This is a genomic window from Mammaliicoccus lentus, assembly GCF_947036595.1.
GTDB lineage: Bacteria > Bacillota > Bacilli > Staphylococcales > Staphylococcaceae > Mammaliicoccus > Mammaliicoccus lentus.
In genome coordinates this window covers 2,364,195-2,594,880 of sequence record NZ_OX344834.1, presented here as the reverse complement: position 1 = coordinate 2,594,880, position 230,686 = coordinate 2,364,195, and the positions used below count along the sequence as shown (strand labels likewise).

217 protein-coding genes, 5 pseudogenes and 1 riboswitch (2 of these 223 only partly in view) are annotated in these 230,686 nt (G+C 31.2%); of the genes and pseudogenes, 150 read left to right on the top strand and 72 right to left on the bottom strand.

Annotated elements, in window-relative coordinates; translation table 11 throughout:
• The 7 genes from ACNMOQ_RS12855 to ACNMOQ_RS12825 all read right to left on the bottom strand — a co-directional run.
• A protein-coding gene (locus tag ACNMOQ_RS12855) for an HAAS signaling domain-containing protein (RefSeq protein ID WP_416349974.1) crosses the window boundary here: on the bottom strand, nucleotides 1-228 show its 5' portion. Its footprint begins 339 nt before the window's first position; only the first 228 of its 567 coding nucleotides appear in the window; its start codon is at nucleotides 226-228; the stop codon falls past the left edge of the window.
• Nucleotides 215-544: a PadR family transcriptional regulator gene (locus ACNMOQ_RS12850; RefSeq protein WP_147640983.1), complete on the bottom strand. Its 330-nt coding sequence runs from the start codon at nucleotides 542-544 to the stop codon at nucleotides 215-217. The genes ACNMOQ_RS12855 and ACNMOQ_RS12850 overlap by 14 nt, the downstream gene beginning before the upstream one ends.
• Nucleotides 545-774: 230 nt before the next feature.
• Entirely contained in the window at nucleotides 775-2,130 is a 1,356-nt protein-coding gene (mgtE, locus tag ACNMOQ_RS12845) for a magnesium transporter (RefSeq protein ID WP_026023643.1), read from the bottom strand.
• A gap of 112 nt (nucleotides 2,131-2,242) precedes the next feature.
• Nucleotides 2,243-3,088: an NmrA/HSCARG family protein gene (locus tag ACNMOQ_RS12840; RefSeq protein ID WP_416349973.1), complete on the bottom strand. Its 846-nt coding sequence runs from the start codon at nucleotides 3,086-3,088 to the stop codon at nucleotides 2,243-2,245.
• Between the two features lie 107 nt (nucleotides 3,089-3,195).
• Entirely contained in the window at nucleotides 3,196-3,753 is a 558-nt protein-coding gene (locus tag ACNMOQ_RS12835) for a TetR/AcrR family transcriptional regulator (RefSeq protein WP_416350408.1), read from the bottom strand.
• Between the two features lie 229 nt (nucleotides 3,754-3,982).
• Nucleotides 3,983-4,804 (bottom strand): trypsin-like serine peptidase, encoded by an 822-nt coding sequence (locus ACNMOQ_RS12830; RefSeq protein WP_416349972.1) that lies wholly within the window; start codon nucleotides 4,802-4,804, stop codon nucleotides 3,983-3,985.
• 59 nt (nucleotides 4,805-4,863) lie between these two features.
• Nucleotides 4,864-5,850: a YeiH family protein gene (locus ACNMOQ_RS12825; RefSeq protein WP_016999499.1), complete on the bottom strand. Its 987-nt coding sequence runs from the start codon at nucleotides 5,848-5,850 to the stop codon at nucleotides 4,864-4,866.
• A gap of 97 nt (nucleotides 5,851-5,947) precedes the next feature.
• Between ACNMOQ_RS12825 and ACNMOQ_RS12820 the strand changes: the two genes are divergently transcribed.
• A complete protein-coding gene (locus tag ACNMOQ_RS12820; protein WP_016999500.1) occupies nucleotides 5,948-6,790 on the top strand; it encodes a LysR family transcriptional regulator in 843 nt (280 codons plus the stop codon).
• A 58-nt stretch (nucleotides 6,791-6,848) separates the two neighbouring features.
• On the opposite strand, the gene ACNMOQ_RS12815 is transcribed toward ACNMOQ_RS12820, so the two are convergent.
• Nucleotides 6,849-7,031 carry a VraH family peptide resistance protein gene (locus ACNMOQ_RS12815; protein WP_016999327.1) on the bottom strand — a complete coding sequence of 61 codons (183 nt, stop codon included), beginning with the start codon at nucleotides 7,029-7,031 and terminating at the stop codon, nucleotides 6,849-6,851.
• Between the two features lie 186 nt (nucleotides 7,032-7,217).
• Here ACNMOQ_RS12815 and ACNMOQ_RS12810 point away from each other — a divergent pair, with 186 nt between their 5' ends.
• From ACNMOQ_RS12810 to ACNMOQ_RS12790, 5 genes are all read left to right on the top strand, one after another.
• On the top strand, nucleotides 7,218-8,306 hold the full coding sequence (locus tag ACNMOQ_RS12810; protein ID WP_064211240.1) for a GntR family transcriptional regulator: 1,089 nt from the start codon (nucleotides 7,218-7,220) through the stop codon (nucleotides 8,304-8,306).
• Between the two features lie 127 nt (nucleotides 8,307-8,433).
• Nucleotides 8,434-10,035 (top strand): xylulokinase, encoded by a 1,602-nt coding sequence (locus ACNMOQ_RS12805; RefSeq protein ID WP_416349971.1) that lies wholly within the window; start codon nucleotides 8,434-8,436, stop codon nucleotides 10,033-10,035.
• 10 nt (nucleotides 10,036-10,045) lie between these two features.
• Nucleotides 10,046-10,738, top strand: coding sequence for an L-ribulose-5-phosphate 4-epimerase (locus ACNMOQ_RS12800; protein ID WP_016999330.1), 693 nt, complete (start codon nucleotides 10,046-10,048; stop codon nucleotides 10,736-10,738).
• Between the two features lie 20 nt (nucleotides 10,739-10,758).
• Nucleotides 10,759-12,180 carry an L-arabinose isomerase gene (gene araA, locus ACNMOQ_RS12795; protein ID WP_416349970.1) on the top strand — a complete coding sequence of 474 codons (1,422 nt, stop codon included), beginning with the start codon at nucleotides 10,759-10,761 and terminating at the stop codon, nucleotides 12,178-12,180.
• 48 nt (nucleotides 12,181-12,228) lie between these two features.
• Complete coding sequence (locus ACNMOQ_RS12790; protein WP_016999332.1) at nucleotides 12,229-13,599, top strand: sugar porter family MFS transporter; 1,371 nt, start codon at nucleotides 12,229-12,231, stop codon at nucleotides 13,597-13,599.
• A gap of 405 nt (nucleotides 13,600-14,004) precedes the next feature.
• On the opposite strand, the pseudogene ACNMOQ_RS12785 reads toward ACNMOQ_RS12790, so the two are convergent.
• Nucleotides 14,005-14,148, bottom strand: a pseudogene (locus ACNMOQ_RS12785) (DUF3923 family protein); the annotation flags it as partial.
• A gap of 86 nt (nucleotides 14,149-14,234) precedes the next feature.
• Here ACNMOQ_RS12785 and aldA point away from each other — a divergent pair.
• The gene (gene aldA / locus ACNMOQ_RS12780) at nucleotides 14,235-15,659 is read left to right on the top strand and encodes an aldehyde dehydrogenase (protein WP_416349969.1); all 1,425 of its coding nucleotides are present in this window, start codon (nucleotides 14,235-14,237) and stop codon (nucleotides 15,657-15,659) included.
• Nucleotides 15,660-15,749: 90 nt separating this feature from the next.
• Here the strand turns inward: aldA and ACNMOQ_RS12775 are convergent, their stop codons facing one another.
• Nucleotides 15,750-16,598, bottom strand: coding sequence for a CPBP family intramembrane glutamic endopeptidase (locus ACNMOQ_RS12775; RefSeq protein ID WP_416349968.1), 849 nt, complete (start codon nucleotides 16,596-16,598; stop codon nucleotides 15,750-15,752).
• A 156-nt stretch (nucleotides 16,599-16,754) separates the two neighbouring features.
• On the opposite strand from ACNMOQ_RS12775, the gene ACNMOQ_RS12770 reads away from it, so the two are divergent.
• Nucleotides 16,755-17,765 (top strand): aldose epimerase family protein, encoded by a 1,011-nt coding sequence (locus ACNMOQ_RS12770; RefSeq protein ID WP_416349967.1) that lies wholly within the window; start codon nucleotides 16,755-16,757, stop codon nucleotides 17,763-17,765.
• Between the two features lie 200 nt (nucleotides 17,766-17,965).
• Here ACNMOQ_RS12770 and ACNMOQ_RS12765 read toward each other — a convergent pair whose 3' ends face one another.
• The 6 genes from ACNMOQ_RS12765 to ACNMOQ_RS12740 all read right to left on the bottom strand — a co-directional run bounded on the left by ACNMOQ_RS12765 (nucleotide 17,966) and on the right by ACNMOQ_RS12740 (nucleotide 26,686).
• Nucleotides 17,966-18,865 (bottom strand): ABC transporter permease subunit, encoded by a 900-nt coding sequence (locus ACNMOQ_RS12765; protein ID WP_416349966.1) that lies wholly within the window; start codon nucleotides 18,863-18,865, stop codon nucleotides 17,966-17,968.
• Entirely contained in the window at nucleotides 18,865-19,716 is an 852-nt protein-coding gene (locus ACNMOQ_RS12760) for an ABC transporter permease subunit (protein ID WP_016999337.1), read from the bottom strand. Before ACNMOQ_RS12760 ends, ACNMOQ_RS12765 begins: the two co-directional genes overlap by 1 nt.
• A 232-nt stretch (nucleotides 19,717-19,948) precedes the next feature.
• Nucleotides 19,949-21,169 carry a metal-dependent hydrolase family protein gene (locus tag ACNMOQ_RS12755; protein ID WP_016999338.1) on the bottom strand — a complete coding sequence of 407 codons (1,221 nt, stop codon included), beginning with the start codon at nucleotides 21,167-21,169 and terminating at the stop codon, nucleotides 19,949-19,951.
• A gap of 19 nt (nucleotides 21,170-21,188) precedes the next feature.
• On the bottom strand, nucleotides 21,189-22,355 hold the full coding sequence (locus ACNMOQ_RS12750; protein WP_135022079.1) for a hypothetical protein: 1,167 nt from the start codon (nucleotides 22,353-22,355) through the stop codon (nucleotides 21,189-21,191).
• A 514-nt stretch (nucleotides 22,356-22,869) separates the two neighbouring features.
• The gene (locus ACNMOQ_RS12745; RefSeq protein WP_416349965.1) at nucleotides 22,870-24,231 is read right to left on the bottom strand and encodes an amino acid permease; all 1,362 of its coding nucleotides are present in this window, start codon (nucleotides 24,229-24,231) and stop codon (nucleotides 22,870-22,872) included.
• Nucleotides 24,232-24,691: 460 nt separating this feature from the next.
• Entirely contained in the window at nucleotides 24,692-26,686 is a 1,995-nt protein-coding gene (locus tag ACNMOQ_RS12740) for a catalase (protein ID WP_016999341.1), read from the bottom strand.
• Nucleotides 26,687-26,874: 188 nt separating this feature from the next.
• Here ACNMOQ_RS12740 and ACNMOQ_RS12735 point away from each other — a divergent pair, with 188 nt between their 5' ends.
• The 12 genes from ACNMOQ_RS12735 (at nucleotide 26,875) to nagE (ending at nucleotide 39,818) form a co-directional block, all read left to right on the top strand.
• The gene (locus ACNMOQ_RS12735; RefSeq protein WP_016999342.1) at nucleotides 26,875-27,189 is read left to right on the top strand and encodes a PTS sugar transporter subunit IIB; all 315 of its coding nucleotides are present in this window, start codon (nucleotides 26,875-26,877) and stop codon (nucleotides 27,187-27,189) included.
• 9 nt (nucleotides 27,190-27,198) lie between these two features.
• The gene (gene celB, locus ACNMOQ_RS12730) at nucleotides 27,199-28,479 is read left to right on the top strand and encodes a PTS cellobiose transporter subunit IIC (RefSeq protein WP_064211230.1); all 1,281 of its coding nucleotides are present in this window, start codon (nucleotides 27,199-27,201) and stop codon (nucleotides 28,477-28,479) included.
• A 17-nt stretch (nucleotides 28,480-28,496) separates the two neighbouring features.
• Entirely contained in the window at nucleotides 28,497-28,811 is a 315-nt protein-coding gene (locus ACNMOQ_RS12725) for a PTS lactose/cellobiose transporter subunit IIA (RefSeq protein WP_016999344.1), read from the top strand.
• The gene (locus tag ACNMOQ_RS12720) at nucleotides 28,808-30,190 is read left to right on the top strand and encodes a glycoside hydrolase family 1 protein (protein ID WP_416349964.1); all 1,383 of its coding nucleotides are present in this window, start codon (nucleotides 28,808-28,810) and stop codon (nucleotides 30,188-30,190) included. Before ACNMOQ_RS12725 ends, ACNMOQ_RS12720 begins: the two co-directional genes overlap by 4 nt.
• A 37-nt stretch (nucleotides 30,191-30,227) precedes the next feature.
• Nucleotides 30,228-32,105 (top strand): BglG family transcription antiterminator, encoded by a 1,878-nt coding sequence (locus tag ACNMOQ_RS12715; protein WP_416349963.1) that lies wholly within the window; start codon nucleotides 30,228-30,230, stop codon nucleotides 32,103-32,105.
• Nucleotides 32,106-32,278: 173 nt separating this feature from the next.
• A complete protein-coding gene (locus tag ACNMOQ_RS12710; RefSeq protein ID WP_016999347.1) occupies nucleotides 32,279-32,914 on the top strand; it encodes a TetR/AcrR family transcriptional regulator in 636 nt (211 codons plus the stop codon).
• Nucleotides 32,915-32,920: 6 nt separating this feature from the next.
• Nucleotides 32,921-33,817 carry an ABC transporter ATP-binding protein gene (locus ACNMOQ_RS12705; protein ID WP_016999348.1) on the top strand — a complete coding sequence of 299 codons (897 nt, stop codon included), beginning with the start codon at nucleotides 32,921-32,923 and terminating at the stop codon, nucleotides 33,815-33,817.
• A 2-nt stretch (nucleotides 33,818-33,819) separates the two neighbouring features.
• Nucleotides 33,820-35,412, top strand: a complete 1,593-nt coding sequence (locus ACNMOQ_RS12700) for an ABC transporter permease (protein WP_416349962.1) — start codon at nucleotides 33,820-33,822, stop codon at nucleotides 35,410-35,412.
• A gap of 14 nt (nucleotides 35,413-35,426) precedes the next feature.
• Nucleotides 35,427-36,014, top strand: a complete 588-nt coding sequence (locus ACNMOQ_RS12695) for a DNA-binding protein (RefSeq protein WP_416349961.1) — start codon at nucleotides 35,427-35,429, stop codon at nucleotides 36,012-36,014.
• 69 nt (nucleotides 36,015-36,083) lie between these two features.
• On the top strand, nucleotides 36,084-36,437 hold the full coding sequence (locus tag ACNMOQ_RS12690) for a zinc ribbon domain-containing protein YjdM (protein WP_016999351.1): 354 nt from the start codon (nucleotides 36,084-36,086) through the stop codon (nucleotides 36,435-36,437).
• Nucleotides 36,438-36,650: 213 nt separating this feature from the next.
• Nucleotides 36,651-38,033, top strand: a complete 1,383-nt coding sequence (locus ACNMOQ_RS12685; RefSeq protein WP_070044960.1) for an MDR family MFS transporter — start codon at nucleotides 36,651-36,653, stop codon at nucleotides 38,031-38,033.
• A 297-nt stretch (nucleotides 38,034-38,330) separates the two neighbouring features.
• Nucleotides 38,331-39,818, top strand: coding sequence for an N-acetylglucosamine-specific PTS transporter subunit IIBC (gene nagE / locus ACNMOQ_RS12680; protein ID WP_416349960.1), 1,488 nt, complete (start codon nucleotides 38,331-38,333; stop codon nucleotides 39,816-39,818).
• A 52-nt stretch (nucleotides 39,819-39,870) separates the two neighbouring features.
• On the opposite strand, the gene ACNMOQ_RS12675 is transcribed toward nagE, so the two are convergent.
• Together ACNMOQ_RS12675 and ACNMOQ_RS12670 are read right to left on the bottom strand one after the other, a co-directional pair.
• Nucleotides 39,871-40,824 carry a 2-hydroxyacid dehydrogenase family protein gene (locus ACNMOQ_RS12675; protein ID WP_016999354.1) on the bottom strand — a complete coding sequence of 318 codons (954 nt, stop codon included), beginning with the start codon at nucleotides 40,822-40,824 and terminating at the stop codon, nucleotides 39,871-39,873.
• A 46-nt stretch (nucleotides 40,825-40,870) separates the two neighbouring features.
• Nucleotides 40,871-41,632 carry a MurR/RpiR family transcriptional regulator gene (locus tag ACNMOQ_RS12670; RefSeq protein ID WP_416349959.1) on the bottom strand — a complete coding sequence of 254 codons (762 nt, stop codon included), beginning with the start codon at nucleotides 41,630-41,632 and terminating at the stop codon, nucleotides 40,871-40,873.
• Nucleotides 41,633-41,783: 151 nt separating this feature from the next.
• Between ACNMOQ_RS12670 and ACNMOQ_RS12665 the strand changes: the two genes are divergently transcribed.
• Nucleotides 41,784-43,358: an alpha-glucoside-specific PTS transporter subunit IIBC gene (locus ACNMOQ_RS12665; RefSeq protein WP_416349958.1), complete on the top strand. Its 1,575-nt coding sequence runs from the start codon at nucleotides 41,784-41,786 to the stop codon at nucleotides 43,356-43,358.
• Between the two features lie 21 nt (nucleotides 43,359-43,379).
• Nucleotides 43,380-44,705, top strand: a complete 1,326-nt coding sequence (locus ACNMOQ_RS12660; RefSeq protein WP_416349957.1) for a 6-phospho-alpha-glucosidase — start codon at nucleotides 43,380-43,382, stop codon at nucleotides 44,703-44,705.
• A 384-nt stretch (nucleotides 44,706-45,089) separates the two neighbouring features.
• Here the strand turns inward: ACNMOQ_RS12660 and ACNMOQ_RS12655 are convergent, their stop codons facing one another.
• A complete protein-coding gene (locus ACNMOQ_RS12655; RefSeq protein ID WP_064205432.1) occupies nucleotides 45,090-46,256 on the bottom strand; it encodes an IS256 family transposase in 1,167 nt (388 codons plus the stop codon).
• Between the two features lie 469 nt (nucleotides 46,257-46,725).
• On the opposite strand from ACNMOQ_RS12655, the gene ACNMOQ_RS12650 reads away from it, so the two are divergent.
• Together ACNMOQ_RS12650 and ACNMOQ_RS12645 are read left to right on the top strand one after the other, a co-directional pair.
• Entirely contained in the window at nucleotides 46,726-47,046 is a 321-nt protein-coding gene (locus tag ACNMOQ_RS12650) for a MazG nucleotide pyrophosphohydrolase domain-containing protein (RefSeq protein WP_016999358.1), read from the top strand.
• A gap of 232 nt (nucleotides 47,047-47,278) precedes the next feature.
• Nucleotides 47,279-48,247 (top strand): quercetin 2,3-dioxygenase, encoded by a 969-nt coding sequence (locus ACNMOQ_RS12645; RefSeq protein WP_416349956.1) that lies wholly within the window; start codon nucleotides 47,279-47,281, stop codon nucleotides 48,245-48,247.
• 205 nt (nucleotides 48,248-48,452) lie between these two features.
• On the opposite strand, the gene ACNMOQ_RS12640 is transcribed toward ACNMOQ_RS12645, so the two are convergent.
• The 3 genes from ACNMOQ_RS12640 to ACNMOQ_RS12630 form a co-directional block, all read right to left on the bottom strand.
• The gene (locus ACNMOQ_RS12640) at nucleotides 48,453-48,560 is read right to left on the bottom strand and encodes a putative holin-like toxin (RefSeq protein ID WP_239705558.1); all 108 of its coding nucleotides are present in this window, start codon (nucleotides 48,558-48,560) and stop codon (nucleotides 48,453-48,455) included.
• Between the two features lie 328 nt (nucleotides 48,561-48,888).
• Entirely contained in the window at nucleotides 48,889-48,996 is a 108-nt protein-coding gene (locus ACNMOQ_RS12635; protein WP_416349955.1) for a putative holin-like toxin, read from the bottom strand.
• A gap of 334 nt (nucleotides 48,997-49,330) precedes the next feature.
• On the bottom strand, nucleotides 49,331-49,438 hold the full coding sequence (locus tag ACNMOQ_RS12630) for a putative holin-like toxin (RefSeq protein WP_235854121.1): 108 nt from the start codon (nucleotides 49,436-49,438) through the stop codon (nucleotides 49,331-49,333).
• 263 nt (nucleotides 49,439-49,701) lie between these two features.
• Between ACNMOQ_RS12630 and ACNMOQ_RS12625 the strand changes: the two genes are divergently transcribed.
• Complete coding sequence (locus ACNMOQ_RS12625; protein WP_416349954.1) at nucleotides 49,702-50,040, top strand: hypothetical protein; 339 nt, start codon at nucleotides 49,702-49,704, stop codon at nucleotides 50,038-50,040.
• Nucleotides 50,041-50,538: 498 nt separating this feature from the next.
• Here ACNMOQ_RS12625 and ACNMOQ_RS12620 read toward each other — a convergent pair whose 3' ends face one another.
• Nucleotides 50,539-51,909, bottom strand: a complete 1,371-nt coding sequence (locus ACNMOQ_RS12620; protein WP_416349953.1) for an MFS transporter — start codon at nucleotides 51,907-51,909, stop codon at nucleotides 50,539-50,541.
• Between the two features lie 308 nt (nucleotides 51,910-52,217).
• On the opposite strand from ACNMOQ_RS12620, the gene ACNMOQ_RS12615 reads away from it, so the two are divergent.
• On the top strand, nucleotides 52,218-53,360 hold the full coding sequence (locus ACNMOQ_RS12615; protein WP_416349952.1) for a polysaccharide deacetylase family protein: 1,143 nt from the start codon (nucleotides 52,218-52,220) through the stop codon (nucleotides 53,358-53,360).
• A 176-nt stretch (nucleotides 53,361-53,536) separates the two neighbouring features.
• Nucleotides 53,537-53,968, top strand: coding sequence for a universal stress protein (locus ACNMOQ_RS12610; RefSeq protein WP_416349951.1), 432 nt, complete (start codon nucleotides 53,537-53,539; stop codon nucleotides 53,966-53,968).
• A gap of 110 nt (nucleotides 53,969-54,078) precedes the next feature.
• Here the strand turns inward: ACNMOQ_RS12610 and ACNMOQ_RS12605 are convergent, their stop codons facing one another.
• On the bottom strand, nucleotides 54,079-54,252 hold the full coding sequence (locus ACNMOQ_RS12605; RefSeq protein WP_416349950.1) for a hypothetical protein: 174 nt from the start codon (nucleotides 54,250-54,252) through the stop codon (nucleotides 54,079-54,081).
• 39 nt (nucleotides 54,253-54,291) lie between these two features.
• Between ACNMOQ_RS12605 and ACNMOQ_RS12600 the strand changes: the two genes are divergently transcribed.
• On the top strand, nucleotides 54,292-55,074 hold the full coding sequence (locus ACNMOQ_RS12600; RefSeq protein ID WP_416349949.1) for a class I SAM-dependent methyltransferase: 783 nt from the start codon (nucleotides 54,292-54,294) through the stop codon (nucleotides 55,072-55,074).
• 231 nt (nucleotides 55,075-55,305) lie between these two features.
• Here ACNMOQ_RS12600 and ACNMOQ_RS12595 read toward each other — a convergent pair whose 3' ends face one another.
• The 3 genes from ACNMOQ_RS12595 to ACNMOQ_RS12585 form a co-directional block, all read right to left on the bottom strand.
• Complete coding sequence (locus ACNMOQ_RS12595; RefSeq protein ID WP_308291679.1) at nucleotides 55,306-56,508, bottom strand: IS110 family RNA-guided transposase; 1,203 nt, start codon at nucleotides 56,506-56,508, stop codon at nucleotides 55,306-55,308.
• A gap of 385 nt (nucleotides 56,509-56,893) precedes the next feature.
• Nucleotides 56,894-58,156 carry a Gfo/Idh/MocA family oxidoreductase gene (locus ACNMOQ_RS12590; RefSeq protein ID WP_416349948.1) on the bottom strand — a complete coding sequence of 421 codons (1,263 nt, stop codon included), beginning with the start codon at nucleotides 58,154-58,156 and terminating at the stop codon, nucleotides 56,894-56,896.
• 92 nt (nucleotides 58,157-58,248) lie between these two features.
• The gene (locus ACNMOQ_RS12585; RefSeq protein WP_416349947.1) at nucleotides 58,249-59,868 is read right to left on the bottom strand and encodes a peptide ABC transporter substrate-binding protein; all 1,620 of its coding nucleotides are present in this window, start codon (nucleotides 59,866-59,868) and stop codon (nucleotides 58,249-58,251) included.
• A gap of 404 nt (nucleotides 59,869-60,272) precedes the next feature.
• Here ACNMOQ_RS12585 and ACNMOQ_RS12580 point away from each other — a divergent pair, with 404 nt between their 5' ends.
• From ACNMOQ_RS12580 to ACNMOQ_RS12540, 9 genes are all read left to right on the top strand, one after another.
• Complete coding sequence (locus ACNMOQ_RS12580) at nucleotides 60,273-60,989, top strand: GntR family transcriptional regulator (protein WP_416349946.1); 717 nt, start codon at nucleotides 60,273-60,275, stop codon at nucleotides 60,987-60,989.
• 62 nt (nucleotides 60,990-61,051) lie between these two features.
• Complete coding sequence (locus ACNMOQ_RS12575) at nucleotides 61,052-62,161, top strand: SIS domain-containing protein (protein WP_416349945.1); 1,110 nt, start codon at nucleotides 61,052-61,054, stop codon at nucleotides 62,159-62,161.
• A gap of 12 nt (nucleotides 62,162-62,173) precedes the next feature.
• Nucleotides 62,174-63,109 carry a 1-phosphofructokinase family hexose kinase gene (locus tag ACNMOQ_RS12570; RefSeq protein ID WP_416349944.1) on the top strand — a complete coding sequence of 312 codons (936 nt, stop codon included), beginning with the start codon at nucleotides 62,174-62,176 and terminating at the stop codon, nucleotides 63,107-63,109.
• A complete protein-coding gene (locus tag ACNMOQ_RS12565; protein ID WP_416349943.1) occupies nucleotides 63,110-64,054 on the top strand; it encodes a tagatose 1,6-diphosphate aldolase in 945 nt (314 codons plus the stop codon).
• A gap of 22 nt (nucleotides 64,055-64,076) precedes the next feature.
• Nucleotides 64,077-65,861 carry a glycoside hydrolase family 35 protein gene (locus ACNMOQ_RS12560; protein WP_416349942.1) on the top strand — a complete coding sequence of 595 codons (1,785 nt, stop codon included), beginning with the start codon at nucleotides 64,077-64,079 and terminating at the stop codon, nucleotides 65,859-65,861.
• A 28-nt stretch (nucleotides 65,862-65,889) separates the two neighbouring features.
• Complete coding sequence (locus tag ACNMOQ_RS12555; RefSeq protein WP_064204948.1) at nucleotides 65,890-66,369, top strand: PTS sugar transporter subunit IIB; 480 nt, start codon at nucleotides 65,890-65,892, stop codon at nucleotides 66,367-66,369.
• A gap of 17 nt (nucleotides 66,370-66,386) precedes the next feature.
• Nucleotides 66,387-67,274 carry a PTS mannose/fructose/sorbose/N-acetylgalactosamine transporter subunit IIC gene (locus ACNMOQ_RS12550; protein ID WP_064204949.1) on the top strand — a complete coding sequence of 296 codons (888 nt, stop codon included), beginning with the start codon at nucleotides 66,387-66,389 and terminating at the stop codon, nucleotides 67,272-67,274.
• On the top strand, nucleotides 67,261-68,118 hold the full coding sequence (locus ACNMOQ_RS12545; protein ID WP_017001103.1) for a PTS system mannose/fructose/sorbose family transporter subunit IID: 858 nt from the start codon (nucleotides 67,261-67,263) through the stop codon (nucleotides 68,116-68,118). The genes ACNMOQ_RS12550 and ACNMOQ_RS12545 overlap by 14 nt, the downstream gene beginning before the upstream one ends.
• 26 nt (nucleotides 68,119-68,144) lie before the next feature.
• Nucleotides 68,145-68,546 carry a PTS sugar transporter subunit IIA gene (locus ACNMOQ_RS12540; protein WP_182093701.1) on the top strand — a complete coding sequence of 134 codons (402 nt, stop codon included), beginning with the start codon at nucleotides 68,145-68,147 and terminating at the stop codon, nucleotides 68,544-68,546.
• Between the two features lie 140 nt (nucleotides 68,547-68,686).
• On the opposite strand, the gene yeiL is transcribed toward ACNMOQ_RS12540, so the two are convergent.
• Nucleotides 68,687-69,349: a transcriptional regulator YeiL gene (yeiL, locus tag ACNMOQ_RS12535; RefSeq protein ID WP_064211210.1), complete on the bottom strand. Its 663-nt coding sequence runs from the start codon at nucleotides 69,347-69,349 to the stop codon at nucleotides 68,687-68,689.
• A 104-nt stretch (nucleotides 69,350-69,453) separates the two neighbouring features.
• Between yeiL and rihB the strand changes: the two genes are divergently transcribed.
• The 20 genes from rihB (at nucleotide 69,454) to ACNMOQ_RS12435 (ending at nucleotide 92,158) form a co-directional block, all read left to right on the top strand.
• Nucleotides 69,454-70,383 carry a ribosylpyrimidine nucleosidase gene (gene rihB, locus ACNMOQ_RS12530; protein WP_416349941.1) on the top strand — a complete coding sequence of 310 codons (930 nt, stop codon included), beginning with the start codon at nucleotides 69,454-69,456 and terminating at the stop codon, nucleotides 70,381-70,383.
• A 751-nt stretch (nucleotides 70,384-71,134) separates the two neighbouring features.
• On the top strand, nucleotides 71,135-71,860 hold the full coding sequence (locus tag ACNMOQ_RS12525) for a GTP pyrophosphokinase (RefSeq protein WP_017001096.1): 726 nt from the start codon (nucleotides 71,135-71,137) through the stop codon (nucleotides 71,858-71,860).
• Nucleotides 71,861-72,041: 181 nt separating this feature from the next.
• Nucleotides 72,042-73,118: a M42 family metallopeptidase gene (locus ACNMOQ_RS12520; RefSeq protein WP_017001095.1), complete on the top strand. Its 1,077-nt coding sequence runs from the start codon at nucleotides 72,042-72,044 to the stop codon at nucleotides 73,116-73,118.
• Between the two features lie 309 nt (nucleotides 73,119-73,427).
• On the top strand, nucleotides 73,428-74,438 hold the full coding sequence (gene desA / locus ACNMOQ_RS12515; RefSeq protein WP_026023741.1) for a Delta(5) desaturase DesA: 1,011 nt from the start codon (nucleotides 73,428-73,430) through the stop codon (nucleotides 74,436-74,438).
• Nucleotides 74,439-74,601: 163 nt separating this feature from the next.
• Nucleotides 74,602-75,432, top strand: a complete 831-nt coding sequence (gene licT / locus ACNMOQ_RS12510) for a BglG family transcription antiterminator LicT (RefSeq protein WP_070045769.1) — start codon at nucleotides 74,602-74,604, stop codon at nucleotides 75,430-75,432.
• A 188-nt stretch (nucleotides 75,433-75,620) separates the two neighbouring features.
• Nucleotides 75,621-77,531: a beta-glucoside-specific PTS transporter subunit IIABC gene (locus ACNMOQ_RS12505; RefSeq protein ID WP_416349940.1), complete on the top strand. Its 1,911-nt coding sequence runs from the start codon at nucleotides 75,621-75,623 to the stop codon at nucleotides 77,529-77,531.
• A 14-nt stretch (nucleotides 77,532-77,545) separates the two neighbouring features.
• On the top strand, nucleotides 77,546-78,973 hold the full coding sequence (locus tag ACNMOQ_RS12500; protein WP_416349939.1) for a 6-phospho-beta-glucosidase: 1,428 nt from the start codon (nucleotides 77,546-77,548) through the stop codon (nucleotides 78,971-78,973).
• 22 nt (nucleotides 78,974-78,995) lie between these two features.
• Nucleotides 78,996-80,450 (top strand): glycoside hydrolase family 1 protein, encoded by a 1,455-nt coding sequence (locus ACNMOQ_RS12495; RefSeq protein ID WP_416349938.1) that lies wholly within the window; start codon nucleotides 78,996-78,998, stop codon nucleotides 80,448-80,450.
• A gap of 481 nt (nucleotides 80,451-80,931) precedes the next feature.
• Nucleotides 80,932-82,878, top strand: a complete 1,947-nt coding sequence (locus ACNMOQ_RS12490) for a BglG family transcription antiterminator (RefSeq protein ID WP_416349937.1) — start codon at nucleotides 80,932-80,934, stop codon at nucleotides 82,876-82,878.
• Nucleotides 82,879-82,880: 2 nt separating this feature from the next.
• On the top strand, nucleotides 82,881-83,321 hold the full coding sequence (locus tag ACNMOQ_RS12485) for a PTS sugar transporter subunit IIA (RefSeq protein ID WP_070045773.1): 441 nt from the start codon (nucleotides 82,881-82,883) through the stop codon (nucleotides 83,319-83,321).
• Between the two features lies 1 nt (nucleotide 83,322).
• Entirely contained in the window at nucleotides 83,323-83,607 is a 285-nt protein-coding gene (locus ACNMOQ_RS12480) for a PTS sugar transporter subunit IIB (protein ID WP_416349936.1), read from the top strand.
• Nucleotides 83,608-83,628: 21 nt separating this feature from the next.
• The gene (locus tag ACNMOQ_RS12475; protein ID WP_416349935.1) at nucleotides 83,629-84,990 is read left to right on the top strand and encodes a PTS ascorbate transporter subunit IIC; all 1,362 of its coding nucleotides are present in this window, start codon (nucleotides 83,629-83,631) and stop codon (nucleotides 84,988-84,990) included.
• Nucleotides 84,991-85,303: 313 nt separating this feature from the next.
• Nucleotides 85,304-86,446: an NADH-dependent flavin oxidoreductase gene (locus tag ACNMOQ_RS12470; protein ID WP_416349934.1), complete on the top strand. Its 1,143-nt coding sequence runs from the start codon at nucleotides 85,304-85,306 to the stop codon at nucleotides 86,444-86,446.
• Between the two features lie 211 nt (nucleotides 86,447-86,657).
• The gene (gene rpiA, locus ACNMOQ_RS12465; RefSeq protein ID WP_103268730.1) at nucleotides 86,658-87,338 is read left to right on the top strand and encodes a ribose-5-phosphate isomerase RpiA; all 681 of its coding nucleotides are present in this window, start codon (nucleotides 86,658-86,660) and stop codon (nucleotides 87,336-87,338) included.
• A 92-nt stretch (nucleotides 87,339-87,430) separates the two neighbouring features.
• Nucleotides 87,431-87,937, top strand: coding sequence for a DM13 domain-containing protein (locus ACNMOQ_RS12460; protein WP_017000655.1), 507 nt, complete (start codon nucleotides 87,431-87,433; stop codon nucleotides 87,935-87,937).
• Between the two features lie 76 nt (nucleotides 87,938-88,013).
• Nucleotides 88,014-88,451 carry a DoxX family membrane protein gene (locus ACNMOQ_RS12455; RefSeq protein WP_416349933.1) on the top strand — a complete coding sequence of 146 codons (438 nt, stop codon included), beginning with the start codon at nucleotides 88,014-88,016 and terminating at the stop codon, nucleotides 88,449-88,451.
• 4 nt (nucleotides 88,452-88,455) lie between these two features.
• Nucleotides 88,456-89,136, top strand: coding sequence for a response regulator transcription factor (locus ACNMOQ_RS12450; protein ID WP_416349932.1), 681 nt, complete (start codon nucleotides 88,456-88,458; stop codon nucleotides 89,134-89,136).
• Entirely contained in the window at nucleotides 89,137-90,180 is a 1,044-nt protein-coding gene (locus tag ACNMOQ_RS12445; RefSeq protein ID WP_416349931.1) for a sensor histidine kinase, read from the top strand. It abuts the gene before it with no gap.
• A gap of 57 nt (nucleotides 90,181-90,237) precedes the next feature.
• On the top strand, nucleotides 90,238-90,921 hold the full coding sequence (locus tag ACNMOQ_RS12440) for a CPBP family intramembrane glutamic endopeptidase (RefSeq protein WP_416349930.1): 684 nt from the start codon (nucleotides 90,238-90,240) through the stop codon (nucleotides 90,919-90,921).
• Between the two features lie 85 nt (nucleotides 90,922-91,006).
• Nucleotides 91,007-92,158: a polysaccharide deacetylase family protein gene (locus ACNMOQ_RS12435; RefSeq protein WP_416349929.1), complete on the top strand. Its 1,152-nt coding sequence runs from the start codon at nucleotides 91,007-91,009 to the stop codon at nucleotides 92,156-92,158.
• Between the two features lie 437 nt (nucleotides 92,159-92,595).
• On the opposite strand, the gene ACNMOQ_RS12430 is transcribed toward ACNMOQ_RS12435, so the two are convergent.
• The 3 genes from ACNMOQ_RS12430 to ACNMOQ_RS12420 all read right to left on the bottom strand — a co-directional run bounded on the left by ACNMOQ_RS12430 (nucleotide 92,596) and on the right by ACNMOQ_RS12420 (nucleotide 94,252).
• Nucleotides 92,596-93,003: an Rrf2 family transcriptional regulator gene (locus ACNMOQ_RS12430; protein ID WP_218707790.1), complete on the bottom strand. Its 408-nt coding sequence runs from the start codon at nucleotides 93,001-93,003 to the stop codon at nucleotides 92,596-92,598.
• Between the two features lie 70 nt (nucleotides 93,004-93,073).
• A complete protein-coding gene (locus ACNMOQ_RS12425) occupies nucleotides 93,074-93,703 on the bottom strand; it encodes an NAD(P)-dependent oxidoreductase (protein WP_416349928.1) in 630 nt (209 codons plus the stop codon).
• A 180-nt stretch (nucleotides 93,704-93,883) separates the two neighbouring features.
• Nucleotides 93,884-94,252, bottom strand: coding sequence for an aggregation-promoting factor C-terminal-like domain-containing protein (locus ACNMOQ_RS12420; protein ID WP_017000663.1), 369 nt, complete (start codon nucleotides 94,250-94,252; stop codon nucleotides 93,884-93,886).
• A 226-nt stretch (nucleotides 94,253-94,478) separates the two neighbouring features.
• Here ACNMOQ_RS12420 and ACNMOQ_RS12415 point away from each other — a divergent pair, with 226 nt between their 5' ends.
• Nucleotides 94,479-95,039, top strand: coding sequence for a GNAT family N-acetyltransferase (locus ACNMOQ_RS12415; RefSeq protein WP_135031497.1), 561 nt, complete (start codon nucleotides 94,479-94,481; stop codon nucleotides 95,037-95,039).
• A gap of 96 nt (nucleotides 95,040-95,135) precedes the next feature.
• Here ACNMOQ_RS12415 and ACNMOQ_RS12410 read toward each other — a convergent pair whose 3' ends face one another.
• The 3 genes from ACNMOQ_RS12410 to ACNMOQ_RS12400 all read right to left on the bottom strand — a co-directional run bounded on the left by ACNMOQ_RS12410 (nucleotide 95,136) and on the right by ACNMOQ_RS12400 (nucleotide 98,039).
• Nucleotides 95,136-95,798, bottom strand: a complete 663-nt coding sequence (locus ACNMOQ_RS12410) for a YIP1 family protein (protein WP_416349927.1) — start codon at nucleotides 95,796-95,798, stop codon at nucleotides 95,136-95,138.
• Nucleotides 95,799-95,905: 107 nt separating this feature from the next.
• Nucleotides 95,906-96,679, bottom strand: coding sequence for a sugar phosphate isomerase/epimerase family protein (locus ACNMOQ_RS12405; RefSeq protein ID WP_070045379.1), 774 nt, complete (start codon nucleotides 96,677-96,679; stop codon nucleotides 95,906-95,908).
• A 34-nt stretch (nucleotides 96,680-96,713) separates the two neighbouring features.
• On the bottom strand, nucleotides 96,714-98,039 hold the full coding sequence (locus ACNMOQ_RS12400) for an MFS transporter (RefSeq protein WP_017000667.1): 1,326 nt from the start codon (nucleotides 98,037-98,039) through the stop codon (nucleotides 96,714-96,716).
• 367 nt (nucleotides 98,040-98,406) lie between these two features.
• Between ACNMOQ_RS12400 and ACNMOQ_RS12395 the strand changes: the two genes are divergently transcribed.
• On the top strand, nucleotides 98,407-99,723 hold the full coding sequence (locus tag ACNMOQ_RS12395; RefSeq protein ID WP_064211494.1) for an MFS transporter: 1,317 nt from the start codon (nucleotides 98,407-98,409) through the stop codon (nucleotides 99,721-99,723).
• Between the two features lie 125 nt (nucleotides 99,724-99,848).
• On the opposite strand, the gene ACNMOQ_RS12390 is transcribed toward ACNMOQ_RS12395, so the two are convergent.
• Nucleotides 99,849-100,955, bottom strand: a complete 1,107-nt coding sequence (locus tag ACNMOQ_RS12390) for a M24 family metallopeptidase (RefSeq protein ID WP_182093712.1) — start codon at nucleotides 100,953-100,955, stop codon at nucleotides 99,849-99,851.
• Nucleotides 100,956-101,011: 56 nt separating this feature from the next.
• Here ACNMOQ_RS12390 and ACNMOQ_RS12385 point away from each other — a divergent pair, with 56 nt between their 5' ends.
• A complete protein-coding gene (locus tag ACNMOQ_RS12385) occupies nucleotides 101,012-101,176 on the top strand; it encodes a hypothetical protein (RefSeq protein WP_372449599.1) in 165 nt (54 codons plus the stop codon).
• A 628-nt stretch (nucleotides 101,177-101,804) separates the two neighbouring features.
• Here the strand turns inward: ACNMOQ_RS12385 and ACNMOQ_RS12380 are convergent.
• From ACNMOQ_RS12380 to ACNMOQ_RS12365, 4 genes and pseudogenes are all read right to left on the bottom strand, one after another.
• Nucleotides 101,805-102,188: pseudogene (locus ACNMOQ_RS12380) on the bottom strand (FAD-dependent oxidoreductase); the annotation flags it as partial.
• Nucleotides 102,181-102,516 carry a (2Fe-2S)-binding protein gene (locus ACNMOQ_RS12375; RefSeq protein ID WP_416349926.1) on the bottom strand — a complete coding sequence of 112 codons (336 nt, stop codon included), beginning with the start codon at nucleotides 102,514-102,516 and terminating at the stop codon, nucleotides 102,181-102,183. The gene ACNMOQ_RS12375 and the pseudogene ACNMOQ_RS12380, both read right to left, overlap by 8 nt.
• A complete protein-coding gene (locus ACNMOQ_RS12370) occupies nucleotides 102,509-102,775 on the bottom strand; it encodes a (2Fe-2S)-binding protein (RefSeq protein ID WP_064211492.1) in 267 nt (88 codons plus the stop codon). Before ACNMOQ_RS12370 ends, ACNMOQ_RS12375 begins: the two co-directional genes overlap by 8 nt.
• Nucleotides 102,776-102,831: 56 nt before the next feature.
• On the bottom strand, nucleotides 102,832-104,202 hold the full coding sequence (locus ACNMOQ_RS12365; protein WP_416349925.1) for a sigma-54 interaction domain-containing protein: 1,371 nt from the start codon (nucleotides 104,200-104,202) through the stop codon (nucleotides 102,832-102,834).
• 132 nt (nucleotides 104,203-104,334) lie between these two features.
• On the opposite strand from ACNMOQ_RS12365, the gene ACNMOQ_RS12360 reads away from it, so the two are divergent.
• The 6 genes and pseudogenes from ACNMOQ_RS12360 to ACNMOQ_RS12335 all read left to right on the top strand — a co-directional run bounded on the left by ACNMOQ_RS12360 (nucleotide 104,335) and on the right by ACNMOQ_RS12335 (nucleotide 111,216).
• Nucleotides 104,335-105,498 (top strand): NAD(P)/FAD-dependent oxidoreductase, encoded by a 1,164-nt coding sequence (locus tag ACNMOQ_RS12360; RefSeq protein ID WP_135031491.1) that lies wholly within the window; start codon nucleotides 104,335-104,337, stop codon nucleotides 105,496-105,498.
• A 2-nt stretch (nucleotides 105,499-105,500) separates the two neighbouring features.
• On the top strand, nucleotides 105,501-106,517 hold the full coding sequence (locus ACNMOQ_RS12355; RefSeq protein WP_416349924.1) for a proline racemase family protein: 1,017 nt from the start codon (nucleotides 105,501-105,503) through the stop codon (nucleotides 106,515-106,517).
• 17 nt (nucleotides 106,518-106,534) lie between these two features.
• Nucleotides 106,535-107,341, top strand: coding sequence for a hypothetical protein (locus ACNMOQ_RS12350; RefSeq protein ID WP_416349923.1), 807 nt, complete (start codon nucleotides 106,535-106,537; stop codon nucleotides 107,339-107,341).
• Between the two features lie 25 nt (nucleotides 107,342-107,366).
• Nucleotides 107,367-108,823: pseudogene (gene nhaC, locus ACNMOQ_RS12345) on the top strand (Na+/H+ antiporter NhaC).
• 25 nt (nucleotides 108,824-108,848) lie between these two features.
• Nucleotides 108,849-109,730, top strand: a complete 882-nt coding sequence (gene dapA / locus ACNMOQ_RS12340) for a 4-hydroxy-tetrahydrodipicolinate synthase (protein ID WP_107360100.1) — start codon at nucleotides 108,849-108,851, stop codon at nucleotides 109,728-109,730.
• A gap of 10 nt (nucleotides 109,731-109,740) precedes the next feature.
• Nucleotides 109,741-111,216, top strand: coding sequence for an aldehyde dehydrogenase family protein (locus ACNMOQ_RS12335; RefSeq protein ID WP_416349922.1), 1,476 nt, complete (start codon nucleotides 109,741-109,743; stop codon nucleotides 111,214-111,216).
• Between the two features lie 30 nt (nucleotides 111,217-111,246).
• On the opposite strand, the gene ACNMOQ_RS12330 is transcribed toward ACNMOQ_RS12335, so the two are convergent.
• Entirely contained in the window at nucleotides 111,247-112,473 is a 1,227-nt protein-coding gene (locus tag ACNMOQ_RS12330) for an RNA polymerase factor sigma-54 (protein ID WP_416349921.1), read from the bottom strand.
• Between the two features lie 389 nt (nucleotides 112,474-112,862).
• Nucleotides 112,863-113,510: a type A chloramphenicol O-acetyltransferase gene (catA, locus tag ACNMOQ_RS12325; protein ID WP_416349920.1), complete on the bottom strand. Its 648-nt coding sequence runs from the start codon at nucleotides 113,508-113,510 to the stop codon at nucleotides 112,863-112,865.
• A 412-nt stretch (nucleotides 113,511-113,922) separates the two neighbouring features.
• Here catA and ACNMOQ_RS12320 point away from each other — a divergent pair, with 412 nt between their 5' ends.
• From ACNMOQ_RS12320 to ACNMOQ_RS12295, 6 genes are all read left to right on the top strand, one after another.
• Nucleotides 113,923-114,621 carry a DeoR/GlpR family DNA-binding transcription regulator gene (locus ACNMOQ_RS12320; RefSeq protein ID WP_416349919.1) on the top strand — a complete coding sequence of 233 codons (699 nt, stop codon included), beginning with the start codon at nucleotides 113,923-113,925 and terminating at the stop codon, nucleotides 114,619-114,621.
• 18 nt (nucleotides 114,622-114,639) lie between these two features.
• The gene (locus tag ACNMOQ_RS12315) at nucleotides 114,640-115,926 is read left to right on the top strand and encodes a four-carbon acid sugar kinase family protein (protein ID WP_282862591.1); all 1,287 of its coding nucleotides are present in this window, start codon (nucleotides 114,640-114,642) and stop codon (nucleotides 115,924-115,926) included.
• Between the two features lie 13 nt (nucleotides 115,927-115,939).
• Nucleotides 115,940-116,947 carry a 4-hydroxythreonine-4-phosphate dehydrogenase PdxA gene (gene pdxA / locus ACNMOQ_RS12310; protein WP_282862593.1) on the top strand — a complete coding sequence of 336 codons (1,008 nt, stop codon included), beginning with the start codon at nucleotides 115,940-115,942 and terminating at the stop codon, nucleotides 116,945-116,947.
• Nucleotides 116,948-117,020: 73 nt separating this feature from the next.
• Nucleotides 117,021-118,373, top strand: a complete 1,353-nt coding sequence (locus ACNMOQ_RS12305) for a gluconate:H+ symporter (protein WP_282862594.1) — start codon at nucleotides 117,021-117,023, stop codon at nucleotides 118,371-118,373.
• A gap of 582 nt (nucleotides 118,374-118,955) precedes the next feature.
• Entirely contained in the window at nucleotides 118,956-120,407 is a 1,452-nt protein-coding gene (gene nhaC / locus ACNMOQ_RS12300; protein ID WP_282862595.1) for a Na+/H+ antiporter NhaC, read from the top strand.
• Between the two features lie 240 nt (nucleotides 120,408-120,647).
• Nucleotides 120,648-121,607 carry a zinc-binding dehydrogenase gene (locus ACNMOQ_RS12295; RefSeq protein WP_416349918.1) on the top strand — a complete coding sequence of 320 codons (960 nt, stop codon included), beginning with the start codon at nucleotides 120,648-120,650 and terminating at the stop codon, nucleotides 121,605-121,607.
• 235 nt (nucleotides 121,608-121,842) lie between these two features.
• On the opposite strand, the gene ACNMOQ_RS12290 is transcribed toward ACNMOQ_RS12295, so the two are convergent.
• Entirely contained in the window at nucleotides 121,843-123,030 is a 1,188-nt protein-coding gene (locus tag ACNMOQ_RS12290) for an MFS transporter (protein WP_416349917.1), read from the bottom strand.
• 593 nt (nucleotides 123,031-123,623) lie between these two features.
• On the opposite strand from ACNMOQ_RS12290, the gene ACNMOQ_RS12285 reads away from it, so the two are divergent.
• Nucleotides 123,624-125,138, top strand: coding sequence for a Na+/H+ antiporter NhaC family protein (locus tag ACNMOQ_RS12285; protein WP_416349916.1), 1,515 nt, complete (start codon nucleotides 123,624-123,626; stop codon nucleotides 125,136-125,138).
• A gap of 251 nt (nucleotides 125,139-125,389) precedes the next feature.
• A pseudogene (locus tag ACNMOQ_RS12280) lies at nucleotides 125,390-125,941 on the top strand (recombinase family protein).
• Between the two features lie 87 nt (nucleotides 125,942-126,028).
• Here ACNMOQ_RS12280 and ACNMOQ_RS12275 read toward each other — a convergent pair.
• The 4 genes from ACNMOQ_RS12275 to ACNMOQ_RS12260 all read right to left on the bottom strand — a co-directional run bounded on the left by ACNMOQ_RS12275 (nucleotide 126,029) and on the right by ACNMOQ_RS12260 (nucleotide 129,323).
• The gene (locus ACNMOQ_RS12275; RefSeq protein ID WP_017000683.1) at nucleotides 126,029-127,066 is read right to left on the bottom strand and encodes a 2,3-butanediol dehydrogenase; all 1,038 of its coding nucleotides are present in this window, start codon (nucleotides 127,064-127,066) and stop codon (nucleotides 126,029-126,031) included.
• A 144-nt stretch (nucleotides 127,067-127,210) separates the two neighbouring features.
• On the bottom strand, nucleotides 127,211-128,317 hold the full coding sequence (locus ACNMOQ_RS12270) for a hypothetical protein (protein ID WP_416349915.1): 1,107 nt from the start codon (nucleotides 128,315-128,317) through the stop codon (nucleotides 127,211-127,213).
• A gap of 380 nt (nucleotides 128,318-128,697) precedes the next feature.
• Nucleotides 128,698-129,036 carry a hypothetical protein gene (locus ACNMOQ_RS12265; protein WP_135031473.1) on the bottom strand — a complete coding sequence of 113 codons (339 nt, stop codon included), beginning with the start codon at nucleotides 129,034-129,036 and terminating at the stop codon, nucleotides 128,698-128,700.
• Between the two features lie 104 nt (nucleotides 129,037-129,140).
• Entirely contained in the window at nucleotides 129,141-129,323 is a 183-nt protein-coding gene (locus tag ACNMOQ_RS12260) for a 3'-5' exonuclease family protein (protein WP_064211479.1), read from the bottom strand.
• 344 nt (nucleotides 129,324-129,667) lie between these two features.
• On the opposite strand from ACNMOQ_RS12260, the gene ACNMOQ_RS12255 reads away from it, so the two are divergent.
• Both ACNMOQ_RS12255 and ACNMOQ_RS12250 read left to right on the top strand, forming a co-directional pair.
• The gene (locus tag ACNMOQ_RS12255) at nucleotides 129,668-129,856 is read left to right on the top strand and encodes a hypothetical protein (RefSeq protein ID WP_064211506.1); all 189 of its coding nucleotides are present in this window, start codon (nucleotides 129,668-129,670) and stop codon (nucleotides 129,854-129,856) included.
• 370 nt (nucleotides 129,857-130,226) lie between these two features.
• Nucleotides 130,227-131,123 carry a DUF5996 family protein gene (locus tag ACNMOQ_RS12250; RefSeq protein ID WP_416349914.1) on the top strand — a complete coding sequence of 299 codons (897 nt, stop codon included), beginning with the start codon at nucleotides 130,227-130,229 and terminating at the stop codon, nucleotides 131,121-131,123.
• Nucleotides 131,124-131,209: 86 nt separating this feature from the next.
• Here ACNMOQ_RS12250 and ACNMOQ_RS12245 read toward each other — a convergent pair whose 3' ends face one another.
• Complete coding sequence (locus ACNMOQ_RS12245) at nucleotides 131,210-131,965, bottom strand: DeoR/GlpR family DNA-binding transcription regulator (protein WP_216683688.1); 756 nt, start codon at nucleotides 131,963-131,965, stop codon at nucleotides 131,210-131,212.
• 163 nt (nucleotides 131,966-132,128) lie between these two features.
• Here ACNMOQ_RS12245 and ACNMOQ_RS12240 point away from each other — a divergent pair, with 163 nt between their 5' ends.
• From ACNMOQ_RS12240 to phnX, 5 genes are read left to right on the top strand one after another with little or no spacing between them, the layout of a single operon-like run.
• Nucleotides 132,129-132,881, top strand: a complete 753-nt coding sequence (locus ACNMOQ_RS12240) for an ABC transporter ATP-binding protein (protein WP_017000689.1) — start codon at nucleotides 132,129-132,131, stop codon at nucleotides 132,879-132,881.
• Nucleotides 132,871-134,496: an ABC transporter permease subunit gene (locus tag ACNMOQ_RS12235; protein ID WP_416349913.1), complete on the top strand. Its 1,626-nt coding sequence runs from the start codon at nucleotides 132,871-132,873 to the stop codon at nucleotides 134,494-134,496. The genes ACNMOQ_RS12240 and ACNMOQ_RS12235 overlap by 11 nt, the downstream gene beginning before the upstream one ends.
• Nucleotides 134,496-135,503 carry an extracellular solute-binding protein gene (locus ACNMOQ_RS12230; RefSeq protein ID WP_416349912.1) on the top strand — a complete coding sequence of 336 codons (1,008 nt, stop codon included), beginning with the start codon at nucleotides 134,496-134,498 and terminating at the stop codon, nucleotides 135,501-135,503. Before ACNMOQ_RS12235 ends, ACNMOQ_RS12230 begins: the two co-directional genes overlap by 1 nt.
• 2 nt (nucleotides 135,504-135,505) lie before the next feature.
• Complete coding sequence (gene phnW, locus ACNMOQ_RS12225) at nucleotides 135,506-136,594, top strand: 2-aminoethylphosphonate--pyruvate transaminase (protein WP_416349911.1); 1,089 nt, start codon at nucleotides 135,506-135,508, stop codon at nucleotides 136,592-136,594.
• Nucleotides 136,587-137,372 carry a phosphonoacetaldehyde hydrolase gene (phnX, locus tag ACNMOQ_RS12220; protein WP_416349910.1) on the top strand — a complete coding sequence of 262 codons (786 nt, stop codon included), beginning with the start codon at nucleotides 136,587-136,589 and terminating at the stop codon, nucleotides 137,370-137,372. The genes phnW and phnX overlap by 8 nt, the downstream gene beginning before the upstream one ends.
• Nucleotides 137,373-138,555: 1,183 nt before the next feature.
• Here the strand turns inward: phnX and ACNMOQ_RS12215 are convergent.
• The 5 genes from ACNMOQ_RS12215 to ACNMOQ_RS12195 form a co-directional block, all read right to left on the bottom strand.
• On the bottom strand, nucleotides 138,556-139,434 hold the full coding sequence (locus ACNMOQ_RS12215) for a glycine betaine ABC transporter substrate-binding protein (RefSeq protein WP_017000277.1): 879 nt from the start codon (nucleotides 139,432-139,434) through the stop codon (nucleotides 138,556-138,558).
• A 17-nt stretch (nucleotides 139,435-139,451) separates the two neighbouring features.
• Nucleotides 139,452-140,288, bottom strand: coding sequence for an ABC transporter permease (locus tag ACNMOQ_RS12210; protein WP_064205266.1), 837 nt, complete (start codon nucleotides 140,286-140,288; stop codon nucleotides 139,452-139,454).
• Entirely contained in the window at nucleotides 140,281-141,318 is a 1,038-nt protein-coding gene (locus ACNMOQ_RS12205; RefSeq protein ID WP_416349909.1) for a quaternary amine ABC transporter ATP-binding protein, read from the bottom strand. Before ACNMOQ_RS12205 ends, ACNMOQ_RS12210 begins: the two co-directional genes overlap by 8 nt.
• A 288-nt stretch (nucleotides 141,319-141,606) precedes the next feature.
• Nucleotides 141,607-142,479 carry an SDR family oxidoreductase gene (locus ACNMOQ_RS12200; protein ID WP_064205268.1) on the bottom strand — a complete coding sequence of 291 codons (873 nt, stop codon included), beginning with the start codon at nucleotides 142,477-142,479 and terminating at the stop codon, nucleotides 141,607-141,609.
• A 69-nt stretch (nucleotides 142,480-142,548) separates the two neighbouring features.
• On the bottom strand, nucleotides 142,549-143,409 hold the full coding sequence (locus ACNMOQ_RS12195) for an oxidoreductase (RefSeq protein ID WP_416349908.1): 861 nt from the start codon (nucleotides 143,407-143,409) through the stop codon (nucleotides 142,549-142,551).
• A 61-nt stretch (nucleotides 143,410-143,470) separates the two neighbouring features.
• Here ACNMOQ_RS12195 and panB point away from each other — a divergent pair, with 61 nt between their 5' ends.
• The 19 genes from panB to ACNMOQ_RS12100 all read left to right on the top strand — a co-directional run bounded on the left by panB (nucleotide 143,471) and on the right by ACNMOQ_RS12100 (nucleotide 164,945).
• Nucleotides 143,471-144,280: a 3-methyl-2-oxobutanoate hydroxymethyltransferase gene (panB, locus tag ACNMOQ_RS12190; RefSeq protein ID WP_416349907.1), complete on the top strand. Its 810-nt coding sequence runs from the start codon at nucleotides 143,471-143,473 to the stop codon at nucleotides 144,278-144,280.
• On the top strand, nucleotides 144,277-145,119 hold the full coding sequence (gene panC / locus ACNMOQ_RS12185) for a pantoate--beta-alanine ligase (RefSeq protein ID WP_416349906.1): 843 nt from the start codon (nucleotides 144,277-144,279) through the stop codon (nucleotides 145,117-145,119). The genes panB and panC overlap by 4 nt, the downstream gene beginning before the upstream one ends.
• A 654-nt stretch (nucleotides 145,120-145,773) precedes the next feature.
• Nucleotides 145,774-146,442: a Wzz/FepE/Etk N-terminal domain-containing protein gene (locus ACNMOQ_RS12180; RefSeq protein ID WP_416349905.1), complete on the top strand. Its 669-nt coding sequence runs from the start codon at nucleotides 145,774-145,776 to the stop codon at nucleotides 146,440-146,442.
• 17 nt (nucleotides 146,443-146,459) lie between these two features.
• Nucleotides 146,460-147,146, top strand: coding sequence for a polysaccharide biosynthesis tyrosine autokinase (locus tag ACNMOQ_RS12175; RefSeq protein ID WP_416349904.1), 687 nt, complete (start codon nucleotides 146,460-146,462; stop codon nucleotides 147,144-147,146).
• The gene (locus tag ACNMOQ_RS12170) at nucleotides 147,146-147,910 is read left to right on the top strand and encodes a tyrosine-protein phosphatase (RefSeq protein ID WP_416350407.1); all 765 of its coding nucleotides are present in this window, start codon (nucleotides 147,146-147,148) and stop codon (nucleotides 147,908-147,910) included. Before ACNMOQ_RS12175 ends, ACNMOQ_RS12170 begins: the two co-directional genes overlap by 1 nt.
• A gap of 20 nt (nucleotides 147,911-147,930) precedes the next feature.
• Entirely contained in the window at nucleotides 147,931-149,751 is a 1,821-nt protein-coding gene (locus ACNMOQ_RS12165; protein ID WP_416349903.1) for a polysaccharide biosynthesis protein, read from the top strand.
• Nucleotides 149,748-150,962, top strand: a complete 1,215-nt coding sequence (locus ACNMOQ_RS12160) for a lipopolysaccharide biosynthesis protein (RefSeq protein ID WP_416349902.1) — start codon at nucleotides 149,748-149,750, stop codon at nucleotides 150,960-150,962. The genes ACNMOQ_RS12165 and ACNMOQ_RS12160 overlap by 4 nt, the downstream gene beginning before the upstream one ends.
• Entirely contained in the window at nucleotides 150,959-152,086 is a 1,128-nt protein-coding gene (locus ACNMOQ_RS12155) for a hypothetical protein (RefSeq protein ID WP_416349901.1), read from the top strand. The genes ACNMOQ_RS12160 and ACNMOQ_RS12155 overlap by 4 nt, the downstream gene beginning before the upstream one ends.
• Nucleotides 152,070-153,182 carry a glycosyltransferase family 4 protein gene (locus tag ACNMOQ_RS12150; protein WP_416349900.1) on the top strand — a complete coding sequence of 371 codons (1,113 nt, stop codon included), beginning with the start codon at nucleotides 152,070-152,072 and terminating at the stop codon, nucleotides 153,180-153,182. The genes ACNMOQ_RS12155 and ACNMOQ_RS12150 overlap by 17 nt, the downstream gene beginning before the upstream one ends.
• A 16-nt stretch (nucleotides 153,183-153,198) precedes the next feature.
• The gene (locus tag ACNMOQ_RS12145; RefSeq protein WP_064205273.1) at nucleotides 153,199-153,795 is read left to right on the top strand and encodes a sugar transferase; all 597 of its coding nucleotides are present in this window, start codon (nucleotides 153,199-153,201) and stop codon (nucleotides 153,793-153,795) included.
• Nucleotides 153,792-154,412: an acetyltransferase gene (locus ACNMOQ_RS12140; RefSeq protein ID WP_416349899.1), complete on the top strand. Its 621-nt coding sequence runs from the start codon at nucleotides 153,792-153,794 to the stop codon at nucleotides 154,410-154,412. Before ACNMOQ_RS12145 ends, ACNMOQ_RS12140 begins: the two co-directional genes overlap by 4 nt.
• A 5-nt stretch (nucleotides 154,413-154,417) precedes the next feature.
• On the top strand, nucleotides 154,418-155,560 hold the full coding sequence (locus tag ACNMOQ_RS12135; RefSeq protein WP_416349898.1) for an aminotransferase class I/II-fold pyridoxal phosphate-dependent enzyme: 1,143 nt from the start codon (nucleotides 154,418-154,420) through the stop codon (nucleotides 155,558-155,560).
• 21 nt (nucleotides 155,561-155,581) lie between these two features.
• A complete protein-coding gene (gene galE, locus ACNMOQ_RS12130; RefSeq protein WP_416349897.1) occupies nucleotides 155,582-156,589 on the top strand; it encodes a UDP-glucose 4-epimerase GalE in 1,008 nt (335 codons plus the stop codon).
• Nucleotides 156,590-156,731: 142 nt separating this feature from the next.
• Complete coding sequence (locus ACNMOQ_RS12125) at nucleotides 156,732-157,091, top strand: hypothetical protein (protein ID WP_070045304.1); 360 nt, start codon at nucleotides 156,732-156,734, stop codon at nucleotides 157,089-157,091.
• An 812-nt stretch (nucleotides 157,092-157,903) separates the two neighbouring features.
• On the top strand, nucleotides 157,904-159,259 hold the full coding sequence (locus ACNMOQ_RS12120; RefSeq protein WP_416349896.1) for a glycosyltransferase family 2 protein: 1,356 nt from the start codon (nucleotides 157,904-157,906) through the stop codon (nucleotides 159,257-159,259).
• Complete coding sequence (locus ACNMOQ_RS12115; protein ID WP_416349895.1) at nucleotides 159,228-160,337, top strand: glycosyltransferase family 2 protein; 1,110 nt, start codon at nucleotides 159,228-159,230, stop codon at nucleotides 160,335-160,337. Before ACNMOQ_RS12120 ends, ACNMOQ_RS12115 begins: the two co-directional genes overlap by 32 nt.
• A 10-nt stretch (nucleotides 160,338-160,347) precedes the next feature.
• Entirely contained in the window at nucleotides 160,348-162,375 is a 2,028-nt protein-coding gene (locus ACNMOQ_RS12110) for a CDP-glycerol glycerophosphotransferase family protein (RefSeq protein ID WP_416349894.1), read from the top strand.
• A 47-nt stretch (nucleotides 162,376-162,422) separates the two neighbouring features.
• On the top strand, nucleotides 162,423-163,289 hold the full coding sequence (galU, locus tag ACNMOQ_RS12105; protein WP_416349893.1) for a UTP--glucose-1-phosphate uridylyltransferase GalU: 867 nt from the start codon (nucleotides 162,423-162,425) through the stop codon (nucleotides 163,287-163,289).
• A gap of 15 nt (nucleotides 163,290-163,304) precedes the next feature.
• On the top strand, nucleotides 163,305-164,945 hold the full coding sequence (locus ACNMOQ_RS12100) for a phospho-sugar mutase (protein ID WP_416349892.1): 1,641 nt from the start codon (nucleotides 163,305-163,307) through the stop codon (nucleotides 164,943-164,945).
• 46 nt (nucleotides 164,946-164,991) lie between these two features.
• Here ACNMOQ_RS12100 and tagD read toward each other — a convergent pair whose 3' ends face one another.
• Complete coding sequence (gene tagD, locus ACNMOQ_RS12095; protein WP_017000317.1) at nucleotides 164,992-165,384, bottom strand: glycerol-3-phosphate cytidylyltransferase; 393 nt, start codon at nucleotides 165,382-165,384, stop codon at nucleotides 164,992-164,994.
• A gap of 129 nt (nucleotides 165,385-165,513) precedes the next feature.
• Nucleotides 165,514-166,413: an Mph(C) family macrolide 2'-phosphotransferase gene (locus tag ACNMOQ_RS12090; protein WP_416349891.1), complete on the bottom strand. Its 900-nt coding sequence runs from the start codon at nucleotides 166,411-166,413 to the stop codon at nucleotides 165,514-165,516.
• A 193-nt stretch (nucleotides 166,414-166,606) separates the two neighbouring features.
• Here ACNMOQ_RS12090 and ACNMOQ_RS12085 point away from each other — a divergent pair, with 193 nt between their 5' ends.
• The 4 genes from ACNMOQ_RS12085 to ACNMOQ_RS12070 all read left to right on the top strand — a co-directional run bounded on the left by ACNMOQ_RS12085 (nucleotide 166,607) and on the right by ACNMOQ_RS12070 (nucleotide 169,681).
• On the top strand, nucleotides 166,607-167,317 hold the full coding sequence (locus ACNMOQ_RS12085) for an alpha/beta hydrolase (protein ID WP_416349890.1): 711 nt from the start codon (nucleotides 166,607-166,609) through the stop codon (nucleotides 167,315-167,317).
• 451 nt (nucleotides 167,318-167,768) lie between these two features.
• Complete coding sequence (locus ACNMOQ_RS12080; RefSeq protein WP_017000320.1) at nucleotides 167,769-168,140, top strand: GntR family transcriptional regulator; 372 nt, start codon at nucleotides 167,769-167,771, stop codon at nucleotides 168,138-168,140.
• Complete coding sequence (locus tag ACNMOQ_RS12075) at nucleotides 168,127-169,008, top strand: ATP-binding cassette domain-containing protein (RefSeq protein WP_103269507.1); 882 nt, start codon at nucleotides 168,127-168,129, stop codon at nucleotides 169,006-169,008. Before ACNMOQ_RS12080 ends, ACNMOQ_RS12075 begins: the two co-directional genes overlap by 14 nt.
• Nucleotides 169,001-169,681: a hypothetical protein gene (locus ACNMOQ_RS12070; protein WP_017000322.1), complete on the top strand. Its 681-nt coding sequence runs from the start codon at nucleotides 169,001-169,003 to the stop codon at nucleotides 169,679-169,681. The genes ACNMOQ_RS12075 and ACNMOQ_RS12070 overlap by 8 nt, the downstream gene beginning before the upstream one ends.
• 209 nt (nucleotides 169,682-169,890) lie before the next feature.
• Here the strand turns inward: ACNMOQ_RS12070 and ACNMOQ_RS12065 are convergent, their stop codons facing one another.
• A complete protein-coding gene (locus ACNMOQ_RS12065) occupies nucleotides 169,891-170,706 on the bottom strand; it encodes a MerR family transcriptional regulator (RefSeq protein WP_070045279.1) in 816 nt (271 codons plus the stop codon).
• Between the two features lie 152 nt (nucleotides 170,707-170,858).
• Between ACNMOQ_RS12065 and norA the strand changes: the two genes are divergently transcribed.
• From norA to mhqD, 5 genes are all read left to right on the top strand, one after another.
• Entirely contained in the window at nucleotides 170,859-171,998 is a 1,140-nt protein-coding gene (gene norA / locus ACNMOQ_RS12060; protein WP_017000324.1) for a multidrug efflux MFS transporter NorA, read from the top strand.
• Nucleotides 171,999-172,226: 228 nt separating this feature from the next.
• Nucleotides 172,227-172,658, top strand: coding sequence for a MarR family winged helix-turn-helix transcriptional regulator (locus ACNMOQ_RS12055; protein WP_239723861.1), 432 nt, complete (start codon nucleotides 172,227-172,229; stop codon nucleotides 172,656-172,658).
• Nucleotides 172,659-172,728: 70 nt separating this feature from the next.
• Entirely contained in the window at nucleotides 172,729-173,694 is a 966-nt protein-coding gene (gene mhqE / locus ACNMOQ_RS12050; protein WP_017000326.1) for a ring-cleaving dioxygenase MhqE, read from the top strand.
• Nucleotides 173,695-173,718: 24 nt separating this feature from the next.
• Nucleotides 173,719-174,324: a flavin reductase family protein gene (locus ACNMOQ_RS12045; RefSeq protein ID WP_064211200.1), complete on the top strand. Its 606-nt coding sequence runs from the start codon at nucleotides 173,719-173,721 to the stop codon at nucleotides 174,322-174,324.
• A 21-nt stretch (nucleotides 174,325-174,345) separates the two neighbouring features.
• The gene (mhqD, locus tag ACNMOQ_RS12040) at nucleotides 174,346-174,936 is read left to right on the top strand and encodes a methylhydroquinone degradation carboxylesterase MhqD (protein ID WP_416349889.1); all 591 of its coding nucleotides are present in this window, start codon (nucleotides 174,346-174,348) and stop codon (nucleotides 174,934-174,936) included.
• A 152-nt stretch (nucleotides 174,937-175,088) separates the two neighbouring features.
• Here mhqD and ACNMOQ_RS12035 read toward each other — a convergent pair whose 3' ends face one another.
• Together ACNMOQ_RS12035 and merA are read right to left on the bottom strand one after the other, a co-directional pair.
• On the bottom strand, nucleotides 175,089-175,658 hold the full coding sequence (locus ACNMOQ_RS12035; protein ID WP_064204758.1) for an ATP-dependent Clp protease proteolytic subunit: 570 nt from the start codon (nucleotides 175,656-175,658) through the stop codon (nucleotides 175,089-175,091).
• Nucleotides 175,659-175,749: 91 nt separating this feature from the next.
• The gene (merA, locus tag ACNMOQ_RS12030) at nucleotides 175,750-177,072 is read right to left on the bottom strand and encodes a hypothiocyanous acid reductase MerA (protein ID WP_416349888.1); all 1,323 of its coding nucleotides are present in this window, start codon (nucleotides 177,070-177,072) and stop codon (nucleotides 175,750-175,752) included.
• Between the two features lie 181 nt (nucleotides 177,073-177,253).
• Between merA and ACNMOQ_RS12025 the strand changes: the two genes are divergently transcribed.
• The 7 genes and pseudogenes from ACNMOQ_RS12025 (at nucleotide 177,254) to ACNMOQ_RS11995 (ending at nucleotide 184,139) form a co-directional block, all read left to right on the top strand.
• Entirely contained in the window at nucleotides 177,254-178,051 is a 798-nt protein-coding gene (locus ACNMOQ_RS12025) for an SDR family oxidoreductase (RefSeq protein ID WP_210617425.1), read from the top strand.
• Nucleotides 178,052-178,078: 27 nt separating this feature from the next.
• Nucleotides 178,079-179,962, top strand: a complete 1,884-nt coding sequence (locus tag ACNMOQ_RS12020) for a BglG family transcription antiterminator (protein ID WP_416349887.1) — start codon at nucleotides 178,079-178,081, stop codon at nucleotides 179,960-179,962.
• A 2-nt stretch (nucleotides 179,963-179,964) separates the two neighbouring features.
• Nucleotides 179,965-180,435, top strand: a complete 471-nt coding sequence (locus ACNMOQ_RS12015) for a transcriptional regulator GutM (RefSeq protein ID WP_064211194.1) — start codon at nucleotides 179,965-179,967, stop codon at nucleotides 180,433-180,435.
• On the top strand, nucleotides 180,423-180,974 hold the full coding sequence (srlA, locus tag ACNMOQ_RS12010) for a PTS glucitol/sorbitol transporter subunit IIC (RefSeq protein ID WP_064204763.1): 552 nt from the start codon (nucleotides 180,423-180,425) through the stop codon (nucleotides 180,972-180,974). Before ACNMOQ_RS12015 ends, srlA begins: the two co-directional genes overlap by 13 nt.
• A 10-nt stretch (nucleotides 180,975-180,984) precedes the next feature.
• Nucleotides 180,985-182,001, top strand: a complete 1,017-nt coding sequence (gene srlE / locus ACNMOQ_RS12005; protein ID WP_064211193.1) for a PTS glucitol/sorbitol transporter subunit IIB — start codon at nucleotides 180,985-180,987, stop codon at nucleotides 181,999-182,001.
• Between the two features lie 21 nt (nucleotides 182,002-182,022).
• Nucleotides 182,023-182,373, top strand: coding sequence for a PTS glucitol/sorbitol transporter subunit IIA (locus ACNMOQ_RS12000; protein ID WP_064204765.1), 351 nt, complete (start codon nucleotides 182,023-182,025; stop codon nucleotides 182,371-182,373).
• Between the two features lie 357 nt (nucleotides 182,374-182,730).
• Nucleotides 182,731-184,139, top strand: a pseudogene (locus tag ACNMOQ_RS11995) (MFS transporter).
• 84 nt (nucleotides 184,140-184,223) lie between these two features.
• On the opposite strand, the gene ACNMOQ_RS11990 reads toward ACNMOQ_RS11995, so the two are convergent.
• Nucleotides 184,224-185,015: an arylamine N-acetyltransferase family protein gene (locus tag ACNMOQ_RS11990; RefSeq protein ID WP_017000332.1), complete on the bottom strand. Its 792-nt coding sequence runs from the start codon at nucleotides 185,013-185,015 to the stop codon at nucleotides 184,224-184,226.
• Between the two features lie 111 nt (nucleotides 185,016-185,126).
• Between ACNMOQ_RS11990 and ACNMOQ_RS11985 the strand changes: the two genes are divergently transcribed.
• Complete coding sequence (locus tag ACNMOQ_RS11985; RefSeq protein WP_017000333.1) at nucleotides 185,127-185,942, top strand: metallophosphoesterase; 816 nt, start codon at nucleotides 185,127-185,129, stop codon at nucleotides 185,940-185,942.
• A gap of 31 nt (nucleotides 185,943-185,973) precedes the next feature.
• Nucleotides 185,974-186,447 carry a DUF3995 domain-containing protein gene (locus ACNMOQ_RS11980; RefSeq protein ID WP_416349886.1) on the top strand — a complete coding sequence of 158 codons (474 nt, stop codon included), beginning with the start codon at nucleotides 185,974-185,976 and terminating at the stop codon, nucleotides 186,445-186,447.
• 495 nt (nucleotides 186,448-186,942) lie between these two features.
• Here ACNMOQ_RS11980 and ACNMOQ_RS11975 read toward each other — a convergent pair whose 3' ends face one another.
• A complete protein-coding gene (locus tag ACNMOQ_RS11975; RefSeq protein WP_070045264.1) occupies nucleotides 186,943-187,419 on the bottom strand; it encodes a DUF1440 domain-containing protein in 477 nt (158 codons plus the stop codon).
• A gap of 139 nt (nucleotides 187,420-187,558) precedes the next feature.
• Between ACNMOQ_RS11975 and ACNMOQ_RS11970 the strand changes: the two genes are divergently transcribed.
• Complete coding sequence (locus ACNMOQ_RS11970) at nucleotides 187,559-188,161, top strand: stage II sporulation protein M (protein ID WP_416349885.1); 603 nt, start codon at nucleotides 187,559-187,561, stop codon at nucleotides 188,159-188,161.
• A 53-nt stretch (nucleotides 188,162-188,214) separates the two neighbouring features.
• Here the strand turns inward: ACNMOQ_RS11970 and ACNMOQ_RS11965 are convergent, their stop codons facing one another.
• Together ACNMOQ_RS11965 and ACNMOQ_RS11960 are read right to left on the bottom strand one after the other, a co-directional pair.
• Nucleotides 188,215-189,213 carry a siderophore ABC transporter substrate-binding protein gene (locus ACNMOQ_RS11965; protein WP_416349884.1) on the bottom strand — a complete coding sequence of 333 codons (999 nt, stop codon included), beginning with the start codon at nucleotides 189,211-189,213 and terminating at the stop codon, nucleotides 188,215-188,217.
• 176 nt (nucleotides 189,214-189,389) lie between these two features.
• Nucleotides 189,390-190,124: an SDR family NAD(P)-dependent oxidoreductase gene (locus ACNMOQ_RS11960; protein ID WP_017000000.1), complete on the bottom strand. Its 735-nt coding sequence runs from the start codon at nucleotides 190,122-190,124 to the stop codon at nucleotides 189,390-189,392.
• 84 nt (nucleotides 190,125-190,208) lie between these two features.
• On the opposite strand from ACNMOQ_RS11960, the gene ACNMOQ_RS11955 reads away from it, so the two are divergent.
• From ACNMOQ_RS11955 to ACNMOQ_RS11935, 5 genes are read left to right on the top strand one after another with little or no spacing between them, the layout of a single operon-like run.
• The gene (locus tag ACNMOQ_RS11955; RefSeq protein ID WP_017000001.1) at nucleotides 190,209-190,652 is read left to right on the top strand and encodes a MarR family winged helix-turn-helix transcriptional regulator; all 444 of its coding nucleotides are present in this window, start codon (nucleotides 190,209-190,211) and stop codon (nucleotides 190,650-190,652) included.
• A gap of 19 nt (nucleotides 190,653-190,671) precedes the next feature.
• Nucleotides 190,672-191,931 carry an MFS transporter gene (locus tag ACNMOQ_RS11950; RefSeq protein WP_064211183.1) on the top strand — a complete coding sequence of 420 codons (1,260 nt, stop codon included), beginning with the start codon at nucleotides 190,672-190,674 and terminating at the stop codon, nucleotides 191,929-191,931.
• A 13-nt stretch (nucleotides 191,932-191,944) separates the two neighbouring features.
• Nucleotides 191,945-192,700 carry an SDR family NAD(P)-dependent oxidoreductase gene (locus ACNMOQ_RS11945; RefSeq protein WP_416349883.1) on the top strand — a complete coding sequence of 252 codons (756 nt, stop codon included), beginning with the start codon at nucleotides 191,945-191,947 and terminating at the stop codon, nucleotides 192,698-192,700.
• Nucleotides 192,701-192,725: 25 nt separating this feature from the next.
• On the top strand, nucleotides 192,726-193,487 hold the full coding sequence (locus ACNMOQ_RS11940) for an SDR family NAD(P)-dependent oxidoreductase (RefSeq protein WP_416349882.1): 762 nt from the start codon (nucleotides 192,726-192,728) through the stop codon (nucleotides 193,485-193,487).
• 22 nt (nucleotides 193,488-193,509) lie between these two features.
• Nucleotides 193,510-193,998 (top strand): hypothetical protein, encoded by a 489-nt coding sequence (locus ACNMOQ_RS11935; RefSeq protein ID WP_416349881.1) that lies wholly within the window; start codon nucleotides 193,510-193,512, stop codon nucleotides 193,996-193,998.
• A 58-nt stretch (nucleotides 193,999-194,056) separates the two neighbouring features.
• On the opposite strand, the gene ACNMOQ_RS11930 is transcribed toward ACNMOQ_RS11935, so the two are convergent.
• Nucleotides 194,057-194,413, bottom strand: coding sequence for an MmcQ/YjbR family DNA-binding protein (locus ACNMOQ_RS11930; RefSeq protein ID WP_416349880.1), 357 nt, complete (start codon nucleotides 194,411-194,413; stop codon nucleotides 194,057-194,059).
• Between the two features lie 140 nt (nucleotides 194,414-194,553).
• Here ACNMOQ_RS11930 and ACNMOQ_RS11925 point away from each other — a divergent pair, with 140 nt between their 5' ends.
• Together ACNMOQ_RS11925 and ACNMOQ_RS11920 are read left to right on the top strand one after the other, a co-directional pair.
• Nucleotides 194,554-195,258, top strand: coding sequence for a dihydropteridine reductase (locus ACNMOQ_RS11925; RefSeq protein WP_182093741.1), 705 nt, complete (start codon nucleotides 194,554-194,556; stop codon nucleotides 195,256-195,258).
• Nucleotides 195,259-195,410: 152 nt separating this feature from the next.
• Entirely contained in the window at nucleotides 195,411-195,596 is a 186-nt protein-coding gene (locus ACNMOQ_RS11920) for a hypothetical protein (RefSeq protein ID WP_016999014.1), read from the top strand.
• A 67-nt stretch (nucleotides 195,597-195,663) separates the two neighbouring features.
• Here ACNMOQ_RS11920 and nfsA read toward each other — a convergent pair whose 3' ends face one another.
• Both nfsA and ACNMOQ_RS11910 read right to left on the bottom strand, forming a co-directional pair.
• Complete coding sequence (nfsA, locus tag ACNMOQ_RS11915) at nucleotides 195,664-196,404, bottom strand: oxygen-insensitive NADPH nitroreductase (RefSeq protein ID WP_416349879.1); 741 nt, start codon at nucleotides 196,402-196,404, stop codon at nucleotides 195,664-195,666.
• Between the two features lie 189 nt (nucleotides 196,405-196,593).
• Nucleotides 196,594-196,995: a TetR family transcriptional regulator C-terminal domain-containing protein gene (locus tag ACNMOQ_RS11910; RefSeq protein ID WP_016999012.1), complete on the bottom strand. Its 402-nt coding sequence runs from the start codon at nucleotides 196,993-196,995 to the stop codon at nucleotides 196,594-196,596.
• Between the two features lie 296 nt (nucleotides 196,996-197,291).
• On the opposite strand from ACNMOQ_RS11910, the gene ACNMOQ_RS11905 reads away from it, so the two are divergent.
• Nucleotides 197,292-198,398 (top strand): acyltransferase family protein, encoded by a 1,107-nt coding sequence (locus ACNMOQ_RS11905; RefSeq protein WP_416349878.1) that lies wholly within the window; start codon nucleotides 197,292-197,294, stop codon nucleotides 198,396-198,398.
• A 30-nt stretch (nucleotides 198,399-198,428) separates the two neighbouring features.
• Here the strand turns inward: ACNMOQ_RS11905 and ACNMOQ_RS11900 are convergent, their stop codons facing one another.
• The gene (locus ACNMOQ_RS11900; protein WP_017001087.1) at nucleotides 198,429-198,959 is read right to left on the bottom strand and encodes a TetR/AcrR family transcriptional regulator; all 531 of its coding nucleotides are present in this window, start codon (nucleotides 198,957-198,959) and stop codon (nucleotides 198,429-198,431) included.
• 126 nt (nucleotides 198,960-199,085) lie between these two features.
• Here ACNMOQ_RS11900 and ACNMOQ_RS11895 point away from each other — a divergent pair, with 126 nt between their 5' ends.
• Nucleotides 199,086-200,279 (top strand): FAD-dependent monooxygenase, encoded by a 1,194-nt coding sequence (locus tag ACNMOQ_RS11895; protein ID WP_416349877.1) that lies wholly within the window; start codon nucleotides 199,086-199,088, stop codon nucleotides 200,277-200,279.
• A 128-nt stretch (nucleotides 200,280-200,407) separates the two neighbouring features.
• Nucleotides 200,408-201,250, top strand: a complete 843-nt coding sequence (locus ACNMOQ_RS11890) for an aldo/keto reductase (protein WP_416349876.1) — start codon at nucleotides 200,408-200,410, stop codon at nucleotides 201,248-201,250.
• A gap of 315 nt (nucleotides 201,251-201,565) precedes the next feature.
• On the opposite strand, the gene ACNMOQ_RS11885 is transcribed toward ACNMOQ_RS11890, so the two are convergent.
• Both ACNMOQ_RS11885 and ACNMOQ_RS11880 read right to left on the bottom strand, forming a co-directional pair.
• A complete protein-coding gene (locus ACNMOQ_RS11885) occupies nucleotides 201,566-202,591 on the bottom strand; it encodes a siderophore ABC transporter substrate-binding protein (RefSeq protein WP_416349875.1) in 1,026 nt (341 codons plus the stop codon).
• A gap of 9 nt (nucleotides 202,592-202,600) precedes the next feature.
• The gene (locus ACNMOQ_RS11880; RefSeq protein WP_416349874.1) at nucleotides 202,601-203,305 is read right to left on the bottom strand and encodes a DUF5694 domain-containing protein; all 705 of its coding nucleotides are present in this window, start codon (nucleotides 203,303-203,305) and stop codon (nucleotides 202,601-202,603) included.
• A gap of 143 nt (nucleotides 203,306-203,448) precedes the next feature.
• Between ACNMOQ_RS11880 and ACNMOQ_RS11875 the strand changes: the two genes are divergently transcribed.
• The 5 genes from ACNMOQ_RS11875 (at nucleotide 203,449) to melB (ending at nucleotide 209,361) form a co-directional block, all read left to right on the top strand.
• On the top strand, nucleotides 203,449-204,498 hold the full coding sequence (locus tag ACNMOQ_RS11875) for an ABC transporter permease (protein WP_416349873.1): 1,050 nt from the start codon (nucleotides 203,449-203,451) through the stop codon (nucleotides 204,496-204,498).
• 11 nt (nucleotides 204,499-204,509) lie between these two features.
• Entirely contained in the window at nucleotides 204,510-205,175 is a 666-nt protein-coding gene (locus ACNMOQ_RS11870; protein WP_064204788.1) for an ABC transporter ATP-binding protein, read from the top strand.
• A 351-nt stretch (nucleotides 205,176-205,526) separates the two neighbouring features.
• Entirely contained in the window at nucleotides 205,527-206,411 is an 885-nt protein-coding gene (locus tag ACNMOQ_RS11865; protein WP_416349872.1) for an AraC family transcriptional regulator, read from the top strand.
• 189 nt (nucleotides 206,412-206,600) lie between these two features.
• The gene (gene melA, locus ACNMOQ_RS11860) at nucleotides 206,601-207,899 is read left to right on the top strand and encodes an alpha-glucosidase/alpha-galactosidase (protein ID WP_416349871.1); all 1,299 of its coding nucleotides are present in this window, start codon (nucleotides 206,601-206,603) and stop codon (nucleotides 207,897-207,899) included.
• An 88-nt stretch (nucleotides 207,900-207,987) separates the two neighbouring features.
• Complete coding sequence (melB, locus tag ACNMOQ_RS11855; RefSeq protein WP_103269255.1) at nucleotides 207,988-209,361, top strand: melibiose:sodium transporter MelB; 1,374 nt, start codon at nucleotides 207,988-207,990, stop codon at nucleotides 209,359-209,361.
• A gap of 81 nt (nucleotides 209,362-209,442) precedes the next feature.
• Here melB and ACNMOQ_RS11850 read toward each other — a convergent pair whose 3' ends face one another.
• Nucleotides 209,443-210,387 (bottom strand): nucleoside hydrolase, encoded by a 945-nt coding sequence (locus ACNMOQ_RS11850; RefSeq protein ID WP_416349870.1) that lies wholly within the window; start codon nucleotides 210,385-210,387, stop codon nucleotides 209,443-209,445.
• 184 nt (nucleotides 210,388-210,571) lie between these two features.
• Here ACNMOQ_RS11850 and adcA point away from each other — a divergent pair, with 184 nt between their 5' ends.
• The 11 genes from adcA (at nucleotide 210,572) to ACNMOQ_RS11795 (ending at nucleotide 223,296) form a co-directional block, all read left to right on the top strand.
• On the top strand, nucleotides 210,572-212,173 hold the full coding sequence (adcA, locus tag ACNMOQ_RS11845) for a zinc ABC transporter substrate-binding lipoprotein AdcA (protein ID WP_323710652.1): 1,602 nt from the start codon (nucleotides 210,572-210,574) through the stop codon (nucleotides 212,171-212,173).
• A 133-nt stretch (nucleotides 212,174-212,306) separates the two neighbouring features.
• Nucleotides 212,307-213,065, top strand: coding sequence for a class I SAM-dependent methyltransferase (locus ACNMOQ_RS11840; RefSeq protein ID WP_416349869.1), 759 nt, complete (start codon nucleotides 212,307-212,309; stop codon nucleotides 213,063-213,065).
• Between the two features lie 107 nt (nucleotides 213,066-213,172).
• Nucleotides 213,173-213,904, top strand: coding sequence for a class I SAM-dependent DNA methyltransferase (locus ACNMOQ_RS11835; protein WP_416349868.1), 732 nt, complete (start codon nucleotides 213,173-213,175; stop codon nucleotides 213,902-213,904).
• Nucleotides 213,905-213,968: 64 nt separating this feature from the next.
• Nucleotides 213,969-214,883, top strand: coding sequence for a DUF7916 family protein (locus tag ACNMOQ_RS11830; RefSeq protein ID WP_416349867.1), 915 nt, complete (start codon nucleotides 213,969-213,971; stop codon nucleotides 214,881-214,883).
• Nucleotides 214,884-215,178: 295 nt separating this feature from the next.
• Entirely contained in the window at nucleotides 215,179-216,609 is a 1,431-nt protein-coding gene (locus tag ACNMOQ_RS11825) for a 6-phospho-beta-glucosidase (RefSeq protein WP_064204794.1), read from the top strand.
• A gap of 18 nt (nucleotides 216,610-216,627) precedes the next feature.
• Nucleotides 216,628-216,945, top strand: coding sequence for a PTS cellobiose transporter subunit IIB (locus tag ACNMOQ_RS11820; RefSeq protein ID WP_016998452.1), 318 nt, complete (start codon nucleotides 216,628-216,630; stop codon nucleotides 216,943-216,945).
• Between the two features lie 35 nt (nucleotides 216,946-216,980).
• Nucleotides 216,981-218,972: a BglG family transcription antiterminator gene (locus ACNMOQ_RS11815; RefSeq protein ID WP_016998451.1), complete on the top strand. Its 1,992-nt coding sequence runs from the start codon at nucleotides 216,981-216,983 to the stop codon at nucleotides 218,970-218,972.
• 16 nt (nucleotides 218,973-218,988) lie between these two features.
• Entirely contained in the window at nucleotides 218,989-219,312 is a 324-nt protein-coding gene (locus ACNMOQ_RS11810) for a PTS cellobiose transporter subunit IIA (RefSeq protein WP_416349866.1), read from the top strand.
• Between the two features lie 13 nt (nucleotides 219,313-219,325).
• On the top strand, nucleotides 219,326-219,829 hold the full coding sequence (locus tag ACNMOQ_RS11805; protein WP_016998449.1) for a hypothetical protein: 504 nt from the start codon (nucleotides 219,326-219,328) through the stop codon (nucleotides 219,827-219,829).
• 20 nt (nucleotides 219,830-219,849) lie between these two features.
• A complete protein-coding gene (gene celB, locus ACNMOQ_RS11800) occupies nucleotides 219,850-221,205 on the top strand; it encodes a PTS cellobiose transporter subunit IIC (protein WP_016998448.1) in 1,356 nt (451 codons plus the stop codon).
• A gap of 366 nt (nucleotides 221,206-221,571) precedes the next feature.
• On the top strand, nucleotides 221,572-223,296 hold the full coding sequence (locus ACNMOQ_RS11795) for an ABC transporter ATP-binding protein (RefSeq protein ID WP_167751607.1): 1,725 nt from the start codon (nucleotides 221,572-221,574) through the stop codon (nucleotides 223,294-223,296).
• Between the two features lie 106 nt (nucleotides 223,297-223,402).
• On the opposite strand, the gene ACNMOQ_RS11790 is transcribed toward ACNMOQ_RS11795, so the two are convergent.
• From ACNMOQ_RS11790 to ACNMOQ_RS11780, 3 genes are read right to left on the bottom strand one after another with little or no spacing between them, the layout of a single operon-like run.
• The gene (locus tag ACNMOQ_RS11790) at nucleotides 223,403-224,401 is read right to left on the bottom strand and encodes a FecCD family ABC transporter permease (RefSeq protein WP_282821440.1); all 999 of its coding nucleotides are present in this window, start codon (nucleotides 224,399-224,401) and stop codon (nucleotides 223,403-223,405) included.
• Complete coding sequence (locus ACNMOQ_RS11785) at nucleotides 224,398-225,393, bottom strand: FecCD family ABC transporter permease (RefSeq protein WP_416349865.1); 996 nt, start codon at nucleotides 225,391-225,393, stop codon at nucleotides 224,398-224,400. Before ACNMOQ_RS11785 ends, ACNMOQ_RS11790 begins: the two co-directional genes overlap by 4 nt.
• 18 nt (nucleotides 225,394-225,411) lie before the next feature.
• Entirely contained in the window at nucleotides 225,412-226,404 is a 993-nt protein-coding gene (locus tag ACNMOQ_RS11780) for an ABC transporter substrate-binding protein (protein ID WP_416349864.1), read from the bottom strand.
• A gap of 239 nt (nucleotides 226,405-226,643) precedes the next feature.
• Here ACNMOQ_RS11780 and ACNMOQ_RS11775 point away from each other — a divergent pair, with 239 nt between their 5' ends.
• A complete protein-coding gene (locus ACNMOQ_RS11775) occupies nucleotides 226,644-227,024 on the top strand; it encodes an RrF2 family transcriptional regulator (RefSeq protein WP_064204800.1) in 381 nt (126 codons plus the stop codon).
• A 72-nt stretch (nucleotides 227,025-227,096) separates the two neighbouring features.
• Nucleotides 227,097-228,008 (top strand): NAD(P)/FAD-dependent oxidoreductase, encoded by a 912-nt coding sequence (locus tag ACNMOQ_RS11770; RefSeq protein WP_194201086.1) that lies wholly within the window; start codon nucleotides 227,097-227,099, stop codon nucleotides 228,006-228,008.
• 95 nt (nucleotides 228,009-228,103) lie between these two features.
• On the opposite strand, the gene ACNMOQ_RS11765 is transcribed toward ACNMOQ_RS11770, so the two are convergent.
• Complete coding sequence (locus ACNMOQ_RS11765; protein ID WP_064204802.1) at nucleotides 228,104-228,313, bottom strand: hypothetical protein; 210 nt, start codon at nucleotides 228,311-228,313, stop codon at nucleotides 228,104-228,106.
• A 74-nt stretch (nucleotides 228,314-228,387) separates the two neighbouring features.
• Nucleotides 228,388-228,488, bottom strand: a riboswitch (SAM riboswitch).
• Between the two features lie 130 nt (nucleotides 228,489-228,618).
• Here ACNMOQ_RS11765 and ACNMOQ_RS11760 point away from each other — a divergent pair.
• From ACNMOQ_RS11760 to efeB, 3 genes are all read left to right on the top strand, one after another.
• Entirely contained in the window at nucleotides 228,619-229,263 is a 645-nt protein-coding gene (locus tag ACNMOQ_RS11760; RefSeq protein WP_064204803.1) for a PepSY domain-containing protein, read from the top strand.
• A gap of 183 nt (nucleotides 229,264-229,446) precedes the next feature.
• Entirely contained in the window at nucleotides 229,447-230,298 is an 852-nt protein-coding gene (gene efeO, locus ACNMOQ_RS11755; protein ID WP_070045488.1) for an iron uptake system protein EfeO, read from the top strand.
• Nucleotides 230,299-230,304: 6 nt separating this feature from the next.
• Nucleotides 230,305-230,686, top strand: the 5' end (the start) of a protein-coding gene (gene efeB, locus ACNMOQ_RS11750) for an iron uptake transporter deferrochelatase/peroxidase subunit (protein ID WP_064211164.1). It continues 857 nt past the right edge of the window; 382 of the gene's 1,239 nt are visible here — the first part of the coding sequence; its start codon is at nucleotides 230,305-230,307; its stop codon lies off the right edge, out of view.

The window sequence follows — 230,686 nt, the reverse complement described above, 5'->3', positions numbered from 1 at the left end:
TTTAATGTTTTTTTCTTTTTTTAAATTTTCAACAGTTTTAATTGCATTTAGTTCTTTTGCAATAGATATTGGATTTCCAAGTTCTTTAGATATTTGCTCATCAGTTTTGTTATCATAATGGCCACTAATAAAATGAGACTTATATTCATTCAAAATATCTTCTTTTTCCTCTTTATTCATATTTTTAATATATTTATTTAATGTTGAAATATAATCATCTTTTTTCATAATAATCACTCTCTTTCAAAAATGAATTTATAGAGTCGGCAAATATATACCACTCAACTACCAGAGATTTTAATTTTTCCTTACCACTATCAGTTATTCTATAGTATTTACGCGGAGGTCCTTCTTTAGAAGCTTTATAGTAACTATCTAGATAATTTTCATTAATTAATCTACGTAACAATGGATAAATTGTACCTTCAGATATGATTATTTTATTGGATATTATTTGAATTAAAGAATAACCATATTGATCTTTTTGGCTAATAATTAATAAGACTAGTAGCTCTAATGAGCCTTTTTTTAATTGAACATTCATTTAGCCTCCTCCTAAAATTTTACACATATCTTTTTTTAAGTATATTATAATGCAAGGTACCTTATTTTACAATATATTACATAAATAGTGTTATTTTACTTTTTGTTATGAAACGTATACACAGCAACTCATATTAATTCCACAAATAAAAAGAGCCTGAGACATAATCAATGTCTCAGACTCTTTTGTAATATTTGATTTTAAAAGTGCATGCTTGCTCATCACAATATTTATGTTAAATAACTCATAAATGAAGTTGCTAGGCTAAAGTAGATTAACATGCTGACAATATCGTTTATTGTAGTAATAAATGGACCGCTTGCTACTGCTGGATCAATGCCTATTTTGTTCATAAACAATGGGATAAGTGATCCGATTGTTGTACCAACTGTCATAGCTGTCGTTAAGCTTATCCCAACGATAGTTGCTAATAATGGTTGGCCATATAGTATTACAATGATAGAAAACAGTATAAGACTACATACTAAACCAGAAATAAAACCACTCGCGGACTCGTGTAATGCGTGTCTGACTTTATTTTCTTTTTCCATATCACCAGTAGAAATACTTCGTACGGAAACGGCTAATGATTGTGTTCCTGTATTACCTGACATACCACTAATAATAGGGATAAATGCTGCAAGTAGGGCGACTTGTTCAAGTGTGTCTTCAAATGAACCTAATATTGTAGCAGTTATCATACCTAAGAATGTAAGTAAGATAAGCCACGGCAAACGTTTTTTTGCAGTTTGTAAAACAGATTCTTTTGTCTCTTTTACATCATTAATACCAGCTAATTTTGAGTAGTCTTCGCTAGCTTCTTCTTCCATTACGTCTAAGATATCATCAACTGTAATGATACCTAGTAAATGATGTTGATAATCTACAACTGGAATGGCGATGATGTCATAGTCTTGAATTGTTTGAGCAACAATTTCTTGGTCTTCTGCAACGTCTGTGCTCACAAAGTTTTTGTTCATTACGTTTTTAACATGGTCGTCCATATCGGCGTTAATTAAATCACGTAATGACATAACGGCTATTAATTTTTTTTGATCATTAACAACGTAAAGTGCATAAATTGTTTGAGCTGAAGATGATTTCTCTTTAACGTGCATAAGTGCTTCTCTTACACTCATTTCAGGCGTTAACGAAACATATTCAGTAGTCATGATACCGCCGGCAGTATCTTCCTCGTAATTAAGTAATGATTTTAATGATTCAGATTTATGTTTATCCATAATCGTTAACAAGCTAACGCGCTGCGTTTTACTTAATAGATTAAGTACGTCAACAGCATCGTCATCTGACATGTTTTGAAGAACTTCACTTGCATAGTTTGCATTCATTTCATCGAACATTGATTTTTCTTCTTTTTGACTTAATTCTAAGTAACTCCAGAAGTTTGCTACTTCATCAGGAGATAGAAGTTCGAAAACCTTTTTCTGTTCTTCTGTAGAAAGCGAATCAAAGTACTCACTTTGCTCATAGGCGTGCAAGTGTAAAAATCCTTCTCTAAAATCACTGACTTCGTTGCGCTCTAGTAATTGAGTTAGGCGCTCGTTAATATATTCGTCCAATGCCATTCCTCCTTAATCCATTAAAATAAGTACATAACCAATTCTAGATTATATTGTTAAATTAGCAATGGTAAAAATATTAATTAAAAATTTAAAAAATTATATTTAATCATTTAAATTATTTTAGGGGATTCCATCCAGAGTGTTTAACCCAAGCATCAAAATCAAGAAGCTGAGGGTTTATCTCACGTAATTTAGAGATGTTGGCTTCATAACCTCCGAATTCAAACCATTCAAACATCTTCATCATTTTTTGGAACTTTTCTCGTGAATCTACAATTTCGCAAGGAGCATCAAATGTTTTACTTATTTTTTCAGATATCTCAGTTAATGTTTTTTCTTCGCCAGCTATTTCGATAGATTCTCCTATAAGCTGTTCTGGATTTTTAAAAGCAATATTAGCAAAAGCACCGATATCTTGTACAGCTATCATTTGTAATTTGATTTCAGGATCCATAAACCCTTGGATGACGATCTTTCCATCTTGTCCTTTTGCAAATCCTTCAAAATTATCCATGAAAAATGTTGGTCTTAAAATTGTAGAAGGTAAATCTAAAGAACGGATGTGCTCTTCTATTTGCCATTTTGTTGCAAAGTTTTGAGCTCCATCATATCTTTCTGCACCTGCTGCTGAACTATATACAAAATGAGAGACGCTAGCTTTTTTAGCTAAGTCTGCAACTCTTTTTCCTTGTCGTATTTCTTTTTCAGGATCATTATTATCGAATGATTGCACACTATACACACCGTAAACACCTTTCATTACATCTGAAAGTGATTGTTCATCATCCATATCCGCTTTAACCACAGTAGCGCCTTTTTCTTTAAGTGATTGTATAGAGGGTTGTTCCGGATTACGTGTCATAGCACGTACTGCCCAACCATCAGACAGTAAATTTGTAGCTACTGCATTACCTTGGTTTCCTGATGCGCCGATTACTAAAATTGTTTTAATATTATTCATGATAAAACCTCCGATTTATTAATAGAATTTTGTATAAAAATTAAATATTATATAAATAAATATATTAAGTTTTATTGAGGCATCGCTTCAGTTTTCGAACACTTTTATTAAAAATCCTCAGTCATATTAAATAAGTTCTGTAAAAATTGTTTTAACTGTTCATTGTTTAATCCTCTCTTATCCACTTGATATTGATAAGATTTAGTGGACAAAGCATTCAATAACATATCAGTTTTAAATGTCTTCCATTCAGGACTTTCTTCATTATCGAAAGTGTTCCAAAATTTCTTGGATAATTTCTGAAATGTTGGCGTATCTCTAAAGTCGCCATGAAACTCTTTTTTCTCTACACAATTTAAAGTGTCTAAATGTTTCGATTTAAAATCAATAAAGAGTTTTAAGTAAATTCCAAATTTTTCATAATTCGTTATTTGGTTATTTTGTTCTGCATAATCCATCTCTTTGAAAAGTCTATCAAAATCATTTTCGATTAATTTATAACAAAGAGCACTTTTATCTTCAAAATGACGGTATAAGGTGCCCATTCCAATACCTAGCTCTTTAGATATACGATTCATGCTCGTATTTTCAACGCCATATATTTCAAATAATTCTTTAGCTGTATTTTCAATTCTTAATCGATTTTCTATTGCATCTTTCCTCAATTGTTTCACCTCTGAAGGGACTTTAAATTTAATAAACGGATACCTCTCCGTTTATTGTAAGGGAACATATAATAAATTACAAATAAAGAGAAACGAATACTTATATATCTAAATAAAAAACTCCGAGAATCAAGATTTCGCCTGATTCCCGAAGTTTTTATTATGAGTTAGAAATGCTATTTAGTTCTTATTTACAACGAATAAGTGTTCTGAAAATACTAATATAGTATTACTCTCGATGCTGATTGATAAAATCACGTGTTTTTCCTGTTATTAATGGGCCGCCTGTATATATGTCTCGTGTGGATTGATGCTTTATATTAATTTCAGGACTTATACCGTGAGCATGCAAACCAACCACGTGATTGTGTTCATTTAATACTGGAGATCCTGAAAAACCAGTTGTTCTGTGTAAATGTCCGATATATTCAATGTAATCTTTAGTTGATTTAAGGTAATATCCATTTGATTGATACATGAATTGTCCGTTATATGGTTTTTTATTTGGATAACCTAACATATAAAGCGGTTCTTTAGGTTTCAAATCCTTTATTTCTTGTTCTGATGCAATTTTTAATGGCTTAATCTTTGTCGACAAACGTTGTTGAGTGATGAGTACAGCCACATCTCTTTCAGATGACTTATGAAAATTTTTAACTTTGAATTTAATAGGTACACGTTGATCTGCTTTTGAAGGATAGAAATAAAATTGCTTTGTTTCTTTATTACCAACTTTATCACTTGCTACATGTGAAGCGGTAATAATTGTATAATCATCTATAACAAAGGCAGTTGCTCCGTTACCTGATTTACCAGTTTCATCTGATGATATTTTACCTACTGCTTCAATGTGGTTTTTACTATGTGTGTTGTATAGTTTAAGCGTTAATAAATCGTTCGGTATTTGTGAACCTATTTTAAAAGCATCACTATAGTCTGAATGTGTTGCTTTATTGAATGTATCTTTATAAGTTATAGGCTCGTCATGAGGAATAAAGATATAATTAAACAATGACATGAGAAGCACTAAATATAATTTAAGATATAACATAGTTTAATCACAATCTTTCTCGAAATTAAATGATATCTTTGTTATACCCATTAATCATCTTATAAAATCGTAGCGACAAAAAATACAATAACTGAAAGTACTACTGAAGTTATTGCCATTGCAACCATTGGCTTAAATGCTTTTGTTTTTAAGTCATTAAATGAAACATTTAATCCTAATCCTACCATTGCCATAATAAGTATGACGTTAGTAATTGTACTGATTACACTTAATACACCTTCTGGAATAGCTACAAATGTGTTTACCGCACTCATAATTAAAAATCCAAGTAAAAAGTATGGAAAATCAATTTTTTGAGAAACTTTATTTGTTCTTTTTCTATTAACGATTATTAAGAAAATAATACTTAAAGGAATTAATAGAAATACTCGGCCTAATTTAGCTAATAAACCAATAGCTAGAGATTCACTACCACCTGCATCTGCCGCTAATACAACATGTGCTATTTCATGTAAACTAGCACCAGACCATATACCATAAAGTTCAGGATCCATAGGGAATAAAGCATATAGAAGTGTATATGTTAATGAGAATATCGTTCCCATTATTGCTACTAATCCAACACTTATGCCAACGTCACTTTCTTTAGATTTCAAAATAGGAGAAATAGCTGCTATCGCTGCAGCACCACATACCCCTGTACCAACGCCCAATAATAGAATTAAGTTTTTATCTCCTTTAATAATTTTATTTAAGAAAATAATAAAGAATATTGAAAAAGCAACTACACCGACATCTAGTAATAATAATGTCCCGCCTTCATTAATAATTGTAGACAAGTTCAATTTTAACCCGTACAAAATTATAGCTAAACGTAGTAGTTTTTTAGAAGAAAATTCGATACCTGTTACGTATCTTGTTGGATATCCTAGGAAATGTCTGTACAAAATCGCAGTGATGATAGCTATCGCAAGTGCGCCAACTTTATTTAAAATTGGTAAATTTGATAATAATATGCTGGCAACTGCAACAACTAGCGTAAAACCTACACCTAGGAAAAATGCTTTATTTAATTTAATACTCACTGTCTTCACCTCACATACATTCTATGATGAGAACGATTATTTGTGAAATGCCATTTTTAAATATATAATATAACAAAAATGTTATGGAGGTGCTTTTGTGGAAGATAAACTCAATATATTAAAAGCAATCGTAGAAGAAGACGGATTTACTAATGCAGCAAATAAATTATACAAATCACAACCATCCATAAGTCGAGATATTAAAAATTTAGAACAAAAATACCAAATTAAAATTTTTGAAAATACACGAAAAGAAATCATATTAACAGAAGAGGGGCAAGAACTATATAACTATGCCTGTCAATTGGCGTTATTAGATGAACAATTACACACGAGAATAAACGCAAATAAAGAAGAAGTAAAAGGTAAATTTGTTATAGGTACAAGCCATACATTCGGACAATCTAAACTATTAGATCTTACGCTATACTTACAAACGAAATATCCAAATCTGAACATACATATTTATATTTACAACTCAGCAGATATTATTACGCATTTGAAAGATTATACGATTGACTTAGGAATAATAGAAAAACCTGTAATCGACGATAAAATTAACAGTGAAGTATTAACAGAAGATAGATTATTAATCATAAAAAATAAGCAAAATAAAAAACCTTTAAATGAATTAAGATGTTATGTAAGAGAAACAGGGTCAGGAATTAGATATTACCAAGACAAACTATTACAACAACTGAATTTGCCGTCACGCAAAGTCGTCATTAATGACAATCAACTTATACTAGAATTAGTAAAACAAAATATGGGCTATACAATACTCTCTAATTTCTCTATCAAATCAACCGATAGAAAATATATAGAAACAAGCGAAGTAGACTTATATAGAAACTTCTTTATAGTATCAAATAACTCAAGATATAAAACGAATAAATATAATACTATTGTCGATGAGATAAAAAAATATGGTTTTAAATAATAAAGCCCCAAATCAAAAACAGGCTATGACATAAATAAATGTCTCAGCCTGTTTCAATCTATTCTTTATAATTTTTCAAGTAATATGCGCCTGCTAGGAGACCTACTGGTATACCTAAAAGTGGTGTGAAAATTGCGCTTAATACGAGTACACATACTATTAGCACTGCAGCATTGTACCAGTTAAGCTCAAGGTCTAGTAAATCATTGAAACTTTTCTTTAAAACATCTTTAATTTTCATGAAATCACTCCTATAAAACTCAATGTTTTAATATTTATAATCTATGTATATAATAACATAAAATGTAAAAGTTAAAGAGTAATTGTATATTTAAAATGTGTATAATAGCTATTTATAATTATAATATTTGTTATGTTATAATTTATATAATTGAAATAACTTAGTTACAAGGAATGGAGATAGTTTATGGCTGAACCTAAATATAAATTAATTGCTTTCCAATTAAAAGATAAAATTATAAATAATGAATATGAGTATGGTAAAACGATCCCTTCTGAGAAAAAGCTTCAAGAACAATACAATGTTAGTCGCTATACAATAAGACAAGCTATAGATTTATTAGTACAAGATGGTTATATCATAAAGAAAAAAGGTCTAGGCTCAATTGTTAGTGATAACTATTTGAAAAAAACAAATCATGATACTTCTACCAAAAAAATCGGTGTAATCGTTACATATCTTTCTGATTATATTTTCCCAAGTATAATTAGAGGAATCGAAAAAATATTAGGTGCTAATGGTTATTCTCTTATATTAGCGAGTACGAATAATACACATGCTGGTGAGCGACGTTGTCTTGAGATGATGATAGAACAAGGTGTTCAAGGTTTGATTGTTGAACCGACGAAGAGTAATGTGTTTAACCCTAATTTATCTTTTTATTCGTTATTAAAAAGTAAAGAAATACCTGTGCTAATGATTAATGCTTGCTATGAAGAGTTAAACATTCCTTATATAAGTATTGATGACACAAAATCTGGATTTCTTGCGACTTCTTATTTATTAGATGAAGGTCATGATGACATTGTTCTAATAACTAAAATAGATGATATGCAAGGTAAGTTTCGTATGAAAGGGTATATAGAAGCTTTTGAGGATAAAGGTGCGATATTTAAAGGTGAAAATATCTTTACTTATACAACTGAGACAAAAGATAAAGTTCTAGATTTAATCATAAAAGAGTTATTAAATCATGAAATCAATCCGACTGCCTTTGTTTGTTATAACGATGATATTGCTTATTCATTTATAAAGCGTTTAAAAGAAAATGGAAAATGTGTACCTGATGATTACTCCGTAGTTGGGGAAGACAACTCTATTTTAAGTCAACTCGAAGATATATCACTTACAACTACTTCTCACCCTCAAGAAAATCTTGGAGTAGAAGCAGCACGATGGATGATAAAGGCTATAAATTCCGGTCAAATTGGAGAAACGACTATTATGGATACAGAAATTATAATAAGAAATAGTGTTAAAAAGAGAAATGCTTAAGTTTTGTACTTAAGTATTTTTTTTTGCGTTTATTACATATATGGACAAATAAAAATTATATTTGACATGTACGGTCAAGTGATGGTATATTTCTTTTTGAAAACGATTGCAAGAGGGAGGCGGTATTTTGAATCAAGGTAAAATTCATTCAGAAATATCGAACGGTGAGATATCTATCGGTATCGAATTGGGTTCAACTAGGATTAAGACAGTGGCCATCGATACTAACTTTGAAACGATAGGATCTGGATATTTTGAATGGGAAAATGAATTCAAAGATGGGTATTGGACTTATTCAATTAATGATGTCTGGATAGGTTTACAAAAAAGTTATAAATCAATGACAGATGACATTGAATCAAAATATAATGTGACGATTAAAAAAGTGAAATCTCTAGGGATAAGCGGAATGATGCATGGATATTTAGCATTTGATAAAAACGATGACTTGCTTGTGCCGTTTAGAACTTGGAGAAATTCATATACTGAAGAAGCAGCAAATAAATTAAGAGATTATTTTCAATTTAATATACCTGAACGTTGGAGTATAGCGCATTTATACCAAGCTATTTTAAATGAGGAACAACACGTCAAAGACATTCAATTTATAACAACTTTAGCTGGATACATTCACTGGTATTTAACAGAACAGAAAGTATTGGGTGTAGGCGATGCTTCAGGTATGTTTCCAATTGATCAAAATACTAAAAAGTATGACCAAGAAAAATTGAATCAGTTTGATGAACTTATCAAAGATAAACAATTTGAATGGGATATTGAATCAGTCTTACCAAAAGTTCTAACAGCAGGTACAAATGCAGGTTGTTTAACAGAACAAGGCGCTAAGTTATTAGACCCTACAAATAATTTAGAACCAGGTGTGCCGCTTTGCCCTCCTGAAGGTGACGCAGGTACTGGTATGGTCGCTACTAATAGTGTTGAAAAGAAAAAAGGCAATATATCGGCTGGTACGAGTGCATTTGCAATGCTTGTATTAGACCAACCTTTAAACAAAGTACATCCAGAAATAGATATTGTGACAACACCATCTGGGGATTTAGTCGCAATGGTTCATACAAACAATTGTACTTCAGACATTAATGCGTGGGTGAATTTGTTTGAAGAGACTTTTGAAGTAATGGGTGTGGAAGTCGATAAAAACCAACTTTATGAACGACTATTTAATCATACACAACATGCAGATGAGCGAAATGGGAACTTATTATCTTATGGATATATATCAGGTGAAAACATTACAAAAATAAACAAAGGCATACCTATTTTCTTGAGACCAACAGATAGCCAATTCAATTTAGCAAACTTTATGAAGACGCATATTATGTCAGCGTTTAGCACATTGAAAATCGGCGTAGATATTCTTAAAGAAGAAGAGAAAGTACTTATCGATTCATTTGTTGTTCATGGAGGCATTTTTAAGACAGAAGAAATTGCACAACGTATATTAGGCGCAGCTTTAAATAGTTCAGTTGAAGTGTTAAAGACGGCTAATGACGGTGGCGCATGGGGGATGGCTATACTTGCAAGATATATGGTCAACAACGATAGCCTATTACCATTAAATCAATATTTAGAAGAGAACATATTCGGACAACAAGAAGGTAGTGTTATTCAACCATCTGAAAAAGATGTAGAAGAATATGAACAATTTATAACTGAATATAAAAAAGGTTTAGAAATAGAAAGAAAAGCATCTCAATTTATTCGTTAGGAGTGTAAACATGTTAGAAAAATTAAAAAAAGAAGTGTTTGAAGCAAACCTCGAATTACCAAGAAGAGAACTCATTAAATATACATGGGGTAATGTCAGTGCAATCGACAGAGAAAGTAATTTATTCGTCATTAAACCAAGTGGCGTCGATTACGATGTAATGACTGCAGATGACATGGTCGTTTGTAATTTAGATGGCGAAGTAATCGAAGGTGAATTAAATCCCTCTTCAGACATGCCTACACACGCAGTGTTATATAAATCATTCAAAGATATTGGCAGCATAGTTCATACACATTCTACTTGGGCAACGATTTGGTCACAAGCCGGATTAGATGTACCTGTTTATGGAACGACACATGCTGATACATTCTTTGGACCAGTTCCATGTGCAAGGCATTTAACAGAAGAAGAGATTAATAAAAATTATGAACATGAAACAGGAAACGTCATTGTTGAAACTTTTGAAGAAAGAAATATAAATCCAAATGAAGTTCCAGGAGTACTCTTACATGGTCACGCACCATTTGTTTGGGCAGAAAATGCAGAGAAAGCTGTAATGAATGCGGTAGTACTAGAAGAAGTATGTAAGATGAATTTATTTACACTTCAATTAAATCAAGAAAGCGAACACTTACCAAATAGAATCTTGAATAAACATTATGAAAGAAAACATGGAGAAAATTCATATTACGGACAATAATCTAAAGGAGGAAAATAAAAATGAGTAATCAAAAAGAATTTTGGTTTTTTGTAGGATCACAAGAGTTATATGGGGACGAAGCATTAAATCAAGTGAAAGCCAATGCTCAAACAATTGTAGACACTTTAAATAAAGAAGGAAGCTTACCTTATCCAATTAAATTAAAAGAAGAGTTAGCAATATCACAAGATGTAATTACATCAGTTATGAAAGAAGCTAACTACAAAGATGAAGTACAAGGTGTTATCACATGGATGCATACATTCTCTCCAGCAAAAATGTGGATTAGAGGTACACGAATTTTACAAAAACCGCTTCTACACTTTGTTACTCAATTTAATAATCATATTCCATGGGACACAATTGATATGGATTACATGAACTTACACCAATCAGCACATGGTGATAGAGAATATGGTTACATAAATGAAAGATTAAAGAAAAATAATGAAGTAATCGTTGGTCATTGGGAAGAAGATGAAGTACACGAACAAATTAGTCGCTGGATGAATGTAGCATATGCATACAACGAAAGCTTCAATATCAAAGTTGCGAGATTCGGAGACAATATGAGAAATGTTGCTGTGACAGAAGGCGATAAGATAGAAGCTCAAATTCAATTAGGTTGGACAGTAGATTATTTCGGAATTGGTGACTTAACATCAATTGTTAATGAAGTTTCTGAACAAGAAGTAAATAACTTATTCGATGAATATAAAACGTTATACGACTTTGATTATGGTGACTATGAAGTGAGCGAATGGGAAAGTTCAGTTAAAGAACAAATCAAGTATGAAATTGCCATTAAACGATTTTTAGATACAGGTGGTTATACAGCATTTACTACTAACTTTGAAGATTTATATGGCATGGAACAATTACCAGGCTTAGCAGTTCAAAGATTGAATGAACAGGGATATGGCTTTGCTGGAGAAGGAGATTGGAAAACTGCAGCTTTAGATAGGTTATTAAAAGTGATGTCTCACAATACGCAAACAGGTTTCATGGAAGATTACACATATGAAATGAGGTCAGGGCGTGAAGCAATACTTGGTTCACATATGTTAGAAGTAGATCCTACTTTAGCAAAAACAAAACCAAAAATTGTTGTAAATCCACTCGGTATTGGAGGTAAAAATGACCCAGCAAGATTAGTATTTGATGGAGAAGCTGGAGAGGGCGTAATTGTATCTATTTCAGATATGGGAACTCATTTTAGAATGTTAATCAATGAAGTAGAAGCTTTTGTTCCAGAAGAAGCGGCTCCTCATTTACCAGTTGCACGTGTCATTTGGAAAGTAAAACCAGGTTTTCATGAAGGTATAAAAGAATGGATCACTCAAGGTGGCGGTCACCATACAGTCATATCTTTAAGCTTAACAAAAGAACAAATCGTAACTTTAGCAACATTGTTTAACCTGGAATATAAGTTAATTAACTAGGCAAATTCGATAATTTAATTCAAATCTCAATAACAAAGGGGAATGAAAATGGGAGATAAAAAGCCAAAGACAGGTTTAATATATGCATTTGGTGCTTTCGGAGGATTTTTATTTGGATATGATATCGGTATTATAAACGGAGCTTTACCAGGAATTAAAGAAACATGGGAAATCAGTCCATTACTAGAAGGAACAATTACTTCAATACTATTTTTAGGTGCAATGATTGGTGCAGTTTCAATGGCGCCATTAGCTGATAAATGGGGCAGAAAAATGATGATTCTAATTACAGCAATTATCTTCGCTGTTGGATCATTAGCTTGTGGTTTTTCAGGGAATCCAGAAATATTAATTGTTTCTAGATTTATACTAGGTATTTCAGTTGGTTCGGCTTCGGCTCTCGTACCAATGTACATGGGAGAAATATCTCCACCAGTCATCAGAGGTAAAATATCTGGTTTGAACCAATTGATGATAACAATCGGTATGCTTATATCTTATGGTGTGAACTATGCATTTATAGGTGTCTTTGAAGGTTGGAGATGGATGCTAGGAGGCGCAGTTGTACCAGCAATTGTACTCTTCATAGGCGCATTTATTTTACCAGAATCACCTAGATATCTAATTAAAAAAGGACTAACAGATTTAGCATTAAGTAATTTGAAGAAAATTAGAACAGAACGTGAAGCAGAAAGAGAATATAGAGAAATATTACAAATTAATGAAGCAATCAGTAAAGAACAGAAGAAATTCAAACTTACAAAAGCTGTTACATTTTCAGTATTTGTCGGTTGTTGTGTAACATTTTTACAACAAATACAAGGTGCAAATACAATTTTCTACTACTCATCACAAATACTTGGGGATGTGTTTGGATCAACAATCAGTGGTGTAATTTCAACAGTGGGTGTCGGTGTTGTCTTCGTGCTAGCAACAATTGTGACATTGATATTTGTAGATAAGTTTAATAGAAAAACATTATTTATGTCCGGATCGATAGGAATGGGACTATGCTTATTATTAGTAGGTATTATTTATCCATATACAAATGACGGACATATGTGGGCAATATCACTCGTATTTATTTTTATATGCGTATATGTCATATTTTATGCATATTCTTGGGCAGCAGTTACTTGGATTGTAGTAGGAGAACTGTTCCCAAGTGAAGCAAGAGGGATGGCGACAGGAATAGCGTCAATGGTTAACTGGTTAGGAAATATCGTAGTCGCATTATTCTTCCCTGTACTTATGCAAAGCATTGGATTAAGTAATATATTCTTTATGTTTGCAGGTATATGTGTGATAGGTTTCTTATTCTCTAAATATGTATTATATGAAACAAAAGGAAAAACACTAGAAGAAATCGAATTATACTTAGATGACCGTATGAATGAACCAGCGGAATCAAATGTATAAAATAGATAATGAATAAAATGAGAGCTCTCTTCAATGTAGACACTGAAAAGTGGAAACAATGAAGAGAGTTTTTTGATGGTAGAAGATTTGGGAGCGGATGTTGCAAGACGAGTTCCACGTGCAACATAGAGGGTTGAAATGTTGCAAGACAAGTACCACGTGCAACATAAAGTGTTGGAATGTTGCAAGACAAGTACCACGTGCAACATAAAGTGTTGGAATGTTGCAAGACGGCTCCATGTGCAACATAAAGTGTTAGAATGTTGCAAGACGGGCTCCATGTGCAACATAAAGGGTTAGAATGTTGCAAGACGAGTGCCACGTGCAACATAGAGGGTTGAAATGTTGCAAGACAGACCCCACGTGCAACATTGTGATATCGTAAATCACTTCAAAGCCCTTTTATTATGTGCTTTGTCTTTTAGAAACAACAATATTAAAAATTAGCCATATTAATTGTAGTAAAAATGGGAAAAGGAACGCTAGAAATAATATACCAATATTAACCCATTTTAATTCTATGGTTTGAGTGACACCTCCAGCATCTTGATCTCTAAACCATCACATTCTATCCCCTATATTTGTTTACTTAATTCTTTTCAAGGGAATTATTTAATAAAAAGGGAGGTCATTTTGTGAATAAGTTATTTATTAATGGTCAGTTTGTTGAAAGTAAATCTACTGAAGATTTAGATGTTATTAACCCTGCGACTGAAGAGGTTATCGATACAGTGACTTTAGCGAATGAGGATGATGCTGAGAAGGCTATTAAAGGTGCTAATGCTGCTCAGTTGGAATGGGAAAAGGTTAATATTATTAAACGTGCAAAAATAGTTGAGGCATTGGCTGAAAAACTTGAGAAAAACAAAGATGAACTTGCTAAAATTTATGTAGAAGAGCAAGGTAAAATATATAGTTCTGCGATTGGGGAAATTGATAAGTCTATTGAATATATTAAATATATGTGTAGCTTAGCTAGAAAGAATAACGGTGTGGTTCTTCAAAGTGAGGTTGAAAATGAAACTGTTATTCTTACTAAAAAACCTGTAGGGACAACTGTCGGTATTATTCCATGGAACGCACCAATATTTGTATTAATGAGAAAGCTTATTCCGGCTCTTGTTACAGGTTGTTCTATTGTTGTAAAACCAAGTGAAGAAACACCTTTCGGAACTTTCAAAATAGCTGAATATATCCAAGAAACAGATATACCAGATGGACTTGTTCAAATTTTAACGGGTACTGGCTCAGATGTCGGCAATTATCTATCTCAAAGTAAAAATGTAGATCTTATTTCTATTACGGGCAGTATCGGAGCTGGAAAATCTGTTATGGAGAATGCAGCTAGTAATGTTAAAGGTGTAAACTTAGAACTTGGTGGTAAAGCACCAGCGATTGTAACGAAAAATGCAGATTTAGAAAAAGCTGCTGAATACATTGTACAAGCAAGAATTAATAATAGTGGTCAAGTATGTACATGTCCTGAGCGTATATATGTTGAAAAAGAAGTATTCAATGACTTTTTAGAAATCGTTAAGCGTAAAATGAAAGATGTTCGCCCTGGAGACCCTAATGATAAAGAAACAACGATGGGTTCAATGATTAACCAAAAACAATTATCAGCAGTAGATGACAAGGTACAAACTGCTATTAAGGAAGGTGCGAAAGTAGAATTAGGTGGTAATATAATAGATCGTAAAGGATTCTTCTATGAACCAACAGTGTTAACGAATTTATCTAAAGATTCTGTAGCGATGAAAGAAGAAATCTTTGGACCAGTATTACCGATTGTTAGTTATGACGCTTTCGACGAAGCCATAGATGAAGCGAACAATACTGAATATGGTCTTTCTTCTTATATATTTACTGAAAACCTAAAAGAAGCAATGTTAGCAAGTGAAAGATTAAAATTCGGAGAAGTATATGTTAATTGTGAAGCAGAAGAAGCAATTGTAGGTTATCATGCAGGATGGCGTCAATCAGGATTAGGTGGCGCAGATGGTATTAACGGATTTGAAGAATATTTAAATACGACAGTAACTTATATACGTTATGAATAAAATGAGTTAGGTATGAGAAATTGTTCTTAAAATAATCAGGCTGAGACATTAATAAATGTCTCAGCCTAATTTATTTGTAACGCTAAATAATTAGATTTTAGATCTCTTTCTCTTAACTAAAGCGAGGATTGATAATACTAATATACTGCCAATAATAACCCAGCCAAAGGATAAATAGATAATCATTATTCCAGGAATATCTTCTTTAAAAGAGATGAGGTTAGGGTATTTTGGGTTCGTTCCATTTGAAGCTATATACCTTGTAACGCCTAAGTAAACAAGGTGAAATAGTATGTTAACCCAAAGTGAGCCACTACAGTATTTGTATAACTGTAATGCAATACCAAATGTAAATATAAGAATAACGTAAGATATATTTATATCTAGAGATTTATTTAGGACGAAGCTCGTTACTGTTGTTGAGAACGTTGCTATACAAACAAATAATATTGGTTGAAGAAATGTTGTAACGATAAAACGGAATTTTTTACTTAACTCGTTTAATACTAAACCACGTATAAAAACCTCTTCAGGAAATGCTTCATATAAAAAAGCAGTAACAATATTTAATAATATAGCTGAGATAACTCCAGAAGATAAATTGAACTGAATGTCTCTAATTAATCCAAGCTGATAAGCAGATAATAACCCTAAAACAACTAATATAAAAGGCGTTAAAATAGCTGCTAATGTATATTTAGTAACTTTAAATTGAGTTAATGATAAAGATTTTAATATATCTTTATTTTTTCTTGAAATAATGAATAATGTTATTAATGTTGCTAATGAAAAGACAACACCTTGTACTATTACAGTCATATTCCAAGATAATAAATTTTGTTCATGAAAGAAATTACCGATAATACTTGAAAGAGAAAGTAATAATGAAGCTAATAATACATACCATATAAGGTGAAGAAGACTAAAATTTTTAGACATGAAAATTTTCTCCCTTAAGAATATATTGATTTTGCATTGAGTAATTAAATTATTTTTTCTTTATTAAGAAGTATAACTTAAACCAGATTTGTTTTATATGTTATGTTAAAATTTATAGTAAGTAAACGTTATCATATAAAGAATAGGGGTAAGGTAATGGCTTTTAATATTGAAACTTTAGATAAAGATAAAAATATTGATTTAATAACAATTTATGATGATTATTCAGAAATAAAATTCACGAACTTTGGTATGAGAATAGTCGATTGGAAAGTTAATGGCAAATCTATTGTATTAGGGCCGAATGCACAAGATGACTTAATTCAATATTATGAGGAAAATCCATATTTCTTTGGTGCTACAATCGGTCGATACGGTGGCAGGATTGATGGTGGAAAGTTTGAGTTAAACGGTCAAATGTATGAATTAGAACAAAATGATTCGGAGCATAATTTACACGGTGGTTCTAACGGATTACATACTCAAATTTGTGATTATGAAATTATAAATGAAGATGAAGCGGTCACTATCATATATAATGCTGAACTGTTATCAAAAAATGATCATTTCCCAGGTGATATTCAAATTAAAGTCTTCCATCGTTACGATTTATCAAAAATGGAGTGGACGATTAATTACGAAGCTACTAGTACAGAGGATACATTATTTAATCCGATGAATCACGTATACTTTAATTTAAATAACGTTGAACAAAGAATTGATAATCACGAAATTAAAAATGAAAATCTTCAAATGTACACATTGAATGATAAACAAATTGTTGAAAATGAAAAAACAGTAAATCTTAATGAAACGATTGATAAAAAATATTTATCTTTTAAAGATATATTTGAAAGTGGCATGGACCAAATAAAGAAATATAATGGAATAGACCATCCAATCAAAATAAATGAGGATACATTCACAGTAACAAATGGAGAAATGGAAGTTAGTATGACGACAGATAATGACGTTGTTGTTCTATTTACATCAAACGAAGTAGACTGGAATGACAGTAAAAATAGTATAGTCGAACACGGAGGCTTTACATTAGAAGCCCAATCCATTCCTGATGATATCCATTTATACGGTGAAAAAGCACCATCTATATTAAGAAAAGGAAAAACGTATAAAAGCGAGACAAGTTATAAGGTGAATGTAATATGAAAAATGATATCCAAAAATTGAAATTTTGGAACATAGATTGCTAATTCAAATAAATTCTCCCAGTCCAATGGATTGGGAGAATTTTATATATGATTTTGAAAGTGCATGCTTGCCTGGGGTATGGCTCGAGCCTGTAGTCTCTCACACATACTATTCCCCTAGGCGTCAGCACTTTACAAAATTTGTATAGATTATATATTTTATTTATAAAGTTGAAATCTATAAGTTAGTTCTTTAGATAATAAATTAATGATAATAAAAATGTATAATATTGCTATTAATGGCGCGTAAAAAGTCCACCAGTTTGTTGTTAATTCGTTTGAATGAAATCCTAGAAGACTACTTAATTCATTAATACTAGGCCGCTCTGTTATTTCACAAGCAGGTCCGTAGCAAACTTTAGCTCCTCCAAAAAATATTTTAAAAAATGCTAAATGAGTCATAACTAACAAAGTTTGGAATGAAATTCGTAAAAAAACAATAAAATATTGTGTTGTGACATTTGGTAAGACATGTTTAAAAAATATATGAAAATTGCTAGGGCTAATTGTATAAGCAACACTTATAAATTCTTTATTTAAAATGTATAATGTAGCATCTTTTATCAATATTGTTGTTGTAGGCGTCATTAAAATAATTAATATTATAATATTATAAAGAGCTCTATAACTAAAACTAGTAGAAAATCCATCAATTGTTTCATAGAGTAAAGGTTGTAATAAAATATAAGCTAAAATTGTTTGAGGTATATAAAACAATGCATTAGAAAAATATTTATAAAAACCAATATTTTTATTGTTAAAAGCTAAATAAGTACCAATAAAAATAGATATTAACATAGATAATGAAGCTATAATTATTATTAAAAATAAAGTTATTCTATAGCCTGATAAAACTTCGAACAGCATATTTTTTGATCCACTGTCAACGCCAAATAAAGCATGAAGACTCGGTGGAAATGGAGAACTCTTTATAATTTCGCCATTTGAATTATAAAGAAAATTTATAGTTTTTGGTGTGATTTTTAAAATGTCAAAATAAACTATACTTACACAAGCGGGTATTAATAATAAAATTAATAGTGTATATATTCTTTTCATCATAATCCCCCTTGAATGCCTGTCATTCTAGTTATTATCTTTTCTATAAATAATAAAGAAAGCGAAATAGGTATGTAAATTAAGATAAATGTTACAAATAACACTTCAGGATCGCCGTAGTCAAAAATAAAAGAAGACAGACCATGTATGTTAAAAATTCTTTCTAACAACAACAAACTTGAAAGTGTAATCCATATTATGTGTTTAAAGTTGATAAGATAGGAAATGGTTAAATTTCTCAAAATATGGTGATAAAACAACTCTTTTTTGGTTAACCCTTTAGATTTAGAAAATTGAATATAATTAGAATTTGATTCATCGTCTAAAATAGAGTTTAAATAAGTACTACTATTTACAAAAGGAATTATCGATAATACCAAAATAGGAAAGACTATAGCTTTATTTTGATAATCATCAGCTATATTAAACAACAAAATATCTGTATATTGATAAAAAATTACAACTAGTGAGATAGCGAAAGGAATATAAAAAATATCAGGAATTATCGATAAAAATGTATTTAATTTTACATAATATCTTTTAATAAATTTGTTAGAATATAGCAGGTAAGTAAAAATAAATGAAAAGATAAATGCTATTATGAGTGAAGAAAACAATATAATCAATGAGTTGATTAATGGCTCAATAAAAAAAGGGAATAGATTTCTATCTATATTAGAAATTTTATTTGTAAAAGTAATATCTTGAGGATGGAATATATAAGAAGATGTTTTTTTAACTGTTCTAATATATTTCGAAATATTGAATTGTTGATTTTCAAAAAGAGATGGCGTACAAGCTATTAATAAGAAAGTAATGATTGTAATTATAATATTTAATAACTTCGTCATAAGAATACACCTTTTTCTAAAAAATTATCAAAACAATTAAGTTTATAAAGGGTCTAAAATTACTATAGAGTAATTATAATATTAACATAATTCAGAAAAATTAGCGGTTTTTTCATTAAGTGTATAAATTTTTGTGATCATATACATGTCGGTATTGTTTATCTTTTCATTGGATACAAAACTAAAAAACTGACCTCATATTCAAATTGAGGTCATTTTTTTTATGTTCTAATTATGCTCTAACGTCTTTTACAATTTTACCGTCTATAGCTACGACTTTAATCTTGTTTGGATCTCTCAATACTGCGATATCCTCTAATGGGTTTTGTTCTAGTAAAATAAAGTCGGCTTTTTTACCTTCTTCGATTGTACCGAGTTCATCATCGTATCCTAAACATTCTGCAGCAACTTTAGTGGATGATACGATTGCTTCCATTTCAGTCATACCGTGCTCAACCATAAGCTCTAACTCTCTAAGGTTTGTACCGTGTTTGAATACACCTGCATCTGTGCCCATCGCGATTTTAACACCTGCTTGATGTGCTTTTTTGAAACTGTCGATATGATCTTGCATAACTTGTTTTGATTTATTGATTGAGTTTTCACTCATACCTAATTCAGTTGCGAATTCAATAACTGAAAGTGGAGCGAGTAGTGTCGGAACAAGATACATATCTTTTTCTTTCATGAGTTTAACAGCTTCATCGTCTAAATAAATTCCATGTTCAATTGAATGGATACCCGCTTCAATACATTGTTTAACGCCTTCTAAACCTTGAGCGTGCGCCATTACTTTACGATTATTTCTAAATTGTGCTTCTTCTACAATAACTTTTAATTCTTCTAATGAAAATTGTGTGTAGTCTGGATGATCGGTAGCACTTGTTACACCACCTGTTGCATGTACTTTAAGAACATCTGCTCCAGCTCTTAACATTTCACGAGCTTTTTTACGTACTTCCTGTACACCGTCACAAATTCCATTTGGCATACCTGGATATCCATCTTGTAAAATTGGTAGTTGGATACCAGATTTAGTATAGCTATCACCATGACCTCCTGTAATAGTTAATGCGTTCACACTAATTTGTAAGCGAGGTCCTAACACTAACCCGTCATTGACAGCTTCTTTTACGCCTAAATCCGCACCTAATGCATCTCGAACTGTTGTTACACCAGCATCAACTGTGCGTTTTAAATGATCCATTGCTTTATAGAAATTATATGAAAATGGAGTAGATAAACGGTTTTCAAGTGGTTCCATTTCTAGCATCACATGTACGTGGCTATCTATCATACCAGGCAATAAATATTGTCCTTTACCATCTAACGTATCTTCACCACTTAAATTTTGACCAATTTTAGTGATTACACCATTTTCGACTTTGATATCAACATTTTGTTGAACTTCATTCCCTGTACCATCAATTAAATTTATATTTTTTACAATCATGTTTTTTCCTCCTATGTTGTTAAATAAAGTTCATAAGAATAGATGTCAGAATAACAGAAGCTACTGTTACCGTCGTGAATCCGCCGATAATCATTGGACTCAGTAACTCGTTAAATACATCTTCACGTTCATCCTTATCGTCTGTAACTGAGCGACTTACTTCTTCACATAAAATAAAATCTCCCGGGAAACCATAAAGTGCTGTTAAAGCAACAGGTAACGCTTTAGTCGGTCTCCAACCGATTAATTTCGCTCCTACATAACCCCCGATTAAAATACCGATTGTACCGATGATAAGAATAGAAAGGATAGCAGGTAGGTACGCCCAAAGATCTTGAGGTTTGATACCACCCATTGAACCGATAACAATTAAAATAATTGTAACCATCATAATAGTGAACGATTGGTTATGTTGCATTTCTTTTTCTTCGAACAAGCCAATTTTTAAACCTATTACCCCGAATAGTAGGCTAAGAAGTGTATAGTGGATACCTGTAACACTACCAATAATGAAAGCAAGACTTGCTAAGAAGAACATAATAAATAATCTAATGACGTTATTTTGTAACAAAGGATTTTTGTTAAAAATATTTTCTTTTTTAGTTTTATCTTTATCAGAAATTGTTGCGACATTTTTATCATGTTCACGATTCTTAAGATAATAACGTGAATAACGTTTCATTAATATAGCACTTAGAGGCATACCAATTACGCCTTGTAATGCCTGAACAATTGCAGGTAATACAATTAAATTAGCTAAACCTAAGTCTTGTAACTTTTCAACTGTAATAAGTAGAGCTACAATACCGCCTGCAATAGGCCCTACACCAGAAGCTGCAGTACGAAAATCGAACATTAACGTTACAAAAACAAGAATTAATGTTGTAGAACCGATAATACCGAATACAGAAATAACAACAGCTTTCCATTGTGATTTTAGAATGTGTAACGGCATCATTGTCCCCATATGCATAATAACTGGTCCAATAACAAGCGCACCAAGCGAAGGTAATATGGCGTTATCTAAAATTTTCTCGGGTAATACTCCGGCCCATGTTAATAACAAATAACTGACCATTGCTGTTAATAACATTGGAACACGCGCTTTAGTTAAATAAGAGATGATTTCTCCTAAAACAATTAGTGCAAATAAAATAGTTGCTGAAATTAGTGGTTCACTCACCATAACCTTCACTTCCTTTTCTTTATAATGAAATCGATTTTAGCACATTAGAATACATTAGTTAATAGTATATTCTAAATATTTAGAATATATAGATAAATATTACACTTATAATTTGATTTCATATTTATAAAGAATAGTAATAGTAATATTATGAATGAGAATAGAGCGAGTGAGGATGCTTAGTTAGAAAAATTTGTAGATGAAGATGCCCTTATTGTCAATTCTTCACAAACGTGTCAACAAGGGTGCCCTTATTGTCAATTCTTCACAAACGTGTCAACAAGGGTACTCTTATTGCCGATTCTTCGCAAACGTGTCAACAAGGGTGCCCTTATTGTCAATTCTTCACAAACGTGTCAACAAGGGTGCACTTATTGTCAATTCTTCGTAAACGTGTCAACAAGGGTACTCTTATTGTCAATTCTTCATAAACGTGTCAACAAAACCTTTTATACATACAAAAACAGGCGAACCCATATAACATGAAGGGCTCACCTGTTTATTCTATAAACTATTAATGTTTAGCAGTTTTTCTGTTTTTATTAATGTAATATACGCTTACTAATAAGATAATCCATAATGGTGAATATATCAAAGCTGTTCTTGTATCTTCTGCTAAGAATAAAACGACGAGTACAAATGCGAAGAAGATTAATGACAAGTATGATCCGATAACACCGAATGGGTTCTTGAATTTTGATTTTTTGTGTAATGCTGCATCTTCTTTTCTATATTTTATATAACAAATTAAAATTACTGACCAAATAAAGATGAAGAATATTGTTGCAAGTGTTGTGACGAGTGTAAATACATCGTCTGGAATAAAGTAATTTAATATTGCAGCGAAGAATAATACTACGCCTGAGAAAATTAGAGCAGGATATGGCACACCGCGTTTGTTTGTTTTGCTTAATCCTTCTGGTGCATGTCCTGTTTGACCAAGTCCATAGACCATACGGCTATTACTAAATAATCCGCTGTTTGCTGCACTTGCTGCTGATGTTAATACAACAAAGTTTACAATACCTGCAGCTGCTGGTATACCTGCTAATACGAATAAATTAACGAACGGACTTTCTGTTGCAGAAACTTTATTCCAAGGTGTAATACTCATAATAATGAGCAAACTTAATACGTAGAAAATTAATATACGGATACCTATTGAATTCACAGCTTTAGGTAAATTCTTTTCAGGATCTTTCGTTTCTCTAGCTGTTACACCTACAAGTTCAATACCTACAAAGCTGAACACCGCCATTTGAAAGGCGAGTAAGAATCCCATCGGACCATTCGGGAAGAAACCACCGTGTGTGTATAAGTTATGGAACCCAGATTGAATACCAGTAGTTGATTTGAAACCAGTAAATATTAACCAGAATCCAATCACTATTAATAACACAATAGCGATTACTTTAATTAATGCGAACCAAAATTCGATTTCGCCAAATAATTTAACTGTTAATAAGTTTAAACCTAATAAGATGACTACAGTTGCGATAGCAGAAACGTAAGAGGGTATACTTGGATACCAAAATTGTATGTATTTTGCTACTGCGGTAATATCTGCAATACCTGTTGCTACCCAACAGAACCAATAAGTCCAACCAGTTAAAAATCCAAATAAATGTCCTAAATAATGTTCGGCTATATCTGTGAACGAATTATATTCACTGTTAGATAATAGTAACTCTCCTAATGCTCTCATCATTACAAATAGGAAAAATCCTATAATAATATATACTAATAAAATTGATGGACCGGCTAATGAAATACTTTTACCAGCTCCAAGAAACAGGCCAGTACCAATTGCGCCACCAATTGCAATCAACTGAATATGTCGACTGGACATACTCCGTTGTAACTCATGATTATCCATTTATTTCAGCTCTCCTTAATCTAAAAAAACACATGTGAAAATTTGTATAACAAATTTCAATATAAAAAGCATTATACTACGAAATTTAGAAAAAAACATAAGAAATTATATTTATACATTGTTTACAATTTTTTTAAGGATTAGAACCATGTCAATGTAAGCGTTTAACATATTATTTTTTAATAATTTGTGATAGGTAACGTATAAATAACATTAAAGGTACATAAATATTACTAGGATAATCATGAAAACACTTATATTAATATAGGAAAATCAGTGACATAAAACCAATATTTAAAATAGCTTACTTCTACATAGATACTATCCAAAAATGAAATACAGACCGATAAAATAAAAATAACGAACCGCAAACGCAAAATACAGTCCGATAAAATAAAAATATCGAACCGCAAATAAAAAAGCTGAGACATAAAATGTATGCCTCAGCTTAACCAGTATATTATTTTCTGTCCCAATATCTTGCGCGATCAAATGCTTTTACGATTGTTTCTGGTTCGTCAGATACAAATACACCAGGAGCATCAATTTTTAATTTTGCATTTCCTAATCCTTGGGATGCTGCTTTGTTTACAATCAATGGTTTATTGTGTTTGTAAGTGAGCTCAACGAATTCTTCTACTTGAGGCTTAATGTCACTGCCGTCTGATAATACGATTGTACTATCGAATAATGTTGAGTGTGCAGTGTCAAATGTCTCAGTAATACCAAAGTCTTCGCTTAAGTTCTCAGGATATTGACCTACAAATGCATAGTTTAAGTCGTTTTCAGCAAATGTTTTCGCGTAAGATTTTAATGTGTCTACATCGATATTTCCATTTACTAATACTGCAACTGAATGTGCTGCAATTGGAATATCATATTTTTCCATTGTTAATTGGCTATCTTTCGCATCAGATTGAACTTCTTCATTTTCTTCAGGAACTTCAACGCCAACGTTTTTCGCAACTCGTTCTGCTAATGTGCGATCGACTTTATTTAATTGGTTTACAGCGTTTTGTTTAACCATTATAGAATTACACATACCAATTTCGAATGAGAAACCATCAACAGTATGGTCATATTCTGCTTGGCTTAAACTGTTTAAATAAAGTTTTGCTTGGCTATAATAATCTTTAAAGCTTTCGCTTCGTTTTCGTATTTTATGACCTTCAACTTTTTCTTGATAGTGTTCATAACCGCCTTCTTCTTTCGGTGTAGGATGTGGGTCGTTATTGTTTAATGCATTTTTATGATAAGCAACTTGTCCAGAGTTGATATTCATTTGATGCATTGCATCTCTTTGGTTGTTATGAACTTCATTTACAGGTCTATTAATTGGTATTTGATTAAAGTTTGGTCCACCTAATCTTGAAATTTGCGTATCTGTGTATGAGAATAAACGACCTTGTAATAATGGGTCATTTGAAAAGTCGATACCTGGAACAATATGACCTGGATGGAATGCTGCTTGTTCTGTTTCATCGAATACGTTTGAAACGTTACTATTAAGCGTCATTTTACCTACAACTTCAATTGGTACTTGGTCTTCTGGCCAAATTTTTGTAGGGTCTAAAATATCAAAATCAAAGTCGAATTCTTGTTCTGGTTTAATAACTTGTAGCGCTAATTCCCATTCAGGATAGTCACCTTTTTCAATAGATTCATAAAGATCTTTACGGTGGAAGTCTACGTCTTTACCGTGAAGGATTTGTGCTTCGTCCCAAACTAATGATTCTAATCCGTGTAATGGTTTCCAATGGAATTTCACGAAGTAAGATTGTCCTTCACTGTTAACAAGGCGGAACGTGTGTATACCAAAACCTTCGATTTGTCTAAAGTTTTTAGGAATACCACGGTCACTCATAGCCCAAACTGTAGTATGCGTACTTTCTGGATTTTGCGCAAAGAAGTCCCAAAATGTGTCATGTGCAGTACCACCTTGTGGCATCTCATTATGAGGTTCAGGTTTAACTGCATGAATTAAGTCAGGGAATTTTATAGCATCTTGAATAAAGAATACAGGAATATCGTTACCTACTAAATCGAAAATACCTTCATCAGTATAGAATTTTGTCGCAAATCCGCGCACGTCTCTTACAGTGTCTGGTGAACCTTTAGAACCTTGAACTGTTGAAAATCTTACAAATACGGGTGTCGTTTTCTCAGGATGAGTTAGAAAGTCGGCTGAAGTATATTGTGACAAGTCTTTATAAACTTGGAATTCACCGTGGGCACCGAAACCCCTAGCATGTACAATACGTTCTGGAATACGTTCATGGTCAAAGTGCATGATTTTTTCTCTAAAATGAAAGTCCTCTAGTAAACTAGGACCACGTTCACCAACTGTTAACGTGTTTTCATCTTCACTCACTTTAACGCCATTATTTGTCGTCATTGCCTTACCGTCATTGCTTTTAGTTACTTCATCAATTTGTTCTTTCTTTTTGTTACTCAACTCTAAGCCCCCCTAAATATATGATATTAATGTTATTCCCGTTAAAAATTTTAAGAAACATTTATATAGGAAAGAATAAGGAGTTTTCAAAATATAACGGCGCTTCCTCTATTAGTGGAAAATAGTTGTATCGATATGAAAGCGTATACAATATACAATTGAATTATAAATCAAAGGGGGAAGAAAAAATGAAAAATATTTTATTAGCATGTTCAGCAGGAATGTCTACAAGTCTTTTAGTAACTAAGATGGAAGAAGCGGCTGAAAAGCAAGATATAAATGTAAATATAAAAGCGATGTCTAGTGACAATGCTTTCCACTCACTTGAAGATTATGATGTGTTATTAATAGGTCCACAAATGAGATTTATGAGAAAGAAATTTTTAAAAGCAGCTGAAGACAAAGGTCTTAATTTACCAATTGAAGCAATTGATTCCGTTAGTTATGGAAGAATAGATGGTGAAGGCGTATTAAAACAAGCTTTATCATTACTGGAAGAGTAGGTGATAAATATGCAAAATACATTTATGGAGAAATTGGAAGATGTCTTATTGCCAATAGCAGACAAATTAAACAACAATAAATACTTAGCATCATTAAGAGATGGCTTTATGGTAGCACTGCCATTGATTATATTCGGGTCTATATTTATTGTAATAGCAAACTTTCCATTTTTAGATAAAATACTTTCAGAAAGCCAGTTTACAGCTTGGCAAAATGCTATAAGTCCAGCTTCGGACGCGACGCTCTCGATTATGGGATTATTCGTGATTATAGGAATAGGTTATAAATTAACCCAGCGGAATGAGTTAGAAGGTATTTATGGAGCAGTAACAGCTTTAAGTGCTGTTTTAATACTAACACCACAAGTTGTAGGTAAAACAGAAGGAGTTATACCTACAGAAATACTAGGAGCTAAAGGTATGTTCCTAGGTATAATTGTTTCGATTATTAGTGCCGAACTGTATAGTTACTTCACTAAAAAAGATATAACAATAAAAATGCCGAACGGTGTGCCGGATCAAGTAGCGAAATCGTTTAGTGCATTATTACCTGTTGCCTTTACTTTAACGATATTCGTAGTACTTAAAATTGTAGTAGCTTTAACACCGTTCGAAACGTTACAAAATTTAATTTATACAATAGTGCAAGAACCATTAACTGCTTTAGGAAGAGGCTTACCAGCAACAATTGTAGCAGTACTATTCATTCAAGTATTCTGGTTCTTCGGTTTACATGGACAAATTATTGTAAATACAGTTTTCGATCCAATTTGGTATTCATTAAATAATGAGAACCTTGCAGCATTTAAACAAGGTGTAGAACTACCGAACATCATTACTAAACAGTTTATTGATACATTTTTAGTAGGCATGGGAGGTACTGGTGGAACTTTAGCAGTCGTACTTGGTATTTATCTACTTTGTAGAAGTAAACAAAATAAAGAAATTGCTAAATTAGGTACGCCAGCTTCTATATTTAACGTAAATGAACCGATTTTATTTGGTTTACCTATCATTATGAACCCTTTAGTTATTTTACCTTGGATTTTATCACCAGTTATCATAACGATTGTAAGTTATACATCAATGTACTTAGGACTAGTACCGAAACCATCCGGTGTAATCGTACCATGGACTACACCAATATTTATTAGTGGTTATTTAGCTACAGGTAACTCGTGGCAAGGTGCGATGTTACAGCTAGTGAATTTAGTCATAACATTTGTTATCTGGTGGCCATTCTTAAAATTATTAGATAAAAACTATTTAAGACAAGAAAAAGAAAATTAAAATATGGAGGAAAATTTATGACAGTTTCAATTAACGAAAAGGCATTTCAAATAATATTATATGGTGGGAATGGTCGCTCAAGTGCAATGGAAGCTATCCAATGTGCTAAAGAAAGAAACTTTAAAGAAGCAGAAATGCTTATTTCAGAGGCTGAAAAAGAAATAAATAAAGCTCATAAATTTCAAACAGAATTATTACAAGATGAAGCTAATGGTGAAAGTAGTGAGTTGAATTTATTGCTTATCCATTCTCAAGATCACTTAATGAACGCTATAACAGTAAAAGATTTAGCAAATGAAATGGTAGATTTATATAAGGAGATGAAATCATGACAAAATATATATTTCCAAATGATTTTTGGTGGGGTAGTGCAGCAAGCGCAACGCAAACAGAAGGAACAGATTCAATTAAGGATAAAACAATTTGGGATAAGTGGTATGAAGAAGAACCAAATCGCTTTTTTAACAATGTAGGTCCTAATACAACTTCAGACTTTTATAACAGATATAAAGAAGATATTAAGTTAATGAAAGAAACGGGACATAATTCATTTAGACTTTCAATTTCATGGACTAGATTAATCAACCAAGATACGAACGAAGTAAATGATAATGCTGTTCAATTCTATAATGATGTGATTAATGAATTGAAAGCTAATAATATCGAACCATTTGTTAACTTATATCATTTTGATATGCCTTATAAAAAGCAAGAACAAGGTGGATTTGAATCATTAAGTGTCGTTAATGATTACGTGAATTACGCTGTGAAATGTTTTGAATTGTTTGGTGATCGCGTTAAATATTGGTTCACATTCAATGAACCAATCGTTCCAGTAGAAGGGGGATATTTATACGATTTCCATTATCCTAATATTGTAGATGCCAAACGAGGTTTCCAAGTAGCATTTAATACGGTTCTAGCTAATGCTAAAGTAATAAAAGCTTTCAAAGAAAATGATTTTCAAGGTAAAATCGGCATTATTTTAAACTTAACGCCTTCTTATCCAAGAAGTCAAAATGAAGCGGATTTAAAAGCAGCTAAAATTGCTGATTTATTCTTTAATAAGAGTTTCTTAGATCCTGTAACAAAAGGGAAATACCCAGCAGAATTAGTCGATATATTAAAGGAACATGATTTAGTTCCTCGTTATCAACAAGAAGACTTAGCATTAATAGAGCAGTATACAATCGACTTGTTAGGTGTTAACTATTATCAACCTAGAAGAGTAAAAGCTAGAGATACAATGCCTAATCCTGAAGCACCATTTCTACCAGAATATTATTTCGATAATTATGAAATGCCTGGCCGAAAAATGAACCCTTATAGAGGATGGGAGATTTACCCTAAAGGTATATACGATATTATGGTTAACCTTAAAGAAAACTATAACAATATTGAAAGCTTTATATCTGAAAATGGCATGGGTGTTGAGAATGAAAAACGCTTCATCGAAAATGGTGAAATCAATGATGTATATAGAATCGACTTTGTAAAATCACATTTGATATGGTTAAATAAAGCAATACAAGAGGGTGCAAATTGTACGGGATATCACATGTGGACATTCATGGATAATTGGTCTTGGATGAATGCCTATAAAAATAGATATGGCTTTGTATCAGTAAATATAGAAAATGGCGAAAGAACAATCAAACAAAGTGGGAAATGGTTTAAGGAATTAGCTTCAAGTAATGAAATAATTGACTAATATGAGGTAAAAATAGAGTATATTAGGAGAGAATATGATGCAAATCAGACATCTCAACATCGTGAAAATATTGTATCAGCATCAAAAGGAATATATTACGAGCAATGCAATCGCTAAATTATTAGGTTTGTCATCAAAAACAATTAGAACCCAAATAAAAGAAATAAATGAAGAAAGTGAAGCTTTTGGATTTCTTATTCAAACTAAGAAGTCCAAAGGCTATAATCTTTTTATTATAGATGAGGGTTTATTTAATTATTTCTTAAATGAAAGATATTTAAAAGATGAAAACTTAAATTTTAACAATCAAGATAGTAGAATACGATTTATTATGAGAAAACTATTGCTCTCTAATGATTATACAAAAATAGAATCTTTAAGTGAAAATATGTTTGTAAGTACGGGAACACTTAAAAATGATATGAATGAAATTAGGCAAATATTAAACAAATATGAAATTGAAATTGTCAGCCGTCCAAACTATGGTATGAAAATTATAGGCAAAGAATTTCAAATAAGGTATGCAATAGCAGAATTTCTATTAAATAATCAGCAAAGTGATATTGGTTTTTCAGAACAAGATACATCTAGTGTCAAAAACCAGCTTGTTAAACTATTAAAAATTTATAACATAGAAATTCCTGAAGTGAAATTAGATAATTTAGTGACACATATTAATATTGCAGTCGTGAGAATGAGAAATAATTCAATGATCGAACAGAAATTTCAAATAGAAGAACAACCTTTATCTACTGAATTAAAACATTTCTTTGATGATATGGTTCATTTTATTGAAGAACGTTTTAATTTAATACTACCCAAAAAAGAAATAGAGTATTTATATATTCATTTTGTTTCTACTGGAATAATGAATGAAGTTTCGAATATTCCAAGAAATGAAGAAGTAGATAAAATGATTCAACACATGCTTGATAATGTACAACGTGTTTTCTATTTAGATTTGCAATCAGATGAAGCTTTAAAAGAAAATATATACCTCCACCTATTAACATCTATAAACAGATATAAATATAAGATGAATATAAGAAATCCTATGTTAGAAGAAATTAAACAAAATTATCCTTTTGCATTTGATATTGGAGTTGTAGCAAGTAAAATGATTGAAAAAGATTTGAAAGTCCAAGTTTCTGAAAGTGAAATAGGTTACTTAGCATTACATTTTGAAATGGCTTTAAATAGAAATAACATAGACGAGAAGAAATTAAATATCATACTTGTATGTAATTCTGGGTTAACGAGTTCACAACTCATTAAATATAAATTGATACAGAATTTTGGTAATCAGATTCAAATCACTGAAATCATTGAATTATATAATATCGAAAAGGCTAACATTAATAAAGCTGATATCATTATTTCAACTGTGCCTATCAACCATGATATTAATATACCGATTTTGTATGTTAGCCCCATTCTTTCACAAAATAATATCAATATGATTCAACGTTACATTGATTTAAAACCTTTAGATAATAAAGAACAATTAATTAAAATGCTAGAATTAAATAAAGATTTCAATAACAAAGATGACGTTTTGAATTATTTGAATGAATATTTAACAGATCAAAAATTAATAGAAGAAGGGTTTTTACAAAGTATTATTGAAAGAGAAAAATATGCTTCTACTGCTTATGGAAATTTAGTAGCAATTCCTCATCCAGTAATGCCATTAGCTAAACAATCATTTGTATTTATGATGACAATGAAAAAGCCAATAGCATGGGATGATAAAGAAGTACAAATTATATTTTGCCTAGGATTAAAAAAGAATACGACTATTAATTTGGAGAAGGTCTACCAAAACTTAACAGATATTATCAATGATTATAGTAGTGTGCTTAAATTGCTTGAATCCAATAATGACAAAGAATTTTGGAAGTACTTTTCTTTTTAATGTATTAATTAAAGGATTATAAGAATTATTTTTGGAGTGGGACAGAAATCTTGTTTTGTTAAAAGGTTTCATAGTCTCGCTCTCTTTTTTTTACTTAAAATTTGACCACTCTGGTCGAAAGTTGTATGATGTAGTCGACCAAAGTGGTCTAATGAAATTGAGAAGGTGTTTATATGAGTGATACTTTTTATAATTTAGATAAAGCAAAAAGGCAGAAAATCATAAATGCTAGCCTTTTAGAGTTTGCTAGTCATGGTTTTAGTCGTAGTTCAACAAATCGTATTGTTCAAGAAGCGGGCATTGGTAAAGGTATGCTCTTTTATTATTTTGAGAATAAGGCTGGATTATTTAAGTTTTTAGTCGATTATTGTTTAGAGTTTATTGAGCGTTATTATTTTGAACAAATAGATATGGATGAGAAGGATATATTTAAACGCTTAGTACACCAAACGAGGATAAAGTCGGATTTATTTACAATGCATCCTAGCATGTCTCAATTTTTATCAAAAGTAGTTATTGATAAAGATAATTTTCAACACATCACGGAAGGACAAAAAGAGTATATCGTAAACTTACAGAACAAGGTTCAGTCTCAATTATTTGATGATATAGATACATCATTATTTAGGGATGACTTGGATGTTAATCAATCTGTTAAAATAATTCAATTTTCAATTGCAGGTTTATCTGAATCTATTATGGCTAGGGTAACGGATGAAATGATTAATTCGAATGACTACAGTATTTTTTACGAAGAATTTGATGCGTATATAAATGAAATGAGAAAAATATTCTATAAAGGATCGTGAATAGTTATGACTTTGTTAAAGATAAATAATATTACAAAATCATTTGGTAAGTTTCAAGCATTAAAAGGCGTTGATTTTACAGTTGAAGAAGGAGAAATATTTGGTTTTATCGGTCCAAATGGTTCAGGGAAATCTACGACGATTAAAGCCATTTTAGGTATGCTAAAGACAAACTCCGGTTCTATAGAGGTATTTGGTAAGGACGCTTGGAAAGATGCCGTAACGATTCATAGTGATATCGCTTATGTACCTGGTGACGTGAACTTATGGCCTAATTTAACAGGTGGTGAAGTCATAGATTTATTTTTAAAATTGAGTGGCACATATGATGTGAAGAAAAGGGATGAATTGATTAAAAAATTTGATTTAGACCCTACGAAAAAATGCGGTTCTTATTCTAAAGGTAATCGTCAAAAAGTCGCGCTTATTTCAGCTTTTACTACAGATGCTAAATTACTTATTTTAGATGAACCAACTTCAGGGCTAGATCCACTTATGGAACAAGTCTTTCAAGAATGTGTATTAGAAAAGAAAAAAGAAGGTAAAAGTGTGTTACTTTCCAGTCATATATTGAGTGAAGTAGAACAATTATGTGATCGCGTAGGTATCATTAGAAAAGGCGAAATTGTAGAAATGGGCACATTAGACGATTTAAGACATTTAACAAGAATGCACTTTGTTGTTCAATCTAAAGAGCGATTGGATGGATTGAAAGAACAAAGAGGTATTCACGATGTAGTGATTGAAGATGGTGTATACCATTTTCAAGTTGACTCAGAATGTGTTTCTGAAGTAATTAAATATTTAAGCCAATTTGAATTGTTGAAATTAGAAAGCATGCCTCCAACATTAGAAGATTTATTTATGAGACATTATGGCGAAGATATTGAAAGAGGTGAGTAATCATGCATAATCTCTTTAATGGTTTAGGGAAATTAACAGCATTTTATTTAAAGACAAATAAGTGGAAAATGTTATTTTGGGTGATTGGTATAGTTACATTAACGCTTATTATACCTCCGACTTTTGAAAGTATGTATCCTAATAAATCTGATATGCAACCAATTGTAGAAACTTCTCAAAACCCTGCGATGGAAGCTATGTTAGGTCCAGGTAAGTTTGAACATGTATCAGTAGGTGTGTTGTTTACGCATGAAATGCTTTTATTTACAGGCATACTTGTAGCGATTATGAGTATATTACTTGTCGCAAAAGATACAAGAGGAGATGAATCTACTGGTAGGATTGAAATGATTAGAGCACTTCCAATAGGTAAGATGTCACCTTTAATTAGCTCAATGATGAACATGATTATTGTGAACTTAGCGATAGGCATTTTAATAACGATAACACTACCGCTATTAAATATTGAAAGTATCGATGTGAAAAGTTCATTGTTGTACGGTTTATCGCTAAGTATGATTGGTATACTTTTTGGTTTGATAGCAACATTATTTGCTCAACTTGTTGAAACAACTAGTAATGTAACAGGACTAAGCATCTCAGTATTACTATTAAGTTATTTAATACGCGCAATAGGAGATGTATTAAACGATAGTATTTCGATGATCTCGCCTTTAGGATGGCTAACGCGTACATTTGCCTTTTCAGAAAACAATTGGTGGCCGTTAGTGCTCATGTTTATTGTCGGTATAATATTAATTATGATTACAATGTATCTATACCTTAATAGAGATTTAGAATCTGGATTGTTGCCATCTAAACCAGGTAATAAATATGCTAAAAAATATTGGTTATCGCCAATTGGCATGCAAATCAAATTATATAAAGTCGGAATTATTTCCTGGGCAATTGGTATGTTTATATTTGGTGCCTCATACGGCTCAGTCTTTGGTGAAATGGACGACTTTATTAGTGATAATGAAATGCTTAAGAAAATGCTAGCGGGTAGTGGAGATAACTATATTGAGTCATTTTTACCTACATTAATGGTTATTATGGCAATTGTTGCTACAATACCGGCTATTATGAGCCTTTATAAAATTAAAAACGAGATCAATACGCAAAGAATTGAAAATATATTTGCAAAACCTGTTTCAAGAACGTATTATTTTTCGGGTTTTATAGTTATAAGCTTAATAAATGCTGTTATGATGATTTTCTTGGCATCATTAGGTATGTATATTGCTCAAGCATCTGTCTTAGATAATCCATTTACTTTTTGGACAATGATTAAGTCAGGCATTGTTTATATACCTGCAATTATCACATTTGTAGGTATAGGTGTACTTCTAATAGGGTGGTTAAATAAAGGGCATTTCATTGTTTATTTATATTTAGGTTATACATTCTTTGTAGTATATCTTGGACAATTATTAGATGTTAAAGAATGGTTGAAAAATTTAACACCATTTCAACATATACCAGAAATTCCTGTAGATAAAATGGATTATACGGGTATAAGTATATTAATAGTTATTTCTATCATTATGATTATTGTCGGTTTGATTGGCTTTAGAAGAAAAGATATTTCTTAAAGGGGATGTTAACTATGACAACTTTACCTCAAATAGGTAAGCCTGCCTCAAGAGCATTGAATGAGATTAATATTTCAATGTTGGAACAAGTTTCAAAATTAGATGAACTAAATTTATCAAAACTTCATGGTGTTGGACCTAAGGCAATTAATATTTTAAAAGATGCATTGAAAGATAAAGGCATGTCTTTTAGCAATATAGATGAAGATTTAAGAAAATTAAAATTTACCGTAATTGGTGATTTGAAATGTGATAATGCTCCTAAAAGGAAAATTATGAGAGATTTATTGATTGCTACTACTGTAGGGGATGAAAGTACAATTAATGAGTTACTAACTGATGATTTTATCTGGCATGTTCCTGGTGAATTCGATTTATACGGAAAAGACAATTTTATACAAGAAATAAAAAAGCATTTACAAAAAGTTTCGAGTTTAGAAGTTAAGACGATGCTTTCACATGGAAAAGAAGGTTCTACGCATGGGACGATAATTAACACAACTGGAGAGAAAGTATACTTTGCGGATATGTACACTTTCGAAAATCATAAAAAAGATGCACGGATAAACACTATTACTTCATATATTGTGATGAAACCGTAAAATTAAGAGCTTTATTATTAGGAATGTGGTAAATTATAGATGAATTATCAAATTTTCGGAGGTTTATAGATGGAAGCAATTTTACCTAATTGTCCTGAGTGTGAATCAGAATATACTTATGAAGATAGAGGGCTTTACATTTGCCCGATGTGTAACTTTGAGTGGACAGCTAATGATGAGAACACAAATGAAGAAGAAAATGTAATTAAAGATGTTAATGGTGTTGTACTGAATGATGGAGACACTGTTACAGTAGTAAAAGATTTAAAAGTCAAAGGTTCTTCAACTGCAATTAAACAAGGTACAAAAGTCAAAGGTATTAAGTTAGTTGATCCTGAAGATGGCCATGATATTGATTGTAAAATACCAGGCTTTGGCCAAATTGGACTGAAGTCTTCAGTTGTTAAAAAAGTAAATAAATAATAAATAAATTATAAAACATGTACTCCCTTAAAGCAGACACTAAAATGTGAAAGCTTTAAAGGGAGTATTTTTTATAGAAAAGTATAATAGGCATCCGTCTTATTAAATTTGCTTATAAATGTTAAGATTATATTATTCGATAAATCGTTACTTATATGATCAAAATCTTTTAGATGAAATAAAGAAATGATTTTAAAAGAAGGAGAAAATTATATGGCTAAAGGCGAAAATTCAATATTTATTAAGAATCTCCCTTTATTTATTGTGCTTTTATCGGGAGCTTTTATTACGATTTTAAATCAAACTTTGTTGGGAACCGCGTTGCCTTCCATTATGAAGGATTTACAAATCAATGAAAGTACTGTGCAGTGGTTGCAATCAATTTTTATGTTAGTTAACGGGATAATGATTCCTATCACTGCTTTTTTAATTGAACGTTATACTTCTAGACAACTATTTCTAACAGCAATGAGTTTGTTCACATTAGGGACGCTTATATGTGCGGTAGGACCTAACTTTGCTGTGTTATTAATAGGACGTGTATTACAGGCATCTGGTGCGGGGATTATGATGCCATTGATGCAGACAATTTTATTCCTATTATTCCCTACTGAAAAAAGAGGTACAGCAATGGGGCTATTTGGCTTAGTAATTGCATTTGCACCTGCTATAGGACCTACTTTATCAGGTGTATTAATAGAACACTTCCCTTGGAGAAGCGTGTTTTATGTAATCTTACCAATCGCAGTATTTAATATTATTTTTGCTTACTTTTTATTAGTTAACGTAACCGAATTAACTAAACCTAAGTTAGATAAACTATCAGTCATTTTATCTACATTAGGATTCGGTGGTTTATTATATGCGTTTAGTATTGTAAGTGAAATAGGATGGGCGAACGCTACTTTCATTATTATACTTATCTTAAGTGCAATAACGATGTTTATTTTTGTAAGAAGACAATTAAAACTAGAAAGACCTTTATTAGAATTTAGAGTCTTTTCTTATCCTGTTTTTACACTTGGAACAGTTTTAAGTATGTTTGTTTTTGCGGCAATGATAGCCACAAATATCATATTACCGTTATATATGCAGAATATGTTGCACTTTTCAGCGTTACAATCAGGACTCGTTTTATTACCTGGCGCTATATTAATGGGGGCGATGAACCCAGTTACTGGATATTTATTTGATAAGTTTGGAGGGAAATGGCTTGCTCGTATTGGACTATTCTTATTAATTTTAACGACATTGCCATTTACACAATTAACTTCAGACACTAGCTTTACATTCTTGTCAGTTGTTAACATGTTCCGTATGTTAACAATCGCAATGGTTATGATGCCTATGACAACTTTATCAATCAACCAGTTACCTAAGCATCTTATACCTCATGGAACTGCAATGAACAATACATTCAGACAAATGGCAGGCTCAATAGGAACGGCTTTATTTATAACAATAATGACATTATTTGCAATACCTAGCGAAGGCATATCAGGGTTGATACACGGCGTTAATATATCCTTTATAGTTGCTGTTATTATTACAGGCTTAGCATTTGTACTATCTCTCAAATTGAAAGATGAAAAGTAAATGTTAGCTAATTAAAATTTAAAAATCTACTATCTATATGAAGAACCAGTCCGGGGACATTTATATATGTTCCAGACTGGTTTTTTATTTATAAAATTGTTAGATGTGCTAAATACAGATTATTCAAATGAACTATAAATTTAAAATAATAATAACCTTTAATGTTTCGAATTATTAATAAAAAATTATTTTTTAAAAGTATTTATACAACAATTTTTTTATGTACATATAATTAAAATTGTGGTACATATGGTATAGTAGTACGAGAAAAAATAGCTTTATTAAGGGGAGAAAAATATGAAGGCTTATATGCAAAAATTTGCACAGTCCCTCATGTTACCAATTTCAATATTACCTGTAGCAGGTCTGTTACTAGGTATAGCATCATTTATTGATCCTGGTGCAATTAGTGGGGAAGGGAACAGCGTTGCTAACTTCTTAGCAAATGGAGGTTTAGCGATTCTTGATAATTTACCGATTTTATTTGCGGTCGGTTTAGCTTTCGGGATGTCTAAAGATAAAAACGGGGCAGCTGCATTAAGTGGGCTTGTATCATTTTTAGTCGTGACAAATGTTTTAAGTACGGAATCGATGGCTAAGACGTTACATATGCCCGAAGAAAAAGTGAATTTAGCTTTCGGAGATATTAGTAATGTGTTTGTCGGTATTATTTGTGGTTTAGTTACAGCGGCTATATACAATAGATTTAAAGATACTAAATTACCAACAGCATTCGCATTCTTTAGTGGTAAACGTTTAGTACCAATTTTATCTGCAACGGCGATGTTAGTTATTTCATTAGCATTAATGTTTATGTGGCCACCAGTTTATAATGCACTTGTAATGTTTGGTGAATTTATTTCTAAATTAGGACCAACAGGAGCTGGGTTATACGGATTCTTTAACCGTTTACTATTACCGTTTGGTTTACACCATGCTTTAAACCAAGTGTTCTGGTTTGATATCGCAGGTATTAATGATATTGCTAACTTCTGGTCAAGTAAAGGTGAACAAGGTATTACTGGACGTTACCAAGCAGGTTTATTCCCAATTATGATGTTCGGTTTACCTGCAGCAGCATTAGCAATTTGGAAAAATGCTGAAAAAAGAAATAAAAAAGTAGTAGGTTCGTTAATGTTAGCAGCAGGGCTTGCTTCATTTATAACAGGTATTACAGAACCACTTGAATTTTCATTCTTAGTAGTAGCACCAATGTTATTTGTTCTTCATGCCGTATTAACAGGTATTTCACTATTTATAGCGGCAATGTTCCACTGGACAGCAGGATTTACATTTAGTGCAGGATTGATTGATTACTTGTTAAGTTTAAGTATTCCAATAGCAAATAAACCAATCATGTTGTTAGTGTTAGGTTTAGTGATGGGTGTTGTATACTTCTTCGCATTTGATTTTGCGATAAGAATATTCAACTTAAAAACGCCAGGTAGAGACGGTCTGATGGAAGAAGCGGTTAAACAAGATCCAAGCTTAGCAGAAAACGGGGAAGGTTCACTAGGCAAAGATGGCGACTTGAATGTATCTAATAAAACGAAATTAATTTATGAAGCAATTGGTGGTAAAGATAACATTGAAGCTATTGACCACTGTGCAACAAGATTAAGATTGACATTAAATGATACAGGAATCGTAGATCAAGAAAAAATTAAAAAATCTGGTGCATTAGGCAATAAAATAATCAGTGATAAGAATATACAAATCATTATAGGTACAGATGTACAATTTACAGCAGATGAACTGATGCAAATGGAACAAGACGATAGATAAATAAAAAAACAGCCATTCGTTTAATCAACGAATGGCTGTTTTTTATTGGTTTTTAGTTCACAATATAATCAGGCTCTTCGCCATTTAATTTTTTGATTGTATTGTTTGCGACGATTTCTGCCATCATATCTCTGGCTTCGAAAGTTGCATTACCAATGTGTGGTGTTAACACAACATTGTCCATAGATTTAAGTTCGTCTGTGATTTCAGGCTCGAATTCATATACGTCTAATGCAGCACCTTCAATTTCTTTATTATTTAATGCATCTACTAAAGCTTTTTCATCTACTATTGGGCCACGTGATGCGTTGATAAGATACGCTTTTTCTTTCATTTTTTTGAACGTTTCTTTATTAAATAAATGATGTAAATCATCAGAATATGCTGCGTTCAATGTGATGAAATCGGATTGTTCTAATAGTTCATCTAGACTAACATAAGACGCCCCTAGAGCTTCCTCTTGTTCTGGCTTTCTGTTTGGTCCAGTATATATAATGTTCATGTCAAATCCCTTGGCACGTCTAGCTACAGCTGAACCTATTTCTCCTAGGCCAACTATACCGATAGTCTTACCGGAGACTTCTCGACCTCTAAAGAATAAAGGCGCCCAACCATTAAAGCCTGTTGTGCGACAAAGTTTATCTCCTTCTACAATTCTTCTCGAAGCTGCAAGTAAAATACCAATCGTTAAATCAGCAGTTGCATTTGTTGAAGCTTTTGGAGTATTTGTAACATCAATACCTTTTTCTCTTGCATATTTCACATCGATATTGTTAAAGCCAGCCCCGTAATTAGCAATGAATTTTAAGTTTTCAGCTTGATCAATTACTTCTTTATCTATATTAGTAGAAAGTGGACTGATAATTGCATCAGCATCTTTTACATTTTCAAGTAATTCTTCTTTAGTAATTAATTTTTCACCTTTGAAAACAGACACTTCGAAATGTTCTTTTAATAAATTTAAACCTTCAGTAGGTATTTCCCCTGTTATAAAAACTTTTGCCATAATATTTTACCTCCTAAAAATCTATCCATATCTAATATATCATATATTAGTCTATACCCTGATGTAGCTGTTTCCATTCACTATACTTTCGAACAATTATTTCAAAAGCTATATGGTAAGGAAGAAAGCTTGAATATGATATTTGGTTAAACAATTGTATTGGAGAACTATTAACATAAATATTGTATTTAGCATTTTGCGCTAAGAAGTTATCTTTTAATGTTGTAATAGAAATATACTGTATGTTTCGTGTATGCATAATCTCAATGTTTTGTTTAAGGTGTGCCGTATCGCCTGATAAAGAAATGATAAACAGTAGGTCGTTCTCATCCATTTGATCCATCGCTATTTTTAATTCATTTTCATCATTGATGACCATTACTCGTTTATTAATAGATAGAAAATGACGTTGAGCTTCTCTTGCAGCATTTAATTGTGCAATACCAGTACCATATATATAGATGAAAGGCGCCTTATCAATTTGCTCACTTATAAAATCATAATCAATCATCTTCAAGTGTTTAAATGTTTGTTGTAAATCTTGTTCTAAACTATCTATTATATCAGTTGAAACTGTTGTGAATTCTCTGTTCAGTTTAATATATGCCTTGAAATCACTGTAACCATCAAAACCGAGTTTACGTGACAGTCTATGAATAGAGGAAATAGAAGTATGTGAAATATCAGCTAATTCCTGGATTTTCAAACGATGTATAAGATTAATGTTTTGATTCATCATTTGTATGATGTGTATGTCATTATCATTTAATTGTTGATAGTATTTATTGACGAGTTTATCCAAAATCATAATGCAACCTCCAGTTAGTGTGAAAAAATTTTCAATACATGAAAATATAATCTAAGTTTACTATGTGATTTCTATTTACGTCAAACCTATTGGAAATTGTAAGCGCTTCCTATAGTCTAAAGGTAATCAATGATACAAAAGGGGTGTTGGTATGAACGCAATCAAACGATTTGGTAGTGCGATGATAGTACCTGTATTACTATTTGCGTTTTTCGGGATAGTTGTAGGGTTAGCAACTTTATTTAAAAATCCAGATATAATGGGCTCTATAGCAGACGAAAGTACGATGTGGTTTAAAATATGGAGTTTAATTGAAGCAGGCGGTTGGACTATATTTGAGCATATGGAACTTGCATTTGTAATTGGGCTACCGATTTCACTAGCGAAAAAGGCGCAAGGTAGAGCGACGCTAGCAGCTTTAATGATTTACTTAGTATTCAATAATTACATTAATGCGATTTTAACGTTATGGCCAAAGACATTCGGTGTCGATTTATCTAAAGGCGTTGAGAATTTAACAGGTGTTAAAGAAATAGCTGGAATACCAACTTTAGATACAAGTATTATCGGAGCAATTTTTATTTCAGCAATTGTTATTTGGATACATAACCGTTTTTACGATAAAAAATTACCGGAAATGGTCGGTATATTCCAAGGGTTACCTTTTGTTGTAATGATAGGATTCTTCGTTATGATTCCACTAGCATTTATTGTTTGTACTGTATGGCCAACTGTTCAAGACGGTATTGCTTCATTACAAGGCGTCATGGTGAAATCAGGATTTGTAGGTGTATGGCTGTTCCATTTCTTAGAAAGAATTTTAATACCTACAGGCCTACATCATTTTATTTATACACCATTTGAATACGGCCCAGCTGTAGTAGATGGGGGATTAAAACCTTATTGGATAAAGCATTTATCTGACTTCTCTAGCTCAGCAAAATCGTTAAAAGAAGCTTATCCATACGGCTTCTTATTACAAGGAAACATTAAAATGTTCGGTTGTTTAGGGATCGCATTAGCGATGTATGCTTCGACACCAAAAGAAAACAAGAAAAAAGTTTTAGCATTAGTATTACCAGCAGGATTAACAGCTGTATTTGCAGGTATAACTGAACCACTAGAGTTCACATTCTTATTTATTGCACCGTACTTATTCTTAATTCATGCATTGTTAGGTGCAACAATGGTAACAATCATGTATTTATTTGGAGTAGTTGGTATTCAAGGCGGAGGTGCTATTGAAATCGCGGCCATAAACTGGATACCGTTATTCTCAAGTCACGGCAATACGTATATTGCCCAATTTATAATTGGTATTATTTTTGTAGTCATTTACTTCTTCGTATTTAAGTTTATTATTGAAAAATTCAACGTACCATTACCTGGACGTGTTCCGGAAGATGGAGATGCTAAATTATATACGAAAGAAGATTATAAAGCGAAACAAGGAAATGGTGATAATGTTCCAAGTGACGCATCAGAATATGATACAAAAGCAATTTATTATTTAGAAGGTTTAGGTGGAAAAGATAACATTAAAGATGTTACGAATTGTGCCACAAGGTTAAGGGTGACTGTTAATGATCCAAGTCTTGTGAAAGATAATGATTATTTCACACATAACCAAATGGCTCACGGCGTAGCTAAGAGCGGTACTAACGTACAAGTAATTGTGGGTTTAAGCGTTCCTCAAATCAGAGATTCATTTGAAACAATGATATAAAAATAAATGGAGGTTGTTATGATGAAAAAGTTTAATATATCAATAGCAGGTGGCGGTAGTACATTTACGCCTGGAATCATACTTATGTTGTTAGATCATTTAGAGGATTTTCCAATTGATACAATCAAATTATATGATAATGATGGGGAAAGACAACAAACGATAGCAGATGCCTGTGAAATACTACTTAAAGAACGCGCTCCAGAAGTAAAATTATTAGCGAGCACAGATCCAAAAGTAGCTTTTGAAAACGTTGATTTTGTAATGGCACATATACGTGTAGGTAAGTATGCGATGAGAGAGCAAGATGAAAAGATTCCATTAAGACATGGCGTAGTAGGACAAGAAACTTGTGGGCCAGGCGGAATAGCTTATGGTATGCGCTCAATAACAGGCGTCTTAGAAATTATCGACTATATGGAAAAATATTCACCAGATGCATGGATGCTTAACTATTCAAATCCCGCTGCAATTGTTGCTGAAGCAACACGTAAATTACGACCTAACTCTAAAATATTAAATATATGTGATATGCCTATCGGAATTGAAGAGTTAATGGCTAGTAATATAGGATTATCTTCAAGAAAAGAAATGGTCGTAAAATATTATGGTTTAAATCATTTTGGTTGGTGGACAGATATAAGAGATAAATCAGGTAAAGACTTGATGCCTGAAATTATTAAACATGTAGAACAACATGGTTATGCAACTGATACAGGTAGCGATATGGAAAAAGAAGCAAGTTGGAGTGATACATTTAAAAAAGCACGAGACGTACAAGCAATAGATAAAGATACATTGCCAAATACTTACTTAAAATATTATTTATACCCAGATTACGAAGTAGCACATTCAAATAAAGAATATACAAGAGCAAATGAAGTGATGGCAGGAAGAGAAAAATTTGTATTTTCAGAATGTGAAAATATCATCAATAAAGGTACAGCAGAAGGAACAGAATTAACGATAGATGAACATGCGTCTTACATCGTTGATTTAGCTAGAGCAATCGCATTCAATACGAAAGAAAGAATGTTAATGATTGTTGAGAATAAAGGCGCAATATCAAACTTTGAACCTACAGCAATGGTTGAAATACCATGTTTAGTGGGTAGCGAAGGACCAGAACCATTATCAGTAGGTGAGATTCCTAGATTCCAGAAAAGTTTAATGGAACAACAAGTAGGCGTAGAAAAACTTACAGTAGAAGCATACGAAGAACAATCTTATCAAAAATTATGGCAAGCACTTACTTTATCGCGAACAATACCAAGCGCTAAAGTTGCTAAAGATATATTAGATGATCTGATAGAAGCAAACAAAGGATATTGGCCAGATTTGAAATAGAAATAGAATAGAGTAGGTACAAATTTGATTTAAAATAAACCCTCCAACCGCTGGAAATAGAAGCGGGTTGGAGGGTTTTTGGTTATTACAATATAAATAAAGATGAATACAGGTCTAACGTGCATGTTATCAAACTCTTGCTCGTTAGAAAATGTAACGAGCTTGTTTAATTTTTCTTGCTCGTTAGAAGGCAAAATCGCACGTAAATAGGATAAAATTTTATTTAGAGGATAAGGTATGAAGTCAAGTCCATATTTATGTGTAATATCTTTAGAAGTAATCAACCTTTGGTTTTTTAGAATGTATTAACAAAATAAATCTGTTTGATTTTTAGCAGATTCATTTTGTTAATCTCTACTTATTTTTCAAAAATAAGTAGTAAGTTTAAGGAATAAAAGGTCTTTTAGCATTATCTAGATTTTCTTGAATATCCATGAGTAATGCACCAATTAATCTAAAAGCTGAGTCTAGGTTAGGGAAAGTCTTAATGACTTTCTCTCTTTTTCTAAGCTGCATATTTATATTTTCAATAGAGTTAGTAGTTCGTATATTCTTATGGTGTTGTGCTGGAAATCTATAAAACTGTGTGGCATCTTCGAAGCCCTGATCTAATATATTTAAAGCTTCTGAATACTTAGGATTATTTTCATACTTAGTTACAAATTCATTTTTACTTTCAAGCGCATGTTGATATGTAGGAGCTTGAAAAATAGATTTAAGTAATGTTCTTGCCTCTTGTGAATTCTTTTTTGGGAATCTTTCAATGATGTTTTTAAGAAGATGAAATGTACAACGTTGCCAAGTTGAATCTATAAATTGTGATTTAATAGACTTAATAAGACCAGAATGTGCATCAGAAATAATGAGCTCAGGAGTTGTGAGGCCACGCATTCTTAAATCTTCAAAGAACTCAGACCAAGCCTGTTCAGATTCTTGATTAGAAATTTTAAAACCAATAATTTCACGTCTTTTAAGTTCATTTACTCCCATAGCTATATAAACGCCTTTAGAAACTATTTTATTATTCTCTCTAACTTTAATATGCATGGCATCAACAAATACATATCTGTACTGATGACTAGTAATAGGTCTACTCGACCACTTTTGAATATCGGGGTCAATATTTTTCATAACTTCTGAAATCGTAGATTTCGAAACAGATTTACCTGCCAGAGCCTCTACAATTTTCGTGATGTTTCTAGTTGAAACGCCATTAATATAAGCTTCTATCATCGCTAAAATCAGTGATTGATCAGAGCGAGAATATTGATCAAAAACTTCAGTTGTAAATTCGCCATCACGCGTTCTAGGTACTTTTAAATGAAGTGTTCCGACTGGAATCATAAAATCACGTTCATAGTAGCCATTTCGTTGTGCAATCCTTTCAGGATGCTTTTGTTTGAAATCAGCGTTCACAAACTGATCTCTTTCCATTTCCATATAAGCATTTAATACAGTTACAGCTATACTTTTCATAGCAGTATTTAAATTACTTTCTAAAATAGCACTTGCCAATTCTTCAAAGTCTACGTTAATATTTAACTGAGTCATATATAGGTCACCTCTACAATATTTTCTTAGTCGATTACATTGTACTAAAGTGAGCTATATTTGGCTCTTTTTTTATTACACAATTATATGGACATATTCAGGTATGAAGGTCTAACGTGCATGTTATCAAACTCTTGCCCGTTAGAAAATGTAACGAGCTTGTTTAATTTTTCTTGCTCGTTAGAAGGCAAAATCGAACGTAATTAGGATAAAATTCTATTTAGAGGATAAGGAATGAAGGTCTAACGTGCATGTCATCAAACTCTTGCTCGTTAGAAAATGTAACGAGCTTGTTTAAAATGTCTTGCCCGATAGAGACACTACTCATTAGTCATTTATCCATCATAAATAAAACAAAGGTAAGATACTTAAAAATATAATTTAAATTTCGTTATTTATTTAGAAAAATAAACAAAACTCTTACTAGTTTGCTAAAATTTATAGTAGCAAATTTAAGGAGTGGTGAGGAATGAATATAACTGAATTTCAAAATTGGGTAAATGATTATTATGAAGATAGAGGATGGTCAGATTTAGATATTTTTATACGTATAGGTTTTTTAGCTGAAGAAACTGGAGAAGTAGCGAGATCTATAAGAGCTCTTGAAATAGGGAGAGATAGACCAGATGAAATAACAGATTCATTTATGAACAACAAAAATGATTTGATAGAAGAATTGGGAGACGTATTAGGTAACGTTATAGTTATTGCTAACAAATATGATATTTCTTTAGAAGAAGTGTTTAACGCTCATAAAGAAAAACTTTCGAAGCGGTACACTGATGAATAATAAATATAATTGAAACAAAATCACAAAAGTCATTCGTTTATAACGATTGGCTTTTTTGATTTTTAGAGCGTAATTAAATCTATATTAGTAAAAGTATATATTCAGTTAGGCAGAATCTTAAAAAATAATATTCAATAAATTGTCACTTATTTGGTGAATTTATTTTAGCTACAATTAAATATATGATTGCTACAGAATGAGAAGATAATATCATAAAATAGGAGGAACAAGAGTGAATATACTAAAAAATGAATTACCTAAAGACAAAACGCCTTATGTGATTGAAAATGGGGAAGGTGATTATTATATTTGGAATAAACAGGTTTATACAATCATTGCTACAAACCAAAGTACAGGAAACTTGTTCGAAGTTATTACAATAACTGGTGCTATGAATGAAAGCTTTCCTATGCATCTTCATAAAAATATGTATGAATCATTATTGGTAACTGAAGGCGTTGTTGATATACAATTAGAAAAAGATATAATCACTTTAACTCGAGGAGATTATATTCTTATTCCACCTGGTATAGTACATAAATATGTTATGAAAGCTCATAGAACAAAAATTTTATCATACGTCGTTAATGGAAGTGCAGTAGACATATATAAAGCTTTAGGAGTACCATATAATCATTCTAAACACCCATCATATATAGAAGAAACTTATTCACTTAATAAACAAGAATTAGAATATAATTATGATATAGAATTTACTTTTAACAATATCAGTAATGAAGAAATCACTTATTGGCGGTCGGGTGAAGGGGAAAATCTTTTAACAGGAGATCAATTGCATTCAATAATAACTACACAAAAAGACACTAACGATAGATACATAGTCGTTTCTTCAGAAGGACCAATTGGCGATCCTATTGTTCCACATTACCATGAAAAACATACTGAAACATTTTATTGTTTTGAGGGTAAAGTAACAATGTGGGTAGGCAATCAAAATGAAAAAGTCACATTATATCCTGGAGATTTTTTACATGCACCAGCCGAAACTATTCATTCATATCGACTAGACGCACACTATACAAAAATGATAGGTTTATTAGTTCCAGGTTTATTTGAACCGTTTTTCAGAACCCTAGGAGAGCCATATGAACATAATACTTTCCCAAACCTTCCTAGTTCATTAGACTTTAAAAAAGTTATAGAAAACATAGATTCTTTAGATCTTAAATTTATTGAGTAATAAGTCAGCAATTTCATAAATAAGCTACAAGAATTTATAAAATATAGCAACTTCAGAAATAGACGAAATATGTAAAATCATGGTATAATATAAATGTATATAAAGGACAACATGCATGAACATGCTGTCCGAAGAGCCCGTTAAAAAGACGGTGACTTAGTTAAAATTGATTAAAAATAACCATTAACCGGTCAAAGTTGGATGGTTATTTTTTATGGTCTAATTTAATAATTGCGATGACTACACTTATGAAAGCCAGTATAAACATACCAAAACTAAACATGAGATGTAAGACATCAACAAACGTCACCACAAAAGGCTTCTCCTTTCTAAAGATTTCGTAGATACGTACATACGCATCACCTCACTTTATACTGAGATAGCCACCATCTATCCAACAACTTGCTCAATGATATTATACCAAAAATTAGAAAGTGACTCTTGATTAATTTCCTATAACATATATTGAAATCTGCTTTCAGAAATAGACAAATTGTGTAAAATCATGATATTATTTAAGTGTAAAAATAAAGAAGGACAACATGCATGAACATGCTGTCCGAAGAGCCCGTTAAAAAGACGGTGACTTTCAGTAAATTAAGAAATAACCATTCTACCTACTCGGTCAAAAGTTGGGATGGTTATTTTTTATGGTCTAATTTAATAATTGCGATGACTACACTTATGAGAGCCAGTATAAACATACCGAAACTAAACATGAGATGTAATGCATCAACAAACGTCACCACAAAAGGCTTCTCCTTTCTAAAGATTTCGTAGATACGTACATACGCATCACCTCACTTTATACTAAGATAGCCACCATCTATCCAACTTGCTCAATGATATTATACCAAAAATTAGAAAGTGACTCTTGATTAATTTCCTATAATATATATTGAAATTATCTTTCAGAAATAGACAAATTGTGTAAAATCATGATATTATTTAAGTGTAAAAATAAAGAAGGACAACATGCGCGAACATGTTGCCCAAAGAGCCCGTTAAAAAGACGGTGACTTATAACTCTAATTTATTATAAAAATAACCTCTAGTTACTTCGTCAAAGTTTACGCTAGATGGTTATTTTTTATGGCTTAATTTAATAATTGCGATGACTACACTTATGAAAGCCAGTATAAACATACCGAAACTAAACATGAGATGTAATGCATCAACAAACGTTACCACAAAAGGCTTCTCCTCTCTAAAGATTTTGTAGATACGTACATACGCATCACCTCACTTTATACTGAGATAGCCACCATCTATCCAACCTGCTCAATGATATTATACCAAAAATTAGGAGGTGACTCTTGATTAATTATCTATAACATATACTGAAATTATCTTTCAGAAATAGACGAAATATGTAAAAAGTATTTGACATATGTTTTGAAAATTACTACACTCTTTAATGTAAAAAACTTTTTACATATATGGGGGAAGCTATAATGAAGTTTATTTCTTTTGTTATTATTCTAATATTCTCTTGTCTTTGGACTGCTATCACAAATAAATATTTACCATCAGAAACGATAGATAATGATAGTCAGCAAGATCCGTATGATGAAAGACAACGAAAAATATTTATTGAAATCCTCGCTAAAAGTTTTATTTGGGTTGTCTATTGTATGTTATTATTACTATTGTTGAAGTTTATAGGCTTGTCACCAAATGTTGAAAATTTATGGTATTCTAAATATCCAGAAGTATACTTTTTAATTGTAAGTTTACTTATTTTAGCTTTTAATTATTTTACTACAAAAAGAAAATATTCATCTAAGAGTTGAAGTATTGAAAAATAAAATTAAAGAACACAGGAAAAAACATGGCATATCGCAAGAGATTTAAGTAGCCAATGCGTTTATTAACATCTGATGATTTGTTATTATAAAAATAAATATAATTTGAAAGATGAGTATTAGAAAGAGTTCATTCAGAGGTGTTAAGTGTGGATAATAGAAGATTGTTTAGTTGGCCTATATTTATTGTAGTAATTCTTAGTTATGTATTGATGTTATCTTTATTTTTATGGGTTTCTAACATTAGTAGTTTAAATACTTTTATCATTACAATTCCATTTCTTTTAATGACAAAACTTTACGTATGTAATTTTATAAAATATTGCAGAAGGCAACAGAAGAATACTTAGAAAGAATACTGGAATAGGCTAAATGTAAATATTAATACAACAAATAACTTTATTAGCGAAGAATATAAGTAAGACACGAGAAAGTAATCATTCTCGTGTCTTTTTTATACCTTGTTATTATAAGTATAGTTATCGTTTATTCCTTATCTGGAATAATATATTTTGTTGAAATAAATGATAAGAACATAAATAAAGTACATACAAGAAATGCAATAAAGCTACCCATAGTACGAGATACTTGCTCATCAACAGCGAGATAAACAGTAGTAAATATTGTAATACCGAAAGCAGCTCCTATCGTTGCGACCATTTTATAAATACCTGATGCAATGCCTAGTTTTTCTTTAGGTGTGTGAACTACAGCAGTATTTAGTGCAGGCGTGGCGAAGAATCCGAGTCCCATACCGAAACATAAGAAACCTATTAAACTAACTATGATATATAGTGTTTGTGGTAAAAATGATAACGACAGTAATAAAATACCTACTGTTACGATTAGTGAACCCATTTTCATTGGTTTCTTAGCTTCATATTGTTCCATCATTTTCTCACCAATTCTAATTGTTGCGAGTACACCAAACATGTATGGAAGGGTGATTAATCCTGAAATAGAACCGGATATTTGAAAATGTTGTTGTGTAAAAAGATTATATAAAGATAGTGCGCCAATCGAAGTATTTAATAAAAAGTTAGATGTCACTGTTCCAATGAAATATCTGCTTGAAAATAGTGAAAAATCAATTAAAGGATCTTTTTTATGTTTTTCATAAAAATAAAAGAGTACCACTGAAATGATGAATATAAATAGTAAAACAATAATGATAGGGCTTCTCCAACCAATTTCACTACTTTGTGTAATTACTATATTAATACTTAACATACTGATAACAAATAATAATAAACCTAAGAAATCAAATTTCGACGTATTCTTTCTGTCGGCTTTAATTTCAGGTACATCCTTAATAAGTATAAGTACAATACCAGTCACAATAATGGATACTATGAAAATCCACTGCCATCCAATATATGCTGCAAGAAAGCCTGCAAATACAGATGAAAGTCCTGTACCACCATATGAACCTATAGACCACATACTTAATGCTTTATGACGTTCTTTACCATGATAATATGTATTAATTAATGAAATTGTTGCTGGCATTAAACAAGCTGCTGAAAATCCTTGAATGCCTCTACCTATTAGCAATAAAGGCGTCAAATCAGATGAAATTACAAAAATAGAACCTATAATATTTAAAATCAGTCCTACGCGCATAATTTTTACGCGACCATATTTATCTGCTGTGCCACCAGCTGCAACCATAAACACCCCAGTAAACAGTGATGTCAAACTAACCGCAATACTGATTATGGCATCATTAGTCATGTACGTTTGTTGTACAAGTGAGCCGATATTCAGAAATGATTGCGCAAAAAGCCAATACGTTAAAATCGACAATACAATGGCTAGAAGTAATTTATTTCCGCCAACATAAGTTTCATTTTTCAAAATGCCACCCCTTTATATAGTTAATTTGAGAAATAATAGTTCATACTATGCCTACGATATCAGCAAATAAAAACGCTTTCAACAGTGGATTTAAACACTTTTAGTAAAATATTCAGAAAAGTGCAAAAAGTTATTTGTTTCTTTAATAAATGAAATAATAAACAAAATTTAAGTAATAACCTTTAATAAGTGGAAATATTAAATGGTGTTCCGCTCTTTTTACCATTTAAACAAAAAGTGTTAAAGTAAACTTTTAAGGTCGTTGACTTAAAGAGTAAGTTGGTTTTACAAAAGAAGGGGGAAGAGAAATGAAGCGAAAAAGTATTGTTTTTTTAATCGCACTCGTTTTAATACTTAGCGGGTGCCAAAGCGGGAAGCAACATGTAAAGAAAAGAAAAAAAGAGCATAAACACCAGAATAAAATAGAAAATAAATATGATAAAAGACATCATAAGGATGAAAAAAACTTAGTAGAATATGATGGTAAAGTAAGTCATGTCTTTTTTCATCCTATCATCTCGGATCCACAGAAAGCTTATACAGATAATCAACAACAAGCAAAAGGGAATTATGATTGGATGGTTACAGTAAATGAATTTAATAAAGCCATTGAAAAACTTCATGAAAATAACTACATATTAATAGATCCACATGATGCTTATGATTTAGAGTCAACGCCTGTTAAACGAAAAAAACTTAAATTACCTAAAGGGAAAAAACCATTAATAATGTCCATGGATGATATGAATTATTATAAATATATGCAAGGAAATGGTTACACAGAGCGTTTAACTTTAAATAAAGACAATGAAACGGTTGCTGAAAAGAAAAATGACCAAGGGAAAATGGAACAATCTAAAACAAACGATGCAGTACCACTATTAAATGATTATGTAAAAAAACATCCTGATTTTTCATATAAAGGACAAAAAGCAGTTGTTGGTCTGACAGGTTATGAGGGAGTACTTGGTTATCGAACAAATGATTTGGAAAATCCTAATTATGAAAAACGAAAAAAACAAGCTAAAAAAGTAGCTGACTCAATGAAAAGAGATGGATGGACATTCGCAAGTCATTCTTATGGTCATATTAATTTCGAAGACAGTTCAGATGAGCAAATTATTGAAGATACAAAAAGATGGAAAAAAGAAGTGGAACCTATTGTAGGTAAAACTGATTTATTCATCTTCCCACATGGAGCTCAAGATCGAAATTCTACTTCCTATAATTATATGATAGACGAGGCTGGATTCAAATACATGGCAGGTGTTGGCCCAGATAACTTTACAAGTCTTTCAAACAAAGATATATATCAAGACCGTGTTGCTATAGATGGCCTAAACTTACATCAATTCAAATATAAACTTAAACCGTTTTTCAAACCTGAAGAAGTTTATAATAAAGAAGATAGACAATACTATAAAGGTAATAAGGATTATGAAATAGAATAATACAGTTATAATCTTTTTATAACAATTTTAACCATAAACCTGTTTGAGAGTTTAGTAATAGAAAATTACTTTATACTAAACTCCCAAACAGGCTTATTTTTCTTTTACAAAAGTATATTTAGGGTACTATATAAGTAAGAGGTACTTTAGTACTAAAAACATGGAGGTTGGTAAATATGTTTAATAATGTTTTATTACCTTATGATTTCGAGAATGATTTTAGTTCTATTCCAGCGCAATTAGAAAAAGTAGTAGATAAAGACTCCACAGTCATCATTTATCATGTAGTAACTGAAAATGCTCTTGCAACTAGCGTTAAGTATTATAATAAGCACTCAAATGATATTGCTAAAGAAAAAGAAGAACAACTCGCGCCATTTTTACAAGAGTTAGATGAAAGAGGTATCCGTTACAAAGTAGAAATAGAATTTGGACCTATTAAAGATACAATTTTAGAAAAAATTAATAAGGGAGATATAGAAAGTGGGGATTTCGATTTAGTAATAATGAGTAACCACAGAGTTAGCTTGAATATTAAACATGTCTTAGGAGACGTTACACATAAAATTGCTAAAAGAAGCCCAGTTCCAGTATTAATTGTTAAATAAGGGTTGTTTCAGGTAGTCTTTTAAAATTATTTCAAGAAATATAATGATTATTATAAGAGTTTGAGACATAAATAATTGTCTCAGACTCTTTCATTCATTGTAATACGATATTAGTGTGAATTATCTTTAGTATTTGTGTTGAAGGCGAATATTACAATTAAGATAATTAAAGGAACTATTAAACTTTTTGCCACTTCTAATTCTCTACCTAAAATAATCTCTATTGAGTTAAATGTCATGAATAAAAATAAATAATATAATAAAAATTTTAGTAAATATCTCATAAAAACTCCTAATTTAATTTTATAGAAAGGATGTATAGTTTGGAAAATCTAAATAATTATGAAGGTCATAAAGACTATTGGAACCCAGATTTATATGATAAAAAACATTCTTTCGTTTCTGAATATGGTAACAATTTAATTGAATTATTAAAACCTCAAAATGATGAAAATATACTAGATCTTGGTTGTGGGACAGGGGATTTAGCTCATCAAATCTATCAACAATGTCCTAACGTTGTCGGCATTGATAAATCAAATCAGATGGTTAATCAAGCTAATGAAAAGTACCCTTATATTTCTTTTTCAACACAAGATATAATTGATTTTAGCTATTCAGAATCGTTCGATGCGATATTCTCTAATGCTACAATGCACTGGATTAAACAACCTGAAAAAGCTTTGGAAAATATTTATAAATCTTTAAAACCAGGCGGACGATTTGTTGCAGAGTTTGGGGGTAAACATAACGTTCAAACCATCACTGATGAAGTGATCCATCAAATTCAAGAAGAAAACATAAATTATGATAGTAAACACTTTCCTTGGTATTTTCCTAGTATTGGAGAATACACGACTTTAATGGAAAGAATGGGATTCACGGTTACTTTTGCCGAATATTTTGATAGACCAACACCTTTAATAGGAGAAGAAGGGTTAAACAATTGGATTCAAATGTTCAGTAATGAAATATTTGAAAGTTTGAACGAAAATTCGAAACAAAATATTATTAAAAATACTGAAAACAATTTAAAGTCTGTCTTACATGATGGAGAAACGTGGATAGCTGACTATAAAAGAATACGTGTTGTTGGAGTAAAATAAATCTACTTGCTATATTAAAATAATATATTGGTTGTTAAAATGAGTCTTTCAATAAAGTTTGAACTAGATATAATTAATTTAAATCTTAAAAGAGTCTGGGACATAAATAATCGTCCCAGACTCTCTTCCTACGATTAGTCAAGTGCTTAAGTTTAAAATAGTCATCACTTAATAAGACCGTCCAATTTTATTTTTTTGAATAAGGTGTTAGACTATATGTGATTATACGATTTAATGTGGGGACATTTCGTAATCGTATAGTTTATGTTTCATTATTAAATAATGAAATGTTTTTAATAGTCGATTAATACATGCGACAACAGCAGTCTTATGAGATTTCTCATTAGGCTGCTTTCTTAATTTATAGTAATAATCTACAATATGATTATTATAACGATGTTGTCCACGAATAATATTCATTATTACCAAAAATAATAAGCGTCTCGCCTTTTTATTACCGCGTTTATTGATGGTATCTCTATAATGTGTCCCACCAGATTGATATCGTTTGATATCAATTCCTACAAAAGCATTTAACTGTTTATTTGATTTGAATCGAGATATATCTCCAAGCTCACCGATTATCATGGCTGCAGTTAGATCTCCAATTCCTGGTATAGAATAAATAATTTCAAAGCAGTCAAGTTCTTGAGCTAATTGAATCATTTCTTTATCTAATTGTGATAATTGTCCAATGGACTTTTTCAATTTTTGAATTAATAATTGTGCTTTTTTAACCAGGAACGAAGATGAATTGACGTTAGGGTAACTATCATTCGCTAATTTAAAAAGTGTTTCTCCATAACTTTCTGCTTTTCGTTGAGATAATCCTTTATCTGTAGATTTTAAAATTGTAGAAATGATACTTTCCATATCATTTTGTTGAACAAAATCAGGATGAGTAAATATTTCAGCGATATTTAAGGCAATCATTGAATAACGATTTTTAAATAATTTTTCTAAGCCAGGAAATGTTTGATGAAGTATCTCAATAATTTCAACTTTCAATCGATTTTGTTCATTTTCGAATTCTAGATGAAATCGAGCACGCTCACGTAATTCAAAGTAAATATCATCATTTGTATTATTTAAACTATCGGAATCATTTAAAAAAGGTGCTATTTGGGCTAACTTATGTGCGTCTGATTGATCTGTTTTCCAAGACCTTAAAGAGCTTGTTTTGAACTTTGCTTCTAAAGGATTCAACTCAATATAATTAATTTGGTTAACTCGACAGAACCGAACCATAGCTCTTGAATATATACCTGTGGATTCAAAAATTAATTTGGGCTGATTTACACGATTCAAATAATTTAATAAATAATTATAACCATTTTTGTTATTTTGAATAGTAAATTCCTTTTGGAATTTTTCATCAATATAGTGTGCAATCACACTATCTCTTTTACTAATATCAATGCCTAAGTAATCGATAAATAAAACCTCCTTAATAAATTTGAGAAGTTGTAACTTTACTGAACCTTTCTCATTTCACTTTCCTATACACGGTTTCGAGAACCCAACATACTACAATCGAATTTCAAAAGGCGAGAGTAAAGCTGACTAGTTTTTTTTACGGATTTCAAACCCAAGAGATCGCACAGTCTACTCCTCTCTATAACTATAAAAAATAGCTATGAAAAAATCTATCGTCATAGATTTCTTCATAGCTAATCTTAGTATGTTTTTTGTATTGGCAGTAGCTGACTGTTATGAAAATGCGCTTATAACAAGCTTTTTTCATACCTAGTCATCCTTGCCGGGGTGGGACTACGAAATCTTTTTAATAAAATGAGATTTCTGTCCCACTCCTTTTGTTTTAGAATGAAGATAGTTTTTCATAATATTCGTCTATATTGATTGACTGACCTTGATTTAATCTTGATTCTTCTGCAGCAAAAGCCATTAAATGGCTAATTAAAGACTTACTAGCTACTGATCTAGAAGCTTTTTCATCAGACTCATTAATTGCGTCAATAAAGTCTCTTATAATTCCTTCGTCGCCACCACCATGACCACTGCTCACTTCAGGGAATTTAACAACTTTTTCTTCTCTTGTTAAAAAGTCGAAAATGCTTATTTCATTTGTTTGCATATTCCCTCTAATTTCTCCTTTAGTACCCATTATTTGAACAATTCTTGTTTGCTCTCTTGTAAATGCGCTCATGCTAAACGTTGCTGTTGCACCATTTTCGAATTCCATATTAACGACTTGGTGGTCAACCACGTCATTATCTGATTGAAACACACATTTACCGTAGTCAGTATGATTTAATCTTTCTACAATTGCTTCATTAGAATTTTCTTCTGTAAATTTCATCGCCCAACCTCGTCCGATACCTAAATAATAACGTCCTGCATGGAATGGGCATTCATTCTCTACTGGGCAACCATCTAAACAGCGTAACGGTGCACCTTCAGGTTTGTTGTTTTCATTAAAGTACATGAGTGATCCGAAAGAATTAATCCTTTTACAGTCTTTATCCATAATATAGCTGATAATATCCATATCATGGCATGATTTTGCCAATATCATTGGACTTGATGTTTCTTTATTCTTCCAATTACCTCGTACAAAACTATGAGACATGTGCATATATTCAACATTTTCATTTAATTGAATGGAAGCAATCTCACCGATATCACCATTTTGTACAATTTTTTTAATTCTGTCCCAAAACGGAGTATATCTTAAAACGTGGCATATCGTTAATGTTCTATTCATTTCATCAGCTTTTTCCACCATTTTAATACATTCTTCTGGACTAGGAGACATCGGCTTCTCAAGTAATACATGATAGCCTAACTCCAACGCCCTCATAGTTGGTTCAAAGTGTGCTTTATCTTGTGTACAAATAATTGCAATTTCTGCGTCTGGTTTCAAATCGAGTAAGCTTCCCCATGATTGCTGTACTAAGTTATCATCAAGTTCATGATTTTCCTTTATTCTTTCTCTTCGTTCAAGTACAGGTTCTGCTACACCTACTAGTTGTATTTTGTGAGGCAGTGACTTTATTAAATTCGCATAAACGCGACCCCCTCTATCACCTGCACCTAACAAAATTGCTTTTTTAATTGTCATTGAAAAGTCCCCTTTATGCTTTAAAAGTTTTATATTAATATAATAGATTGCTTGTTAAATATGATTTTTAATTTTGTCCATAGTTGATTGTCCTATCGATCTAATTTTACATGTTTATATTCTTTGGTCCCTACGTAATGAATAATACGCCCATTTACTTCTTTCTTTGTTAATCTCGCTTTACCTTTTTGATAAAGTGGTATGACCATCGCATCTTCTAGCAACATTTCTTCTGCATTTGCTAATTCATCCCATCTTTTATCTGGGTCTTTAAGCAATGTTGTTTTACCGTCGTTTATTATTTTATCGTACTTAGGGTTATTGTATCCCGTTTCTCCTTTAGTTGTTTCGCTCAGGAATAAATCTAAAAATGTCATAGGGTCTGGATAGTCTGGGCCCCATCCTGTTAGAGCTACATCATAGTCACCTTTTTTAGTTAAAGCGATTTTTTGTTTGTTAGGTTGTTGCTTAATTGACATCGTAACACCAGGTAGATGTTTTTCAACTTGTTCTTTAAAATATTCTGCATCTCTTTTAGCATTGTCTTGATCAAATGTTAAAAATTCAATATTGATTTTATCTTTTCCTAAATCTTTTTTAGCTTTTTCTAACGATGCTTGTGCTTTTTTAACATCATAAGAATAAGGTGGGTTAACTAATTTGTTATAATCTTGTTTCTCGTCATTTGTAAAAACTTCTTTAGGTGTAAAAGTATCAATTGGTGCTGAACCATCGTTTAAATTATTGTTAACATATGCTTTTTTATCAATCGCTTGTGCAATTGCAGCTCTTAAATCTTTATTTTGAAGGTCTTTATTTGTCTGTGTGTTTATTTGTATATAGTAAGTTGCGGATTCTAGTTTTGTGTCGAAACCTTCTTTATCTTTATTTGAATTTACATTTTGTGAACTTAACTCTGTCGTATCAACTTTGTCATTATTATATAAATTGAGTGCTGTTTGCTCATCTTTAATAACGCTGTAATCAATACCTTTAAGTGCAACATTATCTTTATCCCAATACTCTTTGTTTTTCTTAAGTTTATAGTTATCTTCAACTTTCCAACTCTTCATAACAAACGGTCCACTGTACAATGTTTTATCTACTGATGTACCATATTTGCTGCCTTGTTTCTTAACGAATTTTTCATTTAGTGGCATGAATGTACCAAATGTTAACAATTCTTTGTAATACGGTAGTTCTTCGTTTAAAGTCAGTTCTAAAGTATGATCATCAATCGCTTTAACACCTAATTCTTCAACCTTTTTCTCACTTTTATTAATAGCTTCAGCATTTTTAATGTCATACATGATATATGCATACTCAGCAGCTGTTTCAGGATCCACAGCTCTTCTCCAAGCGTAAACAAAATCATGTGCTGTGACTGGTTCTCCATTTGACCATTTAGCATCTTTTCGTAAATCGAATGTCCATGTCCTACCGTTATTTGATTTTTCAGGATCACCTTTTGCAATTGCAGGTTCTGCTTTATCATCTTTATCTAAACGATATAATCCTTCTTGGGTTGCGTTCATGACTTCAAACGCTCCAGCTTCTACTGCCAAACTAGAATCCAAGGTCGTTAAATCCGAAGGTGCTATTAATCTCAGTGTGTCCTTAGGCTCTTTCTTCCCCGCATCTGTTCCACTACATCCAGCTAAAAATATTACCAAACCTAATACATAAATGCCCATTTTATAAAAATTATTCATCAAATCAATCCCCTTATTTGTTTGATAGTGTTAAATCATGTTTATACTATCATAGAAATTTGAATTTTCAATTAATTTTATGCAATAAATATTTTTATTGAAACAATGACGAGCGATTTTTAATATATAATTTTATATGATTGAGAGGCTTTATAACAGTGTTTCTATAAGTATTGATTCTTTATGTTTTGGTGTGAAAAAATATTATTATAATATGTTTTATGAAAAAGTTACTCATTTCAAAAAAATTTGTTATTATAAATAAACATAATCAATCAAAAAACAACAATATTATTTTAAGCTAAAATTCAATAACTTGGTGAAATATGAGAAAAATAATGTGACTTTACATTTAATTTTAAAAGTATTAAACTAAAAGTGGTCATAACCAGCAAGGAGAAAAAATGAAAAACTTAAATACACCTTTATATTTTCAAGTCTATAAAGACATAAAGTATAAGATTCAAAATGGTCAATACAAAGAAGGAGAAAAATTACCTTCTGAACGAAATTTATATTCGCAATATGATGTTAGCCGTATAACTATAAGAGAAGCTCTAAAACTTCTAGAAGAAGAAGACTATATTAGACGAGAACATGGACGTGGATCTATCGTACTAGGCAGTCAGTACAATCAAATGCTAGATAGTCTTTATAGTTTTAAAGATGAGATAGAAAAGAATGGAGACCAACCAAGCACGATAATGTTAAGCCTTAAAAAAATTGCTTCTACAGAACATTTACAAAAGAAAATGGGGATACTGCCACATCAAGAAGTTTATGAATTACGTCGTTTAAGGTTAGCCAACGACAAACCATTGATTTATGAAACGAGTTATTTACCAGTTAAGTTTTGCGAGGGCTTAGAAAAATTCGATTTTAATAGCCATTCTTTATATAACACATTAGATAAATACTATGATATCCAAATTATTCGCGCGTATGAAAATTTAACTGCAAGAAAATTATCCGAATCACAAGCTAAATATTTAGAAACAGATATAAACGATACTTGCATGTTTATAGAGCGCTTTAGTTATATTGAAGAAGGCATTATTGAATATACTGAAACAGTTGCCAAAGCAAAAGATTACAAATATACCGTTAAATTAATTGGCTAGATTTAACGGTATATAATTTAACAATACTGGTTATGACAACATGACCAATTAGGAGGATTTGTATGTTGAATGAAACAAGTACTTATAAAGAAATCAGGCAACAGCCAAAAATATGGAAAGAAACAGAAGGTATTGTAGCCTCATCTAAACAGGAGTTCGTTGATTTTGTAAATAAAGTTAATGAACATGCGGATGGTAAACCTGTGAAAGTTTATTTTACTGGTGCAGGTTCTTCAGCATATGTAGGCGATATATTACGCTTAGCTAAATCAAATAAATTTAGTGAAGGTTGGGATTTTGAGAATGTCTCTACAACTCATTTCGTAACTAATCCACTTTCATTTATTGAAGAGGGAACTGTTTATGTATTTGTATCATTTGCTCGTTCAGGAAATAGTCCAGAAACAAAAGGGACAATTGAAATGGCTGATCAATTAGCAGATAAAGCGTTTCATATCTTTATTACGAATAATAAAGATGGTTTTTTAGGTACATATGAAAACGACAATATTTTTAAAATTATATTACCTGAGGAAACAAATGATAAATCACTTGCTATGACTTCAAGTTTTTCTTCTATGCTTTTATCAGCATATTTGTTATTTGGCGGCGAAGTATCCAACGACTTTTATGATAAAGCTGAAAAATCATTTGATAGTATCGAAGAATTAGCTGACAAAATTTCTGGATATGATTACAAAAAAGTATTTTATGTTGGTACTGGGATTATAGGTGAGCTTACACGCGAAGTTGCTTTGAAGTTAAATGAATTAACTAGTGGTCAGATTGGTATATCGCGTGAAACAACACTTGGATTTAGGCATGGTCCAAAAGCAGGGCTGAGTAAAGAATCAATATTTATACTATTGCGTAGTAATCACTCATACCGTCGTCAATATGAAAAGGATTTAATTAAAGAAATAGAAAGTGGTAATCCAGATTATCAAATACTTATTTTAGGGCCTAATAATGATGATTCCAATCAAGCGGTTGCTTTAAAGAATGCTGAAAATTTCAATGACTTCGAATTAGCTTTAACTTATCTCATGTTTGGTCAATTGTTAGCAAGCAAGCAGTCTATTAAATTTGGTTTGAATCCTGACAATCCGAGTCCTACAGGTTTTATTAACCGCGTTGTTAAAGGCGTTACAATTTATGACTTTGAGCAATAATGGAGGTATTTCATGATTATCACACATACTTTTAATCCATCCATAGATATCACTTACAATGTTGAGCAATTACAGTTAGGGAACGTACACAGACCTGTTCAAACAATTAAAAATGCGGGCGGAAAAGGGTTGAATGTTTCCAAAGTGTTATTGCAGCTCGGAGCAGATTTAAAAGCTCATACTTATTTGGGTGGAGAAAATGGCCAATGGATAGAAAGACAACTGAATGAAATAGGTATACCGACAATTGCTACTCATATCAAAGGCAGTACCCGCCAGTGTATAGCTATTAATGATTGCTCGAAACAAACAGAAATACTTGAGCAAGGCCCTGAAATTTCACATGATGAACAACATGATTATCTAGATAATTTTCAAAAGAATCATAATCATATAGATGTTATGGCTATTAGCGGAAGTACACCTGCATTACAAGGCAATACATCAAAGAATCATGTTAAAAGCATTTTAGAAAATTCGAGCGATAGTTATAATATTTTAGATATAAGGGCGTCAGAATTAATAGATATATTAGAAACGAAAGCACCGGTACACTGTATAAAACCAAATGAAGAAGAATTTAAAACGTTAGTAAATGAATCAAATCTGAGTGACAAAAAAATTTACAACTTATTGAAAGCGCATACATTATTTAGTGATTTAGATGTGTTTGTCACTCTTGGAGATAAGGGAGCAATAGTTAAATTAAAAGATAAAATATACAAAGCAGAAATACCTGAAATTACAGCTGAGAACTCTGTAGGTTCAGGTGACGCCACAGTTGCTGGTATCGCATTTGGTATGGAAAAATTTTATAACGAAAATGAAAAAATAATACGTTTAGCACTATCATGTGGTATGTCTAACGCAACACAAAAAGAAACAGGTCATATCAATCCAGAACAAGCTCAAGAGTTTGCTAACAAAATTAAAGTGGAGTTGTTATAAATGACAAAAAAAGATTTGAGTAAATTATTAGATGAAAATGGTGTATTTTCAGCTATTGCGATTGACCAAAGAGGCGCTTTGGAAAGGTTATTGAAAGATTATGCAAATGAAGAAAATATTTCATCATTTAAAAGCTTAGTTTCAGAAATATTAACGCCTTATGGTTCTAGTATATTATTGGATCCAGAATATGGGATGGAAGCGGCGCGAAAAAAAGATAAAGATGCAGGGTTAATTCTTGCATATGAACAAACAGGATATGAAAAAAGTGTGCCAGGACGTTTACCAAGACTTATTGAAAATCAATCAGTGCAAAAATTAAAAGAAAAAGGTGCAGATGCTATAAAAATTTTGATTTATTACGATGCTGATGAGTCTGATGAGATTAACGATAAGAAAAAGGCGTTTGTGGAGCGTATCGGTAGCGAATGCGAGACAGAAGATGTGCCGTTCTTACTAGAAATATTGACTTATGATAGTCATATTACTGATGAAAAAGGACCTGAATTTGCTAAATTAAGACCGAACAAAGTTATTCGTGCAATGAATTCATTTAGCGAACCACGTTATAAAGCTGATGTATTAAAAGTAGAAACACCTGTAAACATGAACTATGTAGAAGGATTAGGAGATAAAGAAGTTGTATACACACAGAAAGAGGCGGCGCAATACTTTGAAGAACAAAACAATAGCACAAACCTTCCTTATATTTTCTTAAGTGGTGGTATTTCGGCTGACTTATTTAACAAAAGTTTAAAATTTGCTAAAGATTCTGGTTCGAAATTTAATGGTGTCTTATGTGGTCGAGCTACATGGAAAGGTGCTACTGAAACTTTAGTTACTGATGGATGGGATGCTTCAGAAAAATGGTTAAATGATATAGGTTTACAAAACTTGAAAATATTAAATCAAGTTAACCAAATTAACGCTACACCAATCAAATAACTTTAAAACGGGAGTGCAATTAATGAGTAGATTCGAAATTTCAGAAACATTTTATTTAGATGGATGTCCTTTACAAATATTATCTGGTGCAATACATTACTTTAGAATCCCAAGCGGGGATTGGTATCAAAGTTTATATAACTTAAAATCTTTAGGGTTTAATACAGTAGAAACGTATGTACCTTGGAATTTTCATGAAGTAATTGAGGATGAATATGATTTTACAGGAAACAAAGATATAAAGCGGTTTATTAAGATAGCTGAGGAATTGGGGTTATACGTTATAATTCGTCCTTCACCGTATATTTGTGCAGAGTGGGAATTTGGTGGATTACCAGCATGGTTATTAAATTATCGATATATGCGTATACGTTCTTCAGATGAAAGTTTCATCGAAAAAGTTGCTAAGTATTATGATGAATTATTTAAAATTTTAACGCCTCTACAAATTGACGAAAATGGACCGATTATTATGATGCAAGTTGAAAATGAATATGGTTCTTACGGTCAAGATAAAGAATATTTATCGCGCTTAAAAGATTTAATGTTAGAGCGAGGTACTACAGTTCCATTATTTACATCAGATGGAGCTTGGAACCAGTGCTTAAGAGCTGGAAGCTTGATTGATCAAAATATTTTAGTGACTGGGAATTTTGGTTCTCGAACGCATGAAAACTTTAATAATCTTAAAAATTTTCAAGAGGAATATTCGAAGAAATGGCCATTAATGTGTATGGAGTTTTGGGATGGCTGGTTTAACCGCTGGGGCGATGAAATCATTAAACGTGATACGGATGATTTAATCAATGATGTAAAAATAGCAATTAGAGATGGTCATATTAACTTATATATGTTCCATGGTGGAACCAATTTTGGATTTTGGAATGGCAGTTCGGCACGTGGCAACACAGATTTACCACAAATCACATCATATGATTATGATGCACCACTTGATGAATCAGGTAATCCTACTGATAAATATTTTGCATTACAAAATTTAGTAAAAAATGAAAAGAACGATATCCAACAACGCCCTCCTAAATATCGAGAATTTATGGAAATCAATAATATAGAAGTAACAGATCAAGTAAGTCTATTTGAAATTTTAGATGAAATATCAATCAAAACAACTTCTAAATACCCTCAAACTATGGAGGAAGCAGGAGATGGTTATGGATACTTTGTTTATCGTACTCATATCAAACGTGAAAGTCACAAAGAGAATTTAAGAATAATCGATGCTCGAGATAGAGTACATTTATTTATCGATAATAAATTAGAACATGTAGCGTATCAAGATGAAATAGGAGCACAAATTGAAGTTCAATTACAAAATGAGCAACCTCAAATTGATGTTTTAGTTGAAAATATGGGGCGTGTAAATTATGGTCATAAGTTACTTTCTAGCACTCAACGTAAAGGGCTTGGACAAGGATTAATGCAAGACTTACATTTTGTTCAGAATTATGAACAGTTCGATATTCAATTCAATAAATTAAGGTCAGAACATTTTCAAAAAAATTATATAAAAGGCACACCTTCATTTCATCGTTATAAATTTAATCTTGAAGAAACTTATGACACATATTTAGATATGCAACAGTTTGGTAAAGGTGTAGTTCTAGTTAATGGAGTTAATATAGGTAGATACTGGGAAATTGGTCCTACTTTATCACTTTATATTTCCAAATCATTCTTAAATGTTGGAGAAAATGAAATCGTTATTTTTGAGACAGAAAATAAAGCGAATTCAACTATTAATTTAAAGAAATCACCTATAACAATTGATAATAAAATAGATAACTAACTTATTCAAAACAAAGGGGTAATTAATTATGACAATCATTGCAAATAGAGTTGACGGAAGATTAATCCACGGACAAGTAGCTAATTTATGGGCTACAAAATTAAATATTACGCGCTTTTTAGTCATTGACGATGAAGTAGCACAAAGTGATATTGATAAACAAAGCTTAAAACTTGCGACACCATCGGGAATTAGATTAAGTGTCTTACCGATAGAAAAAGCTGCTCATAATATAAATAATGGTAAATACGATTCTCAACGTTTAATGGTTATTGCTAGGAAACCAGACAGATTCTTACAATTGCTAGAACATGGCGTAAAACTAGATGAGTTGAATGTTGGTAACATGTCTCAAACAGAAGAGACTCAATCATTAACAAAATCTATTAATGTCACTGATACAGATATTGATGTTTTCAAAAAGTTGAATGATAAAGGGTTAAAAATTGTTTCGCAGATGGTGCCTAACGATGAGGCAGTTAACTTTATGTCTCTACTCAATAAATAATAAAGGGGAGATGAATCATGGATATCTTATGGTGGCAAGTGATTTTCTTATCGATTTATGCAGGTTACCAAATATTAGATGAACTACAGTTCAACACATTTAACCAACCCGTATTTGCGGGGTTAATTGCCGGTTTGATAATGGGAGATATGAAGACGGGATTAATAATCGGTGGTGGTATGCAATTAGTTGTTTTAGGAGTTGGTACATTCGGGGGTGCTTCTAAAATTGATGCGAACTCAGGTACTATAATAGCTGTAGCATTTTCAGTTGCACTAGATATGAATACACAACAAGCTTTATCAACTCTAGCAATACCAGTTGCCAGTTTAATGATTCAAATGGATGTTTTAGCACGTATGACTAATACATTTTTTGCACATCGCATTGATACACACATTGAGAATATGAATTACAAAGCGATAGAGAGGAATTTTCTATTCGGAATAATTCCGTGGTCGTTATCTAGAATGATTCCAGTAGCTTTAGCATTAGCTTTTGGTGCACATGTAGTACGCCCAGTAGTAAATTATTTAAACACAGATCTTAAGTGGTTAGGGGATGGATTAACGACAGCTGGGGCAGTGTTGCCGGCTGTAGGTTTTGCAATATTATTAAGATATTTACCAGTCAAAAAACATTTTCCTTATTTCATTTTAGGTTTTATTATTACCGCAATATTCTCCACAGTATTTACTAGTGTTAATAGTGTTGGTAACGCAGTGTCAGGTATGTCTAAAAAATTCGATTTTACAGAATCTAGTTTACCAATGTTAGCTGTAGCACTTATTGGTTTTTCATTAGCAGCTATAGATTATAAACGCAATACCGAAAAGCCATCGCCTACTCAAAATAGTGCTTCTGCAGATGACGAGGAAGGGGAGATAGACGATGACGAGCTTTGATAATACACCAGAAAATAATGAACAAATACAGCCATCTTCTACAGGGTATCAATTAACTCAAAAAGACTTTAACCAAATTAACCGACGCAGTTTACTGTTTTACCAATTGGGTTGGAACTATGAACGTATGCAAGGTAGTGGTTATTTATTCATCATTTTACCTCAATTAAGAAAAATTTACGGAGACGATTCGCCTGAATTAAAAGAAATGATGAAAATACATTCTCAGTTTTTCAATACGAGTAATTTCTTCAATACTATTATTACAGGTATTGACCTTGCAATGGAAGAAGAAGAACAATATAAAGCTAAAGACACAGTAAAAGGGATGAAAGTAGGATTGATGGGATCATTTGCTGCTGTAGGTGACTCTCTATTTGCTTCTTTAATACCTACTATTTTTGGGGCTTTAGCTGGTAACATGGCACAGCAAGGTAATCCAGTTGGTGCACTAATATGGATATTTGCAACGGTAGCTATTGTGATCTTCAGATGGAAACAGCTAGGATATGCATATAAAGAAGGGGTATCACTTGTTACGACAATGCAACATCGATTAGAAACATTAACAAACGCAGCGACATTACTTGGGGTCTTTATGGTTGGCGCACTAGTAGCATCCATAGTAAAAGTTGAATTTGCTTGGAAACCAACCATTGGTGATGTAACTATTGATATTCAAGAAAACGTTGATATGATTTTACCTAAATTATTACCGTTAATTATTGCATTAAGTATTTATTGGTTACTTGGACGCAAACATATGAATGCTACAAGAGCTATATTTATTGTGCTAATTGTATCAATCATTCTATCAGCATTAGGTATTATTACTCCAAGTTAATAAATATTTAAAGGAGATAAATAATTATGGAGAAATTAATTTTAGTAAGTCACGGAAAATTTTGTGAAGGTATTAAAGACAGTGTTGAAATGATATTAGGTCCTCAAGAACATATTTTCACAGTATCATTATTAGAAGAAGACGGACCACAAGACTTAGAGAGCAAATTTACGCAACATATTGATAAAGATGATGATGTTGTAGTTTTTGTAGATATACTTGGAGGCACACCAGCAAATATAATAAGTAAACTTATTATGCAAGGTGAAGAACTAGAGCTATATACAGGAATGAACTTACCTATGATAATAAGTTATCTAAATGGCCAAATGATTAATGAAGAAGTAGATTATATCTATAAAGGAAGAAAAGGAATCGTAAAAGTAAACGATATAATAAACGAATCTGAAAGTGAAGAAGATGAATAAAAGTAATAATTTTAGAGCTAGGGATAGAGGTCCCAAGCTCTTTTTTGGCTAGGATTGATAAAAGCAAAAGTTGATACTTTTATTGGATTAACGATTGCGTAAACACGCATAAGCTCTTTCTTCTTTGACTATAAATAAGGTTATCTTTTAGCTAAAGCTTTTAATTTAGGCAAATTTAAAATTTTATAACCGCTTTTCTCTTTTTCTATATAACCTTTTTTTACAAAGTCCGCAATAACATATAATAAATGACGATAAGACACTCCTAAATACTGAGCAACCTGAGTATGTTTTTCATCATAAATTCCATTTTGCTCTGTCATCAATATAAAAGAGGCTAACCTTTTAGCTAATGAATAAGATTGATTTCGTGCTGCGACTTGAATATTTCGCATGTTTTTATGTGATAAATATGATAATAAGTTTCTTAATAATACAGTATCATTGAGCAATGTTGTTTTTAGATCTTTAAATGAAAGACCTAAGCACAAACAATCTTCTATTGCTTGAACATTAAGGGGAGTCATATTTTTCTCCGTTAGCTCTATTTCTCCAATGAAACAAGCAGGAGTGAAAAGGTCGATTAATGCCACTTGTCCATTTTCTAGGTTTTCATATAACTTTGTTTTTCCTTTTACAAGATAAAATAAATATTCTGGTGTTTTAGTATCTTGAATAATATGATCTTTTTTAGGAATGAAAAAAAGCTTAACATGTTTCTGTATATCGAAGCCAAAAAGCTTATCATAATTAAATTTTTTTATTAAATATTGCTTTAAATCATTATTATAAATCTCTTCCAAAATCTCACCCTTATATATGATATTTCTCATACCTACTTTAATTCTTGAGAAGATATAATACAAGAATAAATAAAAGGCTTACATAAAAAGGAGAGGAATTTATAATGGAAAAACAAAAAATAATTCTTGATTGTGATCCAGGTCATGATGACGCAATAACGATTTTGATGGCTTATACTCATCCGAGTATCGATTTGTTAGGTATAACAATAGTTTCTGGGAATCAAATTCTTGGAAAAACAGTTAAAAATGGTTTAAATGTTGCTCAATATTTAGATATGGACGTTAAAATTTACCCAGGAGCATCTGAACCTTTAGTTAGAGAAACAGTAATTGCAGATAACGTACACGGAGTAACAGGAATGGACGGTCCAGTTTTTGAAAAATTAAAAAGACAACCTGAAAAGAAAAAAGCAGTACAATTTATCATTGATTCTTTATTAGAAAGTTCAGGAGACATTATTTTAGTTCCAACAGGACCACTTACAAACATTGCTTTAGCGATGAAAATAGAGCCAGCAATTATTCCTAAAATAAAAGAAATTGTATTAATGGGAGGGGCATATGGTAACGGTAATTTCACACCTTCCGCTGAATTCAATATCTTCGCTGATCCTGAAGCTGCTCATGTAGTGTTTAAATCAGGGGCATCAATTGTGATGATGGGGCTTGATGTAACTAACCAGACTATTTGTACTACAGAAGTTATAGAGAGAATGGAATCTGCAGATAATAAAGCTGGCAAACTTTTCGGAGATTTAATGCGCTTCACTTTGAAAACACAGTATGAGGAATTTGGATTAGAAGCGGGTCCTTTACATGACTCAACAACAGTTGCTTATATCGTGAACAAAGAATTATTTGAAGTCCAAGAAATGTTTGTGGAAGTTGACATTAACCGCGGTCCTAGTTATGGACGCACTGTTTGTGACGAATCTAATGTTTTAAAAGAAAAACCTAACGTTAAAGTTGGCAAAAAGGTTGATACAGCCAAATTTTTCGATTTAGTAGAAGAGTGTATTAAGATGTATTAAATATAAGCGATATACATATCGCACTAACACGTTTGTTGAAAAAGTCTAGCCCATTATAGTACTTTTTCATATTTGTTTAGGATAAAATTACATTGAAATCATGAATTATATCGCGCTAACGTGCTTGTTTTGATTCACTAGCCCGTTAGAAAATGTAACGAGCTTGTCTATAATTTCTTGCACGTTAGAGTACTTTTTCATATTTGTTTAGGATAAAATTACATTGAAATCATGAATTATATCGCGCTAACGCGCTTGTTTAAACTTACTAGCCCGTTAGAAAATGTAACGAGCTTGTCTATAATTTCTTGCACGTTAGAGCACTTTTTCATATTTGTTTAGGATAAAATTACATTAGAATCATGAATTATATCGCGCTAACGTGCTTGTTTAAACTCACTAGCCCGTTAGAAAATGTAACGAGCTTGTCTATAATTTCTTGCACGTTAGAGCGCTTTTTCATATTTGTTTAGGATAAAACTACATTGAAATTATGAATTATATCGCGATAACGTGCTTGTTTTGATTCACTAGCCCGTTAGAAAATGTAACGTGCAAGAGTAAAATATCTAACCCGTTAGAGTCATAGACAATCCTTCTTCGCCATTTTCATAGTGGCTTTCTTAGTCTGGCTGTTGTCCTACGCATTATTACCTGAACTCAGCCTCTCATTCTTTGATGTAAAATTTTTAAATGATATAATTAATAGTAAGAAAATATATTTTTATTTAAAAATATAAGGAGAATATCTATGTATATAGAAAGAAAACCATCAATTAATTTAACTGAGTTGAAAAAAGAGTTTACAAATCATTTGAATGAAATTGAGAGGCCTCAAACGACGGAACAAGCGATGGAAGAGTTATTTAATTTTGTGGAATTGCAACATACTTACGCTTCGGCTTTAGAAGAAATTGGTACAAAGCTCAAAATTTTAGATGATGAATTTCAGGTAGCTTACAAACATAATCCTATCCATCATATGGAAAAAAGGGTTAAAGAATTCCCAAGTGTAGTCAAAAAGTTAAAGAGAAAAGGTTTTCCGTTGAACGCAAAGTCAGCTCGCGATAATTTACAAGATATAGCGGGTATTCGTGTAGTGTGCAATTATTTAGAAGATGTTTATACGATTGAACAGTTGCTACTAAGACAAGAAGATATTAAATTATTAAAAAGAAAAGATTACATTAATAATCCTAAGCCAAATGGTTATAAAAGTTTGCATTTAGTAGTTTCTATACCAGTATTTTTAGCTGAAAGGGTAGAAGTGACGCCAGTGGAAATTCAAATTAGAACTATCGGTATGGATATGTGGGCAAGTTTAGAACATAAGCTTAGATACAAAAACACACATATTTCAACAGAACAATACCAAGACAAACTAAAAGAATGTTCAGCTGAAATTACTAATGTCGAAAGAAAAATGCAAGAAATGAACAATGAAATTTATAAGAGTACATTTATTGAAACAGAATAATTATATGGATTAATACACCTCAAAGTTAGATGAGAAATTTAACATTGGGGTGTATTTTATTATTCAGAAAATAATTTTTTAAAAAAACTGAAAAATCAATCAAATCAATCCTTCTCATAACACTTTTGTTAAAGAGAATGATAAAATAGAAATGTTGAAAAAATATTAAGGGGGAAGTAAAATGGCTGATTCAGTAAAATTATTAAAAACATTAACAGACATTAATGGCATTTCTGGATATGAATACAATGTTAAATCTAAAATGCGCGAGTATTTAGAACCGGTTAGTGATGAAATTGTAGAAGATAATTTAGGTGGTATTTTCGGGAAGAAGAAAGCTAAAGATGGATCTAAAACAATTTTAATCGCAGGTCATTTAGACGAAATTGGATTTATGGTAACCCGTATCGATGACGATGGTTATATTAAGTTTACGCCAATCGGTGGTTGGTGGAACCAAGTTATGTTATCTCAAAAAGTGACTGTCACTACAGATGATGGTAAAGAATTAAGAGGTATTATTGGATCTAAACCACCACACGTATTAAGTCCTGAAGAACGCAAAAAACCAGTAGAAATTAAAGATATGTTCATCGACTTAGGCGTAGGTGATAAAGAAGCGGTTGAAAAATTAGGCGTTGAAATAGGTAATATGGTAACACCTTATTCAGAATTTGAAGAGCTAGGTGATGGAAACTATTTAACAGCAAAAGCATTTGATAACCGTTTTGGATGTGCTTTAAGTGTTGATGTATTAAATGAACTAAAAAATGATGAATTAGGTATTAACCTTGTTTCAGGTGCAACTGTACAAGAAGAAGTAGGTTTACGTGGAGCAAAAGTAGCAGCTAACAAAATTAAACCAGACTTATCAATCGCAGTAGACGTAGGTATTGCTTACGATACACCTGGAATGAAGGGTCAAGATCATGATACGAAGTTAGGTAATGGACCACTTGTATTATTAATGGATGGTACAAATATCGGTCATGTTGGCTTTAGAAAATTCATTAAAAATGTAGCGAAAGAGAAAAATATAGACGTACAATGGGATAACATTACTGGCGGAGGAACAGACGCAGGTAGTATCCATGTTGCAAACGAAGGCACACCAACTATCTCAATCGGTGTACCATTACGTTATATGCACTCTAACGTTTCTGTACTTCATAAAGAAGATTACTTAAATGCTGTGAAACTTGTTGCAGAAATTGTTAAAGCATTAAATGACGATACTGTAAAAGATATCATGTGGTAACAGAACAAAAAATAAATAATGACTTTTAACATAAAAGGATTTCATCATTAGTAGTAAAACTAGTGAGAAATCCTTTTTATTTATGAGCAGAATCCTTTAACAACAGCTTCTACATCTACTATTATGACTAAGTGCTAAATTATTATTAAAATAAAACAATTTTTTGTATTAATATTTTTAAATTTTTAAATGGATATTGTTTGTAAACCTTGATATTATGATTTATTATAAGAACTAGAGATGGAAGTGCTTAGCTCTTTAAAGTAGTTCCTATTCTTATATTTATTGAATAAAGGGACGTGGAAAAATATCGAAAAAGAAAAGAAGAAGTTGCTTCGCAAAATGGTCAAACCGTTTGAAAACAACAATCTAAAGAAAAGTACTATTCAAATTATAAATACAATAATACCACTTGTATTATTGGTAACTGGTGGATTTTTAAGTTATCAATTACATTGGTCGTTATCGATATTATGTGGTGTGTTAGCTTCAGGATTTTTAATTAGAACATTTATAATTTTCCATGATTGCTGTCATGGATCATTCTTAAGTAAGAAAAAGAACAACGATTTATTAGGGAATATAACTGGTCTTATGACATTTTTCCCTTATGAAAAATGGCGTAGAGAACATATCATTCACCATACAAGCAGTGGTAATTTAGAAAAACGTGGTATTGGTGATATTTGGGTAATGACAATTGAAGAATATCGTGATGCATCTAAATTTACTCAATTCAAATATCGTATGTATAGACATCCGTTTGTAATGTTTATATTAGGACCTATATTCTTGATGCTTATTTCAAATAGAATGAATGCTAAAGATGCTAAACCTAAGGAAAAGCGCAATACTTGGATGCATAATATTGTATTGCTTTTATTCTACGTTGGAATGTTCTTCTTAGTAGGAGCAGTTCCATTTATGCTCGTTTTATTACCAATGTTATTTATTGCAGGTATGATGGGTATTTGGTTATTTTACATTCAACATACATTTGAAGATGCATATTTTGAAGAATCATCTGAATGGGATTATGTTAAAGCAGCGATTGAAGGTAGTTCATTCTATAAATTACCTAAAGTCTTTCAATGGATGACAGGTAATATTGGTTACCATCATGTCCACCATTTAAGCCCAAGAATACCAAACTATCAATTAGAACAAGCACACGAGAAGACACCACCATTACAACATGCGACGACAATCACGATTAAAGATAGTCTAGAATCTTTGAAATATAAATTATACGACGAAAAAAATAAATGTTTTATTACATTTAGAGAGTATACACGTCGTTTTAAAACTAAACATGTATAATAATTGAAATCGAATTGATGCTAGTCATCAATTCGATTTTTTTGTTATAAAAAATAAAATGAAAAAATAAATATTATTTCAGAAATAAAAAATGTTGTTATAATGAAGGAGGGAATTAAAGTAATTTGAATCTTCAGTGCATTTATTAAGAAGGGTGAATGTCATGAAAATAACAAAAATATTAAACAATAACGTAGTTATTTCGGTAATTAATGGTGAAGAACGTATTGTGATGGGTGCTGGTATTGCTTTCGGGAAAAAGAATGGCCACGTACTTGAAAAGGATAAAATTGATAAAGTATTTCGCATGACAAGTGAGGAACAAGAGCGCATGTTGACGCTCATAAAAGAGTTGGATGACGACGTGTTACTTGTTTCCCAGGAAATAATTGTTGAAGCGAATAAATTATATAAGGAACCTTTATCTGAATCTATTTATATTGCGTTAACAGATCATATTAATTATGCGATTAGACGTTTTAAAGAGGGAACAATTATTAATAATCCATTGTTATATGAGATTAAGAGGTTATATCCTCAAGAATTCAAAATGGGTTTATTAGGTTTGGAAAAAATTAAAGAGCATTTTAATTTGGAGTTACCTAAAGATGAAGCGGGATTTATTGCGATGCATATTGTAAACGCAAATATGAATGAGTCGATAGCTAATGTTTATGAAATTACGAAAATTACACAAAGTATTGTGAATCTTGTGCGTTATCATTTTAATTTGGATGTATCAGAAGAAGAATTAAACTATGCGCGTTTTATAACACATTTAAAATTTTTTAGCCAAAGGTTAATTAATTTTGAAAGTTTAGAAGAGATAATGGATACGTCACTATTAGAAACGTTACAGAAAAAATATTGTGAATCAAACAGATGCGTCGATAAAATTGGAGCTTTCTTAAAAAGAAATTATGACCATGAATTATCAAATGACGAAAGGGTTTATCTCATATTGCACATTGCAAGATTATTAAAATCTGCATGAAAGCGTTGACAAATAAAATGTAAGCGTTATAATTAATTTAAATTAATAAAACAATTACTTTAAACGACAAAATTTGTTGTTTGGGATTGTAACTTTAAGTAGGCAAAACCCAGAGTAATGCATTACGAACATAGGGATTCGTATGTATTATTCTGGGTTTTTTCTATGCCAAAATGGAGGGAAAAAGGATGAAATACGAAGCTTTAGCAAAGGATATTGTAAAGAAAGTTGGTGGAAAAGAGAATATTATCTCTTTGACACACTGTATTACAAGATTGAGATTTCAGTTGAAAGATACGGGAAAAGCAGACACTGAATATCTCAAGAATAAAGACGGGATAGTAACAGTTATGGAATCAGGTGGACAATATCAAGTAGTAATCGGAAACCATGTTCCAGATGTTTACGAAGCAGTAAGAAAAGAAGCTAATTTAGGTGATGGATCATCGAGTAGTGAAGGAAATAAAGATACTTCTTTATTTAATAGATTTATTGATTTAATCTCTGGCATCTTCCAACCGATTTTAGGTGTGTTAGCTGCAGCAGGTATGATTAAAGGTTTTGCTACATTGTTTATGACCCTTGGATGGGTGAAAGAAGAGTCGGGAACTTATCAAATAATGTTTGCAATCGGGGATGCATTATTCTACTTCTTCCCAATATTTTTAGGTTTTACAGCAGCTAAGAAGTTTGGTGGAAACCAATTTATTGGTATGGCTTTAGGTGCTGCACTCGTTTACCCTACATTGGTAGATGCAATGGCAGCAGGTAACGAAAGTGCAACAATGTTATTTAGTGGTACATTCTTTGAATCTGAAACAGCGATGACGTTTCTAGGTATCCCAGTTATATCTATGACTTATACGACTAGCGTAATTCCAATTGTATTTGCAGCATTCTTCGCATCAAAACTAGAAAAACATTTGAAGAAAATTATTCCTGATGTTGTAAAAACATTTTTAGTTCCGTTCTTCACGTTACTTATAATTGTACCGTTAACATTTATTGTTATTGGGCCAATATCAACATGGGGGGCAAACTTAATCGGTGCAGGTGTATTAGGTGTTTATGGATTTAGTCCATTAGTAGCAGGACTGTTATTAGGTGCCTTTTGGCAAGTATTTGTAATCTTTGGCTTGCATTGGGGCTTAGTTGCAATTGCAATTAATAATATTTCAACTTCTGGTTACGATGTTATTATTCCTATTATATTTGCAGCATCATTTGCTCAAACAGGTATTGTATTAGGCATGTTCTTTAGAACAAAAAACCAACAATTGAAATCTTTAAGTATCCCAGCATTTATTTCAGGATTGTTTGGTGTTACTGAACCAGCTATTTATGGTATTACATTACCAAGAAAGAAACCATTTATTTATAGCTGTATCGTTGCAGGTATTACAGGTGGTATGTTAGGTTTTGCGGGCACTAAGATGTACTTTATGGGCGGTTTAGGTGTATTCGGATATACAACATTCATAGGTGAAAATGGATTGGATTCACCATTTTGGATGTCACTGATTGCTACAGGTGCTGCACTTGTTCTTGGCTTAATTATTGGTTATTTAACGCATAGTGATAAGAATGAAGCAGAAATTGAAAAAGGAACTGAAGCTGGTGAAACCTCTACTGAAGGAATTGCAAATGATGTATTAGTAGAAGCGCCGGTAACAGGTAATGTTCTAGATTTAACAACAATTAATGATCCAGTATTCTCTTCGTTAGCGATGGGCAAAGGTATTGCAATCCAACCAGACAGTGATGTTGTGGTGGCGCCGTTTAACGGTGTGGTGGAAAGTTTATTCCCAACAGGACATGCGATTGGTCTTAAATCGGATAATGGTGCAGAAGTGTTAATTCATATTGGTATTGACACGGTTAAATTAGAAGGCAAACATTTTAAACCATTAGTATCTCAAGGTGAAACAGTTGAAGTAGGACAACCATTAATTGAATTCGATAGAAAAGCGATTGCTGATGAAGGTTTTGATACAGTTATTCCAGTAGTCGTAACAAATACGAATTTAGCGAAAGATGTCTTATTAGAAGATAATAAAGAAATAAAACAAGGTAGTCACGTATTAACAGTGATATTTTAAGGAGGAAATGGAAAATGAGTTTAAATAAAGATTTTTTATGGGGCGGCGCTATTGCACAAAACCAATGTGAAGGTGCTTACGATGTAGATGGTAAAGGATTGAGTTTAGTAGATGTGTTACCTGCAGGTGATGATAGAAAAATACCTTTATTCGATCCAGCACGTGGACTAAAAGAAACATTTGATTATTATCCAAGTCATGAATCTATAGACTTTTATCATCGTTATGAAGAAGATATTAAACTATTTGCAGAAATGGGCTTTAAAGTATTAAGAATGTCTATTTCATGGCCAAGAATTTTTCCAAAAGGTGATGAAACAGAACCGAATGAGAAAGGTTTAGCTTTCTACGATAAAGTATTTGATAAGTTAAAAGAATACGATATTGAACCTTTAGTTACATTAAATCACTTTGACACACCCTTATACTTAGCAGAAGAATATGGTGGCTGGTATAACAGAAAAACAATAGACTTCTTTGTTAATTATAGTCGCGTTGTATTCAACCGCTATAAAGATAAAGTAAAGTATTGGTTAACGCATAATGAAATTAACATGATTTTACACATCCCTTATATAGGCGGGGGTCTAATCATTGAAGACCAAGAAAAAGCAGAACAAATAAAATATCAGGCAGCACATCATTTATTAATAGGTTCAAGTTTAGCTACAAAAGTAGGTAAAGAGATTAACCCTGATTTCCAAATTGGTTGTATGTTAGCAGCAGGGGAAGTATATCCAAATACTTGTCATCCAAATGATATGTTAGCAGCACTTAAGAAGAATAGAGAACAGTATATATTTATAGATGTACAATCTAGAGGAGAGTATCCATCATATTCTAAACGCATGTTCGAAGAATTAGGTGTAGAAATAGAACAAGAACCAGGAGATGCTGAAATACTCAAAGAAAATACAGTAGATTTCATTTCGTTTTCGTATTATTCAAGTCGTTTAGAAAGTGGAGACGCGGAAGTGAATAAAGAAAAGGGTGCGGGCAATGCGTTCGCTTCATTAAAAAATCCTTACTTAAAAGCTTCAGATTGGGGATGGCAAATTGACCCTGTTGGATTACGTGTCACAATGAATGAAATTTATGACCGTTATCAAAAACCATTGTTTATCGTTGAAAATGGGTTAGGTGCGAAAGATGAAGTGACTGAAGATGGTAAAATACATGATGAATATCGTATTGAATATTTAAGCGAACATTTAGAACAAATGATTGAAGCGGTAGATGATGGTGTTGAACTATTAGGTTATACTTCTTGGGGCTGTATTGACCTCGTTTCAGCAGGAACTGGAGAAATGAAAAAACGTTATGGTTTCATTTATGTCGATAGAGATAACAGAGGTAATGGTACATTAAATCGTACACCGAAAGACTCATTCTACTGGTATAAGAAAGTAATCGAAACAAATGGAGAAGACTTAAGTTATTAATATTATTCGGAGGGAAATCAACATGCAGACAAATACAGGATTTAAAGACGGTTTCTTATGGGGCGGTGCGACAGCAGCAAACCAAATCGAGGGTGCTTTTGACGTAGACGGTAAAGGTTTATCATCAGCTGACTTTGTGGAATATATTCCAAAAGAACAAAGAACGAAAGATAACAGTATGGAAGTTACGACTGAACATATTCAAAAAGTATTAAGTGGTGAGTATGAAGGTAGATTCCCGAAAAGAGAAGGAATTGATTTTTACTATCATTATGAAGAAGATATTAAATTATTAGCTGAGATGGGCTTTAAAGCATTTAGAATGTCTATACATTGGTCACGCATATTCCCTAAAGGTTATGAATCAGAACCAAACGAAGCGGGTTTGAAATTTTACGAAAATGTATTTAAAACTTTAAAATCATACGACATTGAACCAGTAGTAACGTTAAGTCATTATGAAACACCATATGGCTTAACAGAAAAATATAACGGCTGGATTGGTAGAGAAGTTATAGAACATTTTGAACATTATGCTAAAACAGTGTTTAAGCGTTATAAAGGGTTAGTAAAGTATTGGATGACATTTAATGAAATTAATATTATTAATATTTCACCATTTACTGGCGGTGGTATTCTTTCAGATAAATTAGAGAACCCTAAAGCAGCGTCATACCAAGCATTACATCATCAACTTGTAGCATCAAGTCTAGCAACTAAAGCATTACGTGAAATTGACGCAGATGCACAGATTGGTTGTATGTTAGCTCGTATGAAACATTATCCATATACATGTAACCCAGAAGATGTACTGAAAGCAATGCAAGATAATCAAATGAATCTATTATATACAGATGTACATGCATTAGGAGAATATCCGAATTATTATAAACAATTCTTGAAAGAAAATGACATTGAATTAGATATTCAAGAAGGTGATTTAGAAACCTTGAAAAATTATACAGTAGACTACATTTCATTTAGTTACTACATGTCATTACTTTCAGCAAATACTGAAGAAGGAATAAGAACAGAAGGTAACTTGATGAACAGTTTGAAAAATCCATATTTAGAAGCATCAGAATGGGGTTGGCAAATTGATCCAATAGGAATAAGAGTCGTATTAAACGAATTCTGGGATAGATATAACAAACCACTATTTATTGTAGAAAACGGCTTAGGAGCTAAAGATAAAGTAGAAGAAGATGGAAGTATTCATGACACTTATCGCATTGATTATTTAGAGAAACACATTTCTGAAATGAAAAAAGCAGTTATAGACGGAGTAGACTTAATGGGATATCTAGCTTGGGGACCAATTGACTTAGTATCAATGTCTACAAGCGAAATGAGTAAACGCTATGGTTTCATATATGTCGATAAAGATGATGAGGGGAACGGAAGCGGCGAAAGAACAAGAAAAGACTCATTTAATTGGTATAAAAATGTTATTGAAACAAATGGTGGAAATTTATAAAGGTCGATAAATAGAAGCTGAAGCTGGGACATTTATTAGTGTCTCAGCTTTATTTTTTAATTTTAAGAAGAATAGAAGGCGTTTTTAAGTTAATATTACATTTAATCTAATAAGAGAGTGGGGGTTCTATTGCGTAAGAAATCTTACTCAACAACGTTAAATATAAATTTCATGTAGAACGATTTTGTAAAGTGCTGACGCCTGAGGGAATAGTATGAGTGAGAGACTACAGGCTCGAACCATACCCTAGGCAAGCATGCACAAACAAAATCTTAAATTATATAAAAAAACAACTCATTTCTAGTTGATTAAATCAGTGAAATGAGTTGTTTTTTATGTTGTTTTAATACAAATATCCAAATTACGTTTAATATTTTCACTTGCTTTGATGTGAAATGTTTCGGATTATTAAACGAAGAAGTTTACACATCTAAAAGTATCGGTAAACGCTTACAATATAACTAGGGAGGTCATTTGATTGTTGAGTGAACGTCAAAGAAATATCGTATCTCATTTATCACCCGTTAAAGATTTTATAACGATTACTGAATTAGCATCTTTATTCCAAGTTTCAGAACGCACAATTCAATATGATTTGGAATATATTGAATCTTTTGCAGACCAATTAAAAATTAAAATCGAACGCAGTAAGAGTTTAGGTGTAAAAATTACATCTCAAGACGAAACTAGTTTTTTATCTGAGTCTAACGTAGAAATGGATGTACATTTTTCTAAAATTGAACGAAAAGAACAAATTATATTGAGGTTGTTTGAATCTTCTAACCCTATTAATTCTCAAACATTCGCGGATATTTTAAACGTATCTAGAAGAACAGTAGTAGAAGATTTGAAATCTGTACAGGAATGGCTAGGTAAATATTCATTACTTCTAGAATATAAGAAAAATAAAGGTTTTATAATCGAAGGTAATGAAAAAAACTTGAGAGAAGCATACGCAAATATCGTAAGCGAGTATTTTAGAAAAGCTACGCCTCACATCGGTATGAAAAACTTTTCTAAAGAAGATTTAGAAAAAATAAGACGGACTGTAATCAATATTTTAAATGAAGAAGATTTTCATCTTGTACAAGTAGGAATCGATGGATTGATATATCACATAATAATAGCTATTCATCGGGCTAAGGAACAGTATATGTTTGAAATACCAGATGAAGAATACGAACGTTTGAGACAAACTGATGTATTTGAAATTGCGATCAAAATTACTCAGCAATTAGAAGAAATATTCCCAATTAAGTTTCCTAAAAGTGAAGCAGCTTTTATTACATTACATTTATTAGGCGCTCGTGTTACTTCTTACCATGAGTATCAAGAACACAAAAATATAACTCAAATCTCAAAATTATTCATCCAAAAAGTAAGTGCACAAATAGGTATACCCCTAATTCATGATCATAAGCTAATGACTGGTTTAATCACACATTTACAACCCGCAATTCATAGAATGACATTTAACATGGCACATTCTAATCCTTTAAAAGGGGAAATCATTGATGAATATCAAGAATTATTTCACGCGATAAAACAACAAATATACGTATTAGAGAATCCTTTTCATATAGAATTTAGCGATGATGAAGTAGCTTATCTTGTATTACATTTTGCTTCTTCTATTGAACGGTTATCTAGTGAACAAACAACACAAATTAAGGTCATATTATTATGTGGTTCAGGTGTTGGCACTTCACAATTATTAAAAAGTCGTATAAAAAATATTTATCCTGAATTTGAAATTTTAGACGCTTTTTCTATCTATGAGATTACTGAAAAAATTCTACAGTCCCATGGTGTGGATTATATTCTGTCTACTGTACCTGTCGAAGATTTTTCTGTTCCGACGATAGAAGTATCTCCTTTTCTTAACAGAGAAGATAGAGAGCGATTAAATCAACTGATTAATGACTTTAGGGAAAGGTACGTTTCAAGCTATAAAACTATAGGTCCAACTTTAGAAGATGTACTTCCTTTCAATCATATTCAAACTAATGTCATAGATAAAAGCAGAGATGAAGCTATAAAAGAGAGTGTAAAAGTATTAATAGATGAAGGGCATGTAAATGCAGCTTATGCAGGTGACATTATAAAGCATTTAGATAAATTTGGTCCTTACATGGTCATTGGACCTAATATTGCGTTACTACATTCGAACTTTGAAAATGTAAATGTCCCTGTAAGTATGTCTATAATGCATTTTAAAAATGGTGTTACTTTTGGTCACGAGAGATATGATCCAGTTAAAATTATTATTATTTTAGCAACTAGTCAGGCGCAAATACATTTAAATGCATTAGGGCAACTTAGTCATTTAATAATGGATGAAGAAAAAAGAAAAGAACTACTAAATGGAAATAAAGAAAAAATTATAGAGCTCATTCATTCTGTTAGTCATAGTAAGGAGGAAATATAAACGTGACAGATTTTATTAAGGAAGAACATATCCTTTTAAGACAGAAGGTTAACAGTTGGGAAGAAAGTATACAACTAGCTTCTAAACCTTTGTTAGATGAAGGGTATTTCACTCAAAAATATGTAGAGTCTATGATAGATAGCGTGCATGAAATGGGGCCTTATATTGTTATAGCTCCTGAAGTAGCTATTGCGCATTCAAGACCGGGCAACAATGTTGAAAAAGTAGGTCTAAGTCTATTGAAATTAGACGAACACATTAATTTTTCTGAAGACGGACATTATGCATCACTAATATTTGTCTTGAGCGCTGTTGATAATGAAGCCCATCTTGATATTTTAAGACAATTAGCAACTAAACTAAGTGATAAAAAAAGAATAAATAGATTAATAGAAGCAAAAAATTCTGAAGAAATAATAAATATATTTAAGGAGAATGATTAATATGAAAATTTTAGTAGTATGTGGACACGGTTTAGGAAGTAGTTTTATGGTTGAAATGAATGCACAAGAAGCTCTGAGAAATTTAAAAGCACCATCAGATGTAGAGGTAGAGCACAGTGATATTATGACAGCTAGTCCTGATATGGCAGATTTATTTATATGCGGAAGGGATTTAGAAGAAAACGCGCAAAGATTAGGTGAAGTTGTTGTATTAGATAACATATTAGATAAAGAAGAATTACAAAATAAATTAAGCGAAAAATTAACTGAAATGAATATTATTTAACTATAAAGGGGTGAGGGCATTATGAATTCAATATTAGGATTTATTGTAGATGTTTTGAGTCAGCCCGCTATTCTAGTAGCGCTTATAGCGTTCATAGGTTTGATTGTTCAGAAAAAATCAGGAGCAGATATTACATCTGGAACAATTAAAACGATATTAGGCTTTTTAGTATTAAGTGCAGGGGCAGACGTTGTAACTCAATCATTAGAACCATTCGGTAAGATGTTCCAAGAAGCATTTGGCGTTCAAGGGGTGGTGCCAAATAATGAAGCGATTATATCTATAGCATTAAAAGATTACGGGACTACAGCCGCTTTAATCATGATGTTCGGTATGGTCGTAAATATACTTATAGCAAGGTTCACAAACTTAAAATATATTTTCTTAACAGGTCACCATACATTTTATATGGCTGCATTTTTAGCAATATTATTAACAGTAGGTAATATTACAGGTACTTTAACAGTTGTTATGGGTTCTATTATATTAGGATTAATTATGGCAATACTTCCAGCACTTGGCCAATCTACAATGAAAAAAATTACTAAATCTGATCAAGTCGCTATCGGTCACTTTGGAACGCTGAGTTACTGGGCAGCTGGAGAAATAGGTAAATTATTTTCTGGGAAATCTAAATCAACTGAAGATATTAAATTTCCAAAAGGTTTAAGTTTTCTTAGAGAAAGTACAATTAGTATTTCATTAACGATGATTGTCTTATATATTATTGCAGCGCTATTTGCAGGTCCACAATATGTACACGCTGAACTAAGTGATAGTCAAAACTTTATTGTGTTCTCGGTTATTCAAGGTGTAACTTTTGCTGCAGGTGTATTTATTATCTTAACAGGTGTACGTTTGATTTTGGCTGAAATTGTACCTGCTTTCAAAGGTATATCAGAGAAATTAGTGCCAAATACTAAACCAGCATTAGATTGTCCTATCGTATTTCCATATGCTCAAAACGCAGTGTTGATAGGATTTTTCGTTAGTTTTATAACTGGTGTAATCGGAATGCTTATTATGTTCTTAATCGGTGGAGTAGTTATACTGCCAGGAGTTGTACCACATTTCTTCTTAGGAGCTACAGCAGGTGTATTTGGTAACGCAAGAGGAGGTATAAAAGGAGCAGTTGCAGGATCAGCATTGAATGGTATTTTAATTACATTTTTACCATTGCTATTCATACCATTTATGGGAGATCTAGGAGCAGCTTCCACAACATTCTCAGATACTGATTTCTTAGCAGTAGGAATTGTAGTCGGATATATTACTAAGTTCTTAGGCATTGCTGGCGTTATTGCATTAGTAATTATCATTGGTTTATTAGGTGTACTATTGCAAAAACGAGCTAATAATAAACTGTCTGAAGAAAAATCATAAATATATCGCTTTATTTGATATATCATAGAGGCTGGGACATAAATACATGTCTCAGCCTCTTTTATTATAATGGCAGTAGCTGACTGGATTGAAAATGCGCTTATATCAAGCTTTTTCCAACCCTAGTCATCCTTGCCGGGGTGGGACTACGAAATCTATTTATTAAAATAAGATTTCTGTCCCACTCCCTTTTGGTATTGGATTAGAATGGAATTAAATTTTTTATAAAATTCCTACCATAGCTATAAGCATTAAATTAGTAACTTCTAAAATAATGATGTTATAGTGTTATTTCATAAGGAGGACTTAAAAAATGAATGCGAAATATGAACCTTTATTTAAAGAACTAAAATTACCGAATGGTGTAGTATTAAGAAATAGATTTGTGTTAGCGCCTTTAACACATGTGTCTTCTAATGATGATGGTAGTATTTCTGATATTGAATTACCATATATAGAAAAACGATCTCAAGATGTTGGGATTGCTTTGACTGCAGCAAGTTACGTTGAACCGCTTGGTCAAGCATTTCCTGGACAAGCTTCTGTTTCTAAAGAAGCGGATATAAGTGGATTATCTAAGCAAGCTGAAGTTATGAAGAAAAATGGTGCTAAAGCATTAATTCAAATTCATCACGGCGGTGCAATGTCACTACCTGGTTTAACACCTGATGGCGACGTTGCTGCACCGAGTGAAGTAGAAGTTAGAGGGTTCGGTCAAAAAGAGACACATAAAGCTAGACCTTTAACTGTAGAAGAAATTGAACATTCTATTGAATCATTTGCAAGAGCAACACGTATCGCAATTGAAGCGGGATTTGATGGCGTTGAAATTCATGGTGCCAATCACTATCTAATCCATCAATTCTTCTCACCTTACTATAATAGAAGAGATGATGAGTGGGGCGAACATTTACGTTACCCTCTAGCAGTTGTAGATGCAGTAACAAAAGTTGTAAATGAACATGCTACACCAGACTTTATAGTAGGTTATCGCTTCTCTCCAGAAGAAGCAGAATCTCCAGGTATTTCTATGGAATTAACTGAACAACTTGTCAAAACATTATCTGAAAAACCGATAGATTATTTACACGTATCTCTAATGGATATTCACTCTGAAACAAGAGAAGGTGAATATAAAGGAGAACAACGTGTTAAATTATTGTTAGACTGGATAAATGGGCGTTTACCATTAATAGGTATTGGCTCTATATTTACAGCTGATGATGCTATCGCTGCACTTGAAACTGGTGCACCTCTTATCGCTTTAGGTAGAGAATTGCTATTAGATTACGAATTCATTAGCAAAATTAAACAAGGTAAAGAAGATGAAATTGTATCTATGTTCGATCCTGAAAGAACAGACAAACATGAATTAACAGAACCATTATGGAAACAATTTAATGCCGGTTTTTACCCGTTACCAAGAACAGATGAAGAACCTTCAAATACAAAATAATAATTTGTATGTTTTCACATAGATACCCTACAAAATAAATATAAAATGATAGTCACCCATAAAATTTAGATACAATTCTAATTTTTATGGGTGATTTTTTATGAAATATCAAAGTATTCTCAATCAATACGTTAGGATGTTTGCACTATGTATATTTATAATGATGTTAAGTTGAATTTTAAACATATAAATATAGATTGAGGTGTCCATAATGAATCAAGATGAGTTAAAGGAAAGTGTAGCGATAGAGGCTATTCAATATATAGAAGATGATATGAAAGTAGGTCTAGGTACTGGGTCTACGATGTATTATGCTATTAAACATTTAGGTGAGCGGGTTAAAGAAGGATTAAATATTGTTTGTGTACCTACATCTGAAAAAACAGCAGAATGGGCTAAAAAATTTGAAATTCCTCTTAGTGATTTTTCAGAAATAAGAAGTTTAGATATCGCAATTGATGGTGCAGATGAAGTGGATGAGAATTTACAATTGATTAAAGGTGGCGGCGGTGCGCTATTAAGGGAGAAAATAGTTGCTGATGCAGCTAAAAAATTTATCGTTATTGTAGATGAATCAAAAGTAGTCAAAACACTTGGTAAGTTTAAGTTGCCGATAGAGGTCATACCATTTGGATGGAAAATTACAGCGCAATCTATAGAGTCGTTAGGATGTAAAGCAATTTTAAGAAAAAAAGAAGAAGAGATTTTTGTTACTGATAATCAAAATTATATTCTTGATTGTGATTTTTCAGAAATTCATCACCCTGAGCAGTTAAATCATGCACTTAAATCTATAGTTGGAGTTGTAGAAACAGGATTGTTTATTAACATGACTAAAAAAGTACTCGTAAGTCGAAGTGCAACAAATGAAATTAAGGAAATAAATATTTAAGAATTACTTTATAGTAGTTAATAAACAGTTAATGGTTTAATAGAGCTGTACTTTATACAATTAACATATCAAATTAAAAGGAGATGTGTTAAATGAAATTTTCAACTACAGCTATAGGAGCACTTGCACTTTCAACTACGATTTTATTAGGTGCATGTGGTAATGACGATATGAAAAAAGACGAAAAAATGGAAACAAAAAGTGAAATGAAAGATAAAGAAATGGACAAAGACATGGATATGAAGGACAAAGAGATGAAAGACAAAGACATGGACATGAAAGATAAAGATATGAAAAAAGACGATATGATGATGTCTGGTATGTTTAAGTCTATGAATGGTGAAATGGTTGAAGGTAAAGCAACTATTAAAGATCATAAATTAATGCTTACTGATTATAAATCTTCTAAAGGTCCAGACTTACATGTTTATTTAACAAAAGATGGCGATGTTGAGAACGGTATGCAAATTGATAAAGTAGATTATGACAAAATGGAACAAACTTTTGATTTAAAAGATATGGATGTTTCAAAATATAACGAAGTAACAATATATTGTAATAAAGCACACGTAACATTTGGTAGTGCTAAATTAAAATAAAAATAAAAATTACTTCTATTAGGGGAATTCGGGCAAACCGTTTTTCCCTATCATGTTATATAAAGGAGAAAACATCATGAAAAAATTATATCAAATTATATTTTTAATCATACGCATTGTAAGTGGTATATACATTTTAAGACAAGGTTATGAAAAGTTAACAGGTGGTTTCAGTTTAGGTGGTCTTACTAAAGTCATTGCACAAAATCAAGACTCTCCAAAATGGTATAAACATTTCTTTAAAATTATTATTGAACCTTACACTTCTTATTGGGAATGGATTATTCCTATTGGAGAAATAATGATTGGTTTGGCTCTCATCATAGGTTTCCTAGAGTATTCTTCAGCTCTATTTGGTATATTTATTATGATTAATAACATTCTAGCAGATATGATTTTTACATACCCTGTACAATTATCTGGATTTATATTTATTGCGCTTAATAAAGAATGTATTAATTCAACATCTGTAAAAACATTTATCAATAAGTTTAATAAGAAGGAAGCAGGATGACAACATGGCAAAAATACTAATCGTAGACGATGAACAAGATATTCTGGATATCTGTAAAACGTATTTTGAATATGAAGGGCATCAAGTAATTACAGGAACCAATGGACAAGAAGCAATTGAGCAAATAGATGATTCTATTGACTTGATGATATTGGATATTATGATGCCTGAGGTAAATGGCTATGAAGTGGTTAAGAAGATGAGAGAACAAAGTCTTGATATCCCATTTATTTATTTAACAGCAAAGACACAAGAAAATGACACAATTTATGCTTTAACTTTAGGGGCAGATGACTATATAAAGAAACCTTTCAGTCCTAGAGAATTAATTTTAAGATCACATAATTTATTAAATCGTAGTAGAAAATTTAATAAACAAGATTATTTAACATTCGATTCCATGACATTATGCAAGCAAGAGAAAGTATTGAAAATAAACGATGAAGAGATTCTACTACGTGTAAGAGAATTTGATTTATTATGGTATTTAGCTGAACGTGAAAAAACAGTTATTTCTAAATCTGAATTATTAGAGAAAGTTTGGGGATATGACTATTACGAAGATGCGAATACAGTGAATGTACACATACGTAGAATTAGAGAAAAGTTAGAACGACAAGATTTCCACGATTATGTTATTACGACAGTTTGGGGATTGGGATATAAATTCGAGAGGGCGAAATAAATGTTAACAATCAGAACTCAAATATTAATTGCATTTATAAGTAGCATTGTGTTAACGACAGCCATCTTAACAGTTGCATATAAATGGATGTGGTTCGATGCTCATACAACGTTGTTACTAACTATAAGCGCTATTATCGCAAGTTGTTTAACAACGGCTATTTGTATTTTATTTATTAATCCACTCGTCAGACGGATTCGTTTAATGAATTTGCAGACAAAACGTGTAGCCCAAGGTCATTATGATGAAACAGAACTTAATATTGATAGTCCGAAAGAGATGAGAGAACTTAGTCATTCATTTAATACGATGGCACGAAATATTGAAATACAAATTGAACAAGTGAAGCATGAACAACAGGAAAAATCAGAAATGGTACAAAATTTATCACATGATTTAAAAACACCTTTAGCAAGTATTACCTCATATGCGGAAGGTCTCAAAGATGGTGTTATTTCAACAGAAGAGGAGCAAAATAAAGCTTACGATGTATTAATTAAGCAATCGCAAAGAATAGCTACTATGTTTGATGAATTAACGAGTGTTATGAGTTTGAATACTGTTTCAAGGAACAATTATGAACTTGAAACGATTTATATAGATAAGTTGTTCGTTTCTATATTACAAACTTATGAACAACAAGCCGCGTGCGAATCGAGAACGATTGATGTTAATTTATGTGATGAGGTGCAATCCTTTAAACAATATCGGGTTCCATTAGAACGTATTTTATTGAATATCATTGATAATGCGATAAAATTTACAAGCCCTGGTTCAAGAATAGAGTTAAAAGTGAATCAAGAAGCGGGGAATATTCTTGTTATAACTGTGTCTGACGATGGGCTGGGTATAGCGAGCGAACATTTAAACCGTATTTTTGATAGAACGTATAGAGTTGAAGAATCTAGAAACAAGACTACCGGCGGGTCTGGGTTAGGTTTGTATATTGCGCGAAATTTAGCACATCAAATGGATGGTGTTTTAGAAGTTGAAAGTAAAATTAATATTGGATCTTCATTTATTTTAAAAATTCCTATGAAATAAAAGTGTTTAACTAAGATTATTGGTATAATAATATAAAAGAATTGATATAAATTAGGGATGGCTTTATTAAAAATGGGGAAGAATAAAATGAACTTAAACGGAGTTTTAAATGATACGAATCCAATATCTACAAAAAGATATAAATATGTATTTTGGCAATCTATATTACTCATTATCATGCTAACTGGAGCGTACACTTCTATTGGTCTGGCTCAAAATTTATGGATATTGCTTTTAGGCGTTGTGTTATTTGGGTTGTCACTATATCTTATAGAAAAGTTTAAATTAAATATTTTTGAAGTAAAGCCAATTAAACGTACACATTTGTTATATATGTTATGTGCTACTTTAATTGGTCTTGTTATTTACTGGTCAATTTCATTAATAATTGGTCAGCCACATAATCAATTAGAGGTTTATCAAGATTTGAAATATTTACCTATCATGATATCCATTATAATTTTCGTAATTTTAGGACCGATTTTTGAAGAGCTCATCTTTAGGATGATTATTATGAAAGGTATTTTTAGAGGTCATTTATTAGTTGGATATATAGTGTCTAGTGTTTTATTTGGCTTGATCCATGGACCTTTAAACGTCGGGGAATTTTTAATTTATTGTGGGTTAGGTTTAGTATTTGGCGCAATTTATATTTTGACTAAGCGTTTTGAACTTGCCATACTATGCCACGCATTCAATAATCTTCTACATATTTTAATCTTTATATTATTTTATAATTAAATTATTATTTATCTCACTTTACATTAATTGGAAATAACACTAGTATTATAACTATAAATATATTCAAAAAGGAGATGGGGACTTCTTGAAAAAAATACTAAACAGTATTATATATTTAATAGTTATCGTAACAGTACTTTCCGGTTGTCAACAAGATGAACAGAAAACGAATAAAGCACCAAAGAAGGCTACTGAAAATAAAGTTTCGCAAAAATATGATGCTAAACAAGATAAAGAAGATGAAAAAAGTTTGGAACCATATAATGGCGTTATCCATCACTTGTTTGTCCATCCTAATGTACCTTATCCTAAACGTGCGTTTACAGGAGAACAAGCAAAAGGATATTTTGATTGGATGTTAACAACACATGAATTTGAAGCTGCCATTAAAGAACTGCATAAGAATAATTATATTTTAATAGATCCTCATGATGCTTATGATTTTTCAGGAGATAAAGTTAAGAAGAAAGAGTTAAAATTACCAAAAGGAAAAAAACCTTTAATTTTGTCAATTGATGATATGAATTATTACGACTATATGCGTAAAAATGGTAATGTTAATCGACTCGTATTAAATGAAAATAAAGAAGTGATTTCAGAATCAACAGATGATCACGGGAAGACCGTTAAATCTTCACAAGAAGCAATTGTACCAATTTTAAATGAGTATGTTAAAGAACATAAAGATTTCTCTTATAAAGGCGCTAAAGGTGTTGTTGCATTAACAGGCTACGAGGGCGTACTGGGTTATCGTACAAATGAATTAGACAGTAAAGACTATGAAGAAAGAAAGCAAGACGCTAAAGAAATAGTGAAAGTCATGAAGCGTGACGGGTGGCAATTTGGCAGTCATTCCTATGGCCATATAAACTTTACAAATAGTAGTTATAATCAAATTGTTCAAGATACGAAGAGATGGAAGAAAGAAGTAGAACCAATTATTGGTAAGACTGATTTATTCATTTATCCTTTCGGAGCAAGAGTAGAAATTGGTTCTCCAGCATTTAAGTATTTATCAGAAAAAGAAGGTTTTAAACTGATAGCATCAGTTGGACCACAAGCATATGAACAGTTAACACCCCATGCCGTTACACAAGATAGAATTGCAATAGATGGTTTGAATTTATCAAAAGGAAAATATAAATTAAAGCCATATATGGACCCAGATCAAGTATTTAATAAAGAAGAAAGAAAATACTTTAAAGGTGGTAGTAATAGTAGTGGAGGCCAATTTTAAGTTTGAAAAATACAGAGCTAACGTGCTTGTTTGAAAAGTCTAGCCTGTTAGAAAATGTAACGAGCTAGATAAAAATAACTAGCCTGTTAGAGGTAATTATCTCATGTACTTAGGATGAAATCATATTAAAATCATGAAAAATACAGAGCTAACGTGCTTGTTTGAAAAGACTAGCCTGTTAGAAAATGTAACGAGCTAGATAAAAATAACTAGCCTGTTAGAGGTAATTATCTCATGTACTTAGGATGAAATCATATTAAAATTATGGAAAATACAGAGCTAACGTGCTTGTTTGAAAAGTCTAGCCTGTTAGAAAATCTAACGAGCTAGACAAAAATAACTAGCCCGTTAGAACTTGAGACTATTCTTCTCTTTACTCATATATAAAGCTCCTTTCAAATTAGACACTATATGTGTAAACTTTGAAAGGAGCTTCTTTATCGACTTAATATTTGTTTGGATAAGTCATCTATAGTTGTTTGATCGAGTTCTTTAATAATTTTTGAATCCACTTCACTGTATATATGATCTAAAGTAGATTGAATGTTTTTACCGACGACACATTTAGGGTTTGTATCTTGATGTATTTTTAGGAAATGTTCTTCTTCTTGTATAAGTTGGTATACATCACCTAAAGTTATTTTATTTGCTGGTTTAGATAATTGATAACCTGACTTACCTTGTTGGCTTTCAATCAGTTTACCGTTTCTCAAATATTTGCATATTTTTCTTACAAGTGTTGGATTACTATTTATGCTACTTGCTAAATATTTACTTGAAAGGGGCTCTTCATTAATAGATAGCAAAGACAGTATATGAATACCAACTGAAATTTGAGTGTTCACGCTTTATCACCTCTTAGATTCATATTCATTATAACTATGAGGCTTAATAAAAGCGAGAGGGCTGAAGCATTTATTTTGATAAAACTGAAATTCTTTCTTGAATATGGTCGCCTTTAACAGCTTCATCTACCATTGCGATAGCAAAATCTGCATAACTAATTTTACTTTCACCATTATCATTTAAAGTAAATTTTTCTCCAGCTAAAATATATGTTCCAGTTCTTTCTCCGTCCGCAATAAATTCAGCAGCGGGGCTAACAAATGTCCAGCGTACGTCATTTCTTTTACGCAAGTCATCTAACACTTTACCTTGAGCTATAGAAAGTGGTTTATATGATTCAGGGAAATCAAGGGTGTTATATAGGTGTGTTTTTAATTTATCATCCACATACAAACTACCAGCACCGCCTATAATAATTAATCTTGTATCAGTATTTGATAGTAATTTATTTAAATGGTGAACAGAATCTTGATGTAAATGTAATTTATCTTCACGTACTTCACCAAAAGCATCAATTATAACATCGAATGGCTTTAAATCTTCTGACGTTAAATCAAACAAATCTTTAATAATAGATTTTTCAGCAACAGTTTTATTTTTGTTACGTACTATAGCTGTAACGTCTAAACCTCTATTAATAGCTTCTTTAGTAATAAGTTGTCCTGCTTTTCCATTAGCTGCTACGATACCTATTTTCATATTAATAACCTCACTTGTATTTACTTTAGATACAAGTTGAGTATAGAACTATCATCTGAAAATGTCAAAAATAAAACTTTTAAAATGCAATAGGTATTAAAAAACTCCCAATCTGTTAGATTTAACATCTAGATTGGGAGTTTTTATTATTTATATTTGAAAATGCTTATGATTTAAATTTTACCACCAGTTATTTGCTTGACGGAATGCAATTGCTGCTTCTACAGAGCCATAACGTTCCTTAGCGTAATTGATCATACCTTTAGTTTGCTCAGTAACACTTCCAGTGCCCCAAGATTCTTTAGTTTGACCAAGACCTCTGTATCCAAGTTCGTTTACAGCATTTGGATTACCACTTGATTCTGGCATTACAATGTTATCCCATAATGCTTTTGTTCCACCAGCTGCGATAAATTCTTTATATACTTCGTTAGTAGATGCTGCTTCTGTTGCTTGAGTTGTTGTATATTCACTTGCATCAGCGTTAGCGCTAAATCCAGCTGTAATAATACTTGCTGCTGCAGTTGATGCGATTAATAATTTTTTCATAGTAAAATATTCCTCCATATGCAATCGATTATTTTTTATCTCTTTCGTAATTACTTAATACACTTTAACATCAATTTTCATCTCATAGGTTACAACGAAATAAAAAGCAAATGTCTTTTATTTCAATCGTATTAAAAAAATGAATGCCATATGACAGTAGATATTTTGGTTTAATTATATATATTAGATATAATTTTTAGTGAATGATAAAACTGGAGGTTACAAAATGAAAAGAATTAAGTTGAAGATGTTCAGAGATAATTTAGAAAATATCCCACAATTTGATTTACCTGAAGGCTATTCAATCAGAAAATTTAGAGAAGGCGATGAAATAGAGTGGGCAAAAATAGAAACTGCTGCTGAAGAATTTAAAACAGTCGAGGATGCACTCAAAAGATTCGATAAAGAATTCGGCTCTAATATAGAAGAAATGAAACATAGATGTCTTTTCATAGAGAATGAAGATGGAGAAGCAATTGGAACAACATCAGCTTGGTTCGGAGACTTAGATGGAACTGGTGAACAAAAAGGACGAATACATTTTGTTGCAATAAAACCAGAATATCAAGGGAAGAAATTATCTAAACCTTTGTTAACCGCAGCAATGAATACATTAATAAAAGAAAACCATAATAAAGTGTATTTAACAACGCAAACGACAAGTTATCAAGCGATAAATATGTACTTAAACTATGGATTTGAACCTTATGATCCAACTGGAGATGATCGCGAAGGTTGGTCGTTAATGGAAGAAGTATTAAATAGGAAGTTAAATATATTAAATTAAATAAAAGAGTGGTGTAGAAGTTTTATTTTCGTAAAAGGTTTCTATCCCACTCTAAAAAGTATTGTTACAAAATAAATTGTGAAAAGCTAACACATACTAAACTAAACCTTGAATCGCATTAATAAATGATGCACTGATTAATCCCAAGCCAATAGTTACGATTAAAGCAACAATTGCCCAAATAATAGAAGCTTTTTTAGATAACTTACTTGTCCCATAATACACAGCAAAGATTAAATATGCTGATAATAAACTTGATAAATTAAAAACTGACAAATATTGATTTCCTTTATCAAAAACATTTAGACTGTCAATCTGTGTATCAGGTAACGTTAGTCCAAATAATGCTTGTATACCATAAACAATTATTGAAAAAGCAGTAGTAATAATTAAATATGAAATAGAAGCTGAAAAAATATGAATTGCGCGTGCATCAGATTTCATAATTTTTGAAACAATTAAGAATATTAAAAAGATAATTAATAAGCCAAAAATAACACCACCAACAGTTTGGCCAATTAAAGTCCCTATATCCATTTCATTTTGTTGTTCAATTTGAGATGAATCCAAACCAGCTTTTTTAAGTATCTCAGTATTATCAGTTATATAATTCGTAAAAAGTAAAGATATAAATGACAAGATAGTGAATATAATTAATTTTACAATCCATTTAGGGTTTTCTCTTAACTTACTAAAGTGATTTACAAGAGGTAAGTCTGATGTTTTTGCACTTGTTTGATTTGCATTAGAATTTTCCATATATGTATAACCTTCCTTTCAAATAATATTTATCAATATAATAACATTAATAACCATTATTTAAAATAACTTAATTGTAAAATAATGGTAAGTGAAAGGGCGGTTAATTAAATATTAAATTCTTTAACAGATGGATGCTCTAAAATATCTTTTAATGAATATTTATAAGGGTTTATTTCAAAAACAACTGGTCCTTGATAATTTTGTTTACTTAAAACATTTATTATATTATTTTGTATAACTGTTCCATCGTTAGGTAGTAAATGTAAATCTGATTTTCCATCATTATCGGATAAATGAATTGATTTAAGTAATCCACCTAATCTGTTTACTGTGTCTTTAAATTCGTCACCTTGAATAGCTAAATGCCCAACATCTAAACAAGCTTTAGTGTTTGTTTTATTTAACACATCTAGCCATTCTTCAATATTAGAAGGTAATATATGCATATAGTTTAGCCCATCAGGTATTTGGTTCTCGAAAAGTAATTCAACATTATTGGCTAGAGAAAAGTCGCTCAATTCTTTTAATCGTTCAATCATTTTCGGATAGACTTTATCCAAATCTTCAGAGGCCATTGCTTGACCTCCATGAATAACAGCATGACTTCCATTATAATATGCTAGTTTCTTAATCCACTTTTTTGTTAATGCTAGCGTATACGCTGCTATCTCATCATATTGTGTAGCTAAATTTAAATCATGAAAAGGTAGATGTAAGCCAATTTGTAAATCACATTCATTTGCATACTTGAAAGCTTGCTCTGCTAAATGATGTTCTGCCCAAATTTCAACACCGTTAAAGCCATGTTCTTTAATTTGCTTTATGTCTTCTAAACTATACTCTTGTCCAATAGACCATAAACTAATCCATTTTTCCACTTGAATAATCTCCTTTGTACGTGACATTTTTCTATTAATTTTCATCATTGATTTCTTCTAATCTCTTACCTTTTGTTTCAGGAGCTAGAAAAATTGTAATTAGGAAACCAGCCAAACCTATTAAAGAAAAGAAGCCTAATGCTACTTGATTGCCCCATAATGCAACAAAGTTTGGGAAAACAAGCACACCTAAAATAGATCCTATACGGCTAACCGATGTAGCAAATCCTGATGCAGTTCCACGTATATTTGTTGGGAATAACTCTGTTGGATATACAAAATTTAAAATACCTCCACCCATATTTGAAAATAAAACTGCTACACTAAATAAAATTACTAAGAACATTAAAGTAGGATTGGGGTTTAACGTCAATATAGTTAAACCTACTGTTAATCCAAAGAATGATGTTATCAGAAGTGGTCTTCGTCCCCATCTATCAACTAAATATGAACCGATAAGCGCGCCGATTAAACCTAAAATACTTACAATAGATGAAGCTATGTATGTTTGATTTAATGTTCCTTCAGTAACTGAAGCTAAAATAGTTGGCGTATACATGGAAATGCCATAATATGCTGTAGCATAACAAAACCAAAAACCACATACGAAAATAGTTCTCTTTCTAAATTTTTCAGTAAATAATTCTTTTACTTTTACCTTTTTATTGACTACAGGTTCTACTTTCACCTTATTACCAGTAAGCTGATAAATAATATTCTGTGCTTCTTCTTCACGGCCTTTAGATGCTAACCAACGTGGTGATTCTGGCAGTCCTATTCTAAAAATAAAGATGATTACAGCAAGTAATCCACCTACTAAAAACATATAACGCCATGCATCATCGCCTAATGGTACTAAAAGCATTCCAGTAATATAAGCGAAAACTGCACCAACAAACCACATCATACCTAAAAAGGTTCCTTGTCGCCCTCGATTATTCGAGGAACTAAATTCTGACACTAACGTGGAAGAAATAGGATAGTCCGCACCTATACCTATACCAAGAAAGAATCGAAATATAATTAAATATAATGCATTAGGTGCTATTGCTGTTAAAACAGCAAATAATACAAAGGCTATTAAATCAACGGTAATCATAGCCTTTCTTCCTAATGTATCCGTTAATTTACCGAGCCATGCAGCACCAATGAAGGAACCGATAATGGCTGAAGCTGTTAATAAACTTTCCTCAATTGGACTAACACTCCATTGTTTAATAATCAATGGCATAGCGACAGCTATAATTGTTAAATCAAATCCATCAAGGAACGTTCCTCCAGCAGAAACAATTTTTACCTTACGCTGAAACTTACTAAGTTTAGCTTGATCTTCAGGATAATCTAGATAATTAAAACTCATATACGTCTCCTTGTTTTCCGTAGTTGTTAAAAACAATTTACCCATAATAAATTTGTGATAACATAATTTACTTATAATATTTTAAAATTATATATTACTATTTAATTTTACAAAGGAACTATTGATTACGTATTAAGTCGGTATTAAAATGCTGTAAACATAAAGTGTCTTATAACAGTAGAAATAATACTACTATCTAATACATAAAAAGAGATGAACGTTTAAAGCCTTATACTAAGGGAATTTATTGAATACATTCTGATACCGGGTTATTACATCTGGGAGTTTACAGTATGTTTTCTAATATTCTCTAATTATAAAATATTAATATAAGAAATTTGTAATATTTTAAAGGGAGGGGCAAATTATGGATACATCTCAGAACTTAGTGAAAACTTCAAGAGCAAGAAAGAAAGTCGTTGTAACATCTATGGGAAATGCGATTGAGTGGTTTGACTTTGCTTTATATGCACAATTAGCAACTTATATTAGCCATAACTTCTTCGGAGATGTGGCTAGCCAAAATCAATTAATGTTTACTTTTGGTACATTTGCCATAGCGTTTTTAATGCGACCAATTGGTTCATTGGTATTTGGATATGTTGGTGATAAACATGGTAGAAAAGTTGTGTTAACGATTACGATTACTATTATGTCCGTCTCTACATTAGCTCTCGGATTACTTCCTACTTCTGATCAGATAGGGATATGGGCACCCATTTTGTTATTAGTAGTGAGGATGGCGCAATCCTTTTCTACAGGTGGTGAATACAGTGGCGCCATGACTTATATTGTTGAAAGTTCTCCAGATAACAAAAGGGGTAAACTTACGAGCGGTTTAGAAATGGGAACTATGGTAGGTAATGCTTTAGCTGCAATAACTGTAGCGGCACTTTTATACTTTTTAACTGGAAATCAAATAGAAACTTGGGGCTGGAGAATACCATTTTTACTAGCAGCACCATTTGGTCTTGTAGTTGTTTATTTAAGACTTAAACTAGACGAAACGCCGTCCTTTACAAATAAAGTAGAGGACTCAGAGAATAATATCTTAAAAGCTTTTAAAGATTATAAAAAAGAAGCAGCTTTAATGGCTGTAGGTGTTATATTTTTAAATGTGAATAATTTTATGTTTTTAACTTATTTACCTTCATTTCTAAAAAGTAATGTAGGAATAGATGCTCAGTATTCTACAATTATTAATGCAATTGCATTAATATTGATGTTACCATTTATCTTTATGTTCGGTGTATTGAGTGACAAATTCAATAACAAAAGGGTCCTGTTATTTGGGTTGTCTAGCTTTGTATGCTTTTCAATACCAGCATTCCTTCTTATGGACTCCAATCATCATCTATTGACAGTTTTCATAGGCGTAATGTTACTCGCGATTATGCTATCTGTCTTTAATGGCGTAATGCCTTCAACACTCCCAGCAATTACTCATACAAACGTACGAATGAAGTTCCTTTCAATTATATACAATTTAGGGACAGCTATATTTGGTGGGGTTACACCATTTATCTTATCGGTACTAGGTAATTTAAAAAATGGTAGCTTGGCACCAGCATTTTATTTAATGTTTATTAATTTAATTGGATTAATTGTTTTTGCGATGTATTTTAAAGCTACTTCTAACAAAGCACTTAAAGGGTCAAAACCCAATGTTGATGCAGAAGGATGATTAAGTATTTTAACAAACATATTTGAGTATTTATAGTTTAATTAATGTAAATAAGTATTCAATTATACATCAATAAAAAAACCTCACTATTTGTGGTAGTGAGGGATTTTTATTTCTTTAACTTTTTATAATATTCTTAAGTCTCTAGGGAAGGAAGTTAATATTTCTGCTTCGCCATTTTCATTAATATATACTTCGTCTTCAATACGAACACCGCCATAGTCAGGGATGTAAATTCCTGGTTCGATTGTAAAGAATAATCCAGCTTTTGCAATAGCTTCATTATGTTCATGGATTGATGGGGCTTCGTGTACTTCTATACCTAAACCATGACCAACGCGATTATTAAAATATTCATCATAGCCATTCTGTTTAATGACTTCACGTGCAGCAATATCGAATTCTTTCAAAGGCACTCCTGATTTAACCAAATCGAGAGCCGCTTGATTAGAATCTTTAACAATATTATAAATGCTCTTTTGCTTTTCGTCTGCTTCACCAATAATAAAGGTACGTGTCATATCAGAACAGTAACCTTTTTGTGTGATTACACCAAAATCGATAAGTAAGAAATCACCATTTTTAAATTGTCTTTCACCAGGAGAACCATGTGGTAAAGCAGCTTTTTCACCTGATAACACAGTAGTCGAAAATGAAGGTCCAATTGCGCCGTATTTTTTCATTAATAATTCTAATTCCCCTGTAAGTTCTAACTCAGTCATGCCAACTTTAACTTTTTTAATACCTTCTGATAATACTTTCTCAATAATATCAACAGCTTCTTGTAAGTATTCGATTTCTTGACGTGATTTTATCAATCTTTGTTCATTAATTATTGAACTCATATCATGATATGAAGATTTATCGAAGATGTTTTGGAAACCTTCATAACGTGCAATATTGATATATCCTTTCTCAAGATAAATATTAGATATACCTTCCTTGCTTATATGGGATTGGACAATTTCAAATGGATCCTGTTCATCGCTTATAGTTACAATATTTTGCACTGCTGATGCTTCGGCAGCTGCACTTTCATCTAATGCAGGTACAAAAAGTGTGTATTTTTCTGTCTTTAAGTTAATTATTAATCCCATAAAGCGTTCATGAGGATCTGAATTAAAGCCGGTAAAATAGAAAATATTTGAAGGATCCATAATAATAGCTAAGTCAGCACCTTCTTGTTTTAACCTTGTTGTTAATGTATTCATACGTTGATTGTAATTAATCATGTTTGACCTCCTATAATTCTTTCCAATTCCTTAATGTTATCACCTATTTTTGTGTAATGACAACTCCCAGTAATTTTGAATACTTTCTCGTCCTTTTTCAATATTATTATGAAACTGGATTGTTGCCTGTTTTCTTTCAGTTGCTAGACTGTTTTGAGTTTCTTTTACTTTTTCAAAAGAACCTAAAATCTGATAAGCTGCTATTTCTCCTTGTTTCATAGCTACCTTAGCACCTTCAATTCCTGTTATATTTCCAGCAACGTAAAGGTTATTCACCTCTGTTTCCATAACATCATTGTGTAATGGAATATATCCACCTAAACTTTCTATATAGATGAATGATACGTTTAATAGCCCGAGTAACTCGGTTAAAGGTGTTAAACCCCCAGACAAACATACAAAATCTACAGGTACAATTTCTTCTTTATTTGAAATTATATTGCCATGCTTGTCTACGTTTTTTAAGGTGATTGATTCTACTTTTTCTTTTCCATTAATAGATGTAACTGCTTTTTTAAAATAAACAGGTGTATCAAAAATCTTTATTCCTTTTCGAGGAAGGAATTTAAACGCAAGAGGTTGAATTTTAGGTATAGCTTTTAATAATTTTGTTCCTAGTTTTATGAAGATATTTGGAGCCATATGTGAAACGTTCAACATGCTGTTGAATACTGAGAGAGGTTTAGCTTCCTCTGTATTAATTTTATTGTGGTATGGAATAGACATCGATTTTATTTCGATGTTTGCCATATGTAGCTCTGATAAAATAGCACTACTTAAGACGTTTACACCTACAATTGCTCCTTTATTTCCTGGAGCAACGCGTTGAACATTAGTTAATACTTGAGCAGCGCCTACAGTCATTACTCCTGGTAATGTTGCGCCAGGTAAAGCTGGTGTTAATTCTTGAGCGCCGGTACATACAATTAAGTATTTAGATTCAAAGTTACCTTTTGTAGTATTAATACGGTAGTATTCTTTAAAGTGTTGTATATCAGTAACGCTTGTTGATAATTTCACGGTTAAATGAGGATGATGTAAATCATCAGATAATGTTTCTGCTTTTTCATATCCATTCCATATTGATCCATTATTTTCTTCATAGAGTTGTCCGATTAATCTTCCGCCTATCCTGTAATATTCATCTAATAATAATACTTTTTTATCTTTCATAAGTATGCGTGCAGCAGAAGCTCCTGCAGGTCCAGCGCCAATAATTATTACATCAAACATGATTTTTACTCCATTCTTTTACATCGTGAGGAAGAGGTTCACCACTAATTACAGACATTCCTTCTTGTACTGGTGTAAGGCAAGTTCTCACACCACTTTTACCATCTATAGTAGCTCTACATTCAAAGCAATGACCGATATTACAGAATATACCTCTAGGAGAACCATCCTCTTCATGACGCCGAATGGTGCGTATATCATTGGCTAGTAAACAGCTTGCCACACTTTCGCCTATATTACATGTTAGAGGTTGATGGTTAAAGGATATTTCAACGCTTTCAGTTTCAATGTTTTTTAATAAAGGATGGTTATAAATACGTTTAGTCATTGTAATCATCTCCAATCTCCCCAAATGTAATAGGACGTACTGGAGGTTGAACTTTCATTGTTGTAAATTCATTACTTATCTTTTTGTTTTTATTTATAATTTTATCAATATGGTTTTTACATGTTCTACCACCGCAAAATCCCATTCCTGCTCTAGTACGCAACTTAGTTTCTCTGACGCTACTATCATATTTTTCTACGGTTTCTAATATGTGTTTTAAAGTTACATTTTCACAACGACAAATAATTGTATCTTCCATAAGTAACACCTCATTTACTATTTTATAAATATATAGCAAATTTGATGCCAAACTTATTAAGTAATATTGTAGAGGCTTAATTTCGAATATAATGTGGGTCTTGAAATACCTAGCTTTGTAGCTGTCGTTTTTTTATTATAATTACATTGTTCATAAACTTTTTTTATAATTTGACCTTCGTGGTATCGTAATTGTTCTGATAGACTACTACCTGTTTTTATAACTTCTGGATTATTAGTATTTTTAAAGTTAATATAATCATCAAAGATACTTTCTTGTATTAAACCATCTTCTGAAAAAATAACTAATCTCTCGATTATATTTCTTAATTCACGGACGTTCCCATGCCAATAGTAATTTTTAAATTTTTGCATTAAAGTTAGCGGAATAGGGTGCAGTTTGATTTCATAATTTTGTTTAGCTAGTTGATAGAAGTGATATGATAATGTTTCTATATCTTCTTTTCTATCACGTAAAGGGGGGATTTCGATATTTACTACGTTAAGTCTATAAAATAAATCTTCTCTAAAGTTTCCTTTTTGAACTTCTTCCATTAAATTTTTATTTGTAGCTGCAACTATACGTATATCAATAGAACGTTCTTTAGTGCTACCCACACGATAAAACTTTTTCTCTTGAATTACTCTGAGTAATTTAACTTGCATTTCGAGAGGCATGTCAGCTATTTCATCAAGAAAAAGTGTGCCTTTATGAGCTCTTTCAATCAACCCTTCTTTTCCTTTTTGATCAGCACCGCTAAAAGCGCCTTTTTCATATCCAAACATTTCACTTTCGAAAAGATTATTTGGTATAGTTCCACAATTAACTGTTACAAACGATTGTTTAAATCGTTTACTGAAATCATGTATACTGCGTGAAAATAATTCTTTTCCAACACCACTTTCGCCAGTAATCAATGTATTAACTTCGGATTGTGCTGCTTTTTTTATTAAATATTTTACACGGGTCATATTGCTACTATTACCGATTATAGAACTAAAGGCGTCATGATTATTGTATTCTGAAATTTGATTTTCTAGTATTGAAATTTGATTTTCAAATTGTTTTATTCTATTACGGTTATGAACTTGATCGCTTACATCTAATTCCGTAACAATTGCTCCAACAACCTCATTATTAGCAATTATAGGCTTTGAAATGATATCTACATACTTATCATTACCAGCGTAATGTTCTTTTTTTTGATAAGGTTTAGCTTTTTTCAAAGTTTCTAAAATAACTAAATCTTTCTTTTTAAAAAATTGGCTAATTGGTTTCCCTATAATATCTTCGTTTGAAATTTGAAATATGTTAGATGCTTCCTTACTCCAATAAACTACCCGGCCGTCTTTATCAACAATTGTATAGCTTTGATGGTTGATATTAATTAATACTTCAACTAATGACTCTAACTCTAAATTATTCATTTTAGCCCCCCTATGTAAAAAAAGTCATAAATATTATATAAAACTTAACACTTATGAAAGCGCTTTACAACGATTTTAAAATTTCATTATTGGCATATAAGTTGCTTATGAATTAGTAAGGGGGTGGAAATTTTGAATACTATAAATCATGAGGTCCTCATAATTGGTGGTGGCATTATAGGGGCAAGTATTAGTTATTTTTTATCAAAATCTGGTTATGATGTTGGCTTAGTTGAAAGTAAAGAAATTGCTTCTTTAACTTCTTCGCATTGTGATGGAAATATTTTAGCGATTGATAAAACACCAGGGTTTGATAGTCAAATGACGTTACTCAGTCAAAAATTGATTCATGAATTGAGTAAAGAATTAATTTTACCTTTTGAATATCGCAGACCTGGAAGTATATTGGTCTGTGAAAATGATGAAGAAATGCAAGCTGCAGAACAATGGGTGCAACAACAATGTGATTATGGTTTAGATTTTAAGATGTTAAATAAGCAAGATATTAAAAATGAATCAAAGTATTTTTCTGACCATATACTCGGAGGCTTAGAATGTACAACAGATTCGACGGTTAATCCTTATATGCTAACGTACAGTTTTGTTGAATCTGCTAAGCAATATGGATTGAAAGTATACGAATATGAACATGTAAATAATGTGAACAAGGATAATGAAATGTTTCTTGTTGAAACTACTAATTACTATTTTTATGCAAATAAAGTTGTTAACGCATGTGGTATATATGCTCCTCAAATAGGAAAAATGCTAAATATTGATATACCTATTTATCCAAGAAAAGGTCAGATATTAGTAGCATCTAGAAATGAAACAATGGGACTAAGAAAAGTAATGGAGTTTGGATATTTGATGTCCAAATTTGAAGGGGAGAGACAAGTATCTAAAGAGATGAAAGACTATGGAATTGCTTTAGTATTTGAACCTACTGAAAGCCAAAATTTCCTTATTGGATCAAGTAGAGAATTTAAAGGATATGATAAAAAAGTTAGTTCAAAAGTTAATCGGTTAATCGCACAAAGAGCAATTCATTTTTATCCTAAATTAAAAGACATGAATTTGATTAGAACTTATTGTGGATTAAGACCTTTTACAGAAGACCATTTACCAATTGTCGGTGAAACAGACGTTGAGGGCTTTTATGTTGCTGCAGGACATGAAGGAGATGGTATTGGATTATCATCAATAACAGGTTTATTTATAGAACAACTCATTTCAGGAAAAGAAACAGAAATTGATATTTCCCCTCTATCAGTGAACCGTTTCAAGGAGGCCTAATTATGAAATATGATCGTTTATTTTCAACATTCGATACACATACCGGAGGCAACCCAACGCGTACGATTTTAAGCGGTATGCCTGAAATGATAGGAAATACAGTAGCAGAAAAAATGCAATATATGAAATTACATTATGACCATTATCGTAGGTTTTTAATGAACGAACCTATAGGTCATGAAGTAATGAGTGGGGTAGTTATGGTAGACCCATGTAACGATGAAGCTGATTTTGGAGCAATTTATATAGAAACAGGTGGATACCTTCCTATGTGTGGACATGACACTATTGGTTTTTGTACTGCACTTATTGAACTAGGCTATGTTGAAAAAAATGAACCAATTACAAAAATTAATATTGATACGCCAGCTGGTTTAGTAAAAACAGAAACAAAGATTCAAGATGGAGAAGTTCAAGAAGTGAGTTTTACAAATGTTCCAAGTTTTTATTTAAAAACGGTAAATGTAGAACATGAGGTTCTAGGAGAATTTTCTGTAGACATCAGTTATGGTGGGAATTTTTATGGCATTATAGACGCTGATCGATTAAATATTGAATTAGCACCTGAAAATAGTAAGTATATTGTTGAGAAAGCTATTGAAGTTAGAAATGAAATTAATAAAACATACAATGTTCAACATCCTGAAAAACCATTTATACAAGGGTTAACACATATTGAATTTTCTTCTAAAAAAGTAGTCAATAAAGATGTTAATTATAAAAATACTGTTGTGGTGCCCCCAGGCGGCATTGATAGGTCTCCATGTGGAACAGGGACTTCAGCTAAAATAGCTACATTAGTTTATAAAGGTGAACTAGAAAAAGGAAATGTGTTTTTACATGAAAGTATTATAGGGTCTGTTTTTAAAGGGACGGTGTTAGCTAATACAAATGTGAATGGATACGAATATGTGGATATTAACATTTCAGGAAGAGCTTGGCCGATGGGGCGTCATGATTTTTATTATAATCAAAAAACGACCGAAGATAATTACTTATTCATACCACCATTAAATTAACATAGGGGGGATAAATGATGGATACTCAATTATTATGTACGAGTTATGATTGTGAAATTGGAGGTGGTCTCTTTAGGTTTGTTCCTTTTGAAGAACTTAAAACTTCTAAAGATCAAGTATTAAACACAGATTGGAAAGAACGGCATATTTCAAAGTTATCAGCGATATACACCGAACCTCGAGGGCACCCTTATTTATTATTTTGTGTTTATACAATAATTGGTGACAAATGTAAAGTGGTGACGTTTCAGCCGTTAGGACATTCAGTACAACATCATGCAATTTTTCAAGCAACTATATTTATGTTACAGAACACAGCATACAAAGGTATGAATTTTGATATTGAAATTAATGGTTTATATACAGGGACTTCAAACAAAGATAAGCATATGGAAGTTACGGTATCATCAGTAAAATTGTTGAAAGAGACTAAGGAGATGGATATTTATAAAGTTGATAATACAAGTTATGGGTTTATCAAAACAATTGATTTAAAATCCATGACAATACAAAACATCTTAGACTTATATAATTCTTACCAAAAAATATATCAATACAATAATGTTGATAATTATATATATTTTGATAGTGAAACGCATCGTGTGTTAGTTATGCATAAAGACGAAATTGTGAGACTACCCGATACAGCAGCGTATTCTATCATCTATCATCGACATAATAATATAACCAGTTTATTAACAATGACAAAGCAACGTATAAAAATTCAAAATGAAAAATTCATATTAGAAGGATCATTACTTAGTTCTAGCCAATTTTATATGTCTGATACAGATCCGTTTAAAAAAGGCTTCATTTTACAATAAGCGTTAACAAAAGGGTGGGGAAAAAATGGATAACAATTACAGATTACCGACAGGAAAAGAAATTTTATTTATTCTTATAGCATTCATGATAACCATGTTTGTAGTAGTGATTTATTTAGAATTACCTATTCAGCTAGCATTATTACTAATATGGTTCATCATAATCCCGGTAGGTCTAAAAATAGGGCATTCATATAATCAACTTCAGGCAGGGCTTTGTAAAGGAATATATGAAGGGATGGAAGCAATACTGGTAATGATTTCAATTGGTGCATTAATTGGTACATGGATTGCCAGTGGTATTGTGCCAAGTATTATTTATGCGGGATTACATATTATAAATCCAACATTCTTTCTTGTGACAGCATTTATCATATGTATGGTGACTTCGTTAGCGACTGGAACCTCTTTTGGTTCAGCAGGAACAGCGGGTATTGCGATGATCGGTGTAGGAACAAGCTTTGGTTTACCATTAGCACTTGTGGCTGGAGCAGTTATTTCTGGATGTTATGTAGGAGATAAAATGTCTCCGTTATCTGATACAACAGTTATGACAGCGTCTTTATCTAAAGTCGACTTGTTTGATCATATCAAGTCTATGTCATTTGTATCTATTCCAAGCATAATTATTACTTTAATACTTTTTGGAATCACTAACTTGACGATAAAAAGTAAAGACGGAAGTTTGGCGCAAGCAGAAAAAGCCATGGGTCAATTAAATGACCAATTTAACATTTCATGGTGGATGGTAATCCCATTAATCGTTGTTATAGTGCTACTAGCATTAAAGATACCTTCTGTGCCAGTAATATTATTCGGGAGTTTACTAGGTGCAATATGGGCTGTTTGGTTCCAAGGCATTCCTTTTGTTGAAAGTATCAAAATATTATATAGAGGTAACGATATTTCCTCAGGCGTACCATTTATCGATAATTTGTTAAACCGTGGAGGCATTACTTTCATGTTGGAAACAGTATTGCTTGTAATAATCGCTTTAGGTATAGGAGGGTAATGGAAGCGATAGGTGTTACTCAAAAAATAAGTGATATGTTTAGTAAATGGGCTTCTGACCCGGGTCGTTTAACTGTAACTACGCTGTTAGCCGGTATATTTGGAAACGTCTTTGGTGGTGCTGCATATGTATCTCTACTTACAGCAACAAAAATGACAGAAAAAAATTATGATAAGTTAAAGATTAAGCGAACAGTATTATCTAGAAATACAGAAGCTGGAGGAACAGTAACTACACCAATGGTACCGTGGTCTGATGGTGGCGTATTTATGGCTACCACTTTAGGTGTTTCTACTATACATTACGTGCCTTTCTTGTGGTATCCAATTGTAGTTATTATTATTTCGATTATTTATGGATTTAAAGGAATTTTCATGTGGAAGTCAGATGAATATTATAACGAAGAAAACATGGAGACAGAAAATGGTTTAGCCAATAAAGATAAGAATAAAAATATTGTTAGTTCATAAAATAAGAATAAAGGAGAAATGAGAAATGAAAAATTTTAAAGGGGTATATCCAGTTATTGTGACACCAATGAAAGAAAATTATGAAGTGAATTATGAAGGTTTAAAAGAAAATATTAATTATTTTATTAAACAAAAAGTTTCCGGTCTAATAATAAATGGAAGTACAGGAGAATTTGTATCACTAACAGAAGAAGAAAAAGAAGAAATCATTAAAACAGTTGTGTCCGCTGTGAATGGCGAGTTTCCTATTATTGTTGGTACAGCTAGTGAGTATACGAATGACGCTATTCGTTTAACACAAACTGCCGAAAAATTGGGCGCAGATGGCGTTTTAGTTATTAATTCATATTATGCTCATCCTACAGATGAAGAAGTTTATCATCAATTTAAAGATATTGCTGATAGTACCTCTTTGCCAGTGATGATTTATAATAATCCTTTCACTTCAGGAATAGATATCAGTCAAGATACATTAATTGATTTAGGTAACAATGTGAAAAACATTACTCATTTGAAAGAGTCTAGTGGCTCTATTCAAAAATTAAGAGATATACATTACGCGACAGGTGACAATTTAACATTATTCTGTGGTAGTGATGATTTAGCATTTGAATCTTTTGTAATGGGTGCAAAAGGATGGGTCTCAGTTGCAGGAAATTTAGCACCAAATTTAGCTAAACAATTATATGAAAAAATACAATCAAAAGAATTTGAAGAAGCGCATGAAATTTATAAAAAATTATTACCTTTATTACAATTTATAGAAGATAGTGGGAAGTATGTACAAATTGTCAAAGCAGGAATGGAAATTAAAGGTTTAAATGGGGGACCTAGTCGACCGCCAAGAAGGAGTTTAAAGGAAGAAGAAATTAATAAATTGAAAAAAATTATGACAACTTTAAATTAGGAGGAATACTATGACAAATAAAATAGAGATGCCAGAAAAGGTAAAAACTTTTATTAATAACGATATAGGATTATTTATTAATAATGAATATGTGAGTAGTAAAAGTGGTGATAGCTTTGAAGTATATAACCCAGCCGACGATACAATTATTACACGAGTTGCAGAAGCGGGAACTGAGGACATTGATTATGCAGTACAATGTGCTGAAAAAGCTTTTAAAGGTGAGTGGAGTCAATTATCTGCACAAGAGCGTAGTGATCTTATTATAAAATTCACAGATTTATTAGAAGAAAACAAAGAAGAGCTAGCTTATTTAGAAGCTTTAGACAATGGTAAATCATATGAAATTGCACTTACAGACGATATACCAGGAGCAATTAATCAATTTAGATATTATGCTGGATGGGCTACAAAAGTATTAGGACAAACAACGCCTATCAGCCCTGAATACTTTAATTATTCAGTACATGAACCTATTGGAGTCGTAGGTCAAATCATTCCTTGGAACTTTCCGTTAAACATGGCTTCCTGGAAGATGGGAGCTGCACTCGCAACAGGTTGTACAATTTTAATAAAACCTGCAGAACAAACGCCTTTATCATTATTGTATGCTGCGGAATTAATTAAAGAAGCTGGTATTCCAGAAGGTGTTGTTAATGTGGTTCCAGGAAGAGGCACAGTAACAGGAGAAGCGATTTCAACTCATCCTAAAATACGTAAAATCGCTTTTACAGGCTCTACGGTAACAGGTAAAGAAATAATGAAAAAAGCTGCAGATACAGTCAAAAACATTACATTAGAATTAGGTGGTAAATCAGCCAATATTATATTTGAGGATGCTGACTTGTCTGAAGCGGCAATTACTGCAGTTGATGGGGTCATGTATAACCATGGTCAAAATTGTAGTGCAGGTACAAGAATATTTGTTCAGTCTTCGATTTATGAAGAGTTTATAGAAAAATTCATTGAACAAACTAAAAAGATTAAAATCGGAGTAGGTACTGAAAAAGGTATCGATATGGGACCGTTAATTTCACGTAAACAACAGCAACGTGTTCAAGATTATATAGACATAGGTGTTAAAGAAGGCGGAAATATAGCTTATCAACAAACTTTAAAAGACAATAAAGGATATTTTGTACCGCCTACTGTGTTTACAGATTTAACAGATGATATGCGTATTGTTCAAGAAGAAATTATTGGACCTGTGGCATGTATATTGCCATTTGAAACAGAAGAAGAAGTAGTAGAAAGAGCTAACGCTAGTGAATATGGTCTAGCTGCAGCAGTATGGACAAAAGATATTCAAAGAGCAATAAATGTTACAAACCAATTAGAGGCAGGGACAGTTTGGATAAATGATTATAATTTAGAAGATCCAGCTGCAGCATTTGGTGGTTACAAACAATCAGGTATTGGTAGAGAAATGGGCACTTATGCATTAGACAATTATACTGAAGTTAAATTTGTATGGGTAAAATTATAAAAGAATAGGAGGAATTGTCCTCCTATTCTTTTAATTTTTTTCTTTGTATAGTTTTTTACGTTGATTACAGTTTTTTATTTGTAACTCATTACGATATTTAGCAACAGTTCTTCTAGATATTGAAATATCTTGCTCTTTCAAATAAGAGACAAGCGTTTCATCGGAAAAAGGTTGTTTAAAAGGTTCGTTTTTTATTATATGTTTAATCATATGTTTCACATAATTAGTTGAAATGTTTGAATTGTGTGGTCGAACTAATAAATCGGATAAACTATATAAATTATTATTTATATGTATATAGCACGATTGAACGCCACGACTAATAGTAGAAGGGTGAAGATTAACACCTTCTGCAATCATGTTCTGAGTTAATGGTCGATATTTTAATTGATTATTAGACAAGAGACCTTCATATTGGAAAGTAATAATCATATGAATTATTTTATATAGAGTTTCAGAACGTTTAGAGAGCATAGTTTTTAAATGATTAAATTTATTTTCATTTTGCTTATATATTTCATCGTGAATAGGAACACTTTCATCTAGTGATAAAGCATTGATATAATCATCATTCATTTTAATTTTAAATCCATTATTATTTATGGTTATATATGCTTCCGGAATAACATTTTGTGGAGTATTAGATTCAAGATAAGGGAAAATTTCTTGCTCTTTGATATAAGTTAAATAATTTGTAAATGATTCGTTTGATATATCGTGATTATCAAGAAAAGTAAAATTTTGATTAGCGATATCATTAAGATGATTTCGAAATAAATCGAATAAACAACTATCCCATAACCCTTTTTTTTGCAATTGAAATGAGATGAAATCAAAAGTATCTTTGCTAGCACAACCAATAGGTAATAAATTTTGTATAATCTCTTTAATTGATATAAACTCTTCGAAATCAATATTTTGCTGATCACAGAATAACTTTTGATCTATGTCAAAAAAACCTTTATTATCAAGATTTAAAATTATAAATTTAGCAACACTAAAATTTTTACTATTTAAATTATAATCTAAAAGTTGTTCGATTAAATCTTCTCTTATATTATTATTAGCCCATCTATAATCATCCATAGACATAGTATTATCGCTATTATTAGATTTATATTGAATATAAGGGTAATTACTTTCTAATCGGGATAAATATTGAATAATCTCTTCTTGTTTATAAGAAAGAATCTTAAGTGATTGAATTTGATAATTAGATAATTGCAGATCATTACTTAATAATTGTTCAATACTCATTAAATTACTACCTTTCTCAAATAAATATAATAAAATCATTGGTAAAATAGAGTTATTATCACCTTTAATTGTTACTTTACACCAAAATCGAAATTTAGCATACTGTTTTAAAACAATAAAAAAGTGATCTTAAAAAAGAGTTTTTTTGAGATAGTATAATACTTAAATTTTGGAGATATAAGCGTCAGTAAAATCTCATTTTATATTTTCAATCGCTATAATGTTATAATCTATTTAACAAAGATTATCAGGCATGTATGCACCAAATCCCCTTACTATTTGCGGTAGTAAGGGGATTTTTTAGTGTGGATTAATGTTGCTCGAAATTGGTAGGTCTTAAAGCTATGAGAGACTCGAGATAAAAGTGAATTTCTATTAATTTTTCTAATCTAAATCCACTCATTTACATTATCAATTATATCTTGAAATTCATTCAAAAATAGTGAAGCATGATAACCATCACATACTGAATGATGAAGTTGCAAAGAAACTGGTAAGTAAATTTCATCATGTTTACTATAAAATTTACCTAACGTAATAATCGGTAATAGAAAGTTACTATTGTTACCAATATTTAAATTAAATGAACTAAAATCAATCCAAGGAATCATTGAAATTGGAACAGTATTTTCGGGTACTGGTTTTTTAGGAAACATTTCATTTTTATCTTTATATTTTAACAAATCATTTTCATAACTATTACGAAAAGAATTAAAATCATCATTTGATTCAGTCCAAATATTAGAAAATTTTTCGCTTTCTTTATTAAAAACTGTATATAATGGATCTAACTTATCCCAATAACCCAATTTACCTTCACTATTAATCCCTGTTCTAAATACTATATTATTATTTACAATACTCATAATTACATAAATCAAAGCAGGATAAAGTTTATATCCTTTCTTTTTTATCACTTTTTTAAACAAAGTAATATCAATTTCTTTAGTAATACTATAACTAGTTTGTTGATGAAAATAATGATTGAAATATTCTTTTCTATCCCATGTATCTAAATTAATAATATTAAAAGTCATTTATAATTTCCTCCTAAATTTTAATCGGCTTTTTACATTTAGGAGGAATACTCCTCTGTTTTTATCATGTGTTACTTCACCTCTTAAACCTGAATTTTCACTACAAAAACCAATCTGCTTTAGCAAATATTTTTAGTGTTCTTTTAAAGTCAATCTCAATAACTATTATAAACAAAGATGTATTATTGCCAAAGAGAATATACAACATATATACATACATCTTTAAAACCAGAATCATATTTTGATTTGTTAATTAATTAATATTTTCATTTCAAAAATTTGATCTAACAATACTTAACAATTTTACATTTTTAAAAAATTGTTATAAATGAACATTAAATATTGACAATATTGTTCTTTTATAACATAATATGAATTAAAGATGTTTATTTAGAACAGAAAAGAGGATAAGATGAAACAAATAAACAGACACATGCACATTTTAGAGAAATTAGACCAACAAAAAAAAGTTGAAGTAGAAATGTTAGCAAATGAATTAAATGTTTCAGAGATGACAGTTAGGCGAGATCTTGAAAAGTTAGAAACTAACGGAGAATTAGTTAGAACATTTGGAGGGGCTATCCCTGTTCAAACTATTAGCAATGAAATCTCTTATAAAGATAAGAAAGTTAAAAATGTGCTTCAAAAAAGAATGATTGCTGAAAAAGCAGTTGAAAAAATTGAAAATAATCATATTATATTTTTAGATTCTGGAACCACAACTTTAGAAATATCTAAAAAGATTTTAAGTTTGGATCTTAACTTAACAGTCATAACAAATGATATCTCTATAGCGAATGTATTAATGGATTCTAATATTGATGTAATTGTGCTTGGTGGCCATTTGCAAAATAATACGGGATCTATACTAGGAACATTAACTTTTGATTTGATTAAAAAATTAAATGCAGATTTATTCTTTTTAGGAGCCCACGCAGTAGATGAAGAATATGGAATCACTGCTCCAAGTATTGAAAAAGCACAAGTAAAAATTGCTATGATGCAATCATCTAAAGAAGTTATTTTAGTAACTGACAAAAGTAAATACGGTAACAAAGCTTTATTTAAAGTGTGTGAGTTAGACGAAATCAATGAAATTATAACTGATTAATATTAAGGGGGGAGAAAAATGAAAATAGGAGTGATAGCTGACGATTTGACAGGGGGAAATGGTACTGGAGTTAAACTTAATAATTTAGGTTTCAATGTAGCAACTATAATTAATTACAATAATTTACCTTCTGATAAATTGATTAATGCGACAGTTATAAATACAGATTCAAGATATTCTGAAGAGAGTGTTGCCAAAAATAGAATTAATACAGTAATAAAAAATTTAAATGAATGGGATGTCGACATACTCTGTAAACGTATTGATAGTACTGTTAGAGGAAATATAGGAGTTGAAATAGATGAAATTTTACAATCATTAGGTGATGACGCAGTAGTTATTTTAGTACCGACTTATCCAGAATCTAACAGACAAATGGTTGGTGGGTATTTATTATTAAATAACGTACCAGTCGAATTATCAGATGTTAGTAAAGATCCAGTGAAGCCTATAACGACATCTTATGTACCAGAGCTCATCGGTCAGCAAACTGAAAATAAAGTTGCACATATATCATTATCAGATGTTTTAAAAGGAGAAAAGAATTTAAAAGAACAAATGAATTACCATATAGATAATGGCGGTAGAATAATCATAGTTGATGCAATGACCAGTGAAAATATAGAAGTAATTGCCAGAGCTATGGTATTAGTTAACCATAAGACATTGGTACCAGCTGACCCAGGACCGCTGACTGAAGCTTATATTAAATCGTTTGCTATAAAGAATCAAAAGCGTAAAAAACTTCTTTTAACAGTAGGTAGTATAACGATTAATAGCCGAAAACAGCTTGAATATTTACAAGAAAAAAGAGATGTAGCAAGAGTGTTTGTAGATTCAAAAGAATTAGCAACAACACATGAGGAACAATGGGAAAAAGAAGTTAACAGAGCTACAGAAAATGTTATGAAAGAATTATTAAATCAAAATATCATATTAGTCACTACTGATCATCCAAATAATGAAGTTGTCAATTTAAAATATTTATCACAAAAATACAATCGATCTCAAGATTATTTTGCTAAACGTATATCAGACGGTTTAGCAAAAATAACTAGGTTAATATTAGAAGGCACAGATGAAATTGTTGGTTGTTTTTCAAGTGGAGGGGACGTGACAGCATCTATTTGTTCTGTAGGACAAACTGAAGGTATTCAGTTAAAAGATGAGGTATTGCCATTAGTATCTTATGGAATTTTTACTGGAGGATATTTTGATGGCTTACCAGTAATCACAAAAGGGGGGACCGCTGGAGAAATTGACGCTATATACACAGCAGTAAAATATTTAGAAAACAAATACTAGGAGGAGATTTATTATGAATAACAGACAAATTATAGCAATTCCTATGGGAGACGCAGCAGGTATCGGACCAGAAATCGCAGTAAAATCACTTACAAACAAAGAAATTTACGATGTCTGTAAGCCAGTTATTGTAGGAGATTTAGATGTAATTCAAAAAGCAGTAAACATTACTAAATCCGATGTTGAGATTAATAATATAGATAATCCTGAAAACGGTATTTATAAGCTAGGAACAATAGATGTTATAGACCTTAATAACATTGATGCAGAAAATTTAAAATATGGTGAAGTTTCAGCAAAATGTGGTGAAGCAGCATACGAATATATTAAAAAATCAGTAGAATTAGCAATGGATAAAAAAGTTAGTGCGCTTGCAACAACGCCAATTAATAAAGAATCTCTAAAAGCAGCAAAAGTTCCTTATATTGGTCACACAGAAATGTTAGAAGCTTTATCAGAGTCTGAAGATCCATTAACAATGTTCGAAGTAAAAGGTATGAGAATTTTCTTCTTAACTCGTCATCTATCATTGAAAGATGCTATAAATCAAATGACTAAGGAAAGAGTTCATGATTATCTATTAAGATGTGATAAAGCCTTAGAAAGACTAGGACTAGATAGCAAAAAATTTGCAGTTGCAGGTCTAAACCCTCATAGTGGCGAAGGTGGTTTATTTGGTATGGAAGAAGTCAACGAAATAAAACCTGGTATTGAAATGGCGAAAAAAGATGGAATTGATGTAGTTGGTCCTGTTCCAGCTGACTCAGTATTCTATCAAGCATTAAATGGTAAATACGATGCTGTTTTATCTCTTTACCATGACCAAGGTCATATAGCAGCGAAAATGACAGATTTCCATATGACTGTTTCTATTACCAATGGATTACCATTCCTAAGAACTTCTGTTGATCATGGGACTGCATTTGATATAGCGGGTCAGAATATAGCTGAAAGTATTAGTATGGAAGAATGTATTAAAGTAGCAGCAGAATATGCAGAAAGTTTTGTAAATAGTAAATAAACAATTAAATAAAGGAGTTTAAACTCCTTTATTTTTTAACATTTTAGTAAAGCGCTTACAAAGGAGGGAGAATATGCCCCTAATAATAATATTAATAGGTATTATTTTATTATTAATCATGATTATGGTATTTAAACTAAATACTTTTGTATCTTTAATAATTACGTCTTTTATTGTAGCAATTATGCTGGGAATGCCTTTAAATAAAGTAGTAGAGTCTATAGAATCTGGTCTTGGAGGAACATTAGGACATATAGCTTTAATTTTTGGAATGGGAGCAATGTTAGGCAAATTAATTGCTAATTCAGGTGGTGCACATCAGATTGCTCACACTCTAATTAATAAATTTGGAGAAAAAAGAATACAGTGGGCTGTATTATTAGCATCATTTATCGTCGGTATAGCATTGTTTCTTGAAGTAGCTATTGTATTACTTATCCCAATTATTATTTCAATAGCAAAAGAACTTAAAATTTCAGTTGTAAAATTAGGGTTAGCAATGGTTACAGCAGCACTAGCTACTCATGCTTTTTTACCACCTCATCCTGGCCCTATAGCTGTTTCAGCAGAATACGGAGCTAATATTGGAATAGTCTTAGTATACGGTATTATTGTAGCTATACCTACAGTAATTATTTCTGGTATTTATTATCCGAAAATAGCTCAAAAAATAGTACCTTCAGCTTTTGGGAAAGAGCAGTTAGAAAGATCTACATTTGCAACTACAGAAAATGTGAAATTTAATAAATTACCAACTTTTAGATTGAGTTTATTTACTGCATTATTTCCGGTATTATTAATGGCAATAGGTGCTTTATTAGATATATTACAAAAACAAATGGGTTTTGGAGATAATGTATTTATAAATATTCTAAAATTAATAACTAACTCCTCAACTGCTATGCTAATATCTTTAATTATTGCATTATATACAATGGGGATTATGCAAAATATATCAAAAAAACAAATAGCCGACTCATGTACTGATGCAATTAACTCGATGGGGATGTTGCTTCTTGTTATCGGTGGTGGTGGCGCTCTCAAACAAGTTATTATTGACGGTGGTGTAGGAGATTATATTGCAAAGCTTTTTGATGGGGCAAATTTATCTCCAATTATATTGGCATGGGTGGTGGCTGCTATTTTAAGGCTAGCATTAGGATCTGGAACCGTAGCTACTCTGACAACAGCTGGTTTAGTAATACCTTCGTTAAATGGAGTTCCAGACGTCAATTTAGAACTCGTGGCGTTAGCGACAGGCGCGGGTAGTGCAGTTGCTTCTCATGTAAATGATGCTGGTTTTTGGATGGTTAAAGAATCTTTAGGTATGACTTTAAAAGAAGCTTTCGGAACTTATACAGTCTTATCTACGATTGTCGGTGTTTGTGGGTTAATATTTACTTTAATATTAGATATATTTGTTTAAACTATTGTCTTAATCTTATTTCACTAAGAATTTATAAAAATAATACTTTTATATTTTTTCTACATAGGATGTTATTATATATTTAATAAAAAGAGCCCTCAGCATGCTGATGAGCTACTCTAAATTATAGGAATAAAATAAAAACACTTTCGTTGAATTCATATTAAAATGAATTTATATGGAGGTGTTTTTTTATGAAAAGAGACGTATATTCATTGGTTATAATGGGCACCTAAAATATATGAACTACGACTATGTTTTCTACAAATAAATTTCTCTACCTCCAAAATTTTTAATGTTTCTCTTATTGTAATACGGCATACAGTATACTGTGTATCAAGCTATCACTTAGATGGTAACTTGTTTCCTACCTTACTAGTTATAACCAGTTAAAGTTTATAATACTTTTAGATAACTTGACCTAACAACCAATTATATATTATATTACTCCGTGAGTATTTTTACACATTACTGAAATCGCTTTCAGTAATTGTGGAAATATTTTATGCATGAATTAATTGAAGAAAAATGATTTGAAGCATTTTTGTTTGATTTTTAAAATATAGGAGGTGTGTATTTTAGATGAGTAAAAAAATCAAGAATCCGTCCTTATTTATGTCAATATCATTATTATTAGTAATAGCTTTCTTTTTAGTCTACGGTATTATGGTTGCCCAATATCAAGTCCAATTTATGTTAATTTTAAGTGGTGTTGTTGCCTCTATATTTGCAGTTTTTCATGGAGAAACATGGAACAATATTATAGAAATTATGTCACAGAAGATAAAATCTGGTTTACTTCTTTTTTTAGTGTTATTAAGCGTTGGGTTAGTTATTGGTACATGGATGATGTCTGGGACTATACCTTATCTAATGTCTTTTGGTATAAACATCATAAGTCCCCAATACCTTTATCTAATGTCTTTTATTGCAGCCGCGATTGTATCTTTATGTATGGGGAGTTCTTTTTCTTCTGTGGGGACTATAGGTATTGCTGTTATGGGAGTAGCATCAGCTATGGATATTAACCTTGCAATAACAGCAGGTGCAATAGTATCAGGCGCTTACTTTGGAGATAAATTATCCCCCTTGTCGGACACTGTTATTATGGCTTCGCTAGTTTCAGAAGTTGATGTTTATCAACACATTCGACATTTACTATATACAACAATACCTTCAATGATAATATCTATTACTATATTTTTTTTAGCAGGATTGAAAATAAATCCTAAAAATACTGAACTAGGGAATGTTAACGAAATTGATTCTAATCTCCATCAATTATTTGATATGAATTTAATTCTACTTATTCCACCTTTAATCATACTGATTGGTTCGCTTATGAAAAAGCATGTTTTAATTGTCTTGTTTTTATCTGCTGTCTCAGCTATGGTAATCTCTTTAACTATGCAGCATTATCCACTAAAAATGGTTATAGAAGCTGGTATTGAAGGGTTTAATCCAAACATGTTATCCAATGTTATACCGAACTTTGAAAAAAGTAGTATCAATAACACTGTCATTGAAATTTTAAATGCTGGAGGTATTACTAGCATGGGCAGTACTATTTTAACTTTGTTTTGTGCTTTTTTCTTTGCGGCGGCTATAGAAGCATCTAAAGTTTTAAAAGTTGTAATAGCTAGAGTTTTAAGTTTAATAAAAACAGCAACAAGTACAATACTTGTTTCTCTTGCTTCTGGATTAGCAATTATTTTATCAACAGGCAATGGTACAGTAACTTTCTTTTTAATGAAGGATCTTTTTAGTAAGCAATATACTAAACAGGGATTACATCAATTGAATTTATCACGAAGCATGGAAGATTCTGGAGCAATACCAGAAGCAGCTTTTCCATGGACCAGTGCTGCTGTTTATATGGCTACTACATTGGGTGTTAGTACTGTTGAATATGGACCATGGGCTATATTCAATTTGCTAGGTATCGTTTTTTCCGCACTTCTAGCTATATTAGGTCCGTATATTAATTGGTTTGGTATTAAGAAAATAAAAGTAGATAATAGTAGCGAAAGCTAGCACAAATATAATTTTAATATTTTTCATATTTTATCTCACCTTTTAAACCTAATTTTTCACTACTAAAACTTAATCTGTTTTTGCAATTATTTTTAGTTTCCTTATAAAATCAATTTTAATATATATGTTATTTTTCGTTTTTTTCTTTATTCAAACCAATATATTTTTGATTATATGTATTTATATTCTAAAAATAGTAGAATGTTTCAAAATGACAATATCAAGAAAGGAAGGTTTTTTATGAAAGCAGCCATTATGGAAAATACAAATAGCATACCAGAAATCGGAACATTCCCTGAACCGCAAAATAATAATGAGTTAGTAAAAGTTAACGTTTCAAAAGTAGCTTTAGAAAATGTAGATAAATTAATATTTTCTGGACAACATTATACAAGTAGTCAATTTACTGAAATTAAACCCTTTATTCCCGGTTTGAGCGGCATTGGTAAACTTGATACAGGGGAGACTGTTTCTTTTTCTAATTTACAACCTCCTTATGGATCACTTGCTGAATTTGCTTATGTTTCTGATAAAAATCTAACGTATATTTCTGAAAAAACTGATTTTAAAAAAATAGCTACAGTACCAAAATCAGCTATGACTTCTGCAATACCATTAGTGGCTTCAAAAGAAACTCTTAAAGAAAAGGTTGTTTTAATCAATGGAGCAACTGGATTTGCGGGACAAATTGCTGTACAAATTGCTAAACATTTAGGCGCAAAAACTATTATTGCTACAGGACGAAACAAAGAAACACTTAATAAATTATTATCATTAGGTGCAGATAAAGTTTTTAATTTAACAGAAGAAAAGAACTTACTAGCAAAATCAATTAAAAATAATCGTCCTCATTTGATAATTGATTATTTATGGGGTGAACCTACTGAATTAATTTTAGATAGCCTAATACCAGAGTCTTTTGATTTTTCAACAGTAACTAAGCTATTTCAAGTTGGACAATCAGCAGGAAAGAGAATATCTATCGATGCTACTTCTATACGTACTTCTGGGGTCGAGATAGTAGGTTTTGTTCATTATTATAATCAAGATACTTTAAAAAAAGCTGAGGATGTTGTATTTAAGTTATTAGATAATGATAACATCTCTGTTCCCATAAAAGAATTTGATTTCAACGATATTTCTGATGCTTGGGAATACCAACCTCAGAATGGGGAAAGAGTTGTTATAAATATTAATTAAAGAATAAACAAGAAGTTGGTAAAAGCAAACTATAGAATAATTTTGCATTTCCAACCTTTATGATTTTATAATACATCTAACGAGAATAAGGATTCATTAACATGTCAAATCCCAATCTGTGTCTGTAGTGAAGGTTTTTATGTAGATTATACTCTGATAATCAGCGAATATGTATACTATTTGTTATACATAAAATGAATATGTTATTTAATCATTATTGCCCAAGCAAATCATATTAAACAAGAGTTTTTTTGAAAAATATACCTAAAAGCCATACAAGTGAATATGATAATCCGCCAATAATAAAAGAGTATATAACACTACTATGATCAACAATATAAGAAATTATTAATGTACTTAAAGCAAAACTAAAACTATATACCATATTATTTAATATATAAGTTTGTGTTATATCTTCTGATTTTAAATCTTTTTGAAGTTTAGAATTCAAAATTATTGTTCTGATTTCGTTAAAAAAACCATATAAAAACGAGCATATTAAGGCAATGATAATAAGTTTATGTATTGCAAATGATGCATTTAATATACTTATTATTATTGGAAGGTAAATAATAATAAAAGAAGATTTTCTTTCGAAAATATCATATTTAAAATTAACTAAAATTCCTGAAATAATCATACCACTAAAGAATAGGGAATTTATAAAACCAAACCAAATTACATTTAGATTTAAGAAACTTTGTATATATACTAACAATATTGCAGCTATCCATACACTATGCGCAAATGATTCTACAAAAGTTGATAAGTTAAAAAATAAACTAAGTTTATTTGAAAGATTTGTTTTTAACATATTTTTAAATGAATTTAATATTGAATTTTTTTCTTCTTTCTGTTCATTAATCCCAGTTAATTTTAAAATAAATATAAGTGAAATAATATATAGAGAAATTGTGAAAAAGATTATATTAATATAACCTATATAAGCTAATAAAATTCCGCCAATAGCCCAGCCACCAACTTGAATAGTGTTATTCATCGTATTCATTTTAGCATTTGATGGAGCAATCATATTTTCTTTTTCAATTAAAGGAATCATTGAATTTTTCACTGGATTCGTAAAACCATCAAAAAAAGAATTTAGAAAAATTAATATGTAAATTGATAAAGTTTGATTTGAATGTAGTATCAATAAAATAATTAATAACATAATAATTGTTTTAGAAGATTGAAAAATAACAAGAACATTCTTCTTAGTAAGAAATTGATAAATATAAGGCGATATAAATCCACTGATAAATATACCGATAGTTATAATAACTGGTATTAGTGCTGAGCTTGTTGCGCTTTTAGTTACTGTATATACATATGAGATAAGACCTACTATATATAAAATATCTCCAGTATTTGCAAAAAATTGGCTATAAAATAAATTTTTAAAATTTTTACTATGTTGTTTCATGATGTCTCCCTTACATTCTTTCAAAATATTTGGAATTTTCTGGAATTATATTATATAATTATTTTCCATATAAAGCAATTCGTGAAGTTCAGAGGAAATTTAAAGAAAGATTAGATTTTTCTATAGTTATATGAGAAGTAATAAACACTTAAAAGGTCAAAAATGAATCTGAAATATTAAAATCTAATCAAATAGGAGGGAAGATATTAAAAGATGAACGAAAATTCTTTTATGTGATATGTGGTGCTATATTTATACTTATTTTAAATTTAGGTAAATTGTTACATTATCAAAATACATAATAATTTTTCGCTCCTATACCATTTGATGTTAAAATACTTGTTTTCGTTACAAGTATTCACTTATAAACCAACCCCCTCACTATTTGCGGTAGTGAGTTTTTTGTTTTGTTATAAAATTTACACTTTATTTTAATATGTTTCAATAGTATTTATAATTTAGAAAATGAATAAATAATTTGAATAAAAAAGATGCAATTACATTAATAATTATTGCTATTTGCTTATATTTTAGTAAAATTATCTGTATTAGTTTGCAGAATTTTTAGAAACTTTAAAACAAAGGGGAATTTTATGGATGAGTTCGGGTTTTTATCGTTAATACCACCGATAATAGCAATTTTTATGGTATTGCTTACAAGAAGTGTGATTATTTCTTTATTTATAGGGCTTTTTTCAGGAATATTATTATTAAATAATTTCCATATTATACAATCATTAAAAGTTTTAATTAAAGATTTTATCTATACAACAATGTCTGATGATGGAAATATAGGAGTATTAGTATTATTAATCTTTATAGGAGGCTTTGTTGCTCTTTTAGAAATTTCTGGAGGAGGTAAAGCTTTTGCTAATAAAGTTGTAGGTAATGTAAAAAGTAGAATTAAGATACAACTTTTTGCTTGGATAAGTGGTGTAGCTATTTTTTTCTCAGAGATGGGTACTCCATTAATTGTGGGACCGATATATGAAAAGCTGTTTGACAAAGCCAGAATATCGAGAGAAAAACTAGCTTGGATTATTGATTCTACCTCGTCTCCTGTCTCTGTTATGATTCCATTCATAGGTTGGGGCGTTTATATTATGGGATTGATAGAGAGTCAATTTAATAGCTTAAATATAAAAATGAGTTCTTGGGATGCATTTATTGAAGCACTTCCTTATTTCATATATCCTATTCTAGCAGTTTTAATTGTCCCTATAATTGTTATATTAAAATTAGATTTTGGACCTATGAAGAAAGCTGAAGAAAGAAGTATAAATACTGGAGAAATATATTGGCCAGAATCAAAACCTTTAAGAGAAAGTATATTAGAGGATGATGAAGTTTCTAAAAATAGTAGTCCGATTATGATCTGGTTACCAATATTAGTTTTGATTGTAAGCTTAATTTCTTTATTGGCTCCTAAAGGCTTTCCATTTCAAAGTGTTGAAGGAATAGATTTTAGAATAGCTTTAACGCTTTCTTACTTCTTTGCATCAATAACTTTAGTCGTATTATTAGTAATTTACAAAATACGTAAACTTGGAGAAGCAATAGCATCTTATACAACAGGCATGAAAAAAATGACGGATATATTAATTATTTTAATTTTATCATGGTCCCTTGGATTACTATTAGACAAATTAGGAACTGCAAATTATATTGTCGAAATTATTAATGGCAATATTCCTATTGCTATAGTTCCTGGATTAATATTTGTTGTGGGAGCTGGCATGTCATTTGCCAATGGTACGTCGTGGGGTACTTTTGCCATCATGCTACCGTTAGCTATGCCATTAGCTTTTCAACTAGATATACCGATGGCTGTTTGTATTGGAGCAGTAATATCTGGAGGGATTTTTGGAGATCATTGTTCACCAATTTCAGATACAACTATTTTATCTTCTACAGGTGCTGGATGTGACCATAAAGACCATAATAAAACTCAAATCCCAATAGCATTATTTAATGGAATTATAACTTTTGCTACTTTATTAGTAACAAGCCTTATAAACTTTAAATTTTCAATTTTATTCGCCATTGTATTTATGGTGTTTGGCGTGTTTTTATTTAATAAAATGAAATTAAAAACTTCTAATAATTAGGAGCGATTATATTATGAAACTTTGGCAGTCGTTTTAGAAAAATAAAAACGAACGTTTTTGACACAAATCCTCTTAATTTTGCATTAAGAGGATTTTCTTTGTAATCTGAGTATCATAACTTGTATTATAATCAATGTGTCTTAAAAATTGAAGTTCATGAGTTTTTAGACTTGAATAAGACGTCTCATTTGCCTCGAGAAGTATATTGTATGGATAAGATGTCATAAAACCATCCAAAAGGAGGAAATGAAATGGCGAAAATTGGTTATGCACGTGTATCAACACTAGATCAAAGTCTGGATGGACGAATTGATACACTTGAGGAATATGGTTGTGAACGTATCTTTAGCGAAAAAGCGAGTGGTCGCAAAAATAAATGAACGGAACTTGATAAATGCTTAGATTATTTACGTGAATGCGATATTTTAGTTATCTATAAACTAGATCTTCTTGGCCAAACAACCAAGCAATTAATTGAGTTATCTCAATGGTTAGATGATAATAGTATTGATTTACATATTATAGATATGAACGTATCAACCAAGGACGCGATGGGCAAAATGTTCTTTACAATGATGAGTGCATTCGCTGAACTTGAAGCTAATTTATTAAGTGAACGTACTAAAAAAGGGTTGGAAGCTGCAAGAGCAAGAGGGCGAAAAGGTGGCCGACCTTCACTACCAGATTATAAGAAAAGAGAGATTAAATTCTTATATGATGAACAGAATCTCACAGGTGAAGAGATTGCGAAACAAACAGGTGTGAGTCGTTCTACTGTATATAGAATAATAAAAATGAAGTAGTAAAAACAAATAATCACAGGAAGAAAACTAATAAAAGGAGAATCTCTAATTTGAAGATTCTCCTTTCATTAGTTTTTATAACCTTTATTATAATTTAACGAGAATTTTTGCTTGTGATTTATCGTTTACAAGTTGTTCAAATCCTGACTCTACAATATCATTTAACTCAATTTCATCAGTAACGACGTCTTTGACTTTTAAATTACCTTCGTTAATTAAGTCTATTGTTTGTTGAAATGTAGTAGGTGTATAAGCAATCGTCGAAGTAAGTTTTACACCTGTATTAGTTAATTGCATTGGATTCCATTCAATAGGATGACCGAATATAGAAACTATAACAACAATACCTCTTGCTTTAGTAACATCTATTGCAGATTTAAGTGTTGGCGCTACACCAGCTACCTCAAATGCTACATCAACGCCATTATCAGTGTATTTACTAATAACATCACTTGGATTTGATTCCCCAGAATTTATGGTATGAGTAGCACCTATTGCTTTAGCTTTATTAAGTCGATCTTCCGATAAATCGAAAACAAATATTTTGCTAGCGCCAGCTGCTTTGGCTGCTATAGTTGTTAATAAACCGATTGGTCCTGCACCAAAAATAGCAACAGTATCGCCAAATAGAACTTCGCCTTCTTTAATTGCTTGAACTGCAACAGCCGTCGGTTCTACAAGGGCTCCTTCTTTATCAGAAACATTATCTGGCAATTTATAAACATTCTCTTCTGGAGCGTTTGTAAATTCTGCAAATCCACCATCAGAACCTAAGCCTATAAATGAATAACCATCATAAAGATCAATATTTTCTTCTTTTTCACGATTTGAAACTGTAGGATTAATGACAACACGATCGCCTTTATTAAATTTTTTAACCTTAGAACCAATATCATCTACTACTCCTGCAAATTCGTGGCCTAATGTAACGGGCGCTTTTTGGCCAAGGAACGGGTCTGGTTTGTCTGTTGAAATAAATATAGGACCTTCTAAATATTCATGTAAATCTGTACCACAAATGCCAGCCCAAGACACTTTAACTTTAACCTCATTATCTTGTAACTCTTTACATTTTCGTTCTTCAACTCGTACATCCTTTTGACCATACCAAACTGCTGCTTTCATTAATAAAACCTCCTTGTTTTAGCTAATTTAATAGTATGCCTTTTAAAAGTGACTTTCAAATAAACTAACTTTTTAATACAGTGTTTCTTAATTATTTTATAATTAGAGTGTACTTAAATAAAACACATAATAACAATATGAAGTTTACTTGTATTTTTCTTTTATACTATTAACATTTACTTTTCTATTAATAATATTATAAGTATTAAATTCTTTAGAAAAATCACTAGCTTCCACATTTTTCATAGTAAATGTTATTAATTTAATTATGTCACTTACTATTTCTTGAAATTTAAATGCGTCTTCTCTTTCATAAGAAAGTCCTTCATGAACAATTTTATTTCTCATAGGATAATAATCTTTTTTATATTTGTCTATACAGTTTTTAATCACATAAGAATCATTTAAATTCAAGGTATCTATTATTTTTTTTAAGTGATCTTTAATAAGATTAGCATAACCACATTCAAGGATATTTCTTAATTTTTCATCACTTAATTTTTCATCTAATTTATAATAACCTTCTAAAAATCGTGTGATAAAAACTTCTAATGCAGTCTGAATTTGGATAATTGCTAAATTATAATCTGCTTTATATATTGCTCTTTCACCTTTTCTCATTGCTATTACATATGTATTACTAGGATGATTACTCAACATTTGATAATTTTTTTTAATGTTCAATAATTCGGTTTGTCTTAATTCCGAATACTGATCGTTTTCTATTTTATCAGGCATGTCTATTAAAAAAAGGCTCATATCTTGTATTTCACCTTTTATGCTATATATCACATAGTATGGAATGCTTAATATATCTCCAAGAGACAATTGGAATATATTGTGATATTGATACTTAACACTAATAATTTTTATAAAATTATTAAGAGTATGTAATTGCTTGTTAAAAATTTCAGTGATAATTTTATTTTTTTTAGATTCTCTAGATGTAGATTCGAATTTCACTTTTTTAAATTTAGTATGACTAATAACTGAAGTTATTTCAATATATGACTGTCTCTCTCTTTTAATATTATCATTTTCTAAGATATTGTGTTCGCTATGAATAAACTTCATAAATGTATTCTCTTCATTTATAAAATCAATATTTTCAATTTCTTTTATAGGTATTCTAAAAGGCAACAAGTATTTAAATGTTATTAATTTTCCCTTCCCCTTATCTTTAAAGACATTGTTTTTATATATTTCACTTTTTAACATTTTGAATTCTAAATTTATTCTGTTTTTATCCAATATTTATTTACGCTCCTATAATCGTTTTATTTCTTTGTAATCTAACTTTGCATTTCCTTAGACTATGATGTTATAATGTATTTAACAAGGAACTAGCATAGATACACCAATCCCCTCACTACTCGCAATAGTAAGGGGATTTTTTGGTGTGGCTAGTCGCCTATTATTTATCATCGCGCTTGCGTAGTCAATGCGTAAACAGCGCAATAATACAACCACTGATGAATGACAGAGATTATGTTTATACATAATAAAACACAATTAGCTTATGAATTTACGAATACTTGCCAAAGTATTTTATGTGTAGACTATAACTTGAACGCACATTTATGCTAGAAAAATTAATGGTTGGAATAAATATTAATTTTTAAATAAAAATATTATTCATAAGAATTTAGTATTTCTTTGCTTTTTTCTTGGAACATTTCAGAAACGATAAATGATTTCAAAATAGAAATTATATTTCTTCTTTTGAAAATAGGATTAATTTTTAAAGCTTCTTGTTCTAAAGCAAAATTATTACCGTTAAAGTTTTTTACCAGTTTAGAGAATTCTCTTAAGTCTTTTTTAGACAAATTAAACAAAACTATGGTTTCCTGGATTGTAGGTTCTTTCATATCCTCAGCATGTAGTAATCCAATAAGTGTTAATAAGTTAGTGTTGTGAAATCTTAATTTTTCAATTTCATCTAATAATAATTTGTATTCATTGCTTTCCAAAAAAATCTCTCCTTTAGTGTGAAAATGCGTCTATAGCCCAAGCTATATTTCTAGCATAAGTTGTTGGAACTCCTGCACTCGTTTTAGCATCTCCTAAGTGAGGATCAAATAAAGTTAAACCAAATTGGTAAATTATATTTAATCATACAATCAGCTATAGCATACATATCAAAACGTGTTGAATGTGCGACAAGATTATATCCATTAGTAAAAGATGTAATATCATTATAGATATTTTTAAAAGCGGGGCTATCTACTACATCTTCTTCTTCATTCTCGTGAATCATAACATTAAACGCATAAAATAAGTTTCTGGATTTACCAAAGCGTAATATATTTCTATAACTTTATTACCTTTTACTTTAACATTCCTAATGTACAGATAGAACTTCTATCACTGTTTGCAGTCTCTAAATCAATAGCTACAAAATCCATAATACCCCATGACAACTACTATACCATCTATACTATATTTAAAATGAGTATATACATATAACTAAAGATAAAAATGGAAATGATATTTCTTTAATATACTTTGAAAATGATGGAGAAATAGGAGTATGTGCTTATGCGCTCAAACTGTACAAAAAACTCGAGGAGCAACATTCTGCTAATAATTAGAGGTGATATTATGAAAAAAGTTTTTAATATTTGGATTGCTTTAATGCTGTTAATTTTAATAACATCATGGACGGTATTAAGCGTAAAATTTGGCGATAGCAATACAGCTCAAATAATTTTTGCCAATACATTTATATTTATTGCTTACATTATTTATTTAATAAGATTTTATAAATTTAACAAACAACAAAACACTTAATTTTTAGCCGGACTTTATTATTCAAAATTTTTTCGCGTTATAAGTATGTGCATCCACTTCCGATAAGTTAGATTATGTGATTTTATCTCTTTTTTATAAGAAATTTCATTTTTAACTGATAAATTTAAATTCAATGTTTTTTCATATTAAAAAGGGGAACAATATTAATACAATTCTTTTAAGAAATTTAAAAATTGTTGTATATGTTTGTAAGATAGAGCCAATCCAAAATTATTTGGGTTGGTTTTTTTATGTTTATAATTACTTAAAACTAAGATAACAATTGATTAGGGGATACGCTCGTTATGAATATTATGTTGTTTTAGTGGTATATAAATAGAAAATTAGAAAATTTTATAGGAGGGGCAACATGTTATTAAAAGAATGGGAAAATGAAAAGGAAACGTTGCATTTACTTTCTCAAATATTAGGCAAGTATAAACTTGAATGTTCATATCAAGAGCCACAATGGGAGCATGTGATATTAGATATTACTGTAGAGGGCTTTACTACTGGAATGCTTCATTATAAAGATAAAGATTTTTATATAACAGTTAATTTAATTGATCATGTTATAGAGATAAGAGTAGATCGAAATAAGGAATCTATTGAATTAAAAAATGGCTTATCTATTCAATATTATTATTCGGAAATCCAGAAAGTATTAGAAAAACATGGATTAGACATGCAAATTAATACAACACCTCAAGAATTTCCTGATACTACGCCTTTTGAAAAAGATAGTCACCACCATCATTACAATAGTGAAATCTCTGGAAAAGTACTTGATTTAATGAAATTTGCTTATCATGCTGAAGCTCAATTTATTTCTTCTTTACGTACAAGAAGAGTTAAACCTGGTTTATTCTGGGGTACATTTGATATTTCGAGCATTATAGTTTATAACTCACATCAACCTTTTGAAGATGATTCGAAAATCATTGAACGTGCTGCTTTTGATGAAGAAATGATTGAGTTTGGCTTTTGGTTTGGTGATGATAATTTTAAAGGTCCTACATTCTTTGTATTACCTTATCCTTTTGCTGATAAGAAATTTGAACACAATGATAAATTTCCAGAAGGAAGCTATTTTGATGAAAATTTAGGTGAGTTTATTATTGAAGTTTCAAACTATAATAACGATACAATTCAAGATATAGTAAAATTCTTTTATGAATCTTATAGTATTTTTAAAGACGATCTTGAATGGAAGAACTGTGAACATTTCCACTTACCACTCAAAATGAAGGAAAATAATTTAAAATAATGACAAGACTTTAAGTTTTAATTGTTTCGTGCATAAATATAACCCCCCCTTACTATTACGAATAGTGAGGGGGTTTTGTATTTGTTCTATGTAATAATTTCTACGTGATGTGATTTTAATTGTGATAGAAATTTCTTGTCAGCTTCTTTGTCTGTAATCAATACATCTATATCATCTATATCGCAGACACGTGCTGTTACGACTTTATCGAATTTAGTACTATCACATGTTAAAAATACTTTTTGTGAAATGGACATAATCTTCTTTCTTGTTGCGACTTCATCTATATTAAAGTCTGTTATACCTTTTTCTATTGATAAGCCACTTGCACAAAGGAAAGCTTTATCGATATTTATTTTATCAAAATCGAATAAAAAGTCATAAGATGTAACAGATTGTTCTGATGCTCTGAATCGACCTCCGATTGAAATGATGTCATTGTTAGTATTTTTACAAGCTAACATTACAGGTATAGAATTTGTAAAGATTGTTAAACCTTGTTTCTGTGAAAGGAAACGAGCGATTTGTAATGTTGTCGATCCGCTATCTAAATAAATACAGTCTCCATCTTGAATGATGTTTACCGCTTGTTGTGCGATGGCTTCTTTCTTATTTAAGTTTAATCCTAAACGTTGTTCAATAATGGATTCGCCACTTTGCTCTTCTTTAATACGAATGCCACCATATTCTTTTATAATCAAGCCATCTTTGGCTAATTCATTTATATCTCTTCTTAATGTTTCCATTGATATCTCAAAATCACGACATATGGCTTTCATTGTTAACACTTTTTCTTTTTTTAATTTTTCTACGATTAATGCTCTTCTTTTCGATGGTAACAATGTATCAACCTCCATAGTTTATAAATTATTTTAAGAGGGAATATGGGTAAAACACAACAATTGGTCATGATGTAGTCATAAATTAATAATTATTTACACTAAATTGATTGTGAGTTAACATTTCTCCTTTATATTTGAAGTATAACAAAAAGGAGGGTTTGTTTTGCTAGAATTACGAAATGTTAACAAACAATTTAAAGACAATAAAGTATTGAATGATATAAATTTAAGTATTGAACAAGGTGAAATTGTGACCTTATTAGGACCAAGTGGTTGTGGTAAGACGACAATTTTAAATATGATATTGGGATTAACGGATGTAACTGACGGGGAAATCATCTATCAAGGTAAACCAATTCATAACGTATCAATGAAGAAGAGAGGCTTTAATATAGTCTTTCAAGATTTTTGTCTTTTTCCTCATTTAAACGCATATCAAAACATTGTTTATGGTTTAAAAAATAAAAAATCAATCGATCATCAATTATATGAAGAATTAATAGATATTTTAGAATTAGAACCTCATTTAAATAAAAAGATTCATCAATTATCAGGTGGGCAAAAACAACGTGTTTCAATAGCTAGAACATTAATTATGCAACCTAAAATATTATTAATGGATGAACCTTTAAGTGCTTTAGACGGTGTTATTAAAGAAAGTATTAAAGATAAAATTCAAGAAATTGCTAAAAAGTTTAATTTAACAACGATTATAGTGACGCATGATCCAGAAGAAGCTTTAACGATTTCAGATAAAGTGGTTGTTATACAAAATGGGTATGTTGCTCAGTTTGATAAACCGGAAAATATTTTATATAAACCTAATAGTCCATTTATTGAAAAATTCATTATTAACCAATTAAATATTAAACGTGAAAATATATTTAAGTTATTTGGAGAAGCAAATGGTGCATAAAAATTTAGGTCAAAAGCTTTTATTTACATTGCTTATATTATTTTTTATAGCATTTTTAATTTTACCTATTGTCGTTTTGATATCACGTGCATTTATATTTGAACAAAATATCTCATTACAACATATTCAAACGATTTTATCAGATTCAGAAATTATACAAGCAATGTTTAATAGTATTAAAGTATCACTTTTAGCAGCAATTATCACGACAATTTTGGCGTTTACGATTGCTTATACCATTCATATAACAATGGTTAATAAATGGGTTAAATCTTTTTGTAATACTTTGATTTTAATACCGATGCTTATACCTACGATTACTTATGGATTTGTACTCATTTACACTTTTGGTAATGAAGGTATTTTAGCTAGAGTTTTCGGTGAAGCACCTTTCACAATATATGGCCGAAATGGATTATTGATGGGCTATGTTATTTACACATTACCGATAGTATTTGTTGTTATATCTAACGCATTTAACTATATAGATAAGCGATTTTGTTATATTTCTGAACTAATGGGAGATAGACCGTTTCGGACGTTTTATCACACAATTGCTAGACCTATGTTTGTACCTGTTATGGGAGCGTTCGTATTATCATTTATTTTAAGTTTTACAGACTTCGGAATTCCAGCATCATTAAGTGCTGATTATCCGGTTATTGCACTATCGTTATATCAAGCAATGCTTGGATCACTTCCTAAATTTGGAGAAGGTGCAGCCATTGCGATTATTATGCTCATACCTGCATTGCTAGGATTTATTTTATTAACAGTTATCGAACGATTTAACGTAGAGCATTCATCACAGAAATGTGTTGAACTGAAGAAAAGAAAATTTCATGACTACGCATTTGGAAGTGTATCTATATGCATTGTGACGTTTATCGCATTATTGTTCTTAGTCATGTTTATTATTCCGTTTACAAAAGGATATCCTTATGAATTAACATTTACTTTCAGTCATTTAGTTCAATTATTTAAAGATGACATATTGATTAGAACATATTTACAATCACTATTTGTAGCTTTCGGTACGGCGATTTTCGGTGTTCTTATCAGCTTTACAAGTGCATTAATTTCAGTGCGTACAAATGTAAAAGGTCGGCAATCACTTAACTTATTGTCCATTGTAACCAATACAGTTCCAGGTATGGTATTAGGTTTGAGCTACCTATTGCTATTTAATAACAGTAGTTTAAAAGGAACGTTACTCATTATTATTCTCAGCAACATTGTCCATTACTTTACGACGCCTTATTTAATGGCGAAAGGGGCATTAGAAAAATTAGATATGTCTTGGGATGTGACAAGTACATTGCTAGAAGATACTTGGCTGCAGACAATATTTAGAATCATTTTACCTAATATGAAAAGCACAATTATAAATATATTCCAGTATTACTTCGTGAACGCGATGGTCACAATAAGTGGTGTAATATTCCTTATCACAAGTTCGACCATGTTAGTCTCGACTCAAATTAATGTATTACAGCATTTTAATGCATTTAACGATATATTTTTATTATCAATTTTCATATTTGTAACCAATTTAGTTATTAAAATGATTTGTACATTCAGTTTAGAATATCTCAAAAGAAAAGAGGTATCCTAATGAAAAAATGGATTATTTTACTTGTGGCAATATACTTATTCGTATTTACAATATCTTTAACAGGATTTGGTTCATCAAGTGATAAAGTAATTATTTATTCAAACGCAGATGAAGAGGCTATTGATATGATGGAAGACGCTTTAGATAAAGTAGGTTATAAAGATGAATACATCATTCAACCTCAACCAACATCTGAACTAGGTGGGAAAATTCTTGTTGAAGGTAAACATATAGAAGCTGATGTCATAACACAAGCTTCTTACTATATCGACAGCGCACAAGAAAAGCATAAAATGTTTCAAAATATAAAGTCAGACAAAGAACCGACACAGGACTCTTCAGATTATACTTTACCTTTATTAGGTAACACTGGATCTATTTTTATAAATGAGAAAGCGTTAAAAGATAAAAACTTACCCGTACCAAAAAGTATAAAAGATTTAACTAAAAGCAAATATAAAAATCAAATTGCTATGGCGAATATGTTAGATTCTTCTACTGGTTGGTTAGTCGTACAAAGTATTTTTGATCAATATGGCGAAAAAGAGGGCAAAGAAATTTTAACGAAACTATTTCAAAATATTGGACCTCATTTAGAAAGTTCAGGATCTGGTCCATTGAAAAAAGTTCAATCTGGTGAAGTAGCTATCGGTATTGGATTAAGATCACAAGCTATAGAAGCTTCTAAAAAGAGCCAATATATTAAAAATATTGACCCTAAAGAAGGCAATTATTCTTTAATAGAATCGCTAGCAGTTGTTGATAAAGGAAGTAAAAAGCAGAAAAAAGCGGCTGATATGGCTAAAGCAATACAAAAGCATGCTAGAAAAGACTTAATAAAACAATATCCAAAAGCTATCTATAAAGGAGAGAAAGTAGAGAAGAGTCAATTACCGAAATATCCAAAAAGTTGGGACGATAAACTAACAGTTCAACTTTTAGATAAGCATCAAGTTATTTATAAAGAAGCTAAAAAGAATGCTGAAACCAAAGAGAGGGGTAAATAAAAATGAAATTATTAACACCAGGTCCTTTAACAACGACGCAAACAGTTAAAGAACTAATGAATATTGATAGATGTACATGGGATGAGGATTATAAATCGATAACCCAAAACATTAGACAATCGTTATTAAAACTAGCAGAAGTTGACGAACAAGAATATACTACAATTTTAATGCAAGGAAGCGGAAGTTTTATAGTTGAAGCGGTTCTTCACACAGCTATTTCATCTGATGATAAATTACTTATTATTTCGAATGGTGCATATGGTGAAAGAATCATTAAAATGACAAAAAGACTTGGACATAATCATGTTGTCTATAATGTACCTTATGATGAAGCGCCAAGTGAAGAGACAATCGAACAATATATTCAATCTAATCCTGATATTACGCACATCGTTATGGTTCATTGTGAAACGACGACTGGCATACTCAACCCAGTTCAAAATGTAGGTGAAATTGCTAGAAAGCATAATTTAGTATTCATTTTAGATGCTATGAGTAGTTTTGGTGGTGTACCGATGAATATAGAAGAATTAGGTATTGATTATTTAATTAGTAGCGCAAATAAATGTATACAAGGTGTGCCTGGGTTTGGCTTTGTTATAGCGAAACAATCACACTTTATGACAACAAAAGGCAATTCGAAGAGTCTTTCATTAGATTTATATGATCAATGGAAGACAATGAATGTAGACGGTAAATGGAGATATACATCACCAACGCATGTCGTTGCTGCATTTTCACAAGCGATTGAAGAGTTGATTAAAGAAGGTGGAGTTGTAGCAAGATATGAAAGATATAAAAATAATAACTTATATCTTAGAGAAGAAATGACACGATTAGGATTCCATCCATATATTACATTGGATAAACAATCACCAATAATTACGACATATCTATTCCCAGATGCAGATTTTGATTTTAGTGACTTTTATAATCAAATTAAAGAAAAAGGATTTACGCTATATCCAGGTATGCTTATGGATGCTGATTCATTTAGAATAGGTAATATTGGAGATTTACACGAAGAAGATTTCAAAGAGTTAGTTCAACATATTAATCAGTACATGGAGGAAAGAGCATATGCATAAAATAGAAGCAGTAATCTTTGATTGGGCAGGTACGACAGTAGACTTTGGTTGTTTCGCACCATTAGAAGTATTTATTAACATCTTCAAGAAAAAGGATATCGATGTATCAATAGAAGAAGCTAGAAAACCGATGGGTATGTTGAAAATAGACCACATTAGAACAATGTTAGAAATGGATAATATTGAAAAGCAATGGACAGAAAAATATAATAGAAAACCAAATGAAACAGATGTTGAAGAATTATATGAAGCATTTGAAACAGAACTTATGTCATCATTAAAAAAATATACAGATCCAATTGAGCATGTCGTTACAACAATCAATAAATTAAAAGAAAATGGTATTAAAATTGGTTCGACGACAGGATATACGAGAGAAATGATGGAAGTAGTAACTGAAGAAGCTAAGAAAAAAGGCTATGCACCAGATTATCTAGCTACAGCAGAAGATGTAGGCGGGTACGGAAGACCATATCCATATATGATTTTTGAAAATATTAAACAACTCGGTATACCTTCAATTTATGAAGTTATTAAAGTAGGAGATACAGTTTCGGATATTAAAGAAGCTAAAAATGCGGGATTAATCAGTGTAGGCGTTGTTGACGGTAGCTCAATAATGGGATTAAACGAAGAAGAGTTTAACGAAATGAACGACGAAGATAAAGACAAACATAGAGAAAAAGTTAAAGAAACATTTAAAGAAGCAGGCGCTGATTATACGATTCTTAACTTAGGAGAATTACCTAAATTAATAAAAGATATTGAACAAAAATAAAATGAGTTTTTAATAAATAAGGAGAGGCTGAGACAAATTGATTGTCCCAGCCTCCTATTTATACCATAGAGTAACTTTTGAGATATGCGTCATTATAGGGAAGTTCTAATTGGATTAATGGCCACATAAATTCACGTAACCATACTCTTGTTGGATTATCTATAACAATAATCCAAATAGACATACTCTTATTGGATTTTCTATGACAATAATCCAAGTAGACGCACCTTTCTTGGATTATCTATCACAATAATCCAAGTAGACATACTCTTGTTGGATTTTTTATCACAATAATCCAATTAGACATACCCTTATTGGATTTTCTATCACAATAATCCAAATAGACACGCTCTTATTGGATTTTCTATGACATTAATCCAATTAGACACACCTTTATTGGATTTTCTATAACAATAATCCAAATAGACACGCTCTTATTGGATTATCTATAACAATAATCCAAATAGACATACTCTTATTGGATTATCTATGACAATAATCCAAGTAGACGCACCTTTATTGGATTATCTATGACAATAATCCAAGTAGACGCACCTTTATTGGATTATCTATGACAATAATCCAAGTAGACACACCTTTATTGGATTATCTATGACAATAATCCAAGTAGACGCACCTTTATTGGATTTTCTACTTCATTAATCCAAATAGACACACTCTTGTTGGATTATCTATGACAATAATCCAAGTAGACGCACCTTTATTGGATTTTCTATAACAATAATCCAAATAGACATACTCTTGTTGGATTATCTACTTCATTAATCCAAGTAGACATACTCTAATTGGATTATCTATGACAATAATCCAAGTAGACGCACCTTTATTGGATTATCTATAACAATAATCCAAATAGACATACTCTTGTTGGATTATCTACTTCATTAATCCAATTAGAAGTACCCTTATTGGATTTTCTATGACAATAATCCAAGTAGACACACCCTTATTGGATTTTCTATAACAATAATCCAAGTAGACATACTCTAATTGGATTATCTATAACAATAATCCAAATAGACACACCCTTGTTGGATTATCTATTTCATTAATCCAACACATAACCCGAAGAATATATAAATAAAAGCTCCTAACCCATTAGTTCAATAAACTAGGGGTTAGGAGCTTTATTTTGAGTTAATGGTTTATACCACGCGCTCTATTATTTATCTGAGTCTGAATCTTTAGTCCATTCTTTAACTTTATCTTGGTTGTCATCTACCCATTTAGCTGCTGCTTTTTTAGGTGATGTACCTTCTTGGATGTCTAACATAACTTCTTCCATGTCTTTTGTCTTCCAGTTAAAGTTGTCTAAAATTTCATAAGCTTTTGGACTATCTTTCTTCAAGTCTTTACGAGCCATTGTATTAATATGTTCTGCTTCACCGAATGAACCTTTAGGGTCTTTCAAGTATTTTAGATCATATTTTTGGAATTTCCAGTGTGGAGACCAACCAGTAACTACAATGTCGTCTTTTTTCTTCATTGCTTGACCTAATGTAGTAGCCATTGCACCTGAAGATGAAGTTTCAACTTCCCATCCATCTAAGTTGTAATCTTTAACTGCTTTTTCAGATGCTTTAACAACACCAGCACCTGGTTCAATTCCTACAATTTTCTTACCAGCTTGATCTTTCAAGTCTTCAATTGAATCACCATCGAAGTCTTCAGGAACTACTAAACCAATTTTAGCTCCCTTAAGGTTTGCACCTAAGTTATCAAGATCTTTTTTATGTTTTTTGTATAAATCACCATGAGTTCCTGGTAACCACGCACTAACTGTTGCGTCAGTTTCACCTGATGCTACAGATTCCCACATTACTGCGTTATCTAAAGGTGTAGCTTCTACGTTATAACCTTCATCTTCTAAAACTTTTTGTATTACATGTGTTGAGGCAACTTCTGAATCCCACTCAACGTAAGATAATTTAATATCTTTTTTACCTAAGTCTCCATCTTCACTTGAGCCGCCATTCCCGCAAGCCGCTAATACAAGTGCTAATGATAGCATAAGAACGAGTACACGCCATTTGTTATTCATTCTGAATCCTCCTAAGTTTATTTGTTTTTAGATGATTGAGTGAAGCGGTCAATGATGATAGCAAGAATAACGATACTTAGTCCTGCTACAAATCCTGTTCCTACTTCTGCACGTTGTAGAGAACTTAATACGTCTCTACCTAAACCTGGTGCCCCAATCATTGATGCTATAACAACCATTGATAAAGCTAACATGACAGTTTGGTTAACACCGGCCATGATTGACGCTTTAGCAAGAGGGAGTTGTACCTTAATTAATTTTTGCATTGAAGTCGTACCAAATGAGTCACTTGCTTCAATTAGTTCTGCAGATATTTGTCTAATACCTAAGTTTGTTAAACGGATAGTAGGTGGTGTCGCAAAAATAATAGAAGCGAATACACCTGGAACCATACCAATACCGAAAAATGCTACTGCTGGAATTAAATAAACAAATGCAGGCATTGTTTGCATAAAGTCTAATATTGGTTTCATAATTGCTTGGAAACGATCACTTCTAGACATTAGAATACCAAGTGGAACACCAATAATAACTGATAATAAACTACTGATAATAACTAACGTCATTGTATTCAGTAACTGATCCCATAATTCTTGATTATAAATAAAGAGCAAGCCGATACCTACAAGAATAGGTGCGACGATTTTCTTATTCATAATGAAGTAAGCTAATATCATAACAATGATGATAAATACGAATGGATGTAACAAATCTAATAATGAAATGATGAACTGCATGAAGTTTCCTAAATACGTTTTAATAGGATCAAAAATAAAACTAAACGTATCAGTTAACCATTCAACAAACGAATCTGCCCATTCACCAAGAGGTAAGATAGGTAATAGATTAAGCATGATCCATCACCTCATTCCCTTGAGCTAACACATCGAATACTTCTTTGAAGTTTAATTTACCAACAATTTTGTCGTTCTCTTTAATCCAAAGTTCATGTGTTCCCGTTCTGAAATGTGGAAATGTTTCAAACAGTAGTGATTCTGCATCTATGAAAGTCTTATCGTCTGTCATTTCAACATTTTCTACTGAATCCATAATATGTTTAACTTTTAATACTTTAGAACGATCGATGTCTTTAACGAAATCTTTAACATAGTCGTTACCAGGGTTGATAACGATTTCTTCTGGTGTACCAACCTGAGCGATAGCACCATCTTTCATTAATGCGATACGATCCCCGATATGTAGTGCTTCGTCTAGGTCGTGTGTAATGAAAACAATTGTTTTTTTCATATCTTGTTGTAATTGTAATAGTTCATTCTGCATTTCTTTACGAATTAATGGGTCTAATGCTGAGAAAGCTTCATCCATTAATAGGATATCTGTGTCATTAGCTAAAGCTCTAGCTAAACCAACACGTTGTTGCATACCACCAGATAATTGATTTGGATATTGGTCTTTGTAACCATCAAGTCCAACCAATTTTAATGATTCTTCAGCTTTTGTTAATCGTTCTTTTTTCGGAACATCTTTAACTTCTAAACCAAAAGTAACATTCTCTACAACAGTTTTGAAGGGGAATAATGCGAAGCTTTGGAATACCATGCTTAAGTTATCTCTTCTGAAGTTTCTTAAATCTTCTTTGTTAAGAGAAGAAATATTATTTGAATTGATTAAGATATCGCCATCAGTTGGGTCTATTAATCGGTTAATCAAGCGAATTAGCGTTGATTTACCGCTCCCGGAAAGCCCCATGACTACGAATACCTCACCATCTTCAATAGTAAAGTTAGCGTTTTTAACGGCTACAGTAGAACCAGTTTCTTTAAGGATTTCGTCTTTTGACTTATTTTCCTTTAATAGTGATTTAACTTGGTCATTGTAATCGCCGAAAACTTTTGTAACGTCTTTGATTTGTATATTGCTCAAAATAACCAGTCCTTATCTATTTAATCGACTTATATTACACTAGCACAGTAAAATTTTATAGTCAAATTGATATTGCACAATTTATAACGTATTAAACTTAAATTCTTACGTGCGAAAATCATAAAAAGTTAATTAATTTTATAAGATATTAAATGCTCAAACCAGTATTAATAACAATAAAGAAAGCGCTTAATTTTTAGACATAAAGACGTGTTTCTTCATATTTAAAATAAGCGCTTTGAAAAAAGAATTTTTTTCTTTAAATTTTTTTAAAATTCAGTGTAATTATTAAGTTGTCATGAAGTCTCCACCGTTTACATGAATTACTTGTCCTGTTACGTAAGTGGAATCTTGTGATGCTAAATATACATAGGCAGGTGCGTTTTCACTTGGCTGTCCTCTTCGACCTAGTGGCGTATCAGATCCAGCGTTCTCAACTTTACTTTCATCGAATGTAGCTGGAATTAATGGTGTGTATATCGGACCAGGTGCAACAGCGTTCACTCGGATACCCTTATCAGCTAGTGTAGTTGCAAGTGATCTTGTGAATGATACGATAGCACCTTTAGTAGCTGAATAGTCAATAAGGTGAGCCGAACCTCGATATGCTGTTACGCTCGTTGTATTGACGATAGCATCGCCTTTATTAAGGTGCGGTAAGACTGCCTGGGATAAATAGAACATTCCGAAAAAGTTTGTTTCGAATGTTTCTTGTAATTGTGATTTAGAAATATCCTCAAAATTATTTTGTGGATATTGAATACCACCGTTGTTAACGAGGATATTAATTTTGCCAAAGTCTTGTATCACATTATTTACTAATTCTTCTGCATGATTGTCTTTTTTTAAATCGTGTGAATAAGCTTTAGCTTTCGCACCGATTTCTTGTAATCTTTTTATAGCGTATTGTGCATCAGTATCTTCGTCATAATAAGATATCGCAACATCAGCGCCTTCTTTAGCAAATAAAATAGCTGTAGCTTCTCCAATGCCAGAATCTCCGCCGGTCACTAAAGCAACTTTACCTTTTAATTTGCCTCCAGCTTTATAATCTTCATCTTCTATAATAGGCTTCGGTTCCATTTCATGTTCAACGCCTGGTTGTACATCTTGTGTGTAACCTTCGATTTCTTCATGTTTCTTTTCAAATTTATCTTTCATGTAAAAATCATCACCTTTTCATTTAATGGTTATTATTTAACATACCCGGTCAATGAAAAATAAAACAGCTTAGACTTCAGGCTGAAATGTATTTAATATTGCATAACAGTTTTCTATTAGAGGTGTTGAAAGTTGATGTTTTTTACTTTGTTCTAGCAAATAACCTTGAATATATTCAATTTCAAGTGATTTATGATTGATGACATCATAGTACATACTGGTACCCATATCATCTGGGTATCCTGCATAAATATTCATGATACTGTCAATTAATTGCTCGTTAAAATGAATACCTTCAGCAGAAGCAATTCGTCTTCCTTCTATTAAAAGGTTACGACAAAGATTTTCTATACCATCTGATTTGAGTACTTTTGCTGTTTGGCGAGTTATAGCTGTTACAGTGTTAATACCTAAATTGACGAGTAGCTTATACCAAACTTGTTCGTAGTAGTCTTCGATACATTCAATATTTAAAATGCTATCTTTAGTTAAACTCTTTAGTAACAAAGTATCGTTATTGATAGGTAACTTTAATGTCCAATCTCTAAAATGGGTAACTTGTTGATCTGTTTTTTGACCACTAATGTAAACAACCGCTTGATATACATGAGAATGCTTAATCTGTTTAAGCTGACCATAACCGTTCTGAGTTAGTATAATAACTGTTTTATCATGTGTGATATTTGTTAAATGAGGTGTGATTTGATCGAGTTGAGTAGTCTTAACAGCTATAAATAAAATATCAAATGTTTCTGTTGAGGATTTAAGTGACGCTACGGGCAATGTATGAATTGCTTGCTCATTGTAATCTTGAAATTGAACTTCTGAATTTTCTCTGCCTAATAATTTAACATCAAGTGCGTTTTCTCGTAAGGCAAAAGCAATAGCTGTACCAACTGCACCTGGACCAATTATTCCAAACTTTTTCATTTATTATTTTCCTTTCGGTGTTATTATATATATAATAACAAAAATTTAAGGGTGGTACGGGATGAAAACAATTAAAGAATTGTTAGCCATGAAAGAACAAACAGAAAAAATTTCAATGATTACTGCGTATGATTATCCAAGTGCTAAGCAAGCAGAATCAGCACAAATTGATACGATATTAGTCGGGGATTCATTAGGCATGGTTGTACTAGGATACGATAGTACAGTTGAAGTAACGATGGACGATATGATTCATCATGCTAAGGCAGTAAGAAGAGGTGCACCAAATACTTTTGTAGTAGTTGATGTTCCATTTGGCGCTATCGGAATAGACGATGCAACAGATATCAAAAATGCTATTGATTTATACAAAGAAACAAAAGGGAATGCCATCAAAATAGAAGGCATGCACACAAATTTAATCGAACGTTGCACGCAAATCGGCGTACCAGTCGTTTCCCATTTAGGGTTAACACCACAAAGTGTTGGCATAACAGGATATAAGTTACAAGCAAGTTCTAAAGAAGATGCAGAACAGTTAATTATACATGCACAAGAAGTAGAAGCGGCAGGAGCAGTTATGCTTGTATTAGAAGCAATACCGAGTGACTTAGCAGAAGTCATTAGTGAAAAGCTGACTATCCCTGTCATCGGTATCGGAGCAGGTAAAGGAACAGATGGCCAAGTATTGGTATATCACGATTTATTAAACTACGGTTCAGAACATGTTGCTAAGTTCGTTAAACAATATGGAAACTTTTCAACTGGAGTAGATGCGTTGAATAATTATCATAAAGAAGTTAAGAGTGGCGCTTTCCCTTCAGAAGAATTTACGTATAAAAAGAAAGTGATGGGAGAGACAGGTAAGTGACTCAAGTAATTGAATATATAAAAGAAATGATGAATATTTCTTCAAAATATAAAGTACAAAATAAGACCATTGGACTTGTACCAACGATGGGTGCTTTACATGACGGTCATTTAAAAATGATGAAACAATCTATTCAAGAAAATGACATAACAGTCGTGAGTATATTCGTAAATCCATTACAATTTGGGCCAAACGAAGACTTTGACGATTATCCAAGACCTTTTGAAGAAGACTTAAATAAACTGAAACAAATAGGTGTAGATTATGTCTTTCATCCAACAGTAGAAGAGATGTATCCAGGAGAATTAAGTTTGTCTATTACAGTAGGATATTTAGCTACTGTGTTGGAAGGTAAGAAACGACCAGGACATTTTGACGGTGTAGTAACAGTTGTTAATAAATTATTTAATATAATAGAACCAACAAAAGCATACTTCGGGAAAAAAGATGCACAACAATTAGCCATTATCGAAAAAATGGTCCAAGACTTTAATCATAATATAGAAATTGTACCTATTGATATAGTCAGAGAAGAGGACGGTTTAGCCAAAAGCTCAAGAAATGTATATTTAACAGAAGAAGAAAGAACAGAAGCGGTACATTTATCTAAAAGTTTACAAAAAGCTAAGGAACTATATGAAGCAGGCGAAAGAAATAGCAATGTGTTAATAGAAGCTATTACAACATATTTAGAAAAAAATGTGAGCGGAGAGATAGTAGAAGTCGCAGTATATAGCTACCCCGAACTCGTAGAACAACAAACCATTAAGGGACAAATCTTCATATCATTAGCCGTTAAATTCTCACAAGCACGATTGATAGATAATGTGATTATATAAAATCTTAGTGGAGATAAGTATATAGGAAAATGAAAAGCAGTAGAAATCTGGTTTTGACCATGATTTTCTACTGCTTTATTGTATTTGCGGTTCGATAATTTAAGTTTATTGGCCTGTATTTCGTGTTTGCGGTTCGATAATTATATTTTATCGGCCTGTATTTCTGATTTGCGGTTCGATAATTCATATTTATCGGTCTGTATTTTGTATATAGGAAAATATAATAGAAGTGAGGCAAAGTTTACAATCAGCAAGATTTGATTTTGCTGATTTCTTAGTTAATAAAATAGAAGATAAACGCAATATCAAAGAAATGGTTCTCTTTAATTTAATATTCTTCACTTGAATAAGAATTCCCATTAGATTTTTAAATCTAATGGGAATTTTTTTATTTAAATTCATCAAAATTTTGTGATGTATGGTTAATAGGAATTGTATATTAATATTATACAATTATAAATTTTATGTTTGTCTTTATTATAAAATTCATCCAAATATTTTATATAAAATTATTGTAAAAATATTGAAATTTATGGAATTACATTGCATAATTATGGAAAGCATAATTCTTTTTTATATAAGTTAATGTGATTTTTAAATTGTGGAATGTCTATTTTGTATTAAAGTACATTATAAAAATTTATGGAGGTTAGTATGGAAGAAACGATTGATTTGCGTAAGGTGTTAAATATTTTAAAGAAGAATTGGAAATGGATACTCTTTATACCGATATCTTTATTTATTTTAAGCATGGCTATAACTTTTTTTATTTTAACGCCTAAGTATTCTGCTTCAACTCAAGTATTGGTTAATCAAAAGGAATCAGACTCTAAATTATTTGCTCAACAAGTCCAATCTGATTTACAACTCATAAATACATATTCTGAAATTATTAAAAGCCCTAGAATATTGGATAAAGTTTCTCATAATTTAAAGGACAGATATTCTAGTGAAGAAATTTCAGCGATGTTAACGGTTAGTAATCAAGCTGATTCACAAATTCTTAATATAGCGATTAAGAATGAGGACAGTGAAGAAGCAAGCATCATTGCAAATGAAGTGGCAAATGTATTTAAGAAAGATATTAAGAAGATAATGAGCGTTGATAATGTATCTATTTTGTCTAACGCAGGGGGTACAGGTGTTAAAGTGTTTCCTAAACCATTTACAAATGGAGTAATTGCTACATTTTTAGGCGTTATTTCTGCTTTAGTTATTGCTTTCTCAAAAGAACTACTTGATAGACGTATAAAGACGGAAAGTGATGTAGAAGAAATTCTTGGGTTGCCAGTTCTTGGAACAATACAAGATTTTAACCAATAAAGAAGGGGGAACAAAATATGAAAAGAAGCAAGGCAAATAATGCTTTAATTGTGCTTGATAAACCACGGTCGGTAATTAGTGAAAAATTCAAAAGTATTCGTACGAATATTATGTTTTCAGTAGCTAATGAAAATTTACAAGTTGTGACTTTCACTTCCGAAAAAGCAAATGCAGGAAAATCTACAGTTTCTGCTAATGTTGCTATTACATGCGCTCAAGCTGGTTATAAAACGTTATTGATTGATGGAGACATGAGAAAGCCTACTCAACATTATTTATTTAATACTTCTAATTTAGATGGACTTTCAAATATAATCGTGAATAATTCAGACACACATCAATCAATAAAATCTACTGAAATTGGTTATTTAGATTTAATAACTTCAGGACCAATACCTCCAAATCCTTCTGAATTAATAGGTTCAGAAAATTTAATATCAATAATTGAAGAATTAAAAGAAGAATACGATTATATTTTCATTGATACGCCACCAGTTAATGCAGTTACCGATGCACAATTATTTGCTGAAATTGCAAGGTATGTTGTGTATGTAATTGATGTTCGAAGAAATGATAGAAATGAAATTAAGAAAGGTAAAGAATTAATTGAAAAAGCTGGCGCTAAAATATTAGGTGTTGTTCTAAATAAAGCAACAAAAGATAAGAATTCAACTACTTATAGTTATTATGGTGAAGAAGAATGATTATAGATATACATAATCATTTATTAGTAGGTGTAGATGATGGTCCTAGAAGTATTGATGAGATGATTGAATTATTAAGGCAAGCAAAACGACAAGGTATCGAAGGTATTATAGTTACACCGCATCACTTACATCCGAGATATCAAAATGAATTCCCAAAAGTAGAAAATTTATTAAATGAATTAAAAGAAAATCCTGAAGTTAAACAACTAAGTATTGATTTATATCCTGGACAAGAAATTCGCGTTACAGATGACATATTAACAGATATAGAAAATAAAGATATTCAAGGTCTTCATTACTCTGAATATTTACTCATAGAGCTTCCTTCAGATCATATACCAGCTTTCACAACAAGGTTAATATATGAAATACAAAACAAAGGGTTTGTACCTATTATTGCACATCCAGAGCGAAATAAAGCTATTGCTAAAGATATTAACTTGTTGTTCGAACTTATAAATATAGGCGCTTTGAGTCAAATAACGGCCTCATCGCTAACTGGAGATTTTGGGAAAAGTGTACAAAAAATATCTATAGAGATGATTGAGCATCGATTGGTACATTTTATAGCTTCAGATGCACACCATGCAGAGAAGAGACCTTTTGGGTTTGATAAATTATTTACAACCCCAAAGATTAAATATCTAAAAAGCGATATAGAAGATTTATTAACAAATAATGAAGCTATTATTAATAACAAAAAGATTTTAATCCAAAAACCATTAAAGTATGAGAGAAAAAAATTCCTTGGTTTATTTTAAGAAGAAAACGGTGAAGCAAATTGGAATTTATCACATCAAAGCAAAGACTAGCAATTTTACTTATTATCGACTCAATCATCGTAACTTTGTCTGTATTTTTAGGTTATTACATTTTAAAGCCATTTTTTGAGGATTATTCTATCAAATTGCTTTTACTTTCTTCAATAGTGTTGCTTATATCACATCACATTTATGCACAACTCTTTGATTTATACCATCGTGCTTGGGAATATGCGAGTGTTGGAGAACTTATTTTGATAGTTAAAGCAGTCACAGGTTCAATTTTAACAACTGTAATTTTTGTTCCGATATTGACTCAAGAGTCACCGTTTATAAGATTATATTTTATAACTTGGATGATGCATTTATTGCTAATAGGTGGTTCAAGATTGTCATGGAGAATATTTAGGAAGTCATTTATGAAGAAAGAATTTGAGAAATTACCTACATTAATTGTAGGAGCTGGAAACGGTGGCTCTTTACTTATTAGACAAATGATTAATACACCTGATATGGGTATGGAACCCGTACTCGTAGTAGATGATGATCCGAATAAACAAAAAATGTCGATAGTTGGCAGAATTAAAGTTCAAGGATACATAAAGGATATCCCGGATTTAGTGAAACGATTTAATATAAAGAAAATCATCATTGCTATACCAACACTTTCAAGGCAGAGATTGAGAGAAATCAATATTTTATGCGAAGGGTTGAAGAGGGAAGTACTTATTATGCCTAACATCGAAAATGTCATGTCTGGTGTTGTTGAAGTGAAACAACTAAAGAAAGTAGAAGTTGAAGATCTATTAGGTCGTGAACCTGTTGAATTAGATATGGCGCTAATATCTCAAGAATTAACACATAAATCTATACTTGTTACTGGCGCTGGTGGTTCTATTGGCTCTGAAATTTCTAGACAAGTATGTAAATTTAATCCTGAAAGAATCGTCTTACTCGGTCACGGTGAAAATAGTATATATCATATTCATCGTGAGTTAGTAGAAATGTATAAAGATAAGATAGAAGTTGTACCTGTTATTGGAGATGTTCAAGATAAAGAGCGTATGAAGGAAGTGATGAAAACTTATAAACCTTATGTTGTCTATCATGCAGCAGCACATAAACATGTTCCATTGATGGAATTTAATCCAGAAGAAGCTATTAAAAATAATATATTGGGAACGAAATATACAGCTGAAGCGGCGAAGTTAGCAAGTGTTAGTAAATTTGTAATGGTATCAACAGATAAAGCAGTAAATCCACCTAATGTTATGGGTGCTTCTAAACGTATAGCTGAAATGGTTATCCAAAGTATGAATCATGAATCAAGTACGACCGATTTTGTAGCAGTCAGATTTGGAAATGTATTAGGTTCTCGTGGTTCAGTTATACCATTGTTTAAAAAACAAATCGAAGCAGGAGGTCCAGTAACGGTTACACATCCTGATATGACAAGATACTTTATGACGATACCAGAAGCATCACGTTTAGTGCTACAAGCGGGTGCATTGGCAACGGGTGGAGAAGTGTTTGTACTAGATATGGGGAAACCAGTAAAAATAGTTGATTTAGCTAAAAACTTAATTAGATTAAGTGGTTATAAAGAAGATGATATTGGGATTGAATTTAGTGGCGTTAGACCAGGAGAAAAACTTTTTGAAGAGTTGTTAAATGAAGATGAAATTCATCCTGAACAAGTATATGAAAAAATATACAGAGGTAAGGTGAACTTGCCAGATAAAAGACTTTTAATTTCATTAATGGATAAAATTTATAACAAAAGTTGTAAAGCTGAAGAGATTATTACGTTTGCTAATAATAAAGAGGGTTCATCTAAATGATCAGTAATTTAAAAATGAATGTTATCTATAATATCTTAACTACTGTTCTCATTACATTATTACAATTGGTCATCTTAATTGTGATATCCAAGTTTGATAGTACAGAAAGTGTAGGATTGTTGACTTTAGGCTTGGCTATAACAGCGCCAATACTGTTGTTATCAAGATTGAATTTAAGGTCCGCTTACAATTCTGATTATTTAAATGAATTTACCTTTAACCAATATCATACATTAAGAATTATGTTTACAGTTCTATATATTTTACTATCATTTATCGTAATACAATTTTTTTCATTACCTTTTAAAGATGAATGCTTCATTTATTCAATTGTAATTTGGAAAGCAATTGAATCAATCTCAGACATGATATATGCGTATTTTCAGAAAAAGACGAATATGCGCGTCGTTTTTTACATTAATTTATGGAAAGTAACATTAACTATTATTTTATTTATGATGACTTATTTTATATTTGAAGACATTGTATTGGCTTTTATGTCGCTTATTACCATTCATTTATTGTTCTTAGTAATCGAATATAGAAAGTTAAATAAATATATTGATTTTAAATTAATGAAAAACTTTGATACCAAGAAGTTATTGGTACTTACAATTCCACTTGGTGTCGCTCATTTTTTAACAAGCATGAACGTCAATGTACCAAGATATAGCTTGCAGTATATTGGAAACGCGGAGCAATTAGGAGTTTACGGATCATTATTTTATCTTATTACAGCAGGAACTTACATCATTATAGCAATCAATAATGCAGTATTACCTGGGCAATCTGAAATGAGACATAAATTAGGATTTAGAGAAGTGAAGAAACTCAATCAAAAATTAAATATGCTTATTTTCTTATTAGTGCTACCGATATTCGTAACCAGTTTACTGTATGGCGATTTAATAATCGGAATAATATTCAATGAAAAAATAGCGAGCTATAAGAAAGAATTCATATTTGTCATATTAATCGCATTAATACAGTATTTAAACATCAATTTAGAAAATGTATATCTCACGTACCAATTATATAAAGCACAAATGAGGTTTAATTTATTTTATTTCATGATTATAGCACCATTATCTTTTATCTTAACGTTATATCAAGGTATCTTCGGAGCAATATTAGCAGTTTTAATAACAGAGCTAGTCATGTATGTTATTAAAATGATTTTTATAAATAGAAAAGTAGGTGATTATACATGAAAAGCAATCAGTTAAAATTGATAATCTACTTCTTAATATTTATGTTAATCATATTTACTTTGAATATAGGATTCTATTTATATAGCCTTCACATTGGTTTAGATGGATTTAACACAAAACTGTTTGGTGGTGGTTCAGATGGATCATTATATGCACAAGAAGCGATGAAATTTGCTGAAAATAGACCATATATCTATACATCAATACATACACCTATTTTAGGATGTATTTTGAAAATATTTGGGACAGGAAATCTATTTATATTAAAGATGTTTAACCAAATAGGTAATGTTTTATTAGCGTTAGTAACGATGTATTTATCTTATTTATTAACTGAAAAAGTTGAATATCGTAAACAATATTTAATCATTTTATTGAACTTAATTTATCCATCGTTATTGATATTATCTACAACATCTATTTATAGAGACAATTGGATACTCGTGTTTTATTTATTGGGATTATGCTGGTTAATAAAATATATAAAGACGCATTCACTTATTTACAATGTGCTGTTTCTTGTAAATTTAATACCGCTGTTTTTATATCGTGATTATGCGATATTACCACTACTAGTAGTATACGTACTTTATTTTTTGAAAAAAATAATGAACTTAAAAATAATATTGACGTTACTATTTGTAATACTGAATTTATGTTTTGTATTTATTAAAGATTATAAGTTTCCGATATTTAATATGTCTATTTCAGATGCACTGTTATTTCGACAAACCGGAATGGAAACATTAAATGGGGGCTCGCAACTCAATGTTAATTTAGCTAAAGATGATTTATTTCATTTTTACATAGATTATTTCTACTCCTTTGTATCATCTGTATTTGGACCTTTCATTTGGCAGGCTAAATCGGTTGCTATGCTCGTATTGATGTGTGCTGAGAGCATTCCGTTTTTAATCATATTTATATATTTAATGAGAAATATTAAATCGATGTCAACGAGTGAAATTATAATCATCGTTGCGTCCTTTATATTGTTTTTAGAAATTAGCTTAATTAACGATAATCTAGGTACAGCTACAAGAGTTCGAATATTAGGTTGGTTACCGTTAATTGTGTTAGCAATTAGTAAGATGGGAGAGAAACGACATGAAAATTCTGTTTAGTGCATCAGTTTATAGACATTTAGCAGCTTTTCATATTCCGTATATGCAATACTTTTTAAATAATGGTCATGAAGTATATGCGGTAGCAAAGGATGATGGCAATAAAAATGTTATCGAAAATTTAGGGGTTAAATGTATAGATATAGATATTGAAAGATCGCCATTTAAATTAAGTAATATAAAGGCATACTTTCAATTAAAAAGTATTTTAAGAATAAATAATTTTGATTTAATTACGACACATACACCATTTATTTCATTTTTGATTCGACTTGTAAATTTGAATCATACTAAATTAATTTATACAGCTCACGGCTTTCATTTTTATAAAGGTGGTAGTGTAGTGAAAAACACACTTTATAAAAACATGGAAAGGTTTGCTGCTAAATTTACAGACGAAATAGCAGTTATGAACGAAGAAGATTATAAAAGCGCACAACAATTTTTTAATAAAGAAAATGTTCATTTCATTAATGGTATCGGTGTTAATTTAAGTGAATATAATGCTGTTAATATTGATAATCATACGAGTATTAGAGAGGAATTAGGCTTAGATTCAAATGATATCATCATCAGTTACGTGGCAGAAATGAGTAAAAGAAAAAATCAACTATACTTACTTAAAAATTGGAAAAAGATTACGTATAAATGTCCACGTGCAAAGTTAGTGCTCATCGGTAGTGGGGAAATGGGAGAAGTATATAAAGAATATGTGGCGAATCACAACCTTGAAGGCGTTATATTTGCAGGATATAGACAAGATATTAAAGAAATAATCTATCAGTCAGACATCGTTGCTTTATTATCAACTCAAGAAGGATTACCGAGATGTGTATTAGAAGGCATGGCATTGCATAAGCCATTAATAGTAAGTCATATACGTGGTAATATGGATTTAGTACAAAACGGAATTAATGGTTTCACAATCGAATTAGATAATGACGAAGAATTAATAGATAAGTTTATAACGTTAATTCAGAACAAAAATTTACGTCATAATATGGGCTTGAATAATGAACAAATAAAAGAAAGATATTCCGAAACTACTGTGCTAGAACAAATGAAATGTATATACGATAAAGTATTATCAAAATAAACAAAGGCGTGATTCAATGTTAAAAAGAACATTAGATATAACGGTCTCATTCTCTGCTTTAATAGTTTCAGCTCCTGTTATTTTAGGAACTGCAATAGTAATCAACAAAAAGATTGGCAAACCTATATTTTTTAAGCAAACGAGACCAGGTAAAGATGAAAAGCCATTTGAGATTTTAAAATTTAGAACAATGACAGATGAAAGAGACCTAAATGGTGAGCTATTACCTGATAAAGATAGAATGACAAAGACAGGGGATTTCATTCGTAAAACGAGTATAGACGAACTACCACAATTAATTAATGTATTAAAAGGTGATTTAAGTCTAGTAGGGCCAAGACCACTCTTGATGGACTACTTACCGTTATATACAGAAGAACAAAGAAAGCGACATCTCGTAAAACCTGGTATAACAGGATGGGCACAGGTGAATGGCCGTAACACTATATCTTGGGAAGAAAAATTCAAATTAGATGTGTGGTATGTGGAAAATCAATCATTTAAATTAGATATGTTTATCTTATATAAGACGATTATGAATGTCATCAAAAGAAAAGATATAACAGCTGCTAACCATGTAACAATGGAGAAATTTAGAGGTAATCCACTATGAAACCTATACTGTTAATCGGAAATGGCGGCCAGGCGAAAGTAGTTAAAGAAATAATTGATTTAAGTAATGAATATGAGCTTAAAGGCTATTTAACGGATGACATAACAGAATATCACAAAGAAGAAAATTTAATATACGATAATCTGAAAAATATTCATTTATATAAAGCGGAATATGTATTCCATATTGCTATAGGTAATAATCATATAAGAAAGAGATTGTTTAATAGACTAGCAATTTCAATTGAACAATTTCCTGTTCTGACACATCCATCAGCGATTGTTAGTTCATCAGCGAAAATAGAGAACGGGACAGTCGTGATGACAAATAGTGTTATAAACGCAGAAACATCAATTGGTAAACATAACATTATCAACACAGGATCCATCATCGAGCATGATAACGTCATTAAAGACTATGTCCATATCTCACCGAATTCAACGCTAACAGGAGGCGTAGAAGTTGGAGAAGCATCACAAATAGGTGCTAGCGCTACAGTATTACCAGCATTAAAAATTGGCGACGATGCAATTGTAGGGGCTGGCGCTACAGTGGTAAATCATGTCGAAAATCATCAAATAGTAGTTGGGACACCTGCAAAGCCTATTAGGAGGTAGGTAGAATGAATCAAACAATATATTTATCATCGCCTCATATGGGAGGAAATGAACAAAAATATATAGACAGTGCTTTCAAACAAAATTGGATTGCACCGCTTGGAGAAAATGTAACTGAATTCGAGAACACTGTTAAAAATTATGTCCAAGTAGAACATGCTTTAGCAGTTGGAAGTGGGACATTCGCTTTACATTTAGCATTAATAGAATGTGGAGTAAGTGAAGGAGATATTGTGCTTTGTTCTTCTTTAACATTTTGCGCAACTTCTAATCCTATTTTATATCAAAAAGCGACACCAGTATTTATCGACTCTGAAATGGATACGTGGAATATGTCGCCACATGTTTTACGCAAAGCTTTAGAAAAATATACTGAGGTAGGCAAACGACCTAAAGCTGTTATAGTTGTGAATTTATATGGACAGTCAGCCAAAATGGATGAAATTCAAGCGTTGTGTGAAGAATACAACGTAAAGTTAATAGAAGACGCAGCAGAGTCGTTAGGGTCAGAATATAAAGGTAAGAAAAGCGGTAGCTTCGGAGACTACGCGATATTTTCATTCAACGGGAATAAAATTATTACAACGAGCGGTGGAGGTATGCTTGTCTCAAGCAATGGAGAGAGTATAGAACATGCATTATATTTAGCGACTCAAGCACGAGATAAAGCCATTCATTATCAACATAGTGAGTTAGGTTATAATTATCGACTAAGTAATATTTCAGCAGGTATAGGTAGAGGCCAAATGGAAGTGTTAGAAGAACGCGTAAATCAAAGAAGAGCTATATTTGATACTTATTACGACGTATTAAATAAAATAGAAGGATTTCAATTCCAACCAGAATTAGAGAACAGTAAATCTAATAGATGGCTAACAGCTTTAACGATAGACTCAGAAAAGACAGGATTTACTGCTAAAACGTTAATAGAATACCTACATCAACATAATATTGAGGCGAGGCCAGTGTGGAAACCGATGCACTTGCAACCATTGTATGAAGGGTATGACTACATATTTGAAAAAGAAGATAGTTCGAAAAAACTATTTGAAACAGGGGTTTGTCTTCCGTCAGGCTCAAATATGACAGAAGAACAATTGAGTATTGTTATTGAACATATAAATAAACTTGCAAAACAATATAACTAAAAAGTAAAAGAGGAAGGGAAAATGAAAGTTTTAGTTCTAGGTGGTGCAGGATATATTGGATCTCATGCAGTAGATCAATTAATTGAGGAAGGGTTTGATGTAGTAGTAGTCGATAATTTAGAAACAGGACATAAAGAAGCCATACATCATAAAGCTAAATTTTATGAAGGGGACTGTAGAAATATAGCGTTTATGGAAAATGTATTTAAAAACGAGAAAGTTCATGCAGTCATGCACTTCTGTGCATACTCACTAGTTGGCGAATCTATGAAAAAGCCACTTAAATATTTTAATAATAATATGTATGGTATGCAGGTTTTACTCGAAACAATGAAAAAATACTCAATCGACAAATTAATATTTTCATCAACTGCAGCAGTGTATGGCGAAGTAGAGCAAGTACCTATTAAAGAAGAAACGATATTACAACCAACAAATCCATACGGTGAATCAAAATTAGTAATGGAAAAGATGGTTAAATGGGCAAACAAAGCATATGGATTAAAGTATATAGCATTAAGATACTTTAACGTAGCCGGTGCAAAAGCTGGCGCAACAATAGGCGAAGACCATAACCCAGAAACACATTTAATACCGATAATATTAGAAGTAGCATTAGGAAAAAGAAAAGAAATTGCTATATACGGAAATGACTATCCAACAAAAGACGGAACATGTATAAGGGACTACTTACACGTATCAGACTTGGTGGACGCACATATAAAAGCGTTGAAATACTTAAATAAAGGTGGCGAGAGCCAATCAATAAATTTAGGTAGCTCAAAAGGGTATTCCGTTCTAGAAATTATTGAAGCAGCAAGAAAAGTAACAGGTCATAACATTCCATGCAAAGTAGAACAAAGAAGAGCAGGCGATCCAAGTATACTTATTGCTTCAACAGAAAAAGCAGTCGAAAAATTAAACTTCAAACCACAATATACAGATATAGAAGAAATTATAAAAACAGCATGGGCATTTCATAAGAAGTATCCAGAAGGGTATAACAGTATTAATAAAGATGCAATATAACTTAAGAGTCCGAGACGAATTTATGTCCCGGACTCTTAAATGTTTTTTGGTAATCATTATATAAGTAACTGACTATAGTTGTATATCAATATTTTGTAGTTTAATATTAATGATAATAGAAACTAGAGAAAGAGGTATACAAATGAAAAATCTGATACCAGTTATATTAGTCATATGTTTCACAATATTTACGGGTTATTTAATGATAACGGGGGAAATGGGTACCGATGAAAAAGATGATAAAGCTACAGAACAAAAGAAAGATGCTAAATCATCTAAAGAAAAGAAAGAGAAAACGGAAGAAAAACAAGATTCAGAAATGAAAATAAATAATCAACAAGATTTAGCTGAAATTATCTATAGCAAAAAAGATGAAAAAACAAAAATGGATGCATATAACCAAGCAGTCGAAAAGAAAATATTACCTCGCAGTAATAATTACCAAGAAGCGGTTTACGCATATGAAGAATCAGTGCAAATTAAAGAAAGTAAAAGTGAATAGAATAAAACTAATTTAAATATCTGAACAAATACCTATAAAGCAAAGATATTTATGTAAGTTTATATGAGAAAGTTAAAAGGTGAATATACATATAAGAGGCGAATGCCTCTTTTTATTTTGAATTTTTTTTAAGAAAATAAATATATTTTCTAAATTTCTTATAAACATATTAAAGTAATTTAATTATATACAAATCATATATATAAATAGTAAGTGAATATATATTTATATTGAAGATGATTGTTTATAGTTTAACGTAATCTAATTAATAACATATAAAGAGTTACAATAACTTAACAAACGAATAAATGACACGGGTTAAAAATGAAGGATTATTGATTTTATTATATTGTGAATAGTATTGTTCATTGTTATTGAATTTTATAAAATTAGTTAGTAGTTTTTTATTATTTGAAAAAAGTATTATTAAAGACTTTTTTTAATAGTTAATGTAATATAAAATTTAAAACAGTTTTTTTAATAAAATTATGATAGTTTAGAATTGAAAAAGTAAAAATTAAATTTTACAAAATGATACATTTGTAGTTTAATATTAATATTGATATTTATTGGGTGAAGAGGAAGAGAATTGAAAATCTAGTACTATTGGCTCTTGTAATATGTTTAATATTATTCACGGGATATTTAATGATTACTGAGAAACGTTAAGAAAGAATCATAAACATTAAGAACAAGAAAGTGCTAGAGTATAAAGAATAGTAATAAAAGGAAACAAGTAGAGTACAAGAAAAATTTGGATGAAATTAATATTTAAGCAATGTATTAATTCAAGTAGTAAGAGGGGATAATTAGTGTTTTCGATTATTGTTACAGCATATAATTCAGAGAAAATAATTAACAGCACTATTAATAAATTAATAAATAAAAATAGAGTAGAGTGCTTTGAATTAATAATTGTAAATGATGGTAGTACAGATAATACTAAAAACATACTTCATAAGTATGAAAATATAAAAAATATAAAAATAATTAACCAAATAAATTGTGGAGTAAGTAATGCAAGAAATCAGGGATTGAAACACTTAGATAAGAGATCTGAGTTTGTAACTTTCATTGACGATTCTGATACAATTAGTGAAAATTTTATCGAAGAGTCAATGAAATTATTTAATAAATATCCAAGACTTAATGTTTTTGTAGCTCCAATTATAATAAGTAAACAAAATAAGGAATATGGCCAAACATTAAATTATAGATTTCATACTAAAGAAGAGTACGTTGATATATTTGAAGATTATAGTTTTATTCACTTTCATATAGGCGGAGTTGTATTTAGAACTAAATTATTTTTAAAAAATAATTATAGATTTAAAGAAAACTTAAGTTATTGGGAAGATGCCTACTTAATCAATAATATTATAATAAATGAGGGCAAGTATGGGTTATTAAAAAATAGTTATTACTACTATGATAGAAACAATGAAAATTCATTAAGTAAAATCGCTTGGAATTCTAATAAACGTTATGCTTATCACATCAAAGAAAATTATTTACCTTTAATTAAATTATCAATGGAAAAATATGGATGTGTTATTAAATATGTACAATTTTTATTATCAATTCACTATTTAGAATTTTTATTAGAACATAATCAACAATATATGAAAGGCTTAAATTACCATACTACTAGTGAATTCAAGTTATATTCAAAAAAATTACTAGAAAATATAGACTTAGATATAATTAATAATTTGAATTGTTCTACAAGGTATAAAGTCTTTTTATATGAACTGAAAAATGAAAAATATTCATACAAATTAAATTATAAAAATATTAAATTGCTAATACATGAATACAGCTTGCTAAATAAAAGAATGGTTTTTTCATTTTCTGATGATATTGGTGACTTAAGTAATAATTACTCTATTACCTTTATTTATAAAAATAATAAAACAAGTAACATAAATGTAAAAAGTTATAAGAAAGTAACAATGTTAGGTAAATCAATTAATGATCTTTCACTAGGTATATTTGAAGCGAAAATTCCTATAAAGATGATAATTTTTGGATGCAAAGTAAAAATTGAGGATACAGACAACCAGATTGAAGTGTACGTGAATAATATTTCCGTAATTAAGAGAATTATAAATAGATTGATTAAGAAAGGGAATAAAAATGAAAATATCAGTAGTATTACCGGTGTATAATGTTGAAGAATTTATTGAAGACTGTTTATTATCCTTATTAAATCAAAGTATTGGTGAAAAAAACTTGGAAATTATCTTAATAGATGATTGTTCTACAGATAATACTTTTGAAAAAATAAAAAAATTTCAAAATAAATTTACAAATATCATATATCATAGATTAAATGAAAATCAAGGTTCTCCAGGGAAACCTAGAAACATAGGAGTGGAAATATCAAGTGGTGATTATTTACATTTTATGGATCCTGATGATGTATTAGAAGAAGATGCTTATGAAACACTTTTGAATTTTATGTGTGAAAATGATGACTTTGCAATGGGGAAAATGCTTTCATTTAATGAGGATGGTACTCACTTTGAACACGTTACATTCAAAGAGTATAAATTAAATAAAACATATAAATCTACAAATATAATAGAGACGCCTTTTTTCGCACAAGTAAAGGTTGGGGTAGTATTAAAATTAATAAAAAAAGAATTCTACATTAATAATAATATATCATTTATAGAAAATATGAAAAATGGAGAAGATAAAATCGTAGACACGCTTTTATATACGAGAGCTAAATCATTTTCTTATATCCCATATGTTATCTATAAATATAGAAATAGAGATAGTGGAGAAAACAAATCTTTAACGCATCAAGAAGTAAAAGCATCTATTTATAATGATATAGATGCTTTTTATACTTCAGAAAAATTTTATAATAAGGAGATATTAGAGTTTTTCAAAATAAACGTTATGCGATCAATATTTTGGAAAATATTAGATTATGATTTTGAACATTTAAATTATGAAGAGAAAATTGATATATTCCAACAAATTAACAAAATATTAGGCGAATATGATGAATCAATAATGATTCTGTATTTAAAAAATGAAGAACCTATTGTCAAATTAATTAAAAAACATGAATATGAATTAGCATTATCTTATGCATCTTTATTAACTGCGAGACGTAATTATTTTTACAAGGGTATTGACATAGAGCAAAGATTTAAAGAATTTGAAAACTTTAGACATAGTAAAAGTTATAAGATGTATAAATTTATGAAACTACTCAAATTAAATAAATAGGAGAGTAAAAATGAGGATTTTACAGGTTTTGTTCGATTTTAAAAATAAAAATATAGAATCATTCAACGAAAAGATAAGTAGTGAATTTTTTACAGATACAATTATAGTCGATTTTACCAAAAATAAAGATTTAGAGGTTAATGTCGAGGAGTATGATTATATTATATATTCTAATCCTAATTTTTATATGGACACTGATAATATAATTAGCTCAATAAGTAAAATGGAAGATGTAGGTAAGAAAATTGTACAAACGACGTTAAGAGACAGTAGATATATAAAAGATTTTAAATATAATGCTAAAAATTATAGAGATTTATTTTCTAACTTAATAATAAAAGTAACTGGTTATAAAGTAGTCTATATAATGGCTGAGTATTTTGAAAGGAAATTGAGTGTATCCTCTGGTAATTCAAGTATTATTGTCCAGTTGGATTATATAGGTAGAGATTTAAGAAATAACATGTATAAAGAAGATTTAATTAAACTATTTATAGAATTATTAAAGCACACTGATTATAATAATCTAATTAAATCATTTGAAAATAATTCAGAATTGATACGTTTTATAGATTTTATTATTGATAATAAAGTTTTTGAGAAAAATATTGATAATTATACAAAGACTGTTTTGTTAGAAAATATGAGGAATAAATTAAAAGATTTTGGTTTACTAACAAGAAGAGAAAATACACCACTTTATTTATTTTATGCTTTAACTATGAAAGGTTATTATGATGAGGCAATAAATGCATTGACTCTATTTAGAAGTAGAAGGTATTGGTACAATAATTATAATAATTACGTAAAACTTCTTGGTCATGAAGGTGAAAATATCAGATTAAGTGACGAATGGAGGAAAACACAAAAATTAAGAAACTTACGGCTACGTATCCGTGATAGTTATTATATTTTAGAAAAACATATGTTAAAAATAATATCGAATTTTTATAAAAAGATTTCTAGAAAAGAAATATGGATAATAAGTGAGAGAGTTGATAGTGCCTCTGATAATTCTTATTTTTTATATGAATATTTAAGGAAAGAGCGAAAAGATATAAAATCTTATTATCTAATTGATAAAAATGCTAAAGTTGCAATAAATAAACTTCGTGTACTAGGAAATATACTTTATTTAAAATCTATAAAACATAAATTTATGATGTTAATCGCCGATAAATTTATTACATCATTTACTTTTGAGGAAACAATGACTCCATACAATAAAGATCTCTATCTAAAAATATATGAAAAAGAATTACAAAACACAAAAATTATTTCTATACAACATGGGATGATTATCCATAATATATCTCCTTACTTAAGTAAAAAACATTATAGAGTTGATTATATAACTGCAAATAATCAATATGAAAAAGAAATTATAATGGATACTTTAGGTTTTAGAGATGAGGAAGTACTTATTACTGGGATGGCACGACATGATAATTTACTTGAAAAATCTACTATAAATAATGAAATATTATTTATGCCCACATGGCAAAGAGGATTACAAAATTTGACTCCTGCTCAGTTTATAGGCACTGAGTATTATAAGAAAATATTTGAACTTATAAATCATCCATATTTATATAATTATTTAAAAGAAAACAATTTAAGGATGAATGTTTTAATGCATCCTCAGTTCGAAAAGTATTCTGAGCAATTAAAAGGTAGTAATGAATATGTTCAGTTTCAAACTACAACAAACGTAGAAATACCTGATCTTATTGCTAAAAGTAAGTTCTTAATTACAGACTTTTCTTCTGTGTCTGTAGATTTTTTATTCCAAAAAAAGAATGTCATTTTCTATCAGTATAATAAATATGCTTCTCACCACGTACCTTCTAAACAAATTAAATATGAAAATATAGGTGAAGTAGTTTCTGACTTAGATGGTTTGTTTAAATCTCTAGACAAATTTAAGGATAATCAATTTCAATTATTGGGGAACTATGAAGTTTCTTATGAAAAATTGTTTGAATTTAAGAGAAATATAAGACAAACAATAGTAAATAAAATTAAAAACTTGAGATAAGATAAAAGAATAATTATTGAGAAATATTAGAAAGAGGAAAATAAAAAATGACAATTAAAAAAGCAATTATTCCAGCAGCTGGTCTAGGGACAAGATTTTTACCGGCAACTAAAGCTATGCCAAAGGAAATGTTGCCAATATTAGATAAACCAACGATTCAATATATCGTTGAAGAAGCGGCAAAAGCTGGTATTGAGGACATCATTATAGTTACGGGGAAACATAAACGTTCGATTGAAGATCACTTCGATACACAAAAGGAATTAGAAACAAATTTATATGAAAAAGGGAAACTAGAGTTACTTGATAAAGTACAGTATTCTACAAACTTGGCTAATATATTTTATGTGAGACAAAAAGAACAAAAAGGTTTGGGGCATGCAATTTTTACGGCTAAACAATTTATTGGTAATGAGCCATTCGCCGTATTATTAGGTGATGACATTGTTGAATCAGATACACCAGCTATTCGTCAATTAATGGATCAATATGAAGAAACTCATAAATCAGTTATAGGTGTTCAAACAGTTCAAGCAAGTGAAACACATAGATACGGTATTATTGCACCTCAATCTCAAAATAGCAGACGATATGAAGTTGAAAAATTTGTAGAAAAACCTAAACAGGGAACTGCACCATCTAATTTAGCAATTATGGGTAGATACGTATTATCTCCTGAGATCTTTGATTATTTAGAAAATCAAACCGAAGGTAGCGGCGGTGAAATACAATTAACTGATGCTATTGAACGCCTTAATCAAGATGATAGAGTTTATGCGTATGATTTTGAAGGGGAACGTTATGATGTTGGTGAAAAAATAGGGTTCGTTAAGACGACAATCGAATATGCATTGAAAGATAATGAAATGAAAGAAGAAATCAAGCAATATATTCGATCACTTAATATAGATTAGAAAGGTGGCAAGATTGTGAAACAAGCATGGGAAGATAAGCTTTCTGAGAGTTTAGTTGAATCGTTTCATAATGAACTCACTGAACAAGAAATAGAAGAAGGGTTTCAAGATACATTAGCCTTCGGTACAGCCGGTATTAGAAGTACTTTCGGTATTGGTCCAGGCAGGTTAAATAAATTTACGATACAAAAATTTGCTTTAGGTTTCGCAAATTATTTAAAGGATATTTCGGATGAACCAACAGTGGTAATCCATTTTGATACAAGATACTTATCAAAGGAATTTTCAGAAGAAATCTCTAAAGTTCTCGGAACTCATGGTGTGAAAGTGGTATTACCTGATACTTATAAATCAACACCAGAATTATCATTTGCAGTTCGTCATTTAAATACAACCGCAGGTATTATGATAACAGCGAGTCATAATCCTAAAAACTATAATGGCATTAAAGTATACGGAGCCGACGGTGGACAATTATTAACAGAACCATCATTAAAGCTCAGTGAATATATTAATCAAGTAACTGACCCACTAAATATTAAAGTGAATGACTTAAAGACACTGAAAGAAAACAATATCGTTATACCATTTGAAAATGAGACGACAGAAGCTTATAAAAAAGCAGTATGCGATTTAGTCGGCGCATTCAAAACTCAAAACTCAAAAACTGTATTATCAAGTTTACATGGTACAAGCTTGCCAATACTTTCTGATATACTACATGATTTATCTTATAATCATTTTGTAATTGAAACATCTCAGTCAGAGCCAGACAGCGATTTTCCAACGGTTAATATTGCTAACCCAGAAATGGAAGATACATTTGATTTAGGGAAGGAATTAGCTGATAAAGAGAGTGCGAATTTAATCGTAGCTACGGATCCAGATGCAGATAGGTTAGGTATTGTAGAACGATATGAAGATGGTACAACCCGTTACTTTAATGGTAATGAAATTGGATTGTTACTTCTGAAATTAAGGCATGATGAATTACAAAGTACAAAATCAAATATGATTAAATCAGTTGTAACAAGTGCTTTAAGTGAGAAATTAGCAGAACATTTACATATAGATGTAATTAATGTCTTAACTGGATTTAAATATATATCAGAACAACTTAAAGCATTAGAAAATGATGAAACTAAACTTGTATTAGCTTTCGAAGAAAGTCATGGTTATTTATTAAATGATTTTTCTAGAGATAAAGATGCCATTCAAACCGCTGCCTTATTAATTAAATATAAAGAACAGCTAACACAAGAGAATCAAACGTTTAAAGATGTATTAGAAACAATATATGAAACGCTTGGCTATTATCAAGATAAGACTTTATCACCTACCTTCAAGGGTATGGAAGGCAAAGCACAAATTAAACAAATAATGGAACACTTTAATAACCTTATAACAATTGAAGTAGGAGGATTAAAGCCTTTATTTATAGAGAACTATATTAAACAAGAAAGAACAAATATTGAAACAGGCGAACAAAGTAAAATCGATTTGCCTCAAGCAGATTTAATTAAATTCATATTTGAAGAAGGATTCATCGCAGTCAGACCATCAGGGACAGAACCAAAAATGAAATTATATTTCTCGCTTGATGTAGAAGATTTTACTGAAATAATTGAATCATTTAATAAAACGTATATTGCATAAAAAAAGAGTCTGGATTCTCCAGACTCTTTTTTTATTTTATATTAAATTATTCTTCACCATATAATTCTTTTTTGATTTGTGTAGTTGATATACCTTCTGTACGATTTAAATAGATAACTTCACATTGGTCTTTAAGGAAATCAAATTCGCCTTCCCAATCGTGACCCATTAGGAATGTATCTACATAGTAATCTTTAACGTCTTTTACTTTTTGTTCCCATTCATTTTCAGGAATGACAAGATCAACGTAACGAATGGACTCTAACATCATTTTTCTTTGTTCATAGTTATAATATGATTTTTTGTCTTTTAATTTGTTAAATTCATCAGTAGAAAGTGCCACAATTAGATAATCTCCATATTGTTTAGCTCTTCTAAGTAATTCGATATGCCCGTAATGTAATAAATCGTATGTGCCATATGTAATAACTCTTTTCATAATGAACCTCCAGTTTATAATAGTTAAATGTTAATATATCGTTAATTAATTGTAAACCTAAATTTTACAATTAGATTTTATTTTCAGAATTATATAAATATTTTTTATAAATATCTTATTTTATAACTTCTACTCTTCCATACCTAACTCTTTCAATGCCATTTTCTCATACGCCGCTTCTCCTGATTCCATAGCAAACTCAGCGATAAACATTGGGAACACTGCATTGAGTTCTAATATATGTTCTTTCATTCGTGGCCATGTTTCTCCTCCAACTTTATCGTATGATGTTATAAGTTGCTCTAATCCTTCGTCGCCGAATACACGATGATGTCCCATAAAGTCCATTGAAGGATCGGAATGGGTTGCTTCGGTCCAATCTATGAGTCCCGTGACGTTTGCTTCGTTATCTACCATTATATGTCCTGGATGTAAGTCTCCATGTATCATGGTTGCATGTTGTGGCCATAGTTCATCGTTTTTTAACCATTGTTGCCATCTGTTCCATAACTCATCTGCTACGCCATAAGTTTCTTTGACTTTATTCATCCTTCTTTGAAAGTCATTTCTTATTTCTTGTATAGTTTTGATATTTATATGATGTGCGGTAATGTTTTCTTCTGGTATGTTGTGCAAGTCTACGAGTGTTTCAGCTAATGTGTTAACAAAGTTTTCTGGTACTGGTTTGTGTTCAATTTCCCATACATAGTTTTGTATTTGTGGATCTATTGTTGCTGCAGGTTTACCGGTAAGTTTTGGATAAGCGATAAGGTCTTTTTCGTGTACTTTCCACTTTGGTACTTCAAATGAAACGTTCTTTTGTAAGAAATCTACCGTTTGTTTTTCAGATTTTGTTCGCTTATAAACGTCAGGTCTTCTTGGTAGTCTTAAAGCCCATTCTACGCCTTGTTCATCTTCTCCAAATGCAACTTGGAAATCTAGTCCTGATTCATTCAACGAGATTGTTTGAGGTTGGATATGCAATTGATATTTTTCTGCGCATTTAATAATTTCATTATGTTGAGTCATTTTATTGGCTCCTTATTTCTATTGTATTTTTCTTATGAAAGTATTTTGTTTTATCTTGATATAAATATAACTGATATGCAAACGATAACTGCAAGAGATTGTGCTATAACGTATGAAAGTATTTTATGTTATGATGTTATAAATGATAATATTTCTCAATTGATAATATTGAGAATGATAGGAGTGGATGGGTTTGCAAGAGGTACAAAAAATTTTATGGAATGGTCGTTTATTAACGATTGCTCTTCCTGAACATTATGAAGATGATAATTCTGATCCTGTGCCTTTTGACACTGTTATTGTACAGGATGGTTCATATCTTTTTGATAAGCTTGTCGAAGATTATCCAAGTAATGTTATGTTTGTTGGTGTTGAACCAGTAGAGCGTAATAGGGAATATACGCCTTGGATTGAGGATGTTAGTGGACAGCATTATGGTGGGGAAGTTGAGCAGTATTTAGATTTACTGGAATTTGAATTAATCCCTTACTTAAAGGAAAGGTATCATATTTTTGATGAGTCGGAGTATTTAACTATTGGTGGCGGTTCGTTTGGTGCGTTACTATCTATTTATGCTTTAGTTACAAGACCCCATTTGTTTGGTAAGTATTTAGTAATGTCTGCTTCAATGTGGTATCCGGGATTTATTGATTTTCTTAAAAAGGCTGATAATATTGAATATCCTCGGGATGTTTATTGGTATGTCGGTGAGTTAGAGGGTGCTGAGTATCCAAATATATTAAAGAATATGGTTCCTTGTACTAAAGAGGGTGTAGAAATTCTTGAAGAGAAGTTAGTTAACCCTGATTCTCATTTAACTTTTGTAACACATCCTGAAGGTATACATCGTCACCACTTTTTTGAAACGTATTTTGCAGAGGGTATTAATAAAATATTGTATTAATCGGCTAATGCCAATGTGATGAAACAGGCTGAGACAATTTTTATTTGTCTCAGCTTTTTTGTTTGTGTAAATAAGATAACGAATGTTGCAAGAGAAGGTCCACGTGCAATATAAAGTTCCCGAATGTTGCAAGAGAAGGTCCACGTGCAATATAAAGCCTCCGAATGTTGCAAGACGAGGTCCACGTGCAACATAATCATCCAATCCACTACTGCCAATACAAAAATAGAGTCCGGAACAATTATTTATCTCTTGCTTTTTTATTGTTTCGACAAGATGACTAACCAACCTTTTATAAAAATTTCATAACTTTAAAATACTGATATAATGGGAATATTGCAGTATTATGAGAGTAAATATACATAAAATTGATTGACAAATAACATGGTAAGTATTATAGTTGATTACACAACTAATCAACCAATCATGTTATAGGATAAGGAGAATGAATATGAAACCTACATTGAATGATGAAACACCTATATTTTTGCAAATTGCAGATATGATTAAAGATGATTTAGTTGAAGGACTTTTGTCAGAAGGTGAACAAATACCTTCTACAACAGAACTTTCGAATTTTTATAATATCAATAGGGCGACGGCTCAAAAAGGTATTACACTGTTGGTTGATGAAGGTATTGTTGTTAAGAAGAGAGGTATTGGTGTATTTATAGCTGAAGACGCGCGCGACAAGCTCGTAAATACAAGAATGCAAGCATTCTCTAATTCTTATATCCAGAATATGGTTAAAGAAGCTAAAAGACTAAATATAAGTAAAGAAGAACTCATAAGAAGGGTGGAACAAGATTATGACAATCATTGATATTCAAGATATGTCATTTAAGTATAAGGATGAAAACATTCTAGAGCATTTATCACTCCAAGAAGACGAACCTATGATTGTTGGATTATGGGGACGTAATGGTTCTGGTAAAACAACTTTAATGAAATTAATTTCTGGGCAAGAGCGTCCTGACGCAGGTCATCTATCTGTTTTGGATAAGAAGCCATTTAACAACACGAGTGCAACGGAAGAAATCACTTATTTGCGAGAGAATCATTATTTTGGAAAATCATGGACAGTAAATGAGGCGATGAAGTTTGCAGCGATGTTTAATACGAATTGGGATCAAGAAGAAGCGGATTATTTAATTGATTTATTTGAATTACCAAGAAAGAAGAAAATTAAGACTTTCTCTAAAGGTATGCAGTCTATGGTACAAGGTGTGATTGGTATTGCGAGCCATGCACCTGTGACAATGTTAGATGAACCTACGAATGGTTTAGATGCATATATGAGAAAGGTATTCGTTAAAGCATTAATAAAGTCATATGATGAAGACCCAAGATATATAATGATTGCTTCTCATCATATTAAAGAAATAGAAAAAATTTGTGAAAAGCTAATTATCATTTCTAATCGTGAGGTTAAGTTACATGAACCTATTGAGTATTTCCAATCAAGAGGTGCAGTATTACTTGGCAAATTAGAAGATATTAAACAAGTTGTATCAGACAAAGATATTATCGAACAATCTACAATACTCAGTCAGCATAAAGTAATGGTAGATGTTTCGTATAGTGATTCACTGATAGAGCAATGTAAAGCTTTAAATATTAAAGTGGATAAAGCGAATATACAAGATTATTTAGTTAATATAACGATGACGAAGGAGGCCCATCATGAATAATTTTAAAGGTTCATTTTCAATTGTATTTAGGGAACTGAAACTTCAACTTTATATATTCACGGTTGTGCTTATACTTCTAGCAGCGCTTTATGTGGCTATTGGTTATTTTGGAGAACCAGAAGACTTTAGACCACTATTATCAGGTCCTGTGTTTGGTATATTAGGATTCTTACCATTGTTCTTATTTCACGATCCGTTTAAAGCATCTATTGAACTAGGTGCAACGAGAAAACAATATATTTTTAGCGTATGGTCTAGTTACCTAATATTCATGGTTGCATTGCTTATCGTACAAGAAGTTGTTAGCTATATCGTTCGATTAATTACAGACTCTTCAAAAAGTACAGTAGTATTATTGAGAGCAGGTGACTTAGTACCAAATGCGAGTGTGTTAGATAACTTTTGGATTGATTTTCTAGCTATACTATTTATCGCAGGAGTATGTTTCTTACTAGCAGCTATTATGTATCGAATTGGTATAATTCCAACTGCATTAGGTGTATTTGCTCTTGGCGTAATTGTATTCATTTGGTCTGTTTTAGGTGATATTATGCCACTTGTAGAATGGATAATGAATCATATTTATGAAACATTTCATATATTAGGAGCAGTTGGTGTAATAGCAGCACTCTTGATATACCCTATAATGATAAAAGCTAGAATGAAAGAGTGAATATTTATAATAGTAGAAAATAAAAACTATGACGATTTTGTAAGGTGCTGATGAGTAGGGAGAGCATGTACTTACAAAAATTCTGAAGAGCTTGGGACATAAATCCTGAGCTCTTTTTTTGGATTAGTTATTACATAAATACACAAACTAACTTTTCTTCTGATCGAATCTAAAAATAAAGCTGAGACATATAAACATCTCAGGCTCCCTTAAGTAATTTCCATCATAATCTTCGTAATATATTCTTTTTCATTATTTTTAATCACTGAGTCGAATACATATTCTTCAAAAACGTATTGACCGATCTCTAAATTCAACTCTTCTATTTTGTTAAACATCTTTTGATAAGTTTCGTAAATTGTTTGATCTAAACCGACATGATACCCGACTAAGTACTGTCCGTTTAGGGTAATGGTATTTGTATAGTCACTTTTATTTGATGGTATTTCAACATAAAGATAGCTATATTGATTATATTGTTTATTTAAAATTTCATTTTTCTTTGTTACAACGCCTATTGGCTGACTAGAGAATAAATTGTGATGCTTGAGCTCATCTACAAATTGATTTATTGACATTAGAAAATCTAGCTCGGAAACATTATTGATGTTATCACTAATATAAAATGTAGTGTTTTCTATATCGTGAAGTTCAATTTTATCGAATTCTGTATGGATAGCATCTTTGATAGATTTGATTTTATCGTTTATTACGAGCTCATTAAAATTTAATTGTTGTTTCTGGGCTTGTATGACTTTCTTTTGTTGTTGCATGAGATCTAGGAAAAGTTCTGGTGATTTGTCTTGTGTATATTGTTTAATTTCTTTTAAGGACATACCTAATTCTTTCAATAATGTGATGACACTAATAAACTCGATTTGTTTAACTGAGTAATAACGATAGCCACTTTCATTTTTAAAATCCGGCTTAAATAAGCCTATTTTGTCATAGTAAATCAATGTTTGTCTGCTAACATTTGTTAGACTTGCAAACTCGCTTATAGGTATATGATTAATTTTTTGCATAAATTGAATTCCTCCACTTGACTATATAGTTACTATACACTTTAAATTTAATATATTAAAGGTGTTTTTTGATATGAAAATGAAAACAAATAGATTAGAATATAGTGAAAATCACTTAATATTTAATAAAGTAATGAATAAGGAGGTCTAATATGAAGAATAAGTTAAACATTTTATATTTTAATATATTTCTTATGTTTTTAGGTATTAGTATTGTTATCCCAGTACTACCAACAATATTGTACGATTTAGATTTGAACGGTAGTGATTTAGGATTATTAGTAGCAGTGTTTGCGTTGTTTCAAATGATTGCTTCTCCATTTGGAGGAAGATTTGCAGATAAGTTTGGTAAGAAAATCATTATCATTATTGGACTTTTATTATTCTCCATATCAGAATTTATTTTTGCGGTAGGGAATACTTTTTCAATACTTTTATTATCAAGAGTATTAGGTGGTATTAGTGCAGCGTTTGTAATGCCTGGTGTTAATGGTATGATCGGTGACTTATCAACCGCGGAAAATAGAGCAAGAAACTTTAGTTACATGTCAGCAGTTATTAACACAGGATTTATTATTGGACCAGGAGTGGGAGGATTCTTAGCAGAAATATCGCATAGAATGCCTTTTTATTTTGCCGGTGTATTAGGTATCATTGCGCTACTCTTCTCCATTATTTTGTTAAAAGAAGAAAAAGAAGTAGAAGATGTCGACAAACCGAAAGTAAAAGAACCATTCCCATATAAATTGTTCGTCGTTCCTGTCGTTGTAATGTTGATTTTATCTTACGGTTTATCTTCAACTGAGACGATGTTCTCATTATATACAGCAGAAAAAGTAGGATTCGAACCGAAAGATATTTCTATTGCGATTACAGGTGGAGCTATTGTAGGGGTTATATTCCAACTATTCCTATTTGAAAGAATCGTAGGAAGAATTGGAGAAATAAGACTTACATTGTTCTCACTTATATATTCAGTAATCGTGTTATTCGCATTTATTTTCGCTTCGAGTTATTTATCCGTTATGCTTGTAAGTTTTATTATATTTATAGGATTTGATTTAATAAGACCGTCAATGACGAATTACTTCTCGAAATTGGCCGGAAAAAATCAAGGAACAGCGGGTGGCTTAAACTCTGCCGCAACCAGCGTCGGTAACTTAGTTGGCCCGTTAGTAGCAGGGGTAGTGTTCGATATAGATATCAACTTCCCGATGTACGTTGCGATAGGTTTCTTCGTATTTGCGGCGGTTATATTAGTGTTCTATAGACCAGATAAATTAAAGTTTTAAAATAAGCGAAGTAGGACTAGGTATGAAAAAAGTTTGATATAAGTGCAACTTCATACCAGTCAGCTACTGCCATTATATTGAATCAGCCTGAGACGTGTACCATGTCTCAGGCTTTTAATTTATCATTTTTATACTTAGTATAATTAATATACTCAAAACTGTTGACTTACATCTAAAATCGCGTTACAATTATCTCGAAATCGAAATAATATGTGGATAGGTGATGACATGAATAGAACAGATGAATCTTTAAAGGCATTGGTCGGTATTAAACGCTCGAATGATACGATTGATCGTATTGTTAAGCAAGATATGAAGAACTATGGTTTGAATATTACTGAATTTGCCGTAATGGAACTGTTATTTCATAAAGGTGATCAGCCTATTCAAAAGGTTAAACAACGTATTTTAATAGCAAGTAGTAGTACAACATATGTCATTGATCAATTAGTTAAGAAAGGTTATGTGAGACGTCGTCAAGATACGAAAGATAAACGAATCACGTATGCAGTATTAACTGATGAAGGGCATAAGTTAATGGAAAATATTTTTCCAAAGCATGCTGAAACAATTGCGAATGCTTTTTCTATCTTAGAAGATGAAGAACTTGCTATATTAAGAAAAGCATTAAAAAAAATTAGCGCAATGTCTAATGAGTAAGTCGCGCAAATTTTTTTCAGCGTTATTATTTCGAATTCGAAATAAAAAATAAAGAAAGAAGGAATCTATAATGAGTAATAACGAACTTATCGGAATCCATCACGTAACTGCTATAACAGATGATGCAGTAAGAAACTATGAATTCTTTACAGAAGTATTAGGAATGCGTTTAGTTAAAAAAACAGTAAACCAAGATGATATATATACGTACCATACATTTTTCGCAGATGATCAAGGATCACCAGGGACAGACATGACATTCTTTGATTTCCCAAATAGTCCTAAAGGTCAAAGAGGTACAAATTCTATTAGTCGTGCAGGCTTCAGAGTACCAAACGATGCAGCTTTAGAATATTATTTAGAGAGATTTGAAGAATTTGGTGTTAAAAATGACGGTATTCAAGAACTGTTTGGTAAAAAAGTTTTACCATTTGAAGAGAAAGACGGTCAAAGATATCAATTATTCTCAGATGAATTAAATAAAGGTGTTGAACCAGGCATACCATGGAAAAACGGACCAGTTCCTGAAGATAAAGCGATATATGGATTAGGACCAATTGAAATTACAGTTAGTTATTATGACGATTTCAAATCAGTATTGAAACAAATATATGGTATGAAACCAATTGTTGAAGAAGAAGATGTAACATTATTTGAAGTTGGCGAAGGTGGTAACGGTGGTCAAGTTATTTTAAGAAAAGATGACAAAACACCTGAAGCTAGACAGGGGTACGGTGAAGTTCATCACGTATCATTTAGAGTGAAAGATCACGAAGCTATCAAAGCATGGGAAGAAAAATATAAAGAACTACGCATTGGTAACTCAGGAAATGTTAATCGTTTCTACTTTGAAGCATTATATGCCAGAATTGGACATATACTAATAGAAATTTCTACAGATGGTCCAGGATTTATGGGAGACGAGCCTTATGAAACATTAGGGGAAAGTCTTGCGTTACCACCATTCTTAGAGTCTCAGCGTGAGTATATTGAATCTGAAATTAAACATTTTGATACGACAAGAAAGCATGACTAATTAAATAGAAAAGGAGTGGTTCTGATGAAAGTGTTACGTCCAGAACAATTAACGCAAAAAGAAAACTATAAATTATTAATAGGGTCTGTTATACCTAGACCAATTGCATTAGTTACGACACAATCTGAAGACGGTATATTAAACATTGCACCCTTTAGTTTCTTTAACGTTGTTTCTTCAGAACCTCCTATACTATCTATAGCGGTACAAAGAGTAAATGGAGAATCGAAAGACACGGCTCGAAATATATTGGAGCAAAAAGAAGCAGTCGTACACATTGTAGATACAGAAAACGTTGAAAATACAAATGAAACCGCTGCGCTTTTAAATAGAAATGAAAGTGAACTTACGCGTACAACATTTGATACTGTAGAATCGTTAAGTGTCTCAGTACCAGGATTGAAACAAAGTAAGGTACGCTTTGAAGCTGTATTACACGATACAATGGTTATTAAAAAGGATGATAAACCTGTATCTGATTTAATATTATTAGAAATAAAACATTATCATTTTGATGATGCTATTTATAACGATGGCTATATTAATAAAGATGAATTAAGTGCAGTAAGTAGATTAGCAGGTAATGATTACGCTGAAATAGGGCGCACATTTACAATAGAAAGACCATAAAGTGAATGGAGTTGACTAGAAGTGAAACATATATTTAAACAAGGTGAACAAGGCAAACCTGTATTTCTTTTATTACACGGAACAGGTGGAGACGAGAGAGATTTACTACCTTTAGCAGAAATGCTTAATCCAAGTTATAATGTGTTAAGTGTAAAAGGTGAAATATCCGAAAATGGTATGGCGCGTTACTTCAAGAGACGTGCAGAAGGCGATTATGACTTAGAAGATTTAGAGTATAGAGGTCAAGAATTATATGACTTTATCAAAGAATCATCAAAAGAATATGAATTTAATTTAGAAGACGTTATACCAGTAGGCTTTTCAAACGGGTCGAATATGGCGATTAACTTAATACTAAGAGAAAGTACACCTTTCCAAAAAGCATTATTATTCGCACCATTATATCCTTTAGACTTACAAGATAATCAAAAAGATTTATCAAACTTTAAAGTATTCCTATCAATGGGTAAACAAGATCCAATCGTTACACAAGAACAAAGTGAACGAGTGATTGAAATATTTAAAGAACGCGGTGCTGAAGTACATGAAACTAGGGTGAACAGTCATGAAATTACACAAGAAGCAGTACTAGCAGCAAAAGAAATATTATAAGGGAGTGGAACAGAAATCTTATTTTGCTAAAAAGATTTTGTGGTTCCACCCAGTCAGATACCGCCATATAAAAAAAGAGTCCAGGACAATTATTTATGTTCTGGACTCTTTCTTTGTTAATATACAATCTGTTGATTATAGTAACAATATATTTATTTATCGATTTCATCGCGTGATTTAATAATTTTATTGATAAAGCCGTAATCATAAGCTTCTTGTGTGCTTAACCAGTAGTCGCGGCCTGTATCTTTTTCGACTCTTTCTATAGGCTGTCCTGTTTCTTTCGCAATTAATTCATTGATTTTTTGACGTGTGCGTATAATTTCTTTAGCTGTAATTTCCATTTCTACAGATTGTCCTTGTACGCCGCCTGATGGTTGGTGAATCATAAATCTTGTGTTTGGTAGGCTATATCTGTTTTCTTTTTTACTAGCTAGATAAATAATTACGCCTGCGCTTACTACCCAACCAGAACCGATAATATTTACTTCTGGTTTCACGAAATTAATCATGTCATGAATATAATAACCTGAATCGACATGACCACCTTGACTGGAAATGAATAAAGTAATTGGTTCATCGCCCATTGCTTCTAGTAATAAAAGTTGGTTACCGACTTCTTTTGCAACTTTATCATTAATTTCACCAGTTATAATGATCGTACGTGTTTCTAATAGTTTTTCAGTTAGTATGTCTTTTTCTTGTTGTTTTTCTTCAGACATGAAATCACTCCTATCATAATATTTAACTTTATTGTGAATGATATATAAGTGCATTTCAAATAATTTGACCTTTATTGACCAAATTTTTTTATTATATATCAAATAAATCGTTAAATGCTTCGACCATAGTAGGATGCGTATAAATATTATCTCTTAATCTTGTATAAGGCACATCCATATCCATAGCGAGTTTAAGAACGTTAATAATTTCTTCAGATCCTGTGCCGTACAAACTAGCGCCTAATATTTGTTGTGAATCTACATCAACTACCGCTTTAAATATACCTCTATCATCGTTATTAACTTTGTGACGAGGAATATTTTTAACTTCAATCATACCTTCTTTTACATTGAAGCCTTCTTTTCTAGCTTTACTAGCTGTCATTCCTATACGTCCTAAAGGTGGGTCTAAGAATACTGTATATGGAACATGACCTCTATTTTTAGTTGAACGTTTTTTATTGCCTGAAATATGATCTTTAACGATTCGATAATCATCTAAAGAAATGTAAGTGAATTGTGGGCCACCTTTAACATCACCAACTGCATAAATGTTATCTACAGCAGTTTCTAATGAAGAATTCACTTTAATTTCACCTTTATCGCCTAGATTAATATCAGTATTTTCTAATGCGAGGTCAGTGTTTGGTATGCGTCCAGTCGCAAGTAGGATAGCATCACCAGAAATATCATCTTGGTTAGTATGAACGACAGGACGATTATCTTCAGTTGAAAAAGCGTGAACTTCCGCTTCATCTATAAATTCTATACCCTGGTTCAACAACTGGTCGTAAATATGAGATGCTACATCTTTATCTTCAGTACCTAATATATGTTTACGATTATGAATCATCGTAACTTTACTACCGAGACTTGAGAAAATCGTCGCAAATTCTAAAGCGATATAACCTGCACCAACGATCACGAGATGTTCTGGTAAATGTCTCAATTCCATAATACCTTTAGAATCATAAATGTTCTCAGTTTGCTCAATCCCTTCTATTTCAGGTATATTTGAGCGACTACCTGTATTTATAATGATATGGTCTGCTTGAATAGATTCAACAATTTCATTTGATTTATTTAACAAATCGACAGTTTCATTATCTTTAAACTGTGCTTTATAAGTATAAACTTTAATATTTTCATCAGAATCTAGATTATCAAAATTTTTCTTATTTAATGCCGATACGACATCTTTTTTACGATTAATTGCTTCAGTGAAGGTGTGATTTTCATTACCTTCATGTAATAACGTTTTAGAAGGTATACATCCGACATTAATGCACGTGCCACCATACATATTTGAATCTTGCTCAACTACAGCAACCTGGTTTCCTTGACCAGCAAAATCTTTAGCAAGCGTCTTACCAGCTTTTCCAAAACCAATCACTAACATGTCATAATGCTTCATAGTATAAAACCTCCATCTCATAATCTCTATAACCAATTATAGTACTTTATAAAAATATTATGAAATTTTTGAATTTAAGGTATTATTTTCTTAATTTCTTATAAGTGCACAAAAGACAAAATTAATTATGTAAGCGTTTGAACCTATAATGAATATACAACATTCATTAGGAGGAAAAGTCATGGCTCAAAATTGGTTAGAAATAAATGAAAAAGTAATCATCGTAACAGGTGGTACTTCTGGTATCGGTAGACAAATTGTAAATTCATTATTAGAAAATGGTGCAGTTGTATATAATGTAGATTTAAAAGACGATCCAATTGATAACGGGAATTATCATTTTATAGAGACTGATGTGACGAATAAAGAAGCTGTTGAAAAGACAGTGAATACAATTTTTGAAGAACAATCTCGCATAGACGTATTAATTAATAATGCTGGCATTAATTTACCAAGATTATTAGTAGATGTTAAAGGCGAAAAGCCAGAGTATGAAATTAATATGAAAGATTTAGATTTAATGTTCGGTGTAAACTTGAAAGGGCCAATTCTATTCAGCCAAGAAGTAAGTAGACATTTTGTGAAACAAAATAAAGGGATTATCGTAAATATTGCTAGTGAAGCTGGTCAAGAAGGATCAGAAGGGCAAAGTATTTATTCTGCTACAAAAGCAGCTTTAATCGGATTTACGAGAAGTTGGGCTAAAGAGCTAGGGAAACATAACATTAAGGTTGTGGCTATAGCACCAGGAATTTTAGAAGAAACTGGTCTAAGAACTAAACAATATGAAGAAGCACTAGCTTATAGTAGAAATACGACAGTAGATAAATTGAATGGTGATTATTCAAAATCTATTCCTTTAGGTAGAGTTGGTAAGTTGTCAGAAGTAGCTGATTTAGTTTGTTATTTAAGCTCAGACAAATCAAGTTATATTACTGGTACAACGATTAATATCTCAGGTGGTAAATCACGAGGATAACTTTAAATAGAGGAAGGAGGGAAAGTATTGATATTAAATAAAAAACATTTATTAATTGTTGAAACGCTTAAAAAACAAAGTATCTCAATTGATAAACTTTCCCATAAACTTTCTATTTCTCAAAGAACTTTAACGAATTACATTAATCAACTTCAAACTTATTTTGAAGGTTCTATTAGTATAATTAAGCAAAATCAATCGATTTCAATGATAGTAGCAGATGAAAAGAAATTTTTTAATTTACTCAAAGATTTAGAATCTCATATTCATTATCATTTTGATGAATTAGAGGAACGTGAAGAAAACATATTTCATTATTTGCTTTATAACGGCGTTTGTACAATAGATGATATAGCTGAAGATTTATTTCTAAGTAAAAGTGTTGTCAATAATACCATTAATTGTATTAAAACTAAATTAGAACATTATAGAGTTAGCATTAAAGGTACTCAAAATGTTGGTTTACGTATAGAAGGTAATGAACTAGAAGTGAGAAAAGTTTTAATAGAACTGTTCAATAGAAAGTATAGTTCTTACACATTACCAGATTCCATATATGCAATTCTCGATAAGACGAAAACACAATATAACTTAGACCACGCAACGTTTAACCGACTTATCACTGCAACTAAAGTTGTTTTATCAAGAATAGAAAATGATTATAAAATAAGACAAAATGTACAAATCGATGAAAGAGTGTTTGAGTCTGAAGACTTTATAGCTTTAAGCGAAATTAAAGAATATTTAAGTCATCAGTACTCAATAACATTTCCAAATTTAGAAATTTTGCTAATCGTATTTCAAATTATAGGTAGAAGAGCTTCATTGTTAGATGAAATCATTTCAGAAGATGATCAATCTATTTTAAATCGCATTATTCAACAAACGATTGATGATATTGATTTTTATTACACTATCAAAATAGATGAAGAATTATTTAGCACGGATATACAACTTCACATTAAATACCTTATAAATAGGTTGATATTTGATATTAGAATACAAAATGACTTTATTAATGAAGTTGAGTACAGATATCCGTTTGCATATGAGCTTTCTAAAGTGTTAGCTACAAATATTGAAAAAGAAATCAATATTAAAGTGCCTTTAAATGAACTTGGATTTTTATCAATTTATTTCAGTGTCTATTTACAGCAGTTAGAACAAAAATTTAAAGAAATTCATTCAGTCGCATTTATAACAAACCAAGGTTTGAGTAGTGCGAAATTAATGAGAGTTCAATTAGAAAAAATATTTGGTAATCAAATAACGATTGATGTAATTAGTGAAAATGAGTTAAATCAATTTCAAATTGATGATTATGACTTAACGGTATCAACCATTAAAACAAATAGATTGTTTAACAGAATAATTTATATAGACAACATATTAGATGAACAAGCGTTAAAACTTAAAATCGAACAATTCATGATTTATAAAGACGTCAGCAATAAAAAGCTGTTTAACAAAAGTATTATAGTAGATTTTTTAAGTGAACAAGATGTTTATCAAATTAATGAAAGTATGACGTATGAAGAAGTAATCGCGTATTTATCAAATGAACTGATTAATGAGAATAAAGTTGATCATACTTTTATTTCTAAAATTTTAGAGAGAGAAGAGCATAAATCAACAGTAACAGGATTTCTGGGATTCCCACACACTAGTCACCATTTTCATGGTATTTGGTTGAAATTAGCAATTATTAACCAACCATTGAATGATTGTGAAAAGGTAAAACTAGTTGTGCTCGTTGCGACACCAGAAACTGAAGTGAATGAAGCGGTACTAATCCGATTATATGAAGAGATTTTAACTATTACGACCAATAGTTATATTATCAATCAGATAAGTAAAGATACGGATTACATAGCGCTTGCACATATATTAAATAAGGAAATGAGGGGCTAGCTATGTTTTTCATCATATTGATTGTCATATTAGCTGTTGGATTTATAATTCAATACTTGCTAGGTTTGCTTCAAATTAAAAATTTCACTAAACACTATACGGAATTGCGAGAAAATGGTCGCGTTGCTATTGGAAGAAGACCAGCTATATTTAAATCGGGAACGTTGGTACTTCTTCAAATTAATAACCGTAATGAAATAGAAGAGGCACGCTATATGCAAGGTGTCACAGTATTTTCTAAATTCAAGAAATTAAAAGGTTTAGAAGGATATAAGATTCAGAAATTAAGAGATACAGATTTAAAAAAGTATAACAAATTATTAATAAAAGCTATTTTAGACGCTCAACACACATTTAATGTTATTCAATCTGGAGGAGAAATTGAAAAGATACCTTCTCCAATGATGAAAGCAGTTAAAAAAATTAATGGAATGTTTAAAAAAGAAGGGAGTAAATCAACATGGACTTCATAGTTAAGTTAGCAGAAGGTTTTATCAATTTATTTCAAACAGGCGCAGATACATTTATAGACTGGATGACAACAATTGTACCTTTAGTACTAATGTTATTAATTGCGATGAACACATTAATCCAATTAATAGGTGAAAAAAGAATTAATATAATCGCACAAAAATCATCTAAAAACCCATTTTTAAGATATTTAGTATTACCGTTTTTAGGTTCATTTATGTTAGCAAATCCGATGGTCCACTCTCTAGGAAGATTTATGCCAGAGAAGTATAAACCAAGTTATTTTGCATCAGCAGCTCAGTTCGCACATACGAGTAACGGTCTGTTTCCGCACATTAACCCAGCAGAATTATTTATATTCTTAGGTATCGCAAACGGGGTTCAACAATTAGGATTACCGATGACAGATTTAGCAGTAAGATATTTACTTGTTGGTTTAGTTATGAACTTTATTGGTGGATGGGTTACTGACTTTACAACTAGTTACGTAGAAAAACAACAAAAAGTAAAATTAAGTACAGAAGTTAAATTAGAAGGATGAGGTGAGCAACATGAGTAAAAAAGCTAGAATTGTTAAAGGTTCAGGTGGCTTTGGTGGCCCTTTAGAAATTGGAATAGAAGGCAAGAAAGACAAAGTTATGTATGTTACAGGTGGTCACAGACCTGAAATAGTAGATAAAATTTGTGAAATTACTGGTGGCTCACCTGTTAACGGTTTCGAAACATCAGTACCTGAAGATGAAATTATGGTTGCTGTTATAGATTGCGGTGGTACTTTGAGATGTGGTATTTACCCTCAAAAAGGTATCCCGACTGTAAACATTATGGCAACAGGTAAAAGTGGTCCTTTGAGACAACATATTACAGAAGATATTTATGTTTCAAATGTGGATGTAGAGCAAGTAAGCGTAGCAGGAGAAAGTAGTTCTAATGAAACAACAGCGGAATCAACTGCGTCAACTGAAGAAACAAAAAGTAATGAAACAGCTTCATATTCTAAAGATAAAAAAATCATGGAAACAAGAGCAGAACAGGAAAATAAATCTATATTAACGAAAATTGGTCTAGCAGCAGGTAAAGTTATTAATACTTTCTATCAAGCTGCACGTGATGCAGTAGATACAATGTTGCATACAATCTTACCATTCATGGGATTTGTAGCATTATTGATTGGTATTATTCAAGGATCTGGAATTGGAGATGTATTTGCTAAGGTTATGTCACCATTAGCGGGTAACATTTGGGGTCTTCTTATAATTGGGTTTATATGCTCACTTCCATTTTTAAGTCCATTGTTAGGACCTGGTGGCGTAATTGGACAAGTATTAGGTACTTTAATTGGTGTAGAAATTGGTAAAGGGAATATACCGCCAAACTTAGCATTACCGGCATTATTTGCAATCAATACTCAAAATGCTGCTGACTTTATTCCAGTAGGGCTAGGATTAGCAGAAGCAGAAACGAAAACAATCGAAGTCGGTGTGCCATCCGTACTGTATTCACGCTTCTTAAACGGTGTACCGCGGGTATTTGTAGCATGGCTGGCAAGCTTTGGGTTATATAAATAAATAAAAAGGAGTGCATAAATAATGTACAAGACAGAAATAAAGCGTATAGGAAAAGATGCATCAGCATTCGAAGCTGAAAAGATGGTTATATTATTTGGTGATAATGCACCTGATGAGTTAGTCGATTTTTGTTATATAATCGATATAAATGAGATAGACGGAGAAATAACTGAATCACAAACGCTATTTTTAGATGATAATGAATATAAAATTACAAAAGTAGGCTCTGCTGTTAATAAAAACTTAAATGATTTAGGTCATATTACTTTAAAGTTTGATGGGAGCACAGAAGCTGAACAATCTGGAACATTATATTTAGAAGATAAGCCTCTTGCTAATATAGAAGAAGGTACAAAAATAGAAATTAAATAGTTTTATAAAATTTATCCCTTTAAAAGTTAAGTGAAATTTAACTTTTAAAGGGACTTTTTTATGTTCAAAGAAGATGATTTTACGGTTTGATTTATTCCTTTCATCATACAAATTTTAGGAAAGATAACATTTGTTTACTATATAAATAAAGTAACTTTCTATAGGAAATCAATGCAAATTTTAAGAAAATTAATATAATTTTACACCATTGGTCGACCAGTTTCAATCGGTATAAGTTATAACGTTTGTGGCGGTTTTCACAATTTACGACAAGGTATATAAGTGTAATATTACAGTTGTGTTAATTTGTCGATATGCTAAGATACATAACTATATCGAAAGGGTGTTTAATCAAACATGAAATTTAACAAAAACAAAATTAATGTTGTTGATATGAAACAAACTAAGAAAAGTGTTTACGCAACAGGTATAGGTAATGCTATGGAATGGTTTGACTTCGGTCTATATTCTTATTTAGCAATTATTATTAGCCAAAACTTTTTTACTGGCGTACAGAACGATGAATTAAAATTAGTATTTACATTCGCAACATTTGCGATTGCATTTTTAATGAGACCGTTAGGCGGGGTTATATTTGGTAGAATTGGTGATCGTCTTGGTCGTAAGACAGTATTGACGACAACCATTATATTAATGGCCGCTTCAACTTTATTAATCGGTCTTTTACCTACATATGATCAAATTGGTATATGGGCTCCTATTCTTTTGTTAATTGCTAGAATTATTCAAGGGTTTTCAACGGGGGAGAATATGCCGGTGCAATGGTATATATTGCTGAATTATCTCCTGATAACAGAAGAAGCGTACTAGGCAGTGGATTAGAAATTGGAACTTTAGCAGGTTACATACTTGCTTCTTTATTAGCGAGTGGAATGTTTATTGCTTTATCTGATGCACAAATGCTAGCGTGGGGCTGGAGAATTCCATTTATTCTTGGCGCACCACTTGGATTAATTGGTCTTTATTTAAGAAGACATTTAGATGAAACACCTATATTTGAAAATGAAATCGAAGAAAATGAAGAAGAACCTGAATCATTTGTATCGATTATTAAAAATCATAAAAAAGATATTATCTTATGCTTTATTACAGTGGCATTCTTTAATATCACGAACTACATGTTACTTTCATACATGCCATCATATTTAGACGAAGTTATTGGCATCTCAACGACTGTAAGTACAATTCTCATTACGAGTGTTATGGTTGTAATGGTTCCACTAGCATTCTTATTCGGACGTCTAAGTGATAAAATCGGTAATAAGAAAGTTGTCTTATTCGGTTCATTTGGGTTAACTGCATTTTCATTACTAGCCTTTTACTTTATGGGCATGAACCAGTTAATGTTTGTATCGTTTGGTATTTTAATACTTGGATTCTTCCTTTCAACTTATGAAGGTTCTATGCCAAGTTTATTACCGAGTATTTTCTTTACAGACGTACGTTACCGCACACTAGCAGTTACATTTAACGTATCAGTATCAATATTTGGTGGTACAACACCATTAGTATCAACATGGTTAGTGCACGTTACTCAAAACCCACTAGCACCAGCATATTACTTAACAGCTGTCAGTCTTATCGGTTTCATAACGATTCTTGTATTATTTGAAACAACTTCAGGAAAAGCTTTAAAAGGCTCATATCCTACTGTATCAAATGAAAAAGAATTTAATCACGTTGTTAAAAATGCTGAAGAAGCATTATGGTGGAAAGAACAAGAATTACAAATAAAAGAGAAATAAGGACTGAGACATATCCTTTTCTTATAAATAATCTCCTAATCCGTTGTATGTTAAGAAGCGGGTTAGGAGATTTTTTTATGATTTTTATACTTTATTTTCAATTGTTTGTATCGTCACGTCTAACCCGAAGTATTTTTGCAAGATGGATTTGTAATTTTGTGGTGTTACTGGTGATTGTTCTTTACCATCAGCTTTAGTTATCGTTAGTTGATCTTGTGACATTGTAACGCGACCATAAGTTTTAGCCATTGTGATGAGCAATGTTTGTACGAATATAGATTCTGGGTTATGCTCATTAAATTCTAAATGTTCTACAAAATATGACCATGGTCTGGATATATTTTTAGCTTTATATGAAGTTCTCCAAGAATTATCGTCTTGTAGTTTTTGAACAAGGATTTCTTCGTTTTCTCCGTAGATTGCGCGATAGCTACCTGATACAGTAGTGACAGTCATATTTTCAGATTCATAGTGAACGGGTAACGCATTAATAGGTAAGTCTCCAAATCCCACGTCAGCTATATATGGTCTATCTAATTGCACGATAGTTGTCATGTGTGAACCATCGTTACTCCATCCATCATCAGGTGTGTGTATAGTAGCGGATGCGCAAGTAATACTAAAGCCTTTTTGTTCTAAGTAAAACTGAAATATAGTGTTCATTTCATAACAAAATCCTCCACGATGATTTATAACAATCTTTTCATATAAGTCATCGATATTAACGGAAATAGGTTGTTGATTTTGTACGCTAATATTTTCGAAAGGAACAGTGTACATAAAGCGTGTTATATAATGATTTAAAGTTTCTAAATTAATTTGATTATAATTTTTAGAATCTATTTTTAAATATTCTTCAAACTTTTGAATATCCATTTATATGCCTCCAATAATTATTATTAATTCTATTATAAAGGATAGTTTACATTTATATGTTAATATAAGATTGAAGTTAAAGGGTATACAATAGAAAGTAAGGTAATAAGTATGAAAATTGGTGCGATTTCTGACTTGCATATCGATCGAAGTAATCATTATTTTCCGAAAGATTTTGAAGATGTTTTAATTGATGAAGTGAAGCGATTGAAACTAGATATGTTACTCATAGCAGGCGATATTTCTAACCATTATCAACAAACAATGCCATTTATACAAAATGTTAAACATCAAACAAATATAGAAGTGTTATTTATTCCTGGCAACCATGATTATTGGAAAAATGAAGCGGAAGAAAAGACTTCTTATGAAATATTTGAGTATTATAAATCACAACCAGAAAGTATAATTGCAGACCCATATATAATCAATGATGAATGGGCGATTGTAGGTCATAGCGGTTGGTATGATTACAGCTTTGCTGATAGTGAAAAATTTAGCCTAGAGCGTTTAGAAAGAAGGAAATATTACGGATCTACTTGGCTAGATAAAGAAAGAATAGATTGGGGTAAGTCTGATCTAGAAATGTCTAAACTAGCAGCAGATTCAGTAAGACGAGATTTAGAAAAAGTTAAAGACAAAAATATTATTTTGATGACGCACATCGTCACACACAAACAATTTGCTGTACCTATGCCACATAGAATATTTGATTATTTTAATGCGTTTATAGGAACATCAGATTTTGATTTATTTTATGAGAAGTATCCGATAAAATATAGCATAATGGGACACGTACATTTTCGTAATAATATAGAAGAAAAAGGTGTCAATTTTATTTGTCCATGCTTAGGGTATCAGAGAGAATGGCGTTCTAAAGATTTAAAACAAGAAATACAAAATACAATTCAAATTATTGAAATTTAGAAAGCAAGTCGCTTAGCAAATAAGACGATATTTGTTCAAAATAGGTGATAAAGTGAAAAAATTTATTTCAATTTTCGTTGTAAGTGGGCTGGTACATACATTATTCTCGTTGTATTGGGCATTTGGAGGAACAGCTGGATTATTATCAGTCGGTTCTTGGGTTTTTACATTTAATGCACAGTGGGGAATATGGATGAACCTCATGTTAATTGTGGTCGGTTTATTTAAAGGAATAGCAACATTAGCACCTTTGTATTTAATGAAAACATATAATAAAATTTTATTTTATATATCATGTATAGGTTCAGTATTTTTAATGATATATGGGGGTTTAAATACAGTTGTAGGATGGTTAAAGTTGTTGCAAGTTATCCAGTATCATGATTTTTATACTACATTTGGCCAAGCGATGGTGTGGGACCCTCTATTTTTATTGTGGGGTATAGGACTATTCGGATTCTTAATGAAAATAAAAAAACAAAACACAAATCAAAAATTAATCTAAGTAAATAGTGGAGTCTGGATTTGAATCCTTGCTCATAATTAAGAGACTGAGGCAGTTAAATTGTCTCAGTTTTTTGTTTTAGTAAATATGGTATAAAGTTGCAAGACGAGGAGCACGTGCAACATAGTACCCTCGAATGTTGCAAGACGAGGAGCACGTGCAACATAGTACCCTCGAATGTTGCAAGACGAGGTCCACGTGCAACATAGCGCCTTCGAATGTTGCAAGACGAGGAGCACGTGCAACATAGCGCCTTCGAATGTTGCAAGAGAAGGTGCACGTGCAACATAATACCCTCGAATGTTGCAAGACGAGGTCCACGTGCAACATAGCACCCCTGAATGTTGCAAGACGAGGTCCACGTGCAACATAAGTCAGCTCTTATAAGATAAAAGGGGTGAAAACCTGGATATAAGCTTATTTCCAATCTAGACAGCTACTGCTAACACAATGAAAGAGTCCGAGACAAGTATTTGTCCGGACTCTTCTTAATACTTATTTTACTGAATTTCTTACAATATCTATCGTGTTCATCCATATAATGTGACCGAGTAATTCTGATAAATGTTCTTCAGCAGGTAAGTCTTCTTTTGCTGGTGTTAAGTTTAATTTTGGTAATACAAATTCATGAAATATAACATGGACACCTACACCAAATAATATACCTTTGCCGAAAGTAATTTTGCTACATTTTTCAGCTATTAAACCATATAGTAATGCGTTTCCAACAGAGAAACCATAGTGAATGCCCATTACAGGGATAGGTATGTCATTCTCATTATAAGTGACGGTGAAATTTTGTACGTTTTCTGGAACATTAAATTGTTTCATCATTTTTACAGGTGGTGGTTCTTCTTCACGTTCGGGAGTACGAGGAGGGAGTAGAGATTCCCAGCCCATTTTCACAGCTCCAGCGAGTAATCCACCAACGACTCCTGTTGCTAATACACGTTTACAAGAAATATTACTCATTTCTTTCACCTCTTTTAAATCGACTATTCTTTGTATACCCGGAAACATCATAACTTAAAAGCAGTCTGCCGACAGTCTAACAATCTAGAAAAATACTATGTTAAAATAGAAATAAATATAAAAATAAAGGTGGATAGCATTGAAAATTCTAGATAAATCAATGACTAAAAGGATTATAGTCTTTTTTTGTATATCAATAAGTCTTATGCTAATATCAGGAATTATTACATATATTGTGAATCCTAATATCGAAATAATAAAAAATGTACAAGGTTTACCTGAGGATAAACAACGGGCAGAAGGATTAGAGAAAGTTTGGCAATATATTATAAATAATGGGTTTAAAGTGCCGTTACAAATGTTAATATTATCAATTATTCCTATACCATTCTTATATTCAGCAAACTTAATATCAACATCCATATTAACTGGATTTGTCTTTACATTATTAATAAGGGTCGACTTACATTTAGGATTAATAGGTGTAGGGTCGTCAATTCCTCATACAGTAATAGAGCTGTTAAGTTACGCAGTATTTGCTGCGGCATTATATTTACTTAATAAATCAATTATTAGAACGATAAGTAATTTATTTCGCAAAAACAAAAAGACAAAAGTATCTATTTTAAAAAGTATCGTCACAGTAGCTAAAGTATACATATTATTAGTACTACCACTTAGTATTATCGCTGCGTTTTTAGAAACATATTTTACGAACTTTTTAATGGATTTATTAAAGTAGTAGAAAAACTGCTCTCCAATAAAAACTTATTAATGGAGAGCAGTTTTTTAATTTTATTTATAAGCTTTCTCAATATCATCTAATTGTTTAATTGTAGAATTGATACCGCCGGCACCGAAGAACCATGTGTTAGCTTCAAACTCTAAAATGTCGTTATTTTTAATTGCGTTTACATTTTTGATAACTGGATTTTTTAATTCTTGTGGTATGCCTTTAGTTTCTTTATCTGTTCTATTTATATAGAAGATTTTATCTGGGTTTTTCTTAGCTATGTATTCATACGAAACGACTTGACCGCTTGAGTTGGCTGGCATTTTTGAATCGATATGTTTAATTCCTAAATCTCCATTTAAAAATCCACCGTATCTACCAGTTGAGCCGTAAGTTTTAATACCTTTATTATCTACATTTGTGAACATAACTTTGTCGTTATTGATGACTTCTTTTACTGATGAAACTTTTTTATCGAGCTTTTTGATAAGTGATTGAGTTTCTGATTCTTTATCAAATATTTTTCCAATGTTCGTAGCATTTTCTTTAATAGAATCTATATATTGATCATCATCAGGACTTACATACAACACTTTAGCGTTTGGTGCAGCTTTCTTAAATTCTTCTAAGTTTTTAGTATATGCTTGTCTAAATGAAATCAAAATTAAATCAGGATCTTTTTCTGCAATTTTTTCGAAATTAGGTCTTCCAGGATTGCCTAAATTTGTATACTTTTTATCTTTAAATTTTGATAAATAGTCTGGTAAAAAGCTACCGTTTTCTCCTTTAGGTATTGCTGTGATATGGTCTTCTAAGTTTAAATCTTGCATAATGTCTAGTGCTCCATAGTCCATAACAATTACATTCTTAGGATTTTTAGGAATTGTCACAGTTTCAGTCTTTTTCTTACCTCGATTGTGATCTTGGTTCTTTTCTTTATATTCAAATGTTTTCTTGATTGTTACTGTTTCTTTCTCACTTTTTGCTGCTTTATTGTCATTATTACTACATGCAGTTAATAGTAAAAGTGCACAAACGACAAGAGTTATGTATTTTCTCATATTTCGTTCTCCTTCATTTCTAATTGATAACACTTCTCAATTATACAAAATATTAAAGAAATAACAACTGCAAATAATAAATAAAAAACTTGTAGAATAATCAATTCGAACGTAAGTATTACGTCGATTTTCATCTACAAGTTTAATTATATTACTTAATGAGATTATATTTATCGTTATAAAGCTGTAATTCCACCGTCGATTACAAACTCAGATCCTGTGGAATAACTTGATTCGTCTGAAGCAAGGAAGACAATCATATTTGAAACTTCTTCAGTTTGAGCAACTCGTCTCATTGGAATCGTCTTTTTGAATTGTTCTACTTGTTCTTTAACTTCTTCTAGTTCTAACATCGGCGTCTGAATAACACCTGGATGTACTGAATTTACTCGGATGTTATGAGGTGATAAATCTCTTGATGCTGCTTTTGTCATACCTCTTACTGCGAATTTAGTATCTGTGTAACCTATTGCGCCGCCAACTAATCCATTCATAGATGAAATATTGATAATTGAACCTTCTTTTTGAGCTTTCATAATTGGAGCTACAGTTTTCATGCCTAAAAATACAGATACTTGATTAATATTAACGATTTTCATGTAAGAATCCAAAGTTAATTCTTCTAGCGATGTATTAGTCGTAATACCAGCGTTATTCACTAACACATCAATGCGTCCCCATTTATCAACCACTGTATCTATTACGTTTTTCCAGTCATCTTCGTTGGAAACATCATGTCGAATAAATATAGCATTTTCTCCTAATTCTTGTGCAACATTATTCCCAAGTTCTTCATTGATATCAGTAATAACAACTTTTCCACCTTCACTTAAAACTTTCTCAGCATGCGTTTTACCCATGCCTTGTGCCGCACCTGTAATAACTACTACTTTGTTTTCTAATCTTTTCATTTTTCTTCCACTCCTTAATTGGTTTACCGGTAAACCTTTTACTGGTATACTATCACTATAATTTGATTAAAGAAAGGAATATGTATGGAAAATAACAATTTTTTTGAACTTATTCATAATGCTGAATTATTTAACGATGCTACAATGACGCTCTTTATGAAAAAATTTGAGCTGAACGTTAACATCTCTCAAATTTTAGCGTTATCAAAATTAAAAGAAGAGGGTCCTCAACGACCATCATATCTTGCACAATCTTTAGGTTATACCTCTGGAGCAATTACAAAATTAACAAATAACCTATTAAGAGAAGGATATATTTTAAGAGAACATCAAGAAGATGATCGTCGAGTGATTTTAATTACGATTACAGAGAAAGGAATAGAAGTGCTTGATGAAGCTCAAAATCAGGGACAAAATATGAGGAATGAAGTTTATTCTGTCTTAAATAATGATGAAGTTTCACAATTATTAAATATTCAAAGAAAACTATATGAACGAGTAAAACAACTAAATAAAGACGACAAATAAAATTATTGGAGTGTACTAAATGCATAAAAGAAAGATACATTTTGCTTGGTTAATATTAATTGGACTCTGTGTTGCTGTAGGGTTAGGGAAATCAGCACTGAATAATTCATCTGGTTTATTCTTATCTCCTGTAGCTAAAGATTTAGATGTAGGTATGGGAAGTTTAACGATTTATTTAAGTATTTCTTCAATAGTTACATTATTATTCCTTCCGTTTGGAGGAAAGATATTATCTAAATATAGTGCGCGTATCGTGTTATTTATTGCAATTATTCTACAAGCAGGCTCGTTCGCTTTATTCGGAGTAATGAATTCTGTATGGGGCTGGTACGTACTGTCTATTCCTCTTGCTATCGGGGGCGTCTTTATTACAGTAATAGGTGGTCCTATTTTAATTGAAAGATGGTTTAGCAAAGGAAAAGGACTTGCTCTTGGTATTTTATCAGCCATTGGTGGATTACTCGGTGTCTTCGCACAACCTATAGTAGGTGCTTTAATTAGCCAGTTCGGTTGGAGAACGGCATACTTAATTACTGGTTTAGGGGTAATGATTATTGTTGCACCTATCATTCTGTTATTAATTCGTAATTTCCCTAAAGATAAAAATACGAAAGCTTATGGCGATTTAAGTGATGACAGTAACGAAAATGAACAACAGCAAGTAGTAGAAGGTATTGATTACAGTATTGCTAAAAAAACACCAGCTTTCTTCTTGTTGGGACTATTTTTCTTTATTATTACTGCAATCTCAAGTTTTACTATGCATGTCCCAACATATCTCGTTAACCATGGTCAAAAAGTTAGTGTTGCAGGTGCAATGATGTCTGCACTTATGGCAGGCGTATTTGTTGGATCGCTTATTTTTGGTTACTTAACAGACAAAATTGGTGCTAAAAAAGTTGGGCTACTAGCTATGACATTAGGCTTGTTAGCAAGTGTGTTATTAATTAGCCTTCCTGATTTAGTAGTTGTAGTGACAATTGCATTATTCCTATTCGGTATGTTTACCGCTTCAATTGGAACGATAGCGCCTGCTATGGCTTCATCGCTATTTGGAAGTAAAGATTATAGTCAAATTTATTCATCTTCATCAATCGGTTTGGCGTTAGCGTCAATTGTTGCTTTACCAGCTTATGGATTTATATATGATATATCAGGCAGTTACACTTTAGGCCTAATCATCATTATTATATTATTTATTGTTAATATTATTTCTATTATTTTAGCTTTCAAAAATAAAGAAGTACTAGTTGAAAAAGGATATTGGAATTCCAAATAGAAGGGTGATTTATATGACTAAATTAGATAATAAAATTGCAATTGTAACAGGTGGAGCAGGTGGCATAGGCTCTGGTATTGTACGTGCTTATGTTAAAGAAAATGCAAAGGTTGTTATTGCGGACATCGCTGAAGAAAAAGGACAAGCATTAAGCGAAGAATTAAATAACCAAGGTTATGAAACTTTATTTATTAAAACAGATTTAAGTGATAAAGCATCATTAAAAGCGTGTGTAGATATTACAATTCAAACATATGGTCAAATTGATATATTAGTAAATAACGCACATGCATCAAGAATGAGCAGCTTTTTAGATATTACAGAAGAAGATTTAGAGCTATCTTTAAATACAGGATTTTATGCGTCATTCTATTTATGTCAAATGGTGATACCTCATTTAAAAGAAACAAAAGGGAATATCATCAACTTTGGTTCAGGAGCAGCTGTTAAAGGAGATAAAAATCAAGGTGCTTATGTTGTAGCTAAAGAAGCTATTAGAGGTATGACGCGTGTTATTGCAAATGAATTTGGAGAATTTGGAATTAATGCGAATATCATTTCTCCTATTGCATACTCTGAAGGCGTTGATCAATGGAGAAAAGAAAATCCAGAATATTATAACCAAGTCGTTAAAGGTATCCCGTTACAAAAATTTGGAGATGTAGAAAATGATATTGGACCAGTAGCAGTATTTTTAGCTAGTAGTGATTCTCAATACGTTACAGGACAAACAGTTATGGTAGACGGCGGCAGTATTAAATTATATTAAAAATATAGAGATAGAGGGGTAAATAATGGAAAACTTAATGACAAATAAAGTCGGAATTGTAACTGGTGCTGGAGATGGTATTGGTAGAGCAAGCGCGTTAGCCTTTGCGAAAGCTGGTGCTACTGTAGTCGTTTCGGATATTTCTGAAGAGGGTGGAAATGAAACGGTTAGATTAATTAAAGAACAAGGTGGAACAGCTCAATTTATTAAATGTAATGTTGCTGAAGAAGAAGATGTTAAAAACTTAGTAAACGAAACTGTTGAACAATTTGGTCGATTAGATTGGGCACACAATAACGCTGGAATTGGTGCACCAACAGCTCCAGTAACAGAAATTAAAACAGAACAATGGCAACGTGCGATAGATGTTACGTTGACTGGTACATTTTTATGTTTAAAATATGAAATACCTGCTATGCTTGAGTCTGGTGGAGGAGCTATCGTCAATACAGCTTCTACTGGAGGTTTAGTCGGTACACCTGGTTTATCACCATACATCTCAGCTAAACACGGTGTGAACGGATTAACTAAAAGCGCTGCTTTAGAATTTGGTAAGCAAAATATACGTATTAATTCAATTTGCCCAGGTATGGCAAGAACTTCGGCAGTTGAAACTTGGAGTAAAAATGCTGAAGAACAAGCGAAAGCATTTGAAGCGGGTATTCCAATGGGACGCATGGGCGTACCAAATGAACAAGCAAACGCGGCTGTCTGGTTATGTTCAGAACAATCTTCATTTATTACCGGTGTTAATCTTCCAGTAGACGGCGGAGAAACTGCAGAATAAATAATAATAAAAGGTGTTGTAGATGAAAAAACTTTATTTTACTACGTTAATAGCGTTATTGTTATTAGCTTCATGTAGTACTTCAGAAAGCAATGATAAGAGTGAACAAGAGAATCAAGGTTCTAATAAAGAAGAAAAAGTAAGTAAGACAGATTCTAAATCTGAAGAGAAGTCTGAAGAAAAGTCAGAAGAAAAAGAAGAACTTAAACAACAAGAAAACGTTGTATATGGAGACCTTACTTTAAGTGATCATAAAGAACAAGGTGCTTATTATGACGAAGAAACACAAACAAAATATATTTTAGGTGAAAGCAATACTATTATAAAAGTTATCAACAAATCAAATGATGACGTATCGCCAGAAGAATTTATGCAGAAAGATGCTAAGAAAGTCGATGAATTTTCTGATGGTGTTTATAAATACTATTCAAAATCTACTGATAAATATTATAAAGTGATTGAAAAGAAAAATCCTAACAAAAACATTTTGATTGTAACGAAATATGATTAATATTTAAATAAACAAGAGCCCGGGCTAAGCCCAGGCTCTTGTTTTATATAGTTAAACCTTATGTCGTTAATTCATAACTCTCGGCAATTAAATCTTTAATGTCATTAATTGTATTTATCTCTTTCAAATTAATCGTAATCCAATTAGATTTATCCATGTGATAAGCACGATAAAATCCTTCTTTTTTTCTTAAAGGGCCTATAAACTCTTTTCTAACTTTAAGATTAATAACATCAATATGTTCATCAGTATTTAAACCGATTTTATCAGAAGTAATATCCATAACTAGCCCGAACCATTTTTTATTATCTTTATGTCTCAAAGCAGCATAATTAGAATACTTTTCCCAAGGGTAATCTGACTTTATATTATATTTATCCCTAACAAAATCAAAAATTTCTTCACGTGTTATCATCCAATCACCTTCTCCTTATATATCAGTTTACCCTAATAATTTTTATAAGTATATTTAAATATCTATTCATTTCAATTGATAATCATTATCATTTAAGGTATATTGAGTAGATAGATATAAATGAACAGGAGGATATATTAATGCAGATATATTGGACTAAAATAAATAAAATTATAGATGAAACATCTGAAATTAAGACTTATTTGCTGGATTGTCCAGAAGGGTTTACTTGGGAAGAAGGCGCGCATACGCACTTTGGTTTGAAAGGATTCAATGAAGGTGAAAAACCAAATAAGAGTTTGGTAAGACATATGTCCATATCCACTGTACCTAATGAGAACACAATCGGGATTACTACGAGAATACGAGAGCAATGCTCTGAGTTCAAACAAATTTTGAGAAATTTAGATGTTGGACAAGAAGTAGCGATTTTTAAAACGCATTCTAACGTTCCATTAAAGAGAGAAAATAAAAATGTCTACTTATTATCTTCAGGAGTAGGGTTAGCAACGTTTAGACCATTAGTACTTAAGTATTTAGAAGATAATGAAGGCGTTCATAAAATACATTCTATAAACGTTGATTCATCTTCAGAATTTTTATTCAATGATATATTTAATTCTGTTCCAGATAAAAAATTCACCTCAAAATTTGTGGATAGCAGACAAGCGTACTATGAAGAAGTGAATAGTATTAAACCAGAAGAGAATGACCTATTTTATATTGTAGGTAGTGATGAGTTCGTAGCTCAAAACATTAAAAACTTAATTGAATTAGGCGTTGATGCTTCACAAATTGTAATTGATAAGCATGAAAGACAACGTTTAGAGTTTTTAGCTGTATAAAAATATCAATAAATTAAAGATCTTCCGTTACAAATTTTAACGGAAGATTTTTTTATTAATAATAAAAAGTCTTTAACTATAAGTTTCATTAACCAATAAAATGATATAATTTATACAAGAATAAAATTGTTCGTTTTGGAGGTTATTTATAAATGAATGTAGAAAAGTTATCTAAAAAGTTCTTGTTTTATGGTGTTTCTATTATAGTTCTCTTCTTTATATGGGGCTTAATTAATATATTATTTCTTGAAGAATCTTTTTCTATTCCTGTAATAATTGGATGTGTAATTGGAATTATTTTAATAATAACCGGTAATGTCGTTAAACGTGTTAAATGACTATATAAATTTAATAATAAAAAGAGCCTTATATTTAAGGCTCTTTTTATTATTAATCTTTAAAAACTTACTTTACAGCATAACCTTGCTTGTTAAGGTAACTCAACATATTCGGTTGAATACTTCTTTCCAAGTGATCATCAATATGGTCACTCCAACCTTTAACTTTTTTAGCTGTAAAGGGCGCTCTTATTGGTCTGTTCTCATAATATTTTTTCATTTCTTGATCGTAATCTTCTATATCTTCTAAGCTAAATTCTTCATATTTATTATGATGCATTACAACTTCTTTTGGTAACCTAGGTTTCAACTGTGCTTTTTCTTCAGCAGGATAACCAATGCATAGACCAACTAATGGAATGACATACTTAGGAAGTTCGAGTAATTCTGATAGTTTTTCAATATTTAATCTTACTCCACCGATATAAACGCCACCTAATCCCATTGATTCAGCAGCAATCATAGCATTTTGAGCCATTAGACCAACATCTACAGCACCTATTTGTAAAAATTCTGTATAAGTTATATCAACATTTGGTGCAATTTGATGATTTCGATTGAAATCTGAAACAAATATCCAGAATTCAGCAGCTTCTTGAATATAACTTTGAGGGCCACTTAATTCCATTATAGCCTTTCTTGTATCCTCATCAGTGATTCTTATAATAGAAACAGCTTGAAGTAAACTAAACGATGACGCTTGATTAGCAGATTTGAAAATATGGTTTACTTGTTCATCAGTTAAAGGTTTATTTTTAAACTTTCGTACTGAACTGTGATTCTGTAATAAATTTATAGTTTCATTCATTATTAATCCCTCTCTTAATTTAATGCTTTATGATATATAGCATATTAAACCACTCAGTATTCATATGGAAGAAGGCAAAATAATAATACATAGTATTAAAAATCGTACCTTTGTGTAGTGATAGTGGTTAGAGAGTAGGGAAATTTTAAAGATTTTTAACATGTATAAATTTTTTATGATTTCACTAGTCTAATTATTTAAGTCTTTGTCCAAATAATTAGATTTTACAAACCTTTCAACAAGATCCTTTAACAATTTATCATTATAATAGTCACGTAATAATAAGCTATGCTGTGATAAGCCTTCTAAAAATGAGTAAAACTCGTTAGTCGATTTATTGATATCTAAAGTTGCTTTGAAAATACCAGAGTCTACCATTAATTTAAAAACTTGTTTTATACCTTCGTAATTTTTTAATAAATTGTCGTGAGCGACTTTCCTCATATCTTCATTGGATAACGATTTATTTACTAGCGCTGTCCATGCTACAAATTCAATTTCTCTTTCTTTGTCTAAAGGTAACAGTTGTAATGCAAAATTTATAAATTCTTCAAAATCTATTTTATTTACAAATAAATTTTGTTTTTCCATTCTTTTTTGGCCATTTTCACTGATTATTTTAAAAATAAAAATTAATAAACTTTGTTGATTTCCAAAGAAATTTTGAATAGATCCTAATGACCATCCTGATTCATTAGATATTTTTCTAAAGCTTACAGTATCTAATCCATCCCTATATATAAGCTTTATTATTACATTACTAATTTCTTTTTTCTTTTGTTCAGATTTTTTATTAATTATTTTTCACCTCGATTAATATTATAAACTTATTGAATTTTTAATACAACTGTATTAAAGTTAGTATGTACTTTTGAAGGAGGTAGTTTATGCAAAAGCATATAACGTACCTAGATAATATCAAATTATTTTTCGCATTGCTTGTTATCACTCATCATTCTTTAATGAGCTATGTAGTATCTGGGGAGGTCAATGAGTCTATAAATGGGATTAGTTCTCTACTCGTTAGTTTTAACCAAGCATTTTTTATGGGTGGATTCTTTTTAATCTCAGGGTTATTTGTTGAAAACTCATATAATCGGAAGGGCAGTCAACTATTTTTAAAGAAGCGTTTTAAAAAATTAGTATTACCTATTATTTTTTATTTTATTATTCTTAGCCAAATTCAACCTATAAGTGAATATTTTATATTTAACAAAACATACGATATAAATGTATTTTTCAAGAGTATGAATATAGGTCCTTTATGGTTTATTGCCATGTTGTTTATATTTAATCTTGGATATGTATTAATTAAAAAATACACAAATTTTAAAATGCCAATATTAAAATTAAATATAATTTCTTTTATTATTTTATATGCACTTGTTCTCTATGTTTGGAGAGTATTTATGCCTTTAATTGGAGGGGAACCGTTAATCAGTACAGTGATTTACGATTGGTTATTAAAATTCACACCAAGTATAGGGGATCTGCCACAATATTTAATTGCTTTCATGTTAGGAATTGTAGCATTTAAGTTTAATTTATTAGAAAAAATAAAAAATACTAAATGGAAATTAAGTATTTTTTATATCTTATTAAGTTTGCCAATATATTTAGCCGCAGTAATTATCGGTATATCTGACTTTTCATTTTCAGGTGGTTTATCATTAGCTTCTATATTGTATTCATTTTGGGAAGCTTTATTTGGTGTGAGCATCATGTTAGTTATTTTCAAGTTGTTCTATAAATATTTTAATAAAGAAAATGCTTTTATTAAAACACTGAGTAAATGCAGTTTTACTATGTACATTATTCATTTACCAATAATAAGTGTAATAGAAAATATTATTAAAAAGTATCATTTAATAGGTAGTTACTATGCCCTTAGTGCCATATTCGTCACTATTGTTATTACAATTTTAATTTCTTTATTAGTTTTATTAATCAAAAATTTAGCAGTAGAAAAATTACGTTTAAAATCAAATATATAGGTGTACCCCAATCCATTTGATTGGGGTTATTTAGTTTTCTAAAAATCTTTTTTGAAATTCAATTATTTGTTCTTTTATTAAATCTAATGAATCAACTGTAGGATTTTCAATGATTTTAGACCAAGCTACGAGTATATTTCCGAATAGTGCACCTTTTAATACATCCGAGGAGTCTGACTCGCTTGAAGGAAATTGTGGTAGTATTTTTAATATTTTATATAGTATTTGAGATTGGAAATCTGGTTCTGTTTTAAGTCTCTTCATTGATTCCATATAATTCACTTTATCTTCGTGTGATGCATTATCTAATACATTAATTAATTTTTGCGTAATACTTTCCAATGTATAACTTCCATCTAAAAATTCATCTAAAGTGTTTTTTAATAAATCGTTATTGCTTAGAAACAAAATTTCGCTTTTCGATTCAAAATATCTAAAAAGTGTACGTCTTGAAACACCTGATTCTTTAGCAATTTTATCCATACTTGTTTTATCATATCCATTTTCTTCGAATAATTTATCTGCAATTTCAAGTATTTGCTTTCTAGTATCTTCTTTCATTTAATTGTCCTCCAAAACTTTTAACAACATTATAGCATAATCTTTTTATTTTGACACTGAGTGCCAAATAAGTTACATTTTAATTAATGGCACTGAGTGTCAATTAATAATAAAGGATGATGAAACATGAAAGAATTAAAAATATTAGTTTCTGGCGCTAGCATTGCAGGACTTACTTCAGCATATTGGCTAAATAAAAAAGGTTTTGAGGTAACAATCGTTGAAAAAGCATCAAAAATTAGAGGTGGAGGTTACCCTATAGATGTGAGAGGTAGTGCCATTAATATCGTTAAAATGATGGGTATATATGAAGAATTAAAAGCTCAAAATTTAAACAATATGAAATTTAAAATTCTTGATAATGACAATAGTGTAATCTCACAATTTACAGATGCTACTATGAAAGCAAACGAAGATATTGAAATACCAAGAGGTGATTTAACTACAGCTTTGTATAAATGTGTTGAAGAAAATGATATAAATCTCATTTTTAATGATTCTATTAAAACAATGAATCATTTAGATGATGGAGTTGAAATTGAATTAGAAAGTGGAAAGCAAGGCAGCTATGATTTAGTAGTTGGAGCAGATGGTATACATTCTAATACAAGAAAATTAACATTTGGCGAAGAAAGCCAATTCACAAATTATTTAGGACATTGTTTTACTGGATTTACAGTAGAGAACTATTTAGATATGTATAAAAAAGGTATGATTTATTCTGAACCAGGCAGAACAGCTATCATGTATGCTACTGAAAACAAAGAATCAGTACATGCGTTTTTAATCTTTAGTGATGAAGAAGAACCTTTTGTAAACCATAGAGATATAGAAGGTCACAAAAAATTAGTCAAAGATAAATTTAAAGACGTAGGTGGTATAGCTCCAAATCTTTTAGAAACATTAGAGCAAACTGAAGATATATATTTTGATACGACAACTCAAATTATTATGGATCAATGGGCGGAAAATCGAGCAGTATTAGTTGGAGATGCAGCACATGCACCATCCTTCTTAACAGGACAAGGTTCAAGTTTAGCAATGATAGGAGCATATATTTTAGCTGATGAATTAGAGAAGAACAATAGTATTAAAGATGCTTTTATTGCTTACGAAAAATATATGAAACCATTTGCAGAGATAAATCAAAATGCTGTAGAAAATGACGGTTCATCAATTTTATATCCTAAAAATGATGAAGAAATAGAAAAAAGAAACGCTATTTTAAAACAGATGGAAAATATAACAGAAGAAAACATGGGCTCTCAAGATCTTATTGATATAACGAGAGTAATAGATTATCCAAAATTAAATGACTAATATGTAAATTCCTAACTATGCTCTATAAGCATTACTCTTTATGTAAAACAGGTATTTGTAATAATACACTAAAACATTTACCATTAAAGTATGAAACTAATACACATTATACAAAATGGGGTGTAGTTATGGTGAATATAAAAGATATGAGTATAGAACCGATTGGATTAGGAACTTGGAAAATGGGTGACGATTCAAATAATCATCAAGATGAGATTGATGCTATTCAATTCGCTATAAACCAAGGCGCAAATGTAATTGATACGGCTGAAATGTATGGCGATGGCGCATCAGAAGAGTTAATAGGTGAAGCAATACAATCTTATGATAGAGAAAAATTATATATTATCTCAAAAGTGCATCCTGAAAATGCATCGAGGGATAAAGTATTAACAAGTATAGATAACAGTTTAAAAAGACTACGTACAGATTATATTGATTTATATTTATTACATTGGAAAAGTCAGTATCCTTTAGAAGAAACAATTAGCGCATTTGAAGAAGCGAAAAATTTAGGAAAAATAAAAGAATGGGGCGTATCAAATTTTGATACGAGCGATATGAAACATTTACTTAGTTTACCTAATGGTCATGAATGTGTAGCTAATCAAGTTAGATATAATATAGGTGATCGAGGAATAGAATATGATTTAAAACCATTTATGCGAGAAAATAACATTACCTTAATATCATATGCACCTATAGCTAGAGGAGATAAACTAGGTAAAAATTTAACTAAAAGTCCTGTTCTTCTAGAATTGTCTAGAAAATATGAAGTTGACGTATTTCAAATACTGTTAGCATGGAATATTAGAGATGGTCATACACTAGCTATACCGAAATCATCTAATAAACTTCATATTGAAAATAATATGGGAGCCAGTAATATTCATTTAACCGAAGAAGATATTCAAAAAATCGATTCAGAATTCCCGCCACCAACAACTAAAGAACCATTAGCATTGTATTAATAAGGAACGAGTCCGAGACTACTATTTATGTCCCGGACTCGTTATTTTTTTATTTTTAATACGGTGAATTATATCAGGTGTGATGTCCTTATTGTCACAACTCATAAAACGTGTCAACAAGGGGAGCTATATTGTCACAACTCATAAAACGTGTCAACAAGGGTAGCTATATTGTCACAACTCATAAAACGTGTCAACAAGGGTAGCTATATTGTCACAACTCATAAAACGTGTCAACAAGGATAGCTATATTGTCACAACTCATAAAACGTGTCAACAACGACTAATCCAACTCGGATTAGTCGTTTCTTCTTATCATTCTTGTAATTTTTTCGCGATGTTTTGTATTTCTTGTATTTGTTTGATTGTTGATTTGATACCGCCTGATGAGAAGTACCATGATTTTGCGTCTAGATTGATAATGTTGTCGTCTTTAACTGCGGGGACATTTTTTAATACATCGTTTGATAACACTTTCTCGCTCGTTCTTTTACCGTCAGTAGCTTCATCTCTATCCATCGCAAATATAACTTCTGGTTTTTTAGACGAGACGTATTCAAAGCTAACGGGTTGTCCGTGTGGGTTTGGTTTTATATCTTTATCTGCTGGTTTAAATCCTAGTTGATCGTATAATAAACCGCCGAATCTTCCGCCTGGTCCGTATGTAGATAATTCTCCCTGGCTTACAAGTAATAACATAATGGAATCATCGACTTTTTTCGTTTGGTTTTTAGCCTTAGTTTCTTCATTGGTTAATTGATTTGTTAATTCTGTTGCTTTATCTTCTTTATCTAAGATTTTACCTAATTTTTTCGTGTTGTCATTGACTGATTTTACTACATTATTGTCGTCTGATCCTATATAAACTAAGGCTGCGTCAGGTGCGGCTTTTTTAAATTCTTTTAAAGTTTCGCTACTTGCTGTTCTGTTAGAAAATATAATTAAATCTGGGTCGATTTCAGCGATTTTTTCAAAATTTGGTTTTCCTAATTCTCCAACATTTTTATATTTATCATCTGTGAAGTTTTTAAGTTCTTCAGGTAACATCGAAGTGCTTGAACCTATTGAGATACCGGCGACACTGTTTTCTTTACCAAGTGATTTAATAATATCTGCAGCTCCATAATCAAATGTTACGATTTTTTGTGGATTTTTGGGCACGGTTACTTCTTCTTCTTTATTCTCTGCATCTCGGCCATCTTTATATTTACCGCGTAGTTCATACTTTTGTTTTATTTTAACAGTTTCTTTTTTATCATTACTTTGAGCTTTATTTTCATTACTTTGACTACATGCCGCTAATACTAAACAAAGTGCTAGAAATATGATTAATTTTTTCATTTTATTCTCCTATTTTAGTATGTCTTGTGAAGGGATTACTTTAAATAATCCAGTTGATTCAATAATGAATTCTAAAAATCTAACGTGGCTCATACCTGTAAATACTATAGTTCTTTCATGATTTAATGCTGCTTTGATAATGTTTGTCGCCATGATGTGATTTCTTTCAGACCATTCTAATGCAAAAGCTATTCCTGGACTATCTGCTAATGAACGAATGGCAAATACTTGCTCTAAAGATATAGGTCCTTCTTTGTGTTCTGTTAATTTTTCATATAATGTAGTGGGTTGATTTTTAGAAAGTTGGTGTTTATTTTTTGCATTATTCATATATTGATATAGTTTTTCGTCTGCATTTTCTAAATATTCGTCAGCAAAACTTGCGCGAATTTTACGTGTTTGCATTTGATTAAAATCTATTGGCAACACTTCAGATAAGCCTAATTGATGTGCTAAAGGCATAGCTATGAAATGATGTTCGTTTAATAGGTGAGGAAGTTGTTGATTAATTATTTGTTTAAATTCTTTCTTTAAGCGAAGTGACTCTCTTGTATCCCATTCAATCGTGATGAGGTCGGGTGAATATTGTGCAATTTTCTTTATAATAATCGAAGATTCTTCTATGTATTTCTCGTATGATTCTTTAAAAGTAGCAGAACCTTGGTCGAGTCTAATGTGAGGTGTACCAACAATACATATTTCTTTTAAAGTCAATATAGTACCTCCTTAATTGATAATTGTTCTCAATTATACAGTATAGTTTCTTTTTTTACAATATTACGTCTTTTAATTAATTGCCATATGAAAATGCTATAATTGTTATTGAATTATTTTTTACTTATGGAGGAGTTGGCGAAATGTTCTTAGCATGGAACGAAATGCGTCGAAATAAATTGAAATTCGGTTTAATTATTGGCGTACTAATTATGATTAGTTATTTACTGTTTTTATTGTCAGGTTTGGCAAACGGTTTAATGAATATGAACAGGGAAGGTATTGATATTTGGAAAGCAAATGCAATTGTATTGAATAAAGATGCTAACCAAAAAATTGCTCAATCTTCTATTGATACAGATAAAGTTGATGGTAAATTTGAGAATAGCGAAGGCTTGAAACAAACTGCTGTCATTACATCAAACGGTGATAGAAAAGAAAATGCTACGGTGTTTGGTATAGATTCTAAAGGTTTCCTCATGCCTAAATTAGAAAAAGGGAAGTTATTTAAAAAAGATAATGAAGTTGTAGCAGATCATACTTTAAAAACGAAAGGCTTTAAAATTGGTGATGAACTTACGTTATCTAATAGTGATGAAAAACTTGAAATAGTAGGATTCTCTGAAAGTGCAAAATTTAATGCTTCGCCTGTATTATTTACAAATAATGATACGATTGAAAAGCTTAACCCAATGCTTAAAGGTGATAATATTAATGCACTTGTTGTTAAAGATAAAAATTGGAAAGACGTTAAATTAAATAATGATTTAGAAGTAAATGAAATTGAATCATTTATTACGAAATTACCAGGTTATAAAGAACAAAATCTAACACTAACATTTATGATTGTATTCTTATTTGCAATTTCAGCAATGGTAATTGGTATTTTCTTATACATTATTACATTACAAAAGAAAAACTTATTTGGTGTGTTAAAAGCACAAGGTATTACAAATGGTTTCTTAGCACGTTCAGTGATGAGTCAAACTATCATTATCGCACTAATCGGTACAATAATTGGTTTTGGTTTAACAGTGCTAACAGGAACATTTCTACCTGAGATAGTCCCGATTAAATTTGATTATTTAACGATGCTTCTATATGCAATTGTATTAATAATCGTAGCAATTTTAGGTAGCTTATTCTCAGTATTAAGCATTAGAAAAGTAGAACCATTAAAAGTTATAGGATAGGAGGGACTTAGATGTTATCATTTGAAAATGTTACGAAATCATTTAAAGACGGTAATGATACTATTGAAGCAGTAAAGTCAACAAACTTCAGTTTAGAAAAAGGTGAACTCGTTGCAATAATCGGTCCTTCTGGATCAGGTAAAAGTACATTGTTAACGATGGCAGGTGCGCTGCAATTACCTACTGAAGGAAAAGTTTTATTAAACGGGAAAGAAATTAATCATTTTAACGAAAAAGCTTTATCAAAATTAAGGTTAAGAGAAATAGGTTTCATCTTACAGACGAGTAATTTAATACCGTTTTTAACTGTAAACCAGCAATTTGAGCTTTTGAAAAAAGTGAAAAAAGATGTCATGTCAAAAGATGAACTAGATCGCTTATTAAAACAATTAGGCTTAAATAAAATTTTAAATCAATTACCGAGCGAAATATCAGGTGGACAGAAACAAAGAGTAGCGATTGCTAAAGCATTATATACTAAACCATCCGTTATACTAGCAGATGAACCAACAGCGTCTTTAGATACTGAAAATGCGATTGAAGTAATGGAAATTTTAAGAAAAGAAACTAAAGAATTAAATAAATTAGGTATTATCGTGACACATGACCAACGACTTACAAAATATTGTGATAAAGTATTTGAAATGGTAGATGGTCAACTAACAGAACGAACTTAAAATTAAGTAATGAAATAATAAAGGAGCGGGAGAGAAATCCCTAGCTCAAAATGATTCTCCTAATCCGTTAGATTTTTATTAACGGATTAGGAGAATTTATTTATATGGGAGTAGGACAGAAATCTCATTTTGTATGAAAATTCCTAGTACCACCCCAGTGAGCTTCATTCTAACGTGCTTGTTTGTAAACACTAGCCCGTTAGAAAATGTAACGTGCAAGACTGAAATATCTAGCCCGTTAGAGACGCAACTCCCTACAATTGTTATGTCTCAGACGCTTATTTTATTATACTAATTATTAGTTTCATGATTTCGAATATATAAAGTTATAAGAAATTTGGGAGGATTACTATGGAAAAGACGTTTAAACATAATGCTTATGGTTTTAAATTTAAAGGAGACTATCAAAATAAAATAGCTGGATTGAACTCTGTTGGATATGAGCTACGTAAAGAACATGACTATCATTGGCATGGTTTACATAGAGGAGAGAAAGATGTCTATATTTTTCAATATACCTTAAAAGGAGAAGGTGCTTTAAGTATAAATGGACGCACACATAGTATAAAACCGGGTGAAGCTTTCTTTGTTCGTGTGCCGAGTGATCATAGATATTATTTACCTAAACATTCAAGCGAATGGGAATTTCTTTATTTCACTACATATGGTAAAGAGGTCGAAAAGTTATCACAGCACGTTTTTGATAATTATGGACACGTATTTAAGTTATCCATTCACTCAGCTCCTATACAATATATATTAGAAACAATTGAAAAAGTTGAAACACTAGGTATTAATCATGGCTATGAAGCTTCTGCAAGTGCTTATACGTTTATGATGAAATACATAGAGTACTTAGAATATGGTCAGCAGCAACCTAACAACTATCCTCTTTCTATAGCTAAGGCTATTCAATTTATTGAAAAGAATTATAAAGATGATATTTCTTTGGACGATATTGTAGAAGTTACTGATTTATCAAAATATCATTTTACAAGAGAGTTTAAAAAGTACATGAATGATACACCTATTAACTACCTAGCAAAAATAAGAATTAATAAAGCGCTTACGTATTTATCCATGAATGAAAAAAACATAGAATGGATAGCTCTTGAGGTTGGATTTAGCTCGAGTAATTACTTTAGTAAAGTGTTTAAAAAGGTAACTGGCGTATCTCCTAATAGTTATAGAAGAGAAACAACAGTGATGGCGGTAAATAAAATATTCTCAGACTAAAACAGCAATATATTACTCTTTTTAAAAATATTTACGATTGAATATAGTTCGATTTACAACTAATCTAGATATAAGCTATAGCGGTTACAAAATAATTTTCATAAACTTGATTATTATTTTTTAATTAAAAATATATTAGTTTTATAAAACATTTTAGTGAATGAACTATTGCTAGGAGGAGTAAATATAATGAGTAAAATAACATTTTTAGGCGCTGGCAGCACGGTTTTCGCAAAAAACATATTAGGTGACTGTATGACTGTAGATGCGTTACAAGATTTTGAATTTGCATTATATGATATAGACGAAGAAAGATTAAACGATTCAGAAATGATGTTAAACAACTTGAAAAATGGTATGAATTCTACTGTCAAAGTAAAATCATATAAAGATCGTAAAGAAGCATTAAGAGGAGCAAAATATGTTATTAATGCGATACAAGTAGGTGGTTATGACCCAGCTACAATTACTGACTTCGAAGTACCTAAAAAGTATGGGCTAAGACAAACAATCGCAGACACTTTAGGTATTGGAGGTATTTTCCGTAATTTAAGAACAATACCTGTTATGCAAGAATTCGCAAAAGACATGAAAGAAGTTTGTCCAGATGCTTGGTTCTTAAACTATACGAATCCTATGGCTGTTTTAACAAACATCATGTTAAAAGAAGGCATCAAAACTATTGGACTTTGTCATAGTGTGCAAGTTTGTGCGAGCGAACTGTTAGAGGCATTAGAACTACCAACTGATCGCATTCAAGCAAAAATTGCAGGTATTAACCACATGGCATGGTTACTTGAAATAACGCGCGATGGCGAAGATTTATATCCAGAAATTAAAAAACGTGCTAAAGAAAAGCAAAAAACAACACATGACGACATGGTTCGTTTTGAATTAATGGATAAGTTTGGATATTACGTCACAGAATCATCTGAACATAATGCTGAATACCATCCATATTTCATTAAGAGTCAGTACCCAGAATTAATTGAAAAATTCAATATACCATTGGATGAATATCCAAGACGTTGTGTAAATCAAATTGAAGATTGGCAACATATGCGTGACGATATTGTAAACAATCAAAACTTAACGCATGAACGTTCACACGAATATAGTTCTTATATCATCGAAGCGATGGAAACAAATAAACCTTTTAAAATTGGTGGAAACGTATTAAACACAGGTGGATTGATTAGTAATTTACCAGAAAATACAGTAGTTGAAGTTCCTTGTTTAGTAGATGCTAGTGGAATTGCGCCTACTTACGTTGGTGAATTACCAGAACAATTGGCTGCACTGAATAGAACGAATATTAATACACAGTTGCTAACAATTGAAGCGGCATTAACACAAAAGAAAGAAAAAATTTATCAAGCAGCTATGTTAGATCCGCATACAGCTTCTGAATTGTCTATGGATGATATTATTTCACTTTGTGACGATTTAATTGAAGCACATGGCGACTGGTTACCAACTTACGAATAATAGTGAAATCAACAATAATATCAGACAAAAATATCACACTATTTTGTAAGCGCTTTTAAATGGTGTTATAACTCAAGGGGGGCTTTTTTTGGAAAGGCAAGTAACCCGTAAAGCAAAATATTCTTTCGGTATCGGTGCGTTTGGTAAAGACTTAGTTGTTGGCCTTACAGGAACATTTTTAATGTTTTACTTCACCGATGTTTTAGGTATTGCAGCAAGTTTCGTAGGTACATTATTTTTCGTTGCGCGTATTTGGGATGCTATTAATGACCCGGTAATGGGAATGATTGTAGATAAAACAAAAACTAAATGGGGTAAATTTAGACCATGGTTAGTTATTGGTACGTTAATCAACTCTGTTGTAACAGTTATTATGTTCACAAACTTTGGGTTAACTGGAACAAGTTTATATGTATTTGTATCAATACTCTATATTTTATGGGGAATGACATACACGATGATGGATGTTCCTTATTGGTCTTGGTTGCCTAATTTAACGAATAACCCAGTTGAAAGAGAAGAAGTTTCAATCATACCACGTGTATTCGCGAGTATGGCTAATTTACTTATCGGTACGGCTGGACTAGCTATCGTAATGTATTTTGACAATATATTTGGTAACGGCGATCAATCTGCAGGATTCTTTGTTATGACAGCTATTATAGCTGTAATATTCGTCATTGCGATATTAATTACTGTAAGAAACGTATACGAAGCACCTACAAATATAGATACAGGCATCACTTTAAGATTTAAAGACATATGGAGAATTTTATTTACTAATAAAGAATTGTTAGCATATATAGGTATTTTAGTTACATTTTTCTTGAGTCTGCAAATTCTAGGTAACGTGGCTATATATTATTTTAGCTATGTAGCAGAATCTAAAGCATTATTCGCATTATTTAATGCGATGGGATTCATGGAAATTATAGCATTGTTACTATTCCCTAAAGTTGCTAAATGGTTAACGAGAGAAGCTGTATTTCCAATAGCAGCAATTTCTTTAACTATAGGATTAATTATTATATTATTTGCTGGTTATATCGCACCAACAGCAGCAATCCCTGTTATGGTTGGAACAGCGTTTATTAAAATAGGAACTGGCTTTATTATGGGAATTATTACAGTATCTATAGCAGACGTTATAGACTATAGTGATATGAAATTTGGTCAAAGAAATGAAAGTGTTATTACATCTACACAAACATTTTTAATGAAAACAGCAATGGCTGTCGCAGCACTATTTACAGGCTGGGGACTAGATTTATTTGGTTATCAGCCAGGCGAAGTTCAAACTGAACACACAAAAAATGGATTGCGTTTTATTATGATTGCATTGCCAATCATAAGTGTTATCGCTAGTTATATCATTTATAAATTTAGTTATAACTTAAAAGGCGACTACATAAGAGATGTAGTAAATGTATTAAACCTTCGTAATAAGAAAAGAAAGTTATAATATAGGAAATGTCTTGGAGAATATGAACAAGGCTCCCAATTACTTGGATTGGGAGCCTTGTTTTTATTGGATAAAGGTATTTTATTCTGAGTAACTTCTTAATGTATTATCCATTAAATCCCATGCTAAATCGAGATTAACAGCTGTTGTAAATTGAGCGTTTGCTTCTTTATTATACGTGTCATTTAAATCAACTGACATAGTACCGTATGTTAATTCGCTTTGATTTTCAATTTGGATGTATGTTTTTTGTAACTCAAATATTTCTGGATTTAATAAATATAAGATTGTACAAGCGTCGTGTATAGGACCGCCATCCATATCAAATTGTGATTTATATGTAGATTTAAAGAATTTTAATAATTCTACAACGAAATTAGAAACTTTATTATCTATTTTACTGAAGCGGTCGATAACTAAATCATCTGCTAATAATTGATGTGTTGCATCTAAACCGAAGACTACAACTGGGATACCACTTTCAAAAACTCTTCTAGCTGCTTCTGCATCTACCCAAATATTAAATTCAGCAGTAGGTGTCCAGTTACCGAATGTGCCACCGCCCATAATTACGATTTCATCAATGTTCTCTGCAATTTTAGGTTCTCTAATAAGTGCCATTGCTACGTTTGTAAGTGGGCCAGTAGCAACCAATGTAACAGCTTCATCGCTGTTTAAGACAGTTTCCACAATAACATCTACACCATGTTTATCAGTAGATTTGAGATTAGGTATTTTAGGTAACTCTGGACCATCTAATCCACTTTCACCGTGAATACTTTCAGCAAACTCTGCTTCTTTAATAAGAGGTCTTGTAGCACCTGTTGAGACTGGAATATCTCCTCTATTAATAATATCTAATACGTTTAATGCGTTATTTGTATTCTTATCGACTGATTGATTTCCTGCAACTGTTGTGACTGCTAATATGTCTAATGGACTTGTTTTAGCACCTGCTAATATTAGAGCGATAGCATCATCGTGTCCTGGATCACAGTCCATAATAATTTTTCTTTCTTTTGCCATTTTATTAACCCTTCCTTCTTTATAAAAGATTCTACACTATTATACTAAAACGTTTACATTACAACAAAGTAAACGTTTCTTTATATATAAATGTAATTATTTTGAAATGTAGTCTTGTGTTTTTGTGAATTAAAGTTTATAATTTTAAATCGTAAACGTTACTATTTGAAGAGGAGTGTTTTAGATGAAGAAATGGACGGGCTTATTTGCAATCATTTTCGTCTGTGCAATGTTACTTGCTGCATGTAACCAAGGCGACAGTAACAAAGGTAGTAAAAGCGACTCAGATAAATTACAAATTAAAACAACAGTTTATCCGCTAAAATCTTTTATTGAACAAATCGGTGGAGAACATGTTGAAGTAGAATCTATTTATCCACCAGGTACGGATTTACATAGTTATGAACCAACACAAAAAGATATTTTAAATGCGAGCAAAGCAGATTTATTCGTATACACTGGTGACGATTTAGATCCGGTTGCGAAAAAAGTCGCATCTACTATTAAGAAAGATGATAAAAAATTATCATTACAAAATAGTATTGATCAATCTGAATTATTAACTGATCAACATGAACATGGTGAAGAGCATGACCATGAAGGGCACGATCATGAGCATGGTGAAAGTCATGAAGAACACGAACATGAAGGACATGATCACGAACATGAACATCATCATCATGGCGGTTATGACCCACACGTATGGTTAGATCCACAAATAGACCAAGATTTCATCAAAGGTATTAAAGATGAATTAGTTAAAAAAGACCCAGATCACAAAGATGAATATGAAAAGAATTTCAAAAAATTAAATAAAGATTTAGAAAATATCGATAAAGATATGAAGAAAGCAACAAAAGGGCATGAGGGAGATACTGTATTCATTTCTCACGAATCATTGGGTTATTTAGCTCATCGTTATGGATTCGTACAAAAAGGCGTACAAAGTATGAATGCTGAAGATCCGTCACAAAAAGAATTAACTGAAATTGTTAAAGAAATTAGAGATACAGATGCAAAATATGTATTGTATGAAAACAATATTTCAGGAAAAGTAACTGACACAATTAGAAAAGAAACAGATGCTAAACCACTTACATTTAACAACATGGAATCATTATCGAAAGAACAATTAAATGACAAAGATATTTCTTATCAATCATTTATGAAAGAAAACATTAAAAACATCGAGAAAGCTTTAAATGATAAAATTAAAACTAAAGACGAGAAAAAAGAAGCAGCACATGATAAAGCAATTGAAAATGGCTACTTCAAAGATAAACAAGTTAAAGATCGTGAACTATCAGATTACGAAGGTGACTGGCAATCAGTTTATCCACTTTTAAAAGACGGTACACTAGATGAAGTATTTAAACATAAAGCTGAAGACGGTAAAATGTCAGCTAAAGAATACAAAGAGTACTATGACAAAGGATATAAAACAAACGTAGAAAACATTAAAATCGAAGGTAATCAAATCAGTTTCACTAAAGATGGAAAAACATCAACTGGTGAATATGAATATGATGGTTACGATATTCTTAAATACGAAAAAGGAAATAGAGGCGTAAGATATACCTTTAAATTAAAAGGTGACTCAAACGATGACTTACCTAAATATGTACAATTTAGCGATCACAATATCTATCCTAAAAAATCAGCTCACTTCCATATCTTTACTGGAAATGACAAAGATAAAGTATTAAAAGAATTAGACAACTGGCCAACATATTACCCTTCAAAACTGTCTAAAGATGAAGTTAAAGAAGAAATGTTAGCTCATTAATAACAAAAAGCAGAGAAACCTTATTGAATTGAGGTTTCTCTGTTTTTTATTTTTGGTATTTGATTATATTGTGACAAGTTTAGAATAATGATTTAAACTAATAGTAAAATAACCCAAAAAGGGGATAGATAGTATGTTTGGTTATTATAGTAAACTTTCTTCAGAAGTCTACGATATTGATAAATATATCGGACATTCATTTGGTGATGTAGAATTTTATAAAGATAGATTAAAATCTTGTACGGGACCTATTCTTGAACCGGGAGTTGGTACTGGGAGGCTACTCATTCCTCTTTTAGAAGAAGGTTTGAAAGTTACTGGCTTGGATTTCTCGGAAGAAATGTTAGAAATATGTAGAAAAAACTGCGAAATACAAGGATTGAATCCTAAGATATTTAAAGGGAAAATGGAATCATTTTTATTAAATGCAGAATATGAAGCCATAATTGTGCCTACTGGAACATTTTTATTACTACATGAAAGAGAAGATTCCTTTAATGCTTTAAATAATTTTTATAATCATCTTGCTGATGGTGGTAAGTTGATTGTAGATATATTTTTACAAACGGACTTAAAGGTTGGCAATACCTCAACTAGAGTTTGGGAAAATCAGAATTCCGAAAAAATCACATTAGAGAGTAAATTAATTGAGATCGATTATATCCATCAACATACAACATCTCATAATAGATATGAAAAATGGCGTAATGGTGAATTGATACAAACAGAATTAGAACAATTTTCGATTCGTTGGTATGGAATTGAAGAATTTAAAATGATACTTGAACATATCGGATTTGAAAACATAATAATTTCAGCTGACTATGAACATGGAAAATATCCTACAAGTTCAACACAAACTATAACATTTGAAGCTACTGCTAATAAATAGTGACACCGGAAGTTGAAGGAAATCATTGGTCACATCAATGACTACAATCATCAATATTAGGGGATTGGTGTATCCATTATAATTAATATTTGAAAGGGGCTTTAAATGTGAATAATATATATGACCATTCGGATTTCTTTGAAAGTTATAAGAAAAAAAGACAAAATGATTTGAGTTACAATGAAGTAGTCGAGATGCCTGAAGTAAAGCGTGCTATGCCTGTGATAAAAGGTAAAGCAGTGTTAGATATTGGATGTGGTATGGGGAATTTAATTCAATATATTTTGGATTATGAACCTGCAAGGGTAGTAGGTATAGATCAGTCTCAAAAGATGATAAGCGAATGTCGGAAACATTTTAACAATGAACAAGTGGATCTTCATTGTACAAATTTTATGGATTTTAAATGCGAAGAAACTTTTGATGTTGTTGTCTCGTCACTCGTATTACATTATATAGAAGACTTTAATTTATGTTGTCAAAAAATCAGTGAATTGTTGAATAAAGATGGGACGTTATTATTCACAATGGAGCATCCTATACAAACGGCTACAATGGATCCGGAAGTAAAGAAAGAGGATAGTGATGGTGTTTATTTAAGAATGGAACATTACTTTGATGAAACAAGTCGAACTTCATATTGGTTGGATCAAAATGTTAAAAAATATCATCATACAATCGAAACAATTTTTAATAATTTAATTCAGCATGGTCTTGAAATTCAATATGTTAAAGATTTAGGTCAATCAGAGGAAGTTTTTCAATATTTTGATGAGAAACGAATTAATAAATTAAAGCAATTTCCTCCATTTTTAATGGTTAAAGCTAAGAAACAATAATTATTTGACTAACCATGTGTTTCTATATATCGTTAAACTGTATAAATTGCGGAAGGGTGATTGTGTGGAAAAACGTTTGATAAGTGCTAATGCATCTGATATTTCAAAGTTTACGAAAGAAGAACTAAAACAAAGCATTAAAGCTAGTGAAGGTAGAACAGTGTTAAGTGAGAACATTGTTGTACACGATCCAGCGCTTGTACTAGATGTTACAAATGCAGAAATGGCAACCGCTTTTGGTGCGGATATGATTTTATTAAATGCTTTTGATGTCGTGAACCCAGAAATAAAGGGATTATATAACAAAGAATATCAAGGTACCGGAGAGCCAATTAAAGATTTAAAAAATCTAGTAGGCAGACCTATTGGCGTTAACTTAGAACCTGTAGATGACGAAGCCAAAATGGCCGAATCGAAATTAGAAATATCGTACGGTAGAAAAGCAACAGAAAAAACATTTAAGCACGCAAATGAACTAGGATTTGATTTTGTATGTTTAACAGGTAATCCAGCCACAGGTGTAACGAACCTAAATATATTAGAAGCAATCGAAACAGCAAAAAATCATTTTGATGGATTGATTATAGCGGGTAAAATGCACGGTTCAGGTGTAGACGAAGCAGTAGTCGATTTAGAAGTTGTAACTCGATTTGTAGAAGCGGGTGCTGATATCATACTTGTACCAGCAGTAGGAACAGTTTGGGGTGTGTCCGAAGAAGAAGTTCGTGAAGCAGTAAAAGTTGCACATCAACACGGAGCGCTTGTTATGAGTGCTATTGGAACATCGCAAGAAAGCGCAGATGAATCTACTATTAAAGAAATGGCTATAAAAAATAAAACATTAGGCGTAGACATACAGCATATTGGAGATGCAGGATACGGTGGTCTAGCACCAGTCGAAAACATATACGCACTAAGCAAAGCGATAAGAGGACAAAGACATACAGTCTCAAGAATAGCACGATCCATTAATCGTTAATAAGAAAATAAAAACGAACCACCACTCAATTAAAGAAGAATTGAGTGGTGGTTTTTTGTGAAATAAGGATAAACTACGTTGCACGTGGGTGTCCTCTTGAAAATTAGCTTATCGTTATTGACACGTTTGGTGAGAAAAGACAATAAGGCCATCGTTATTCTCGAAATATTATATTTCCGTATTCAATACATAACTTCCGGAGTAATACGGAAGTATCCAAGATGCTATACCTCGCTGTAAACGTTTACAATAAAAGTGTATCTAATATAACAAGTTCACAAGGAGGAAGAATTGAATGTCTAAATTACGCGATGACTTTCTGTGGGGTGGAGCTGTTGCTGCTCACCAACTTGAAGGTGCTTGGCAAGAGGATGGTAAAGGAATTAGTGTTGCTGATGTTATGACAGCAGCTTCTCATGGTCATCATAGAGAAATTACCAATGGTGTAATCGAAGGCAAAAATTACCCGAACCATGAAGCGATAGATTTTTATCATCGATATAAAGAAGATATTAAATTATTTAGTGAAATGGGCTTCAAATGTTTTAGAACATCTATAGCTTGGACAAGAATATTCCCAAATGGTGATGAGTTAGAACCAAATGAGAAAGGCCTTCAATTTTACGATGATCTATTTGACGAATGTTTAAAATACGGTATCGAACCAGTCGTAACACTTTCTCATTTTGAATTGCCTTATCATTTAGTAACAGAATATGGTGGTTTCCGAAACCGTAAAGTAATAGATTTCTTCGTTCGTTTTGCAGAAGTTTGTTTTAAACGTTATAAGAATAAAGTTAAATATTGGATGACATTTAATGAAATAAACAACCAAGCTAATTACAACGAAGATTTTGCGCCTTTTACAAATTCAGGCGTGAGATATAAAGAAGGTGAAGATAGAGAACAGATTATGTATCAAGCTTCACACTATGAACTAGTTGCAAGTGCTAAAGCGGTAAAAATTGGTCATGATATTAATCCTGAATTCGAAATAGGTTGTATGATTGCGATGTGCCCAATTTACCCTGCAACGTGTAATCCTAAAGATATATTAATGGCTCAAAAAGCTATGCAAAAAAGATACTATTTTACAGATGTTCATGTACACGGTTCTTATCCAAGTCACATGCAGCAATATTTCAAGAATAAGTCTTTTAATTTAGATATTACAGAAGAAGATTTGAATGATTTACAGGAAGGAACTGTAGATTATATTGGCTTTAGTTACTATATGTCATTTGCAATTTCACATGAACAATCTAACGAATATTATGATTATGTTGAAACGAGAGATTTAGTAAGAAATGAATATGTAAAAGCTTCTGACTGGGGATGGCAAATTGATCCAGAGGGGTTACGTTTTTCGTTGAACTGGTTTACTGATATGTACCAATTGCCTTTATTTATTGTAGAAAATGGTTTTGGTGCAATTGATGAAGCTGGGGAAGATGGCATAATACATGATGATTATCGAATAGAATATTTGAAAGCACACATAGAACAATTTATTAAAGCTGTTGAAGAAGATGGTGTGAACTTAATGGGTTATACACCATGGGGATGTATAGATTTAGTTTCTGCAGGAACTGGAGAAATGAAAAAGCGTTATGGATTTATTCATGTTGATAAAGATAATGAAGGTAATGGAACTTTAGAGCGGTCTAGAAAAGATTCATTCTATTGGTACAAAAAAGTCATTCAATCTAACGGTGAAAATTTATAAAAATCGGAGGTAATAAATATGAAAAAAGTATTAATAATTTGTGCAGCAGGAATGTCATCTTCACTGATGGCAAAGAAAACAACAACATTTTTAAAAGAAAAAGGTCATGAAATAGAAGTGGATGCAATTTCAGCAAATGAAGGTGGAAAAATGATTGAAAAGCAATCATTTGATTTATATTTAGTCAGTCCACAAACAAAAATGTATTATAAAAAGTTAAAAGAAACAGGTGATAAAGTAAATAAACCTGTTGTTAATATACCAGCACAGGCTTATGTTCCAATTCCAATGGGGATTGAAAAATTAGCAAACCTGATTTTAAAAGAAACAGAATAATCAGTATAATATTCTCTATGAAATGAGGGAAGCTTATGCTAAGTCAGAGAGAAATAGATATACTCAGTTATTTATCACAACGACGCAATGAGTTTGTTAAAAGTTCAGAAATAGCATCAATGTTAGAGATATCAGATAGAACAGTTAGAAAATACATCAAACAACTTAAACCCGAAGTTCAAAAGAACGGTGCCACACTTATCTCAAAACAAGGATTTGGTTACTTTTTAAAGGTAGATTTAGTGATAGAGTTTGAAAAATTTTTAAAACAATATTTATCTTTAGATGAATCTAAACAAGAAAATATCAATGATGCAAAAGATCGACAGTATTATATATTGAATTTACTTCTTTTTAATAAAAAATGTATGACTATTGAGAAATTAAGTAATCAATTGTATATATCACGATCTACTATTTCACAAGATATTTCAAGTATAAAGAAATTAATTGCGCATTATAATTTAGAACTTGTTAGTAAACAGCAAAACGGTCTAGTTATAAAAGGTGATGAAAGAGATAAAAGACATTTTATAATGGATTATTTCTTGGGAAATAGTTTTTTTAGTTCGATAAATAAGTATTTTCAAGATACACCACTCTTACAACAAATTAATATGGAAGAATTAGCAATCATTGTTGTGGATGAGACGAGAGAATCAAAAGTTTATTTGTCAGATTATATATTGCAAAACTTAGTATTACATTTAGGTTTGATGATTAGAAGGCTTTTGGATGGATATTCTTTAAATACTATTACATCTAATGAAGAAGTATTAACAGAAAAAGAGATGATTGTAGCTAAAAAAATCCTTTCTAGAGTCGAAAGGATTTATCAAATTTCTTTTCCTGAAGAAGAAGCGAAATATATAAGTTTGCATATTATGAGTAAAGGTACAAAACAGTTACAAAGTCACTCACAAAGTAATTTGTCTAAACGTGTTGAAAAGATTTTGAAAGAGATTGAAACAGATTTCGACTATCCAATGTCTTCAGACAATCAATTATTATATGGACTTGTTACTCATTTAGAACCACTTTTGAAGCGAGTTCAAAATGGAATACATTTAGAGAATCCTATTTTGAATGATATACGAAATCAAAATAATGATGTACTTGAAATGACAAGGCAATATTTTAGTCAATTACAAGAATTAAAGGACCAAAATGTGAGCGATGGCGAGTGGGCATATTTAACGCTTCACTTACTAGCAGCTATAGAAAAATATGAACAGCGAGAAAAATTAAATGTATTGATAATTTGTGCGACTGGATATGGAAGTGCACAAGTATTAAAAGTTCGTGTTGCACGAGAATTTAACATGCAAATGAACATTGTAGATGTCATTAGTTATTATGAAATAACGGATAAAAAGCTAGAATCAATAGATTTAATTATATCTTCTATTGATTTATCAACAATTGTATTTAAAGTACCTGTCATTCAAGTGAATGTATTGTTAAATGAAGTAGATATAAGAAATATTAATACATACATTCAACAGCAAGACACGAAACGATTGCAGAGTCATCAATTGGAAGATAAAGATAACGTGCAGTTACAGCAATATAGTTATTATTTTGACCAATATTGTAGCGATTATTTATTTAATTATATTGAAGGATCAATAGACAAAGAAAGTATTTATAATCGCCTAATTCAACAATTAAGTATTAAAGAAGATAGAGATTTTGAATGTAAGCTGAGAAATCAACTTGCCTATAGAGAAGAATTAAGTACGGTGTTATTTAGTGAGGCAGTAGCAGTGCCGCATACTGCCCAACCTGTAGGAGATTATTCGAGTATTGCAGTTGCAATTATTCCTGAAGGTATATATTGGAATGATGCATATCAGAACATTAAAGTGGTCATCATGCTTTCTCCTTCAAAATATAATGATAATGAATTAAAAACGATTATCGATGTCATAGTAAATTTGATCGACTCTGAAGAAAATATACAGAAGCTGATGGAATGTAAAACTTATCAAATGTTTAAAGATTTTATGATAAATCAATATCGTTAATAAAGGGGATTAGCTTATGGAACAGGAAGATATTCAAGTAGTTGCGTTTGAGATTATTTTACACAGTGGAACAGCTCGAACGACGATACATGACGCATTTAAAAATATGCGTGAAGAAAATTATGAAATTGCATTTGAACAGTTAGAAGATGCTAATGAAGAGATTACGTTAGCACATCAATCACAAACTGAGTTATTACAGAAGTATGCGTCTGGTGAATCTATCAATATGGAAATTATAATGGTTCACGCACAAGATCATCTCATGACGACGATGACTTTAAAAGAAGTTGCATCTGAAATGTTACACCTTTATAAAAAAGTAAATGAAACTGCTTAAATGAGGGATGAAAATGAATAAAAAGACAAAAGCAACATTTGAAAAGAATAGAAAAGAGACGAGTATAAAGTCTATGTATTTCAATCGATACTTATTGGTGAGATACGCTTCAGCACTATTTTTCTTTTCTAATTTATATTGGTTTTTCTATCTTATAACGAGTCGTTCATGGACATTTGTTATACCTCTTCTAATGATGATTATCATTTTAATTAGCGTAGCAGAACAAGTGAAAATGTATGGAAATCACTCTAATAATGCTAAGTATACGTTTTATTGTTTTAGGATTTTAACTGGCGTGAATTTATTGATCATACCAATTGTTTTATTTACACCGATGTTTGAACAGTTATATCCATTTATGATTAATCAATACGCATCAAGATTACTCATTATTTGTGTTTTAGCAGTTGGTATTTTAATAAGTGGATTTATTTTATTTAGATTAAACAATATTAGACAAGACAAAGATTGGCACTATAAACGATTGAAAAAATTTGAAAATGCTATGAATTAACATAGAAAAGGGGTCTTTTTATGGAATCAGAAAATAAAGTATTCGCATTTTTAGAGAAATACTTGATGGGTCCGATGGGGAAAGTAGCTTCGTTTAGAATAGTAAGAGCGATTATGGCCGCTGGGATGGCGTGTATACCTTTTACGATTGTAGGATCTATGTTTTTAGTATTAAATGTTATACCACAGACTTTTACGTTTTTAGAAGGATTCTGGAACAGTACGTTTTTTAAGATTGGCGATTTATACATGTTAGCCAATAAAGCGACAATGGGAATATTAGCATTATATTTCTGTTTAGTTATTGGATATGAATATACGAAGATTTATGCTGATGAAGAAGATTTAAATGTTAACCCATTAAACGGAGCATTGTTATCAATGTTTGCTTATTTTATGGCCATCCCACAATTAGTGATGGAAGATGGCAAAATGGTTTTGGTTAATATTGCGAATAAAGATATGAATATATTTAAAGGTTGGGAGATGTCTGCAGATGGTGTGACTAGACTAGGTACAACTGGGATATTTACAGCAATTATTATGTCTATTATTGCAGTACAATTGTATAGGTTATGTGTGAAACGTAAATGGATAATTAAAATGCCAGAAGCAGTACCAGAAGGTGTTTCAAGATCATTTACAGCGCTTATTCCAGCATTTTTAGTAGCGTTTGTCATATTAACTTTTACAGGTATACTAGTAGCATTTAATACAGATATTTTTAAAATTATTGCAGTTCCCTTTGGTTTCGTAGTTAACTTAACGAGTAGTTGGGCTGGTATACTAGTCATTTACTTCTTAATACATGCACTTTGGATAGTAGGTATACATGGAGCAAACATTATTGGTGCTTTTATTACACCAATTGTATTATCAAATATGCAATTAAATATTGATGGTGCGAATATACCATTTGCAGGTGAGTTCCAAAATACTTTTGTAATTATAGGTGGATCTGGTGCAACACTAGGTTTATGTCTCTTTATTGCATTGTTAGCAAAGTCAGAACAATTAAAAGTATTGGGTAAAGCTTCATTAGTTCCTGGCATATTTAATATTAATGAACCCCTCGTGTTTGGATTGCCAATAGTTTATAACCCGTTTTTAGCGATACCATTTTTCTTAGCACCTATGGTTTCAGCATCAATTGGATATTGGACAATTAAATTAGAACTTGTAAAACCAATCATTGCACAAGTACCATGGCCGTCTCCAATTGGTTTTGGCGCATTTATAGGCACAGCAGGTAGTTTAATGGCAGTATTTGTATCAATAATATGCGCTATAGTCGCATTCTTAATTTGGTTACCATTCATTAAAATATATGACAGTAAATTAGTAGAACAAGAAAAAGGTAATGATGCTTTAATTTAATAGATGAACGAGAGAGCGTGACAGGAATCTCATTATAATGAAACAGTCCGAGACATTTATATATGCCTTGGATTGTTTTTTATGTATAAGCGCTTGGAATGGACTCATAAAAGTTGCAAGACGAAGGGAGCATGTACTTAGCGTTTTCCTTATTGCCAAGACTCATAAGAAAAGGCAACAAGGCCATCAAAATATTCTGATTTGTCTAACCAACTCTCTATATGCTCAATATCTTCTTTTTATTAATCAATAATATATTATTTTAGTTTGCAATAATAATTAAATTTATTTATTTTTAGAAAACTAAAGTAAAATTTTAAAATTATAGTATAATGGTCTTTGATTAAATTTATTCATAGGAGGTTAATTATGAAGGAATTCTTCCAATATTATAAACCCTATAAAGGATTATTTTTCTTAGATTTTGGTTCAGCTGTGTTTGTAGGTATTTTAGAACTCATTTTTCCATTAATTACGAGTATATTTATAGACCGTTTGCTACCAACTAAGAATTGGAGTTGGATTGTAATATTTGTTTTTATTTTATTATTCATATACGTTGTTGAATCTGTATTAAAATTCATCGTAACGTATTGGGGGCATAAACTGGGGACTAATATTGAAAGAGACATTCGTAATGAACTGTATGAACATATTCAAAAAATGAATTTTGGATTTTTTGATAACCAGAAATCGGGTAAAATTATTGGTCGTTTAACGAATGACTTGATGGATATTGGGGAAGTAGCCCATCATGGACCTGAGGATATATTCGTAGCACTTATGACGTTGATTGGTTCATTTGTCATCATGTTAACGATTGATGTGAAATTAGCATTGATTACTTTCTGTGTTATACCGATTATTTTTGTACTGACTATTTATTTCAACCATAAAATGTCTGGAGCTTTTAAAAGTTTATTTAGTAACGTATCTAGATTTAACGAATTAATCTCAGATAATGTTGGTGGAATGAGACTTGTTCAAGCTTTTACAAATGAAGGTTATGAACTATCAAGATTTAAAAAAGTTAATGATAATTTTAGAGCAACTAAATTAAAAGCATATTCGTTCATGTCTTGGAATATAACAATCAGTCATATTGCACAAAAATTAACTATGATTTTCGTATTGATTATGGGAAGCTATTTCGTGTTAAATGGTTCATTGTCATACGGTGGTTTCGTAGCTTTTATTATGATTACGAATTTACTATTTAAACCTTTAGAAGCTATAAATATGATTATTGAGTTATTCCCGAAAGGTATTGCAGGGTTTAAAAACTTTAAAGAAATCGTAAATATGGATCCTGAAATTAAAGATAGTGAGGATGCTGTAGAGTTTACTGATGAACCGGACATCATAGAATATGAAAATGTATCATTTAAATACGGTGAAAAGTTAGTGCTAGATCAGTTATCAATTAAAATTGAACAAGGTGAAAAAATAGCGCTTGTAGGACCGAGTGGGGGAGGTAAAACAACGATTTGTTCGTTATTACCAAGGTTCTATGATCCTATAGAAGGTGCAGTTAAAATCAATAATAAAAATATTAAATCTTATACATTAGAATCTTTAAGAAAACAAATTGGTGTTGTTCAACAAGATGTATTCTTATTTGGTGGAACGTTAAGAGATAATATAATATATGGTAACTTAAACGCGACAGAAGTAGAAATCAATGAAGCTGTCGACCAAGCGCAATTAAGATCATTTGTAGATGAATTACCAGCTGGCTTAGATACAGTTGTCGGAGAACGAGGAACGAAACTTTCAGGTGGACAAAAACAACGTATTTCAATCGCGAGAATGTTCTTGAAAAACCCACCAATCATTATATTAGACGAAGCAACAAGTGCTCTAGATGTAGAAACAGAAAATAAAATACAGTCAGCATTCAAAAATCTGTCACAAGGAAGAACATCATTAATCATTGCACATAGATTAAGTACGATTAGACACGTAGATAGAATTGTATTTATAGAACAAGGACAAATTAAGGAAATGGGTAGCCATGATGAACTGATGACACAAGGCGGTAAATATAAAGACTTATATATGTCGCAATTTGAACAATTAGAAGATTTTTAGTGAGAGAACTTCATATCTATAATATTAAAAGAGTATAGCCTGTAATAAAAACCCTTAAAATCAAATGATTTTAAGGGTTTTTATAAATTATAATATCAAATTTAATTTATAATTTTTTTGTTGTTAATAATAAATATATAAAGAAAGGTGCCCCGAATGCAGCAATGAAAACACCTGCGGGTACTTCATTCGGTATAAAAATTGTTCGACCTATTAAATCGGCAATAACAATAGATATTGCACCGCAAATTGCTGACATTAATAATCGTTTAAAGTAATTGGTTTTTATTAATGTTTTTCCTATATGTGGAGAAATTAAACCTACAAACCCTATGTTACCTACAAAGCTAATAGCAGATGCAGCGAGAATTGTACTGATTAACATTTGTAATAATTTTGTCTGATTGACTCTAAGCCCTAGACCTGTTGCAATATCATCATGCAACAGAGAGATTTTCATTCTCGGAATAATAATGATTAGTAAAGGTAGTATACAGAGTAAAAATGTCCCTAACATTAAGCTGTTTTCAAAAGTCGCACCAGACAAGCTACCAATAATCCAAGTATAAGCTTTCGATGCTGAAAGTTGTTTAGTCATAACAAGGATTCCGTTAACGAGTGCAGCAAACAATGTTTGTAAAGCTATACCGACTATGATTAGAGTTGTAGCTTGAATGTTTCCTTTTTGTTGAAAATAGAGAAGTAATATCATAGTCAGCATGGCACCTGCTAAAGAAAATAACGGTAACCATATGATGCTTATATGAGTTAAAAAGGCGACGAACAATACTGCACCAAAAGTGGCCCCTCCTGTAATCCCAATGATATCAGGTGATGCAATTGGATTCTTTAAAATATTTTGTAAAATAAGACCACTTGCACCTAAAGCAGCACCCGCAACTATAGCAAGAATGATACGTGGTAAACGTAGTACTTCTATTGTGAATTGGTCTGGACTTTCAATAGGATTAAAGATATAAGATATAATTTTTATGGGTGAAATGAATGTTGATCCAGACATTAAACTTATGAATGACAGTATTAATAATAGTATTAATGCGCTGATTAAACGATTTGTGTCTTGTTTAGATAGTGTCTCATTCATATGTTTTGTACGTCCTTCCTCATAATATATATAAGTGTAACCGCGCCGATTATTGCTGTGATAACACCAATTGGTAGTTCTAATGGTGCAATGATAATACGGGAAACGATATCTGATAACAACATGAGTATAGCGCCACTTATAGCGTTGAATGGTATTAAATATTTATAGTTTAGTGGCAATAATTTTTTGCTGATATTAGGTATTATTAGACCAACAAACATGATAGGACCCGCAATTGCTACTGATATTCCAGCAAGAATACTGATGATTAAAATTATAGTGAGTTTTGTTAATATAACTTTTTGTCCAAGCGATTTAGCAATATCATCACTAGTCATTAAAATATTTAAGTGTGCGGACATAAAAAACGCAATTAGAAGCGTAATAAAGATAATTGGTATCACCCATGGAAATTCCCATATATTACGAACTGATACGGAACCACTTAACCAAAATAAAAAACTTTGTAAATTACTTTCATTCATTATCATAATACCTTGCGTGAAAGCACTGAATAATGCAGAAATGGCAGCCCCTGCTAAAATAACTCGCTTGGGTGAAAAGCGTGCTTGTTTAAACATACCAAGGGTAACCACAATTATAGTAACTAAAATTGCACCGAAGAAAGATAGAAAAATTAAGAATTGAAAGGATTGTATACTAAATAGAGTTAAACCAACAATAACAAAAAATACAGCCCCAGCATTAACTCCAAAAAGTCCTGGCGATGCAATAGGGTTACGGGTCAATACTTGCATAAACAATCCTGATACGGCTAACGAAGCTCCTGTTAATAAAGCAATTATAGTTCTAGAAGAACGTGATTCAAAAACTAGAGTATGAATATCGTTTTTACTATCAAATTGGAACAACGCTTGTATCAACTGAGGTAGTGATACAAGCGTATTTCCAATTGTTAAACTTAAAATTGTTATAATGATCAGACATAAACTAGAGAGCAATAATTTGTACTGCGGTTTAAGTAACATAATGAAGCTCCTTAAAAGTTAAGATTGTTTTTTAATGTCTAATTTATCGTATAAATCATCTATTAATTTAAGTGAAGATGTGTAACCACCAGCCATGTTCCAATTAATTTCATCGATATTATCTGAAACATGGTTTTCTTTGACTGCTTTTAAATTCTGCCACTGATTACTAGAAGTCCATTCTTCCTTTGTTTTTTCAGCCAACTTCGCATCCTTAGCAGATGTGTCGCTTTTAAATATGAAGATATGATCTGCATCCATTAGGGGAATACTTTCTTTAGTCGTTAACTGAATAATATCTTTTCCTTTACTAACTTGTTTTTCTTGTTCTTCGGGACGTTTAAAACCTAAATCATGTAAAATATCGCCAGCATAACCACTTGCGTAAATACGAGCATGATCTGCTCTGAAGTTAATAACGGAAGCTGAAACAGGCCATTTATCTCCGAATGTTCCTTTCGCATCTTTTTTGAATTGTGTAACTTTCTCATTATAATTTTTTAATAATTCATCTGTTTTTTTCTCTTCACCTAGAGCTTTACCCATCATTTCAAGAGTATCTTTGAACTTATATACGGTATTATGAGTTATAGTCGGTGCAATCTTAGAAAGTTGTTCATATTGCTTTTCGTTTCTTACTTTAGAAGCTACTATTAAATCAGGTTTTAATTTAGCAATTTCTTCTAAGTTAGGTGATGGCTCTTGACCAACAATTTTAGTGTCTTTTAAGTCTTCTTTTATGTAATCGTATTTTGGTTTTTGAGTCCAAGACTCAACAGCGCCCACTGGCTTAACATCTAAAGCAACGGCGACATCTGTTGCACCTTGATATAACGTAACAACACGTTTTGGTTTTCCTTTAATCTCCGTTGTTCCCATAGCGTGTTCGATTTTTACTGTCTCATTATCTTTTTTAGCTTCAGAAGATTTTTCTGAGTTGTTACTTCCACAAGCTGCCATCAATATGATGGATGCTAGTGTAACTATAAATAATTTAGTTAGGTTTTTCATATTATATAATATCCTCCTTTGTTAATGATAATCATTATCATTACTATATATAAATATGTAACAGCTTTACTCGTATGTCAATAAAATTTTTTTGCTATATTACGCTAAAAATTGGTTTTTATTAGAGGATTCATATAGTTAGAATAAAATATAAATTTTAAATCCTTAAGCTTATCTATAGACAATAATAATATATATGATATTATAGACACACAATATCTATAATACAGAGGTGTAACATGAAGATATCTAAAGGTACAGATTATGCTTTACATTCATTACTATATTTAATAAGCAATGGTGATAATCAGCCTGTAACTGTAAAGAGGTTATCTGACGTGCTAAATGTTTCTGTTACGTATTTATCTAAAATTTTAACTCAACTTGTCAAAGCTGGTGTGATTAAATCAGCTTCTGGTGCTAAGGGTGGTTATTATTTAGTGAATAATTGGGAAACCATTAGAATATATGACATCATTACTGCAATCGATGGTCATAGAAGCATGATAGAAGATAGTTTTAATCATGGTCCGGAATGTAAAGTTCAATCTATTTTAAACTCTGCGGAGGATGAAATGACGAAATCTTTAAAATCGAAGACGTTAAAAGATTTAATGTAAATTAAATCTTTTTTTAACAGCTAACTATAGATATTAAGACTCTTTAATATATGTGAAAAAGGTGGTATAAATATGTTTGATTGTATAGTAGTAGGTGGAGGTCCAGCTGGATTAGCGAGTGCTTTAACTTTAGGAAGAGCTTTAAAAACAACATTGGTAATAGATAATGATAATGCGAGAAATAAAGTGACACAGACTTCACATGCGTTTTTAACACAAGATGGTGTAACACCAGAAGAATTAAGGGAAAAAGCACAATCGGATGTTGATAAATATGAAGATGTAACGCGCGTGCAAGATACAGTTGAAAAGATTGCTAAAGAAGACAATACTTTCATAGTGAAAACGAAAAATGAAACGTACAAAGCTAAGAAAGTTATGTTATGTACTGGATTAAGAGAGACATTACCTAATATAAAAGGTGTGAAAGAAATTTACGGAAAATCTGCATTTTACTGTCCTTGGTGTGACGGTTATGAATTAAGAAATAAATCATTACTCGTAGATGTATCTCCAGAACTAGTGATGCATATGGCTAAATTAGTTAGCAATTGGACTAATGATTTAGTTATAAGTTCACAAGACTTTTCAGAATTAACCGAAGATGATAAATCATTTTTAAAAAAGAAAAATATAAAGCTTGTTCAAGGTAAAGTATCGGAATTTAAACATGAAGATGGAATGATAAATGAAGTGATATATGAAGATGGTACTAGAATTTCTAGGAATGGTGCGATTATATCAGTTGAATGGGATACAAAATTTTCATTTTTAGAAGAACTTCAAATTGAAAGAGATGAAAATGGAGGTATTAAAAAAGATGATTTTGGAGAAACTTCTATTCCAGGGTTATTTGTAGCTGGTGAAACAAATGGTGCAATGCCTTCACAACTTATCGATTCTGCTGCAAGTGGTAATCATATTGCTAAATTAGTAGCAATGCAAATTATATTAGAAGCAGAAGGTGAAACATTAAAAGGTTAGCCTGAGTATCTTCAAATATTTATTTAATCCTTTGTAAATAAAAAATCCTCGCTAACGTATAAAGATTTCTGCTTATACGCTAGCGGGGTTTTTAATTATTTTTTAGTAATCGTAATATGAATATCGAACTCATTGAATTGTGATTTATGCTTATAGCGTTCAGGATTTTGTTCATTCTCTAAATCCACCAGTTCACCAATCAAAGCATTTTTTTTATTTGTTTTATACATAGATCCTGAAAAACTTTGTGGTGGGTTTTGTTTTAACTCCACTAATTCTGATAAAATGTCGTCTCTTGTTCTCATAATATTGCCTCCTAAATGTTTTAGTAACAATAAAACAGCTCATCTTAAGATTAAGAAGAGCTGTTTAGAGAATCTTCTTATCTTTCAAGTTGATACTTGTTGGATTTAGCACAGTACTTACGCCTGTTGCTGAGGTTTCATCGGGCCAATTCCCTCCGCCTACTCTTAATAAGACTTACGAGCTATTTTATTGTTTCTATTAATATAACTGATAATTCAATAATTGTCTAATAAAATAAATAAATGTTTAAAATATTAAGAAACTGTGAATATATAAATAGTAATCAACTTGAGGAGGTATAATTATGAAATTTAAATGGATGTCATTACTTTTAGCTTCAGGTCTAGTATTATCTGCTTGCGGAAATGATAATGATGACGACGATATGAAAGACGATCAAAAAGATCAAAAATCAGAACAAACTGAAAAAGAAAATGACAGTCAAGATAATGACAATAAAGATGATTCTACAATGTCAGATAATAAATCTGATAATAAAGCAACTGAAAAAACTGTAAAATGGAATGATGTGAAAGTATCACCTGAAGAAGCAGTTAAAACAGCTCAAAAAGAAGAAAAAGGTGGTTTGAAAGACATATCATTCGAAAAAGAAACTGGTGAGTGGAGTTATAAAGTTGAATTATTAGATGGACAAGATGAAAATAAAGTCTTGATTAATGCGGAAGATAATTCTGTTACTAACGTTGAAAACGAAAAAGAAGATGACGACGACAATGACAAAACATTTAAGTTATCTGATGCAGCTAAATTCGAAGATGCTTTAAAAGTAGCTCAAGATAAAGCATCAGGAGATTTAAAAGAATGGTCATTAAGTAGAGAAAACGGTAAACTTGTTTATTCTATTGACTTAAAAGAAGGAAATAAAGACACAACAGAATTTACGATTGATGCTAAAACGAAAGAAATATTAGAACAAGAACAAGACTAATATGAAATGTTTGGACAGGTTGGGACATAAATAAATGTCCCAGCCTATTTTTTTATGCTTTTTTACCTTGATTACCCTCAATTTAATTTACATTTTATTGAAATTTCTTATTGACTAATAGTAAAGATAGGAATAAATTAAAAGAGTGATAATGAATATCAATTAGGTGGGGAGAATCCAATCATGAAGAGAATAGCAACAACACTTTTAGCAAGTACTTTAATATTAACTGCTTGTGGTAATGATGATGAGAAAAAGGAAACTAATAGTGATAAAGAAACGAAAGAAACTACGAAAGTTGATTTTTCTAAAGAAACAAAAGCATATAAAGATTTCACAACGAAACAATTAGATACATTTTTAACTGAAACTGAAAAGTTTGTAGAGGCTGTTAAAGCTGACGATGTTGAAAAAGCTAAAGAGATTTATCCAAAAGCGCGTATGTATTATGAAAGATCAGAGCCAGTAGCGGAAAGTTTTGGCGAACTGGATCCTAAAATTGATGCGCGCTTAGCTGATATGAAGGAAGAGAAAAAGGAAAACGAATGGTCAGGTTATCATAAAATAGAAAAAACTTTATGGGAAGAAAACTCTACAAAAGATATGGGACCTGTTGCAGACCAATTACTTAAAGATGTAAAAGAGTTAAGAGCAAAAGTTGATACTGTAGACGTAACACCAAAATTAATGTTGCAAGGTTCTATCGATTTATTAAATGAAGTATCAAGTTCAAAAATAACTGGTGAAGAAGAAATTTATTCACATACAGATTTATATGACTTCAAAGCAAATATTGAAGGAGCAGAAAAAATCTTTGAAATCTTTAAAGATAAAGTAACTGAAAAAGATAAAAAAGTTGCTGAAACAACGCAAGAAAGATTTGATAACGTTAACAAATTATTAGCAAAATATGAAACGAAAGATGGCGGCTATGTCGACTATACTAAATTATCAAAAGAGGATACGAAAAAATTATCTGAAGCAGTTGATAAATTAGGTGAATCATTAAGTCAGATGGCAGTCATTACGGAGTGATAACTTATGACTAACAAGGACAACCATATAGCAAGAAGGGATTTTTTGAAACTTGCTGGCGTTGGGGGTGCTGGCCTCATTTTAGGTTCTACCGGTGTCGGTGGAACCTTGTTAGCTTCTCAATATTTTGCAAAAGATAAAACAGATGTAAAAAATAAAGTGAAATTTTATGGTAAGTACCAATCAGGTATTACAACTGATTTGCAGAAACATATTTATTTTGTAGTGTTAACGATTAATAAAATGTCTGTTTCTGATGTTAAAGAAATGTTTAAAACTTGGACGAATTATAGCGTTCATTTAATGAATGGGGAACCGGTAAAAGAGTTAGGCCAAAATAAAATGTTACCAAGTCCAGATACCGGTGAAACAATCGGTATAGATGCTA

Coding starts and splice junctions, on each gene's coding strand:
- ACNMOQ_RS11815 (WP_016998451.1), top strand. CDS start 216,981: ATGCTAAGTCAGAGAGAAATAGATATACTCAGTTATTTATCACAACGA.
- norA (WP_017000324.1), top strand. CDS start 170,859: ATGAAGAATAAGTTAAACATTTTATATTTTAATATATTTCTTATGTTT.
- ACNMOQ_RS12375 (WP_416349926.1), bottom strand. CDS start 102,516: ATGACTAAACGTATTTATAACCATCCTTTATTAAAAAACATTGAAACT.
- ACNMOQ_RS12255 (WP_064211506.1), top strand. CDS start 129,668: ATGAAAAAAGTTTTTAATATTTGGATTGCTTTAATGCTGTTAATTTTA.
- ACNMOQ_RS12725 (WP_016999344.1), top strand. CDS start 28,497: ATGACAGTTTCAATTAACGAAAAGGCATTTCAAATAATATTATATGGT.
- ACNMOQ_RS12710 (WP_016999347.1), top strand. CDS start 32,279: ATGAGTGATACTTTTTATAATTTAGATAAAGCAAAAAGGCAGAAAATC.
- ACNMOQ_RS12110 (WP_416349894.1), top strand. CDS start 160,348: ATGAGGATTTTACAGGTTTTGTTCGATTTTAAAAATAAAAATATAGAA.
- dapA (WP_107360100.1), top strand. CDS start 108,849: ATGAAAAATTTTAAAGGGGTATATCCAGTTATTGTGACACCAATGAAA.
- ACNMOQ_RS11930 (WP_416349880.1), bottom strand. CDS start 194,413: ATGATAACACGTGAAGAAATTTTTGATTTTGTTAGGGATAAATATAAT.
- ACNMOQ_RS12475 (WP_416349935.1), top strand. CDS start 83,629: ATGAATTCAATATTAGGATTTATTGTAGATGTTTTGAGTCAGCCCGCT.
- ACNMOQ_RS12000 (WP_064204765.1), top strand. CDS start 182,023: ATGTACAAGACAGAAATAAAGCGTATAGGAAAAGATGCATCAGCATTC.
- ACNMOQ_RS12495 (WP_416349938.1), top strand. CDS start 78,996: ATGCAGACAAATACAGGATTTAAAGACGGTTTCTTATGGGGCGGTGCG.
- ACNMOQ_RS12525 (WP_017001096.1), top strand. CDS start 71,135: ATGTATATAGAAAGAAAACCATCAATTAATTTAACTGAGTTGAAAAAA.
- ACNMOQ_RS12790 (WP_016999332.1), top strand. CDS start 12,229: ATGGGAGATAAAAAGCCAAAGACAGGTTTAATATATGCATTTGGTGCT.
- araA (WP_416349970.1), top strand. CDS start 10,759: ATGAGTAATCAAAAAGAATTTTGGTTTTTTGTAGGATCACAAGAGTTA.
- ACNMOQ_RS12500 (WP_416349939.1), top strand. CDS start 77,546: ATGAGTTTAAATAAAGATTTTTTATGGGGCGGCGCTATTGCACAAAAC.
- ACNMOQ_RS12135 (WP_416349898.1), top strand. CDS start 154,418: ATGAATCAAACAATATATTTATCATCGCCTCATATGGGAGGAAATGAA.
- ACNMOQ_RS12685 (WP_070044960.1), top strand. CDS start 36,651: ATGGCTAAAGGCGAAAATTCAATATTTATTAAGAATCTCCCTTTATTT.
- ACNMOQ_RS12370 (WP_064211492.1), bottom strand. CDS start 102,775: ATGGAAGATACAATTATTTGTCGTTGTGAAAATGTAACTTTAAAACAC.
- ACNMOQ_RS11965 (WP_416349884.1), bottom strand. CDS start 189,213: ATGAGAAAATACATAACTCTTGTCGTTTGTGCACTTTTACTATTAACT.
- ACNMOQ_RS11765 (WP_064204802.1), bottom strand. CDS start 228,313: ATGAGAACAAGAGACGACATTTTATCAGAATTAGTGGAGTTAAAACAA.
- ACNMOQ_RS11820 (WP_016998452.1), top strand. CDS start 216,628: ATGAAAAAAGTATTAATAATTTGTGCAGCAGGAATGTCATCTTCACTG.
- ACNMOQ_RS11935 (WP_416349881.1), top strand. CDS start 193,510: ATGAAAAAACTTTATTTTACTACGTTAATAGCGTTATTGTTATTAGCT.
- ACNMOQ_RS11920 (WP_016999014.1), top strand. CDS start 195,411: ATGAATGTAGAAAAGTTATCTAAAAAGTTCTTGTTTTATGGTGTTTCT.
- merA (WP_416349888.1), bottom strand. CDS start 177,072: ATGAAGCATTATGACATGTTAGTGATTGGTTTTGGAAAAGCTGGTAAG.
- ACNMOQ_RS11770 (WP_194201086.1), top strand. CDS start 227,097: ATGTTTGATTGTATAGTAGTAGGTGGAGGTCCAGCTGGATTAGCGAGT.
- phnW (WP_416349911.1), top strand. CDS start 135,506: ATGAAATTATTAACACCAGGTCCTTTAACAACGACGCAAACAGTTAAA.
- srlE (WP_064211193.1), top strand. CDS start 180,985: ATGAGTAAAAAAGCTAGAATTGTTAAAGGTTCAGGTGGCTTTGGTGGC.
- ACNMOQ_RS12545 (WP_017001103.1), top strand. CDS start 67,261: ATGACGAGCTTTGATAATACACCAGAAAATAATGAACAAATACAGCCA.
- nhaC (WP_282862595.1), top strand. CDS start 118,956: ATGAGTAAAAAAATCAAGAATCCGTCCTTATTTATGTCAATATCATTA.
- ACNMOQ_RS11900 (WP_017001087.1), bottom strand. CDS start 198,959: ATGAAAGAAGATACTAGAAAGCAAATACTTGAAATTGCAGATAAATTA.
- ACNMOQ_RS12355 (WP_416349924.1), top strand. CDS start 105,501: ATGAAATATGATCGTTTATTTTCAACATTCGATACACATACCGGAGGC.
- rpiA (WP_103268730.1), top strand. CDS start 86,658: ATGAATCAAGATGAGTTAAAGGAAAGTGTAGCGATAGAGGCTATTCAA.
- srlA (WP_064204763.1), top strand. CDS start 180,423: ATGGACTTCATAGTTAAGTTAGCAGAAGGTTTTATCAATTTATTTCAA.
- ACNMOQ_RS12335 (WP_416349922.1), top strand. CDS start 109,741: ATGACAAATAAAATAGAGATGCCAGAAAAGGTAAAAACTTTTATTAAT.
- ACNMOQ_RS12455 (WP_416349933.1), top strand. CDS start 88,014: ATGAAAAAATTATATCAAATTATATTTTTAATCATACGCATTGTAAGT.
- ACNMOQ_RS12850 (WP_147640983.1), bottom strand. CDS start 544: ATGAATGTTCAATTAAAAAAAGGCTCATTAGAGCTACTAGTCTTATTA.
- ACNMOQ_RS12175 (WP_416349904.1), top strand. CDS start 146,460: ATGAAAAGAAGCAAGGCAAATAATGCTTTAATTGTGCTTGATAAACCA.
- galU (WP_416349893.1), top strand. CDS start 162,423: ATGACAATTAAAAAAGCAATTATTCCAGCAGCTGGTCTAGGGACAAGA.
- ACNMOQ_RS12250 (WP_416349914.1), top strand. CDS start 130,227: ATGTTATTAAAAGAATGGGAAAATGAAAAGGAAACGTTGCATTTACTT.
- ACNMOQ_RS12425 (WP_416349928.1), bottom strand. CDS start 93,703: ATGAAAATAGGTATCGTAGCAGCTAATGGAAAAGCAGGACAACTTATT.
- ACNMOQ_RS12180 (WP_416349905.1), top strand. CDS start 145,774: ATGGAAGAAACGATTGATTTGCGTAAGGTGTTAAATATTTTAAAGAAG.
- ACNMOQ_RS12690 (WP_016999351.1), top strand. CDS start 36,084: ATGGAAGCAATTTTACCTAATTGTCCTGAGTGTGAATCAGAATATACT.
- ACNMOQ_RS11975 (WP_070045264.1), bottom strand. CDS start 187,419: ATGAGTAATATTTCTTGTAAACGTGTATTAGCAACAGGAGTCGTTGGT.
- ACNMOQ_RS12450 (WP_416349932.1), top strand. CDS start 88,456: ATGGCAAAAATACTAATCGTAGACGATGAACAAGATATTCTGGATATC.
- ACNMOQ_RS12350 (WP_416349923.1), top strand. CDS start 106,535: ATGGATACTCAATTATTATGTACGAGTTATGATTGTGAAATTGGAGGT.
- ACNMOQ_RS12215 (WP_017000277.1), bottom strand. CDS start 139,434: ATGAATAACAAATGGCGTGTACTCGTTCTTATGCTATCATTAGCACTT.
- ACNMOQ_RS12315 (WP_282862591.1), top strand. CDS start 114,640: ATGAAAATAGGAGTGATAGCTGACGATTTGACAGGGGGAAATGGTACT.
- ACNMOQ_RS12800 (WP_016999330.1), top strand. CDS start 10,046: ATGTTAGAAAAATTAAAAAAAGAAGTGTTTGAAGCAAACCTCGAATTA.
- ACNMOQ_RS12155 (WP_416349901.1), top strand. CDS start 150,959: ATGAAAAGCAATCAGTTAAAATTGATAATCTACTTCTTAATATTTATG.
- ACNMOQ_RS12210 (WP_064205266.1), bottom strand. CDS start 140,288: ATGCTTAATCTATTACCTATCTTACCTCTTGGTGAATGGGCAGATTCG.
- ACNMOQ_RS11960 (WP_017000000.1), bottom strand. CDS start 190,124: ATGAAAAGATTAGAAAACAAAGTAGTAGTTATTACAGGTGCGGCACAA.
- mgtE (WP_026023643.1), bottom strand. CDS start 2,130: ATGGCATTGGACGAATATATTAACGAGCGCCTAACTCAATTACTAGAG.
- ACNMOQ_RS12320 (WP_416349919.1), top strand. CDS start 113,923: ATGAAACAAATAAACAGACACATGCACATTTTAGAGAAATTAGACCAA.
- ACNMOQ_RS12615 (WP_416349952.1), top strand. CDS start 52,218: ATGAAGCGAAAAAGTATTGTTTTTTTAATCGCACTCGTTTTAATACTT.
- ACNMOQ_RS12195 (WP_416349908.1), bottom strand. CDS start 143,409: ATGAAAAAGTTTGGAATAATTGGTCCAGGTGCAGTTGGTACAGCTATT.
- ACNMOQ_RS12045 (WP_064211200.1), top strand. CDS start 173,719: ATGAAAGTGTTACGTCCAGAACAATTAACGCAAAAAGAAAACTATAAA.
- ACNMOQ_RS12570 (WP_416349944.1), top strand. CDS start 62,174: ATGATTATCACACATACTTTTAATCCATCCATAGATATCACTTACAAT.
- ACNMOQ_RS12815 (WP_016999327.1), bottom strand. CDS start 7,031: ATGAAAATTAAAGATGTTTTAAAGAAAAGTTTCAATGATTTACTAGAC.
- ACNMOQ_RS12275 (WP_017000683.1), bottom strand. CDS start 127,066: ATGAAAGCAGCAGTTTGGTATGGTCAAAAGGATGTACGAGTTGAAGAA.
- ACNMOQ_RS12410 (WP_416349927.1), bottom strand. CDS start 95,798: ATGGAAAATTCTAATGCAAATCAAACAAGTGCAAAAACATCAGACTTA.
- ACNMOQ_RS11850 (WP_416349870.1), bottom strand. CDS start 210,387: ATGGCAAAAGAAAGAAAAATTATTATGGACTGTGATCCAGGACACGAT.
- ACNMOQ_RS12675 (WP_016999354.1), bottom strand. CDS start 40,824: ATGGCAAAAGTTTTTATAACAGGGGAAATACCTACTGAAGGTTTAAAT.
- ACNMOQ_RS12145 (WP_064205273.1), top strand. CDS start 153,199: ATGTTAAAAAGAACATTAGATATAACGGTCTCATTCTCTGCTTTAATA.
- ACNMOQ_RS11760 (WP_064204803.1), top strand. CDS start 228,619: ATGAAATTTAAATGGATGTCATTACTTTTAGCTTCAGGTCTAGTATTA.
- ACNMOQ_RS12670 (WP_416349959.1), bottom strand. CDS start 41,632: ATGATTTTGGATAAACTCGTCAATAAATACTATCAACAATTAAATGAT.
- mhqE (WP_017000326.1), top strand. CDS start 172,729: ATGAGTAATAACGAACTTATCGGAATCCATCACGTAACTGCTATAACA.
- ACNMOQ_RS11865 (WP_416349872.1), top strand. CDS start 205,527: ATGGAAAAGACGTTTAAACATAATGCTTATGGTTTTAAATTTAAAGGA.
- nagE (WP_416349960.1), top strand. CDS start 38,331: ATGAAGGCTTATATGCAAAAATTTGCACAGTCCCTCATGTTACCAATT.
- ACNMOQ_RS11805 (WP_016998449.1), top strand. CDS start 219,326: ATGAATAAAAAGACAAAAGCAACATTTGAAAAGAATAGAAAAGAGACG.
- ACNMOQ_RS12115 (WP_416349895.1), top strand. CDS start 159,228: ATGAAAATATCAGTAGTATTACCGGTGTATAATGTTGAAGAATTTATT.
- ACNMOQ_RS12770 (WP_416349967.1), top strand. CDS start 16,755: ATGGCTTTTAATATTGAAACTTTAGATAAAGATAAAAATATTGATTTA.
- ACNMOQ_RS12285 (WP_416349916.1), top strand. CDS start 123,624: ATGGATGAGTTCGGGTTTTTATCGTTAATACCACCGATAATAGCAATT.
- ACNMOQ_RS12055 (WP_239723861.1), top strand. CDS start 172,227: ATGAATAGAACAGATGAATCTTTAAAGGCATTGGTCGGTATTAAACGC.
- ACNMOQ_RS11775 (WP_064204800.1), top strand. CDS start 226,644: ATGAAGATATCTAAAGGTACAGATTATGCTTTACATTCATTACTATAT.
- ACNMOQ_RS11790 (WP_282821440.1), bottom strand. CDS start 224,401: ATGAATGAGACACTATCTAAACAAGACACAAATCGTTTAATCAGCGCA.
- ACNMOQ_RS12260 (WP_064211479.1), bottom strand. CDS start 129,323: ATGATTCACGAGAATGAAGAAGAAGATGTAGTAGATAGCCCCGCTTTT.
- ACNMOQ_RS12385 (WP_372449599.1), top strand. CDS start 101,012: ATGACAACTCCCAGTAATTTTGAATACTTTCTCGTCCTTTTTCAATAT.
- ACNMOQ_RS12555 (WP_064204948.1), top strand. CDS start 65,890: ATGACAATCATTGCAAATAGAGTTGACGGAAGATTAATCCACGGACAA.
- ACNMOQ_RS11840 (WP_416349869.1), top strand. CDS start 212,307: ATGTTTGGTTATTATAGTAAACTTTCTTCAGAAGTCTACGATATTGAT.
- ACNMOQ_RS12715 (WP_416349963.1), top strand. CDS start 30,228: ATGCAAATCAGACATCTCAACATCGTGAAAATATTGTATCAGCATCAA.
- ACNMOQ_RS11945 (WP_416349883.1), top strand. CDS start 191,945: ATGACTAAATTAGATAATAAAATTGCAATTGTAACAGGTGGAGCAGGT.
- ACNMOQ_RS11910 (WP_016999012.1), bottom strand. CDS start 196,995: ATGGAAAAACAAAATTTATTTGTAAATAAAATAGATTTTGAAGAATTT.
- ACNMOQ_RS12200 (WP_064205268.1), bottom strand. CDS start 142,479: ATGAAAGATAAATTTGAAAAGAAACATGAAGAAATCGAAGGTTACACA.
- ACNMOQ_RS12840 (WP_416349973.1), bottom strand. CDS start 3,088: ATGAATAATATTAAAACAATTTTAGTAATCGGCGCATCAGGAAACCAA.
- rihB (WP_416349941.1), top strand. CDS start 69,454: ATGGAAAAACAAAAAATAATTCTTGATTGTGATCCAGGTCATGATGAC.
- ACNMOQ_RS12150 (WP_416349900.1), top strand. CDS start 152,070: ATGAAAATTCTGTTTAGTGCATCAGTTTATAGACATTTAGCAGCTTTT.
- ACNMOQ_RS12695 (WP_416349961.1), top strand. CDS start 35,427: ATGACAACTTTACCTCAAATAGGTAAGCCTGCCTCAAGAGCATTGAAT.
- ACNMOQ_RS11870 (WP_064204788.1), top strand. CDS start 204,510: ATGTTATCATTTGAAAATGTTACGAAATCATTTAAAGACGGTAATGAT.
- ACNMOQ_RS12585 (WP_416349947.1), bottom strand. CDS start 59,868: ATGAATAATTTTTATAAAATGGGCATTTATGTATTAGGTTTGGTAATA.
- ACNMOQ_RS12160 (WP_416349902.1), top strand. CDS start 149,748: ATGATCAGTAATTTAAAAATGAATGTTATCTATAATATCTTAACTACT.
- ACNMOQ_RS12395 (WP_064211494.1), top strand. CDS start 98,407: ATGGATACATCTCAGAACTTAGTGAAAACTTCAAGAGCAAGAAAGAAA.
- ACNMOQ_RS12625 (WP_416349954.1), top strand. CDS start 49,702: ATGAAGTTTATTTCTTTTGTTATTATTCTAATATTCTCTTGTCTTTGG.
- ACNMOQ_RS12575 (WP_416349945.1), top strand. CDS start 61,052: ATGTTGAATGAAACAAGTACTTATAAAGAAATCAGGCAACAGCCAAAA.
- ACNMOQ_RS12140 (WP_416349899.1), top strand. CDS start 153,792: ATGAAACCTATACTGTTAATCGGAAATGGCGGCCAGGCGAAAGTAGTT.
- ACNMOQ_RS12230 (WP_416349912.1), top strand. CDS start 134,496: ATGAAAAAATGGATTATTTTACTTGTGGCAATATACTTATTCGTATTT.
- ACNMOQ_RS11905 (WP_416349878.1), top strand. CDS start 197,292: ATGCAAAAGCATATAACGTACCTAGATAATATCAAATTATTTTTCGCA.
- ACNMOQ_RS11825 (WP_064204794.1), top strand. CDS start 215,179: ATGTCTAAATTACGCGATGACTTTCTGTGGGGTGGAGCTGTTGCTGCT.
- ACNMOQ_RS12025 (WP_210617425.1), top strand. CDS start 177,254: ATGGCTCAAAATTGGTTAGAAATAAATGAAAAAGTAATCATCGTAACA.
- ACNMOQ_RS12720 (WP_416349964.1), top strand. CDS start 28,808: ATGACAAAATATATATTTCCAAATGATTTTTGGTGGGGTAGTGCAGCA.
- melA (WP_416349871.1), top strand. CDS start 206,601: ATGAGTAAAATAACATTTTTAGGCGCTGGCAGCACGGTTTTCGCAAAA.
- ACNMOQ_RS11895 (WP_416349877.1), top strand. CDS start 199,086: ATGAAAGAATTAAAAATATTAGTTTCTGGCGCTAGCATTGCAGGACTT.
- ACNMOQ_RS12830 (WP_416349972.1), bottom strand. CDS start 4,804: ATGTTATATCTTAAATTATATTTAGTGCTTCTCATGTCATTGTTTAAT.
- ACNMOQ_RS12330 (WP_416349921.1), bottom strand. CDS start 112,473: ATGAGTATTGAACAATTATTAAGTAATGATCTGCAATTATCTAATTAT.
- celB (WP_016998448.1), top strand. CDS start 219,850: ATGGAATCAGAAAATAAAGTATTCGCATTTTTAGAGAAATACTTGATG.
- ACNMOQ_RS12065 (WP_070045279.1), bottom strand. CDS start 170,706: ATGCAAAAAATTAATCATATACCTATAAGCGAGTTTGCAAGTCTAACA.
- ACNMOQ_RS12755 (WP_016999338.1), bottom strand. CDS start 21,169: ATGATTGTAAAAAATATAAATTTAATTGATGGTACAGGGAATGAAGTT.
- ACNMOQ_RS12080 (WP_017000320.1), top strand. CDS start 167,769: ATGAAACCTACATTGAATGATGAAACACCTATATTTTTGCAAATTGCA.
- ACNMOQ_RS12090 (WP_416349891.1), bottom strand. CDS start 166,413: ATGACTCAACATAATGAAATTATTAAATGCGCAGAAAAATATCAATTG.
- efeO (WP_070045488.1), top strand. CDS start 229,447: ATGAAGAGAATAGCAACAACACTTTTAGCAAGTACTTTAATATTAACT.
- ACNMOQ_RS12745 (WP_416349965.1), bottom strand. CDS start 24,231: ATGGATAATCATGAGTTACAACGGAGTATGTCCAGTCGACATATTCAG.
- ACNMOQ_RS12705 (WP_016999348.1), top strand. CDS start 32,921: ATGACTTTGTTAAAGATAAATAATATTACAAAATCATTTGGTAAGTTT.
- catA (WP_416349920.1), bottom strand. CDS start 113,510: ATGACTTTTAATATTATTAATTTAGATACATGGGATAGAAAAGAATAT.
- tagD (WP_017000317.1), bottom strand. CDS start 165,384: ATGAAAAGAGTTATTACATATGGCACATACGATTTATTACATTACGGG.
- ACNMOQ_RS11940 (WP_416349882.1), top strand. CDS start 192,726: ATGGAAAACTTAATGACAAATAAAGTCGGAATTGTAACTGGTGCTGGA.
- ACNMOQ_RS12445 (WP_416349931.1), top strand. CDS start 89,137: ATGTTAACAATCAGAACTCAAATATTAATTGCATTTATAAGTAGCATT.
- nfsA (WP_416349879.1), bottom strand. CDS start 196,404: ATGAATGAAACTATAAATTTATTACAGAATCACAGTTCAGTACGAAAG.
- ACNMOQ_RS12235 (WP_416349913.1), top strand. CDS start 132,871: ATGGTGCATAAAAATTTAGGTCAAAAGCTTTTATTTACATTGCTTATA.
- ACNMOQ_RS12470 (WP_416349934.1), top strand. CDS start 85,304: ATGAATGCGAAATATGAACCTTTATTTAAAGAACTAAAATTACCGAAT.
- ACNMOQ_RS12070 (WP_017000322.1), top strand. CDS start 169,001: ATGAATAATTTTAAAGGTTCATTTTCAATTGTATTTAGGGAACTGAAA.
- ACNMOQ_RS12810 (WP_064211240.1), top strand. CDS start 7,218: ATGGCTGAACCTAAATATAAATTAATTGCTTTCCAATTAAAAGATAAA.
- ACNMOQ_RS12765 (WP_416349966.1), bottom strand. CDS start 18,865: ATGAAAAGAATATATACACTATTAATTTTATTATTAATACCCGCTTGT.
- ACNMOQ_RS12415 (WP_135031497.1), top strand. CDS start 94,479: ATGAAAAGAATTAAGTTGAAGATGTTCAGAGATAATTTAGAAAATATC.
- celB (WP_064211230.1), top strand. CDS start 27,199: ATGCAAAATACATTTATGGAGAAATTGGAAGATGTCTTATTGCCAATA.
- ACNMOQ_RS12700 (WP_416349962.1), top strand. CDS start 33,820: ATGCATAATCTCTTTAATGGTTTAGGGAAATTAACAGCATTTTATTTA.
- ACNMOQ_RS12305 (WP_282862594.1), top strand. CDS start 117,021: ATGCCCCTAATAATAATATTAATAGGTATTATTTTATTATTAATCATG.
- ACNMOQ_RS12125 (WP_070045304.1), top strand. CDS start 156,732: ATGAAAAATCTGATACCAGTTATATTAGTCATATGTTTCACAATATTT.
- ACNMOQ_RS12665 (WP_416349958.1), top strand. CDS start 41,784: ATGAACGCAATCAAACGATTTGGTAGTGCGATGATAGTACCTGTATTA.
- ACNMOQ_RS12750 (WP_135022079.1), bottom strand. CDS start 22,355: ATGGTGAGTGAACCACTAATTTCAGCAACTATTTTATTTGCACTAATT.
- ACNMOQ_RS12420 (WP_017000663.1), bottom strand. CDS start 94,252: ATGAAAAAATTATTAATCGCATCAACTGCAGCAGCAAGTATTATTACA.
- ACNMOQ_RS11785 (WP_416349865.1), bottom strand. CDS start 225,393: ATGTTACTTAAACCGCAGTACAAATTATTGCTCTCTAGTTTATGTCTG.
- ACNMOQ_RS11810 (WP_416349866.1), top strand. CDS start 218,989: ATGGAACAGGAAGATATTCAAGTAGTTGCGTTTGAGATTATTTTACAC.
- ACNMOQ_RS12580 (WP_416349946.1), top strand. CDS start 60,273: ATGAAAAACTTAAATACACCTTTATATTTTCAAGTCTATAAAGACATA.
- licT (WP_070045769.1), top strand. CDS start 74,602: ATGAAAATAACAAAAATATTAAACAATAACGTAGTTATTTCGGTAATT.
- ACNMOQ_RS12605 (WP_416349950.1), bottom strand. CDS start 54,252: ATGAGATATTTACTAAAATTTTTATTATATTATTTATTTTTATTCATG.
- ACNMOQ_RS12660 (WP_416349957.1), top strand. CDS start 43,380: ATGAAAAAGTTTAATATATCAATAGCAGGTGGCGGTAGTACATTTACG.
- ACNMOQ_RS12735 (WP_016999342.1), top strand. CDS start 26,875: ATGAAAAATATTTTATTAGCATGTTCAGCAGGAATGTCTACAAGTCTT.
- ACNMOQ_RS12550 (WP_064204949.1), top strand. CDS start 66,387: ATGGATATCTTATGGTGGCAAGTGATTTTCTTATCGATTTATGCAGGT.
- ACNMOQ_RS12650 (WP_016999358.1), top strand. CDS start 46,726: ATGAATATAACTGAATTTCAAAATTGGGTAAATGATTATTATGAAGAT.
- ACNMOQ_RS11955 (WP_017000001.1), top strand. CDS start 190,209: ATGGAAAATAACAATTTTTTTGAACTTATTCATAATGCTGAATTATTT.
- ACNMOQ_RS11885 (WP_416349875.1), bottom strand. CDS start 202,591: ATGAAAAAATTAATCATATTTCTAGCACTTTGTTTAGTATTAGCGGCA.
- ACNMOQ_RS12560 (WP_416349942.1), top strand. CDS start 64,077: ATGAGTAGATTCGAAATTTCAGAAACATTTTATTTAGATGGATGTCCT.
- ACNMOQ_RS12610 (WP_416349951.1), top strand. CDS start 53,537: ATGTTTAATAATGTTTTATTACCTTATGATTTCGAGAATGATTTTAGT.
- ACNMOQ_RS12400 (WP_017000667.1), bottom strand. CDS start 98,039: ATGAGTTTTAATTATCTAGATTATCCTGAAGATCAAGCTAAACTTAGT.
- ACNMOQ_RS12365 (WP_416349925.1), bottom strand. CDS start 104,202: ATGAATAATTTAGAGTTAGAGTCATTAGTTGAAGTATTAATTAATATC.
- galE (WP_416349897.1), top strand. CDS start 155,582: ATGAAAGTTTTAGTTCTAGGTGGTGCAGGATATATTGGATCTCATGCA.
- panB (WP_416349907.1), top strand. CDS start 143,471: ATGAAAACAATTAAAGAATTGTTAGCCATGAAAGAACAAACAGAAAAA.
- ACNMOQ_RS11875 (WP_416349873.1), top strand. CDS start 203,449: ATGTTCTTAGCATGGAACGAAATGCGTCGAAATAAATTGAAATTCGGT.
- ACNMOQ_RS11990 (WP_017000332.1), bottom strand. CDS start 185,015: ATGGATATTCAAAAGTTTGAAGAATATTTAAAAATAGATTCTAAAAAT.
- ACNMOQ_RS12520 (WP_017001095.1), top strand. CDS start 72,042: ATGGCTGATTCAGTAAAATTATTAAAAACATTAACAGACATTAATGGC.
- ACNMOQ_RS12565 (WP_416349943.1), top strand. CDS start 63,110: ATGACAAAAAAAGATTTGAGTAAATTATTAGATGAAAATGGTGTATTT.
- ACNMOQ_RS11925 (WP_182093741.1), top strand. CDS start 194,554: ATGCAGATATATTGGACTAAAATAAATAAAATTATAGATGAAACATCT.
- ACNMOQ_RS12015 (WP_064211194.1), top strand. CDS start 179,965: ATGTTTTTCATCATATTGATTGTCATATTAGCTGTTGGATTTATAATT.
- ACNMOQ_RS12460 (WP_017000655.1), top strand. CDS start 87,431: ATGAAATTTTCAACTACAGCTATAGGAGCACTTGCACTTTCAACTACG.
- ACNMOQ_RS12505 (WP_416349940.1), top strand. CDS start 75,621: ATGAAATACGAAGCTTTAGCAAAGGATATTGTAAAGAAAGTTGGTGGA.
- ACNMOQ_RS12035 (WP_064204758.1), bottom strand. CDS start 175,658: ATGTCTGAAGAAAAACAACAAGAAAAAGACATACTAACTGAAAAACTA.
- ACNMOQ_RS11950 (WP_064211183.1), top strand. CDS start 190,672: ATGCATAAAAGAAAGATACATTTTGCTTGGTTAATATTAATTGGACTC.
- ACNMOQ_RS12440 (WP_416349930.1), top strand. CDS start 90,238: ATGGCTTTATTAAAAATGGGGAAGAATAAAATGAACTTAAACGGAGTT.
- ACNMOQ_RS12540 (WP_182093701.1), top strand. CDS start 68,145: ATGGAGAAATTAATTTTAGTAAGTCACGGAAAATTTTGTGAAGGTATT.
- ACNMOQ_RS12655 (WP_064205432.1), bottom strand. CDS start 46,256: ATGACTCAGTTAAATATTAACGTAGACTTTGAAGAATTGGCAAGTGCT.
- adcA (WP_323710652.1), top strand. CDS start 210,572: ATGAAGAAATGGACGGGCTTATTTGCAATCATTTTCGTCTGTGCAATG.
- ACNMOQ_RS12590 (WP_416349948.1), bottom strand. CDS start 58,156: ATGACAATTAAAAAAGCAATTTTGTTAGGTGCAGGTGATAGAGGGGGT.
- pdxA (WP_282862593.1), top strand. CDS start 115,940: ATGAATAACAGACAAATTATAGCAATTCCTATGGGAGACGCAGCAGGT.
- ACNMOQ_RS12775 (WP_416349968.1), bottom strand. CDS start 16,598: ATGTCTAAAAATTTTAGTCTTCTTCACCTTATATGGTATGTATTATTA.
- ACNMOQ_RS12480 (WP_416349936.1), top strand. CDS start 83,323: ATGAAAATTTTAGTAGTATGTGGACACGGTTTAGGAAGTAGTTTTATG.
- ACNMOQ_RS12390 (WP_182093712.1), bottom strand. CDS start 100,955: ATGATTAATTACAATCAACGTATGAATACATTAACAACAAGGTTAAAA.
- phnX (WP_416349910.1), top strand. CDS start 136,587: ATGCATAAAATAGAAGCAGTAATCTTTGATTGGGCAGGTACGACAGTA.
- ACNMOQ_RS11890 (WP_416349876.1), top strand. CDS start 200,408: ATGGTGAATATAAAAGATATGAGTATAGAACCGATTGGATTAGGAACT.
- ACNMOQ_RS12760 (WP_016999337.1), bottom strand. CDS start 19,716: ATGACGAAGTTATTAAATATTATAATTACAATCATTACTTTCTTATTA.
- ACNMOQ_RS12075 (WP_103269507.1), top strand. CDS start 168,127: ATGACAATCATTGATATTCAAGATATGTCATTTAAGTATAAGGATGAA.
- ACNMOQ_RS11780 (WP_416349864.1), bottom strand. CDS start 226,404: ATGAAAAACCTAACTAAATTATTTATAGTTACACTAGCATCCATCATA.
- ACNMOQ_RS12290 (WP_416349917.1), bottom strand. CDS start 123,030: ATGAAACAACATAGTAAAAATTTTAAAAATTTATTTTATAGCCAATTT.
- ACNMOQ_RS11985 (WP_017000333.1), top strand. CDS start 185,127: ATGAAAATTGGTGCGATTTCTGACTTGCATATCGATCGAAGTAATCAT.
- ACNMOQ_RS12295 (WP_416349918.1), top strand. CDS start 120,648: ATGAAAGCAGCCATTATGGAAAATACAAATAGCATACCAGAAATCGGA.